Source organism: Pelotomaculum propionicicum (assembly GCF_004369225.1).
GTDB classification, from domain to species: Bacteria; Bacillota; Desulfotomaculia; order Desulfotomaculales; family Pelotomaculaceae; genus Pelotomaculum_B; species Pelotomaculum_B propionicicum.
In genome coordinates, this window is record NZ_QFFZ01000002.1 from 1 (window position 1) to 169,437 (window position 169,437).

Consider the following 169,437-nt stretch of genomic DNA (forward strand, 5'->3'; position numbering starts at 1 on the left):
TTATCCAAGCACAAAACCATAAAGGAAACCAAAATAATGGTCAGGTAAATGGATGATAATCCCAGTCAATTTTCTTAAGGGGAAAATGTAAGAAAAAAAACACCATTTTTTGCAGTGGAATCATATATAGAATTTAAAATATTAGTTACTAAGATTAATAGTAAAAGTAAAATTATCTTCTACAAGGGACCAAGTAAAAATTTGGCAGAGAGTTTTAAACAGATAGATCTGAGTAAACTGTTTACTGATTAGACTGTAAAAAGCAGGATATGTTTTTTACTTTGCTTCTTACCATCAATGGTTTTTCCATTAGAAACAACTAATAAAATGGTAAAAGGATTATCTGAGCGATTAAATCAAGATCTGCGCTTGCTTCCCGGAATGCTTCTTTAAACTCCGGGTCTTTCTCATTTTTTTCTTTTATTATTTATTAATGTCAATTTCTTTAAACGGCATTATAGTTCACTCCCTTTTTATCCTACATAAGTACTTCCTTCATTCTATTTTCAGCCGTTGCAATCTCAAATAATTCCGCTTTCCCTTTCTGTTTTTTGCAAAGCGTGGAGAAGGTAGCATGTACCTTTAACCACAAAATGAACGAGATTCGGTGTTCGGTTTCCGTTTTCGTTGGCAACAAAAGACCGAATTATTGGCACTCTTCTTAAAATATCCTTGATTACATTTTAAAGCCATGATACTATATGACTGAACATGGTTCAATATTCCTGCAAGAGGTTAAGTCACATTGAAATCACAGTATGTCTGAAAACCTCTCAAATACACTTTGAACCTTATTCATTTTATAAAATTTCTATAGTAAGGAGGCTTTCTTAAATGTTACCGGAAAGTGTTTATAAGAAGTTAACTGAACCGGAATCGGTCGCGCTGGTTGGCGTGACCAGCCGGACCGGACTGGGCAGCAACAGCCCGCTGGAAGTACTGCTCAAACAGGGCTACCGGGGGCGGGTTTACCCGGTCAATCCAAAGGGGGGAGAAATTCTGGGCCAGCTTGTTTACACCTCCCTGTTGGACGTGCCGGAAATACCTGATCTTGCGGTTATCTGCGCGCCGCGTGACGCGGTGATTGAGCTTTTCAGCCAGTGCGCCGCCAAAGGGGTCAAAATTGTAATTATAACCGCCCAGGGCTTTTTTGACGGGGATGAAAAGGGCAGATTTATGCAGCATGAACTCTCTGAACTGGCTGCTAAAAACGATATCCGGGTACTGGGGCCGAACACCCTGGGGATAATAAACAACTACCATAATTTCTGCACTTCGTTCATGGATTTTGTCAACCCTGTAAAACCAATCGGGATAACCTGCCAAACCGGCACCTTCTATTTGGGCGCCTCTCAAATATGCACCGGCGCCGGCATCATAGTCGATTCCGGCAACACCACAGATATCAGCGTCACTGATGTGATCGGCCACCTGGCGCGGGATCCCCGCCTGAAAGTGATCAATATTCACATGGAGAGCCTGCGCGACGGGGTCCGGTTCATAGAGGCGGCCAGGGACGCCGTGGTCTTAAAACCTGTGATTATCTATAAGACTGGAGTCAGCCCGGCCGGTTCACTGGCGGCGAGCTCGCATACTGGTTCGCTGGCCGGTGAGGACAGGGTTTTTGACGCCGCTTTTAAGCAGTGCGGCTTGCTGCGGGCGGTGGATACTGAGGAAATCGGCGACCTGAATAAAGTGTTCTGCACCTTTAGCGGGATTAATGGCAACAGGATTGGAATAATTTCAATCTCCGGCGGCGCCGGAGTATGGACTGTGGATGCCTGCACCCGCTTCGGCCTGGAAATTGCCACACTCAGCCAGTCCACTCTTGAGCAGATGGGTGAGTTGTTTCCCGATTGGGCGCATTGCGCCAACCCGATGGATATTTGGCCGGCCAGTATGTCTCAAGGCTACCAGTATTGCTTCCGGCGCGCTTTGGAAGCCTATATGGAAGACCCGGGGATAGACGCGGTAATTTGTATGACTGGCTCATTCCTGGCCCTGGATGGTGACTTTTTGGATGTCACCGGAATCATCAGAGACGTTGCCGGCAGGTATCCGGAAAAGCCGGTGACTGTTACCTCCTGGGGCTGCAACTACCGCCATTATGAAGAGGAAGTAGAAAAAGACAACACGGTGGTGTACTACATTTCAGTTGACCGCGCCGCCAGGGCGCTCGCAGCGCTGTATAAGTATCACCACCAGATCAAGAATAAAAAGCGCGGTCCGGTAATACTTCCTGCGCATCCTGGGCAAAGCGAGGCTGCCGGAATTCTCGCCGGCAAAACAGGCAATTTGTCTCAGGCTGATGCCCTTAGTTTACTTGAATCCTACGGCATTGCCACCGCCCGCTGGGGCCAGGCGCGGGACCTTGCAGAGGCCACAGCGCTGGCCGCCCGGATTGGCTACCCCGTCACGATGAAAATTTTGAGCGAGGACATCATTCATAAATCGGATGTGGGCGGGGTGCGGCTCAATATCCGGAACGCCCGGGAACTGGAAGAAGCCTTTACTGCTATGCACACGGAAATTGCCAAAAAACAGCCTGGCGCGCGCCTGGACGGGGTGATAATACAGGAGCACCTGACCAGAGGGATAGAATTGCTGGTGGGCAGCAAGAAAGACCCGACGTTTGGGCCGGTGCTGGCTTTTGGCGCCGGGGGAGTCTTCACAGAGATATTAAATGACGTTTCTCTGCGAGTTCCGCCCTTGAGCAAGAAAGAAATTAAAACAATGATAGAGGAAACAAAAATAAGTAAAATACTTGCGGGGGCCAGGGGTACTGCCGCCGTAGATATGGAACTGCTGATCGACTGCCTGGCCGGCTTGTCCCAGCTGTTGCTGGCGAACCCGGCTATCTCGGAAATAGACCTGAACCCTTTGCTGGCCTGTGCGGACCGGGTGGCGGCGCTGGACGCCAGAGTCATCCTGGGTAATAAATAAAAAGATTTGGGTGTGTATATGCGTAATAAAATAAATAAAAGCGACTTGATCATGAAAGCCGCTTTAGAGATTTTTGCCAATAAGAATTTTAAAGATGTTACTATTTCTGAAATAGCCGAGCGGGCAGGCGTAGCGGTGGGCACTGTCTATGAATACTTCAATAACAAAGAAGACCTGTACTTCAGCATTCCCCAAAAGACATCGGAACATTTTAATGAACAGCTCGGGCTGCATTTGGAGGGGCTCTACAGCCCTGTTGAGAAAATAAGGAAATTCATCTGGTTCTACCTGCATTACCTTGAGAATCATCCCATCTACACTGAGCTTCTTCTGATGGAGCTGAGGGTAAATAAAAATTTCTTCAATACAGGACATCACCGCGGGCTCAGTGACGGTACCACCGAGATCCTTAAACTAATTGAGGAAGGCCAGCAGCAAGGGGAAATCAGGAATGACATCAGTCCCTACCTTATCCGGCATTTGATTTTGGGCGTGCTTGAGCACATAACCACTTATTGGGTGCTTAAAGGAAAGAAAGGCGATCTTGTTTCATTCAGTAAAGACACCGCGGAACTGGTATTGTCAGGTATTACCCTTAAGCTGGATTCCACCAGTGGAGTTATTTAAAAAACACCCCTCGAAAGGGGTGTTTCAGATTTTTAATATGGTAGATAACACTAAGTCTATAGCGCTGACAGAAGAAAGGGGACACACCTCTACCTGTAGCCCATCTCTGGGGAGAGGTATGTCCCCAACTTATTTTATGATTTGGTCACTGTTGTCACTTCATTGCTGTACCCGACCTTTCTGCCTGTTTCATTAACAGCCTCAACATGCCACACTACTAACCCCGGGCTTTAGGCCGGAAACAATGACAGGAGTACGGGATACTAAACCTATTGGGAAAAGTTACCGGGGATAAACTGAAGACAGACTGTTAAATCCTGATATGGCATATTCTAAAATAGCCACCTGCCGGCTTAGTTTTTCATAGGATTTTGTAGTTTCTTTCTGGCTGCTCTCCCTTTTTTCAACGGCCCGGACAAGAACAAAGCGAGTGCCTTCAATAACAGTATCAAATTTCTCTTTAAACTGTTTTCTAAAACCGTCAACACTCTTGATTATCCTTTCGTTATAATCAGTCCTGAGGCGGCCGCAATTACGGTCTATTTCCCTTTCTATTTTTTTTCTCATTTCACTCATGATCATTGGGCCGGAAATAAAACCTGGTAAAAACAAAGCGTATATTTTTATACTATCCGGGACAAACATTGTATTCTGTTCTCCAAAAATGTAGTACAGGCTGGTTTCATCTGTTAGAGCTTCTATTTCGGCAAAACCCTCCAGCTTGAGATCGAAGATTTCTGCTGATTGTTTTAACAACTCACCGATAACAAGGTTTGTTCTGTTGGTAAAACGGGACACCACTTTGTTAAAAACGTCTCTTACCTTTTTTTCCACTTCGGGTTGCCACTCTTCAAGGGATACTTTAATTCTGTCTTCTATATAACTTTCCATGTAACTCATTAATTTACGGCCGGACAGACTTTGCCCGTGGTATATTTGATCGATCTCTTTGTTGAGGGTCTCTTTACAGTATTCCTGGAACCCGGATATTTCCCGCTCCAGTTCATGGTAGACCTTATTAACTTCCCCTTTAAAAATATAGCTGTTGTCCTCCTGCTCCTGTTGCAGTCTCTTAGCCATATCGTCAAAAAGTTCGATTTTTGCTTTCAGTTCCTCTATTGGTAGATCCAATGCTTTCATTTCCAACTCTACTCCCAACCGCAGCTCAAAGGCGGCGTTTCTGCCTTTATGGCAGGCTGCGTTAATGGTCGCGCGGCCTTTTTCTGACAAAAGGAATTCATCCAGAGTGCTGGTAAATGACTGAAGATTACTCTCACTTAATTTTTTATCACTGTGTTCGATCTTACCTTCCAAGGCCAGTTTGGCAGAAAGCGGAAAAATATTTACTTCCGTAAAACCAACTCTTTCGATTAGAACTTTTTTTGCGAATTCTACAGCCTTTTGCCTGTCAGTTACAGATAGGTAGTCTATCTTGTTTAAAATAAAGAAAATCTTTACTGAATACGGAGCAATATCCTTCAGAAAGCCTATTTCTGACTGACTTATCGGCTGATCGGACGATAAAAGGAAGATAGCCGCATCAACCTTGGGAAGGTAACTATAAGTTTCATCCGTGTTGTTTTGATATATTGAACCAACACCGGGAGTGTCAATCAACATAATACCTTCTTTTAAGTAGGTTGACGGGTGTTCCAGACATACTTCTTTTACCTTTTTTTTGTTGCCGGGATTGCCTGCCTCTGTAACATAACCGGGTAATTCTCCCGGAGTAATGGTCTTGGTGTCACCGTTCAAAAAAATGACTTCAATCTTTATTTCTTTACCGAACCTGATTAGAGTAACTATTGAAGTCAGAGGCAAAACATCAGTCGGTAAAATATCAGTACCTAACAAGGCGTTTAAAAAAGTGGTTTTTCCTCTTTTAAATTCACCAAGAACAACCAGGTTAAAGCGGTCATTTAAAAGATTTTGTTTTATTTCTTCCAGATATTCAAACATGCTGCGGGCTTCCCTCATAGTGGCAACGCTTTCAAGCATATCTATGTTCTTTAATACCTCAGTTTTTAACTTACCATAACTCCTATCCATTTACTCAGTTCCCCTTCACTAATAAAAAACTCCTACCAATAGACAAATTCTACTGGTAGGAGCTATTAGCCCTAGGCATATGGCGAGCCCCATCGCCCTGTTGCTTAATAATTATATTTTGAAGGTTTTACAAAGTCAAGAGGCAGGGTTTTTTAATCAGGCTCATTCATAGCAATACCTTTAAAACATGTTGCTGCCTGCAGGCCGGGAACTTCCTTTCACCGCCGCGCCGATCTGACCGTGCACAATGGCCTGGTAAATTTCATCCCATGTGTGCTTCCTGAACACCAGTTCCGGCAGGGTGCCCTGGTTATACGGGGCGTCCAGCAAAAGCACCGGGATCCCTGCCGCGCTGACCTGAACACCGATCTCCAGGGTGTCCTCCACCAGTACTCTTAAATTTCTTTCCAGGCAGGGTTCTTTCTTATCATGGCTGCCCAGGAGAATCAGTTCATCATAAGGCAAATTGTGTTTTTTCAGCCACTCCTGAGTCTCTTCCTGATATCTTTTATCCCGGGCTGTAATGATATATATTTCATGCTGCTGTTTGATCCTGCTCAGATAATGCGAGGCCCCTGCCACAGGTTCAGCTGACTTCATCAAATATTGTCCTCTGTGCTTAAGAAAAAGTTTGAGCTCACTCTGGCTGATCTCGTAAGTCTTTAGCACGTTGTATAAATGCATTTCATTCAACTGCTTGTTTACATTAAAATAATTATTCAGCTCGGCTACCCAGAGAGGCAGGCTGTTGGCCAGAACCCCGTCAATGTCCACACCAATTTTCATAACAAATCCTCCATGCGCGTAAAGCGTTACATACCAGTATATTCTCCCGCGGCTGATGAATTCCTTTTCCCCGTTATTTCCTTAAGGCAACAGAAAAAAAACAGCCCTTGCGGGCTGATGCAGTTTTTTTGTGCTGGCGCCGCGTTAGCGGCAAAGTTGTCTAATAGGCAAATATTGTGTTACCTATAGTTTTGCTTACAGGCCTCTCCCGCAGCCATACACTTTTAGACTGATTGGCGTAAAAGTATAAAGCTCCGTTAGTAGGATCCGTACCTCCCAGGGCTTCTCTGGCGGCTAATTTGGCATCTTCACTGGCCGGACGGTTGATCCAGCCGTTTTCCACCGGCTGAAACTGGTAAACCCCGTTGCCGTTTTGGTTAATCACGTCTTTAATGGACTTGGGAAAACCAGGGCTGTTCACCCGGTTCAAGACCACAGCCCCAACGGCAACCTTCCCCTCATACGGTTCACTGTCGGCCTCGGCGGTAATCAGCCTGGCCAGCAGGTCAACTTCATCCGGGGACGGCCTGATAAAACTAAGACCCCTGTTTACCTGCTGCACTGGCTGCCGGACAGGAGTATCACCCCCGGAGCCTGGTATATATAGAGGCATCCCGGGATAGATGTTTGTATTTTTGAGGCCGTTGGCCGACATAATTTCCTGGTACAGCAAACCGCGTTTCAGCGCGATCTGATAAAGTGTGTCGCCAGGTTGTACAATATAGACGGGGTTTGAGGCGGTAGGACCGGTGTCAGGCGTACTGCCGGTTGGGCCGGCATCGCCCGTGTTGCCGCCGTCACCGGGCTGGCTGTCAGTTTGACTGTCAGCACCGGCCGGGCTGCCGGTATCGGTTGGGCTGTCAGCACCTGCCGGGCTGGTCTCGCCGGGGTTTTCAGAGGCACTGGCTGCCTCTTCCGGAATGTTTAGTTCCTGGCCGGGGAAGATCAGGTTATCCTCGATCTGATTGGCTTCAACCAGAGACTCAACGGAAATACCGTAACTTTGGCTGATTGAATAGAGGCATTCATCAGGCAATACGGTGTGTGTGGCGGCTTGCGCCGCACAGGGAAGGGCAATAGCGGCTGCCAGGACAAAAAAGCAAAAAAGCAAACGGGTAGCCCAAGACATAGAATCCCTCCTTTAGCCTCCGAGGTTAGCTGATGGGTTCGGGTTGAGGGTACCCTACCAAAACAGTAGTAGGTAGTGGGTTGTCGGTTGTGGGATTGTTTGTTGGAAATCACCTTTGGTGATTTCCTTCTTAAATCTGACTACCGACTACTGACTACTGACTACCGAATTGGATTCACCCCAAAAAAATTTGTCCCCCGTACCCCGGGTATCCGGGGATTCGGCTTTTTGTATAATTGTACAAGAATCACCATGGTTTGACCATAACACAAAATTTTACAGGCAAGTTGCCATACGCAAAAAAATAACCCCTTACGGGGCTATTTTCACTATTTAGACGTTTGATTAGGAAGGATTCTGCTGGGCCAGCTCAAAACCACAATTCCAACAGTATTTGGCCGCCAGGGGCAGCTCTGTCTGGCATTTGGGGCAAACAGGCGGTTTGGGGTTGAGTTTGGCTACCTGCTCCTCCAATTCAGCTATTTCTTCTTCAAGGCTCTTGGTGCTCTTGAGCAGACGCTCAATCTCTTCCCCGTGTCCTTCTTCGCCCTTGAACTGCAGGAAAACAAGGTTACCCAGGGCCGCGATGTTGTTCTCCGCTTCTTTTTCCAGTTTTGATATCTCAAACTTCAGCTTGGTTGATTCGACCAGATCGCTCGACTTTTTTCCAATGGTTTTAGCACTTTCGCCAATAGTCTTGGCTCCTTCAGTTACCTTCTTGAAAATATCCACCCTTTTGCACCCTCTTTCTTTTTTATCTGGTCTATCAATATTTCTAGCCATGCAATAATTATCCTTCTGCTGCCAACACATAAAATTATGTAACCTGTTTAGCCCAGTCCATATACTCGTCCAACTCCCGGTTAACCGCCGCATCGGCCAGTTTGTTCTCCTCCCTGGGCACGTGCCTGACGACAAGCTTCAGCCGGGGAGTGATGGCCACACTTTCCCAGACTCTTTCGGCTATTTCCCTCAAAGTAGGCTCCTTGATCTTATACTGCCGGTTATACTGGCGGACCACCAGTTCACTGTCAGCCCTCACCTCGGCCTCCAGTTCATCGTGCTCTCCGGACAGGTGGGCAAGAGCGTTAACCGCGCCCTCCAGCGCGCTCCACTCTGCAAAATTGTTGGTCATATTAGGCCCCAAAAATTTGCTTTTTGTCGCCAGCACCTTGCCTTCCCCGTCTGTTATCACCATGGCTGCCGCCGCGGGGCCCGGATTACCGCGGCTGCCCCCGTCTATGTTTACAAATATTTTCATTATTACACCTCTCACCTTTATTTTACCAGCTTTAGCATGTCATTAATAGTTACCTTCACTCCTATTTTACTTTATCTTGCTATTAAGAATCAGGAAATTTTTTACGACAATTAAATAAAACAATAATTGGGGGAAACCGTTAATGATCAAAAATTTTGGGCACATTATACAGGGTTTCTCTGTAATCTTGAATATTACCAGTGTTTGGAGAGAAGGTGCAGACTATTAAAATCGATTTGGAAAATTACAAAGAACTTATTTACAGCCTGGAAGAAATCGTTTATCCCGGACGGCTGGACCGTTTAGCGAAAGCCGCGCTGGATCACCATCATAGGTTGTCCGAAATGGGGTTAAGCAACGAACAGATCATAACCACTCTTGTGGCCAGTATGGCGGGTGAGGCTTTTAGGGAAGCTGTGGCGTTAACTCTGGCCGTCGTGGCAATGTCCAACGACGAGCCGGAAAGACCGCTCAACCCCAGAGATGTTATTAAGCGCATCAAGTAGTTAATAAAGGCCGTCACAAAAAATGTTCTGGAGTTGATATTATTGGGAAAGAGAATTATGCTGGTTGATGACAGCAACTTTGCCCGGGATATGCTTAAGGACATACTAACCAAACATGGCTATGAAATTGCCGGAGAGGCCCGAAACGGTCGCGAGGCGGTGGAGCTGTTTGAGCAGATCAAGCCCGATCTGATCACCATGGACATTGCCATGCCGGAACTGGACGGGATTAACGCCCTGAAAAAAATACTGGCGGCAAACCCGGCAGCCAGAGTTATTGTCATAAGTTCCGCCAACAGCAGGGAGATTGTAAAACATGTGGTGCAAGACGGCGCCCTGGACTTTGTGGTAAAACCTTTTACCAAAGATCGCCTGCTCAAAGCAGTCGACAAAGCGCTTGCCAGGAGCAGATAAATACGGTACAATATATTCTGCTTTAACTTGCCGATGTGGCTCAGGGGTAGAGCAGCGCACTCGTAATGCGCAGGCCGGGGGTTCGAATCCCCCCATCGGCTCCAGGAAAATTCAGGCACCTCAGGGGATTGAGGCGCTTTCATCGTTTGAAGCTAAAGCTATTATTTTATCAAATTTCAAAGACCCCACTTCTCTAGAGGATAGGGGACACACCTCCTGTGGAGGAATGTCCCCAACGAATGGGGTTCCGCTTCGAACTTCGGTGGGGGTAGAATCCCCCACTGAAGCCCCGAGTTTAGCGAAAGCTAAATGAGTTCACTAGCAAACCATTACTGGCAATTGACAGTAGCAATATCAAAAACTGAAAACTGATCGGTATTAGGCGCGTAATGGTCCTTGGCATATACTATTACCTTGTAAGCACCGGTTTCAGAGGAAACAAAACTGAACATATTATTGTTTGAATAGCCCTGGCCCAATATCCAGGTGCCGGAAGGATTTTGGTACCAGAACTGATATTCTGCACCGGTCAAGCCGGTGGCAGTTGCGCTGACATTAACGGACTGACCTGCTGTCACATTGGACGGAGCGCTAATACTAACCATGCTCCCCACGTTCAGGATAAAGACCCTGTAATAGGCTTTATGCCAGTTTCTAGCGGCAACGTCATTACTATCCAGCGCGTAAACGGCCACAACGTAGCTACCCGGTTGGAGGTTGTACAGAGTATAGGTATTTACAGTTGAATAGTCTTGGACACAAGTCCACCCGTTCTGGTCATGAACCCAGAATTGATAAAGGGTGGTACCCCCGACGTTTGTAGCCGTAGCAGTGAAGGTTGCGTTAACACCAACGTCCTGGCGACCATTTGGACCGGTAACGACCAGGTTGCTTACCCCGGAGCCCGTAGTGGTAAAAACGACGTAAGCCGCATTACTTTGGACGGAGGTACTGGAAGGTGCGTTGGCAGACTTGGCGTAAGCATATACCATATATGACCCTGGCACATCCCGGGTAAATGTATAGGTGTTGCTGCTGGTAAAGTCACCGCTATACGTCCAAGTCTCGTCTGCAGACTCTTTAACCCAAAACTGGTATACGGGGTCTGATATGCCTTCCGCCACTGCGGTTGCTGTAACATTAGTATTTACCGGCACAGATGAGGCATTCAGCGAAAGGCTTACAGTCGGGTTGGGCTGGGCTGCTTCATTATCCATAATTGTAATCACTGAATTGCTTTGAACGCCCAATGTGGCTCCACCCGTTGGATTGCTAAGGGTTAAGTTAATAGTTTCGTTACCTTCCACGATATTGTCATCAATAATATTTACGGTGAACGTCTTGCTGGTCTCACCTTCGTTAAACGTAAGTGTCCCGGAAGCAGCCGTGTAATCAACCCCTGCAGTGGCCGTTCCATCGCTGGAGGCGTAATTAACCGCCACCGTTCCATCGCTGCCGTTTATCCGGTTTACTGTAATAGTAACAGTTCCACCGTTTTCATCCAATGAGTATCCACCAGAACTAAAGCTAAACTGTCCGGGTTGTTCAGCCATAAAACTGCTTGCCTTAATCATGATAACTGAATCAAGAATACCATCGCCGGCATCCGCAATGGCCAGTTTGATGCGATTGGTTTGGTTTGGGGTAACAGTCGCACGGGCTGTTAATACCGTGGTCAAACCGTCCATTTCTGTATTAATTGAGCCATTTTCATTATTCCTGTAATATTGCGCGTTTTTCCCAAGGTTAATGTTATTAACCGATACGCGGTCATTGGATTCGGGCACTAGGGCAATATTTTGGCCGTTAACAAAAAAGCCAAACACATCATTATAATCACTGCCAACGTACTCGTTATACTCATCAGATGCAAACACGTACTGAATACGAATAGCGTTTGATACAGGAACAAAATCAAATTCAAGAATGGTAGCATCTTGGGTTTCATATCCAGGGATGAGGCCATTCAATTCCGTGTCGCCCGGCAAATTATTATCATCACCAGCGCCGGTCTCCTGATTCGGACCAACAACATTACTAATGTTGCCCGTGCTGAGTATTACACCACTTTCAAATCCAATGATTCCCGTGCCACCGGCAAAAGTACCGGCGGAACTTGCCGTACCGGTATACGAAACATTGCTGATGGTCACGCCGGATCCTACAAGTGCTTCTGCCAGCTGTTGTCCGGATACCATGTTCTGAACAACTAATCCACCACTTGATTGACTAGTTAAAAACTTGGAATCAACACCGGTGGAGTTGCTTATCCTGGAACTCTCAACCATACCCTCATTAACCCCGGCAGATACCGGCAAAACAAAACAAAGAATTAAAAATGCTAATGTCATTAGGATGGGCAGTATTTTATTACTTTTTTTCACGCTAATGCCTCCTCGTATTATTATTACTCGTTTTCAATCTATCGCTATTTCTTATAAGCATCACCTTCCAAATAAAAAAAGTTGGACATCCATGCAGCCAAAGGGGCACCATTAGAAAAAAGAAAAATTACCTGACGATTATCTTCAGGGTAGTCCAAATTAATTTTTTTAACAATTTTAACATTTTTGGATGTTTAATTTCTTTTGTTATATTGCGATTTGCTTTGCAATTATTGCTAAAAGGCACAATAGAGTAGGGAACCACTCTCGTGGCTCCCCACTCATCAAAACGTACGGGCTTTCTAAGGCATACTGCAGTCTTGCACATTCAATGGACTATACGATAGCCCCGGCCACAGCGCCGGAATTCTGCTTTTAGCGGGCCTTTTGGGAGCGGCTAAGACTTCCTACCTGCAGCCTTGTTTTTATGTGCCATGGTACTAGCAAAACCTCCGGGTATTTCCTCCGGAGGTTATTTTGTTAAAATGAGGATATCAGAGTTACTCTGGGAAGTTGCATTATATTCTATTACCAGAACAGATACAAGCCTGTCAACTATGAGTTCATTGCAATTATTTTTTTACATTATTTTTAACTGAAAATATATACCATTTATTAGTACATTATGTTATTATATGGTAAACAATCCTTCCGTTAGTGAGGTCCAAAATGAGAAGATTTCTCAAATATCTGTCTTATGGAATTATTGTGGCCCTTTTATCAGGGAACATCTATCTTCAGGTCAACAAACCGCCGCCAGAGGTCAAATCTGACAATGTGGAAATAGAGCAGCGGATAAAAACCCTTGAGGAGAAATATAACGGGCTGCAGTTTGAAATGGAAGACGTAAAGAATGTTCAAGGATACATTGTGTGGGAAAAGGACTGGAGAAACAAAGCAAGGTAATCCCAACCCGGCGGGTTGACGTCATTGCTGCAGGTTAAATTCCCTCTTCAAGCACGGCATCAAGTCGTGCGTATTTTTCTTACCTAACCAGAGCCACCCAAAAAGTACTATATTTCGATTTTATATCTAATTGTAATATTTAGTATAAACTTGCTAAAATTACAAGTGGAGGTGGTTATATTGGATGCGAGGAAATGTCCTAAATGCGGCACGTATTGGTACAGTGCCGATTACGATAACACCTGGATTTGCGAGGAGTGCGGCGCGGAAATACCGTCAGCGCCTGCCGTTATTCAGTTGCCTGATAAGAAAATAATATTAAGTTTTACCAGCAGTGACCGTTTGACTTGATTTTAATATCAGGATAAAAATGATATACTTGAACCAAACATCTTCCCTACGGATAGTTGGTGTAGATCATGATCAGTAATTACATTAAAATCTATGATAACATTCAAATATCCCGCAGCGGAGAAGAAGATTGGTATACTTCAAAGATACAGGGTTTGGATCAGAAATACCTGTTTGTCGATACGCCCTATCATCAAAACATACCATTAATTTTAGAAAGCGGCGAACTAGTAAACGGCAGGGCTTTTCTGGAAAGTGGGAAATTCGAATTCCAAAGCCGCTATCTGGAAAAGCGTTATGACAACATACCTTTGCTTACACTTACCATACCGCATGAATACAAACGGTATCAGCTGAGAAAGTTCGTCCGCCTGCCAATTATGATCGATGTTTATTATGCTGAATCTCGTCATGGATTTGACGGAAACCCAATGTTTATGAAAGCTACTTCTCTTGACCTGAGCGCCAACAGCTTGAGAATTGCAACTAGAAAATCTTATGACAGTGGGACATCGTTATTATTAAAATTTGATTTAACAGCCAGGAACTTAAGCTTTAAGGTAAGTGTTACAGGCAGGGTTGTGCGAGTTACCAGCCCTGACCAAAACCAGACCTTCCATGTCGCGGTACAGTTCACTGATATCACCAGGCAGCAGGAAGACTTGATCATGCGCTTTATCTTTCATAAGACCACTGAAAGAAAACGCCTGGCCTGATAACAATCGGGGACATTTCTCATCCTAAAAGGAATACCCACGATAGAGAAGTGTCCCCGTTCCTTATTTAAAAGCGGGGCAGCAACCCAGCTTTTATTGTTTTGTTGCAAACTGTTGTTTTTACTCAATGACGTCACCCAGGTAGGCGCTCCGTACTTTGGGGTTGGCCTGGAGGTCGGCGGCAGTGCCTGAGAGCAATATCCTGCCGGTTTCCAAAACATAAGCACGGTGGGCAATCTGAAGGGACATAAAGGCGTTTTGCTCCACCAGGAGGACAGTAGTACCAAGCTGGTTTATCTCCTGGATAATATTAAATATCTCCTCAACCAGAATAGGAGAAAGGCCCATGGAAGGCTCATCAAGGATAAGGAGACTGGGTTTGCACATTAGCCCGCGGCCCATCGCCAGCATCTGCTGCTCGCCACCGGATAGTGTGCCCGCGTGTTGCTTTTCCCTTTCTTTAAGGCGCGGAAATCGCTGAAACACGTTCTCCAGGCTGGCAGCGATTTCTGTCCTGTCGGACTTTGTGTAAGCCCCCATCAACAGGTTTTCATGTACAGTCAGGTTGGGAAATATCTTCCTCCCTTCCGGTACGTGGGCCAAGCCCATCTTGACGATCTTGTGGGCAGGTGTTTTGGTAATGTCCTGTCCCATAAACTCTATTAACCCTGATTTGGCACGGATAAGCCCTGATATGGTGCGCAGTGTAGTGGACTTGCCGGCGCCGTTCGCCCCAATCAGTGTAACTATTTCCCCTTCATTCACCTCAAAGGAGATTCCATGCAGCGCCTGGATGGCGCCATAGTAAACCTGAATATTATTTACCGTAAGCATCAGGCGCTCACCACCCCCTTGCCCAGGTAAGCTTCCAACACTTTCTGGTTGTTGCGTATTTCCTCCGGCAAACCGGCAGCGATTATTTCACCGAAGTCCAGGACTACCAGCCGCTCGCAGACATTCATAACCACACCCATCTGGTGCTCAATAAGCAGGATTGTTATATTAAAATGATCTCTGATAAACCGGATCATTTCTACCAGTGTGCCCACCTCTGAAGGGTTCATACCCGCGGCCGGCTCATCCAGCAGCAGGAGTTTTGGCTCTCCCGCCAGCGCCCTGGCTATTTCCAGCCTGCGCTGGTCACCGTAAGGCAAATTTGCGGCTGTCAAATGCGCCCGGTCGTCCAGGTTCATTGTCTTCAGCAGTTCAAAGGATTTTTCAGTAATCCGCTCTTCTTCGGCAGAGTAGCGGGGCGTATGCAGGAAAGAGTCCATCAGCCCGTACTTTACCCTGGGGTGAAAAATGGTCCGGACGTTCTCCAGGACGGTACACTGCTTGAAAAGCCTGATGTTCTGGAAGGTCCTGGCTATACCCAGCTGGGTAATTTTAAACGGTTTCATCCCCAGGATGTCTTGTCCCATAAATTTAATTGAACCCGAGGAAACCGGGAATATTCCTGTAATCAGATTAAAGACCGTGGTTTTACCCGCCCCGTTGGGTCCAATCAGACCGACAATTTCGTTCTCTTCAAGGGTCAGATCAAAGCTTGATACTGCTTTTAACCCCCCGAAGTTTTTGCTCAAGTCCTTAATTTCCAGGATCGGCATGCGGACCCTCCTTTCCTGAGGCGGGGATTGCTTTGGGAGGCGCCATGACGCTGACTTCCTTGCCGCCGAAAATCCCCTGCGGCCGCAGCAGAATGATTACCACCAGGATTAAAGCATAGATAACACCGCGAAACTCCAAAAACTGCTGGCCTAAAACAAAACGCAGCCCCTCCAATAGAAAGACCCAGGCTATCGAGGTGATAATTGTACCGGACATGCTGCCCAACCCACCCAGCACCACTATAAGCAAAAAATCAAATGACTTCAAAAAGTCAAAACTCGACGGGTGCAGAAACGGGTAGCGGTGGACATATAAGGCGCCCGCCAGCCCGGCCAGGGCGCAGCCGAAAACAAAGGCCAGCACTTTATACCTGGTGGTGTCGATACCCATAATATCGGCGGCTATTTCATCATCACGTATAGCAGTACATGCTCTGCCGTAACTTGATTGGACAAAGTTGCGCGTTAAAAGGACTGTCATTACCGTACACAGGAAAATGATATCAAAACCTGCCACCTGCGGCAGTCCTGTAATGCCGGTTGCGCCGCCCAGTACCGGCAGCAGCCTGTTGGAATTGTCCATGCCCACCTTTACAATAATGCCAAAGCCTAACGTGGCTATGCCCAGATAGTCGGAGCGCAGGCGCAGGATAGGCAGACCGATTAAAAAGGCGACCAGCGCGGCAGTCAGCGCCCCGACGGGCAGGGCCAGCAAAAACCAGGCCATACTCCCGTGCCCGTATGTCTTACTGACAAATGCGGCAGCGTAAGCGCCAATTCCATAAAAGGCGGCGTGCCCAAGAGAAAACTGGCCGGAAAAACCGTAGATGATGCAAAGGCCAAGCGCACCTATGGTTGTAATTAAAGCCTGATCCAGCACAAGCCCCCAGTATGATGAGAGTATGCTGCTGATCAGCAGGGCTTTCATCACAACATAAACAGCCAGTGTAATAAGCAATAGGACAGCGGTTTTGCCTAAATTCATTTTCGTTTTTTTGCCCATGTCCATTTACCTATACTTTCTCCGGTTTATTTTTCCCGAGTATGCCTGTCGGCCGTACCATCAAAACAATGATCAGGATGGCAAAAGCAATGGCATCTCTCAACTGGGTAGGCAGGTAGGCCGCTGTCAGAGTCTCAACCTGGCCCATGATCAGAGCGCCCAGCACCGCTCCCGGGACGATGCCAATCCCCCCTAAAACCGCTGCTGTGAAAGCTTTAAGGCCAGGCATTATGCCCATAAAGGGCTGGATCTGGGGATAGGCAATAGCAAAGAGAACACCGCCCGCGGCGGCCAGGGCGGAACCAATGGCAAAGGTCACGGAGATCACGCTGTCAACGTTAACACCCATCAGACGGGCGGCGTCATGGTCAAAGGATACTGTGCGCATGGCCATACCGATTTTAGTACGATAAATCATATATTGGAGTAATAAAAGCATGATAATGACCACTACCGCAACCATGACCTGTATATTGTTAAATGTAACCCCGCCCAACACCCAGTGCACTTCTTCGAACGGCCGCTGAACCACACGGTAATTCGGCCCAAAGACAAAGCGGAGGCTGCAGAAGTATTCTAAAAAAAGCGACACCCCTAAAGCACTGATCAGTACTGAAATAGTCGGGGCGTAGCGGAGAGGGCGATACGCGATTTTTTCTATAACCACACCCAGTATCGCACATACAGCCATAGCCGTTATTACAGCCAGGGGCAGCGGCATGCCCCATTTGGCAAAGCCATAGTACCCTATGAAGGCTCCGACCATAAAAACGTCGCCGTGGGCAAAGTTGATCAGTTTAATTATACCGTAAACCATGGTATAGCCAAGAGCGATCAGGGCGTACATAAAACCAAGCTGCAGGCCGTTGATCACTTGATCAAGAAAGTGTTCCAATAAAAGTCAACTCCCGAGAGCTTTTACCGTAGTTAATGAGGGAAGGGGGTGATATCACCCGCCTTCCCTATCGATAAAGCATGTATTTAACTTATACTAGGTGTCCGCAATCAATTGATTTAAAGTAATTCTACATTATGGGTTTACTATAGTTACAAAATCATATTTTTTGGCGGCGTTAACTTTTAAGATCGTAACTGGCTTAGTCGGGTTGCCGTTTTGGTCAAAGGAAATTTTGCCGCTTATTGCAGGAAAGTCTTTGGTATCTTTCAAGATATCTTTAATTTTGGTGGTATCGTCGCTGTTAGCCTTGGCTATGGCATTCAAAAGCAGTTTTGTCGCGTCATAAGCCAGAGCCGCTGTGAATTCCGGCGCTGTATTATACTTCGCTTTATACTTCTCTACAAATGCCTTGACCTCCGGCCTTGGGTCATCAGCGGAAAAGTGGTTGGTAAAATATGAACCGGCCATAGTGGCGTAGTCCAGGTCCGGGGAATCCCATCCGTCCCCGCCTAAGAAGATGGCGTTTATATTCTTCTGGCGGGCCTGCTGGCCGATTATGCTCACTTTCTGGTGGTAGTCAGGCAGGTAGAGCAGGTCCGGGCTTTTCGCGGCTATATTGGTGAGAACTGCCGAAAAGTCCTTATCGTCCTTAGAGTAGGCTTCAAAAGCGACAATTTCCCCACCGCCCTTGATAAATCCTTCTTTGAATTGGTTTGCCAGTCCGATGGTATAGTCGTTGGACTGGTCATAGAGCACTGCCGCTTTCTTTGCTTTCAAAGTATCGGTGGCAAATTTAGCGCCGACAGTCCCCTGCAGGGGGTCAATAAAACAGGCGCGGAAGACATATTCTTTGCGCTTGCCGTCTGCGACGGTGACTTTCTCGTTTGTCGCCGTATTGCTGATCATAATTACTTTATTGCTGTTGGCAATTTCTGAAGTCGGAATGGCTGGTTTGGTGGTTACAGGGCCGATGATAGCTTTCACTTTGTCAACGGAAACAAGCTTGGTGGCAACGTTGGTCCCCTCAGTCGGGTCATTCTTATCGTCAACTATAACAGTCTCAATCTTGTAGTCGCCGGCCTTGTATCCAGCTTCTTCAAGCGCCAGAAGAAAGCCGCTTTTGGTGTACTCTCCGTAGCTCTGCACATCGCCTGTCAGCGGAGCGGACAGACCAACTTTAATAACCTTTTCACCTGTTGCTGCCTGCTGTTTACTGCCGCAACCTGTCGCAACCAGTGCCAGTCCCAGCAGTAAAACCAACAGAACCAACAACCATTTGTTTTTTAACACTAAAATTCCCCCTTAATCTTCAAACATTTTTGCAGGATCCATTTCTTCCTCTGGTTCCGGTTAATACATAAGTGCCGCCCCGAGAAAGGCAATAGCTGGAAGCGCTACCACCTCCTAACATAAATTTTAATTAATTAAGAAAAAAATTGTGGTAATTTTGAATTCGTCACCGCAAAGGATTTCCCTTTTTTTTTGCTTCTTTTGTACAACTAAAATTATACGAACAATGTACTGGTATATGTAACTGGTGGTAATTATTGTTACCTGATTTTCAATTCTGCCTTAATCAGATCACTCATAATTATTTCTTAAAGGAAAGTTGCATAACTCAGATCTGTCAAAAAAAGGACTTTACCTGTAAATGGCGAAGATTTCTAGTTACGCGCAATTTCCATTATACAGGTTAAAACGCTTCTAAATAAGCCATAAGGGTGTGATACCTATTTTTAAGCCCAGGCTTATACTCATATTGACAGTCATACAGCTGGCCTTTTTGCTTGCATTTCCGCAGGTGGCGCTGACTGAGCCAAGAGTATTGATAAACAAGGGGACAAACCAGCTGGCTTTGTTTGAAAACGGTTATCTTCTGGATGTTTTCCCGGTTGCCACAGGGCGCCAGCCGCAGTTTACACCGGAGGGTGACTGGCGGGTGGTAGTCAAACTTGTCTATCCCGCCTGGCGGCACCCTGATGGCGGCCCGCTTATTCCCGGTGGCGTGCCGGAAAACCCGCTGGGTCCCCGCTGGCTGGGAATTAACGCGCTGGGTACAAGCGGCAGCAACTACGGCGTGCACGGCAACAATGCCCCTTATTCTATTGGGACCTACGCCTCTTCCGGCTGTGTCAGGATGTACAATGACGATATTGTCTGGCTGTACGAACGTATTCCGGTTGGCACAGAAGTTGAAATAGTCAACAATGACCAGGATTTGGCGGCTCTCAAGAAATACGACCATGTCACCGTCAATGACATTGAACCTGAATTCCCTCCTCACCTGGGGCTAATACAGGCGGGAAAGGTTGCTTACCTGCCTGTGCGGCAGATTGTCTCATACCTGGGCTACCGCGTGATCTGGGATGACTCCGCTGATACACTGCTTGTTTCAAGCATTGAACGGGAAGTACTGATCAAACCCGGCAGCAGGTTTGTCACGGTAAACACCAAAACCTACGAGGCCGGTGACGCACCTTTTTTGCTGGATGACATGACCTATGTTCCCGACTATTATTTTAAGAACTTTTTTGGTTTTGAAAACAGCATTGGGGAAGGAAGCAGAACCCTGGCTCTGAGAGCCCCAGTAGACCCGAACGGAGGGCGGGTGGTTAAATACAACTTGGCGATACAGTTCAACGGCAAGCCTTTCAACTTGCCTGAATCCTTGTCCACTCTTAAAGACGGCCAAAACTTGCTGGTGCCGCTCCGTCCGTTCTGCGCCGCCGCCGGCGCGACGGTTGGCTGGAATGATGAAATGAAAACGGTTGAAATAAAACTAAAGGATAAGCAGGTTTCAATTCCCGTTAACGGAAGCCCGTCCAGAGTCAACGGAGTTGTTGTAGAGACCCCGGCCAACATTTTTATACACAACGGCACATCTTACCTGAACCTCAGTTTCCTGGACAGTGTTTTTGGCTTTAGTTCGGAACTTTCGGAACAAACGCGTACTTTAAAGATATCAACAGCTAAAAATGCCCAGGTGGTATTTCGTCTTTTGCCGTCGGCCCAGCTGTCTTTAAGAATGACGGGCCTTTAGGCTTTGCCCCACTGTCTTTCCTTGTCATCCGCTATTACCGCGATATGGGCGTAAGGTATTTCCTTAAATCTTGCTTTGACCATCCTTTTTACACAGAAGCCGATATCGTCACAGTCCTCAAGCTTGGTCTTCTCATCAGCCTCCACCACCATCTCAACCAGGTAATTGTTCGGGCCTACACACATAGAACGCACGTTGTGGATGTCTATCACCCCGGGTATGGTCATGACAAAATCCCCGACTTCTTTAATCAGGGCCGGATCCGCTGACTCGCCCAGGATCGCTGAAGCGTTTTCCTTGGCGGTGCCGAAACCGATGAAAAAGAGTAAAATCCCGATGAGAATGGAAGCGGCGCCGTCAAAAATAATATTCCCTGTCGCCTGTGCCAGCAGGATGGCCGCTCCCGCAACGATCAGCCCCAAAAGGGCCGCGGTATCCTCCAGGAAGATAAAACGGGTGGCCGGTGTGGATTTAGCCAATAATGGTAAAACGCGGGTGATCTTCTTCAGACCATGCGCTGCTTCCCCGGCCTCGGTCAATATGGCGCTGGTGGCCATATAGAAGGAGTAACATTCAAACAATATGCTGAGGGCGATAATGATCAGGTTTATACTGACATGCTCTAACGGCTCGGGGTGCACGATTTTCAAAATACCCCCGTAGATGGAGAGCGCTCCTCCGATGAAAAGCATGCCCAGGCTGGCGATAAAACTCCAGAAAAAGACCCTTTTGCCGTGGCCAAACTGGTAGCGGTCATCGCTGGGCCTTTGCGACTGCCTGATCCCGATCAGGAGAAAGAAACCGTTAGCCCAGTCCCCCAGGGAATGTTTGAACTCCGCCATCATGGAAGCGCTGCCGCTTAACACCGCCCCTACCAGTTTCATGGAGGCAATCAGCCCGTTCGCCACCAATGCGGCCTTGATCGCCGACTCACTGTTATGCGACACGTATATTCCTCCCATGTCAAAACTGCTTATATAATAACAAAGGGGAGGCTTTAGGACAAGTTTGCTTCAAAGCCCCCGAAACTTTTGTCATTACATTATTAACAAGCCTGATTTCCATACGGATCAGGCTTGTTGTATTAAATAATAATTATTTTTAATAAATTGTTAATGACTCAGAAACAATTGTTTGTTATTGTATTTATAGTTAACTTAATAAGCCAAACTATCCTGGCAGGGGAAGGAGGGAAGCGCTGCATACATAAAAATAGATGAGCTGCTATGAAAGCCACCAAAGTCAGAAGTCCACGAAGGAGGTGTCACTGGCGCTGTCTAAATACGGTGTCCAGGAAAAAGGCATGAGCAAAATACTGATGGTTTCACCGGAAAAGTGCATTGGTTGCAGAAGTTGTGAATTAATCTGTTCTTTTGTCAAGACAAATGAATTCAACCCCAAAAACGCCGCGGTTACAGTTCTTGCTTATGATGAGGCAGCTATCGCCGTACCGATGATGTGTATGCAGTGTGAAAACCCGTCCTGTATGAAAGTATGTCCGGTAGGCGCTATTGAATTTAAAACTACTGGAGCAGTTGTGATTAACGAAGATAAATGTATCGGATGCAAGATGTGCTTAAGCGCCTGCCCTCTGGGGAATATCGTCTTTGACGCCGGGAACAGAAAAATGGTGAAGTGTGATCTTTGCGGCGGAGTTCCTAAATGCGCTTATATTTGTCCCTCGGGAACTATTGAATACAAGGAGGCAACCTCTACCAACCTGAATAAAAAGAAACTTATCGCCGAAAAGTTCAAGGAAGTATTCGGGGAGGTGCAGTAAATAATGTTTGGCTGGATGGGAACAATTCTCCGTGTTAATTTAACAGATGGAACGATAAAAAAAGAACCGTTAAACAAAAATGACGCCTGCCTTTACCTGGGGGGACGGGGCTTGGGCACCAAGATCATGATGGATGAGGTCGACCCTCAGGTAGATCCCCTGAGCCCTGAGAACAAGCTTATTTTTATGACCGGCCCTTTGACCGGGACCGCGGCCGCGTGCCCGGGCAGATACGAAGTAATCTCTAAAGCCCCTTTAACCGGCTCCATAGGCGCGTCTAATTCCGGCGGGCATTTTGGCCCCGAATTAAAGTATGCCGGTTATGACGGTATTATATTCGAGGGCAAGGCGGAAAAACCAGTTTACCTGAGTATCAACAATGATGAAGTGAGTTTAAAAAGTGCTGTGTCCCTTTGGGGTAAAACCGTTTTTGAAACAACCGATGAGTTGCTCAAAGCAACCTCCGAGGACGCCAGGGTCACATGCATTGGCCCGGCGGGAGAAAAGCTTGTTAAGTTTGCCACCGTTATGAACGACAAGCACCGAGCGGCCGGAAGGTCCGGCCTGGGAGCAGTTATGGGGTCAAAGAACCTCAAAGCAGTGGTGGTCCGGGGAACAAAATCTATCCAGGTGGCCAACCCAGAGGAGTTTATTAAGGCTTGCTGGGACGCCAGGAGGAAGCTGAAAGCCCACCCCGTTACAGGTACAGGCCTGGGTGCTTACGGAACCGAAATACTTGTCAACATTTTGAACCAGTCCGGCGCCCTTCCTACCCGGAACTGGCAGGAAAGCTCTTTTGAACACGCCGACGAAACCAGCGGCGAGACGCTGGCGGCAAAATATCTTGTGCGCAACAAGGGCTGCTTTGGCTGCTCCATCGGCTGCGGCCGGGTGACCAGGATTCCGGACGGCCCGTTCAAAGGATTCGGGGAAGGTCCTGAATATGAAGCAGGCTGGTCACTGGGCGCGGACTGCGGTGTAAGAGACCTGGCAGCTATTTGCAAGGCCAATTTCATCTGCAACGAATTGGGGTTTGACCCTATTACCATGGGATCTACGATTGCCTGCGCCATGGAAATGTACGAAAAGGGGATCCTGGCCAAAGAAGAGCTGGGGAGAGACCTGAACTTCGGTGACGCTGAAGGCATTGTGGAATTTACCAGGTTGACCGGTTTGAGAGAAGGGTTTGGAGATAAAATGGCGGAAGGCTCCTTCCGGTTGGCTTCTATGTACGGACACCCTGAGCTGTCCATGACTGTAAAGAAACAGGAAATGCCGGCTTATGACGGCAGGGGCGTGCAGGGCATGGGCCTCGAGTATGCCACTTCCAACCGCGGCGGCTGCCATGTCAGAGGCTACCTTACTTCTCCGGAGATACTTGGTATACCCCAGAAACTCGACCCGCTGGTCACAACTGATAAAGCCATGTGGCTTAAGATATTCCAGGATCTGACGGCAGTTGTCGATTCAGCGAACATTTGCCTGTTTTCCACCTTTGCAATCGGCCTCCCGGAAATTTCCTCAATGCTCAGAACAGCCCTGGGCTGGGATTGCACCGATGAGGAAATCCTTAAGATCGGTGAGCGCATCTGGAATCTTGAAAAGCTTTTCAATCTTAAGGCCGGCTTTACTAAAGCGGATGACAGACTGCCCGACAGGCTTCTGAAAGAACAGGTGAAAAAAGGGCCGGCAAAAGGTAAGGTTGTCGAGCTTGATGTCATGCTGACGGAGTATTACGCTTTGAGAGGCTGGGATACGGAAGGCATACCAACTGATGAAAAATTAAAAGAACTTTCCCTATAGACTAATTGAAAGACCTTGTGTTTTAATCTGTAAGTTGCCGGTGGTAAAGCTGCCGGCAGCTTGCATATTCGTTCATTTATCAGTCGGGGTGATGTTTATGAAAGTTATGTTCTTTGCCTACATCAGGGATTACACCGGAACTAAAGAAACTTATTATCAACACTGTCAAACCCTTAAAGAGCTGTTGGAAAAGCTGTCCGATCAATACGGCGAAAAGTTCCGGGCTAAAATATTTCAGGGGGAAAACCTTGGCCCGGAGATTATCATCCTTGTAAACGGGAGGCATGTGGAGCATCTGGCCGGGTTGGCCACAAAGCTTAATGAATATGATGAGATTTCCATTTTTCCGGTAGTAGCCGGAGGTTAAAAGGATCAGGCCTGTGGACTGGTGACTGAAACGAAAGGATGAAAAATATGACAGTGGAGAAGAACTCTCAAAGAATTCTCTCATATACCCGGGATGTCATGGCAGGTTATCCGCGGGAACAAAGATTTACACTGGCCATGCTTCAGGACATACAAAAGAAATATAAATATATTCCCAGAGAGTCACTGGAACAGCTTTCCGATCACCTTGGCGTCCCTCTAAGCAAGCTGTACAGCATAGCTACTTTTTATAAAGCTTTAAGCCTGCAGCCAAAGGGGGACCACGTTATAAGAGTCTGTGACGGCACAGCCTGTCATATACGGTCCTCCATGGTTATTGTTGACGAGTTGGCGAAAATTCTCATGATTAAGCCCGGGGAAACCACCAGTGACGGCAAGTTTTCCCTTGAAACGGTAAACTGTCTCGGTTCCTGCGCCATGGCCCCGGCTATGGTTATAGATGAAACATATTACGGCAAGGTTACACCCTCCAGGACAAGGGAAATTTTGAACGAATACGGGGGTGTGGACTGTGAGTGAAAGCAACCGGCCGAAACGGACAATCCTGGTCTGCTGCGGGACAGGCTGTCTGGCCAACCACAGCCTGAAAATATACCATAAACTCAAAGAACTTATCACTAAAGCTGGTGTTGACGTTGCTGTTGAGACATACATCAAAACCACAGGCTGCAATGGCTTGTGTGAAAAAGGCCCTATTGTCAAAATAACGCCGGATGATATCGCCTATTTTAAAGTCAAAGAGAGTGATGTTGAAGAAATCTTTGAAAAAACCATTCTTCAGGGCGAGGTCATCAACCGGCTGCTGTACCTCGACAGCGTAACCGGTAAAAGATTCAAATCCCACAAAGAAAATGATTTTTACAAGCGGCAGATGAAGATAGCGCTCAGAAATATAGGCGAAATCGACCCGGCGGATATCTTTGATTATATCGAAAGAGGAGGCTACGAATCTCTCAAAAAAGCACTGTTCACCATGACTCCGGAGAGTATTATCGAAGAAGTTGTCAAATCGGGCTTGAGAGGCAGAGGCGGGGCCGGTTTCCCAACCGGGCGCAAGTGGAAACAATGTGCTGGCTACAATAATTATCCGAAATATGTTCTTTGCAACGGCGACGAAGGAGACCCGGGAGCGTTTATGGACCGGAGCATCATGGAGGGTGACCCGCACAGCATTATTGAAGGCATGGCCATTTGCGCTTACGCCCTTGGTTCAAATACAGGTTTTGCCTATATCCGCGATGAGTACGCCCTGGCGGTAAAAAACATGTCCAATGCCATTAATAAAGCAAAAGAAGCCAAGTTCCTGGGCGAAAATATTCTTGGCAGCGGGTTTAATTTTGACATTCAGATCGTCCGGGGCGGTGGTGCTTTTGTCTGTGGTGAATCCACTGCTTTGATGTCTTCCATCGAAGGTAAAGTAGGAGAGCCAAGGGCCAAGTATATTCGCTCAGTGGAAAAAGGTCTGTGGGGCCAGCCTACGGTTCTGAATAATGTGGAAACCTGGGCCAATATACCTGTTATTATTGAAAAGGGCGGCGAGTGGTACAGCGGCATCGGAGCCCCCAAAAGTACCGGTACAAAGGTATTCTCTCTGGTCGGCAAGATCAGGAACACCGGTCTGGTGGAAGTGCCGATGGGGATTGCGCTAAGGGAATTGATCTTTGACATCGGAGGTGGAATTACCGCGGGGAGAAAGTTCAAGGCAGTGCAAACCGGCGGTCCGTCCGGTGGCTGCATCCCCGAGAGCTTGCTGGACCTGAACGTGGATTTTGACTCTTTAACCAAAGCAGGATCCATGATGGGCTCCGGCGGAATGATTGTTATGGACGAGCGGACCTGCATGGTTGATGTGGCCAGGTACTATCTGAACTTCCTCGCCGAGGAATCCTGCGGCAAATGCCTCCCCTGCCGGGAAGGCATCAAAAGAATGCTGGAGATTCTAAACAGTATCTGCGCTGGTAAAGGGCTTGCCGGGGATATAGAACTATTGCAGGAAATCTGCGCAACGGTCAGCGAGGCATCCCTCTGCGCCCTGGGCAAAAGCGCCCCCAACCCGGTCGTCACTACCATACACTATTTTGAGGATGAATACCTGGCTCATATCCGGGATAAAAGGTGCCCGGCCGGTGTATGCAAGGAACTGACAACTTATTATATTGACCCGGAAAACTGTAAAGGTTGCGGGCTTTGCCTGAAGAATTGTCCGGCCGGGGCTGTTTCCGGCCAACCTAAATCCTGGCACAGTATCGATCAGAAGTTGTGCATCAAATGCGGCAACTGCATTGACAATTGCAAGTTCCATGCGGTTAAAATCAGGTAGGGAGGTGTATTACTTGATCATCACCATCAATGGTCGACAGTGCGAGGCGGAACATGGTGAGTTCATTCTTGATGTTGCTCTCAGGAACGGGATACAAATCCCTACCCTCTGCCACAGCGAAGCTTTGCCGGGGCTGGCAAGCTGCAGGCTGTGCATCGTCGAGGTTATTGAAAACAACTGGAGTAAAGTTGTGGCTTCCTGCGTATACCCTATTACCAGTGAGATAGAGGTGGTCACCCACTCAGAAAAAATCAAGCGGATGAGAAAGACGCTGCTTAAGCTGCTTGGGGCAAGGGCTCCCCAAAACGCCTACGTCAGGAAGCTGCTGGCGGAACACGAAGTAACTCCCGCGGCACGGTTTCAGGGAGATCCGGATGAGAACTGTATTATGTGCGGCCTCTGTGTCAGCGCCTGCGACAAGATCGGCGCCGGAGCCATATCCACCGTTTACAGGGGTATTGCAAAAAAAGTATCGACCCCGTATGACGAACCGTCAAAGACCTGCATCGGGTGCTCCGCCTGTGCCGGCGTTTGCCCGACCGGTGCTATAAAGGTACAGGAGAGCCATGGCAAAAGAATAATCTGGAAAAAGGAATTTGAACTGCTTTCATGCGCTGTTTGCGGTAAGCCCTTTATTACACCGGAACAAATCGCTTACCTGAAAGCCAAATTAAACCAGGAAATAGATGAAATTTTATGTGAAACATGTAAGAGGAAAGCAGCCGGAGAGCGTTTCGCACAAACTTGCGCTGATCTTACTGCAAGCAAAGGTTTATTACGCTAAAGGCTTGCTTTTTTATATAAGACTGACAGAAACTATATTGCGGGAATGGTCAAAATATAAATGGGGGAAGCAAGAAAACTATATACTTGCTTCCCCCTATATCCTAAAAGGCTCTGGGCATTTATTACATCATGCCGCCCATAACTTAACCCGCTTTTTCGGGATTAAGCGTTAATGATGTTACAACCTAATAGCCGTATGTTATAATGGTTTATGCCCATTCTGTAAATTTTTAACTGTAACAACTCTGAAGGTAGTTGACCGTCAATTTTTCCCCTTCCGTGACCATTCCGTGACCATAGTCAATATTGACAATGCCTTACCTGCCATATCTTTAACGGCGTTTCAGTGGTTGAATGTGACCAATAAGCGTTCAACAAGTAACCCCGGCCTGCGCCGGGGTGGTTATCATCGCTATTGATTTTTTGCGACATCTATTCCAGCCTTTTCCTTCGCCTGGTACAGCTTCATCACCGCACCCATAATGAAGGAGTCTGCGCTTTTTATTTTGTCTTTGAAGTTTTGCATATCACTAGGCTTTTGATCGTCCAGGAACTTCATAACGCTATCTAACGCCTCAGCCTTGAGCATATAGGCCGTACCAATCTCAGACTTTGTGTCATCCAATAGTTTGTTTATCTCTTTTGTAGTCTGAGGTGTTTTTACCTTGCTCATTGCAAACTGAGTTTCCTTACATTTATCCTTCGCTTTGGATGCCGCTGAATACACTTCATAGATAGTGGCCTTGCCGTTGCCCATATCGCTCATCTTGGTCGTGTATATCTCTATAGCGTTAGTGGCGATTTTCTCTGTCGCGAAAACTTGCTTCTCAAATTCTAGTATTTCAGCCTTCTGTGCTTCTGTAAGGCTTGCAGCGCTGGTCTGGCTGGCGGGCTCAGTGGTTACTGGTTTATCGGTTGGTGACCTGCTAAACATAAACCCGAAGACCGCAAAAATTATAATACAGGCCAAGCAACCAATAGTACTAGTATTCTTTTTCTTTTTCTCCGTACTCTCTTGGGCTGGGTTTTCTTCCAAGATATAACGCCTCCTTTTTTAAATCGACTTTCGCCGATCTAAATTTTCCCCACCAAGATCAGGTGCGTAAACGACCCCCCTAGTTTATGTTGTCGCCGGCGCCTGGGTTTGCTGTGTACCACTACCGCCACAACCCACAAGCGCCAACGCCAACAGTGTTATCAATGCCGCAAGTATCCATCTTTTCAACATGATTCCTCCTTTTCAAAATTTCCAATCCATTTCGACGCATCCCCGTAGCTTCCTCCCCATTCGACAGGATAAGACATAATGTTACATGAACCCCCGGCTCTCACCGGGGGACTCACTCCAAACTTTTCAACTGATCAATATGCCAAAGCTGCAAATATTGCAGCTCCTTTTTCTTTCGCTTAAGCCGTCGCTTCTCCTTGGGATCGGCGGCCTGGGCTATCTGCTGCTTTAGTTTGACTATCTCTTCTAACGTGCGGGTGATAGCTTCCTGGAGTTCTTCGCGGGCCAGAGTCATGGTAGCACCTCACCCAATCCGACATCTCGCATCAGCCCGCTGTACAAGCTCCATGGTTGTAAAATTGCTAAAAACAAACTTAATCTGATGATCATATACATCCTTATTAAACGGCCTTTTCTTCTGATCCTCAATGGCTGTCTTCAGTTTCCGGGAAAAGCCCGCGCTCAATCCGATCAAGCGCATAGCCTTTATAATACCGGTTCTGGCATCCACCAGGAATATATGCAGGCCAAACCCCTGACCTTCGCCCATCTCCAGGAACTCAAAAGGCTCCGACAGGTGCGCGGTGTACGGCGCGTCCATCCAGTTCAGACCGGCAAACCTGGCTAAAAAGAAAATGACGTCATCCTTGGCATAGAACCCGGCCTCGAATCTGCCGGATTTGACGCTCTCGATCTCTTTAGGTGTGGGACCGGCAAAGAACACCAGCAACACCGGCCCTGACTGAGTAAAGTCAAATTTCACCGTTTCTGGGTAGCTGGTAATTTCCTCGGCAAACAACTTCCCGACCTCGTATTTACGCATGATATTACTCCTTTCTATATCCATGCCCCTTTTTTGTCATCGCCTCTAAAAGTACTGATAGCCGTTTCGGGCTTAACTCCGTCCCGACAAACCTTTTGCCTGCCCGGTGTGCGTTCACCCCCACCAGGCCCCGGCCCATACACAGGTCGCCGATACAGGAGTAATCCTCATTCTCGCATATCCAGGCGATAATATCCTCTTCGTCCATGTAGTCCAGGGGTAGCTTTTTTCTTTTTGTCCCGCCCCGGATCACATAACAGAGATGGTTCTTTTTGTGGTAGTAGGTGCTATTGTAAAATGTAACAGATCGGTATAGATGCTTCATCTCCAGGATAAATTCAGCCAGATACTCCTTGCCCACTTCGACGTAGCATGTCGCCGGTGCCATTTGGGCAATGCACTCAAACAGCCGCTTATAAAACCGCTCAAAGCTCTCCTGATAGTCTGACCGCTCAGCCTTTGTGTAAAACGTGTTCAGGTTCCCCAGATTCCAAGGAGGATCAACAAAAACAAGGTCCGCGGTCAGCATAAACTCCGGCAAAGGGTCAAAGATATTATGCACCTTGACCATGCTCCCGTTGTCAAAAACGGCTATCTCGCCGTCATTAATGGGATATCGCAAATATGCATCACCGTAGTTCCACTTAGGCATCGTCAGTGACCTCGACCATTTCCCAGGCCTTGGAGTATATCTGGTTTTTAAACAACTCCGCAATGCCGGTGATTTGTTTGAGCCGGAAAACCTCCTCAATTTCCATGCCTAGCTTCTGGGCTATCTCGGCATCGTCCACCCCCTGTTGAACTAAGGCCTGAACCAGGTCGCCCATGAGCTCCACCTGATGCACGCCCCGGGCACGGTTAAACTGGACGGTGGCCGCCATGCGCTGGGATATGTCATGATCCAAAACAATGATGGGTATTTCCCTTGCCTCCAGGTAGTCACGAAAAATTAGATAGCGGTGGAAGCCGTCAACAATGATATACTTTTCGCTGTCCGGGTCCCAAACCGTGACAACCGCAAAACAGAATCCGTTTGACAAAATAGACTCTTCCAGCAGTGCCATATTGTTTGATGCCACCGCATTGGGGTTGTAGGTATTGGCCTGCACCTGGCCGATATCCACAATGCGCACGTCCAGCAGTGGTAGCTTGACCGATCCCTTCTTGGTCTCAATAATCATAGTAGCGCCCTCCATTTTTCTATCATTGCTTCCCTGGGGTCCGGCTTATTGTCCACCGGCAGGTTGTTCTCGTAGTCATTTAAAACCAGCTGGCGGCATTGTTGCCGGGCCACATATCTGTTATTTAGTTGCCTGGCAAACCGCTTCTCAAATATAGGCTTTTTCTCCGGGTCCGGGTAAGTTTCCAACAGGAAGTCACGGTATGCAATCCAGGTGCTGAAGTTTTTCGGTAACTTCTGCACCCGCAGCATTTTGCTGTCTTTCCCGTACAGGTTACCGATACTGATTCCCTTGATTCGCTTGAGTAGTCGGTCATATGTTTTCGGCTCAAACTCCGGCAGCTCCACCAGTGCTTTGAATGACTTCTCATGTATTAGGCTGGACACCCGGATCTCCTGCAAGCCCATGCCCTTCTTATACATGTAGTCATATATCTTGCTATACCTTAGCTGGTTATCATAGATATACTTCCACACATCGTGAAAGTTCCAGTCATACAGAGGATAAAATGAGGCGCACCCGTGCGGCATTTTGGTGCACCAGCAGACGTTTTTGTATCCGGGATTCTTGGATACCGCCCGCCATCTATTGGGGCTCTCGGTGGCTCTCAGGCCCACCAGGAAGGCTGTATTCTCCCGTGAGTGCTGGAAGTTCTCCAGGGCATCGTAGAACCCAAAACCCTTATTCTTGTCCCGGACGGTCTCTTTCGCCCGGTCCCAGGGCTTGTACTGGATAGAAAAAGACTTCTTCGGACGCATCCAGATTTTATGTTTCCCGGCTTCCCAGCAGATGAGCTGCCCCTCTGTTAGGCTGGTGGCATTCGTCAGCTTGAATTCTATCTGCAACCACAGGGGGATCGTATTCTCCGGGTACAGGCTCAGGATGTACTCTATCTGTTTGATTGTGCTATCATAAACCACTTCTTCGTCCAGGAAGAATATCCCGATCCTGCGCCCCCGCCGGTGAGCCTCGGTCAACGCCAGGTGAGCCAGGACGGTGCTGTCTTTGCCCCCACTGATGGACACAATGATATTCTCAAATTCGTCAAATATGTACGCCATACGCTCCCTGGCGGCATCCAGCACGGTTCTATTTATATAGACTTGCCTGAGCATAGATAGCTTCCAACCTCGCTTTCCACTTCATAAACTCAGTTATTATGACACTGTCAATAGATAAGACAGTGCTCAAATATTTTATCCTGCTCATGCCGGTGGTTTTAAGAAAGTCATTAAAATTCAGCCGGCGGTAGTGCATATCTATCACAATATAATCACCTTTGCCGGTTATCTCTTGGTATGACTTTACGTTTTCCATGTTAAACCGCTTGTTCCTTGCAATATATAGCTTGTCCGGCTCAATGGCCTTTTTCTTTATGTCACCGGCCAGGATCTGCAGATTCCGGGGGATTGTATCCGGGTCTTTTTCGCCCAGGCCGTCAAATAGCTGCTGTTTCTTTTTTTCGTACCGCTCCCGGTCTTTCTCGGTAGTTTCCACGTTGATTGTTTCCAGCTTTACTTTGACAGGCTTGATTTTTATGTCCTCGTTCTGGAGATATACATAATCAAAACCCTTGCCTTTGTACTTCCCTTTGTTTTCAAAGTCCAGCAAGATCATAAAGTCATCCTTGCTTTCAATAATGGGAAAGTGCTCAAATATAAGCCGATGCGGTGTCTGGTTTAGGTAATGATGGGCACAATTATAAATCAATTCACTTCGGTTCTGTGTCCTCATGCAGCCGTCCATGATAATGAGGCTGCTGTGATCTATATTATCCAGCAGTCGGTAGAAAAACTTATACATTTCAATGTCAGCATACTCTATGTATTCAATATCACAATCAACCTTATATTTGACCGGAAAGGCTTTGAAATAGAAGCAGAACACCTTTTTTATGCCGTTGTTGTCCAGGTAGCTATCGATTTCCTTTTGTTTTTCTCGGGGGCCTAATCCTATGCGTATCATAACCCCTTAATCAACTCCCTCAGCTTGCCCTTTTTATCTTTGACCTTATCAACTTCGGCCTTAAATTCCTCCACAACGCTGCCTTTTTTGGCCAGTGCTGACGCTATACGGTCGTCTATACTATCCGTACACTGGATATCTATGTATGTAACTGGGTATGCCTGGCCTATCCGGTGACAGCGATCCTCAGCCTGAAGGCGCTCTGAGTATTTAAAATCGTTGTTGTAAAAAATAACGTAATGCGCCTCATTCAGCGTCAGCCCATGCCCGCCGCACTTCGGGGTCCCGACGAAAAACCTAGCGCCGGCATGGAACTTTTCTTCCTCCTTGTTCCGCTGCTTCTCACTCAGTCCACCGTGATAGACGGCGACGCTCTCCACTCCGAAGAATCCAGTCAGTGCTTCGACAATATGCTCTATGTCATACCGGTATTTCGCCCAGATAATAATTTTTTCCTTGGGCTGTATGCTGTTTACTATATCTAAAAGGATCTCGATCCTCTTGTGTTCAAATTCAAGTTTCTCAAATTCGCCCCTCTTGATTCTTCTATTCCAGAACCCGCAGACGATTTCCTGCAGGACCGTAAATAGCCTGAAAATGGCGATGGAATCAATATCATCGTCAGCCAGGGACATAAATATTTCGTCCTTCGCCGCTTCGTAGGCAAGCCGCTGCTGCATATTCATCCGGAAATATCGGGTCGTGTAGAGTTTCGGCGGCAGATCCAGACATTCCTCTTTCGTAACCTGGTACACATACGGCTGCACCTTTGCCGCCAGGAATTCCGTGTTGTGACTGCGAACGATCATCCCTGGGTATTTGTCGCTGTACTCCAGGTGGTTGGCAGCGAAGCTGTAAAACGATTTGTACCCCAGGATTTTCGGGCTCAAAAAACGCATCTGGGCGAACAGGTCAACCACTCCCTGAGACAGCGGCGTGCCGGTCAGAATGAGCCGGTATCGCGCCCGCTTGGACAGCTCCGTGATGCGCTGCGTCCGCATAGAGTATGACCCTTTGATGTAGCTCGATTCGTCCAGGATTACGAACGTCCGGGACGTGATCAGTTTTTTGGCCGCCAGCACGACACGGGCGCTCGAGCTCATGGACTCAATGCCGATGATGTACCACATAGCACGCGGCAGGTTTCGCTCGTTGGTCCGGTCGTCGAAAACATAAACATCCGCGCAATCGGTATGCTTCAGTATCTCACGTCTGACCGTCTCTTTAAGGGATACCGGGCAGAAATAGACCACATGGTCAATCCGTTCTAGTCGGCGCGACACAAGCTCAATAGCCGTCCTGCTCTTCCCCGTGCCCATATCCATAAATAAGGCGCCAATGCGGGTAGGCAGTACTTTTTGCACTGCCTGAATTTGATGTGGGAGTAGTTCAGTTTTAAGGTTCATATTCTTCATTTCCTGATATCCAGCATCCGGGGTTTGCTTCTGCCAACCGCATTTCACGCGGATGGTTCTTTTTCAGGTATTCTACATGCTTTTGCGTCAACGAGAAGGATCTAGTCAAGTGTTCAAATGGGTTGAACATGCGCCACTCGCCCGTGCGGGTGAACATGATTTTCTGACATCTCAACATTAATTATCCCTCCCTAAATTCATCGTTAATGCCAACCTCCGCAGGCACTTCCAGTACAGGCGGTTTGCCTGAAGCAATTTCCCGCGGCTTTTCCTTCGGCGCTTCAACACTCACTACTAGTGCGGCCTCTTTGTCCCGCCTGGCTTGCTCTATTGCTTCCAAGGCCATGTCGGACACCTTGAACCCGTACATCTGCGCGAAGTCCAGGACTTCCTCAAAGTTTTCAGGCGGAACCACCACAGACGGACTGCTCCAGCGGGCTCCAGCGATACGCTTCGCGGCCTTGTAAAAGTCGTCTGGCCGGCTCCAGTTGATGGCCAGCCAGCCGGTGTATTTCTCGCTGGTACGCAGTTGCACCCAGCGGGTACATTCGGGCTCATAGTCGCCAGCAATGGCCCTGGCTCTGATAGCCTCGTCATATATCCGCACCGCAAACCCTGCCGCCAGCAGCCTATGCCCTGCCTCTGCCGCCCGGTCCTGTGGCGTGCCGTTCTTGGCACTCAGTTTGCGCCGCCAGCAGTTGCTTTCCCACCTATAGCCTATACCCCTGACAAGCTCCCGAAAATCGTCGCGCCGCTCCGGGAAGGAGATTTCAACCGCGCTGTCCAGTGACCTAATCTCGGCAACTAAGTCCGTTTTGGGATTTTCTGGTCTGACTGTGGCTTCTGTTTTTGCTTCGGAAATGGCTGGCTGAAGTTTTTTCGCTTTAACCTCTTTTGCCGCCTTTGCTACCAAGTGCATAAGTTCACCGGGTAAATTCATGCCCCGGTTGTCGATCCACCAGCGTGCCTCAACCGTGTTCCTGATGTGGTCGATGGCAGTCAATAATTCTGGCTTGTTCCTGTGCTCTGGCTTGACCCGCTTGTATATAAACTCGTCTATATCGGCAAGCATCTGCTGCCGGATAGTCTCCGCCCAGGCTACTTGTTTTTCGCTGCCGGCCAGGGCAGGCAGGCCCTGCTCTTTGGCGACCTCTGCGGCTTCCCTGTTCTCCTTCTCGCGCTCCTCGGCAAGTTTCGCCTGGTAACACTCAGAACATAGCTTTTGCGGCTCGACCTTCTCTAGCCGCCAGTCCCGATCTTTGAGCTTGCCGAACAAGACCACGGTTTCTTCGTGCCCGCAGGCGCGGGTGACTGTGTATTTAGCCATGGTGCAACCCTCCTACCATACAAAGCCCGGCATGGTGTTGTTGCTGTGTTTCGGGCCGTTGGCTACCTTCGCGCTCGATGGTGAATTCTTTCATTTTCTTTCCCCCTCGATTAATCTTTCTATAATAAGTATATCAGGTATATATCTACCTGTCAACAAGGAGGGTAAAAATTTTTCATTCTTTTTCAATCTCTTCTATCCGTGCCATGATTGCCGATAGCGCAATAGACGTAGCGGAATATTTCGCGCCAGGGTTGTTCTTGTTTAGCTTTTCCGCTGCGCTTTTAAGCCGTTTTTTCCAGGCTTTAGGCAGGCGGATCAAAATACTGGTTGTACCTGGAGCGTATTGGTTTGGCATAAAACAGCCTCCTTGATGTCAATATATATGTAGTATATCAGGTGTATATCTACTTTGCAAGGGACAAAAATAAAAAGCCCCAGGCCGGAGCCCAGGGCTGTGTACGTCAAACCTTATTCCGCTGTCTTTATTGTCTCCAACTGTACCGCCTCAATCGCCGGCATTTCCTTCCGTTTGTCCTCCAACCAGGCTGCCTCTACTACTGCTCGGATCTCCTCCGCTGCAACGGTTATCCCGGCCTCCTGCGCCTTCTGCTCAACGTATTCCACCGCACGGGCCAGCTTTGCCGGCCCATCCAACTCCTTGTAAACAGTCTCTGCAAAGCTAAACGCTTCCTTGCCCAGGAGTGCCAGCACCGACCTCTGCTCACTGGTGGTTTTTGCCTCAAAGTAGGCTTCTGCTTTTTGCTTCAGGGTGTTTAGCCACCCTTTTACCAGCACTGTCAACAGTGCCAGCACGGCCAGTATAATCTCAATGGCGTATTGATTTATTGTCTCTTGCATGGTTTTGCCTCCTTAATAATTTGTTAAATATCAGCTTCCACCAGGGCAGGGGCCTACGCCGCGCCCTGCATACCTGCCGGTACTCCTCAAAGTTCTTCGGGGGCGCACAGCCACCACCCCTTTCAAAGATGTTTTAAGACCTGACACTCTCTCCGGCGTCAACCCAAATAATATTCAGCGCCTGCCTGGCACGGCGAATATCATCAAGTTCCTGCGCTTTTATTGCTGTGTCAGCAATTTTAGCCAACAAAGCCTTCATTTCCTCGATTGTCATACGCCCTTCCCCCTCGGACAAGTCTCCGCGCTACAATACAGTGCCTGATCATCGTCGTAGCAAAACGGGCAACCCAGGCAGCTCACATCCGCGGTCATCCGATGACCACCGTCCGGGTTTCCCCGTTCCAGCTCACGGGTTGACCAAGCAACTCAGCCAACCGGCGCACCGGCGCGTAGGCCGTCCCGTTGATCAACGTGCCTGTGACGGTCTCTTCACCCGGCATGACCATGATCGTGATAGCGTTGGGGTCAGCCGGCGCAGGCGCGGCTCCCGTAGCAAAGCCATACACAGCACCGATACCCTGTGCTATCGCCTGCGCTGCCCTTGCCTGGAAGTCAGGGCTGGCCAGTAGTGCCTCTTCCTCCGGATTGCAGATAAAAGCCAACTCGGTCAGTATTGCTGGCATGTCGGTGCGTTTCAGGACATAGTAATTGGCCGTCTTTACGCCCCTGTCAGGTAGGCCCAGGGTAGCAAGCAACTCTTGTTGTACCGCTGTGGCCAACTGCTCCCCTTCCCCGCCCAGCGCCAGGCAGTATGTTTCCGTGCCGGTTGCTGCAGGATTCCCAGCTGAGTTGATGTGGATAGAAATAAATATATCAGCCCCAAATTGGTTAGCTATTTGGCAACGGGTCCAGAGATCACCGTCAGAGTCCCATGCTCCGGCGTCACCCTCCCGGGTAAGTTGGACTTCCTGGCCGGCAGCCCGGAGCTTTTCGGCCAGGAGCAAAGAAACTGCCAGGGTAACGTTTTTCTCCTGCAGTCCTCCCGGACCTACCGCGCCGGGGTCATACCCGCCATGGCCGGGGTCAATACAGATTTTCATAGTCTCACCTCATATTCTTGTTTTTGTTATAGCTCCATCATCTGTCGGCTCAGGGGCCACCTCTTGACTGGTTGAAGTGTCTACCTTGCTTCCCATAGTGGTCTTATTGGCCGATATTACCGCAGAGGTGCCGGCCCTAAATTGACCATAGGCGTTCCCCAGCATATACGGGACCGAATTCATCATCTCAAGTCGGGCCATGAAATAAGCTCTTCCAGCACAAAGGAGGAAACTTGTAAATATCCATCCTTCAAAATCGTGTTCATATGACACGGTTCCCAGGAAGGTAAAAAAACTGAAATGGTTGCGCCAGCAGGCGATAAAGCCAAATATGAACGCGATGGAATATGCAACGCATTTTTCGAAATAATCAGGTAGGCGGTCAGACTTTTTCATCTTCTCCTGGATTGCCCAAAGAATCCCTTCGATACCGCCCATAATTAGTAGAAGAGTAAAAATAGCATTTCCTGTGCTACCGCTTGATGTCGTCATGGCGCTTGCCCACCGCCCTTGAAAATGCTGTGTAACCACTGTGCAAGCGATATCAGGGCAGCGGTGAGAGTTGCCGCGATACCGGCCATTTTCCAACGGTTTGCGGCCTCCTCCTTTCTGTGCTCATCAAGCTTGTCGTAAAGCCTGACAATCCGCTCTTCTGAACACTTCTTGCACTCGTCGCAATCCACACGTTTCACATATTCACCGGCGACAAGTACCCTTAAATCAGCAACTGCAGCATTTATTCCGTCCAGCGTCTTTTTGACCTCACTAAGATCCTGTCGGATGCTTAAAACATCACCCTCGCCCAATCTCACCCCACCCCCTGGTAACAAAATAACCGCCTACCCAGGCGGTTCTACTCCGGCCAAAATTTCATAACAAACCAAATCCCAAATAATGTAACTGCCATAAACAGCAGCCAACCGAGAAACCCGTGCATGGCATCACCTCCGCAACAAAAATAACCGCCCCTGGCGGCGAATAACAGGCTATATTTAGTTTTACTGCTCTGGTTCCAAGTCCGGCCTCATCCGGTACACCTCAGCCAGGATCGCTGCCCTTTCTGCCTCCGGGTAAACCTGCACCAATTCTGCCGACGTCCCCTGGCCCATGTCCGTTTTCGTGATAATGGCCCTCGCGATAACCCTCAAAGTGTAAGGTTGATATGCCACTATGAAACACCTCCCGCGATAATATCAGCCAGCGCAAGTTCGCTATCCTGCTGCCGTTGCTCTAGCTCCGTGTTCTTGGCCATCTGGTCGGCCAGGGCCAATTCCAGGTCGGAGATACGCTGGTCGACCTCCACCTTACGCGCCTCCTTCGGGGTGGGGGTCCACCCGCCACCCGCGGCGTCACGAATCAACATCTATCCAACCCTCCCCAGTATCTTTGTTATCGCCTTGTCAACACTGGTTAAAGTGCGCGACAACGTGAGCTTCAGCGTGACCTTTTCCTCTGCAGTCACTACATCGCCGATAAATTGGTCCTCGGTTACGGACGCCGATAAATCCGTGCTGGTCTTAGTCATGGCAGCATAACTCTCATTCGCCGCCGTGTCCACGATGGATAGCGCCCCATCAACCGCAAAGCCGGCGTCCTTCTCATGTTCCACCCAGGCCACGGTTTCGTCTGTAGTGCCCGCTGGGGTTATGTTGTAGCGGGCTACTCCAGTGAGTAGGGGGATGACTTCCTCCGTGCGCATTTTGTACAACTTTACGCCAAGTAAAGAGGTTGTTCCGATACCTAATATATAGTTATCGGATACAAAGCCCAAAGACAACGCAGCGCCCGGACTCTCAATTAGAGTTTGATTTATAGCATCTCCGATGGCACTTGTTGTGAGTAAATACGTATAGACAAATGGTGTCATGTTGCAAAATGCCCATATACAGTTATCGGAGACAAACCCGACAGCGTTACAATACGAGGCAGGCAGTGTTGGCGGATTATTGAGCTTTGTACCTATCGCCCCCGTTACCGGGTTAAAGTTATACACCATGACATAAGGGCTTGCAGCTGGGACCAAGCCCAAAAAATTATTACTTGGCGATAACATCACATTATAAGGCGCAGCTGGAGGGAGTGTCGCTGGGTCCGCAAGCTTATCGCCCACTACCCCATTTGTAATCGGATATACAGCTATATAGGGACTGCCGTCAACTGGAGCAATAATAAAATTATCATTTGCAGTTATAATAGGACTACCATAAAGTCGTAATACTGTTTTTGTTGCAAACACCGCCCCTATCACACCAGTTTCGGCATTGAAAGGGAAAACATTTAGCGTTGTAGAGCTCACAGCTATTAGATAAGTATTGGCATTGTTCAATAAAGCATAAGTCTGGTTGGCTAAAACTGATATTGCTGTGGTTCCGACCCTTCCCGTAACCTTGTCAAATGCCAGTGTCGTAACTCTTGGACTGCCACCATTTATTAAGGTACTTCTGACCACGATAAAATTTCCATTATTAGTAAACTGAATACCTGTAATAATAGGAAAAACATTAGCGCCACAACTATCTTCCCACACCTTTGCGCCAATTTGACCAGTGATATGGTCGAATTCGTAAGTCCTGAAGAAGCCTAAAGCAGTGCTATCGTTATAGTCTGTTCTCACCCCAAAAACAATAAATTTCTTGTCCGGAGATATTGCAGCTGAACGAATGTCATGCGTTATTTCAAGACCCGAAATGTATTCCAGTAACCCGGTGCCAACCCCTCCCGTCCGCCACCCATCGAAGCGCATCCTCTTGCCCAGGATCTCCACGCTCGACCGGCAAATGTTGGCGTGCGCCTTGTACGACTGTGTGGTCGCCGTGTGTGTCAGGGCCTTTGTCCCGGCGTTGACAGCAGTGACTATGATCTCTTCACTGTTTACATCGTCAAACACCGTCACCTCCTGGCCAGCAGCGAACCCGGTTATGTCGTCAACCACTGTGCTGGTCTGGTTAGCGTTGATGGGGTTGAGCGCGAAGGTCCGGGTCATGTCGATTTTGCCGGTGCTGTACGTATTTGTACCATCCAAGAGGTCGTAAAACTTGCTGTTGCCAGAGATGGCCCGGTTGTCGATGTCAAGGACGGCTTCGATGTTGGCAAGCTCGCGGTCGTGGATGGAGATTCTGCCTTCTGTGTCCGAGGCATTTTGACGTATTTCGCTTAAACACTTATAATTTCGGTTAAACAGCCAGTTAAACCAGTCCGCCGGCGGCTTTTCGGTCGCCTCCCATCCCGCGTCTTTTTTCGCCTGCAGCGGCTCAGTGCCGGCGTTGTTCCATTCCGGTAACGCTTCTTCAAAAGCCATGTTTTCACACCACCTCTATAGTATGTCGCTTAAGGTCCCGCCGACCGTTTGTTCTAGGTCGGCAAAACCCTTGTTGGCGTCAGTTTCCACCACTCCAAGTTGTGAGCTGAATTCAAACGTGCCTTCAAAAAGAATGTCGTCAAGCCAGGCGCTTTTGCGCTTAACTGATTCCAACGCATTAACAAACTCCGCGTATCTATCGCCCAGCACAACCTGCTCGTTGCCGGTAATAACCCGGAATCTGTACGGATCGCCGCCGTATTCATACCACCCTATCACCCGCGCACTGCCGAAAACAGTGGTAGCCAGCTCTTCAACAGCCGCCGGTGTACCCTTTTTGCGGTGCCGAGGTATGGACTGTTTAACAAGGGTGCGCTTGACTGCCAGTGAATAGTTTGGGTCATAAAAATCAACGTGCAGCTGCCAGGCTAAATAGTCTACAACTTCTTCCGGTAATTCATCTACCCGGGGGAGCAGGACGCACTCAATAATAGCGGCAGACACAGCCTGCAACTCGGGATCAAGGGCCTTGGCCAGCGCCTCGACATCGGGATCGCCTTTAAGACTCTGCGGGAGTAGGTCAAGAAGGCTGATCGTGTAAATGTCTTTACTCATTACTCAAGCCCTCCATATGTTACGGTCACGGTTCCCTCTGCTGCCACCTGATATGTTTCGATTGCCACATATACTGGCAGTGTCACAGCTACCCGCTTCGCGCCTGCGGCCTTAACCCGGTAGACAAGCTCTGAAGGGTCAATAGCTCGTCCCAGCTTTGCCTTTTGCCACGTCCTATAATCGACAACAGCTTGCGCTACAGCAACCTGGATGCTGGCCGCTGTACTGGAATCAGCCGTACTAATCCAGTAGGTTAAAGTTATGTCATAGTTCACTGCAGTAGGAGCTAGGACCTGGACATTGTCTGTCAGGGGTCGCTTTGTTTTATCGCTGCACGCTGCAAGGACCGCGTCAAGAACCTCTTGGCCAGGAATTACCCCGCCCGTAAGCAGAGGTCTGATTTCAACTACTCCAGCCGATGGACTGCGGACAGCTACGTCAATAATTGACTGATTGGCTGTCTTGGCCCAGTAGATGTATGCCCCTTCAGGACCGGCCACGGAGAAGCCTTCCGGGGCCTCATGGATACGTTCAGCGTAAGGATCATCTGCCTCGATATCCGCGCCACCCTCGCTGGTGGTGGTATTAGCCACCGACTGCACCCACTGTATGGGGTCAGCCAGCTTATTGATTTCCCCAGGCAGGTAGCCATTGCCCACTGTGCCGGCTACGGTGCATTGACATCCCACGTCCGCGTATGCCTGCGCAGCCTCAACGACTACGGCCTCCTGGACCGCAAAAAATACGCCGTCCCCAGCGGTTACCCTGGTTCCGGCAGGTATTGTCTGTTGGACTGCTGTTGAGAGGTTAAACCTGACGGTGGTCTTAGCATATGACGGTTGCAGGCGTTCGGTTCCGGATATGGCACCAATGTGATCCAGGTAGTCCCCGGTAGAATAACCGAGTAGATTTTGCTTGGCTGCAAAGTCGATGAGAGCCCGTTGCTGGGCCAAAATTGGAACTATGGCCTGGATAAACTTTCGCCGGGGGTCAGCCAGGGCCAAACTCTGACCGGTAATCTGTGCATACCGGTTTACAATATCAGCCTCAATTTGCTGGGCAGATTTATCAGCAAACGTAATCTCGGGTAGATTAAACCGCGCCATCGGCAACCCTCACTTTCACTACTGGTTTTAAAACGCCGTTTTGTCCATTTCCCTCCTGGAAATTTACGCTTTTCACCTGGACTCGGGGTTCATACTTTCGGATAGCGACCACAATACGGGCAGCTAATTTGGCCTGGACTATATTGATCGGTCCGTCCAGGATATCCGGGTTCCAGGCAAAGTCCCTGTCCATCGGGCAGGAGAAAGCAGGGGTGGCCAGTATCATACGGACGTTTTGGAGGATTTCCGCAATATCAGTCGCTCCAAAATCAATAGGGCTATCACTTCCAGTTACGGTATATTCCATCTGCATCACCCCACATACTCCTCAAGCGTGACATCGGCAACACCGACAATGCACCTTCCCGCGCCGTCAAAATGCAACCAGTTTTGCGTAACGCTTTTAATCACCCATTTATCAACGCCCAGGGCCAGACCGCCAATGATTAATGTTTCAGCCACGCCTGAGCGGCACATAATCAGGAGCTTATCCATCTCCTCCTTGGGATTTACTCCAAAACGGACGTCAAATCGCATCTTAAAACTGATTTCATCCAGCGCAGGACCAATAAATTCAGAAACCGGTTTTTGTCTAATAATTTCATGTGTAGCCCATCGCCCAGACGCCGAACGTGAGAATTCGTCAAAAGTTCGTATTTTTTCAGCTGAAACCTCAAATATCACGTCTCCAAAACTTCCAATTACCCCATATTATCACCAACTTCCGGATGCACTCTTGCCAGTTATCTGAACACCCGTACCTGTCGGATCTGTTGCTGATATAGAAATACCCTTGGGGGCTGAAATGGTAATAGTTTTATCAGCTGTTATTGTTGCGATGTCAGCCGTGACTGCAGCCGCACCCGTTGCATTTATAATTACGTCTTGGGCAGCATCGATTTCCACCGGGCCGGTCGTGATTAACTTTATTGGTCCTTTTGCATCGATCGCCAAGGTGTGTGTGGTCCGGTCATACTCAATGGTGGTGCCGTCCGCAAACTTGATGTGCCGCTTATTCCCGTCGGTTACGGGGGGATTATCTTTACTTGAATATACAGAACCCAGGATGAAACCCTGGGCGACCCCAGAGGGAAGGAACAAACAAACTACCTGCTCCCCGGGCTCCGGCATCCAATAATCTTTGTTCTGCAGGCTACCCCGGACCAGGACCGGCAAATCAAAGGATACCATTGCTGCCCGGTCTTCAAAGGCGACCCTGGCTGTGCAGTTCTCCGGGCTCGTGGAGGATATTATTCCTACCCGAATTAAGTTTTTCAATAATGGGTCCATTAGTAACCCTCCAGACACTTACGGAGCTCCAGTTTCGTTTCATAGCCGCTCTGCTGGCCGTGGCCGGCCTGGGTGATGATGTACTTCCCGTCGAATTTTCCCCATCCAACCAGGTTCACGGTCAGGCCGGCCAGATACTTGATTTCACCTACAAGGGTCAGGGAAAACGTAGTGCCATCCTTGTTTGCATCGCGCAGTTTCTTTTTGGCCAGGCGCTCTGCCTCGGCCACTGACTTGACGCGCTCATTTACAACCAAAACCCGCCCTGTTTTTGGCGGGTTATCCGGAGTAAATTCGTACTTGATTGATTCCTTTTGCTCGGCGTCATGATAGTCCACCCGGCAGGAAGAATACATGCCGGTTAGTGTTGTCCTTCCGCTGTAGCCCGTTATGCGCACCTGCCCCCTAATGATTGTATCAATAGGCTCCTGCTGCTCATATTTCGCTTCGTCGAAAATGACTATCTGAGAGTCAGAAACCTTCAAAGCAAGCCCGGCGTCATTGCACAGCCGCTGTAAAAAAGCCAGGTCGTATTCTTCCGTCTGCTCTATCCGGTCGTATTCCGGATCATCCTCGGTGTCGTAAAACAGCTCAAGGCTCGCGCCGCCTGCAATATCACCGGCGATCACGGAAAGATTTGTTTTCTCCCAGGCTTTGTTTTTATTCTCGCCGCGTAGGGAGGATGATTCCGGGATGGACGTGCCCTTTATTGTGACTGCGGAAGGTGGGTTGCCGACCTCAATTTCATCAAGCTCAAACTGGCCCAGGGCAAGCTCATCCGTTTTGCCGTCCTCTTCCCAATTCTCGCGGATGATTTTGGCAGTTACCTTAGCCCCCTTTTCCGGCATCCAGTCTCCGGCCCAGAGCTGTTCCCGGTCCTCCAGGGTAATCTGCAGGTCATCAGCCTGGCCGGAGAGGTTGTCGGTATATGACCAGTTGGCTAGATGCGGTTGCAGGTCGGCTGTTATATCTACATTCTCATAAACCAGTTCCAGGTGTGCGCGGCGGGCTTGCATTAGCTGCTCACCCGCTTCCAGGGAGGTAGATTAGTCGTTGTTGGCGTGGTAATTTCCGGGATGGTTAAGACAACGCCAGCCGAAAAGATAACGGTTTCCCGATGTGCAGGGTTGGCCTCGATCAGGTCGGTCATGTAGTATTCACTGCCAATGGTTTTATATGCGATTCCATCCCAGGTGTCGCCTTGGATTGTGGTATATGTTTTAGTAGCCATAGGACACCCGCCTTTGCTGGTGTTTCATAGCCTGATACCGGCTAAAGAAATCGTCCTTTGAGTTGTCTAAAACCTGCCGTATCACTCCGGGGTCGCCGCCTGGCGCATGAATAACTGGAGCGTAAACGATACTGGTTTCAGATCCCCCGCTGAAGCCGCTCAATTCCCCAACACGCTCCCAAATACCCCGTGAACGGGGGGAGCCGTCTATGGGGATGGCGGCTTCAAGGCCAGCTTCGCCGAATATTGAAGGTCTGTTGGCAAAGCCACCGGAGGCAAACTGAGGAAGTTCTCCTTCGCCGCCTCCGCCACCGCCGCCTCCGCCCGATAACCAGGCCCAAAAAGCCTTTAGTTTATCCCACAGCCAGCCAACCTTCTGGCCGACGTTTTCAATAAAAGCCGCTGCGCTGGGAAAGGCCTCTTTGAACTTTTCCCAAAGACCACTAACGGCTTCTTTTATGGTCCCGAAATTATTGTAAAGAGTTATGCCAGCCGCAATTACCGCTCCGATTGGCCCAGCGACGAGGGCCAGAAGTGGATTATTCCGGATGGTTTCCCATAGTTGCAGCGCCTTTGCTTTGACGGTTTCCCAATGATTATACAAATATACACCGCCTGCTATAAGCAGCCCGATACCCGTAATAATTAGGCCTATCGGATTTGCTCTCATAGCTACGTTAAGCAACCGCTGGGCAATTGCCCATGCCTTAGTAGCGCCAGATGCAAGCTTTGCCCCCAGTTCTATTTTTGTTGCCCATCCAAAAAACTTGGCAAAGGGGCTAATCGCCGCACTCACTGCCCACCCAATGGCGCTTGCGCCAATTGCAAAGCCTATAAAGCCAGCTGATCCCCCAACCAAAAACTTGGTCAGGTTCGGGTGCTCTTCTGCCAACTTCTGAACCTTTTCCATAAATGACTGAAAGCCCTGCGCGGCAGATAACAGGGACGGCATTAAGACATCGCTCATAGAAACCGCGCTTCTTGCTATTGACGCCTTCACTCCCTCGAGCTGCCGCGCTGCAGTTTTGGACATAATCTCAAATTCCTTGAACATGCTCCCCTTGGCGGCATCAGAGTTCCCCTTCTTTATGATCTCAACAAAATCAGCGTAGTTGCCGGATATTTTAGAGAGGGTGTCAATGTGTTCAGCGCCGAAAAGCTCGGCCAGGACATCATTCCTAGTCCCGGCGTCCAACTTTCCGATACTCTCAAAAAGACCGAGAATAGTTCCCTCAGCATCTTTTAGGGCACCAGCTTGTAAATCTTGAGCGCTTATTCCAACCTTGGCAAGCGCCTCGTGAAATGGTTTTGCCTGAGCAGGCGCCGCTGCTACTTTGGTCAACAGAGAATTTAATGCTGTTCCTGCTGTCTCTGAAGTTTCGCCCATTTGCAGGAGGCCAGTAGATAGGCCGGCTAACGAATTTCTTGATAGAGTGGGAAGCAACGCCGTTGCCGTACCACCAATCCTTTTAAGGACCTCGATTATATCAGCACCGCTGGCGTTGGTCTGGTCATCTAAATAGTTCACGGTGTCTGCGAGGGCCTCAAGCTGGTCAATGCCTTCCTTTGTGCCCAGGTCTATCTTCATTGCGCTACCGATCTTGGCGAAGTTTTCCGTCACCTCTTCGGCTGGAGCCTCGAACGCTGTTCCCATCATGGTCCCCATGCGGGCGAACCTATCAATGTTTTCCATGCCCTTGACGCCTGATCTTGCTGACATTGCAAAGGCTTTGGCCATAGTATCAGGCACTATCATCATATCTTTACTGGCCTGCATGATCTTGGCTCGCGCCTCAAGACCAATATCGGTCAGAGCCCCAGTTTCGTTTCTTGCACCCTCGACCTGCTTAGCTACCATCGCCATGGCCGTATCAAATTGGACGCCCGCAGCCGTCGCCCCAATAAACGGCACGGCAGCAGCAGTCGCGGTCATTAGGCCGCTCTGCATTTTCCCCTTGACGCTATTCGCACGCTCGGACAAGGCTACTGCTTTAGAATACTTCTTTTGTGCCAGTTCAGCCTTTTCCAGCTTTTTAGCAAGTTCGTCATAAGCCTTGGCGTTCTGCTCGACCTTCAGTTTCCCCTGCTGCTCAACCTCGGCAAGCCTCTGCATTTCGCTTTTCATGGACTGGGTTTTAGTTTTGAGCGTTGTATAGGCAGTATTTGCCTCTTTTAACTGCTTTACCAGCTCGGCCTGCCTGCTCGAAAACTCCTTGGCGGTAATAGCGCCGGATTTTTTCTCGTTACTCAAAGCCACTAAGGCAGCTTTTGTGTTATTGATCCTTTGGTTTAGCTGCAGGAGTGTTTGCAGAGACTGGCTGTAGCTGCCCTTAAGCACAGAGTAGGCTTTTGCGCTGTTTTCAATTTCTCTGGTTGTTTGCTTTTGCGCTCTCTCTAATCCATTAAGCTCTGACCGCATTGCGTTGGTGCGCTGGCTAAGCTGACGCATCCTGCTGTTTGCGGATGCGAACATATTACCGAATGAGGAATTAATTTTTCCAGCTATCTCAAAGGCGATTTCATACATGCGACTAGCCATATCCAGCGCCACCTCTCTTATCGCGCATCTCTATGTAGATCTCAAGCCATTCAGCCAATTCCCCGATTGGCCGCCCCAGCCAATAAGGAGCTGGCGTTTTTGTTTTAACCGACAGCGTTAGGCATGTTTTCATAATCAGCCGTCTTCCACCTGGCGGGCGAAGGCCTAACTTAGTAAAAAATCCTGCACCGTCATCGTTATCATGGTAAAGTCTCTGGCAGGTAGTTCTAAAATCATCTCAATCGGGACCTTGGCTGCTTTGGCCGCCAATGCTGCGCTGTAGGGCTTAGATAATTCAACCACGGGAGACGAAGACGGTCCCACAACGACTACGGCCTCTCTCTCGGAGTCTATTAAATCTCTACCGGTCAGGGAGTCCAGGTCGAGATTAATCTCCGTGTACTCTTTGTCCTCAAAAGTAAATGGTCTGCTTAAAGTGATGGTTTTCATATGCTCTCCTTTCTCGCTTAAAAAATGAACTAAGGCCTGCCGGATTTAGCGCCAACAGGTCTTAGTTTTATATACCCAGAGCATCCCTGACATCGGCAAGATAGTCCTCGCCGTTGATCACACAGATGTAATTATACTTGTCGATCTCCAGGAGTTTTTTGCCGTCCAGCAGCACCTTGATGTAAACGACTTCAAGCTCATTGGACGAGTCGGTTTTTGCGCCAACGTCCATTTTCCCCAGCTCGGTCTTCTTGGGAATGCCCCTGACGACCACTTTAAGCGGGACTACCTTATATTCGCCTTTCCCGGCGTTAAGAACCTGGATAGCGCCGCGCAGGTCGAGGCTATGCCCCTTTTGCTGCGCCAGGCTTACCGTGGGTTTGGTTACGGTGCGCCAGTTTATTTTTACGCTCATGCTTCCGAAGTGGCCAAGGACCGGACTGTCTACCTCACCGGCGATACCGGCACCTTTGACCGTTTCAGATAGGGCTTCAATACTCGGTAGTTCCACGTCGGCTATTCCGATCAGGTCGGCCCCGCCTTCGTAAACCCGGAAGTTAATTAACTTTTCAGGTACTTGGTTCATGGGTTATCCTCCTTTCCCTACGCGAACAACGAGCTAAGGTAGCTCGTGTCGTATTCCAGGATGAAATCCAGATTCTCTGCCGGAGTCGGTCCCGCCTGGTACATATGGAACCGTATGATCCCGTTCAGTAAATCCGTCGTCGGGTTTTCTGCCTGGATAAATTCAAGCCTGCCGCCGAGCAGTGCGCCCCTGGCAGTCAACCCATTCAGCCAGATATTCAAGCTGTCAACCACCGTATCAATGAGCCGCTTATTGGTTGGGTTGTCAACCTTCTGCCAGTAAGTCAAAATGGTTGTGTTCGATATCCAGTTGTTCATGCGACGAATCGGGATGAAGGCATCTTTTGGATCCGTGTTGGTGGGATATGCACCCGTTCTGTTACCCCACAACCGCCAGCCACCGATAAAATTGAGCGCAGTGACAACGCCCTGGCCGTTCAGGTAATTGGCCTGGGACGGGTCAAGCGTCACCTCTGCGCCCCCGTCGATAACAGCGCCGTCAGCCTGCAGGCTCTTGTTTGACGGGCTGACGTAGGGGATGTCGTCATTTTCGCTATCGGTCTTGCAAATGATCCCCGCCACTTGAGTTGACAGGTGATATGTCTCGCTGCCCAGCGACACCTTTGGCCAACAGACGATCTGTTGAGGGTCCGTGTAATTGTTGGTGGTTTTCCAGGCCGGGACTTCGCTGTAAAGGTCCGCGCCGGTGGAAGTATCATCAACATCGGTAATGGCAATCGCCTTGAAAAGCCCGTTGATATTACCAGCCTTTGCTTTCATCACAGCGGCTACGGCAGGGTTATGCGACCAACCGGGAGCCAGGATTTGGCCGGGGACCAGAGGCGGGAACAAGGGAAATACCTTGTTTACGAGCTCAAGGCCGGTATAAGCGCCGGTGGTGATGTTCACGCCGCCGATGATGTCGGTGCTGTCTACGGCGGTAGGGTCAAGCTTAGAATAAGCGATATTTAACACTGCCGTCACTTCCGGGATCGTGCCGGTAGCAATGCGAGTTACAACAACGTGGCCATCATCGTTGAAAGCTATTGTGTAATCGGTGTCCTTTACCAGCGGCTGCCCAGCGGAAGTAAGCTTAACCACGACGCTAGAGAGCAAAATGCCATCAACCGCGATGGTCACAACGCCACCAACAACTGCCAAATCAGCTGCAGGCACTTCGGTTTTGTGTGTGGCCGGGTCGAGGACGTTGACGAACACCACCGGCGCCACGTTAAAAAGCGCAAAGTGCGACTTCATAAACTCGCAAAGGGTGTAGCTGTCCCAGTCATCAGAATACCCGAGCGCGGCCACCGCCTCAGAGTAGGTGTGGGCCAAAAGTGGTTTATTGACGTAACTTTGGTCAGCTCCCAGGTTAACAGGCGCAGTCCCGAACACCACCGGTAAGCCAGCTTCTGCATTGACGGGCGGGGTAATGGAGGTCGGAACCTCAGTAACAGTTACTCCGTGCAAATACGGCACTACTTAACACCTCCTTTGATGTAGTCAAGGATCTGCTTGTACCAGACGCTTTCCGGTGTGCCGGCCTTTTTTATCGCCTGGATTGTGCTGTCCAGTTGGGTCGGGGCAACAAAAAGCCGGCCTATAGCCGGACATTTTTCGATATGCGGTTCAAGGTGGTTGGGCAGACCGCCGCGGTAGGTAGTGTACTGGAGCAGCAGCCCCTTCGGCAGGGTCGGCCCGCAATAAATAAACGGCGCGGGTTTTGTGGCCGGCGCTTGTTGAACTTCGGGCGCTGGTGTCTCAGATGCTTCAATGGCTGCATCAACTATTGATTTCTTAGAAGACATCTTTTAGATAACCTCCTTCTTCTTGAATATGAGGAATAGCCACGGTCAGGGTCATAAACGCAACCCAAACGGGGTATAGTTGCTCCTCGGGTAGTTCGGTTTTGATCGGGTACTCAATGCGAAAAGGCCCGCCAAGGAACCGCTGTTTTGCCAGCGCATCCTTAATCCGGGTAATGACGTTCACCGCGTCCCGCCAGCCGTCCTGTTCGTCCTCGCTGTAGGTGGCGGCAACGATATAGACTTTAGCTGTGTCGCCTTCTTCGGTGTCTATATCCTCAATGTACCGTATGATGACACAGGGAATGTCCGGCGGGTCCTGTCTCGCGCCGGGTTTTTTATCCGGCAAATACCCGGTAATGACCTCGGGTGATTTTTTGATACCGGTCACATTGGATTGCAGCTCAAAATTGGCGACAACCGGGGCAATAAATTCTTTCAGTTTGTCAACCAGGTCGATTGGGGTCATGTTTATGCTCATTTGTTGCCTCCCAGAATACGGCTGATTTCGTGGTCAAGGCGCTTTTCAAATATTGCCCTGGCCTCGTTTTCGATGCGCAGCCTGACTTTTTTGCTCCCAATCATCTGGGGCACCGAAATGCCGTATTTGACATTAATTGGGTAGCGTTTACTTGTTGTTCGCTTGAGTACATGCGGCTTACCGGTTTTTATCCCCTTTCGCACAAAAGCGCCGGGTAGGTCTTTAAGCCCACTGCCTTTCTTTACCCCAACCCTCTGCACCGCAGGTGGTCTTTTTAGCCCTGGATTTTTGGGGCTTACTTTGAAGTCGATCAATTCCCTGCCGGTATCTTTTGAGTGAACCTTGACCCTTAGCCTTGCTTCGGTGGCTTTCGTAATGGTAATTGTTTTTCTTACAGCCGTCGCGCTGACGTAATACTCCTCCGTGGCGCTGCTGACCACGTTTGTCCTGGCGTTTTCCACTGACCTGTTTAACGCCCGCATAATGGCCTTTGGCGCTTGTTTGGCACAATCCCCCATTATCGCTTCGATTTCTCTTTGCCTGAAAACATGAACCAGGATCATGCCTCTATCGCCTCCAGGGTAATTTCAAGCATACCGCCAGCCTCGCCGCACAAGGCCACTGTGAACAGCTCGCCGTCAAGCCTGATACGCTGACCCTTAACGGGACGCTCGGGCAGGTCGGACGCCTTGACAAAGAGCATCTTGGTCGCGTTGTAGGCGATGTCATAGTCAGCCTGCTTCAGCGGCTGAAGGATGTCGCTGTCAACAACGCATTTGACCTGCCGCCCGTCAATGTCGTGGAAGTCGGCAAATTCGCCCTGGTTGATAAAAGTGTCCAGGTCGGAAGCTAGATAATCCTTAAAGCCGGGCATTACTTACCACCGCGCTTTTTGTTTTTAGTGCTTGGCTTTTTAGGCATCGCCGGGGTTGCCTTGGCTGGCTCGGTGTTGTTAGCGGGCTTAATCAAGTCGTCAAGGTTGGCGTTCACAATGTCGCCGGCAGTTACCGCCTCGGGTTCTGGTATCTGTGTCTGTTCGGGTTCTTGGTTTGCGTCCTTTTCTGTGGCCGGTTCATCGTTGCAAAGCTCCTGCTCATTATCTGCAAGATTTGGTTCCGGCTCGGGCTCATACTTCTCAATTGTCCCGTTGGACCCGGCAATCAGACGGGCCTCTTCCTCTTCGGAGAGACCCGTCAGAACCTGGCCGGCAGGCTGGTCCGGTCCATATAACACGCCGTTATAGCGCACGCGATAGCGCTTTATTAATACCGCCATGGCTACTTCACCTTCAGTGTGTACCAGCTGTCCACGTCTTCCGGCTTGGGCAGCGGGCGGGAGGCAACGCGGATCATCTTCTTGTCATCGTTCCGGTCGGCCCAGACTTTCGGGATCCTGGTGCCCTCGTAGGTATGGAACTCATCGTCTTTCTCGATTTGCGTCACGGCGCCATACAGGCGGGAGCCCATACCGGTGCGACCCATGATCAGGTAGTCATCCGGTATCATGGGATAAGTCAGGTTGTCGTCATCAAGGAACCATTCGTCATAAACGTAGAGTTCGATACCAAGGCCGGTCAGGGTGCCGATATAGGTCAGACCGTCCATGCCCTGGATCTTGGGTTTGATATTAATCACGCCAACAGTCATATTGCGGACATCCATTAGTTTCTGAATAGCAGGGTCGGCCAGGAACAGCTCTGCCACGTTGTTTGCCATAACCGCAATGTCAGGGCTTACACCACTGGCAAGGAGAATCGCCCGCCTGATGCGCTGGAGGTCGCCGTATTTGTTACTGGTTCCCAAATTCCATGCATCTGCGCCAACAAGGGTTTCATGGTTGGTAAAATTAAAGTCGATCTTGTCCTCCACGAACTCATTACCGCCGACATGGTCAACCCAGCCTTTTATGGCAACAGCTCCGGTCAGAAGTATCTGAGCGCAGAACCATTCCTCGCGGCGAACGATCATTTCATCCAGTTCAAGAAGGTCGGTCGCAAGCAACTCCTGGGCGCGCTGCTCGGGAGTCCTAGTGCTGTAGACATCCTCTCCAAGCATCCGGGCGGTAATGTCGTTTTTGGTTAGCACACGCTGGGGCGCGATATAAGGGGTCGTGTAGGTATCTGTCCGGAAACCCTGGCGGTCTACGACAATGCCGCCCTTGGTGCGGGCAACAAACGGGGCCATCCGGCGCTTGCCTTTCTTAAAGTCCACATCAACCTTCTCGGTTACGAAGGTGATCGGGTTTGGGAAAAAGGTGTTCCTCAAAAAAGTTTGCGCAGGCAGCATCTTGTTAATGGCCTGCAGCATGATACGGGTCTCGTAGATATTGATAGTCAATGTATCTTACCTCCCTTAGTACGCGACATTGTCGCTTAATTGGATTCCAAGGCCGCGCAGGCGCTCCTCATGGGTGGCCGCAGTGTCAGCGCCGCCAAAGACCAGTGCGGCACGGTTAAACTGCCCGGCCTTGTAGGCTTCGGCGTATACATCCGCAGCGCCAGGGGGGATAGCTGCGCCGGTGTCTGTCGCAACTGCCAGAATACAGTCGGCAAGCTCCCGGCCATCCAGGACAGCGGAGTTGACCTTGGCATACTTTTCAGCGCTGGCGGCCACGGCGATTGTGAAGGTGTCGTTAACCGCAAAGTCGGTCGCGCCGTCGTTGATCGTGAAGTTGATAGCGCCTGCGTAAGCAACCCCAACAGTGGCACTGGCCAGCGCCACGCCGTCTGGGTCAACCACGGAGAACACGCCGCCATTGGCCGGAACAGTAGCAGTAAAGGTGACAGTCACATCAAAGCCTTCGCCGGCAATAAAGTCTGTGGCGCCATCGGCAATTGTGAAGTTGATGTGGGTAGAAGCAAAGGCAGCGGCCACGGTAGCGACGCCGATCAGGATGCCATCAGGGTCGAACACCTCAAATGTGCCAACATTGGCGCCGGGCTCAACGCAGACGACTTTATACACGCCCTCTTTGACGGCGTTGCCCAACGGGCCAGGATCGGCCATGGTCAGTGCTCCGGTACCCGCTGCGTTTGCGGCCCAAGCAGCAACGGCAGCGGCTTTGGTGTTGCTGCCACCGGTGCAGGTTAGGACGTAGTTGCCAATCTTAGCAGCAGCGCCAAGGCTTATGTCGGAGACAGTGCCGGTGCCGGTATTGCCTGCTCCAGGTGTAGCCGCACCGATAGTCTTAGTGATCTTACCCAGAACGGTACCACGGGCGAGAGCGCCCTGTCCGCCTTGAAGCAAAACCCCCTTGACCAGTGCCGGGATAGCGATATCAGCAATAAGTTTGTCGGGGGTATAGGTGTCAAGCGTGCTGTTCAGGTTCATTATTTAGCCCTCCTTTTGTTCGCGAATTCTGCAATGTCCGTTGAAGCTGCTTCTGCTTCAGCTTTCTTCTTCTCGTCATCCGTGGGCTGAGCAGCGGCGCCAGGTTGCCCTGTGATTTTGCCAGTACCGGAAGTTCCGCGATCCTGCTCGGTGTCGCTGAGATACTGGCGCCCTTTTGCAGCGTCGGCCTTGATTGCCGCAAATGCCAGCTGCTGGGCGTTCATGGGCTCCACATACTTGGCCTTGTTGACCAATACCGGGTCCAGGGTGGCGCTGATTTCGTCAATCGCCTGGATACGCTGGCGCTCCGTGTTAGTGCCCTCGGTCACGCCCTCCTGTTTGCCCTCCTGTTTGCCCTCTTGCTTGCCTGCATCCTTGGCCGCAGCCTCGACCTGCGCGACCAGTTCGGGATAGGCATTCCTTAGTTCGTCGGTCGTTTTAATTTCCACTGATACTTCCTCCTCCTTGGTTTGGTTTACAGGCTCATTCGGCTGGGCCGGTTCCTGTTTAGTTGATTGGTTCCCTGGCGCAAAATTAAAACCGGCTGATTGGCCGGCGTTGTCAGGGCTTTTTTGTTGTGCGAGTAAGTTCCGCATTTTATTGATGACCTCGGGCGGCAACATATAGCCGCTGGAGCTGGCAACTAACTGGTTGTCGGTATCGAACATGATTTCATCGGCAAAGCCGTATTCTACGGTCTGCTGGGCATTGAACCAGCTCTCTTGGTTCATCAGATCAAGTAATTTTTCTTGATCTAGGCCGGTCTTTAGAATATAAGAGTTCGCAATCGAAATATTATAATTCTTAAGAACTCCCGCTTCATGCTCCATGTCCCGGTAGTCACCTGCCACAATTGAAGAGACATTGTGAATCATGAACTGAGCCGTTGGCGAAATCATAACCTTCTTACCCGCCATGGCTATTACGCTGGCTGCGCTGGCTGCTATGCCGACAATTTTTACAACCACATTTCCGGCATAGGCTTTCAATGCAGTGTAGATTTCAGATCCAGCACAAACATCGCCGCCGCCTGAGTTGATTTCGACCTCCAGGTCTTCCCCGTTGGCTTGGTCTAATACCGCTTCCACGTCTGCGGGACTTGTTGCCTCAATTTCAAACCAATCGTAAATCCATTTGAGGTCGCTAGATACGATGACCCCCTTAATTTTTAGCTTAGCCAGTATTACTCCCTCCTCCCTGTGGCATTATAGGTTGTTCTATAAACGGTGAGGCTGTGGCCTTTGATTGCAGCAGCCCGGCCTTCTCCATCATTTTCCTTTCAAGCTCCAACTGCTCAACGTTTTTGTCGAAGTCGGAACCATTTAACTCCATGGCCTCTTGTTCATGGGTACTGAAGGCGTTTTCCACCCGTTTCTGTGCCGCGTCTACTTCCTTCACCGGGTCAAGTTGGCCTTGCGCCGGCCCGTGCCACTCGGTTCTAGCCCACGCCTTGGCGATCAAGGGGTCATTAAAGTAACCTGGGGCGTTGATTCTCCCCCGGGCAACTGCTTCGGCAAGCCACAGTTCGTATACAGGTTGGCAAAAATCTGAAGCGAACCAGGTCCGCCGCATGCGGAAGGCTTTCCATGCTTCCAGCAATGCGGCGCGACTGGCTGAGTAGCTGGCAGTGAAGCTCTTTAGCAACAGCTCATACGGCAACTCCAGGGCTCCGCCGATGTGTCTCGACAGCGAAGTTACAAAGGCGTCAAAGTTATTTGCCGGACGTTTCGGGTCCATTGCATCAACGCTGTAACCAGGCGGCAGAGCGTTAATCGTTCCGGCTCCAAGCTCGAAGTCATTTGGATCAAGGTCAATCTTTTCCCCTTCTGGTATTGCCTCAACCAAACCACCAAGGCCGTCCGCAGCTGGCGCCTGCCCCTCCTTAATGAACACCGTGAAAAACCCTGTAATTATGGCCGCTGTCAGTTCAGCCTCAGTGTACCGGCTAATCTGTTTGATAGCTTCCAATACTGGCGCTAAATACGGAACGCCGCGGTATTGTTCGCAGCGTTCAGTGTCCATGATTTGCAGGATGTTTGGTTGCCCGGTAAGCTGGCCGAAGGCTTCAACGCGGTTCCAGCCGTATTTCCAGTATGGATTCGCCGGGTCGTAGGGGTAGTGGTTGGATATCCAGTAGGCCACCGCCGCGCCGTTGTCGTCGATTTCGACCCCGCTGTAAATGCGGTTTCCGTTGTCTCTGTTCCTGCCCTGGATCCCGGTCAGCGCGAAGGTGTCCGGTGTGCTCACCCGGTCGGCCTCAAAGAGGTGAAGGCGCAGGGCATAAGGGAAATACCGCTGAATGTCCCCCTGTTTGATTGCCACCCAGCCGTCACCGTTCAGCAGTGCGGACATAAAAAGGATTCCCTGCATTTCATAGAAGTTGTTTAGCCGCAAGGCGTCACAAAACCTGCTGTCAGCCCAGAGTGAAAACTCCCGCTCGGTCTTTCGTTCCCACTGGTCCGCCCGCTCCCGGGTGATTCCCAGAAAATCATAGTCAATGCGGCTTTTTAACCGCAGGCCTGCGCCGACTACGTTTGTTCTGGGGGTCACAATCGCCGACCGCCCAAGTGCCCCGGACATAAAAAGATCCCTGGAGCGTTGTCGCAGGGTATCAAGGTTCATGTCAATGTCGGCCTGTGGACTGCTGGACCGCGCCCGCCAGCCTTTCATTGACTTTTTGCGGTATGACCCACCTGATTCGGAGTAGCCGGAGTTAAGGATTTGCATGATATTCCTTGCGCCAATGCGCTTTAAGCCCTTCTCCGGGTTGAAAAAACTCACCAATCTGTCTACTACATGCAAATTCTCACCACCTTTGCGGGGTAATCGACTCTATATATCACGCAGCACCACCCGCCTTGCCCGATTTGACATGTTGCCGCTGGCCGCCGCTTCAAGTTGCCGAACCTGGCCTTCCAGGGCATCAATCGCCTTCCTGATCTCCGGGAGGTCCGCCCGGCGCAGGGAACGCGTGCCAATTCGGTATTCCTGACCGCTTAAAACCGCTAATTCGGCGGCATAATAGGCGGCAAGGCGGTCTTTTGCGAGTTGAAGCCGGGTTGTTGACATGAAAATCACCAACTTTTGGACAAATTTCAACAGAAAACCGCCCATTTTCTAGTAATCGGCGGCTCTTTTTACGCTTCCATAGCGCTTTTTCGGGGCTTTTTTGGCCGGTTTCGGGGTAGTTTCGACCCCTCCGGACACCTGTTTTAGGCGTCTTTCAAGGGCTTCAAAGTTCGGATTTAAGAACCGAAGGGCCGCTAGACCGTAAACTCGCAGGTCCAGGGGCTCATTTCGCTTGTCTTTGGCGATGTTTTCCCAGGCCGTGACCGTCTTGCCTTTCTCTTTTCGTATCACTTGCTTCTCTGAAATCAGGCCCTTGAAGTAAACTTGGTCATATCCACGCTCTTCCTGGACCGGATAGTGACAGTATTTGGGGCCGGGTTTGCCTATTTTCAAACGCTGCATAATCGAGGTCTTGCCGGAGTCAACCCCGAGCATAATCAGGGGCAGCTTGTACTTGTTATTGCGCGATATCTTGTACACCAGGGGCACGCCGGACCCCCCTTGACCCTTGATCGCGAATACCCGCTTTTGCAGCCGCGCGCCGCAGTAGCGATATACTTCGTCCGTGAAGTGGCCGCCGGAGTCAACGAAGGTGCAGGCCACAACCAGGCCAGATCCATCAGCAAAATGCCAGGTCCGGGAGAGCTTGTCGTCGAGATCCTTCCAGGTATTCTTGTCGTCGGGCTTGCCCCAGATGATCCCTTTCTCAATTCCCCAGGATTCCTCATCGCGGCCATAGCCGGTTACCTCATACTCTAAGCGGTCATCCTGGGTGTCCACGGCCATGGTCAACACAAGCACACCATCCGGGAGATCGGCCTTATACTCTTCGCGGCGCTCCAGAAGGGCTGTTTCGTCCTCAAATTCCCCGCGCTCTTCCCAACTCTCACCAAGGACAGTGTTGACAAATACTTTGTATTTTTCCGGGTCGTCTTTGGATTCAAGGAACTCCTGGATGATACGCTTCCAAGAATACCAAGGAGATACGAAAGAGTTTAGGCGGAAACTCCTGATACCGTTTTGTATTGCCTCCGGGTTGTCGGCTATCCACATAGCGGGTTGCTTCTTCATGGTGTATTCGTCGTACATATCAAGGCAGGACGGGCAGCGCCACCAGACATCATCTACGATGTAGGTTGTCCGCTTGTTTGACTCGTGTTTCTGGTGGTCAAATTTAATGTCGCGAATAACAATGAAATGATACCTGCCGCAACCGGGGCATTTGACACACCATTTTTCCTGGGTGCCCAGTTCATATTCCTGCTCAATGCGGGATGCGCCTTTTATGGTTGGGGTTGAGACAAAGACCAGTTTTCTATTCCAGAAAGTAGTGGTCCTTTTTTCAGCCAGGGAAATAGGGTCGCCCTCACTGCCGGCACTATCGGGAAATCTGTCCACCTCATCACACAGCAACACCCGAATTGGACGGCTTGCAAGTCCGGCTGGGCTGTTTGCGCCACCCATGGCCAGAAAGCCGCCAGGAAAAACCTTCATCAGGATAGTGTTGTTCAGGTCCCGCGTTTTAGAGTCTGAGACCTTAGTGGTCAGGACTTCCGTGTCGGCAATCATCGGGGTTATGCGCCGCTTGGAATAGTCCTCTGCCGTTTCAATGGTTGGCTGCACCATAAGGATCGGGCAAGGATCAACGTCAATAAAGCGACCTATAATATTGTTGACTACCTCTGACTTTCCAGTCTGGCTACTCGCTTCAACAACGACCTTTTCAATGCCTGCCTGGGTCACGCTGTCCATGATCTCGCGCTGATATGGCGCTCTATCCGTCCGCCACTGCCCAGGTTCGGCCGCGTTTTCAGAGGACAGCCTGCGGTGCCGGTCCGCCCACTCGCTGACAGTGAGCTTAGGAGGCGGGGCTACCGCTTTCAGGATCCCCCTGAACAGCCGGATCGTCTTCATCTTCAACGATATCACCTCCGGCGAACATGGCCGGGTCGTACTCGCTGAGTTCGATTAGCGCCTCAAGGAGTTCGCTGGCTATTGTGTCGCTGATTTCAGCCAGGTTTTTGACGCCGATAACCTTCGGGGCTACCTTTTGCGGTATGCCAAGGATACGGTTACGGAAGGTCACCAACATGCCGGTTAGGAGGAGTTCGATGTCGGAGGCGGCGTGTAGTTGATTCCGTTGCTTGGCCAGTTTCAACTCGGCCATTTTTCTTTTAGCAGCTTCGTGGAGGGCCTTTTCCTCCAGGTATTTTGCTTCGGCCTCTTCTGCCTCGGCTGAGACATGGCCGGTACGGACGAACTCAAGATACCGCTTGATGTTTGTGAGTAAAGAATAACGCCCCGGTGCTTGTCGCTCCAGGACGCCCTCATTTACCATTCTGGTTATGTGCCTCTGGGTGAAGCCGAAAAGGTCGGCCATTACCCCGGTAGTGACAACCATGTCTGAAATATCGCCTCTTGGTTTTGCCATAATTTAGCACCTCAAAACGGACGGACATTCTATATAAAATTTCTAATATCTAGACAAAGCTCGGGGGTCGCAAGGACCGTAGTCCTTCTATTCCCCTGGAAGGACCCGCTTTTTTCCAGACAGGCCCGTCAAAATGAAAATGATTCTCGCCTACATGCATAGGCAAGGCAAGGGCAGGCCTCATCTTCCCGATATAATTTGATTAATACTACCTATAAACTTCTTTAATATAGGACACTCATGTCCCCTTTGCAGGACATCTATGTCCCATATCGGAATGACCCTCCCGCCTACTCTCACACAGCAAGGGCAGATTTTGGGTCGTTGTATGTTCTCTATCTCTTTGTAGTACGCCATGTATAAAGCATGGTACTCTTTGTCTTTTTCGGTGCCTTTCCAGAAAAGACATGGATTCATCTCATATGCGTTGGCCTTACCAACACGCCTCATGGTTATAGCATTTTTAATCTCAAGCGCATCAAGAATGCGCCCTGTCTGCTTCTCGGACTTCCTCAGCAGTTTGGCTATATCCCTCTTACTCATTGGGAATCCTGTGTCATAGTTGATTATCGTATTGTCTCTAAACGCTATATAAGACTGCAGCCGGTGAAGCACACCCTCTTCCTCGGTTGTAAAGGACTGTCTTTCATGTAATACCTGCCATGTGTTTGTCCATGAACACGAAAACCGTTTCTTCCCCACATTGCCGTGCCTCCTATCAGGCCAAAATCAGCACTCAGCCCCAGGCTGATAGGCGCCCAGGGCTTATTGACGGTCTGGCCGGACCGTGGCTGAAAAGAATATAAAGGCTCTTAACTCCACCTCACCTGTTTGACCCTGCCGCTCTCTTTCCGGTAACTGTCGTGCCGCATACAATCCCTGATATCCCGGAGGGTCGGCTTTTTCGGTTTTGGTTTCTTTTTCACAAACAACCCTCCAAGTTACTCTTTTACATGCGGCCATATGTTACACTGGTTAAATCACCAGCCTGGGTGCCAGGCCTAAAAAAAAGAGGCTCAATCGGCCGTCTCGTTATAGCTATGTATCTTCGGCCTCTTCCCGCCCGTTCTCAGCCAGCACTCTTTTGTACAGACTTCCCTGCACTTCTTCCCTTCAACCTGTTTATCACATTCATAGCAGCAGACTTGGCCCTTCTTGCAACTACTGTAGCGGCATGTGGTCATGTGGTATCCCTCCAGGGTAAAAGAAAAGAGCCCGAAGGCTCTTTAGTTAACTTTTTGTATTTTCATTACTATCTTTTGGTATTTTTTTAATTTCAACGCTAAACCCTACTCCGACTTTAAAATTAGCAGACTTTGGAAGGTTAATTCCAGTTATCATTTTACGGTCCTTATCCCAATTAAAAGAAAGTCCCTCTATGTTTTGATTTTCAAGAAACCTTGCAAAAATACTACTAAGCACTATTATATCTTTAGCAGCTCTAATGTAAAAATAATATGATACTACCCCAGTAATAATCCCTCCAGCTATTACCCCTATTACTATACTGATAAGGGTTGAACAATCCAATAAAACCACCTCCTCCCCGTCGTTTTTCCCAGCACTTCGACAGGAGGAGGGCCTCATCCTTGACAAATATTCCGACAAATAGCGACATAACAAAAGCACCCTTGTGGGTGCCCTTGCTTCCCATGCTTTTATGATAATCTATATTTCGCCCAAATTACTGTACTAAAACTGTACTCTTTTATTTTTGCCTCAAGAACACATCCGGCAGCACGTCAAAGAAATACCTCAGCGCCCGCTTATGCAGCTTGTAATACCACTCCGGGCTAATAAATAAGAACATCGCATATATCGCTTGATCCGGCCTCACCTTGCAGTAATACTTCTTCCTGATAATCTCTCCCGCTGTATACCCCCACTTCGGTTCCTGCTTCAGCTTTTCCAGTGTTTCCCGGTACTGCTCAACCTTACGCTTATGCTTGTCCAGGTGATGCTCAAGAAAGCTCAACCTGCTCTCGCACATCTCCAGCCATTCAGCATAGCCCTGCTCTTTGCTCCCACCGCCCTCGCCCCCGGAATAGGATATGCCGGAGTAATTGCCTACTCCGGATACGATATAAGAAGGCGGGTTTTCAATCCGTGCCTGCAGGTCCTCGATCGCCAGCTCAAGGTTGTAAATCGCCTGCTCTGTTGTGGCCATTGAATACAGCCACCGCTTTACATGCTGTGTTTCTTCTCTGGTCAAACTCCCACCCCTCCCTGGACATATTTTCCACAGTCTGCTATACTGTGGTTGACAGATTCTCTATGCCCCGGAAGGGGGTATTTTTTTATGTGCCGGATAAACAGCACGGTCCTTGATAACACATGTCTTTTGGTCCCTATCCGGCACATTGGGCGGCGTTGCACGCTATTATTTGATAACACAGGTCAACTTGACAGCCGCCCAAACTTTATGAGCAATAGGCTCACGGCTTCCATTGATAACAGTCGTATCTTTGACGCCTACTGCTCAAACTCTACCCATAGATGATAAAGGTTCCTTAAAAACTTCCGCTGGATTAACCGTCGCGCCATATTGTGAATGTGCCCCTTACCGCATGGTTTCCCCTCTTTGTTCACCTCTTCCAATATTTCCGGCCTTTTCTCGACCAACACTTGCTTATGCCCGTCCCATTCTGCCCGCCATGTACTTTCGGGCATCTTATTCCAACCCTCTGTTAGCTTGAATAGCGCCGTTCTAAGTTCCGGGTTCCAGGTTATTCTATTGCCCTTACTCCTCTTTGGGGCTTTGCCATCTGTTGTTACATCCAGGCCGGCATAGCGCACCAGCCTTCCAAAGCTCGAGAATCTTTTCGCGTCACCAATAGTCCATAAAAGACTTCCGGCCAATGCAGGCCCAAGGCCAACACCCTCAGCAGCAGGAACGGCGACTTCATTGTACCAGCGCGACTTCTTAAACTCTCTCTCGCAAGCACGAATTAAGCCGTCCTCTTGTTTACGAAGGGCTTCAAGCCGATTAACTTTTTCCTTTTTACCTTTAACCTCTATCTCGGTAATCATTTTAGCCTCAAGCATAATCTCTTTAATCGAATCCGGGATATCACTGTCGCCCCAGAACACCTTGATGCCAACTTTAAGCGTCTGGCGCAGTTGATTTTCTACGCGAATGCGGGCTTCCTGTACTTTTTTCGCCGCCAGCCAGAACATAATAGCGCCCTGGCAGTCTTCAGGTATGCTCTTAACTTTTTCGCGAAACCGGGCCACTAATTCTTCAAACTTTGGGGCTTTATAATCTTGCTCCTCGATTTGCTCTTCTGTTTGGTAATTTTCCAGGGCTTCCATTTGATAACACGCTCCTTTTTTTGTTCACGGGGTTGCACCATGATTATTGGTAATTGGAATGTGCAGTTATTCACTTTCTTTTGTGACTCTTGAGTTAATAAAAACGCTCGCACCGTTTGGCATTTTCATATTCTCGATTACGGTTTCTTCAACCAGTGATTTTACTTGTTGCAAGTTTTTGGGATTTAATTTAATACTTGAGTCTATATCTACTGTGATTCTGTATTTCATTTTTACCTCACTTTCGCTTATTTTTAATCTCCCGTAGTTGCTTTGCTCTTTCGTGTGTAAAGTCGCTTAAATCTGCTTCCGTCAAAGCTTTTTCAACCCCGTTTACACAGTTTTCCTGGACCTTGACTGCCTTACCGCCTTTCCCGACAGCCCACCTTTTCAGTGTTATTTGATGCTGATTTTTACAGGATAAGGCGTCTTTTAAATTATCGTAAAGCTTATTGCATGTAGGGCACCTATACCAGGTTTCAATGTGCGCCATATTATTAACCCTCCTTGTTCTCCAGATCTTCTCTGCCGTGGACAGGTAGTCTCCGCCGTTAACGCGCCACTCCGGAGGCATCTCCGCCATTGCGATAAATGCAGGATCTTGCTTTAGTTCCCACCGGCTGGCCGCCTCTTTCCAGAATGTCCAGGGCACCACGTATATCTCCATCACCCCGGTACCCATGAAGCCTACCAGGATAAATGCGAACGCCGCCAATCCCCCGCAGCGCTCCCAGTCGTCCAGGGCTTCAGCCTGATGCGGTTCAAGGGCCTTCCAGTATATCCGGTCCTTTTCGGTACTTTTACAGTCAAAGGCGATTGCGCCCCCTGGGTAAACCCCATCGAAGTCGATCGCGGCCTTGTTCTCTACCTTGGCGCTGATGATCTTCCCAGAGGTTTTATCCCGGATAGGTTTGAACTCGACAGGATTTTACCACTTACTGCACCAAATGCTTTTTATACTGTTCCCTTTTCCTCTCACTTGAGAGCCTTGCATATATCTGTGTTGTCCCCGGGTTCGCGTGCCCGAGGAGTTCTTGAACAGCAACCAAGTCCGCGCCATTGTTGAGTGTCAGCGTAGCCATAGTGTGGCGCATCACATGCGGGTGGACATTCTTCCGGATCCCTGCCCGTATCGCAATCAGCTTTATTTCCCGCTGAAAACCCCGCTTTGACAGCCGCCGGTAAGGCCTACGCTCAGTCACAAACAGAGCAGGGTCATCGTCCTTCCTCCCGGCCAGATATTTTTTCAGGTGAAACATGGCCTTAAAACTGAAGAACACCTCCCTCTCCTTTGAACCCTTACCAAGGACCTTCGTGACCTGGTTCTGTCAGTCGATGTCAGTCTGGTTCAGCTGTTGGACCTCCGAAAGGCGGCATCCGGTTGCATAGAACACCTCAATCATAGCTCGCTCTCGGGTTGTCCTACACATCTCCCGCATCATTTCCAACTCTTCGATATTCAAGGCTTTAGGTAGGAGCCTTTCCTTCTTCGGCGGCTTGATTTTCCGCGTCGGATCCTTGGCGATAATCTCCTCATCTGCCATCCAACCAAAGAAGCTTTTCAACACAGAGAGCTTCCGGGAAAGTGAACTTAGCTTCAGGTTTTCAAACTGTCCCAGATACTCCCGGATATCACTTGTGGTTATTTCCCCAACGCGCTTTTGTACGTACTGTCCAAAGATCCTCAACTCTATTTCGTAGCCGGCCAAGGTCAGGGAACTGAGACCCTCCAGTCTTTTAGCCACCAGGAACAACTTGACTTTCTCTACAACATCCGGGTGGGCTATCTGGATCCTGGCCGGCTTGATATCATAGGCCGCGAGGATGCCAGCAAGCTTAATTCGGAGTTGAAGAGGGTCAATATTCGGAAAAATTGTGCTTATTTCGTTAATCAGTTGGTTTAGTAGCGGTTCGAAGAGATATCACCACCCTCAAGTTTTAATTAACTGATCAACCTGTCAAAACTTTTTCCTCCTGTACTTGCCGTCTCCGGTTCTTTTTCTTCCTGTGTTTCGGTCCCTTCGCCGGCTTGGGCTTGTTCTCACTGAACCGGGCTACCATCTTCACCGGCAAGTACAACCCCTCTTTCCTCTCCGGCTTCCTAGAGACCGGTTTTGTTGCCAGCGGCTTTGGTTCGCTCGGTATGTACTTTGCCATGGCCTGGCGCCAGGATTCTTCATCGTGTTTCGGCGGCGGCAAGACCGGCGCGTCCAACCTTCGCCACTGCCAGGCGAATAGTCCGGCGATCAGCAGTAGGAGGAGGGTTATTCCGCAGATATAGATCAGTGCCAGAGTCATGATACCACCTCCCGAATTATAGCTCTGGGCATTTCTAGTTCAATGCGCCTTTTGGCCTCGAGCGCCATCTCAACAGTAGCAAATGTGCCCATATCAACACCTTTCACATATCCCCAATCTCCAACCATGCGTACGTGACAGTTTTCAACGATAACAGCTGCCGGAATCCGACTTGTTGACGCCCAGTGTCGGATTAATTCGGGCCACATCCAGATAACCCGCCCATCGAGTTCCGTTATAATGATCATGGCCCCTGTCTCCTGTTTCGCCAGTCCTTCTCCCAGGCCATGTATCCCTGGACGCTTTTCACGTCCTCCATCTCGGCGCGCAGATCCTGATTGGCCTGCTCCAGTTGAGTAAGGCGCTGGTCAATGTTTACAGCCGGCTCCTGGGGCTCTCCTTTTAGCAGGTAGATATTTACCGCTAACATGGCCGCTATCAGCAGGATCAAGATAATTACAGCTTGTTTTCGCATGGGTATCCCTCCCTTCACCTTTTCCCCCACACAAAAATCTCAGTCCGCGGCCTCCCCGAGTCCACTTCCATCCCCACCGGTGGCACGTATACCTTTTCCCCACAATCGTCCACCAGGATCCCGCCCCTGACCAGCGCGTCCATCAGAAACTTTGGCGCCCAGTTGTCGGCCGGATCCCGCCGGCGGTTAGTCGTATGGTAATAGATAATCTGCACCGTGGCCCGCTCATATTTAGGCAGCTTGGCCGCCAGAGCCAGAAGGCGAACGGCCTGGTAGAGATCCTGCTTGTACCTCCCCTGCTTGGCCCAATGCCAGTTCTTCCATTCGTTCAGGCTGGGCGGGACAAAGGGTACCTGCAGCCATATTCCCCCGGGGAAGGTTTTGGCGTCCCATTGGACTGTCGGTACCGCCGGCATCATAACCCTTGGTCGTTGTTCCCCTGGCTGGCATCGTCGTTTCTTTGCGCCAGGCCCCGGAATGATACCCAGGGCCTGGGCCTGTTTTACTGAAAGGCGAGTCATGACACCTCAGCCTTGGTGGAGAGCTTGCGCCGGCGGGCCTCTTTGTAAAACTTGGACCGTGCGCTGGGCCTGGTCTCTTTTTCGATGCAGGTAAGCAGTTCGTCGGCTGTCAGGATAGCCAGATTGCTCTTCCAGTCCTCGGTTGCATCGTCACGGGTAAGCATTTCCTTGACGATGACGGTCAACTCTTTTTGGTCAGACCCAAACTGCTTCAGCCCCTTCTTCTCCGCCCATGCGTCAAGGTTCTTCTGTGCCTCTTCCCTCGTGGCCACCATGGGCATGGCCGGCGACTTCACCCGGTGCAGGCCTCCGGAAGGAGAGCGCCAGAAGGTACCGAACGTTTCTCCTCCTATGCCGTCGCTGGCAAACACTTCCTTGCCGCTTTCGTCGATGTAGCTTCTGGCAGCCGGCGCCGCGGGCACGGGATCCTCTTGAGCCACGTCCACGCAACTGCTGCACAGGTCCGGCTCTACCCATTTAATATCCCATTCCAGGTAGGTATTAGCACTGGGAACAACTATACGGAAGTCTGTGCAGCCGCAGACGCGGCAGGTTCTGCCAGCGGGCTCTTCATGCTTTTTCCCTTCATCGTCGGGGCTGGAGGTGTCTTTGAGGTACCACTCAATTATGCTGCCCTCTTTCATACCGTCACATATGGCCGGCCATTCAATGATGATCCTAAACAGCTGCTCCTCTGAAAAGCGCTTGAGCATTTCCGGGATCCAGGTTTCTTCGTTATCTTCGGTGGCATCTTCCAGCTCAACGCCGGCAGCTATTTCCTGGACGTATTGAAAAACGTTCGTGTCAGCATTCCAGAGTGGATTAAGATTCTCTAATATGATTGTGGCAATATATACAAGGGTTTTACGGTCGCTGCGCACTTTTAGCTTGGCGTCCACCATGCCCCTGATCTCTGCCCGGGCTGCTTCTTCTTTTTCCACCCGCTCACGCTCTCTCTTTTGCTGAGCTTCGGCCTGACAGGCTTTATATTTGTCCTTGTCCGGGCAAAAGCATATATCCATGACCCAGTCCGCGCCTTTATATCTGGCTTTTCTAAAGTCGTTACAATTTTTCTCCCTGCAGTAATCAGTATTATTCAACCGCTCAAAAGAGTCATCATCATAGGTTACGACTATGGCGTCCGGGTACTTGGCGTTAAGTTTCCGCTCTTTCTCCTCCACGCCCTGTTTCTTGCTTTCGTCCTGCTTTGTTTGCCAGCAGTCAGCATCCAGGCAGCGCAGCGCTTCCTTATCGCCCCAGGGTTTTTTTAACATGGTCTTCTTCTTGCACTTGTCACAAATAGAAATATCGAAAGACGGGCTTTCCCACTCTTCTTTGCTCAGTGATTTAGACGCGTTCCACATCTCCCTGGCCACTGCCTCTGAAGTCTGCTTAACAGTCAGTCCTTCGTCCGCAGCCTTCTTGCAGGCCAGCAGTTCCTTCGCCGCGCTTGGTGAAATTATTCCACGTGAAATATTTTGCTGGACCGTCTCCGGCAAATCCAGCAACCGGATCCTATTGGCAATGTGGGCCTGGCTGACGCCCAGCTTCTCCCCCAGGGCCTCCTGGGTATAGCCGTGTCCATCCAGTAAGGCCTGGTAAGCGCGGGCTTCCTCGATGGGGTCGAGGTCCTTGCGCTGCAGGTTCTCAATGAGCATGACTTCTGCTTCCTGCTCAGGGGTGAGCTGCAGGATTATGCCCGGCACAGATCCAATGCCGGCCAACTGTGCAGCCCGGTACCGGCGTTCACCGGCGACTATCCGGAAAACATGATCGGCCTGTTTGATTAGTATGAGAGGCTGCAGGATCCCCACTTCCCGGATGCTCCGGGCCAGTTTTTCAAGCTCCTCCCGGTCGAAGTTTTTCCGGGGATTGTTGGGGTTAGGTTCAACCATATACATTGGGACACTATACAGTGCTCCACCATGCAGGCCAGGGATGCCATATAAACAACCCTGTGGATCTTCCGGGTCTAACATTGGCGGCTCTTTATATTCAGACATCTTTCTATACCCTCCGTTTCTTCTAGCGGACAGTCAGACTATCTGCAAACCGCCTGACTTGCTCCGGACTTAGACCGCTGCTCTCATACTCGGCCAGTTTGTCCAGCGCCGACAACAGGTCTCCGCACACAACGTGACCATAGATATCTCCAAGGGTGATATCGCTATCCAACTGCCCACTTATAGCCTCGGTCAACTTTTTCAGTAATTCCGCTACTCTATTCGGTGAAAGACCGCTGTCCTCGTATTCAGCAAGGCGGCGGACTATATTCAGGCTGTCCTCGCACCGTATGCACTGATGGGTGTCCATATATTCGCATCCGCCTTCCTCCGCGGTCCGCTCAAAACATTCCCGGACATACGGCCTTCCTTTGTCCCAGCCGGTTAGTCGTTTAAATTCCATCCTTCTCCCTCCTCTTCTCTTGTGCCCGCGCCCTCAAAATGGCCTTCCCGCGCCGGATCCCCGCGGCGAAGAGCTCCGGATCCTTCTGCAGCAGCTGGCTCATTTCCTCGGCTGTCAGAAACACTCTACACTTGGCGATCTGTATCTCTATATACCGGTATCTCCGGCGCTTTCCGGTTTGGTCAATGGGCATATTTACCTCCTGGTTATTGTACTACTGAGCTAAATCTTTAAAATGCGCAGCAGCTACCGAATTTCCAAAACCCAATAGTCCTCGATAATAACGCCACATCCAGAAAGAGGTTGAATTGTGTCTGTATATGTGGTTTTGTCGGTACTTATCATAGCCTCTCTCTTGACTTCAAGTTTTTCCGGTAACTCTACTTCATAGGCTTTGGCTTCAGTTTTTACTTGCTCAATAAACTGTTCTTTCGTAACACCTTCACAACAACAACAAACGCGTTCGTTTTCGTCGCCCCAGATTAAGTTTGGCATTTTCTTATTATGGTTTATGCCGGATAGTAATTCATACCAGAGACAACCGCCGGGCTTACAGAATATTTCCTTTTTGGATTCATGGCAATCACTGCAAGGCGTGTGACCATGAGAGTGCATAATATTCCATACCTTCTGTGCATATGGTTCGTCAATATTCAGCACCAGGTAAGTGCTTGGTCTGTTCTTTCCTTCGGCCATCCTACCAGCGTGAATGCCACAGATAATATCCTCAAGGTTTTCTTTTTGCTTGGCATTCAAGTGTTTTTCAATGTCCTCCGTTTTAAACACGTAAAACCTATGTGGATTAGCTGTTATGTTTTTCAACTGCCTTACCTCCTTATTTTTGCAACTTGTTGCTGCACATTTTTACCAAAATGCGTAATGAACCTCGTATTAAATTGCAACAGTCACTGTATTAAACACATCCCGGATCTGCTTCAGCCGCCTGGCTGTCTGGCAGCGGCGCTCACCCAGGAGGAGTCTGAACTTAACAAGCTGTATCTCTATGTACCGGCGCAAGCGGCCACCTCCAAACCTGTTCAAAGTTGTTTAAATCGCAATGGTCGCGGTGTTAAAAATATCGTTCAGCTGGTCCAGGGCGGCCTGGTGTGTGTCGCGCTGCCATACCAGCATCCGGTAAATCCGCTCGGTTACATCCTCGCCCGGGCTGCCGGCAGCCAGGATCCGGTTCAGGCAAACTACATCCTCAGCCAGTTCGGTACGTAACTGCAGGGCCTGGGAGATGGTTAGGCGGGTACCGGTAGGCGCCAGTTCCTTCTTAGGTTCCTGCTGTGGCTTCGGTATAATCATCCCCGCTCCAATCTTAATACCCCACTCCCGTTTCAGCGCAATCATCACATCAGCCGCAATAGCGTAATACTTACAAATCTGTTTGTCGCTTAATCCCTCTTTCTCGCTTTTCATGGCCAGGTACCGCTCTTTGGTCAGCTTCTCCCTGGCTATCTCAAGCCTGGTCTTGGGTTTTTCAGGCTGCCCGCCTGGTTCCTGTTGTAATCCCAGGGGCTCAGCGTTACACAGATCGGCCGGATTGCTACCAGGATCGGTGTTTTCGTTACATGAAATAGCACTTTCGTTACATGAAATAGCACTTTCGTTACATGAAATAGCACTTTCGTTACATGAAATAGCACTTTCGTTAACAAGTTCCAATTTCTTAACCTCCTTCTTTCTCGGTCTGAATGATTTAACACAGTTACTGCAGCGGCAATACCAGTCTTCCGGCTTTAACAAGCTTATTCGCGCAACCTTTACCCCGCTTATACCGCCGCAGTGCGGGCAGGAAAAGTCATACCCGGCCAATATTTTGTCAAGCAACTCGGTTTCGCGCCTGGGGGCAGGCCGGCCCTCGGCCATGCGGGGCAGGGCGCCGGGGACGTATTTGGGGCAACTGGTCACTCTGTATACGCCGCAGCTGGCGTGCGTCCATGTGTACTTGTTCCGCTCCACTCCCATAGCGGCCAGGGCGGCCTCCGCGTCTTTTGGCTTTGAGCGCATATAAACACATAACTGGGGTACCGCGTTTTTGCAGGTATCACACAAAGTTTCTCGGGACGTGTGTTTTAGTTTTTCTGTCGCTGGTTGAACCATCGGCATCACTCTCCTGTTTTATAGGCTTAACCACACACCTCTATCTTCATGAAGTTAATTCTCGGGTTGGTTTAAGCTGCACCGCTGCCCCACTTCAGCGCACTCCTGGCGCCATCGGTCCCGGCCGGCAGTAGCCCCGTCTCCTGGGCTTCGGCCACAATGACCGCCTCCTCCGGGGTGAGCTCTGTTATCACCCTGCCGCCGGCAACCCGGCGCCCCGTTTTACACGGTACCAGGCAATATATTCGTCCGTCCTTCAACCTAAAACAGAGTCCGCTGCGCCGCCTCTTCTCGACCATCTCCGCGATGATATCTTCCCGCAGTTCCGCGATCCGACTCCCGTGCTTTCCCAGCACATCACCAACCCATTCAGCCGGCAGCTCCACGCCCAGGTCGACGTACTCAGCCGCGGCGCCCATTACCGACAGGGTGAACAGCCAGCGCAGTTGGTCTTTAAATCTCGGCAATTCCTCCGCCCGGATCCTATTCCACTCCGCTTCTGGAACGCTGCCCTGCTCCAGTTTCAGGCGCACTATCCTGCCTCGCCCGACCTGCTCCTCTACCCTGGCCAGACCGGCGCCGGCCAGTTTCAGTTTTTCCAGGACCTCGTACAGCGGCCGCATCGGTTCAAACCTGCCACCACCAGCCGGGTACCGCAGAAAGTAGGCGTTTGTCAGCACTGCGTTCCAATATTGATCCTGAATTTCTTTACCCAGGGTTATATCTTGAGCCCTGCCCTTTGCCGGAGCCGCTGCCCTGGGCGCTGTTGTCGATACTTCCGGAGCCGGGCTGCTTAATATCTGTTCAAACCTGCTCACCACTGCTCACCTCCGACCTTTTAATTTATTACTCACTATTCTTGCTTAACAATATTTACCAGTAAATTTGGTCAGATCTATTGCGTTCATATCCCAAAGCTGCTTTCCATAATTTACATGTAACCTTTTTTAAAATTAAAAGGTTACAATGGAAAATTTACCTTGGCGTCGTGCGGCCGTAAGCACGGTGGCCATTTTGTCAGATTATAGGAGGTTACAAGAGGGTTACATGAATTTTTCGCGCCGTTGCTGGGTTTTTTGGAAGTCTGTAACTTTGTAACCTTTTTATCCTGAAAAACGTAAATACTTTTGTTGTTTCAAACCACAAAGATGATGTTTGTCTTTACTGTGGAAACTTTTATTAAAATATTTTTTTGGCGTTTCAAAAGTTACAAAGTTACAAAATCGCTGAATCCCCTACGGCTCTAGCCTTTACGATGTAACCTTTTATGTAACTTTCATGTAACTTTGTAACCTTTTTAAATTTAAGGTTGCTTTTTGTTAATAAAAACGTTACTATAAAGTTACAGTAAATTTTACCAGGAGGTAAAAACAATGATCTCTGTTAAACAGGAACCGTTTAGAACCGCAAGAATCAAACAAGGATTCACTTTAACTTCTTTAGCACAAAAGGCTGGTGTCACCAGAAAACATTTATCGCTCATTGAAAACGGCCATGCAAGTCCCGGTCCGGAGTTGGCAAAAAAACTTACAACAATATTAAATACAGAATATGATTCGATTTGGGTAGTACAGTAATCAATTTCCGGCCACTTCGGCGAAGTTTTCCGCTATCTCCCTTATCTCGTCTGTCGCTTCACTGAGGTTTATAACCAGGGCCTTTCTGACATCGTTACCGAACCTTTTTAAAGCGTTATTGTCAACAAAGTAGGGCTCCTCCCGGATATTCTTCAAGATTGAGACCTTGTTGAATGGCTCGCGGCCGGTCTTTTTCCGGTAGTGAAGCGCCCACTCCGTGTAGACCGCGGGAAACCAGATGTAAAGCAAGTCACTGTCTATGCCGTACTTCGGGTCCCTGCCAACATAGAAGTGTTTGCTATTCAGCTCGTTTTTAGATATCAGATACCCGAGGTCTTCCCAGAACTGGTTTAGCATGTGCTCCTGTTCACTGGACAGCTTTATCTCCTGGCAGGCTTTTTCAACCCAGCGAATGAAGTCGTCGTCCTGCTTTATCACGGCGTCGAAGGCGCCGGCGCAGATTGCCCAGTTTTCCGCCGTCCGGTCAGATATGCCCTTCTTTATCAGCACCGCTTTCAGGTCCTTGATGTTTTTTATAACCATCTGTACCTTACGGTCGTCGTAAAACCACTCCATGATCACGTAGTAAGTCAGCCCGGAAAACGTGTGGCTGTTCTGATTAAGCCAGTCGTAATGTTCCCGGCTGCGCTTGTACGCTGACATCTGGAGGATGACGCACCTGGTGAACAGCCCGTTGTCCCTGGGTAGTTCCTCGCCCGATATGGCTATGGTTCCGGATACGTCGAAGCCCCTGGTCTGGAAAGCCGTGGTTGTACCCTTGCCCGCATACTGACGGTTGTAGGCACTGCGGAAAAAGCCGTCCTTGGCTGTCACCTTCGGTTCGTTCCGGTACTCGTCGAACCACACCCCGAGAGAGCTGTAGTATGACAGGGCCCGGGCGATAAAATTCTGGCTGGTTTCGGCCAGGCCGATCCCCTCGGTCTCGATGCCGAAGAAGTTCATAATCCAGCGCATGAACGTAGACTTGCCCGACTCGCGTTTGCCGTGGACGAACAGAATGGGGAAACACTTGAATTCCTCAAAAATCGGGTTGCTTAAAATTGTGGCCACCACCCACCCGGCCGCCACGTAGGCCTGGTATCCCCCGACCGACTCCTTTATCTTGTCGATGATATCCAGGTGGTTGACGTACTTATCATGAAGCATCAGCATTGGAAGGTACATTTAAAACTTCTCCTTTTCTACAGTAAGGGATCTGGGTTTATAGCCCTTGCCGTCAATCCAGAAAACACTGTCGTTGTCCGGACGCAACATCTTCCCCTTGTCGCAGATCGCTATGCTGCCGAACAGCCAGAGATTCTTTTTCACTATGCCGATTTTCTCCGGCATCACGATTAGCTCTCCTGAATCCCTGGTAAACTCCAGCTTCCAGATATTGATCAGGTCGTCACCCTTACCCTCAAAGACATAGCTTCCGGCCGCAAAGCAGAACTTTTTAAACTCGTTCAGGCCGGCCATATCTGAAGGCTCCAGGGTGAACATGTCCGAGGTCTCGCCGAATTCGTTAACCAGTTGGATGTTCCGAAACACTCCCTCCGGAGTAAAAAAACTGGACTTGATATTGATTACAAAGTTGCTGATAGTCTCGTCGTAGATGTCTGCCCCCCGGTACCTGGTCACCACGTACCGGTTAAATTCCCGCCTGATATTGAGCCGGGTGAAGTGCATTGATATTTTCCGCTGCACTATCCGCCGGGCCTCTTCGTCCAGGTCCTCCAGGAACTCCCTGGGCGGCTTCGCCCGGGCGATGACGTTCAGGATGTCCTCCCGGGTCCGCCCCTGGGCCAGGGCGCCGTCGAAGTCGATCTTGCCGCGCTCCCGCCACTCATCCGGCAGCCATCCTACGCGGGAGTCGAATCCCTCCCGGCCCAGCTTGTAGGCCATGAGGTAGCTCCACAGGTGAGTGTCGTACCGGTCTGAGGCTTTTGGTTTGTAGTTGGGATACTCCGGATTGTCCTTTATTTCGTTGTCAAAGATCACGGTGACTCGTTTTACTCCAAACTCCCTGAACAACGCCACCAGCCTGTCCAGGTGCTTTAGCCCGAAGCTCGATATCCCAGGTACCGCAACTGCCGGGATGCGCCACTGCCACAACGCCGCCGCCTTGAACTCGCCCTCGGTCAGCACCACGTGCTCAGGGCGGATCTTCTGCAGGAAATACCGGCAGTATATCTGCGGGGTAAGCCTTTTGAACCCCAGCTTGTGCGGCCGCAAATAATACACAACTTCCTTCAAGGATCCCGGTTTCACAGCAGCCCGTCGCGGCGATATATTGCCCGGTTCGTCAGTGGCAACCGCACTGTTACTTCCGCCTTCTCCAGACGCCGCGTCACCGCGGCCGGAGGGCCGGCGGGTATCTTCCTCATCCCCATCAAGCAGTGTGGAGCGGGCGGGAGCCCGGCCACTATCGGCCGCCCCCTCTTCATCTGCCCCTCCTCTTACGTCGAGATAAGGAATCAGGATCCTGTCTTCAAGAAACTGGCTGTTTAGTATTACCTGCCCGCTGGAAGCCACCCGGACCAGGACGCCCGACTCCAGTAAGTCCTCATCCTGGAATTCCGCGGATAGCTTCTCTTTAAGACCCGCCGCGTGCGGCCCTAAGGACCGGAATTTCAGCAGGTCTATAGTGTCGTTTGAAAACCCCCGCTTGACTTTTAACTGCTGACGGTGAATGTCCGTCAGCGGCAAGAGCTCGCAGACCCGTCCATAAATCTTATGGATTATGGGTCTGTCCAGGCTTACAGCTTCAGCCTTTTCAATGTTCGGAGTTTTTTTTTGGCTGCTCTTTTTGGTATCTTTCCCCTTAATAGGGACTACCTTATCCTGAACCTCCTCAATTCCGGCCGCCTCCTTTATGATTTTTACCGGGGACAAGTGCCCCAGCTTTTTTAAGAACGTTATTACATTCCCTGACTCCTGGCACTTCCAGCACTTCCAAAGCCCCGTCTTATGGTCAAAGCTGAAATGTTTTTCATCTCGGCAGAAAGGGCATGAGCCCTCGCAGTTATTGCTGCGCTCTTTCTTTATGGTGACACCGTATTTGGCAAAAAATTTTTTCATGTCAAGACTTGAGATAATTTCATCAAGCTCCATACAGTCACCGCCTGGTATATAAACGGTCAAAAGTCCGTACTGTCAACTTAACTACTAGAACAGAATTTCAGACATTCTATAACCTCAAACAAATTTATACAGACAAAAGGTGTCATCTTTCATCCCGCCATCCTCCTCTGTAATTCCGTGTGAAGCTTGTCAACTTTATGGCTCTGCGCTATTGCCCGGGGGTCGGCCAGGCCGTACTTCATGGCCATATCGATCAGTCGGGCCTGGGCAAGTTTGAAGCGTAGATTTAATTTAAAAATGTTAGGCACCAGAGCTCACCTGCCCATCAAATTTTTCAACAATCTGAAGCAACCTTTTAAGCTCCGGGTTCCTGAAAGCATGGCGGCAATATCTAACAGGTTTTTTGTAATGATAGTGATTTTGCTTGATGTGTTCTTCAATAGCTTTCCGTGTCAGAAATGCGTTTTTATATGTTTTTTGGTACGAATACCCGGTTTTTGTGCACTGAATGCCGCGTTTTTCGCAAAACTCTTCGATGTCATCAAAATCAGTTAAAGTATTCATTTCTTCGTCTGAGTAGTCATACCAATCTTTTAGGGTGTTTACCGCTTCTTTAACGCTAAAAACCGGGGTGTAGTTATATCCAAGAAGTAAGCAGATGTCATCTGAATGATAATTGTCGAACCCAACAACCAAATCTTTCTCTTCGATTTGCCAGAAAACAGGCTTTGCGGTTGCAAGAGTGTCCTGGGTCTTCAGTTCACGGGCCAACTCTTTTAAAAACTGGATATCTTCATCAGTTAAGAAATCTATATTAGGCATGTTCTTTCGCCCCCTTGCATATTAATAAGATGGAGTGGTATATTCTTCCAAAGTAAACAGGTATTTTGTTGGCGGGGCAGGGGCCCGCCGTCTTAATTGCTATGCCGTTTTCCCCAGGTCTTCCCGGGCTTTTGCAATCCGGTCCAGGGCGTCCTTCACCACCGCGTCCGGGAGTGCTTCCCGCCGGGCGATGTCGGAAACGATGTCCCTTACTTCCAGGAACTTGGATTCCCCTTCGGCGGCCAGGAGACTTAAAAACCGGTTTATCCGTTCTTCCGTCTCAGCCTTTCTTTCAATGTGGTCGCGGGTCAGAACCTCGCACCCCGGCCGGGCGCACTGCAGCGGCGCCATTTCCACCCGGCAGTCACCTGGTCCGTTTACCGTCAGCACCGCTACCTGGACCGGCCTGGCCATTTCTTCTGCGCTGGCCGACAGCCGGCAGAGCGCCCCTGGGTTTACCACCATGGTTTGACGTACCCATTGAACCTCCATCCCAGCGTGGTAGTGTCCGTTTATCAGTACGTCCGGGAGGTCCGGCAGTTCCTCTAACTCGGATAGCAGGGTGTGCCTCATCTCGAACGGAGGCGCCTTTTCCAGCAGCATCCCGTGGGCAAGGTGGATAATTGCTCTACGATCACGTTTCCTGTTGATGGAGTACTGGGATTTGTCCCTGTCCGTTTCGTTGTTGAATCCATGGCCGGTCACGACCACAGAGCCAAGCGGAGAACCCCATGGAGTAGCGTGCACATTCCAGATAAGTTCCAACCTGGCCAGGAGTCCGTAGGGTGTTCTCGCCAGAGAATCAATGTTTCCGGCGTACTCGTCGTGGTTCCCCGGCACCGTCAGGACAGCACATGGTCGCTTATCAAGAATTTCCGCCAGATCTCCAATGGTGGATAGGGACAGATGAGACGAGTCGAAAATATCTCCTGGGATAATGATTGCACTGGCGATGTGCTCACGTGCCAACTGAAAAACTTCATACAGCTTTGCCGTTAATGCCTCCTGGAAGTTGTCCACCCTGGCCACCGGATTAACGGACCGCCAGTGCAGGTCACCGCAAACAATGAATCTCTCAGGCAATCTCCTTCACCTCACACGTTATCTGGTCAATGGCCCTGGTCTTGTAAACCTTGTGGGCTACCTGCTCCAGCACCTGGTTGTGGCTGATAAAGATAAACTGGCGGTTGGTGTTTTCCGTGTATTTCCCCAGGAACCTGGCAATATTGGACATCTTGACCCCGGCGTTTTCGTTATCGACGTGCTTGGCCGGTTCATCTAAAATCGCCGGGCCGCCTGGTTTCGGCCTGGTCAACTCCATCAGCGACAGCCGCAGCGCCATGCTGACCACATCCGCCAGGCCACCGCCGGATCCATCGTAAGGATGAACCTCGATGAATTCACCGTTCGGCCCGCGCTTTAGGACTGCGAAGTCCGCTGCCGGCTGGTTATTGTAGGAGAAAAGGTTAATAATAAATTGCCTGTCGTCCTCCCATACGGCCTGGAGGGCGGCGGTAACAATCTCCTCGATGCGCCGTTTTAACTGCTCCCTGGCGAACTCCGACGTCCTGGCCAGGAGGACCTGGACCATCTCCCAGGTTCTTATGTTCTCCTGGAGTTGTTCAAGGGCTTTCTGTTTTTTAACGCGTTGCTCCTCGAGGAGAGCCAGTTGGCCGGCGGCCTGGTTGTACCGGCTTTTCATAGCCGCAAGGCAAGCTTCGATTTGGCCTATCGTCAAGGGCATATTGTTACCCCCTCAACAACTCTTCCGCCCTGGCCAATGCTTCTTCTTCTTCCCGGGCCAGTTTGGCTATCTCGGTGTCCAGGTTTTCAGGATCCACACCCAGGGCCTTCAACTCCGCGATGACATCGTTCCTTTGTTTAGTAAAGCTTTCAAGATTCGCTTCTGCCTTGGCCTTTTCGGTTTTGCCCTTTTCAATCATGGCTTTGATGTTATTCAGTCGAGCCGTTGTATCAGGCTGTTTTTGTACACTGGCTATACTCATTGATTAAACGACCTCCTTCAATCGTTGGATATCAATGTCACCGCCGCACACCGGGCAGCGCCCCAGGGCAGTAAGTTCGTCCCGGTATGCCCCTTCCAGGTCGCCGACGCGCTGTTCCCAGTAGAAGGCCGCATCCCTGGCCTTTCGCGCATCATTGTCTAAGTTCCGGAGTTTTAAAGCGAGCCCGCTTATCACGGTTCTTTTTTCACGGACTACCACCGCCTTAAAAAGCAACTCCTCGGATTCTCCTGCCTGGGCCCACCGGCACCGGGCTATTTCATTTTTCTGGATGGCGGCATCAATCTGTTTCAGTAGGCTTCCAAGCCGGGCGACCACTGCACGGCGTTCGCCTATTTTTTGCCCCCGGTCTGCATATTCGCCGGCGAGCTCTACACCGGTCCACCTATTCATAGTTGCGGTTGCGGCCCGAATGCCTTGGTCGGCACTACACAGCGCAATTTTCAGTTTTAACAGCCGTTCCCGCCGGTCCGCCTGCGCCGAAGCCTTTTTAATTTCCTCTTCGGCACCCTGAAGTCCGACATATTTTTTTATTACCGCAGAACTCTGCCCGATGCCATCTTCCGCATCACGGAGCCTTTGAGCCAATTTCTGCAAGGTGCTGTTTCTTTCTTTGACTTTTTCCATGTCTGAAACAACGTGCTCTGCCAGTTCAATATACTGCCACCGCTGGATAACCGTCCTGGCCGCTTCAATGGATGTGTCCAATGCTAGGAGCATTCTCCGCAATTGGACCAGTTTGTCGCGGCGCCCCTGGGTTTCCCGTGCCCGGACCAAAACTTTTTCAATTTCTTCTATGTGTTCGGCCATTTCCGGCAAGTAATCAAACTTTCTAATTTGCTCATCCAGGCCGGCCAATTCAGTAACCAACTTCTTTTCTTCCTGTCTTCCACGAAGGATGTCCGTGGCCACGCCACGGGCGGCCATGTCCACCTCTTCCGTGCCGGCCAACTTACCGAGGACCTTGGCCCGGGCCGGCGCGCTGACCGGCCGTCCCAGGAACCACGGTTCTCCCTGCTCGGCAAGGTTAATGTTTATATCCATGTCGGCGACTGTCATCGGGCTAACTCCGGTTATTTCCCGGACTTCCAGAGGGACGGTGCCACCAAACCGCGCCAGGTGCGTTTTATTCCCATCCGGCCAAATAATTTCATAAAAGTTGGCGCTTCCACTCCGACTGCGTTCACGGATAACCTTCGTCCCGTCCTCGTACTCCACCGTCACCCGGGCAAACTTAGCCCCATGCCGCATATAAGACGCGTCCCAGGTGTTGTAAAAGACCCAACGCAGCGCCCTGATTACGGCTGTTTTCCCCGTGTCGCTCTGACCGGTAAGCGCTGTCAACTGACCAACTGGGGCCGGCTCAATAACCGTTTTGACATGCGACTGAAAATTCTCTATAGTGATGCGCTTAATCTGCAATATTAGCCACCACCTTCTCTTTTACCGGCGCAAAATCAAACACTTCCATTTCCCCGCCGTCGTGAAATACTATCCTTCCAAGTCCCAGGGTTCTAAGGAGGCCATCTGCAGCCCAGTCACATCCAATAGACTTGTCATGCCTCCCCAGACATTCCTGGTAAGCCAGGTTGTGATCAAGTCCACGGTCCTTAAAGTCTTTAAGTGTCTGTATCCTTTTGCACCGCGGGCATTGGAAAGCTATAGCCCCTCTGTCATCTCCGGGTGAAACAAATTTATCTTCAGCTTCTTTTAGCCAATCTTCCAGCGATTGTTTAATCATTCTCTCCCACCAGCCTCTCTTTAAGCCGCGAATACCGCTCCTGTATCTTGTCATTCTTCACAGCTACTTCCACCGCACTCTCCTGACACACCAGCACCAGCCTGTGTTTTGCCCGGGTGATGGCCGTATAGAGAAGATTCCGCTGCAGCATGATGTAGTGGCTCCGGACACATACCACGATGGCCAGGGGGAATTCGCTGCCCTGGGCCTTGTGTATGGTTCCCGCATAGGCCAGAGTCAAAATGCCCATATCCTCCGCGGGGAAAAATACCGGACCGCCATCCATCCGCACCCACAGCCCTGGGCCGTCTGCTCCCTTCGCGTCCTCCACGCCGGTTACAATACCCATGTCGCCGTTAAAGACGCCTTTTTGGTAGTTATTCTTGATCACCATGACTTTGTCACCAGCCCGGAAAGTCTCTTTCCCGCGCTTTAATTCAGCTTTTTCCGGATGTGGTGGATTAAGCATCTCCTGTATGGCTGCGTTTAGCGCGCCCACCCCGGCCGGTCCTCTGTGCATCGGTGCCAGGACCTGAAATTCCATCGGGGTCAGTCCATCATCCAGCGCCTGCCGGATCCGTCCAAGTACCGTGGGAACAACCTGCTCAACAGGCAGCTCAAAGCCATCTAAGAAAAGGCACTCAACATCCCCATCACGGGATGTTAGAGGCGGCATCTCTCCTCGCCGGACCAGGTCGGCATACTCAGCTATGCGGCTGCCCTGCTCCTGGCGGTAGTTGTACTGCAGGCGTACGGTCGGGACCACACCCGACGCGATCGCGTCCCGGAGCACGCTGCCCGGGCCCACACTGGGAAGCTGATCGACGTCGCCCACCAGCACCACCTGCATGTTGTCCGGGATTCCCGCGAAAAGGTCAGCAGCCAGTTCCATGTCGGCCATGGAGAATTCGTCAACGATCAGAAGGCCGGGGCCTTCCAGGGGCTCTTCCTCGTTGACCTGAAAACCGAATTCAGGGTGATACTGTAGGAGCCGGTGAATAGTTCTTGCCTCCTGTCCGGTGACTTCGGCCAGCCTCTTGGCCGCGCGCCCGGTGGGAGAAGCCAGATAAATAAAGTTTTTGGGATACAGTTTTTGATATGTGATGAGGATTCCGTTGGTCACGGTACTCTTGCCGGTACCGGGACCGCCGGTAATAATGGAAAGTGGATTTTGCAGGACGGTCCTGATAGCCTCCCTTTGCCGGGGAGCGTATTCCATCCCCGCCACTCTTTCAGCAATCTCCATGGCCTGGTCCAGGCCTTCTTTGTCTTCGACTTCCTGCTCAAGGAGACGCCGCATCCGGCCGGCAAGCCGGAGTTCCGCCTGGTGCATGCGATGGAGGTAGACGCAGGAGTCTTCCCGAATTGTTTTCCCGGAGTTGTTAAGCGACTCATTGGCAACCTTGATCTGCTCCACACCGACTCCGCAGCCTTTGCCCAGGACTTTCTGGACCGCCGGGACGATATCCCGGGGACGCAGATAACAATGACCCTCTTCGGCCGCATTTTTCAAAACGTATTCCACGGCCGCTTCTACACGGTAAGGCGAGTCCGGCTCAATGCCGACGGCTTGAGCGATTCTGTCCGCGGTAATAAAACCGATACGGTACATCTCGCCGGCCAGGACATATGGGTTGTTTTTGACGATGCTCACGCTGTCGGCGCCGTACTGGGCGTAAATCTTCGCTGCCAGGCGTGGGGTAATCCCCTGCCGGCAGATCAGTGCGGATAATTCAGCCAGTATTACGTTTTCATTGAGCTTTGCGACGATCTCTTCGGCTTGCTCGGACGTGATGCCCTGGACTTGGTTTAACAGTTCCGGCTTCTCCTTGAGCAACTCCAGGCAGTCTTCCCCCAGGGCATCAACGATCCGGGCGGCCTTGACCTCGCCCACGCCGTAGGCCAGGGATGCCAGATAAGCGATAATCCCCTGCCGGCTCTGGGGCAGCAATAGTTCATATTCGTTGAATGCGAGCTGTCGCCCGAATTTCGGATGACTGGTCCAGCAACCGGTAAAGGAAAACTCATCTCCCTCGCGGATAGACGGCATATAGCCCACGGCGGTGATAATTTCATCCCCTATGTCGACAGAGATTACGCAATACCCGTTCGCGGGGTTGTGGAACCTGGTCCGGTAGATAATGCCCCGGATATTTTCATTTTCAAACTTGCTTTGCGGCAAGCTCATATAGAAACACCTCATTTCAGGGACAAAGGCGTCCCTCCCCAGCCCCGCAACGGTGGCCGGGGAATTGCGTTATCAATACGGTTCGTACTGGGAATCTTCTGCGTTGTAGGCAGCGCCGGCCTGGGTGTAGTGTGCACCAGCAGTACCGCCGGCAGCATTGCCGTCCATGCTGTACTCAACGCTTTCGATCTGGGCGGTGCGCATGGCTGACTTCAGACTGGTGGCATAGTTTTTCATGGCGGCCCGGTCCTGGGAAGACAGGGCGCCGGCAAAGCTCCAGGCTACGGCGGAGTAGGTGATGCCGTCCTTGTTCTGGGTTTTGTAGAGTTTTGCCTTGGAGAGTGCGCCGTAATAGGGGACTTTGTGCTTGGAAGTCAAACGGCGCATATAGACGTTAAAATCTTCGAGGCTGGTTGGGGGCAGAGCAACCAGGTACGGGAGCATTTCGCCTTCAACCAGCAGGTAGACGCGTCTGATGTTTTTGCAGGCCTTGCCCCGGCCGCCCCTGGTGTCGCTACCCCAGTCATTTAGGGGGCAGGTTTCGCAACTGCCGCCGGGATTGCCCTTACCTATTTCATTGTCAAGGGATGAGCAGGTCGGGGGCGCGCCTGCGCCGGCATACTCGTCGGCCCAGTAAGCATTGACTCGGTAATGGTCCAGGATGACGCCGACCAGCTCCTTGACCGGCTCAGCTTCTTCTTCGCCTGGGATCTCGAAAGTCAGCCCGCCGCCGCTGGGGATTTTGATACGAGGAAAATCAATGGGCACATCTTCCCCGAAGTTTGCCTGCATTACTTCAAGGAGCTCTTTTTGCTCCTCCGGCTGGCATAAGGCCGGGGAATTGAACTGTACAACCGCAATTTCCTGTTTTGCTAAAGCTAAAGACATAATTAGAATCCTCCTTGAAAAATTTTGTTAAGCCATTATTCCGGCCATTAAGTTAACCTTTGCTGTTTTTGCGGCCAGCACCGCCCTAGCTGCGGTAAACTCGTTGTAGAGCTGGTCAAGCATAAATTTTGCGTCGTTGCACTCGTCCTCGGCCCGGCGCGCTTCGGCCAGGGCCTGCCGGTAGTTCTCGTCCTCCCGCGCCCGGCGGATAAATTCCGTTTCCCGGGCTTTCTCATTGGAGAAGAGAGGCTTGCCTTGGCCATTGACAGCCGCATTGATGTCGGCTATAATCTCGGCTTTGGCTAGATCGAGAGACTGTTTAGCTTTATCCAGGTTGCGCTGGGCCTGGACCAGGATGTTCTGCTGCCGGCGGATCGCCTCGGGATAGGATTGGACCCTGGATATGGACCCGTCGATATGGATCTCATCCAGAACCTGTCTGGCAGCCGTCCGCAGGGCTTCTGATATTTGAGCCACGAGTTGATCTTGGAATACCTTGTCGAACATTTTTATTACCTCCTGTTTTAATGGGGCTTCGGGCCCGGCCAGGCCGCCTGAAGCATAATTTTTTCGCCTTACCATCGTGTATTTTTATAAACGCGGCCTCATTGGTCCTGGCCGGTATACCACACCTCGGCCGCCTACTGGGTTCTTTGTTCCCGGCCCCGGCGAGAGCAGGTTTTTGGGGGCCTGCCCGGGGCCGGAGAACGGAGAAGATTGAAGGGGCGGGCCGGTTAACCTCACCCGGCTCCTCACGGGTATCGCCCTACAGATTTGTGGCAGCAATGATCTGTTACCTCGATACCCTCACCCGATTCTGCCACATCGCCGCCCCCAAAACTTATCTACCACGCCGCCGCCCCCCAATATCTCAAGGTTCTAAATAGCGAGTAGGGGGTTTATGTTTATTCATCCGGGTTAATTAAGTTGCATTGTTGGTCACATTCCTCGAGTTGGGCGCAAATGATACAGCAAATATCTTTTTTTTGAGGGCACTTATCACGAGCGTCCATTTCGCATTTACCTTCCTTAAAAGCAAGAGTGTCGCAAAATGCTGTGTATTTCCGGTCTCGTTCCAGGGTTATTGCGGTTATGCTCACATTAACTCGCCTCCTGCAGCCTTACGGCCTCGTATTCATCCCGTGTGAGCAGACAGAAGAACCTGACGCCGCATATCGTTTTACTGGCATTATGGGTGTATACATCCCCATCGCGCTCTTCGAATTTGAGCGTTCCCGGTATCTGCTCCAGGTCTCTGATGCTTTTCACGTGAACACTGCTGCCGTCTGGGTCTATTGTTATCGCCAGCGGCCTAACGATTTCCATTGTTACCTCACGGGTTAGCTCAATCGCATCGCAGATTTCCAGTACCTTGTTGGCCATTGCATTCTCACCGGCTTTCTGGTAGAATTTCATTAGACGTTATAAGTAGCCTGTGGTTCGGCAACCTGGGCTATTTCTTTTTTGCCAGTCAGGTAATCTAAAAGCCCTAACTGAAATGTCTCTTCAAGCTCAATCAGCAGGTTTATGTCTGTCTTTATCCGCTCGCTGACTTCCTTCCCAACAACTTTCAGCGCAAATACATCTTCATCCGTCAGGTCTTCCGGCTTTTGCTTGTCAATGATACGCCAGCCCAGCGGCCTTAAAGCTTCGTGTGCCTCGTGGTCCTCCTTCTCAACCCGCCTGATCATGGTCTGTGGGTGCCGGTCCCCTTCTATGTAGCTAAATATGTTATAGCCGGTGACCTCTTGTGCCAGCGCCAGGCCAGCAATCATGTGCATTTGCGACAGCTTTGGCTTTGCATCCGGAGCAGGCTCACGCACGCCAGCCAAGATTTTATTCAGCATTTCAGGGCTGTAATTTAGCCTTCGGGCTGCCTCCTTCTGGGTACCGCAACCAAGTTCAACCCCTCGTTTTAAAAGTGTTCTCGGTGCCATTTTGTCAATATCACCTCCTTGTTGTTGACTGATTTTGGGGTTAGTATCTTATTAAGATAACAAGCTCCGCTCAATCCCCATGCCCGGCTGCTGTGGCCACGGTGGTCGGGCCCACCCCCTCTTCCTTAGCCGAATTTGTTTCCTTGATGGTTATTACTCCAGCTGATAACATAGCGCCGATGCTCAAAACCACACATTCCGATAGGTTCCACCAGGCACATTTAATTGATTTGCAATAGACAAGAGGTTCTCTTACATCAGAAGCCGCAGCGCCAGCTGTCATAATCGGACAAATTTTAGGCAACCTCATTCACCTCCCCGCCGTACAACTTGCAAACATCGCCAGCGGCATTACCACCGCCACGAAAACCAGCATCGTGAGAATTAGTAGGCTTTCCGCCGCCCTACGCCAGTTCCAGCGCCACCTCCTTCGCGTCATCTCATAATCCGGCCGGCCGCCCATGGCTCTGATATCAGCGCTGCTTAGTTTCACGGTTTCACCTCTTTCTTTGGGAATTTGCCTTTCTCCAGCTCCCAGCAGAGGAATTTCAAATACGATTTCAGCACTCCAAGCTCGTAAGCGTGGCAGTATTCTTCTCCTTTTGATTTCTTCTCAGCGTCGGCCATGGCTAACCTGATCCAGTTGACTATCTGCTCACGCTCGGCTTTGGTCAAGCAACTCACCTCTTCGCCTGAACTTTTCGCACTTCCCCGTCTCCGGGCTGACCGGAGGCTTTTCCTCGTAGCAAGCGCACACACCTTCGCCAGTCGTGCGGCTGACGAGGCGCATGGCGCAATCGGTTTCGTTGCAGTGTAGCGGCATGGGTTTCACCTCCTTAATCACCCGCCGCCAGCATCATGGGTGGGGTGTTATCGGCCGTCGGTACCGGTGGGCTGGATAAGTGGCGCTAGTTAAGATAGGGTTAGCTGCCAGTGATACCAGTAGCATTGCTGCATGGATTGTGTCATCTGTTTTCGCCCCCCCCTCTACTTAACTTGCCTCAGCCTGTTAGCTGGCTGACTTTTGCTCTTTCTCTTGCTTGCGGGCTGCAATCCAGTTAACAAAGTCCTGCTTCTGCACCCGCTTTGTCAGTCCGATTTCAAAATTTGGGATGCCGCCATCTTCCGGTTTGCGTTGAAATAATTCATAAACACGGCGGCGGGAAACGATAAGGAAATCAGAGATATGCTGGGCTGTTATAATTTCTGGCAACGTTTCTAGGGTGTAGGTTTTTTTAGGCATGATATCAACTCTCTTTCTTTGTGATTGTGTTAACTGGGATTACTACCCCGCCATGCTCTCTTTTTTCAGCCTGTTAAGTATGTATATCTGACCCTTTGGTGTCACCCTCGTAACCTTGAACAGTCGTACGTTGCCAGAAGCCACTTCCTTGTTGCTCTGCGTTACCTCAAAGTACCCACGGTCAACGTATTCCTGATATGGCTCCGTGCTGTTCGGGAATATAAACCCCCATGCGCGAAGCCTTTGGTAGAGTCGCTTCTCCCCGGTGATAACCCCGTTTTTTGATGCTATCTTTGCCAACTCCCGGATGAGTACGCTATCTCTGGAGGCCGCACAAGTTTGTGCAAATGACACCAGGGGTTTTTGCCGGTCGATTTGCTCGGCAAGTTCGGCGGCAAACCGGAGCGCTTCAGGCAGTGTTTTCGGGATCACGAATGTCTCCCTTGCCCGGAAATAGGTTTCCACCAGCATGTCGTATACTTCCCATGCCCTATCGGTATTCAGTGACTTTGCGTGGAGGAGTGCACCTTTTTCGGTCCAGAGGTAGAGCTTGTTGACATTTTGAGCGACATTACAATTTGTAAGGTTGCCCTTGAAGGCTTTAAGCGCTTCGCCCTCAAGGCAGAAGTAATGCTTGCCTTCGGTGTAACGCTCCCTATTACGGCTAAAATTTACGGTTATGGTGTTGGTATCTGCCCCATATCCTTTTGCCAACTGCTGGGTGGTTAGCACGCGCTGATTCTTGTGTTCGATTGTCATCAGCTTGTTCAAATTCCACACCTCCTAATTCCTAACTCCTGTTGCATCTACCGGCACCTGCGGCCCTAACGGTTTGCCGCACCCTTCGCAGTAGTAGGCCGGCAAATCACCAGTAAATCCGCAGTGGGGGCAGGTGTATTTATCGTTATCTATGGTTATACACCCCCCTCGGTACCGGTTGATGTTCGTGGTAATGGCTTCATTCTGTAGCCTTCCAGGTCTAAAAAAAGTACCTCGACATCCACTTCAAAGAACTCTGCAATTTTTTTTGCTAAACCATAGGTCGGATTTCTGGTACCAGTTTCAATTAATCCATAAAAACTCCTAGAAACTCCTACCTTTTTTGCTACTTCTTCTTGTGTAAAACCGCTCTTTTCCCTAAGTCCAATTAGCCTCTGTCTCATGGCTACCCCCTCTCTATGCTTCATTTGGTAGCACTGTTTTTATTATTATAGTGCTTCTTATCGTAGCATGTCAATATATAGTTTCTACTTTTTGAAGCATAATTTTAATTGCTTCATTTTGTAGAGTATAATTGTGGCAGGTGATAAAAATGAATTTTTCGCGAAGGTTAATAAGTCTTCGGGAGCAAGCTGGGTTAACCCAGGAACAATTAGCAAGGAAACTAAACATTTCCAGATCGGCATTATCTCTATGGGAACTTGGGAAAAGAGAACCAAATCATTCCACACTACAACTTCTGGCAAAGTTTTTCAATGTAAGCATTGATTATTTATTGGGTAATTCAGATAACCACAGAACCCAAAAAGAAAACACCCTCGAGCAACAGTGGCCGGAAGGAGTCAAAGTTTTGCGCCGGGCTCAGACAAAATTAACTCTAGAGAAACGGAAAAAGATGCTCCGCTTAATCGAAGCCTATATCGAAGACGAGGAAAATGAGGCCCCTAAGAATAAGAAGTAGCTATGCGAGAGCCAAGGCCCGGATGTTTTTACGAGAAGCCGAAATTACTGAGCCCCCGATAAATGTTATTGAACTAATTGAAGTGTTTGGGAGGATAAAATGGCACGAGGACGCTGAGGACGGGTTTACAATTTACGACGAAAAACGCGGTAAGTATTGTATTTTTATAGACCCGCGCACTATTGATGGTAGAATCACATGGACCATGTGTCACGAACTGGCCCATATAGTTTTGATGCATTTCGTTGAATATGACATGGACAGGCTTACTCCACGGGAAGAAAAAATACTGGATAGAGAGTGTGATATATTTGTTAGGGAGTTTTTAATGCCCGAGGAATGGGTCTTGAGGTATTACGAGCCCCCCCTCTCTGTTCCACAGCTTGGAAAATTAAAGGACAAGTTTAGTGTCTCATGGGAGGCAGTCACCTATAGATTCAATGAATTGGGTATATGTGAGAAAATAGAAATAGATCAATTATTTGCTGAATGGAATAGCGTCAGGGGAAGTGGAAGTGCTTATACTGCCCATGCTGTAGTTGAACGCGAAGAGCCTGTTCTATTGGGAATCAACTATTGCTTATCAAATGGAACGAGGGAGGTAATAAGGTTGTCTATGCCCATTAAAATAGTTGGGACTGACAATAATGACAGATTCACAGAATGCCCTATTTGCGGTAACAGCGATTTTTCTTACAATGCTCACTTTTGTAAAATCTGCGGGCACTATCTTTTCAATGAATGCCTTAACTCTTCCGACGATCCCAGGTTAGCACATGAGGAATGCGGTATGGCAAATGCTTCAAATGCTCTTTTTTGTGAACGTTGCGGATCAAAAACAATGCTGTATGAATACATGGAGAAAGTGGGTTACTCTGAAGATGGCATGAAGGAAATAGCCGTTGGGGCTGGATCTGGATCTGGATCTGGGTCTGAACCTGAACCAGCGCCAGAGGATAATACAATAAGTTTTAACCCAGATGATATACCGTTCTAACGGCCCCCAGAGGGGGTTTTGTGTTTTAAGAGAGACTCGACAAAAAACGACAATGTTTTTAGGATGCGTGACGGAGCGCCCTTGTGGGCTTGAAATATGTTTTGAGGTGCATTGGAAATATGGTAGAATAATCTCCAAAGTCAGGGGTGAGGTGATTGCCTTGAATGGCTCCATTCAAAAGTATGGCTGCATCTGCAAAAAGAAAAGATGTACCTGTGGCAAGACTAGGTATCGATATGTTGTTGATGTCGGCATAAACCCGGCCACAGGAAGGAGAAAGCAGGAAAAGAAAGGTGGCTTCCTTACCCGAGACGAGGCGCAAACAGCCTGTAATGCTGTAATCTATGAATTAAATCACGGCACTTATATTAAGGAGTCGAGCACGCTATTCAAGGACTTTGCAGGGGATTGGCTGAAAACATACCAAAAAACCCACAACGTGAAGGTAAGCACCGTCCGCGTCCGCAGGCACGAAATAAGTCTTCTTATGCCTTATTTTAAATATTTAAAGATCAAGGATATCACAAAGAAGAAATACCAGGATGCATTAAATGACCTAAAAGACAAAAAATATTCAGACAATACCCTTTCCGGCGTACACTCAACCGGCAGAATGATTTTTGCCAAAGCCGTAGAGTGGGATATGATCAAAAAAGATCCTACACAATTTGCGAAGGTGCCGCGAACTCGTAAGACCGTGAAAGAGCTGGAGGAAAACAAGGAATTACCGAAATATCTTGAAAAAGAAGAACTGGCCGCATTTCTAAGAACGGCAAAGGAGAAAGGTCTCGACAGAGACTATATCATCTTCCGCACCCTGGCCTATACTGGCCTGCGGGCCGGGGAACTGTGCGCCCTAAAATGGAAAGACATCCATTTTAAAGAAGGTGCGATTAGCATAACAAAGACATACTATAACCCTACAAATAATGCTGAAAAGTATGAACTATTAACACCGAAAACCGCGAAGTCCCAACGGGTAATTGAGGTTGACCGTGCTGTTCTGAGCGATTTGGAAAGATACAAGGTTGAGCAGAAGTCTGTTAAAATGAGATTTCGCCCTACCTACCATGACGAGGATTTCGTTTTTGCGAAAACAAAAAAACATCCCGGCTACCCGGAGACCATAAAGAAAATAGAAATCCGCATGACTAGGCTCCTGAAGTTGGCGAAGCTTAACGAGACGCTTACTCCCCACTCCCTGCGCCATACTCATACTTCACTATTAGCCGAGGCCGGAGTCGGACTGCCTGAAATCATGGACCGTCTGGGGCATACTGATGACGACACCACAAAAAGAATCTATCTCCATGTAACAAAGACAATGAAAAAAGAGGCATCTCAAAAATTCAGTGAATTAATGAGAAGCCTCTTGTCTGAAAATTAGCACTCCGTGACCATTTTGTGACCACAGGGAAGGGACCGGATATCCGGTCCCTTGATATATATGGACCGAGAGACAGTCTTTACATCATGCCGCCCATGCCGCCCATGCCGCCCATGCCGCCCATGGGTTCTTTGTCCTTGTCAGGCTTTTCAGCGACAAGAGTTTCGGTGGTCAGGATCATGGCCGCAATGCTGGACGCGTTTTCCAGCGCCGAACGGGTAACTTTGGCCGGGTCAACGATACCGGCGTCGATCATGTTGACGAACTCTGTGGACAGGGCGTTAAAGCCAAAACCGGGGTCAGCGTTCTTGACTTTTTCCACTATGACCGAGCCCTCAAAGCCGGCGTTGCCGGCGATTTGACGCAGGGGTTCTTCCAGTGCCCGGCGTACTATGTCAATGCCGGTTTTCTCATCAAGCATGTCGGCGGTTAAACCGTCAAGAGCCTTGATCGCTCCGATATAAGCCACGCCGCCGCCCGGCACGATGCCTTCTTCCACAGCCGCGCGGGTAGCGTTCAAGGCATCCTCAATACGCAGCTTCTTGTCTTTCATTTCAGTTTCAGTGGCGGCGCCCACCTGGACAACTGCCACACCGCCGGCCAGTTTGGCCAGGCGCTCCTGGAGCTTCTCCTTGTCGAACTCAGAAGTGGTGTCTTCAATTTGGTTCTTAATCTGGACCACGCGCTTGGTAATTTCATCCGCGCTGCCGGCGCCGCCTACGATAATGGTTTCTTCTTTCTTAACCCTTACTTTGCTGGCCCGGCCGAGCTGGTCGATAGTGGCCTTATCCAACTTCAGGCCCAGTTCCTCGGTAATAACGGTGCCGCCGGTCAGAATGGCGATATCCTGCAGCATGGCTTTGCGCCTGTCGCCAAAGCCGGGCGCTTTGACCGCGACACACTGGAAGGTGCCGCGCAGTTTATTGAGCACCAGGGTAGCCAGGGCTTCTCCCTCGATATCCTCGGCAATAAGCAGTAGCGGTTTGCCGGACTGCACAACTTTCTCAAGGACCGGCAGGAGGTCTGCCACAGCCGATACCTTTTTATCAGTAATTAAAATATAGGGGTCATCCAGGTTGGCTTCCATCTTGTCAGCGTCGGTAACCATGTACGGGGAAATGTAGCCCCGGTCAAAGTTCATACCTTCAACAATTTCCAGGTTGGTTGTGGTGCCCTTTGACTCTTCTACCGTAATAACGCCGTCTTTGCCAACCTTCTCCATGGCGTCGGCAATCAGGCTGCCGATGAATTCGTCATTGGCTGAAATAGTAGCGACCTGGGTAATAGCCGACTTGTTTTCAATGGTTTTGGCTGAGCTTTTGATCGAGCCTACCACTTTTTCAACCGCTTTTTCAATACCCCTCTTAATAATCATGGGGTTAGCCCCCGCGGCCACGTTTCTTAAACCTTCACGCACAATGGCCTGTGCCAGTACGCAAGCCGTGGTGGTGCCGTCTCCGGCCACATCGTTGGTCTTGGTGGCAACTTCCTTGACCAGCTGGGCGCCCATATTCTCGAATGGATCGGGAAGTTCAATTTCCCTGGCGATAGTGACACCGTCGTTGACAATCATCGGTGAGCCGAATTTCTTCTCAAGAACTACATTGCGGCCTTTGGGGCCAAGGGTAACCTTTACCGCGTCCGCCAGCGCGTTTACTCCTTTTTCAAGGGAGCGCCGGGCATCTTCCCGGAAAATAATCTCTTTACCTGCCAATTTTCTTACCTCCTTTTATTACCTATTTCTCAATTACGCCGAGGATGTCGGCTTCACGCATGATCAAATATTCAACGTCGTCAATCTTGACTTCGTTTCCGGCATACTTGGAGAAAAGGATCCTGTCCCCCGGTTTCAGGTCGATGGGAACACGCTGGCCTGTTTCTAAAATCTTACCGGAACCTACAGCTATTACTTCCCCTTCCTGGGGCTTTTCCTTAGCCGTGTCCGGCAGGACAATACCGCCTTTGGTCCTTTCCTCGCTGGGCAGAGGCTTGACTACTACCCTTTCGCCTAGTGGTCTGATCACTTAAACCCCTCCTTGATACTGGTTGGTTTTATTTTATCATTTGTTAGCACTCGAGGTCAATGAGTGCTAACACTACGTAAATATAATATATAATAAGTCTATCAAAAGCAAATTAAATCACCGCATAATTTTCCTTTTCTAGATTAAAAAAGGTTGATTATCATGCAATAGCTTTTAATATCTTTTTCTATCTTAATCTGAGTATTTTTTTGCCTTTCTTCTACATGAAATATTTTCCCACAGAGCAAATGATTTTATACAGCAAAAAGAAAAGCTTGTCCTTCATTTTACAAAACTCAATGGGTTCTTTAATAAATAAACCCCTGTGCAGGGGTTTATAATAGTCTGACGATTTCGTTCACAAAAGTAGAAAGGTGGACAGACTTATTTTCTTTCAAGCTTTTCGATCTTGCCGTTCTCCAACTTAATTTCCACATCCCAACCCTCTTCTAAATCTTCAAGTTCGATCTCGTCTCCGTCCTCATTTTCCAGGTCGGCGTTGTTAGCCAAGTAGTAAGAGAAACTGTTCCCGCTTTCCTGTCTAATTTTTATCCTTTTACTACTGACGTTAATATCAGTGATTTCGCCTTGCAAAGTGATATTCAGATCATCGGTTACTATAATCTTAACTACTTTCCCGTTGTTTAGCCTGATCTCAACTTCCGAGCCGATCACTATACTTCTCAGGTTGATACTGCTACCGTTCCTGGTATAATAGGCACTGTTAGAAATGTAATACTTAGCTATACTGCCACTGCTTTTCTCAATCTTTATCCACGGGGAACTGCCTGTTTTCAGATTATTAACCGTACCGGAAACAGATGACCCACTTTCATCAATTACTTCAATACGGTAGACATCACCGTCACTGTTTAGCCTAAGTTTTACCATGTATCCCGTATCCAGGTCTTCAAAGTCAATCGAATCACCATCGCTATTTTTCACTGTAACATCATTAACCACATCATACTTTTTTCTGTCACCGTCTTCGTCAGTAATGGTTATCCCCCAGGCGCCCGATGTGTCCAGACTGTAGATTTCCCCCTCCACATAGCCGTTGCCAGCCTCATCAATTACTTTTATGAGGTCTACATAGTCATCACTATTTAACCTCAACCTTACACGCTTTCCTGTATCCAGGTCTTCAAAGTCTATCACATCCCCGTCATTATTCCTTACTACGACATCATCGTCCACAGCATACTTTTTGCTGCTGCCATTATCTTTAATAATGGTTATGCCCCAGGTGCCGGATGTATCCAGACTGTCGACTTCCCCCTCCGGGCTGCTTTCTTCAATAACCTCTATTATTATAGCCTTACCGTCATACACTTTGACTTCAACCAGGCTGCCATTCTCAATATCTTCATACTCCTCCGTACTGCCTTCCACAACAACGTTGCCGGGCACCTGCCAGGTCTCTTTCTCACCATCGTCATTGCGCACAGTCAGCTTGGATGAATTGATAGACGTAACTGTCCCTTCAAACTTAGTTGTATCCAGGAAGTTAATCTCCGTAATTCTGCTTTCCGCAATTCTAACCTCGACAAAATCGTTCTGGTTGACCGAGTAAATTTCTTTAGTATAACCGTCCTGATTAATTGTTACAGCGGCTGCAACCGGGAATACCATTTGCCGGCCATCAAAATCAGTGAGATGCAAACTGTATTCTCCTTCACTGTATGTAAGCGAGTCTACCCTGCCGGCATAATTATGATAATCAGTACCGCTTTCCGTTCCGTTCTGCTGTGCGGTATTTTTAATAAATACAACTCTTTCGTTATTATTTAATACTATTGTGACTTCATCGCCCAGCTCAAGATCGGTAAGCCGGGCATTTTTCTCTTTCAGATAAATCTCGCAGTCGTCGTCTAAAATTTTATTGAGATAACCGTAATCGCCCATCTTTAAAGTGATTAACTGGTTGGTAAAATCGATGGATGAAACGGCCCCGCGGTAACGTTGGAATTGTATTTCTGCCCCGGCAAAATTGTTGTCTATGATGCGGGACAGGATGACAGCCATTTGAGCCCTGGTAATTTCGTCATCCGGCTTGAAAACATTGCCAGGGAAACCCTGCATGATTTTGCGGTCTACCACAGCTGACACCAGGCCCCGGTAGCCTGGAGCTATTTGTCCGGCATCCTCAAAATCAGGCTCGCCGCTGCCGGGACTAATCTGCAAAGCACCGCAAACCAGCGCGGCCACTTCTGCCCGCGTTGCCGGGCCGGCCATCTGCTCGAGCAGGTTTTTATCCAACATGCCCCGCTGGACGCCCCAAATAAGGTAACCCCTGCCCCAGTCCGGGGGAGGCACATAATAATCAACAGTTTCCCTGGCCAGGTTCTTTGCCTGCTCGTCCTGGCCCAGCACCCGGACCAACGAAGCCAGCAACTCAAGCCTGGTGACGCTTTGGTCGGGCTGGTACAAGCCGCCGGGATAACCGGTGACAATTTCGCTGGCGCACATCTCCGCTATGTACTGCTGCGCCCAGTGTCCATTGATATCCAACAATGTTTCTCCCGCCGCCTCCGCCGCAAAAGGCCCGGCAGCGGCCAGAAGAACTGCGACTGACAGAATAATGGGAAAAAGCACTTTGTTTTTTAACATAATATCAACATCCCTCCCCACCGGTATATACTAAAACCTGTTTAACCCGAAGTTCCACACTCTCCGCCCCGGCCGGTCAAAATCTCCAGGCCGTGCGGCAGAGCCGGCATAATTACCTCCAGGCACTCTCTCGCTCCTTTAACACTGCCGGGCAGATTAATAATCAGGGTGCTGCTGCGGATACCGGCCACCGCCCTGGAGAGCATGGCCCTGTTGGTCTTTTTCATACTTTCCCGGCGCATGGCCTCGGCCAGCCCGGGCACTTCCCGCCCGATTACGGCAAGGGTCGCTTCCGGGGTATTGTCCCTGGGACTTAAGCCTGTTCCGCCTGTGGTAAAGATCAGGTCAACCTTTTCCCTGTCGGACAGGTCGATCAAAGCCCATTTCAAACCATCCAAATCGTCGGGCAAAACCTGATAACTAACCACTTTGCCCAGTGATTCAACCATCTTAGTGATAGCCGGGCCGCTTTCATCCACCCTCTCGCCGCGGGAACCCTTGTCACTAACGGTAATCACGGCAATCCTGTACAACCTTCTCACCTCTTATCCCGGGATATTACGGGTGCGATTCTCCAACCTTTACAGCCATTTCTCCTCACCCTCGCGGTCAAAGGAGCCGCTTTTGCCCCCGCTTTTATGGATAAGCCTGATGGCTCCGATAACCATTTCCCGGTCAACCGCCTTGCACATGTCGTAAATGGCCAGCGCCGACGCTGATACAGCGGTGAGAGCCTCCATTTCCACCCCGGTTTGTCCCGTAGTTCTGACCCTGGCCTCTATTTCGACCCTGCTTAGCTCCCGGTCGGGACGAAACTGCACATCGATGCCCGTCAGCGCTAAAGGATGGCAGAGGGGTATTATCTCCGGAGTTTTCTTTGCCGCCATAATCCCGGCTATACGGGCCACACCGAACACCTCTCCTTTAGGTGTTTTCCCTTCCAGGATCATATCAAGCGTTCCGGGACGCATGGCAACTTCTCCCCGGGCTATAGCTTCCCTGCGGGTAATTTCCTTTGCTCCCACCTCTACCATCCTGGCTTGGCCCCGTTCATCCAGGTGAGTCAACTCATTCAAAAATAACATCTCCCATACTAGAGTTTTACCGGCTTCTACTTTTAAACGGAGATTTCGGTATTCTTCAACTATTTTCTTTATAATCAACAACCAGCTATTCCCCAAAAACAAACAAAGTAATACTTCAATTATAACAGGTGGTTATCCTGCCCGTCCTTGGAAGGTTGAACAAAAAAATCCAAGAATTTTCTAATAAAAACGTTAATCAACTGCGCCACATAACTTTGCCGCAGTCCCGCAAGTCGTAACCTCCCAGTTTTTTAACCTCCGCCTGAAATTCCGGCAGCGCCATTACTGCCAATAATCTTTGGATATAAGGAGTATCCATATATTTTAAAGGGATGCACAGGTCATACCGTTCTTCGACAATACTGACAAAATCCAAATCCAGAGCTATAGCGGCAGCCCTGATGCCCAGGCCCGCGTCCGCCGCTCCTGCCTTTACCGCCACAGCGACAGCCATATGGGTGTATTCCTCATGGTCGTAACCGCGGATCAAATCAGCGGCAATGTCCTTCTCTCCCAAGAGGTAATCCAGCAGGATCCTGGTGCCGGCGCCGCGCTGCCTGTTGACAAAACTGACATCGTCCCGCCTCAGGTCTGCCAGTTCGTGGATGCCTTTAGGGTTGCCCCTGGCCAGGATTAAGCCCTGCTCCCGGTAGACCAGGTTGACCAGAGCTACTTTCCTGTCCGGCAGTATCCTTTTAACATAGTTAATATTGTACTCCCCTGTTTCCTCATCAAGCAGGTGTGTGCCCGCGCAGTGCGCCTCACCCCTGCGCAGGGCGGTCAGCCCGCCCAGGCTGCCGACATGGGCGGAAGACAGGGTCGCCTCGGGATATTTAAGGCGCAAAAAGTTGGCCAGCACGTCCAGAGAGTTGTCATGACTGCCGATAATAACTGTCGTTTCCCTGATCTCCCGCGGCGTCCTGAACAGCTCTACTGTGGCCGTATCTCCGGCGTTGTAGCCTTCCGAAAGCCTTGGAATCCGGATCACGCCGTCGGCCCGCACAAGTGACATGAGGACTCCCGCGCCCCGCGCAATAGGAGTTGCCACAACCTTGTCCCCCACCTGACCAAGCTTAACCCTTACAAATTCCTCAACGCCCACCGAGGAAACCATCTTTCTTGATACGGTTGCCTCAGCTGTATCCAAAGGCGGCGGCACAGTACCCATTTTTCTAAAGATAACCGGCTTTACAAAAAGGTCCAGGCCCATGTAAGCTGATACTGGATAGCCAGGCACGCCTATAACGGGCTTGCCTTTGATCTCCCCCAGGATGACCGGTTTGCCGGGTTTAGTGGCCACGCCGTGCACCAGCACCGAGCCGAGAGCCCTGATTGCATCCGCTGTGAAATCCTCTGAGCCTGATGAGGACCCGGCGTTGATCAATACAATGTCCGCTTCATCAACCGAGCTTGCCAGCGTAGCTTTGAGGCTTGCAAAATCATCCGCCGTGATTTCTTTGCGCAGCGCTTTGCCCCCCCAACTCTCCACCATTGCCCCCAGCATCCGGGAGTTATATTCAATAATATCACCCGGCTTCAAATCTGTGCCCGGCTGGACCAGTTCTGTGCCGGTAGGCATCAGCGCCACCCTGGGGCGTGGATGCACATACAGGCTATCAACCCCTCCCGCCAGCAGAGCCCCGATATCAACAGGCCTTACCAGGTGGTTGGCGGGAATAATCATCTCGGTGGCGACAATGTCTTCTCCCACAAAACGAACATGCTGCCAGGGGGGCGCAGCATGTATTATTTCAATAAGGTCCGGCTGCACATAGTGCACATCTTCAATCATAATCACAGCGTCGCAGCCTTCCGGCAGGGGGTCACCCGTATCGACAGGGAAAGCCTCCCTTCCCACCCGTAATTTTTTAGGTGAAATTTCGAAAGCCCCGTAGGTGTCATACGAGCGTACAGCCAGGCCGTCCATAGCCGAGGCGTGGTAATGGGGTGAAGATATCCTGGCGTACACCGGCGCCGCCGCTACCCTGCCCAGCGCTTCTTCAGCGGGGACCAGTTCCGGCCGGCCCGGGTTCAGGGCGCCCAGGTCATTTAAATAACTCAAATATTTTTCCAGTGCCGCCTCCCAGGGCAGGTCGTCCAGATAAACCGTACGCTTCATATTTAAAAGCACCTCATTAAGTCTTTTAAAATAATTTCACTTCCACTATCTCCCCGGCCTCAACACCCTCTTTGCCGGCAGGTATGTGCGCCAGGCCGTCGGCTCTGACCATGGTGCTGATTAAGCCTGATTTACCCAGTACAGGTTCGGCAAAAAACCGACCGTCACTATATCCAAGCTTAACCCGGACAAAGTCCTCGCGTCCCGCAGCCGAGCGCAGGTTGCGGGTAATTACCGCTCTCAAAGGAAATTCCATGGCTATTTCTTTAGCCCCTGTTGGGTACCCCCCCATCCGCACAAGGGGCGCCACCATCAGGTCAAAGACAACCATGGCCGAAGCCGGGTGGCCCGGCAGGCCGAAAACAGGTTTCCCTCCCAGGATCGCCCCTAGCGCGGGTTTGCCGGGGCTAATCGCAATGCCGTGAAAAAGGACGCCCGGCTTCCCGGCAGCATCAATTACCTTGGAGGCCACATCGCGTGTGCCGACTGAACTGCCGCCGGAGAAGAGGACCATATCGTTATCTTTCAGGGCGACCCTCAGGATATCTTTTAATTTTTCATAATTGTCGCTGACAATCCCGTACAGCCGCGGGGCACCGCCGCAAGCGGCTATCGCCCCGTACAGGGCGTGGGAGTTGATGTCACGTACCTGGCCGGATAAAGGGTTCTCCCCGGGGTTAACCAGCTCATCTCCAGTGGAAACAATACCTACCTTTAATGAAACGGCCACTTCAACTTCCGTCACACCGATGGATGACAGCATGCCAAGGTCCTGCGCCCTGATTTGGTGGCCAACCGGGAGCGCGATTTCACCCGCGGCTATGTCGTCTCCCCTGCGCACCATGTTCTCTCCGGGCGCGACCGGCTTGATGATGCCGATGGTGCGGCTGTCCAATTCCTCGGTGTACTCCACCATCACCACAGCGTCAGCCCCGGCAGGAAGCATTCCCCCGGTGGGGATGCGGTAAGCCTGGCCTGACTTGACTTCCCCTTCCGGCCGCCTGCCTATGATTATCTCGCCGGTTATATCAACGTATGCCGGCATTCCTTCCGTGGCGCCATATGTATCTCTGGCCCGCACTGCAAAGCCGTCCATGGTGGACCGGTCGAAACCCGGCACATCATCGACGGCGCGCACTTCGGCCGCCAGCCTGCGGCCAAGGCTTTTTAAAACCGGCACCTTTTCGTGCGGCCACTTGTCCGGCAGGTGGGCGGCTATGGCAGCCCTGGCCTCATCTACTGTCAGAACATTAAAAAGTTCAGCCATAGAGTTAAAAACAACCCAGTTCGCATGATTTTATTTTGATTTTAAGTTCATTGGCGGCATTTCCTACCACTTTGGGGGCAACCTTCAATTCTTCAGCCAGTTTTCTGGCCTGCGTGCAGCTGAGCCGCCCTTCTTTGGCCGCCAGCCTTACCGCCTCTAAAACTTCCGGCTTAATTTCCGACATTGCAGCACACTCCTTTTTTAGTATTACTCGCTCAATCAGATCAGCCACTCCTGCCGTGTCATCCAGCCCAAAATGAGGCGCCGGTCCGGCAGGGGCAGTGTCAGTCACCACAGCAACCAGTTCTCCCGCCGGGATTGCCGGGCGTTCAATTGCAGCGTGACGGTAGACTTCTATTTTAGGCCATTTCTCCTTTTTATACCCTTCAAAAATAATCAGATCCAAATCGCCGGCTGCAGCCACAGCCATGTCCATGACTTCCTGCGGCGCCGGGCCGGCTGCAAACTTTTTGAAGAGTGTAACCCCGTTGGGTGACGCCAGTGCTACAACATCAGCACCCGCCCGCGCATGCCGCCAGGTATCCTTCCCTTTTTGATCAAGATCCACTGGGTGGTGGGTATGCTTAATCACACCAAGCAAGTAGCCGCGGCTTTTCAGCACTGCGATCAGCTTTTCCAAAAAAGTGGTTTTCCCTGAGCCGGAATAACCAACCAAGCCAACAACAGGCACTGTTTTTTTCACAGGAACCTCCGATTTGAGTCGTGAGATGTGGGACGTGAGACGTGGGATTTTTATGAACTGTTATCCCATAACAACACTTATACTCTAGATCCGTCTGACGATCCTATTAGAGTTAATAAATATACTAATGCTGTGCATAATTATATAAAAGCCTACTGTATGACTTCTATCGTGTCGCCGGTTTTAACCTGGCCGCCTTCCAGTACTCTGATGAAGATGCCCTCTCTGGGCATGACGCAGTCACCGGCCTGGTAGAAAATAGCACAGCGGTTGTGGCATTCTTTGCCGATCTGGGTAACCTCGCCGACTGCCTCGCTGCCTATCTTCAGGCGTGTGCCTATTGGCAGTTCAACCAGGTTTATGCCTTCCGTGGTAAGGTTCTCGGCAAAGTCACCGGGGCCGACATCCAGGCCCATCGCCCGCATTTTTTCAATGCTCTCCAGCGCCAAAAGGCTGACTTGGCGGTGCCATGGCCCGCTGTGAGCATCATCCTGCAGGCCGTGTTCCTTAACCAGTATCCCTTCTCCTTTGTCCTTTTTACGCATCCCTTTTTCCGGGCTGGTACATACAGCCTTTATTATACCCATACAGGTTACATCTCCTTTTATATAACAAAATTTATTTTAAGAAAAAAGAGTGATCCCGGCACTTATATTTTTTAACTTTTTAAAGCTTGATAACCACAGCACAAAACCTACCCGCCAATTTGGGACATGCTCCTGCGCTTATCCCTCCAGCCGTCCAGCATATGGTGCCGGTCCGGTTTCATATAAACCGCGTCAAGAATTAATTCAGCAACTTCCCTGATCCGCGCTCCCTCACGCAGCGGGGTCCTCAAATCCACTTCCCGCTCGTCGTAAAGGCAAGGCCTCAGTCCTCCGCTGGCGGTCAGGCGCAGGCGGTTGCATTTCTCGCAGAAATGTTCGCTCATGGAGTTGATAAAGCCAACAGTTCCGGCAGCGTCCTTAAAGCGGTAATATTTGGCCGGGCCGCCGCCGGAAGTCATTGTGGCCGGCAGCAATTGGCCGATTTTCCTTTTTAGCCTGTCCATTATCTCCCCGGCCGGGACAAAGCGCCCCTTGGACCAGGTCAGGGAGGAACCTATGGGCATCAGCTCAATAAAGCGTATGTGCAGTGGATTTTCCAGAGTAAGGCGGGCCATGTCCACAACCTCATCATCGTTGAAATCACGGATCACCACAGTATTTAATTTAACCGGATGAAGCCCGGCCTCCAAAGCTGACTGGATTCCCTGCCAGGCCTGGGCCAGTTCACCGCCGCGCGTTAAATCCCGGTAGCGCTCATCCTTTAGAGTATCCAGGCTGATATTGACCCTTTTGACACCCGCTTCTTTAAGAGCTTTGGCGCGGGCAGGCAGCAGCAGGCCGTTGGTGGTGAGGGTAATATCATCGATGCCGGGAATAGTTGAAATGCGCCGCACCAAATCATCCAATCCCTTGCGCACCAACGGTTCGCCCCCGGTCAGGCGTATTTTTTTAATCCCGATTAGCGCCGCGGCCTTGATGATGGTTTCGATCTCCTCCAGGCGCAGGATCTCCTCATGGGAAGCAGACTTAACTCCCTCCGGCGGCATGCAGTAAATACAGCGCAAATTGCACTTGTCGGTAACCGAAACACGCAGGTATTCTATGTCCCGCCTGTAAGTATCAAGCATATTTTCACCTTCTGATTTATAAGTTAGTCAACCAAAAAAATTAATTATATGTCTTCTACCGGCCGCGCTGCTGGGCCGTAGTCAGAACGGCGGTAATGCCAAAGGCCAGCAGCAGCAGGATAATACTAAGAGCGGTAGCTGTTTCCCATCTTCCCTTATTCACTTCCAAAACAGTGGCGGTTGTAAGTACCGCCGTGTATCCTTTCAAGTTGCCGCCCACCATCATGGAGGCGCCAACTTCAGATATCGCCCCGCCAAAACCGGCGATAACCGCCGCCAACAGGCCAAGCCTGGCTTCCCTCAAAAGCAGCCACAGCAACTGCAGGCGCGAAGCGCCCAGGGCCAGGATCTGGAGCCTGATCTTGGGGTTCAGGGACTGAATGGCGGCGATAGTAAAACCAGTGATAATCGGCGCCGCAATGATGATCTGGGCCACTATCATCGCTGTAGGCGTGTACAGCAGGCTCAGGAAACCCAGGGGGCCGTAGCGGCTTAGGGTCAGCCAGACCCATAATCCCACCACTACCGGCGGCAGGCCCATACCGAAATTAATGATACTTACCACCAGCTTGCGCCCGGGGAAAGAGGCAAGAGCTAAAAAAGTGCCCAGGGGCATGCCGAGCAACAGGCCAATCAGTGTGGCTGTTCCTGATACGTGAAGGGTACGGAAGATAACCTCAAACACATCCCGGTCTCCACTAAACAGCAGGCGTAACGCTTCCAGCAGCCCCTGCCAGTAAACTTCCATAGACATCACCTTTTTTATGGACTCTTAGCATGAGATAAAAACTGTCTAAGGCTTGTCTCCCTTATGCTTGAAATAATATAACCCGCCGCTAATTTTAGGGCCTGTCAGCCCTGAAATATCTGTTCAAAAGAGTTTTGAATAAAACTATCGACTTCGCGCTGAAACTCCCGGTACCTGCGCAAGAGCTCTTCAGCGCCGGGGGTCAGCTTGGCTCCGCCGCCCATCTCACCGCCAACCTGCGTCACAAGGAGCGGCACTCCCCAATGCTTTTCCGCCACCTTGATTTTGCCCCAGGCCGCCCGGTAGGACATGGACATTTCCCTGGCCGCCTGTGAAATTGACCCTGTGTCTTTAACTTTAATTAAGATATTAAACAGGCCTTCACCAAAAATAGCCCCGTTTTTTTCCAGCCAAAGCTTGTGTTTAGCGCTAAGCGCCGCAGCACCGGTGTCGTATGACGTACCGCGCACCGTGCCCATGCGATTACCCCCTCAAGGATACTGATCTGGGTTAATCTGAAGCAGATACTAACCAGGGACCTTATTGCGGGAGTGTAACCTCCCATTGAAAAAAAATACATGCTGTTGCGGATAATGTCAAGTTTGCGCAGCAGAACTTGTTATTATTTCTTATTATACACTAAACCCTGCGCCTGTTGTTCGAAAAGGTTAACCAAATCCGGTGCATTCTCCCTGGAAGTTAAATATTAAAGCAGCTAATTTTCATAATATATTAAAAAACATGTCTAATTTGACACTAAATGTAAATAACTCTGGATTTATCCCCCGGCCACAGCAGGGAAAAGAGACACACGGTCACCATCATTAAGGATCACTGCAAAATCCTTATGAATACCATTAACTAAAAACGTGTGCACCTTGTCCTCAGGAATGTTGAGTTTTGTTAACAACTCCCTGCCCGTTAACCCCTCTGTTATAGGCACCGGGATGATTTGTCCAAAAGTTGTTCCCGGGATATAACTCTCCAGACCTGAAAAAACCCTTACTTCGACCTTCAAAAAGTCTCACCTCCTGTAAGATGAATGAAGATTTAAAATAATTGAAGCCCTCATGAACAGTATGAAATTTAGTCTCAGCAATTTTCTTGCCATTATCATAGATGGCAAGCATGACCTGTTATTGTTTACCCATTTTTTTAAAACCCAGCAATACACGGTAAGGCCCCGGAGTGCCGGGCGGCACAAACGCTACCCGGTCACCCGGCTTGATCAGACAGTCTACAGGCATAGCCTTCCCGTTAACAAATACTATTTCAATCCTTTCAGGGGGCAGGTCTAATTTACCGCCGGATCAACTGCGCTGATTTCCTCTTCTAAACTAAGTATAAGCGGGAAAGACCACTTTCTCTCATCAAAAAGCTTTTTTAACTCGCCAAAACCTCTCACTTCAATGTCGCCCATCTTCTCCCTCCTAATCTTTTTACTGTTTGCCGGCAAAACTTACTTCCTCTATACTTCTACTAATAAGGGAAGGGGTTGTGTTACAATATAGTCGCAAATTCCGTGCCGAATGAAAGGAGAACAACCGTGACTGGTCAAGAGGAAAAAGTAACCGTCCTTGAAACTACTATAGACGACATGAACCCGGAAATCTACTCCTATTTATTCGATAAACTCATGAAGGACGGCGCGCTGGACGCCTATGTCATACCCGCGTATATGAAAAAGAACAGGCCGGCCAACCTTTTGTGTGTAATTTGTCATGCGGAAAAGCTGGAAACGTTACTTGAAACCGTCTTCAGGGAAACCTCAACTTTAGGCGTACGGATCAGGGAAGAGAAAAGAAGGGTCCTTTACAGAAGTTTTGAGCCGGTAAATACCCCCTGGGGGGAAGTTACAGTGAAAACCGGCTTCGCCGGTGAAGACAAAAAAGAAATTCTGCAAATTGCCCCGGAATACGAAGAATGCAGGAGTCTTTCTGAAAAATCCGGTATTCCCCTGAAAAAAGTTTACACAGCCGCCCTGCTGGCCTTTGAAAAGCTGAAGAAATAACAAGGGAGTTTACTCTATATCTTCTGGACCTTGGTTATGGTTATGATGGTGTTGGTGAACATTCTCCCGGGCGGAACCGCGGCCTGGATAACGCTCACCCACGATCAGCCTTAACAGGTTGGGGTGCTCCATAACCTTTTTACCGGCGCCGTAGCCTACTTTTTCAACAGTCAGGGCCGGCAGGTCAATGAAACCATCCGCCAGCACAGAAACAAGGGCGGCCCCGGTGGGAGTCACCAATTCCCCTTCGATACCAGCGCCGTAAACAGGAGCCTGCCGCAGCACTTCCAGTGTGGCGGGCGCCGGTGATGGGATTACGCCGTGCATACACCTGATAAAACCTTTGCCCATGGGCAGGGGTGAAGCGTAAACCTTGTCCACCCCAAGCCGGCTCAGGCCCAGTACTGTGCCCACCACATCCACTATAGCGTCAACCGCCCCAACCTCATGGAAGTGGACCTGGTCCGGCGCTGTATCATGGACGGCAGCCTCAGCCTCTGCCAGGCGGTGAAAAACAGCCTTGCTTTTCTCTTTTACTTCCGCCGGCAGCCCGCTGTTGTCTATAATCTTTAAGATGTCGTCCAGGCGCCGCTCGGGCTGATTTGTTTCCAGCAGGTCAACAAAGACATTGGCGCAGGAAATACCGTTTCTTTTTTCTCTTTTCCAATAAATTTCATAGCCGTCAACCGGCAGCAGCGCCAACTGCTCCTTTAACAAAGCAAAGTCAACTCCGGCGCTGACCAGTGCGCCCAGGCACATATCACCGCTTATACCTGAAAAACAATCAAAATAAGCTATTCTCACTCACGCGCCCCCTCCATCATACGGGTTATGGCGTTGGCCATGGCAGCGGCGCCAAAACCGTTGTCGATATTTACCACGCTGACTCCTGAAGCGCAACTGTTAAGCATGGAGAGCAGCGCGGCCAGCCCGTTGAAGCTGGCTCCGTAACCGACACTGGTCGGCACGGCGATAACAGGCTGTTCGGCCAGCCCGCCCACAACACTGGCCAGGGCCCCCTCCATACCTGCCACCACAATAATGACATGAGCCCAGCGCATCTCATCCAGCTTATCCAGAAGCCGGTGAATACCCGCGACACCCACATCGTAAACTCTCCGCACCTCGTTGCCCATCACCTCTGCTGTAACGGCGGCCTCCTCAGCCACCGGCAGGTCGGCTGTCCCGGCGCTGACCACAAGGATTCTCCCCTTTTGAGCCGGCTGTTTGCCCCCGCCAATGACGATAGTCCGGGCCAGTTCATTGTAAATAGCCTCCGGGTAGATTTCCCTTACTTTCAGAAAAGCTTCATCTGAAGCTCTTGTACCCAGGATCACCCTGTCCCCGCCGCCCAGCTTTTTAAAGATACCGGCAACCTGTTCCGCAGTTTTGCCCTGGCAGAAAACAACTTCCGGAAAGCCTTTGCGCAAAGCGCGGTGGTGGTCTATAACCGCAAAGCCCAGGTCTTCATATGGTAAGTTCTTAAGCCTGTCCAGCGCTTCCGCCACATCAATTTTATGTTCCTTCACATTTTCCAGCAGCTTGCGCAGCTCATTTCTTTGCACCAGCGGCAAATCCCTTCTGACTTGACTTCTAACCTATATTATAAGGCCAAAAACCACACCGGCAAAATAAAAATCATCCTTCAACCGGCAGACCGGGACAAAGCATTCGCACAGCCCCCGCATGTTCATTTATGGAACATGCTGGAACCCCACAAAACCACATTCGACATCACCGGAGAAGAACTGGATCGGGTCCATAACTATTAAAAACCCCAGACTAACCCCACATAAAACCTTGCCCCCGCAAACACGGGGGCAAGGGCCTCTTTTTTTACACAATCTGCTGTGTTTGTAAGAACATGAAGAATGCGCTCTTTGGTATTTCGCAGTACGGAGTTGCTTTATGCCTGTCAGTAGTTGTCTATTAACACATTTTTATTGTGCATTGTATGAAGCTTCTAATTCCCGGAGCATTAACTCTAATTGCTCAGGCTCTTTTGTATATGCATTTATTGAGGCTATGGCGTTTCTTGCGATTTCAACTGACTTTATTTCCTTGTCAATTCCAATCACTTTCCTTCCCTCACTGATCGCTGCTACGGCAGTAGTTCCGCTACCAATAAAACAATCAAGCACAATATCATCAGGATCAGTAAATAACTTTATTATTCTTCTTGGCAATTCAACAGGAAACTTTGAATCATGGTCGGAGTTACTACGAACAGATGCAATTTCCCACACCCCCCTAGAACCCCAATTAACCCACTCTTGTTTTGTAAGCCGTGCTCTGTCAACCTTCGTGATTCCTGGTTTCCAAAAGATATATAGATATTCGAATTCATCAACAGAGCGGTAAGATATTGTGTGCCACCTGGAGTTTTCCCAAGCAGCGTCTTTCACCCAAATACGGCGGTCATATAAATAGAATCCTGCACCGGTTGCAGCTTGCTCAATCAGTCCACCAACTAAATACACTCTTGTCTGAGACTGATACTTGCCTCCTCTAACATTATTACCGTTCAACCTCCTGTCAATTGTTTGCTCGCTGCACTTGAAATATTCAGCAAGCTTGTACCGGTTCCATTCAGGATGTTTTTTCATGACTTCTACAATTTCTTCTTTTGAAAGCGTGATTTTTCTCCGTGAAACGTTTTCTGCCATAATTTTTGGCATTGTTTCATCCTTAAAACATAGAATATCTGCTATATTAATTACTAAAAAGCCTCCAGGTTTAATAATCGGAAAATGATGTTTAATAACCTCTTTTAATAAATTTTCCCATCCCCTAAAGGTTAAATATTTTTCATATTCTTTTCCCACATAATATGGTGGGGACCATACACTCAGCGCAATTGATTCTCGAGCAATTTTTTTCAAAAGAAACCTGGCATCTCCATGATAAATATTATTAGGAGAAAGTGTCTTTGAAAACTCTATGACTGCCATAATCCTTTACACTCCTTAATATTTTCCTCGTATGTTAGCGTCTGAATACGCCAAGCAGATTTTTCTTTTAATTTACTAAAGCTCACCCTTACCCTAAAATCTTCGCCTCGTGATGGTGCATTTCTCCCAACCAACCATATTCCATCATCAAATGTTGGATTGTATGTATCTTGCAGGCGGCCATTTGGTATTGCAGCAATGGTAACTTCCTTTAAGTGGTGTACATTATTATCATCATCGTACATGAAGTGTATAAGACAGGTTGTTGTAAGGTAGTTCTTCCCTCCATATTCTGATATTTCAGGAAGCAAACCTTTTTCGTTGATTTCATTACCCGATCTTCTTTGTCTTATCCACATTGAAGTTTGAGACATTTGAATAGTTGCAGACCGGTTTTCTTTTTCAGCCTTTGAATCTATAAACAGAGCCTGTCGAACCGTTCGTTCCGGCAATATAACATATCTGGCCTTCTTATAGTCAACGGTACCATACACTCGTTGCTGAACATTAAACCCAGATAATCTATCAAGCAATTCCCTTGTTATATCTTCTGCAATGTCCTTTACACTATCAGGTGATTTTAGAAAAATCTCGTGCGCTTCCATTCCAAAATCGTAAACAGCCTGAAATACCCATCTTAATGTGAGTTTTTCAATTTCCTCTATCTCGTCCAATGATAAATCCACAGGGTCTTTTTCGTTCATCTTATTTCTCCTACCTTTCTACTCTTACGCCCAGCGATCGAAATAAGCTGTAGTGCTGACCTTCGTGTTGATTGCTTTGTTGGCTCTTAGTCATTCTGTGCTGGTTTAATGCTTCTATTTCTGTAAATCATTCTTTTTCCTGTTTAACATATAAGTATATATTCGCCGTCTTTACTTTTACTCGAAAGGATAATTCCATACATTTAGTACAATTCCTGCCACAAATATGAATTTAATCTCAGAGCCTCTACACAGACAAACTCCAAGTCCTTAGATTATAGACCAATCCCTTCTGCAATCTACCTTAATCAAGCCTGAGAGAACATGTGCTTTGTCAATATTCTCTATATTTAATACAAGCAATTATTGTTCCTCAATGGAGCGAATCAGTCAATTGAGTTTATTTTATCCTTATTAACCGGTCTTCTGTCAGTATGGCATGCACAGGTATATCATGCGGCCCCGGGTAAACGTCAGACAGCACCTGAAATTCATAGGCCAGGGCAGCGAATACTGTTCCCGGTCCGGTAAGGGGCAAAAACCGGTCATAAAACCCCCGGCCAAAGCCCAGCCGGTTTCCGGCGGTGTCAAAAGCCACCCCCGGCACTATGACCAGGTCGAGCGTCTCCGGGTTCAGCGGCCGCAAGGCCTGTGGCCCGGGCTCCGGAATACCCCACGCGCCTGGCTGCAGGTCGCCGGGGTAATTTAGAAGGAGCGACGGTATCAGCTGGTTTGCGGCAGTATCGGTAACGGGTACTGCTACTTTTTTGCCGGCTGCCAGGCTCTTAACAACTATTTCATCGGTACGCGCCTCATTGCGAAAATCCAGGTAGATCATCATGCTGCGAGAGCGCCGGTATTCTTCCAAATCCAGCAGCCTGGCGGCGATTCTTCGGCTTTTTTCGGCCACCTGCGCGGGTGTTAAGCCGTTTCTCATCTGCAAAATCTGTTTCCTCAACCGGCTTTTCGGCAAGTAAATACCCCCATCTTATCAACCATCATTTTCATTTTAACACTCTGGAGATGACTGCAGGGCTCAAATATTTTTACTTTTGTTTCCATAATATGAATGACCGCTTTTCCATGTAAGCGGTCACCCATAATAAAACATATCGCCTGAAAATCATTTTATTACTTATAACTTGTAAACCTCATTGCCGCTTAGAATGCGGGTGCCGCTTTCCTGCAGGACTTTGACCGCCTCGTCAAGCCGCTCCACCCTGAAAACAACAAGGGCGGCGCCGGCTGATTTCTGCAGAAAAGCGTAGAGGTACTCAATGTTCATGCCCGCCCGGTCCAACAACTGAAGGACTTCAGCCAGCCCCCCCGGTTTGTCGGCCACTTCCACCGCGATTACATCGGTTGCGCTTACCGTAAACCCTGAATTCTTTAAGATTTGGTACGCTTTCTCCGGATCGTTTACAATCAGCCTTAATATGCCAAAATCAGTTGTGTCGGCGATTGACAGCGCCCGGATGTTGATGCCGTTTTCTCCGAGCGTCCTGGTCACCTGGGCCAGGCGGCCAGACTTGTTTTCCAAGAAAACAGAAATCTGCTTAACCTTCATATTTACGCCCCCCCTGTAAGGTAGATTCGCACATCCCGGCCAGTTTGGCCAGACGCCTGCGTTCCCACAGTTAAAGATAATATTCAACAGCGCCGTGCCGGTTCCCTGCAAATTCTGCTTTGAAAATTAACTAATAAATGGCTCACAGCAATTCAAATCTGATCCCGAACTTCTGCTCCAGATCAACATAGGAACGCCCGGTCAGGTCCCTGCCCCTGCGGTCAAAGGCCGGTTCCGGCAGCAGCGCCACAGGCGGGAGACGTCCCGGCTTGTCTCTAAGATATTCTGTCAGGGCTGTTTCGAAATCAGCCACCGTAAGCAAGCCGGCTGCTCCAATTGAACCACCAAAGAAACGGCTTTTCACAGTCAAGACTTCTATTTCCGCTTCTCCCTCTAAAAATTGCATCAATCCGCTATTTATGACCGCACTGCCCAGTTCAGAAGCAAGCGCCAGCGCCCGCTTGGCTCCGTTTCGTCTTAGGGCCAGCGCCATGTCAGTAACCAATACCGGGTCCAGGTCGTAATCCATCACCAGCCCGGACCTTTCCAGCGGCTCTTTTTTGACCTGAAGGGGAACCAACCCTTCCTCTCTCGCGACAATGATTTCCGGTGAAGCGGCCTTGAATACCTGTCTAAAAGCCTGAACCCTGGTCCGGGCCGGAACATTGTTTACCGAATGAATAACATCTCCGCGGCGAATTCCTGCCGCTGCCGCGGGGGTCCCTTTAATCACACCTCCAACCACCGGCTTCAGGTCATAAACCAGGGGGGGTTCACAGGTAAGCGGGACACCGGCCCTGTGCCGCAGACCTGCTGCAAAATCATTAAGCTCTTCCCGCAGGGCCGGCTTGAAACGGAGTGCGGGCGCCGCTAAACGGGTAAACCCCGGTAGGAGCAGGCGAATTGTCTCAGCTCCGCACTGCTCAAGGTACCCGATAGTCTCTTCCAGGTCAGACCACCCCACCAGGTGGGGCATAGCCACAATGCTGCCGTTAAAAGGCAGCCCGTAACTTTTCAGCAGGCGTGTGTTTCGCAACGCGCGGCCAGGGCAGGCGTCCCCCATCAGGGTGTACCTGCTTTTCTCCACTGCGCTGTTCAGTGACAGGTTGACAGTCACACGGCCAAGGCGGCATAAGAAGTCTGTCATACTTTCATCCAGCAGTATGCCGTTGGTGGTAATCTGGACGGCTGTATGGGGCAGGGCGGCACGGACCGCAGATAAAACCTCCCTGATAAAGGGATTGGTTAAAGGCTCACCTTCGATAATTCTTGTTGCCGACTCGCCTATTATCACCGGCCTCGCCGGGTCCAAAAAAGACACTACCTGCCTGACCTCATCCGGGGTACAGGCAGCAATGCGGTATGAAAGAACACCCGGCGGATTCTGTTTGTGTGAACAGAACACGCAGCTTATATTACAGATGGAAGTAACCGGCAGTATGTTCGCTTCCGCCGCCCCGTTTAAGGAAAATACTTCAGTATATGAGAGATTTTTCTTCCCGGAAATTTCACCCACAGAGAAATCCCTTATTCCGCAAGTTATTAACAGACTTATACACATTATCCACAGAAATAATCATCCACAGAACTCCTGTTTCCGGGACACAAGTCATATATTACCCGGGACATTAGTCGCTGATTTTCTTAAAATTACCTTCATATCTTTCCTCACCCAGTTTTAAATCCGGCACTGCATTAAGAGTCAAGGGGGCGAATGCGCCCCGCAGGTATTTATAGTATGCGGCGCAGGCGATCATGGCCGCGTTATCGGTACAAAGGACCGGCGCGGGAATGACCACCCGGATCGATTCCTGCCCGGCTGACTCTGTCAGGGCGGCCCGCAGTCCGGAATTGGAGGCTACCCCGCCGGCGAGCAGGATGGTGGAAACCCCGGTTTCTTTCGCGGCGGCCAGGGTTTTTTCGGTCAGGACATCTGAAACCGCTTGCTGGAAACCGGCCGCCAGGTCGGCTTTGTTCACTTCCTCACCCCGCTGTGCGGCACGGTGCAAATAATTTATTACAGCTGACTTCAGCCCGCTGAAACTGAAATCCAGGCTGCCTTTTTCCAGATAGGCCCTGGGCAGGCTGATCGCCGACGCATCCCCGCCCGCGGCCAGCCGGTCGATCAGCGGCCCGCCGGGGTAGCCGAGGCCTAAAGTCCGGGCCACCTTGTCAAACGCCTCACCCGCGGCGTCGTCCCTGGTCCTGCCCACCACCCGGTAACGGCCGTGCTTCTCTACCAGCACCAGGTCGGTGTGCCCGCCGGAAACCACCAGGCAGAGCAGGGGGAAGGCCAGTCCTGGCTCTGCCAGAAAATTGGCGTAAATATGGCCTTCCAGGTGGTTTACCCCCAGCAGGGGCAGGTCCAGCCCGTAAGCAAAAGCCTTGGCCGCGGCGACTCCTACCAGCAGCGCCCCAACCAGCCCGGGGCCATAGGTTACCGCCACCGCGTCCAGATCTTTAAACCCCAGCCCGGCTGCCGCCAGCGCCTCCTCCACCACCCGGTTCAGCAGTTCCAGGTGCTTGCGGGAAGCCACCTCCGGCACCACACCGCCAAATTTGCGGTGCACATCAACCTGAGAAGATATTATATTCGATAGTATTTGCGAACCATCGGCCACCACCGCCGCCGAGGTTTCGTCACAGGAAGTCTCCAGAGCCAGGATCACAACACTCACTAAAGCCAGCACCGCCTAAATTCTTTATTATATAAATTATTCCACTTTATTTTTCTGTATTATAACACAAAAACGTTCGATTATTACTCCGGCACTACTGAGCAAAGCGGCTGATGCAAAAAACTATACACGCCAGATTACTCGGGTGATCCAAAAAAAGTATAGAAAGGTGTTCGTGGGGAAAACTATTTTAAAATAATGAAGAGGGGTGTCATGCATAATGAACACGCTCAATATCAGCTGGGACAGCTGGAAGAGAACCCTGGGCCAGGCTGTGGAATACGCTGAAGAAATGGGGATTACCAAGGAGCATCTTAATTCAATGGCCTACCAGTTGGGCGATATACTGGCCAGCAGCGTCCCACCCGCCAACCCGGAACAAAAGGCGGTCAAAGAGCTCTGGGAAGTGGCCGACACCGAAGAAAGACAGGTGCTCACCAACCTGATGACCAAACTGGCCAGTAAAAAATAAAGGTAAAGCCATACGGAAAACAGTAAATAACAAACCTGAAACATACTTCATACTTTTGGTAATTTGTAAAACCTCTTAATTCTGAAAGGGGTTTTACTTTTCTAGCAACTTACTTTCCACCATGCAAAAATAACAGCAATGATAATATGTTAATGCTTAACACAGAAAAAACGATAGACAATAGAATTTATTTTTTGGTATAATTTACCCTGGAATTGTTTTTGCCCTTTTCTAGAAAGGGCCAAGGCAACAAAATAGAGGCGAAAAAAGCAAGCCCGGGAACCGGCCATTCCCGGACTTGCCGCTGAAATCAGCTCATGTTTTGTACAAACACGAGATACCGCGAACAGCACTCAATATTTGATGATTGCGGCTGGTGGACGCCTTGCCTCGGAAAGGAGAAGCTATGGCGCATCAAGTAAATCGCACGCTTCTGAACGAGCCTTTTGACCAGTTGATTGTATTGTATGTATGGAGCAAGGCCACCATCATCCCCAAACACGACCAAAACGAGATCAGGAAAGACCGTTGCGGCGCGTGGATTAAATTTGCGGATTACGGCAACGTCAACTCTGAATACGGTTGGGAAATAGACCATGAGAAGCCGGTGGCCAAGGGCGGAACAGATGACTTAAAGAACCTTCAGCCGCTGCACTGGCGCAACAACCGGGGCAAGGGCGACAACTGGCCGGACTGGACGTGTTCTTATAAATCCAGCAAATAACACCGGTATGTGGTAAGGCTTTTGTTGAATGTTGACCTCAGACAACCTTTGTATAGTTGTTCTCCCGGAAACCGGTCGGAAGGGAGTGAAGAAATGAAGGTGTTAAGAAATGTGAAGCTTGGAAAAATCGCCGCTATATTTAATGGGCTGCCCGATACCAGGCAACACGGACTTGTGTACAAGACAAGTTTTATAACATATAATTTTATTCAGCCAAACCATTTGGGAATTTACAACGATATAAACAGCCCTTCGGAAATAAAACGGCAAACTCCTGTTAGCGAGTGCTATTTTATCCGGAAAAACGACATTATACTTAAACGGCTGAATCCGGACGCAGCGACGCTGGTGAGTGAAGACGCGCCGAATACAACCTTCTCAAACAACCTTATTGTTATTCGCGTGTTCAAAGAACATTTCCCGGCTTATATAGCCTGCCTGCTGGAAAACCAGGGCATTGCCCGGCTGAACAACAATATTGTCGGTGCGGTCGCAACTGTCAAGTCTATCTCCGTACAGTCGTTGGCGGCGTTGGACATACCCGCCGTAGAATACGCAAAACAGCTGGCGCTTGGCCGGATGTGGCTGCTGCACAAGCAAAGGAAACGGCTGTTGAGCGATCTGATGACAGAAGATCAAAGGCTTATGGCGGCAGCAATAAAAAACGTCACGGCAGGCGCCGGGGAGGGTGAAAGATGATGGCGACTACCAGAAAAGACATTGAGGCCGCGCTTTGGAGAGGCGCGAACACTTTCAGAGGGGCTATCGACGCGGCCAACTATAAAGATTACATCCTGCCCATGCTTTTCGTTAAATATCTAAGCGACACCTATCTGGAAAACGTCGAAGAACTCAGAAAAAAGTACGATAATCCGGTACGTCTGGAAAGAGCGATAAGCAGGCTCCCCTTTGTCATCAAGGAAGAACACAGCTTCAACTGGCTTTATGACAAAAGATACGGCGACAACCTGGGAGAGCTTGTCAACACGGCTTTGCGCGGCATAGAAGACGACAATCCTTCCCTGTTCACGGGGATATTCAGGAACATTGACTTTAACAGTGAAGCCATGCTGGGCAATCAAAAGCAAAGAAACACCCGCCTGCGGGAGTTGCTGGAAGATTTCGAGTCCCTTGACCTGAGCCCTTCTTCCATCAAGCCCGAGGAAGGCAAGGTGGCCGCGGACACCATAGGCGAAGCGTACGAATATATGATCGGTGAGTTTGCCAGCCAGGCCGGCAAAAAAGCCGGTTCCTTCTTTACGCCCTCCGAAGTGTCGGAACTGATGGCCCGCATTGTCGACCCGAAAATAAGCGACACCATGTACGACCCCACCTGCGGCTCCGGCTCCCTGCTCATAAAAACCGGGAAAACCGCCCAGGCCAAGGAAAACAACGAGATAAAAAAACTTGCCCTGTACGGCCAGGAAATGAACGGCTCCTCCTGGTCAATGGCCAAAATGAACATGTTTCTCCATCAGATCATGGACGCCAGGATCGAATGGGGCGATACCCTGGCCAACCCCCTGCACCTGGACCCGGACGGCAATCTCATGCAGTTTGACGTCATCGTTGCCAACATGCCTTTTTCGCAGGATAAATGGGCCGCGGGTTTTAACACCGGCGGCGAGGTGACCGGCAAAGGCAAAGAATTCAAGATGGAAGCGTCGCTTGACAGGCACCACCGCTTTGACTGGGGTGTGCCCCCTGCCAGCAAGGGCGACTGGGCGTTTTTGCTGCACATGATCGCCAGCCTCAAGAGCGGCGGCAGGATTGCCGCCGTCGCTCCCCACGGCGTTTTGTTCAGGGGCGCGTCGGAAAGCAGGATCAGACAGGCCGTAATCGAGAAAAACCTGCTGGACGCGGTGATCGGCCTGCCCGCCAACCTGTTTTACGGCACCGGTATTCCGGCCTGCATCCTGGTTTTCAAAAAGAACCGCAACCGTGACGACGTCCTTTTTATCGACGCCTCCGGCAGGGACGAAAACGGCAGGCTCCGCTATAAAAAGGACAAGAACCAGAACAAGCTCGAAACAAAACATATCGAGGATATTGTCAACGCCTACAAAAACCGGGCGGATATCAAAAAATTCGCCCACGTGGCCGGCGTCGACGAAATCAAGGCCAACCAATACAACCTGAATATCCCCCGTTATGTTGATACCTTTGAAGAAGAAGCGCTGGTGGATATTGAAGAGGTTAAAACCAATATCGCCAACATCCAGAAGGAACTTGCCGAAGTCGAGGCCCAAATGGCCGTATATCTGAAGGAGTTGGGACTGTGAGCAATATCTATCATTTTTCGTGACGTCACGAAAATGACCGGGCTTACATTTAATGCACTATGAGACATTGAACAGGTGGGAGCTATGAGCGTTGCCAAGTTGAGTTATGACTATAATGACTATTCTTTTCCGGAAGACTGGGAGGAATACAGGTTAAGCCAATTGCTGGAGGTTGTGGAGAGGCCGGTTGATTTAACGGATGACCAGGAATATGACCTCATTACAATTAAACGAAATTTTGGAGGAATTGAAAGCCGGGGTAAACTGGCCGGTGAAAGAATCCTCGTTAAAAGTCAGTTTGAAATACGTGAAGGAGATTTTATTATTTCAAAAAGACAGATAGTTCACGGAGCGTGTGCTGTCGTCTCCAAGAAGCATGAAGGGGCGACCGTATCCAACGAATATGATGTAATGAACTGCAACAACAGGGTATTGCCGTCATTTTTTGATTATTATGTGCAATTGCCTTTTATGAGAAGATTTTTTTATATTGCCAGCGATGGTGTCCATATTGAAAAATTACGTTTTAAAACGCGAGATTGGTTAAGACAAAAAGTTCGTGTTCCTTCAATTATAGAACAACAAAAAATAGTTAAGGTTCTCTCAACCTGGAACAGGGCCATCGAATTGGAAGAACGGCTTATCTCCGAGAAAAAGCAGCAGAAAAAATGGCTGATGCAAAACCTGCTCACAGGCAAAAAACGCCTTCCCGGCTTTACGGAAGGATGGCAAGATATACGACTGGGGGATATTTGTAAAAATGTTTTGGGCGGAGGAACTCCGGCAAGAAATGTTAAAGGTTATTATAAAGGGAACATTCCATGGGTTACAGTTAAAGACTTAGATGGGGCAAAGCAAAAATACGACTCTATTGAACATATAAGCTTAGATGCGATCAGGCAAAGTGCCTCAAAAATCATACCAAAAGGGAATCTTATAGTATCAACCAGAATGGGGTTGGGACGGGGCTTCATTAACATGGTTGATATGGCAATCAATCAGGATATGAAAGGCATTATCCTTAATAGCACATCAGTATCTACTGAGTTTATATTTTATTGCTTTATTGAACTTGGCAACTATTTAGAAAGGTTAGGAAATGGTTCAACAGTCAAAGGTGTAGATTTGTCAACACTACTCAACTTGATAATTAACCTCCCTCCCCTCCCCGAACAAACCGCCATCGCCGAAATCCTATCCACCGCCGACCGTGAAATTGACCTGCATGAAAAGCAACTTGAAGAGCTCAAAAAGCAGAAAAAAGCCCTGATGCAGTTGCTGCTGACAGGTATTGTGAGAGTAAATGCACAGGAGGTGTCTTGATGCCCTACCATACCATTTTCGACGAGCGCCCGGAAAGCCAGGACCGGGCGATAAAAGTATTGGAGAAACTAGGCTATCAATACATACCCCGTTCGCAGGCGGAGATCTTGCGCGGGCGGCTTTCCAACGTGCTGTTCCCCGAGGTTTTACGTGAGTTTATGCAACGCCAGTCTTTCGTATACAGGGGTAAGCGGACGCCTTTCTCCGGACGGTCTATCGGCAAGGCGATTAACGATATTGACGCGCCGCTTATTTCCGGCTTGATGCCGGCAAGCAAAACCATCTATGATATGCTCCTCTCCGGCAACAGCTACGAGGAGGAGCTGTTCGACGGCGGCCGCCAGTCTTTCGACTTGAAGTTTATCGACTGGGAGCAGCCGGAAAACAATATCTGGCAGGTAACGGACGAATTCTCAGTGGAACGGTCGAACGGCAAGTATGCCCGCCCGGATATCGTGCTGCTCGTCAACGGCATTCCCCTGGTGGTGATCGAGTGTAAAAAATCCGGCGTTGATGTGAAAAAAGGTGTTGCCCAAATTGTGCGCAACTGGCAACCCGAATTTATCCCCCACCTGTTCAAATTTGCCCAGGTTGTCATGGCCATAAACCCCAACTCTGTTAAATACGGCACCTGCGGCACGCTTCCCGAGTACTTCAGTGTATGGCGGGAAAAAGACTACATCTGGCAGCAGGAAAAATGCAATAAAGTCAGTCCGGACGGGCAAGTAATTGAGCAGGACAGGGCTATAGTTTCCTTGCTCTCAAAAGAGAGGTTATTGGAAATAATTCGTTATTTTATCCTGTATGACAACAATATAAAGAAAATTGCCCGGTACCAGCAGTATTTCGGCATTCAAACAGCGATGAAACGCATAAAAGGCACAGATGACAGGAATACGAAAAACGGTGTGATCTGGCATACGCAGGGCAGCGGTAAATCCCTTACCATGGTCATGCTGGTTAAAAGAATTATTGCTGACCCGGACATTAAAAACCCTCGTTTTGTGCTTGTCAACGACCGGATCAATCTGGATAAACAGCTAAGAGACAATTTCTCCAAAACACAGCTCAGCCCGGCCCGGGCCAAAACAGGCAAAGGCTTGATCAGCCTGTTGAATGACAAAGGCGAAACCGTCATTACCACCCTTATTCATAAATTTGATAAGGCGGCCAAAAGCAGGATTCAAATCAAAGACACCAATATTTTCCTGTTGGTGGACGAGAGTCACCGCACCCACTACGGCCAGCTTCACAACTTCATGGTTGATGTGCTGCCGAACGCGATAAAGATAGGATTTACCGGCACACCCCTGCTAAAAAAAGACAAGTTCAACACATACGCGCGGTTTGGGCCGCTCATTGACAGTTACCCTATTGACAGGGCTGTCGAAGACGGTGTCATTGTTCCCCTGGTCTATGAGGGCAGGATCATTCCACAGGATGTGGCCGGCGAGAAGATTGACGATTATCTTAAATATATTATCGCGCCGCTTAATCAGGAGCAGCAAGAAGACATGAAGCGCAAATGGAGCCGGTTTCTGCCCCTGGCCCAGACCCGCCAGCGTATAGACATGGTGGCTTTTGATATTCATGAACACTTCATGAGTTATGCCAGGCCAAAAGGGTTTAAGGCCATGGCCGCGGCCTCATCCCGTCCGGCTGCGATTGACCTGCACAAATCAATAAGGAAGCTTGGTGGAATAAAAACAGCGGTAGTGATATCACCGGAAAGCGTTAAAGAAGATGATGAGCTTACCAGCGAAAATAAGGAGAAAATCAGGTCCTTTTTTAAAGAAGAGGTGGAGCCTCTTTTTGGCAATAACTATGAGGAATACGAGGACTGGGCCAAAAACAGCTTCATCAGCGGCGAAGATGTGGATATGCTTATCGTGAAAGATAAGCTTCTAACCGGCTTTGACGCGCCGGTCGCCGCCGTGCTGTACGTGGATAAACCTATGAAGGAACATTCGCTGCTGCAGGCAATAGCCCGTGTCAACCGCGTATATCCCGGCAAAGACTTTGGACTTATTGTGGATTACTGGGGTATTTTCAATAAGCTTAATACCGCCATGGATATGTATTCAGATGTGAAATCCGGCATGAACGGATATGATCGGGCTGACATAGAAGACGCCATTCTTGGCGCCGGTGACCAAAAGCTCAAGTTGGCAAAGGCGCATAAGGAATTATGGACAATCTTTGAGGGAACTGATTTTGATCAAAACAGTTCCGAAGGCTGGCAGAGCGTCTTAGAAGAGCATAATTTAAGAAAAATGTTCTATGAAAAGCTGTCAATATTTTCCCGTTTGCTGGATTTGGCGATGGGAAGCTATGCCTTGTATCATGCCGTCGGCTATGACCAGGTCCAAAGATATAAGGAAGACTTGCTTCATTTTCAAAAACTTCGCGGGGCGGTTATGCTCCGTTACAATGAAAAAACTGATTTTAGCAAATATGAAGACAGCGTAAGAAGCCTGCTGAATAACTTTGTGCTTTCCGAACCAAGCCAGATTATTGTTGAACCTGTTTCAATCCACGACACCGAAGGGATGAAAGAGCAGCTTGCCAGGCTGGACAGCAAAGCGGCCAAAGGCGATGCTATTCGCACCCGTATGATTGGAGAGTTGGAAACCTGCCGTTATGATGACCCTTTACTGTACAAAAAGTTTTCCGAGCAGGTTAAAGAAACCCTTGCTGAATACAAGGCGTCAAGGAATGATGACTCCTATCTTAATAAAATGGAGAAAATGGCGGATGACTTTAAAAGGGGTTATACCGGCCACCATTACCCCGCCTGCATAGACAATGACAGTGATGCGAAAGCTTTTTACGGTTCAATTCGCAATATCATTGCCGGGGCGACAAATCATATCTCGCCGGAAATGGATGAAGCCATGGGGCAATTGGCTAGCGGGGTTAAAACTGCTATAGCCAACCGGGCCAAGGTGGATTGGCGGTTTAATGTTGCGGTCCATAAAGATATGGAGCAAGCGCTCGACGATCTTATCTGGGATTTTACTGAAGAACATGAGCTGAAACTTCCTGTTGAAAAAATTGACCTTATGCTGGAAGGACTAATGAAAACAGCATTGAGCAGGTATTAAAAATATGAATATAAAAAAACTTTGCCTGACAAGGCCACTGAGCGATATTGAAGTGATTATTGAGCGTAAAAGTGTAAAAAAAATCCGGCTCAAGGTGTTTCCCAACGGTATCGTAAAACTGTCCGCGCCACTTGGCGTACCGGACACATGCATCAGTGATTTTCTTAAAAGTAAAACCAAGTGGATTGAAAAGTCCTTAAATTACTTCAAAGACACATGGGCTATTGAATCTGAAGCAAGAATACAAAACGGGGCATCCACCCGTGTTTTGGGCAGGCAAATCAGGATCATCGTCAATAAAGCGAAAACATACAAAATAGAACAAAAGGAAGGCTGTGTTTACATACAATCCCCAGCTGCCGGGGATAAACAAGCTTTAATAAAACAATTTGAGCGCTGGTGGCAAAAACAGAGCAGGTCATATTTTTTAGTGGTCATAGATAAGTTTTATCCGGTTATCGCCAAACATGACATTGACAGACCGGCTCTTCAGGTTAGAAAGATGAAAACTCTCTGGGGCAGCTGCTCCAGGAAGCACGGCAAGATCAATCTGAATTACTATTTGTACAAAGCTCCGCCGCCCTGTATTGATTATGTTGTTTTACACGAGCTGACACACTTTCTCTATCCCAAACATAATAAAGATTTTTATGAATTTCTGACCGTGCATATGCCGGATTGGCAAGAGCGTAAAAGAATTCTTGATCACGAGATAGTAAAAGGGCTGGGGTACTGATCAGAGATAAACAAGCGGGCGGCTGTTGTTTCGGGTTAGATAACGCGAGAACACTTTTTATGCAATTAGTCTTGAGATTAAAACCTACTTTGAGAGCATGGCTATAAATGATGGGTATCTCCCACCGGCAATATCTAACTGAGAATTCCCTGCTCTCACGAACGCCTGGTATAGCCTCTTCTTACCTAATGGCAGTCTTAGCATTTACATGCCATCGACACTACCCCCTGTTTAATCCTGTCTCACCCCCGTCACTTGTCTCATAAACTGGTCATTTTAGAGGATGATACCCAAAAAGCAACCGACTGGCCGTTCTTTTTAGAAAAAGCAGAGGCTAGACTGGCCATATTAATTAAGTCATCGACAGTGGCAGAAAAATGGGATTCCTTGCGTACTCCATTTCTCTGTCCACCTGCTATGCCGGCGGCCACAGTTATAGGAACGCCCTCCTCTTTTGTCGCATTAGCCATCTCTTCTACTACTTTAGCTGCCCATGCTCCGGCAGTTTCTTTTTTTTCGGTTGTAACAACAATAAACTCATCTCCGGCATAGCGCCCCGGAAAATATAGGCTGTTCAGTGTATTTTTGTTCAAAATCCGACTAATTATTTTGAGGCAGCGGTCTCCATGCACATGGCCATAGGTCTTGTTAATCAAGCCAAAGTCGTTTAAATCAAAAAAGACGACTGTTAGTTCTTTTCCTTGTTTAAGGATATTTTCGGCTAACGCTCTTATATATGGTCCTGTCTTAAGATTGGTCAACGGGTCTGTATGTCTGCCCATTTCTACAAGAATATCAGTTTTTGTAATAATTCCAACCAGCCGGGAGTTTTCTAAAACCGGCAGCCTTTCAATTTTTTTATCTTCTATAATCTCTATTGCATCACACAAAAAAACATCTTTGGAGACATAAATTACATCTTTGGACATAGCATCCGCAACAATGCGATTGGGATGCGTTCGACGCACATCCCTGGACGTAATAATTCCACAAAGTTTTTCGTTATCCAGGACAGGAAGTCCACCTATACCGTGTTTTTCCATTAAAAAGGCGGCTTTTCCCACACTATCCAGAATATTTACCGAAATCACAGGTGATGATATAACATCGCAAACCTTAAGCATTAGAGTTCAACCTCAATGTTAATAGCTAAAACTATGTTTATCCGAGCCTTCAGAACCGACGTCTCAGAAGCGACCTTACACCCTTCCTCCAAAATAATACTTAGCAGCTTTTCCCGGGTAAGCATTTTTGACAAAGACTTGCGAAAGACCACAGCTTCAAAAGATCCCTCTTCCACTTTGAAAATTTCATATTGTTCGGGACTTAATACGTCTATCATACGTTGTATGGCTTCGGGGCCTATTGGAGCTCTCCTGCCAATAAGCAGCACATCCTGGATAGGTGGTATTTCAAACTCAGAAAGCCTTATGGAAATGTGTGCCCTTCTTTCAGTTTCATTTAAACTGGTGGACTCCAATTTTAAAAACACCATCCTTGCCCAGTTGGTTAATTATTTTATCTGACAACTGAATAAACTTTCCCACTAAAAAGGGTTCGAACTGAGAGCCACTGCAACTTTCTAACTCTTTCAAACTCTGTTCCAAGTTCTTGCTTTCCTGATAGGGCCTATCCGAACTCATGGCTTCATAGGCGTCCGCTAAAGCAAGTAATTTTGCGCCAAGTGGTATTTTATTTCCTGGGACTCCATAGTATCCATTACCGTCCCATCTTTCATGATGGTAATTTATCAGAGAAAGAAAAGATCGAGCCCAGGGATAAGGTGTAAGGATCTCGACACCTAGTACCGGATGTTTCTTTACGATTTTCCATTCTTCCTCAATTAATTTTTCTGATTTATTCAGTATCTTGATATCGATTTTGGTCTTTCCTATATCGTGAAGTAATCCAGCGTTTTTAATTAAAAATAGAAATATCTCTTCCTCCGGCAAGTTCAAGTAGTACGCAAAGCTGGCAGCAATTATCGCAACGTTAAGCGAATGTTGATAAATCTCATAACTGTAATCGGCAATATTCTTAACTAAAACACTTAATTCTTCAAGCAACAATTCCATGCCCCTTTCCTTATGTTGTGTTTTTTGTTTCGAAAAAGGGCAAATAAAAAATATACCATTTCTTTCCGCAACCTGACAATCATAGCAGCCGATCTGCTTTAGATTCACGGCTTTGTGTCCCACTCTTTCGAGGTGGTTTACCCTTTATAGAAACAGTAAATCTACTTATATATACATTCTTCAACAATTATACAACTATCTTTTTGCAATATCAATTGTATTACATAAAAACAATTTATTGGTATAGTATTTGTACCATAAGGGCATTTTTTAAAATCAGATATTTCAACAAGGGGATTGTAAAATTAAATGTCTGAATTATTAAGAATATGCGGGAGAAATATTCGCCAATATCGCAAAAAAAAGGACCTAACCCTGGGCAAAATGTCCCGTGGTTTAGGTATCACCGGCGCTTATTTAGGTTACCTTGAAAGAGGACAGAGGAATCCATCGCTTTTAACTCTGGGGAAAATTGCAGATATATTGGAAATTTCACCGGATTTACTCCTGCGAAAGCCTCAAGATAAATTCGATGAGGCACTGAATGGACTACACGACTTGCTTGTTCAGTTCAAAGAAGTTGAACATGTTATTTTTTTAAAGGAAGTAATGGAATCATATTTGAGGCTGTTATTGAAATAACTTAATTTAAACAGGTTATTGTACAACTTTGTTTTTTTACTTTGAGCAGATGAACAACGGAATAATAAGGCTTGGGAGTGTTAATATTGGATACGAGTGGTATAACCCTTCCTCAGCAGTTAATAAGATAGGAATATTTTTATTATTTACTGGAAAAAATAAGTAAAATTTAATCTGTAAAAAACAGCCAATGGCCAATAACTTATAAGTTAAACCCACCCTTTTTTTATTGCCCCGGCGATGACTGTCAGTGCTTCGTCCTTATAAAAGTATTCCTTGTGGCCTTTAACAGGGTCAAAGGGGTTGATGGTAAACTCAATATGTTCATCCAGCTCTTTTTGTATTTTGGGAACCATTTGCGGCAGGGCAATGTCCAGAACGCCCGCGACATTGGTCATACGTCCCACGGCCGGCCTGGTGTCCAGGTCAACCCTGTCCAGTACACCTTGTTTGAACCAGTACAGCGGGCTGCCCACCATAATCAGATGCGAGACCTTTTTAGCGGCAGTTTCATTTTGCTTGAGGGCACAATATGAAACTATGGCGCCCAGGCTGTAGCCTACCAGCACTACCGGCGGGACACAGGCGTCGATCGATTCATAAAGGCGGTTATTTACCGCCCAGTGGGTTTGGTCCAGGCAAAGATAGGTAAAAATATCGCCAAAACTGTCAACCACAATATTTGCAAATTTTTTTGCCGTTTCAATACCTTTTGCAAAAGAAAAACGTTGCAGGCTGGTTTCTTTTGCCGCCGTTTCCCTCAGGGAATCGATTTTCAGCTGGATTGTTTTATCCCTGAGCGCTTCCTCCCTGGGGCCCGGAACCAGGTCGTAATAATAAACTCCTGCGAACTGATCCTCATTCAACTCAATGCCTTGCCCGGCCAGCGCCTGCCGCAGCGGCTCTGACCATGCCTGCCAGTAATTACGGTCATCGCTGTGGCCCATGCCGTGCACAAATAAAATCATCCCAAAGCTGATACCCCCGTGCACTAAATTTATACATAATATTCCGGCGGTATTTTAATTGTCAACCCGGGATGTTAAAACCCGCCACGCAGGCGGGCTTTCGAGTGATTATTTGAGCAAAAAAATCGAGTCCCGGCTGCAGGCCACAAATTCCTCCCTGACATCGCCGCATTGCTTGCAGACAACGGTAAGCACGTCGCAGAGGTCGCTTTGAGAAACATAAACGTCGAACCCCACGGGGTCTTCATTGCCGCAATCGCACATGAATCTAATCATAATATCACCTCTGCCCATTTTCATATGAATTCGACAAAGGCGCCCGTTATCCTCTATTTCTTAATGTTAATATCTGACAGTCTGTTTTCTGGTGGCAAAAAATTTTACCAGCAGCGCTCCGGCTACAAAGCCGCCTATGTGAGCCCAGTAGGCGACACCTTGCGCTGCCTGGGCGGAAAGGCTGGCGGTGCCGCTGAGGATCTGCAGGAAAAACCAGATACCCAGAAATACCACGGCAGGGATAGGCACGATCGGGATAAATATGAAAAGAAATACCAGTGTCAGCACCCTGGCCCGGGGGAAAAGAATCAGGTATGCCCCCAAAACCCCGGCGATGGCGCCGCTGGCGCCGATTAAAGGTGTTTTGGACGCCGGAGAGGACAGGATGTGTGCAATCGTGGCCAAATAACCTGTCAGAAGGTAAAAAACAAGGTATTTGAAATGGCCCATACGGTCTTCAACATTATCACCGAAGATCCAGAGGTAAAGCATGTTGCTTAATACATGCAGCCAACCCCCGTGAAAAAACATGGTGGCCGTCAGCCGCGCCAACTGGTCTGCGTTGAGGCCCACAGTCACAATCTGGGCCGGGATTACCGCGTGGGTATAGATAAACTGGTCCACATGCCTGCCCATAGACAGCTGATAGCCGAATACAACCAGGTTGGTAATAATCAGCAGCACATTGACAATTGGGAAAGTACTGGAAGGGATGTTATCTTTTAAAGGTATCACGGCTTGTTCCTCCACCTGACAAATTCAGTATCATTATACTCTCCTTTGCCCTTTAGTTCCTCCCGCAGCCCAGGAAAACTTTTTTTAGTTTCCCCCGGCGCCAAGATCATTAAAGAAGGGCAATACTGCCAATTTTACTGCAGGTCTAAAGCGGCAAGCACATCCGTCAGGACCTGTCCGGCTTTTTCGTTGATGACCACTTTAGCCAGATAATCAAAGGGCGTAGGCTCTTTGTTGATGATAGCCACCTGCAGGGCCTCTTCCGCCAGCCCCGCGACCGGGTATACCTGAAGGCTGCTCCCGACCACAATAAGAAGCTGGCATAATCTTACAGCCCGGGAGGCCCAGTAAAAGTCCTCTCCCAGCGGGTCCTCAAAAAGCACAACATCCAGGCGCAGCACACCCTGGCATTTTTGACAGCGGGGCGGGTTAATCCCCGAGTTAAACTGGTTGACCAGGACATCCAGGGGATAACTCTTCTCACAATCCATACAATGGCATGTCCGCAGGTGGCCGTGGACTTCCCAGACCGTTTTTGAGCCTGCCTTAAGGTGCAGGCCGTCGATGTTCTGCGTGATCACCCCGGTAAGCAGCCGTTCCCGCTCCAGCCTGGCCAGAGCATGGTGGGCGGCGTTGGGTTGGGCGCCCGCATAGCGTGTCCAGCGGTCCAGGTTTATTGCATAGAAAGTGGCCGGGTCCCGCCTTAAGGCCGATACAGTGGCGACTTTGACCGGGTCGAATTTAGTCCACAGGCCGGTGCCCGGACTGCGAAAATCCGGGATGCCGCTTTCGGTGCTGATACCGGCGCCGGTAAGGGCCAGTGTATAAGTCGATTTTTCTATAAGTCCGGCCAATAATTGAATCTTTTGATCATAGTTCATTTTTTCACCCTGTTTCCACTTTATAATTCCGATTCGCACCTGACATTTTTTCCTGCATTTTAATACTATCATAATAACCACCGGCAGCAAATATAAATCCCGGCGTTACCGGGACTTATTCTTCCGGGATATAATCAACTAAATCATCCAGGGTGATTTCAGGGCAGTAAGGCTGTAACTTTTCTTTGATTCTGCACAATGCTGCCAGGGTAGGCTGAATTTTTTGTTCCTCCCATCTCTCCACGATCCAGGCGGAAAAACCGGTAACCCCGGTAAATTGCTTGTACTCCTGCAGGCCTGACTGCTGCCGCCAATACTTGACTCTATTTTTTAAAGGCATATGGTAAAACCCTCCCGCCCAATATTCTATGCAAAAAAGATTATGTAATGTCTGTTAATATTCTATTGAAAAGTAGGATTTACCAGAAAACTGTCGAAAGGATCAAGTCTGATAATACTATAATACTGAAAGGAACCAGGACTATGCCTTACAAATTGTTTTTCCTGCTGCTAATCGCAGCCTCCCTGCTTTCCGGGTGCGGCAGGGTTACCACCAACGCCGCGGCGACCCCGGATGAACCACAAAGCCGGACAAGCGCTTCAACTACAGAAAATGAACCGGCGCCCGCGCCTCCAGTCCCGGCAGACCCGAATAAGAAAGTCTACCTCACCTTTGACGACGGGCCAAACTCACACTACACCGGGCTGGTCCTTGATATCTTAAAAAGATACAATGTAAAAGCCACTTTCGTTGTCATAGGAAGCAACGTTGAAAAAAATCCGGCGGTCTTGCAAAGGATCCTGGATGAAGGACACAACCTGGTTAACCACACTTACAGCCACGATTATAAAATCATCTATGCCAGCCCCCAGGCTTTTCTGGCCGACCTTGAAAAATGCAATAACGCCATAGGTAAAACCGGGCATGAAGCAAAAATTTATCGAGCTCCCGGCGGCCCTTCAAAAATGGAAAAATCTTATTATGACTATTTAAGCCGGTACGGTTACAAATCACTGGAGTGGAATGTTTCATCCGCTGACAGCGACCCTAGAGGCGTGAGTCCCGAGCAAATCATTAATAATGTGAAAAACGGCGTTATACAAATGGAAAAAGCGGGCAGGCCGCCGATTATCCTGATGCATGACGGTACCGAGATTAATATAAACGTGGAAAATCCTGGCGCCGCAGTCCAGAATTATATTAAAAGCCGCGAGAGCGATATAGCCGCGCTGCCGGTGATAATTGAATTTTTGCAGGCCAGAGGCTATACCTTTGCAGGTGTGGATGCAAACACCCCTTCGGCCTGGTAAAAAGTTCCGGGAGGCAGAAGGACTGTCCCCCTGCTTCCTTTAATCTAATGGGTCGATTTCCTCTAATGATTTACCAAAGTAAATGCTGCCCGCGGCCAATAAAAAGTTGAGAGCGGCGAAAAACAGGTAAACCAGGCTAAGTCCCGCGTAGTCTTTTAACAAAAAGTGGCCGCCATACAAAAGGATCCCGTATAAAAAGTAGCTTTTTGCTTTTTTTCTGGAACTGAAAGTTGACTCCAACAGGGATGCCGCTGCGGTTTCCAAGGCAGCCCTAAGCTTTTTGCCGGCAGTCTCAACCGTTGTGCCGGACACAGCCGCGCTGCCCAGAAAAGCTGCGGAGCCGGCCTGCCGGGCCAAATCCATCAGCCTGTACCTGTCTACAGGCTTTATGTTTATGCCTCTGCGGGCAAACTCCCTGATTACCGGCAAAACCCCGGGCCCAAATTCCCCGGTGGTAACAAAAAGGCCATTTTTGTACCCGCCAAGCTGCAGGGCGCCGGCAAAAGCCCGGATCTCCCCGGGCAAAGCTTTATTGCCGGCTTCCAGAAGCCTGCAGTGAACAGCCAGGGGGCTCCCCTTATACACAGCCTCCAGGTCATACCCCTGGTCATGGTCCTGCTCCCCTGTTTTCCCTTCTGACTTCAGATTAACCTGCTGGAAACCAGGCAGCCTGGTTAAAATGTCCCGGACGTAAGTCCGAAAATCTTTTTGCGGGTTCATCTGTAAAATGTCTTCCATGAACTTTTGACCGGCCAACCAGAGGCTCTGCTGGTATTTACGCCTCTTTTCCCTAAGTCCTGAAACCTTTTTCAGAAAAAAGGCCGCCGCGGCTAAAACAGGAACTGACATTATCAGTGACGCGGCAGGCCTGCCGGTAAGGTTTGCCAGAAGCACAAAGCTTGCCAGCCATACCAGCAGCAGCCCTCCAACAATATCCACAGTTCTGCCCAGCATGGACCTGGTATCTTCCTTGGGTTTCCGTAAAAAATACCGCACGGCGGCCCGCCTGCCCTGCCGTTCCCGCCAGCGCCTGAAATTCATCCGGAAACTCCGGCCTTTGAAAATAAACAATCCGTGCATTTTAAATCTTTTCAATCTTTCCGCAACCTCCACAACCTTTTATGATCATTTTGTCCACTTTACAGGAAATTCTTACCTGGACCGGTCAAAATGTTGAGACAAGGGCATTGAGACAAGGGGACGGTTCTCTTGTCTCACTTGTCTCATGATTTATTTATTACCGGACACTCCACGAAAGTTTTTATCCTTTACTAGCGGGAGTTTATGTTGTTTAATGTTAATATCGTTAAAAATATACCGGGAGGCAGCGACAAATGCTCTATGAAAGCACCAGAGGACAATATGGGCGGGTTTCAGCGGCAGAGGCCATTAAGCTGGGGCTGGCGCCGGACGGAGGGCTTTTCGTACCCTGCCGGGATGTAATCTTCACTGAAGAGCGGCTTATAAGTATGGCCGGCCTGAGTTACCAGGACAGGGCCATTCGAATCCTGGAAGAATACCTCGGCGATTATACCAGGGAAGAGATCGCGGCCTGTGTGAAGTTGGCCTACAGTGCTGAAAAGTTTGACGCCCCGGCAACAGCGCCGGTGCGCAAGTTGGATGATTCCCTATATGTTCTAGAATTATGGCACGGCCCCACCTGCGCCTTTAAAGACATGGCCCTGCAAATCCTGCCCCACCTTTTGACCCGGGCGGCGGCAAAAACAGGAGAGAAGTCATCTATTGTGATTCTGGTGGCGACCTCCGGCGACACCGGCAAGGCTGCCTTAGAAGGCTTTAAGGATGTGCCGGGGACCAGGATTATAGTTTTTTACCCGGAGCAGGGTGTCAGCGAGGTGCAAAAACTTCAGATGATCACCCAGGAAGGAAACAACGTGGCCGTGGTCGCTGTACGAGGCAACTTCGACGACGCCCAGACCGGTGTCAAGAGTATATTTGCTGACAAGGATTTTAACCAGGAACTGCAAAACAATAATTACAGGCTGTCTTCAGCCAATTCCATCAACTGGGGCCGGTTAGTGCCGCAAATCTCATATTACTTCTCTGCTTATCTCGATCTTCTGGCCAAAGGCGAAGTAAATCGCGGTGAAAAAATAAATTTTGTGGTGCCCACAGGCAATTTCGGCAATATCCTGGCTGCTTATTATGCCAGGGAAATGGGACTTCCCGTCAACAAGCTGATCTGCGCCGCTAATTCCAACAACGTCCTTACAGACTTCATACGCACCGGTGTATACGACCGCACCAGGCGGTTTTTAAAGACGATTTCTCCTTCTATGGACATCCTTATCTCCAGCAACCTGGAACGGCTGCTCTACCATCTTTCCGGCCGCAACCCGGAGAAAATCCGCCAGTGGATGGGTAGTTTAAACAAGACCGGCCAGTATCAGGTTGATGAAACTGTTTACAAACCGATCGGGCGGATATTTTGGTCTGATTTTGCCTCCGACAGCGACACTCTGGCAACAATCAAAGCTGTGCATCAGCGTTACGGGTACGTTATGGACACCCATACCGCGGTGGGGATGAGAGTCTATGAAAGATACCGCGAAGAAACCGGTGACGGGACTAAAACAGTTATAGCCTCAACCGCCAGCCCGTTCAAATTCAATGAAAGCGTTGTTAAAGCCATCCTGGGGGAAGATGCTGTCAAGGGCAAAAACGAGCTGGAACTGCTGGAAGTTTTAGCAGTAAAAAGCCGCCTTGAGATCCCGGCCGGGCTCCGGAACCTGGATCAAAAGCCAGTGTTATTTAAAAATGTGGTCAGTAAAGAAGAAATGACTGAGGCTGTCAGGAATCTATTGTTGAAAAGTTAAAAAGCATAAAAATTCAAAATTCCCGATAAATACACAAGGGCAGGCAAAACCTGTCCTTATCTGTTTATGACTCTATCCCTGGTCACAGATGGCAATATCTAAAAGACCAATATTCTTTTATAAAAAAAGAGTGAAAGTTACCCGCCACTTTCGTTTTGTTTTGCTCGTTTTAATCAAGGCTTTTAGTATATACCTGCTTTTCCCTGCTTCTGCCTTGTGAGCCGCCCAGCATCTGGCCGGCCACGGCCGCCGCCAGGTTGAGGGGAATATCCCAGGCACTGAGGCCAAGCCTTACCCGGAGGAAGATAATCAGCGGAATGGACAGGTGAACTGCCAGGAACCAGTTGGCGGAGAACTTTTTCACTGTGGCCCGCCACCGCCCCAAAGGCAGGTTGCAGATAAAGGAGAAAACAGCGAGGCCCGCGGCTGCAAGTATACTATGGGGCATATAACTCACCTGCTCGTTGATTATAACAATATTATAACTGAATAGGGCCCGGACAGCGTAAAAAGTTTCTGAATTCAAGGTTGCTTGTTTTTCAACATTTCTATCACCAGGGCGTCCGTTGGGAAAGCCAGCGGCGGAGGGTCAGAAAGGTCAAAGTAAGCAACCTCGTCCAGATCTGCCCGGGCTTCTAACTGACCGCCGGCCACTTCCGCCAGGAACCAGATGCCCACAGTATGGGACTCAGGGTTGTGAAAATTAGACTGCACCGTAAACACCCTGTTTATTTTCACCTCAAGGTTTGTCTCTTCCTTAAACTCCCGTACCGCGGCGTCAAACACATCCTCGTCATATTCCACATAGCCGCACGGTATGCACCAAAGTCCGCGGTAGCTGCTGTTTCGCTTCCCCAGCAGGATGCGGCCGTCCCGGTCAAAAACAATCACAGCCACTCCCACCACAGGATTTTCGTAAAAGATGTATTGACAGCCGGCGCAGGTAAGCCTGTCCCTGTCCCCATAGCTTTTGTATGCTAAAACACCGCCGCACTTCGGGCAGAAAAAGTATCTCTGTTTCATTCACCCGCACCCCTCAAAGCACATTATAAACTATAAATGTTAATCCCGAATAAAAAAATTTATGGCTGGTTTTCAAAAACCAGCCATGGCATGTCTTCTTTTTATTTTAAGAGGTATGCTGTTCAAAATAAGCGTGGGCGTGTACTGTGAAGCTGAAACATTGAATATCTTACCCTTTATCACCGGCTCAAAACCCGCCTGACAGGCTTTTTCCAGCGGGCAGAACCAACTGTCAAGATAGCTCATGTCTTTATTTTCTTTGATTTTTTTATAATCAAGCCTGGCCGTCAGCACCGGCCTCAACCCCCATTATTAAAACTATGTTAAGGCTAGATAAATTTATGTAAATATTATATTAAGCGATTGTTAAAAAAGTGAAAATAAAATATTACCTAAATCCGTACTTTGCTTCCGCACCCTTAATGGTGTTTCTAGTGCCCGCTACAGGTTACGATAGACTTTTTCAGTTATCCAGCTTTTGGGTTTTCCCATTTCTTGTACGGTTACCCACCTGAGAAGCCAACACCTGTTCGCTTGCGCTATGTTCAAATTTCCTCATTCAGCCTCTACCGTTGCATCAAAAGGCCAATGACCACTTGCTTGCAATCAAGCCGGTGGTCTTTGGATTCTTCAATGATCCGCTTGCATTCAGCCATGAAATTAAAGCCCGGTAGTAGTAGTGGTGGAGATGGAGTTCTTTAAAGCAGGGCGCATAGAACACAAACCTGGATTGGCCAGGTCTTTATTTTTTATTTTCTTGACAAGCCTAAAACAAGACTTGCATAAAATCTCACAATTATCAAGTGAAACTAATCCATTGTTATCGATGGGATGCACCTCCCAGCCCCCTGAACCATTAAAACCTCTTCTATTCCAGATTAATATGTTTTGACATTTTTGCCCGTGATTATGATAGGAGCATTTACATTCACACCTTCTGCCCGAACGATTATATGCTTCCAGGGCAATACTCTTTGGAAACACCTGAACCCAAAACCTCCCTTTAAAGGTAGTGATAATTAAAGGTAAAATATTGATCATGTCAACAACGCAAGCTACCTAGTTCTCCCTTTTACGAAGTCCGACCGGCAGGGTTGTCATTTATTAAACACGGGTTTAATTTACTTATATCAGTTGCAAAATTATAAGATTTTATCTGCAAGTTGCCGTCCCTGTCCAGTTCGGCCCTTAGTCCGCTGATCTTCCCCGTTACCCGGCCTGTTCGCCTGCCGATCCTGATAATTATTCCCTCGTTACACTCGCCTATCTTGACTGTACCCCCTCTCTCCGACCTCAATAATTGTCCGCACGCCCATCTCAGTGCCTGCCTCGCCAATCACAACGCTGCCGCCGGCATGGATCTCGCCGCCACGGAACACGCCGTTAATCCTAACGCTGCCGCCGGCACGTATATTTGTGTTAAAGCAGCCCTTACCGCGTATAGATACATCTCCGGTCGCAAAGATACGACAGTTAATAGCGCCGCCGATCTCTAAATTAGCTTTTTGAGTTCTCATGCCTTTAAAGTATTCCCGAGCAAATCCGATGCCCTGAAGGATCTGACAAAGGTTTTCAATGCTGGAAATTTGGTACGGATTAGTCAGACTCCCGGACATTGCCGCGAATTATGACTAAGCTGCCTTTAAAGCATATATTCCCCGTCTGAATGTCCACATCCCCATCGTGAAAAAGAACATCTTCCACATAAATGAGGTAAGCTTCACTTCAATCAAGTCTGTAGACGACACCTGTACCTGGTTGCTATTTAAAAAGCCGTTTACATAAAGCTCAACCCCCGGCCCGGAAGTAATAGTAGCCGGGCTGCCCGAATCTGCCGGGTCACGCACATATATCCTGCCTTCCTTCACCCAGGCCGCTCCGTTCTTCGGATCCGGCTCAGTCGAAGGACTAAGAGCATTATCCGGATTATCAACAATAGCTTCTATCATGGCCTCTTCTAAAAGCCTGATTATTTCTTTTTCTGGAATCATTTCACTCTGTTACCTTTCTGCTTTTCAAACAAAAATCCATATTTAAAGCTTTTAAGATATAAATCCCAATCACTTTTCTGTTCAGCTAATACCTTACAAAATGCAGATACGACTTTTTCGACAGTCCTAATAGTCAATAGGACTTATGTCCTATATTCATCTTACAGAAACAAAATATTTGTATTCACTTAATAGGTTCTAAAACAGTTACTTGTTTTTCTTTCTTACTTTTGTTTAAAATGGTTATTTTTGAAGCCTTAAAACCATAATTGACAGGACCGCCGTTCCATATTCCTTCACATGCACGGTATGGCATGTTGTCTCGTTCAGCAGTTTCATGTTCAAGTTGAGCAAAAATAGCCACAAGATCCAACATAGGGTCGAAGAGATTTTGGGGGTTAACATAAAATTAATGATTCGGTAATTGACAGTTAACTTTATAATAATACACTTATGTCGGCAGGTTTCAGGATAAAAAATCTGGCAATCAGTTCAGACAGATATGTGGCTATGGCCTGGAGTGGACGTGCACATCCGCTACCTGCGCCAGAAAATTAAAAAAGACCCCGCCAGCCCGGAATACATCGAAACGGTGCGAAGCGTCGGTTACCGTATCTGCTGGGAAAAATAAAAACGTGTGGCTGTAATATAAGCCACTTAAAATAACAAAAAAATCAGAGGTACCAAGGAGGAGAAGGAATTGTTAAAGAAATCAAGATTAATGGCGATTGCCGTGCTGTGCCTGGCCGCTCTGATCGTGCTGGCAGGCTGCGGCGGCGGCAAACAGGCCCCTGACAACAAGGCCCGGCAGTTATCCGGCAACGTCACCGCGGTGGGCTCCACAGCCATTCAGCCCCTGGCGGAGCAGGCTGCGACCCAGTTTATGGCCAAAAATCCAGGCGTCAAGGTTGTGGTACAGGGCGGCGGCAGCGGTGTGGGACTCACCCAGGTTGCCCAGGGAGCGGCTGACATCGGCAACTCGGACATCTTTGCCGAGGAAAAAAGCGGTATCGACGCCGCCCAGCTGGTTGACCACCAGGTCGCGGTAGTGGGTATGGCCGCGGTGATTAACCCGGCCATAAAGATTGACAACCTCACCAGGCAGCAGCTGGTGGACATTTTCACCGGCAAGATCACCAACTGGAGCGGTGTCGGCGGCGCTGATCAGAAAATCGTACTGGTAAACCGGCCCAAGGCCTCGGGTACGCGGGCAACTTTTAAGAAATACGCTCTTGGCGGCGCTGAGGAAGCCAACGGTATTGAAGAAGATTCTTCCGGCACGGTCCGCAAGATTATTAAAGAGACACCCGGCGCCATCGGCTATCTGGCCCTCTCTTACCTGGACAACAGCGTTAAGGCAGTCAGCCTCGACGGTGTCGCGCCCACCAAGGACAATATCGTCACCGGCAAATATCCGGTATGGGCTTATATGCACTGCTATACCAAAGAGAAACCAAGTGGAGCGGTTGATGCCTTCTTGAATTACATGATGTCGGATGATGTGCAGAAAAACATTGTTCCCCAGCTTGGTTATATTCCCGGCACCGACATGAAAATTGTCAGGGACGCCAGCGGCAACATTAAGAATAAGTAATACGGCGTTTATTATTCCAGGGGCGGCCCGGCGGCCCGGCCCGCCTCCTTTTCTCTAGATTTTCATATAAAATATCATGTTAATTAATGGCAAGGAGGATCGCTCCTTGCTTTAAATTCAATAATTATCTGTATATTTGCTGTTGGGGGTCAACCTATGAAACCTATGACGGACAGCCAGCCTTAAAAGCATTTCTGAAAAAGCGGCCCAGTTAAAGCGTTATGCCAAGTCCATTCCGGCAGCATCGTTGTGAAGGACAGGAGAAGTCGCGAGGCTTAACATAAAATTAATAAAATAGTAATTTGCAATTAACTTTATAATTATAAACTGTGATCGGCAGGATAGTCCTAGACAAGGTGGGAATAAAAGTGCCGCTAATCCTGGCTGTTGATGACGAGGCTAATATTCTGGAGCTTTTGAAGTATAACCTGACCAAAGAAGGTTACCAGTTTATCGGAGTTACCAACGGCAGTGACGCCATAAAGGCCGCCGGCGAAGAAAAACCTGACCTGATCATTCTGGACATTATGCTGCCTGAATTGGACGGCTGGGACGTACTCCGTATTTTAAAATTCAACAAAGAAACCATGTCCATACCTGTAATCATGTTGAGCGCCAAGGGCGATGTTCTTGACAAAGTGCTGGGGCTGGAACTGGGCGCCGACGACTACGTCACCAAACCGTTTTCGCCAAGGGAAATCCTGGCCAGGGTAAAAGCACACTTACGACGCAAGCGCCAACCCCCGCCCAGTGAAGAAGCAAAAGAAGAAATCCGGATTAAAAACCTGGTAATAAGACCGGACCGTTATGTTGCGACTCTGAATGGCAAAAAACTTGATCTTACTCCAAAAGAGTTTGAGCTGCTGCACCTGCTGGCCGCGAACCCCGGCCGGGTCTTTACCAGAGACATCCTGCTGGAAAGAATCTGGGGTTATGACCGGGTCAGGGAAACCCGCACCGTGGACGTGCATATCCGCTACCTGCGCCAGAAAATCGAAAAAGACCCCGCCAGCCCGGAATACATCGAAACGGTGCGCAGTGTCGGCTACCGCGCCTGCCCGGAAAAATAAAAACGTGCGGTTTGGGAGACTCTTACAATGAACCTGCTTTACAAAGCACTTAACTTAAGCGGCAGTGAAAAACTCGGCAGAATTCTCACAACGGGCGCCGCTGCGATTGCAATTATCTCTACCATAACCATAGTCTTTTTTATTTCCAGCAAGGGCCTTTCTACTTTTCTGGTTAATGGTGTAAGTGTCAAGGACTTCCTTTTTTCCACTCACTGGCTGCCCGACCGCCTGCCGGAAGAAGGCGGGCCGCAAGTCGGTGTGCTGGTTTTTATTTTCGGTTCTTTAACCGTATCGCTGCTGGCCGTGCTGTTAAGCGCGCCGCTCAGTGTCGCCTGCGCGGTTTTCATTGCCGAGATAGCGCCCAACTGGGGCCAGCGGGTGCTGCAGCCTGCCATTGAAATTTTGGCGGGTATTCCATCTGTTGTTTACGGGTATATCGGTTTGAGCGTCTTGGTACCTTTTATCCGCAATAATATCGGAGGGCTTGGCTTCAGTGTGCTGGCCGGTTTTCTGGTCCTCTCCGTGATGATCCTGCCTACCATAGTAAGCATCTCCACCGACACCTTGAGAGCGCTGCCCGGCGAGTGGAAGGAGGCGGCATACGCCCTGGGCGCCACCCGCTGGCAGGCGATTCGAATGGTGCTCCTACCTGCGGCGCGCTCAGGTATTATGACCGGTATTGTTCTTGGCCTGGCCAGGGCTTTCGGTGAGGCGCTGGCGGTCCAAATGGTCATCGGCAATACCAGAAAGATTCCCGGGTCTATCCTGGACCCTGTGATTACCCTCACCAGCGCCATTACCATGGATATGGGCAATACACCGATGGGCTCCCTTTGGAATAACTCCCTCTGGTCAATGGGTCTTTTGCTGCTAATAATGTCTTTCTTCTTTATCGTGATGATCCGGTTTATCGCCTTAAAAGGAGGCGCCGCCAGATGAATTCCCGCATTGCCGACAGAATTGCCACCGTCATGTTTTGGGCCGGGGCACTGGTCGTAATCATCATATTAGGTTCACTGACAGGATATGTGCTTTACCACGGGGGGAAGTCCATCAGTTGGGACTTTCTTACCAAACCTCCCCAGGTAGTCAGGGCCGGAGGCGGTATCGGGCCGCAGATCTTCAATTCCTTTTACCTGCTGGTTCTATCCATGGCCTATACCATCCCCATGGGCCTGCTGGTCGGTATTTACTTGGCTGAATACGCAGGCAGCAACAGGTGGACAGAGATAGTGAGGCTCTCTATCGAAACATTGAACTCACTTCCTTCCATTGTGGTCGGACTCTTCGGCCTGCTCGTTTTTGTAAATATGACAGGCTGGGGTTATTCACTGATATCCGGCGCCCTGGCCCTCACCGTAATCAACCTCCCCCTTATGATCAGGATCACCGAGGAGTCAATCCGCGGCGTACCCGCCAGTTTGCGCGAAGCCAGCCTGGCTCTAGGCGCCAACCGCTGGCAGACCATCATCAAGGTTGTGCTGCCCGGCGCCTTCCCCGGGCTGGTCAGCGGGGCTATTATCACATCCGGCCGGGTCTTCGGTGAGGCCGCCGCTCTATTGTTTACAGCCGGCATGTCCAGCCCGGCTTTGGATTTCAGCAACTGGAACATTTTCGATTCGTCTTCGCCTTTGAATCCATTTCGCCCGGCGGAAACACTGGCCGTGCACATCTGGAAAGTCAACACCGAGGGTCTGATCCCGGATTTAAGAAGGGTCGCGGACGGCTCCGCGGCGGTGCTGATCCTGGTGGTGCTCGGTTTCAACCTGGCTGCACGCTACCTGGGCAGAATAATATACAGGCGCATGTCGGCCACATAAGGAACCAGGAAAGGGGAAGCGAAGTGAAAATTGCGGTCATATCAGACCTGCATGCCAACATTACAGCGCTTGAAGCGGTTCTGAACGACATTGATGGAAAGGAGGCGGACATGGTTGTTTGCGCCGGTGATTTGGCCGGTTACCTGCCCTTCCCCAATGAGGTGATTGACCTGGTAAGAAGAAGAAATATATGCTGTGTCATGGGCAATTATGACGACGCCATCGGGAATAAGCGCGTGGTATGCGGCTGCGCATATAAGAATGAAAAGGCCAGAGTGGCCGGTGAGCGCTCCCTGGCCTGGACCAGTGAGCGTGTAACCGAAGAAAACAAATCTTTTTTACGGGGACTCCCCCATGAAATAGATCTAAGCATAAACAGCCGGACAGTAAAAATTGTACACGGCAGCCCTCATCATTTAAATGAATACCTGACTGATGACATAAGTGAAGTTTACTTAAAAGAACTTCTCGCCCAAACCCGCACAGATGTGCTGATCTGCGGCCATACCCACATTCCTTACCATAAGGATTTGGCTAACGGCAAACACGTGGTCAACGCGGGCAGCGTAGGCAAGCCTAAACACGGCGACCCGCGGGCGGTTTATACCGTGCTGGAGATTGCTGAAGTTGTTGTTGTTAAGTTTTATAAAGTGCAGTACGACTTTGCCGGCGCGGCCGGGGCTATCTTATCCGCCGGGCTGCCGGAAGAGTTTGCCGCTGAGATACTTACAGGCAGGGCGTTATACTAATTAGACATCCATGCTGCAGACACTGCATCAGCAAAGGATGAAAGCAACCGGGATTTGATTTCAATTGAACACGGCACATTAGTGCCTTATCCAGGCAAGTGAATTGTTGAACCGGTGGGCATAATCCGGCTTGAAATCCCAATTTTTTTTAGCTCAGCTGCCAGTTTTCCGCTGTTTTCAACATTACAGTGGCCCAAAATGACTTCTGTTCTACCGGCAAAAGGCGCAAGCAAGTATTGTAAATCCTCCCAATCAGGATGAGCTTTCCATGTGATTTTTTTGACTGACGCTCCAATAATGAAAGGTTCACCGCTGTTTTCAGGGAGAAAAATCCGTTCTCCTGATAATAGACGGGCGCCTATAGTTCCAGCAGCTTGAGAGCCGGTAAGTATGATTGAATTCCTTTCGTCTTCAGCCAGAAGTCTGAACCATTTTTCAGAAGGGCCGGCGCTCAACATGGCATCCGGCATAACGATAATGGCAGGCTTGCTAATTTTTGCCGGTTCAAATCCGGCGGGAAGAATATTGAACTTACTCATATCCAAACCCTGGAGAAATGATTTACCTTCAGCAGATAAACCTTCGTGATAGTCTTGATAATATTTTAAGGCGTCTGTAAGGCCTTTATCGATGTATACCGGCACACCGGACAGGGATATTTGAAGTAAACAGGACACCATTTCCTGACCGCGTCCTATGCGCGGCACAGGCAATAGCGCGGCGCCGCCGTTCCGCATGCAGTGTTCAAGCGCCAATAACAGTTCTTCCTCTTGCTTTGCCTGCCGCATGGACTGCGCCCCATAGGCTGAATTTATGATTATGGCTGAAATGTCTGCAGGCAGTTGCGGCGGTATTAACAGCCGGTTTTCCCTGCAGATGTCGCCAGTGTACAACAGTTTATGACTCTTTCCGGTAACAAGTATCCATGCCGAGCCCGGCATATGTCCTGACGGTCCCATTTCAACATCAAAAGAACCGATGGTGAAGACTTTGCCGAATTCCTGCGGGGAAAAAAACAGGGAATTAACATCTTCTTTGCTGTATGGCGGGCAAAAGTTCGCATTTTCTACGGCTCCTCTCCAAGACGCGCAATACATGGGAGTCAGAGCGGCGGTGAGGCGATGACAATACACCGGCACTTTAAGCCCCTGCTTTACAAGAAGCGGCAAAGCCGCTGAATGATCCTCATGCGCGTGGGATAGAACAACTCCTTCTACCCTACTCAACATCTCCAGTTCCATTTGAGGATATCGTCCCGCGTATGTACCCGCAAAGACCCTTTGAACTCCAAAATCCAAAAGTATGGAATGAGTTCCTTCACTGATCAAATAGGCTGTGCGGCCTTGTTCAGCCGATCCCCCGCCGCAGAAAATATCCATCCGCTTTTTCACTCCTCTCGATTACTAATCCGCACAGGAAAAACTGGCCGCGTCGGGAATCATGCCGGTCAGCAATTCAATAAATGCCAGTTCCGCATAGCTATCTTCCTGATGGCGAAGAGAAACTAAAACAAAGTTTCTCCTTATACTCTCCAGACGGGCCATTGGTACTTCGACCAACTGGTTATTTTTCAATTCACTCTGTATGGAGATGCTGCTGATTAGAGAAATGCCCACATGTTCCTCTACAGCGCGCTTAATTGTTTCGTGGTTTCCCAGTTCCAGTAGTGTGGAAATGGATATGTTCTCCCTGTGAAAAAACTTCTCAACCATGGAACGCATGGCCGAACCGGGCCGGGAATGGATAAAAACATCCCCTTTCGTGAGCTCCAGGGGTTCCACCATCGCCCGGCCGCACCACGGGTGGCCCGGCCAGACGACCAGCGACATGCGATCGGTGGCTACAGGGCGAAAATCCAGCATCGTATCGGCCGTCCAGTTCAGGTTTTCGCCGACAAGAGCCAGATCCACATTCTTTGTACGGACCCGTTCAACCATCTCATAACCATATCCGGTCTGAACAGACAGGCGGATATGAGGATAAATTTCCTTAAACCTCCTGATTACAGGCGGCAGAAGATAGCTGCCTGCCAGGGTAGAAGCCCCGATGGCCAACTGTCCTTCCGCCAGACAGCGCATATCCGTTAACTTCTGAGGAATGGTGTCAAGTATGGTAAGGACCTCCATCGCCCAGTCATACAAAGCCCTGCCCTCGGGTGTAACGGAACAGCGTCTGCCGGGACGGGAGAATAGAGTGACTCCGTAGTATTGCTCTAAAGCAGCTATTTGCTGGCTGACCGAAGCCTGCGCCATATACAGTCTTTCGGCCGCCCGGCGGAAAGACATCTCCTCGACAACAGCGCAAAAGGTCCGTAGTTGTTGCAAGGTCATAGAATCACCTTTATTGATAACATTTACCTTATCAATTGGTTTGTTTATTCTAGGTGGTTAGGAGCGATTCCTTCATTTAAAATATATGGAAAGAGATATTTTACAAATTAAAGGAGGTATGGTGTTGTCAACAGTAGCCGGTACAGAAAAACCTTCCGGGTTTATAATGCCGAAAGGTGAAAAGACAGCTTTTGAGCGGTGGATGAAGTATCTGGGCATACCCGTTGCCCTTGCGGTCTTCGGATTGCTCTACTCTGTGCCTACCCCGGCAGGGCTGACGGTGCAGGGCATGACTGCCACAGGTGTGTTTCTGGGAGCTTTGGTTCTCTGGGTATCAGAAGCTATTCCAACCTATGCGACTTCCTTACTGACGATCATCGCCCTGGCAATAACCGGGGCATGGGATGAGAACTCCATCCTCGGTGTGTTTGGTTATGACGTCATCTGGCTCATGGTATCTGCTTTCATTATTGTATCGGGGATGGAAAAGAGCGGCGTGGCCAAGCGTATTGCCCTTTTCATGGTCAGCCGGTTTGGCAACACAGCCCGCAAAGCCCTTTTGGTCATGCTTTTTACCAACTTCATCCTGGCTTTTATCGTCCCTTCCACCACCGCCCGGGCAGCGGTTTTGCTCCCGATTGCCATTGTTCTGGCACAAGCTTACGGGGCGGTTCCCGGGCAATCGAACTTCGGGCGCCTGCTGATGATCCAGGAACTTCAGGTAAACAACATAAGTACTTCCGGGATTCTTACGGCCACGGCGCCGCAAATCATGGCCGTCGGCTTTATCAAGGACTTGGCCGGTGTGCAGGTAAGCTGGATGAGCTGGCTGATAGCAGCCATGCCGGTAGCGATCGTAACCATGATTATCAGCTACCTCGTGGGCTTACTTTTATACCCGCCTGAGGTAAGCGCCCCCAAAGGCAAGGGAATAGCTGATATGCGTGAGGAGCTGAAATCGCAGGGAAAGATAAATAAGGACGAGTGGAAAGCCCTGGTGATTTTTGCCCTGACCATTTTCCTCTGGGCGACCGGTCCCTATCACGTTAAAATGTTCGGTATCAACATATCCCTCGTTATGACTGCTGTCATCGCCGCCACTTTGTTTTATCTTCCCTTCATCGGAATTATAGACTGGAAAAAGACCAGTATCCCCTGGGATTTGATGATCTTCAGTTGTGGCGCTTATGCCGCCGGGATGGCTCTGGAAAAATCCGGAGCGGCGTCATGGGGGCTGGAAAAAATATTCGGCGCTATGGACCTGACAAAAATCAATTTCATCGTTTTATTCGCAATCGTGATGTTTATCGCCAGTTTCAGTCACATGCTTTTTACTTCAAAGACCGTTCGTGCGGTTATTCTGATTCCCGCCATTATCGGGCTGGCCAAAATAACCGGCCACAACCCTATCGCCCTGGCTTTACCTGCCGCTTTTACCATCGCTGACAGTATTACATTGCCGCCGAACTGCAAGCCGAACTTGATCTTTTATTCCACCGGTCAGTTCAGTGTATTAAACCAGTTGTCTTACGGACTTATCGTTTTAGTAGGAAAGTGGCTGGTGCTTTGCCTTGCCTCTCTTACCTGGTTCAAATGGATCGGGTTGTATTAAGCGTGAAAGGGGGAAATAGAATATGAAAAGGTATTTAATTTTCTTATTTGCGCTCTTGCTGCTCCTGTCAGCAGCCTGTCCCGCGCTGGCCGGAAGCGTCACGAATACATCGGTAAACTGGAAAATAACACCGGACGGTGATGATGCCGCCCTGGAGGCAGTCTGGGTGGGCAAGCCCGATGATCAGGGCAACGTTTACCTGCCTGTTCCTCCCGGCAAGGCGACATGGGAAAAGACCGAAATAAAAGACGGGATACTGTCGTCGGAAAAACCGTCCGACTTTTTATCGGAAGGGAATAAAGTGCACCGTTGGCAGGTAAAGCCCTCCGGGGAGGAAACGACCTTAAAAGTTATTTACAAGCTACCTAAATTGTTTGCCCCAAAGGAAAGCGAGGGCAGTTCGGAGGGAGGGCCGACTCAGAGGGGCGATATCAGGAATATAAAATTCTCTTTTGAGAACACACTTCCCAATGGTATATCCAGCTATAATCTCACAGTCGTACTGCCTCAGGGTTACGAAGTTTTTAGAGTTGTCTCACCTAAAAAGTATTCCTTGACACAAAAAGATGGAATCTCGCAGCTTTCTGTAAGCCTGAAGGGGAAGGATGGGTCTTTTGGGATCCTGCCGGGCAAGACGAGTGATCTGGAATTTGATTACGTGAAAACCGGTAAGGGCCTGGGTCCGCTCTGGGTTGGAATTATTGCGCTTTCCGCAATCTTCCTTTATTTTCGCCGTGATGTACTCAAGCCTGGGGCAGGAGGAAAACAGTGAAGCGATATAAAGCCGTTCTCTTTAGTATTGACGGGCTGGGCGACCACCCGGTCGAACAATTGCAAGGACTGACACCACTGGAGGCGGCAGACCGGCCCGCCCTGAACGCTCTGGCTAAAGAAGGGATACTTGGTATTGTCGACCCGTATGCTCCAGGAGTACCTTGTGGGACAGACACGGGGCATCTATGCATGCTGGGTTACGATCCTTATAAAATTTACACCGGCCGCGGACCTATTGAGGCAATGGGGGCCGGGCTGGAGCTTGCCGCCGGTGACGTGGCCTTTCGCTGCAACTTTGCCACTGTAGACGGGAATGGAATTGTGGTTGACCGCCGTGCGGGCAGGATCCGGGAGGGTACGAGGGATCTGGCCAATGTTCTTGACGGCATCGACCTGGGGGATGGTATCACTGCCAGATTCGCCCCCGCTACTGAACACAGGGCTGTCCTCGTATTGCGCGGTCCCTGTCTGACAGCCAGGGTTTCTGATTCAGATCCTGGCGGCAAGAACGAGGGAAAGCCGGCCGGTCTTGTCAGTCCGCTCGACAAATCCGAGGAAGCAGGAAGAACAGCCCGGGCGCTGCAAAAATTTCTTGACCTCGCCCGGAAGCGTCTGGATAATCACCCGGTAAATAAAAAGCGCGTATCCGCCGGACTGTTACCGGCAAATGCGGTGCTGACCCGCGGCGGCGGGATAATGACCACGCTCACACCCATCGCGGCAACTTACAATGGACTGAAGGGCGCTGTTATATCCGGGGAGGCTACTGTTCTAGCGATAGCTAAAATGGCGGGTTTCCACGCTGCGACCCATGCCTCCATGACAGGCTCATATGATTTCAACCCTATTGTCAAAGCCAGGATGGCGCTGGATTTAATCAGGAACTACGACCTGGTGCTCATCCATGTAAAAGCTCCGGACCTGGCAGGGCATGACGGACGATGGGATCTTAAAAAAGAAACTATCGAGCGGGTAGACAGTTTGGTGGGAACAGTACGATCTATTGTTGAATGCGATACCTATATCGCTGTGACTGCAGATCATTCCACCCCATGCCGGGTGGGCGAACACAGCGGAGATCCTGTTCCGTCTTTAATCTGGGGGCCTGGAATACGTACCGACAGCCAGGAAACTTTTGGCGAACGGACCTGTGCCAAAGGTGGTCTGGGTCGCATAACAGGAAACCAGTTTTTCCACTCTTTACTTGACCACATGGGATTTATGCCTAAATTTGGCGCTTAACATGATTGTTGCTTTAGTCATTTAGGCTGGTCCACTCACCTGTGACCATATAAATTACTGCTTCCCCGATGTTCGCAGCGTGGCCGGCGATCCTTTCCAGGCAGTGAGTGGCGTAAAGCAGCTGGACCGCCATGTCGGCCTTGTTTGGATCCTCCCTGATGGTATCTACAAGAATGTTAAAGTACTTTTTGTTAAGCCCGTTAATTTCTCCCTCCATGTGCATGCTATCTTTAGCTTTTGCCACATCGGAAGCCGAGTACGAATTAGTGGCGCTGGTAACCAAACCCTTTACATTAAAACCTATCTGTGACAGCAGTGAAAGATCTTCTATAGTCCTCCTGCCATGCAGCCGCAGTGTCGACTTGGCCATTTTCTCAGCACAGTCGCCCATTCCCTCAAGGTCAGTGGCAGTTTGCATGTCTGCCTGGATACCTCTCAAATCTATCGCCTGGGGCCGGTGCTGCGCTAAAAGCCTGAGACATTTATTCTGCACGTCAATTGTAAGCCCGTCAATTTCATCATCACCAGCAATAACCTGCTGCGCGAGATCAACATCATCTTCTATCAATGACACAATTGCCTGGCAGACTGATTTTTCAATCAAAGCGCCCATTCGAAGTATCTCGGATTTAAGCTCCTCCAACTCGTTGTCCAAAATAGTGTTGTGCATAACGTTCCTCCATTAAATATGAGAATACTAAAAAATAGTGCATAGACTCATTATAGCAATGAAACTCATATGGATTTAAACATTTCTATGTCAAGGATACTTTAAATCCAGTCAAAAAACTAATAATAATTTTATATAAATGTAATTATTATGATAAATTAATTCCCTCTTAACAAACACTTGGCAGTATTCTAACAGAAGAATGTTAAAATTGGAAATGCAAAAATTTCCTGGCATTAGAAAAGGCAAGGGGCGCCGGCTCCTTGCCTTAGTCATTTAAGCTGGTTCGCTCGCCTGTGACCATATAAAGGACCGATTCACCGATGTTCGTGGCGTGGTCAGCGATCCTTTCCAGGCAGTGAGTGGCGAAAAGAAGTTGGACCGCCATGTCGGCCTTGTTTGGATCTTCCCTGATTATATCCATCAAAATGTTAAAGTACCTTTTGTAAAGCCCGTCAATTTCATTTTCTACCTTCACAATATTTTTAGCCGTTTCAATGTCGGCGGCTGAGTATGAATTGATAATGTTGGTTACCATTTCTTTCACATCAAAACCTATCTGAGAAAGCAGGGAAAGATCGGCAATGGTCCTCTTGCCCTGCAGGCGCAGTGTCGACTTGGCAATTTTCTCCGCGCAGTCTCCCATTCTTTCAAGGTCTGTGGCTATCTGCAAATTTGCCTGGATAGCCCGCAAATCAACCGCCAGCGGCTGACGGAGCGCTATCAGCCTCAAACATTTATTCTGCACATCGATAGTAAGCGTGTCGACATCATCGTCTTCCGCAATAACCTGCTGCGCCAGGTCAACCTCATCTTCTATCAATGAAACAACCGCCTGGTAGATCGATCTTTCAATCATGGCGCCCATTCGCAGAATCTCGGACTTGAGCTCCTCCAGCTCGCTGTCCAAAATAGTGTTGTGCATAGCTGCTCCTCCAATATTCGAGTATGCTAAACAGCGCATGTACTCTATAAGAAAGGCTTTTCATATAGATTAAAGCATTCTTATGTTAAAGCGATCTTAAAATTATTTTAAAAATTAATTAAACCTTTGTTATAAAACAGCAATAGAGCTGACAAATAAATTAACCCTTTCTTAACGAACATATAACAATATTCTAACAGAGACATGTTAAGATTTGAAATAAATTTTCCTACCCGCCATTTTGTATAATATTGGGGGTCTTTAAATGTCAGACAACCGGATTTCTGTCAGCAATCTAAACCTTTATTATAAGGAATTCCAGGCTTTAAAGCAAGTTGACATGGATATAGGCGCCAACAGAGTTACCGCCCTGATCGGGCCTTCCGGCTGCGGCAAATCCACCTTCCTGCGTACTTTGAACCGTATGAACGACCTGATCGAAGGTGTTAGGGTGGAAGGCAGCGTGCTGTTGGACGGAGAAGACATATACCGTCCTGATGTGGATGTGGTAAGCCTGCGCAAAAGAGTCGGCATGGTTTTTCAAAGACCAAACCCGTTTCCCATGTCGGTATTTGACAATGTGGCCTATGGCCCGCGTATACACGGCGAGAGAAATAAACGAAAGCTTGAACAGATCGTGGAAACCAGCCTGCGGGGCGCGGCGCTCTGGGGGGAAGTACAGGACCGCCTGCACAAATCGGCGCTGGGCCTTTCCGGCGGTCAGCAGCAGCGGGTATGCATCGCCAGGCTTTTGGCGGTTGAGCCGGAGGTGCTTTTAATGGACGAACCCACGTCCGCTCTGGATCCCCTGGCCACCGTGAAAATTGAAGAATTGATCAGTACCCTGAAAAAAGACTATACCATCATTATCGTAACACATAATATGCAGCAGGCCGCACGTGTGTCAGACAGCACAGCCTTTTTTTTAAACGGCGAGATGGTGGAATGCGGTGAAACGGAAAGTGTTTTCACCAGACCACTCGACCAGCGCACTGAGGATTATATAACCGGAAGGTTTGGTTAGAATCAGGAAGCCCGCGTTAGACGCGGGCTGTTTAGGTTTTAACCGAGGTTGAGATATAAGGCGTTTTCCTTTTCATCATATTTGGCCTGAAACTTTCCTTTGGCGGAAATGTTAAAGTGATTAAAAAATCCCCTGCTGAAAACCTTTGTTTTCTTGATGTTTTGACCTTCGTCTGTAGCTTTTATTCTGATTGTGTTTGTTTCTTTGTCATAAGCAAGCTCAACCTTTTCCGTTCCCAACTTTTCGCGGGCATGTTTGTTTAACACAATAGAATTCTTTGAAATCGTTACCAGAGGCAACTTAGGCACTCTTTCACCACGAGGCTTATAAATTTCGAAAGGCATTTTTCACACTCCCATTTTTTGTATTATTGAAGATTATAAACAAATATTAAGCATTTGTCAAATATACTTTAAAATTTTTATTTTTTGCGGCAATTTAATGATAATGCTTAACTTTGCTGTTTTTTAAGGTCATTGTTACAGCAAAAAACAAAATATGAGTTGAATTGTGAAAATAACAGATAAAGTGCCAAGATAATTTTAATTTACGCCTGGCTGTCAGATAAAAAACTCTTTTTGATTTTTTCGTTTTAGTTAATAAAAAACCCTTGCTCTGTTTAACACCTTGAAACTGCTTCCGAAATATCTCAATTAGGTAAAAACATTAAAGGGATTCACGGTTTTATTTAGAATATTAATTAAAAAGATTATTTACAATCGATAGGTTTTCAGATCATGGAGCAATGTTAAGGAGGGATAAAGCTTGGACTTTGAGAAGATGACCATACCCGAAAGGGCGAACCACTGTCAAAACATCTATTTCAAGGAAGGGGATAATAGAGTCCCCCAATGCTCCGATAACTTTCTTAACAACCAGAGATGCGACAACATCTGCTGCGGCCACTGCCGGAACTATGCATCATGTGAAGATGAAAAATGCAGGAAAGTGTGGATCAACCCCAAACTGGTCATAGAAAATCCGGTGGGAAGGTTAATTTATGTGGTCTTGGCAACCGGCCAGCTGGTTTCCGGCTCGATACCCTGTATAATAAGCGAAATGTACGATGATAATGAATAAAAGCCTTAATAATTCTAATTTTTTGCCGAAAATAAGAGTGTGGGAAGGGCTTTACCGCTTTTAAGGAAAAATCAGCATTTGAGGTGCAGCAATGAGAAGAGTGCCGATAGATTCACTCCTGCCGGGAATGAAGGTAGGCCATAACATTTATAACAGCAGGGGCGAAACACTTATCAGCCATAACGTGGTTTTAAACAAAAGATACATTGACAGCCTGAAAAGGCTGGGCATACCCGCTCTATACATAATAGACGACAGCCTGCCTGATTTTTATATTGAAGACGTAATTACCGAAAAAAGCAGGGTTGAGGCTATCAAACTGGTAAGAAACATCCTGCAGGGACAGGGCACAGCCAAATCACGCCTGGATAACGCTTTGATGAACGGGTCGAGAGAAACCATCAGCGACATTATCGAGCAGCTTCTGGATAACCCCAGTCTAATGGTAAATATGATCGATATCCGCAGCATTGATGACTATCTGTTTGGCCATTCGGTCAACGTATGCGTGCTTTCCTTAATCACCGGCATATCCCTGGGTTATGACAGGAGCAGCCTGATGAACCTCGGTATGGGCTCACTAATGCATGACATGGGCAAAACATTAATCCCCAACTACATCCTCAATAAACCCGGCCCGCTGAACGAAGATGAGTTTAGCGTGATTAAAAAGCACTCTGAATATGGATATTCCATTTTGACCAACAATGATTCTTACATTAAAAAATTATCGGCCTTGATCGCGCTGCAGCATCATGAACGATACAACGGGGAGGGCTACCCGAAAGGGCTGCTTGGCGCCAACATTCACGAGTTTTCTCAAATCGTGGGCATCGCCGATGTTTTTGACGCTATGACGGCCGACCGGGTCTACCGCAAGGCGCACCCGCCCTACGAGGCCTTTGAAATGCTGGCCGGCTCGGGTAATTTTTACTTTGACTACAGGCTGGTCCTTGCTTTCCTCAGCAACATCGCCGCCTATCCGTCCGGCACGATCGTCTGGCTCAGCTCCAAAGAAATTGCCATTGTGGTTGAGACCCCCAAGGGCTTCCCTCTTTACCCCAAGGTGAAAATAATTTATGACGCGGCAGGCAACAAACTTCCCGATCCTGTGGACATGGATTTATCGGCACAAAATGAAATTACCGTATTAAAGGTTATCGAATACGATAAATTAGAGGAAATGGTAGCGAAACAGGGCAAACTGATTTCCTAGTCGGCATAGCGCCTGGCGCCCCAGTATTCACCAGCGTAAGACCCGCTGTCAAGAGCCTGTATTTTAATGTTTGAATCACTGTTGGGAGAGTGGATCATCAAACCTTCACCTACATACATACCCACATGGTGAATCTGGCCGGATCCCCCCTTAGCCGCAAAGAACACCAGGTCTCCGGGCAATAAGTCAGACCTGGCGACCCAGGTTCCTTCTTTAGCCTGCTCATCAGCATCCCTGGGTATGGAGATACCCTGCGACTGGTAGAGCCGCATGGTAAAACCAGAACAATCGAACCCGCATGACGCGGTGCCCGCCCAGATATAACGCAACCCCAGAAATTTTCTGGCCTCGCCGGCAATGCCGGCACGTGAAAACTTCAGGTCACTGGTTTTCTTTACGTCTTCCCGCCTCAGAAAGCCTGCACCGCCGTCCGGCAGCCGCACCATAACAGACCGGTCTTTTTCTTCAAGAAGAGGCAGCCTGGTCATGTAGCCTGCTTTCCCCAGAGCCTGCCCAAGGTCTTCGCGCAAAAAGATTTCTGATGCCGGGCTGATTACCACTATATTTGGCAGTGTTTTCAGTTCGTTAAGATAAGTTTCATCGCTGACGATATGGGAGGCCGGCACCCAGCCGGGGTAGCCCAGGGCGTTTAATGTTGTCTTTTGCTGTTCAGCCGCCACCTTCAGCCATTCACCCCGACGCTCCAAAATAGCCACCGGCTCGCCCAGAATAGCCATGGTGTCAGCCTTGCCTACCAGCCATAAACGCATTGCGCTGTCCATCCCGCCGGCCCACCCGAATGGATCATTTTTTTCGCTTAAAATCAGGGTATCATAATCCCTTAACTGTCCGGGCTGGGACCATAAAACAGTAGCTTGTACTTTTACCGCTCCCCTTCCCTGCCCGGACGAACTGCCGGCATCGCCGGGGTTGTCAGTCGCATCTGAGTTTTCCGGCACGGCAGGCGCTGATTTCTTAACCGGCGGCATAAAACGGCGCGGCAAGCCGGCTCCTGAGTTCAGCTGGTATGCCAGGAAAATTAACACCACCAGGGAGACCAGCAAAAATCCTTTGTGTGTTTTATTCATGTTCACTATCACCACTATGTAAATTTTATTGTGTCATTAACATGTCCCGATTCAGCTGCAAATAACAAGGATCTATACTTTGTTTTACAGCCGCCTGTTTGTATGTCCGGCAGCCCCGGCGGGGCATACTAAACCAGGAGGGATTAAAGATGAAAATTGAAAAAGTAAAGAAAAACGCGGCGGGCGATATTACAGATGTGATGATTAACGGTAACATATACAGTGTTGATGAAGCAATCATGCTGGCCAGGGACAAAAAAATTGAGGGAGTAAACGTTGCCAAAGCCAGAAGCGGCAGAGAGTATCTCAGAAGCAATCCTGATGGCAATGAAGCAAACAACCTGGATAACCTCCCCACATTTTAACTTTTTCACAAATACTTAGAAAAATACTTCTTAATTTGCGCCAGAAATCTATTTTAGATATCTGGCGTATTATTTACAACCTGAGAATCCAAATAAATATTTACGAATTACCTAGTAATTAAAGTTTTAATGGTATAATTAACAAAAGATATATATATAAACAATCTTTCGGAGGTGTTTAGTTATGGGGGGAATATCTGGTAAAGAAGCTTTGCAGCTGCTGTTGGAAGGAAACAAAAGATTTACAGAAGGTAATTTAGCTGTCAAAGATACGAGCGCGGCTAGGCGGGAGAATCTTTCAACCAATGGTCAGAAGCCTTTTGCCATAGTAGTAACCTGTTCGGACTCGCGGGTCCCGCCGGAACTTATATTCGACCAGGCGCTTGGCGATATTTTTGTAATTCGGACAGCCGGCAACGTAGTGGACGAGATAGCTATAGGCAGTGTTGAATACGCGGTCGAGCACCTGGAAGTGCCCCTGCTCGTGGTTATGGGTCATGAAAAGTGCGGCGCTGTTACAGCTGCCGTTGAGGGCGGGGAGGCGCCGGGCAGTATATCAGCAATTGTGAAGAAGATAACCCCGTCTGTACAGAAAGCAAAAGGGTCAGGGTTTACTGGCAGTGCCCTGTGCGAAGCAGCCTGCATGGAAAATATCGGGGCGACTGTAGCCGACCTTATAAAAAGCCCTATTGTAAAGCACTTTGTAAAGGATGATAAATTGAAAGTAGTCGCCGCCAAGTACCTCCTGGAATCTGGAGAGGTAAGATTCTGCCTTTAAAAAATAAAAATTTACAAGGAAAAAAGAATGCCCTAGACGGCATTCTTTTTTCCCAGAAATTCATAACCCAACTTGGTCAGGCTGCACATTTTGCTTTTCCCTTCGGTCTCCACATCTACCAGGCCGAGGGCGTAAAGCTGCATTACCACGTGATCCAGTACAGCCCTTTTCACTTTGGCGGTCAGGGACAGCTCTTCTTTGTTCATAGGGCCCTCGTCTTCCAAGGACCTGATTACCCTTTCCGCTTCTACCGGCAACCGGCTTTGCACTCCATTAAAATACTCTACCAGCGTCAAAGTCTTACTACACTCCTTACTAAGAATTATTTATGACTGTTAGTATTATTTCCATATAACCAGTTAAATAAACCTTAGATAGCCTCTATATGGCGGCTAAACCTGTTCGATCACTATGTCTGCGCCGTCAGCGACCTGGTACAAGCTATCAAGATTACTTACTACTCTACCGAATATATTGACAGCGCTGGCTGCCCTGATTTCACCGCCACGGCTGGCCGGAGTCCTGCCAAAAAAGATGCAGAACGCCCGCCCGGTCGGCCAGTAACCCAGATCCCCCTCAGCGACTTCCTCGCGAGCTTCCGTTTCAAGAGCCAGGTCAACCGGGATGGAAAAGTATATTTTTTAAAATTACATATTCAAAAATATTGTCGAAGAATGTAAAATAAGGTATTAGGGAACTTTTAGGCCCACGCATTCTGCATTTTCTAAATGTGAGGTTATACAGTGAGAATAGTGAGTCTGGATGAAATAAACTCCAACATGAAGTTGGCCAAACCAATTTTTGATGACAACGAGAGGATGCTCCTGAACAGAGGCGTTCCTCTTAATGAACAATATATCAAACGCCTTGAAGAACTGGGCGTTACAGAATTATACATAGAAGACGAGAACTCACTGGGTATTGAAATCAGCAGTGTTATTAACGAGAAGCTGAGAATCAAGGGCAAAAAAGCGATAAAAAAAGTAATAGAGGGAATTAATAAGGAAGAAAAATTTAATATCCGTGAAGTGGAGGAAATTGTTACCGAAATCTTTGACGAAATATTTTTAAATCCCGAGTACCTTTTATATTTTGGTGACCTCAGGGTCAAAAACGATACTGTATTTGGCCATTCCCTGAATGTCGCGGTGATATCGGTGGCCATCGGCAGTTTTCTGTTCCATGAAAAAGAAGACCTGATCAAAATGGGCATCGGCGCACTGCTGCATGATATAGGCAAAACCCAGCTGCCGGAGGACATTGCCGGGAAAAATCCTCTGGAGACGGAAGATAAAAGTTTTCACTCACATCCAGAGCTTGGTTACAGCCTCATTTCGGAAAGATTTGATATAAGCCCCGTGTCCAAAGCAGTGGTCTTAAAACACCACGAAAGAGTTGACGGGCGGGGCTACCCCAACCAGACGCCTGGCGGCAAAATACACGATTACGCCAAAATAGTGGCTATCGCCAATACTTTTGACATCCTGACCAACGGGCCGTATTATAAAAGGAAATTCCCGGTGTACCAGGCTGTGGAATACCTGGTCGCCAACAGCGACATCATGTTTGACAAGAGACTGGTCGGTGTTTTTATCAGACGCCTCGCCCTCTATCCCAACGGCACTATTGTTAAGCTGAGCACCGGTGAAAGCGGCATAGTCAAAGAACAAAACAAAGATTACCCGACCAGGCCTCTGGTCAGGGTGCTGCGTGACAAAGACGGGCAAAGCTACGATGATCCCAGGATCGAGGATTTGCTGAAAAACCATTCCATAGTAATAGTAGAGTAAATTTAGCTGAGCTGGTTCCCCAGTACATCCCTGGCTTTCCTCACTATCTCATCCGGATTGAAAGGCTTGGTAATGTAAACATCAGCCCCTACTTCCTTCCCCTTGCGCTTATCGAATTCCTGCCCTTTGGCTGTAAGCATCACAATATATACGTCCTTCATCCCCAGGTCATTCTTAACAACTTTGCACACTTCAAAGCCGTTAATTTTTGGCATCATCACATCCAGAAAAACCAGCCCGGGTTTTTCTTCTTGCAGAATCTGCAGGGCCTCTTCACCGTTTTCAGCGGTTAGCAGCTCGACCCCTTCCTCTTCAAATTCCTCCAGTGTCTGCTGCAGCAGCAGCCGGATGTGCAATTCGTCGTCGACAATTAATATTTTTGACATTTCACCAACCCTTTTTTACCAGTAACTCGTCCTTCTCAAATGCCTCAAAAAATGCTCTAACCACCTCGGGGTCAAACTGGGTTCCAGAGTTAGCCCAAAGCTCTTCCAAAGCTATTTGCAGGCTCATGGCTTTCCGGTATGGCCTGTCTGTGGTCATGGCGTCAAACGCGTCAGCTACCGCGATGATCCTGGCTTTGATATCAATACCGTCACCCCGCAGCTTTTCCGGGTAGCCACAGCCGTCGTACCTTTCATGGTGGTGCTTGACCGCGGGAACTATATCCCTCAAATGTTTAATATGATTCAGGATCTCCTCGGCATAAATCGGGTGCATTTTAATTTCGGCGAATTCAAAGGGAGTGAGTTTTCCTTTCTTAAGCAGGATGCGGTCCTTAATGCCGATTTTGCCGATATCGTGCAGCATTGCTGCCAGTTCCAGCCTGCCTATCTCGGTATCTGAAAGCCCAAGCACTTTGCCTATGGCTATACTGTAATTCATTACCCTTTTAGTGTGTCCGCCCGTATAGGGATCTCTCTTTTCAATGGTTTCCGCGAGAGTGTAGACTGTTGTAAGAAATGTCTCTTTTAAACTATCATACAGCCTGGCGTTTTCAATATCCGCCGCGGCCTGAAAAGCAATAGCGGACAAAAGCTTAAGGTCTTCCGCGGTGTATTGCACAGGATCTTCACTGCTGATATAAATGACTCCGATAACTCTGTCCTTGATTTTCAGCGGGGCGCACATAAGAGAACTAACCCTCACGGCGCCTGGTACATACCTCTTGTCAGAAGGAATATCATTTACTATTTCCGCTCTTCCGGTCAGCACCACACTGCCGGCAATGCCTGTCCCGTTTTTAAGGCCCTCCCCCGGGTGCAGTTCCTTGCCTGAACTGGCAATCACCTCAAGCATACCGGTCTCTTCATTGACCAGCATCACCGAGTTGTTGTCGGCCGCGATCAGCGTTTTGGCCTCATCGATAACCAACTGGGCAACTTCTGCCGTGTCCAGGCTGGCTGTAAGCTTTTCAGCCAGATCGTACAGCAGCGTTATTTCTTTATATTTCTCCAAAGCCTCACGGCCGATAGATTTCTTTTCAAGCTCCTGCTTGGCCAGGCACGAGAGAAGTGAAGCCAAGACAGCCGCTTGCTCACCTCCGCCGACCCAGCCAATGGTTTTATTGTCAATCTCCACGGGATACCTAAAAGGCTGATACTGATCAATCTCCCCGAATAGCGCCATTCCTTCCGCATCCTGAATAAACACCGGGGTATTGATTAAGCCTGTAATCTGGCTGATAATATAGTTCACCTCGTTTTTTAAAACGAGACGTTGGAGGCTCACATGGATCATATCTATCCCTTACTTACAGTAAATTACGTAAATCAAGCCGGCATATTCACACCGGCCAAGATAACTGTGGATGAAAGCTATATTTCTATGACATCTTGCTCCTGTTTTCCCAGCAGGAGTAAAAATGAGTTTTCAAGCTCCTTTTCAAACCTCAATGTTTTTACTATGTCGAAACACGCCGCAGATGAGGCGTCAACTATAATCATGTCCGGTTTTTCTTCCCTTGCCCTTCTGATGCAGCCTTCCAGGTCATTGACCACTTCAACCGTATAACCTTTGGCTTCAAGCGCCCCGGTAAGAGTTTTAACCGTGGACTCGTCCTTGTCAACCACAATGACCTTCTTCCTCGAAGCGCCGCGGGAAACCAGCGCGCCAATTCCTTCCAGCAGGTTTTCTGTGTTAACCGGTTTTGTATAATACCTGTCGATGCCGATCCGGTATCCCCGGTCCATGTCTTCCACTATGGAAAGGATAACTATAGGGATTTCCATGGTGTTTGGGTCGTTTCTCAGTACCGCGGCGACGTCAAAGCCGCTCATATTTGGCATCATTACGTCAAGGATAATCAGGTCGGGCTTTTCCACTTTAACTTCCTTAATCGCTTCCAGGCCGTTCCCGGCTTCCCTTACGCAATAACCCACAGCTTCCAGTTCCTGACGGAGCAGCGCCCTGATATTTATGTCATCATCCACAACCAGGATGATCTTTTTACCTCTTGACGGGGCAGGCGCCACATTGACCACTTGCTCCCTGAACTGTTTGATCAGGGTATCTTTGTCAATCATCCTCACGTTTATTCGCTTGTCTACCGGGATAGTGAACGTAAAGACACTTCCCTGCCCGAGCTCACTTTCAGCCCAGATCCTGCCGCCGTGATAACTGACGATCTGCCTGCAAATGGCCAGCCCAAGCCCAGTTCCTTTTGGTTTACCGGTCAGGGTGTCTCCTGACTGTTTAAATTTTTCAAAAACTTTCTCTTTATCTTCATTGCTGATGCCGGACCCCGTGTCTATAACACTCACAAATAAATCCCTGCCTGTATCCCTGACCCGGCAGGTGACCGATCCCTTATCAGTAAATTTTACAGCATTGGAGATCAAATTTATCAGCACCTGGATCAGCCTGTCCCGGTCTCCTTTAATGTTGGGCAAGTCCGCCGGGATATCTTTAATCAGCTTGATCCCTTTTTGCTCAAAAAGAAAAGCGGTGGACGCCGTCGCCCTATCAATGATTTCCGAAATAGAGAGCGGCTCCATCTTCCATTCAACCTTGCCTGCCTCCAGTTTGGCTATATCCAGAACATCGTTGATAAGTTCAGTAAGCCTTTCCCCTTCCGAAACGATGATGTTGATATTGCTCCTGATCTGAGCTTCCGCTGTCTCAACCTTTTTATCATTCGATTTGACCTGCGGAAAAATAACATCCTCAAGCTTTTTCCGGGTCAGCCTGGCAAAACCGATAACCGATGTCAGGGGGGTGCGCAGTTCGTGGGACACGGTAGATAAAAAATCGGTTTTTAGTTTGTCGATCTCCTTTAGCTTCTCGTTTGATTCCAGCAGCGCTTCTTCAACCTTTTTGCGCTCATTGATTTCGTTTTGCAGCTTCTTATTAGTTTCCAGCAATTCCTCAAAAAGGTCCATCATCAGCTTGGCTACCTGAGCGTCCACCACATCCACCCCTATGGGGCAGTCCAGGTGTACCGCCTCACGTACGGCGCTGCTGCCTGTAACCTCAAAGATCAGTTCCAGCCCCGGCCGGTTAAGCAAATCGCGGTAATGGGAAAACACCGGAGTGTTTAATTGCCTGGCCAGGCTGAGCCCCGCAGCCTCAGGATTAATGTCGCAGATACCGATTACTTCAGCTTCTTTCAAGGTTGCAAGGACGTTTAAAATAGAAGTTCCTCCGTGACCGGCCCCGATTATACCTACTTTTATCATATACTGGCACTCTCCTGTAACTAAGGTTTTCTATAGTTAAAAAAGACCTCCCAATTTTCCTGGCTGGTTTTGAGAAAAATCGTTAGATTTGAATACAATGAAATATAACTGCTTGGAGACTGTGCTGAGATGAATCCTATCGCAATAGAAAAATGGTTATATTATAAGCCCGGCCTAAAGGATCAAATTGCCAGGGAATTCCTTTCAGCCTGCCAGAAACACCTCAACCTTAAAAGGCCGCCTGCCGGAGGACTTGCCTTTAATAATAACAATGTCACGTACGAGGGGCCTGACGCGGTCATTCTAAATAACAGATACGGGAAGATTACTTTCAGCCCTTTTCAGCACGGGATCTTCCACATCCACCTGCAGGGAAAGCCCGGCCCCCAGTCTTTGCCTGAAACATGGGCCGCCGACTTAACCCAGAGAAATCCGGCCGCCTGGACTTATCGCAAAGGCGGCGGCACTATTGCCTACTCAACCGGATTAGTTGGCGGGACCCAGGTATGTGTACAAATTGAACCGTCAAAAGGTTCCGTCTATCTTAATATCGGATCAGACAGCAGAATAATTGAGTTGTTTTCACCACAAATTAGCAATAAATGGTTCATTATTCACAGCAGTATAATCAGTCAGTACGATGTAAAGGTATTCGGCTTGGGGGAAAACACCCCTCCCATGAACAAAGCCGGCCGGAAAATTGTGATGTGGAACACCTCGCCCATAATTTATGACACTGAGGCCTCTCCGCTCTACCAGTCCTGGCCGGTGGTGCTGTTTCAGCAGGTTGACGGGCCGGCTCTGGGGCTGGTTTTTGACAATCCGAGCTACAGCGAATTCAATTTTTCAAGTGACGGCAAAAAAATGGCCTACACTGTAAAAGACACCAGGTTAAACTATTTTTTGCTGCTGGGGCCCACCATGCCGGAACTTCTGCGCCAGCTGTCGACCTTAACCGGCAAGCTGCCCCCTTTGCCCAAGTGGACTCTGGGTTACCAGCAAAGCCGCTGGAGTTACGCCCCTTCCTCCCGCGTCAGGGAAGTCGCAGGGGAGTTCAGAAAAAGGGACCTGCCCTGTGACGTTATCTATCTGGATATTGATTACATGGACAAATATAAATGTTTTACCTGGGGAAGCGGTTTTGAGGATTACCGGGAGTTGATAGAAGAACTGCACAGCAGCGGGTTTAAAGTAGTCACCATACTTGATCCCGCCCTGAAAATCGAAAGGGGCTACCAACCATACGAAGCAGGAGTCAGCCAGGGTATGTTTGTGGAATATCCAAACGGCGTCCCGGTTACCAGAATGGTATGGGCGGGCCCCAGCCATTTTCCTGATTTTATCAACCCTCAGGTCAGGCGGTGGTGGGGGGAAATGGTCGGGGATTTTGCCGCCAGGTCAGGCGTGGACGGCATCTGGTGCGACATGAATGAACCTTCAACTTTTGACCTGCGTTATACCCTCCCCCCGCAAGTAATACACAAGCTGCCCGGCATGGCCGCCCTGACCCACGAACAGGCGCATAACCTATACGGCTGCCTCATGTCAAAGGCAACCTACGAGGGGCTTCTGACTACCAGTCCCCTGCCCTATGTAATCACCAGGTCGACTTATCTGGGAGGACAAAAATACGCCGCCGGCTGGACAGGTGATATCCCCAGCAGCTGGGAGCACTTCCGGGCAAGTATACCTATGCTGCTTAACCTCGGGCTTTCGGGCCAGCCCATTGCCGGGCCGGATATCGGAGGTTACACCGGCGACCCCCCGCCTGAATTATACCAGCGCTGGGTGCTCCAGGGGGCACTATACCCTTACAGCCGGACCCACTCCAAAAAGGACAGCGGCAGTCAGGAGCCGTGGTCTTTCGGGGCGGCTGTGGAAGACAGCGCCAGACGTGCCATTAAACTGCGCTATAAGCTTATCCCGTATTTATACTCGCTTTTATACGAAGCTTGCGTATCCGGCCAGCCTTTGATGAGACCTCTCTTTTATCATAATCCTGTGGCGGAAGCTTTAAAGCCGGAGTTTTACGAAACTGAATTTTTCCTGGGGCCATACCTGCTGGCGGCGCCGCTGATGGACACAGCCCCTGTCCGTATCTGTTACCTCCCGCCGGGGCATTGGTATGGCTGGTGGCATAAAAAGGAACACCAGGGTGATCAGACGTATGAGACTATGATGGAGGAAGATACCGACATCCCACTGTTTATCAGTGACAACTCGGTCATACCGTCTTATGTTGAAGATATATCTTTTATTCCGGGTCATTCTTTGAATTCGCTGGAAATCATGGTTGCCGTAAGGGACAAAGCGGCGGGCGCCATAGTGGAGTACTTTGACAGGGAAGGCCTGCTGGCTTTGGAGGTTTCCTTTGTAAGAAAAGGTGTGTATATTGAGGGAATCATCAACTTACTGCGCCGGGGCGCTATTCCTGAAGGATATCACCCTCCGGCTGATCTCTATCTCAATATAAACCACCGGGTTGCAAAGGCTGATTTTAGTCCTGGCTGCAGGGTAAAATATATTGAGCCCGACCCGGTCAATGATGCATGGACAAAAATTGCTGCGGCCAGCCCCGTTTTCCCCCTTAAGGTTCTTTTATGGCTAAGCAGTTAGTAAAAAACTAATTACATATTTCTACACTTATGAGCAGGAAGCTCTGCTTATATTCTTCTGCCTCAATAGATCTGAGAAATCATCAGCCGCCAGGGGTTTACTGAATAAAAAGCCCTGCATTTCAATACACTGATGCTTTTTAAGGAAGTTGAGCTGCTCTTCCGTTTCCACACCCCCCGCTATCAACCCGAGCTTCAGGCTTTTTCCGAGTACGATTACAGACGATGCGATAATTTCATTGTCATGCCCCGTACCGATATCTAAAACAAAGGATTTATCGATTTTTAACTTATCCACAGGAAACCTTCTTAATTGACTTAAGGAAGAATACCCGGTGCCAAAGTCGTCTATAGAAAACTGCACGCCCATTTCTTTTAATTTATGAAGAGTTTCTATGGTGTAGTCAGCGTTTTGCATAGCCGTGCTTTCGGTTATCTCCAATTCCAGCCAGAATGGGGCCAGCCCGGTTTCTTTTAAAATGCGCTTGATTACCACAGACAGGTTTTGCAGCTCAAACTGTCGCCCTGAAAGGTTCACGGATATGGTTAAAGGTTCAAACCCGGCGTCCTGCCAGGCTTTGTTCTGGGCACAGGCTGTACGCAGGATCCATTCACCCAGGGGCACGATCATCCCAGTCTCTTCAGCGGTCGGGATGAAGTCGGACGGCGGGATCAGCCCGCGCACCGGGTGCTGCCAGCGCACCAGGGCTTCCACACCGATAATTTTCCCTGTTTTGATGTTGACCTTGGGTTGATAGTGGAGCACGAACTCCTGCCGCTCTATGGCGCGCCGCAGCTCATTCTCCATGGTCATGCGCTCTATGGTTTTTTTATTCAGGGCAGGCGTGTAAAACTGGTAGTTGTTTCTACCCCTCTCTTTAGCCAGATACATGGCTGTGTCTGCATTTTTGAGCAAGGTTTCGGCGTCTTCACCGTCGCTGGGGTACAAAGCAATCCCGATACTGGTGGAGATATAAAGCTCATACTCACCTATACAGAAAGGCTGCAGGATTTCTTCAATAATTTTTTGGGCGACTTTAGCGGCGCTTTCACTTTTTGAAATCTCCGGCAGCAACAGAGTAAACTCGTCTCCCCCCAAGCGAGAGATAGTATCTTCTTCCCGTACACATTTTTGCAGGCGCAGGGCCACGGATTTTAATAAATGGTCTCCTATCTCGTGCCCTAGTGTATCGTTGATAAGCTTAAACCGGTCTAAATCTAAAAAAATCACCGCCAGCATCTGTTTGTTTCTTTTGGCATGAACCAGCGCGTGAGAAAGGCGGTCTTTAAACAACATCCTGTTGGGCAGGCCCGTGAGTGAGTCATGAAAAGCCTGACGCCAGATCGTTTCTTGATATTTCTGTCTCCCGGTAATGTCACGTGACACAAAAACTATCCTGGTTTCACCAGCTGTGGTGAGGTATGACCGTCCGGTACTTTCAAAGCAGCGAATCTCACCATTTTTACAGATCTTTCTATAAACAATGTGCTTGAAAGCAGAAAATTTTAGTTTCTTTAACCTTTCCAACACAGCGTCTCGATCATCCGGATGGATGGTGTCACCCATGCTTTTATTTAACAGTTCTTGTGGCTCATAACCCAGTACATCCCTGTAATTAGGGCTGACATATAAATATTGCCCTCCCGCGCTTATTTCACAGATTAGATCATAGGTGTTTTCAGTGAGGGTACGGTACCGCTCCTCGTTATCGCGCAGCCTGAGGTGGGATTGTTCCAGCGACTCCAGCATCCTGTTGGCGGAATCCGCCAGCTGGGATAATTCATCACAGCCGCTTACGGGCAAGCGCATGGCGTGGTCGCTGTTGCTGCTGATAGCGCCGAAGCTTTTACTCAGCCGGGCAAGCCTGCTCAATACCATTCTTCCCAGCAAAAGCAGTGCGACAGCTCCAAAAACCGCGCTGAACAAGAGCAGCGACAGTAAGAAATACCTTATAGCCTCCCTGCCCTGCTGGTAAATGTTCCTGGCTAGGTTAATTCTCAAGGCCAATATAGGGTTACCGTTAATGTCTTTTAATAGACTGTAACCGCACACGGTACCCTCGCTTAAAGGCTGGACAAAGACAGGCGACTGGTCACTCAAATTGGCCTGGGCATTGAAAAAATCAGCTGAGAGCTGCGGAGAGTCAAGTCTCTCCACATTTAAATTAATGTGAGTGATTTCGGCCAGGCGGCTGATTTCCAAGGAATCCAAATTTCGCCCCATGATCAGGGCTCCCCTGACAGGTCCTTCACCCGTACTGGTGAGAATAGGCCTGGAAGCAAACATGATGGGGCCTTCCGGCAGTAGAATGATGCCCTTGGCACTGTCTTCGGTACCGGTAAAATTCCAGAGCATCGTGTTATCAGAAAGAAACTGATCCAGCCCGGCGGGCAGAGGCGCCTCTTCTTCTTTGGCCAAGTCAAAGTTTTTGCCGTAGACTATCCTGCCTTTGGTATCAATGTACAGGGTCAGGTTTAACCCGAGACCTGTATAGGTGGTGTCGGGCAGGTTGACCTCTATATATTCTTCGTTCTGATCTTCCATAAAGTTATAGGTATCATCCCATCTGGCCCAGTCACCGGCCTCGGAGTTTAGTTTGCCGATAACGTCCGTAATGGCGCTTTGAGTCCTCAGTACATCCAGGGTGACATCCTGTTTTTCCAGTTCAGTAAAACTTCTCAACAGCATTATTCTAGAGGTGGTGTACAAAAGTGCGATTAAGCATATAAAAGTAACCCCGACCACAATTATGGTTTTTTTATAAAGCGACATTTCTCCACCTACTTTGCTTGATATTTAGAAATCGGCTGAAAACACAATATGTTTAGCCGGAAAAATTCGTTTTACAAAAAACTTTTGTATGACTCCTAAAAAACACAAAACACCCTAAAAAAGGGTGTAAGAAAAATAAGGTTTTGGAGTTTTTATTAAAAGAAGCAACTGGCCAACTCTGAGCTTGAAATGTTATGGAGATACTTAGCCACCTGCAGTTGCTCAGCCCACTCATAGATGATTGATTTTCCGTAAGGTTGGCCTACGAAACAGGAGGCCAATTCATCTGGATCGCCATCGGCGAAGAAGTCCCCATATATTTTGTTCACTGACATTGGTAATACGGCTTCGGACAGATTGAATACCTTTGGAGTATGCTAATTTTTATACCTCTTCCAGGTAGTTCCTAAGTTCAACAAGGTGCATTTTTTCCTCTTCAAGCAGCTTGTAAATAATCTTGTTTACTTTTTGCGAGTGGATACGCACAGTTAACTCGTGAAAAAGCAGGATCGCGTCTTTTTCAGCTTCAATAGCGATTGACAGGACATCCTTAAAAGAATCTATTTTCTCCGCCAGTCCTTTAATACCGGAAATATCGGGGAAAATACTGCCTCTGCCAATGGCGTTCAGATAGTCCAAACCATCCTGCTCCAATGTCTCTTCACCGCTGTATTCAGTGATAATTTGGGTGAAGATCTGCTTGTGCTCTTTTTCATCACCCGCCAATTTTAAAGCAAGCTGTTTTACTCTTTCATCCTTTACTAAACCGGCCAGTGTTGTGTAAAAATTATAACCTCTTTCCTCCATCCTCAGCGCCAGTTTTAGTATTTCGACCAGTCTTGTCTGCTTTTCCATTTATTAACCTCCGGCCCTTCATTCTTCAACTTAAGATACCCGGCAGACGATTATTTAATTATCGTACGCTAAGGATAAGCCACAGGGGGAGGAGTTGTCTTTTCCTTATCCCCGGGATTTTTCAGATCAGCTATTTCAGCTTCCAGCTGGCGTATGCGCCTGATCTTTTTGTAAGACCACATAAACCCCAAAAAAAACATCGCCAGAGCTCCGAATGCCGCCGAAACCAGGATAATAATCACTTTTGAGGCGTTTTGTATTTGCCAGAATAAAAAGTAGATAACTACTCTTTCCGTGTTTTGCACTGCAAATATGGCCACAATCAAAGCGAATAAAATTCCCAATACCAGATATAGTTGAGCTCTACTCAAAAAAATACACCCCCCTTTCTGACTAGTATGAATTAAATAATTGCCCGGATTCGGGATTTTAATGTCCGATTTAATTATATTAACTTCTACATATTATGTGAAGCTCCGCCGGGACCAGCCCGGCGACTTCTGGATGCAAACCAGAATTACCGGGACATTACCGGACGGTTCTAAGCATGTCAATAGGAGACGCCTGCCAAAAGCAGGTCTTACACTCCCTCGATGCGCTACGGACACCGCATTTAAGGCGCCACGGCCCGCTCCACGGGCAGCTACTACTCGACGTAGATACGTTAACGTTATGCAGCCTTTTTCGGCCTTACAACTTTTGGCCGGGTATATTCCACTTTATCAGGCAGTTTCCGGCCTTTGGTGAATTTGCCGTTGACTGACTTGTCCAGAATCCCGGATGCGCCGATTACATCCCGGTGCGGGCCGGTGAAGCCGCACTTACCGCATTTGTAGGTACGGCCAGTCTGCTTTGTATACTCGGCGCAGGCCGGGCATGCGCCGGTAGTACTGGTCTCTTCGTCCGGGATCAGTTTCATTCCATGGCGCTTGAGTTTGTACTCCAGTAACTTGCGTAATTCACCGAAGGCCCACTGGCTCATGCGCTGGTTGTGCTTCCTGCCGCAGTCCTTCTTGCGTGCGCCTTCCGGGTTGCCGATGTAGACGGTCTTAACATTTCGTTCGAAGCACCATTTTGCAACGATAGCTGAAATCGTGTGCATGGCGTGTTCAATCCGGCGCTCGATGTTGTTCAGAAACCGGTATTTGGCGGCTAGCAGTTTCCTACGTCGGTTGGAGCCGCTCGATGTTCTGGAAATAGTCTTTTGGAATTTGCGCAGTACCTTGTTCCGGAGTCGGTGCAGGGAGCGTAAAAGCCTGCCGCTTACAACCAGCGCTTCCTTTCCGTCGGTAACAGTGCAGGCATGGATTTCACCTGGATCAATGGCCGCTATAACGTTGCCCTGGACTTTTTGCAGGGCCGGTTTTTCTACTGTTACGTGCAGCCAGTATTGATTTCGGCGCCAGACGAGTTGTACCAGTTTGATGACGGCAGTAGAGTGCCTTTTGGGTAAGTTAAGGACCAGTGGCTCTCTGCCACGTCCATTTGAAAGCATCAGAATCTGCCCTTTGTGGGTTATGCCGAGTGTTTTCCAGGTGACGGTGAAAAAGTATTTCTTCCGATGGGGATATCGCCAGTCGGTAATACCTTTCTCGTGAAGTTGCCTGGTCCGTTCGCAACACTCGAAGTAGGTCTCTACCACGGCCTGGGCTGATTGGGAATGGATGCTATACTTGCCTTTGACGAACGCTTTCATAGCGCCTTCGCCCAGCCAGCAGTGATGCTTGGTATAGACTATACGGTGGACGGCGCAGGTAGCGTTCCAGACTTTTGCCGCCTCTCTTTGTAATTTACGGGCGAGGATTATTTGCTCAGAAGTCAGGTGTAACGGGAACTTCTCTATCAAGGTATCGAAGTCTTTGGTTTTTGGTTGCTTCTGCTGGTTGTTCTTGCACTTGCTCATTCGGTTCTCACCTCCTTCCGGGGCGATTTCTGGGCTTCGATATATATACGAATAGTCTCGGCGCTGGCGTTTCCGGCAGTGCCAACGTAGTAACCTCTGCTCTATAACCCGCTGCCCCAGAAATATTTCTTTTTAAGCCAGGGAAAAGCGGCAAATATTCTGTTTGCGGTAATGCTCTTAAGTAACCTTTGATTACCTTGTGACGGTACTTCGGACAAAAAACGATGTGGTAGTTGATATTGTAAACGCAGTGGTTTATTTTTCCTTTCATGTTACAATTATAGCATTAGAACTGGTGTTTGTTAATATGCTTGTCGCCCTAATCAGGCGACCGCCCCTTTCATCCCACGGGACAAGCCCGTGGGTTTTTAAGAGGCGAAGTTCTATATAAACATTACTTAATCATTACGCAACCATTAATTTTACAAAAGTATGATTTAAACAGTTTATCCATTCTTTTGGGCAAAAAGGAATCACTGTGTTATTACAGAAAAACTAAGTAAAATTTTATTTTTTTGTGAAACTTATTATATAGAAAAGTGTAATGGGAGAGTAGGAGGCAAAGGGGGCGCACGTGTGGAAGCTGACGACCGTCAATTGGTTTTAAAATGCCGGGAAGGCTCTGAAGAAGCATACCGCCTGCTGCTATCCCGTTATGAGGGTTACATTTACAGCCTTTGCTACCGCTTTGCCAGAAACCGGGAAGACACTCTGGAACTTACCCAGGAATCATTGATAAAAATTGTTGCCGTCCTTGAGAGCTACCAGGTAAGCCGCCCCTTCAAACCCTGGCTGCGCCGGGTGGTAATAAACGTCTGTCTTAATTTCCAGCGCAGCCGCGCCCCCGGCATGCTTTCTCTCGACAGGGCTTCTGAAGAGGAGCTCTCTTTAAAAGATATACTAGCCGAAAAGAGTGAAAGTGACCCTTTAGCCCACGTTGAGTGGCTGGAGATCCAGGATACGCTTCGTATTACCATGGAACGCCTGCCGCCTCCTCTCCGGCTGGTATTGGCTTTACGCCACCAGGAGGAGATGAGCTACCAGGAGATAGCAGATTCAACCGGCCTGCCAATCGGTACCGTTAAGACCTACCTTTACCGTGGGCGCGCTCTGCTCAGGAAAGCTTTAAGCAATGCATACGGTTGGGAGGGAGTATGATTATGAACTGCAGCCAGGAATCACTGCAAGCCTTTCTTGATAATGAGCTCGAAGAAGGCATGGCTGAAAAACTAAAAAAACACCTGTCCGGCTGCCGCGCCTGCCGGCAGGAGCTTTCCCGTCTGAAGCTATTATGGCTGGAACTGGCTCAGCCGGATGAAATTGATCTGCCACCTGAACTGCCATATTTACGTCAGCAGGTTATTTCAGCCGCGCGTCACTCATTCGCTAAACAGGGAAAAGAAAAAATCGGTTTCTGGGATTCCCAGAAGCTGGCCTTAAGTCCTATGAAATTCGCGCTAGCTTACTTGCCCGGCGCCGGTTTGGTCAAAGAGGCTGTGAAAACAACCAGCGTAGAACTGCCGGAATTGATGCTCAATTCTTTAACCAGGGCCGGCCGCCTGTTAAAGCAAAGAGTTTCAGGCAAGAAGGGGCAAAGTAGGAAGTGAATATCCTGATTGTTTCATTATGCGTAATTATTCTTCTTCCGCTTGCAGTACTAATGGCGCCGTTATCCTTCCAGGCACAGGTCAGTCTTGGTGAAAAAGCCGCCGGTATGGGCAGGCTGGACTGGGCCGGCGGGTTATTAACCGCAAGTTTTGTTTTTGAAAACAGCAAGCCCGATTTTTGTGTGCGCTTCGTCACCTGGGAAAAGCGCCTGCAGAAAACCGGGGACCAAAGCAGGCGAATAAAAAGAAACAGGCCGAAGAAAGCAAACAGGCGGTTGAGCACCGGTTATATTATACAATTTATCGATATCCGCTTACTAAAGGAGGTATGCCGCTTTCTTAATAGTTTTCAACGGTCCCTAAATCTGAGTCTGGCAGGAGAGTACGGGGCGGGTGACCCGGCTCTAACAGGATTTATTGCAGGAATTCTTGCCGCCTTAAACAATAGCCGCAACCTGCGCCTGCATCCCAACTTCTCGGAAACCACGCTGAACCTGCAGGGTGAAATCCGCGGCAGGCTGATCCCGGCGGCGCTTATCTGCCATTTCTTAGTTTTCCTGCTGGCTGCTTCGGTACGAAAGATATGGTGGCCCGCGCTGAAACAAAAATTTACTATTAAAGGAGTGTGTTAAAGTGTTTAAAGAAAGCGTTGACGCTCTCGTCTCCCGTCTGGAAAACCTCATTACAGCCAAAACAATTGTTGGTGAACCTATTAATGTCGGCAACACCACAATTATCCCCATCATTTCTACCAGCTTTGGCTTCGGCACCGGAGCCGGAGAAGGCACCGAACCGTCCAAATCGGGCAGCGGCAAAGGCAGCGGTGGCGGAGCGGGGGCAAAGGTCAGCCCGACTGCTCTGGTAATTATGCAAAATGGTGAGGTAAACGTTTATTCACTTGGGAAAAAAGGCACTATGGAACAACTGGCCGGAATTCTGCCGGAGGTACTCGCCAAATTCAACAAAGACAAGGAATAATCCTTGCAAAAACGTGAAACAACCAGGAATTTATACTCCCTGGTTGTTTTGCTATTTGGTTCTGGAATATAAACCAGGGAAACAAGAGGCGCTGAAGAACATACTACTTAAAGCAAGATGTGGTCTTGTCAACAAATAACGCGGGAGATTTTTTCTATGCCTGTACATCCTGATCAACATCCCAGCCCTGTTGTTTCATTCCAGAAGCGACTCTATAGTCCCGCCCGGCAACGGTTCTTTTATATTTGAAAACCTTGCTAATGTAAAAGACAAAAACCTTATATGGCTGGAGAAATCAGGTCATATGGCAGTTATTGATTATGATAAAGACTATGTCATGGCTGAAACTTACGGGTTTATTACAGAGTAGTGGCCCTTGCTGTTGATGCGGCATAATTAAGCAAGAAAATAGAGGTGTCGGTTCGATTTCAAACGAACAAGGCGCGTCAGCGCCGAGTTTGTTATGATGAAATGATTTAAAGATAGATTAGCATAATTGCTAGGTGGATTCTTTCTTTGCCAGGACATGGAAGACAATAAAAAGCACACCGGCAACAAATAAAGGGACTGAAATTATAAGGAAATAGGATACCAATCTGTATGTATTAAATTGCAGCGTGAATAACAGGCTGAGTAAGATTAGTACACAGCCTCCTGCGAACGGCCTTTTCCAGGCGATGGCCAACCCGATTACCAGAATAAATGACGGGACTAAATGGATAAAAAACCCGGCCAGTTTTTCATAAAAACCTCCATCTCGCGCCGCCGGTGCGGGCGACACAAATAGTAATGAAAACGGGTGCGCACCCCCCCCTGGTTGCTGTACAATTTGTCTGAGGAGAAGACACACTACAAAGCACGGTGAGGC

Annotated in this window: 196 protein-coding genes, 1 tRNA gene, 2 pseudogenes and 3 riboswitches; of the genes and pseudogenes, 50 read left to right on the forward strand and 149 right to left on the reverse strand. The window is 49.1% G+C overall.

Translation table 11 applies throughout. The annotated features are described in order from the left end of the window. Positions 1 to 834: 834 nt before the first annotated feature. Positions 835 to 2,943: an acetate--CoA ligase family protein gene (locus tag Pmgp_RS01025; protein WP_134212108.1), complete on the forward strand. Its 2,109-nt coding sequence runs from the start codon at positions 835 to 837 to the stop codon at positions 2,941 to 2,943. Positions 2,944 to 2,961: 18 nt separating this feature from the next. After that, on the forward strand, positions 2,962 to 3,570 hold the full coding sequence (locus tag Pmgp_RS01030) for a TetR/AcrR family transcriptional regulator (RefSeq protein ID WP_153189167.1): 609 nt from the start codon (positions 2,962 to 2,964) through the stop codon (positions 3,568 to 3,570). Between the two features lie 282 nt (positions 3,571 to 3,852). Here Pmgp_RS01030 and Pmgp_RS01035 read toward each other — a convergent pair whose 3' ends face one another. The 5 genes from Pmgp_RS01035 to Pmgp_RS01055 form a co-directional block, all read right to left on the reverse strand. Continuing rightward, positions 3,853 to 5,619 (reverse strand): dynamin family protein, encoded by a 1,767-nt coding sequence (locus Pmgp_RS01035; RefSeq protein WP_134212110.1) that lies wholly within the window; start codon positions 5,617 to 5,619, stop codon positions 3,853 to 3,855. Between the two features lie 49 nt (positions 5,620 to 5,668). Beyond that, a riboswitch (Fluoride riboswitch) is annotated at positions 5,669 to 5,725 on the reverse strand. Positions 5,726 to 5,799: 74 nt separating this feature from the next. Then, a complete protein-coding gene (locus Pmgp_RS01040) occupies positions 5,800 to 6,405 on the reverse strand; it encodes a 5' nucleotidase, NT5C type (protein WP_134212111.1) in 606 nt (201 codons plus the stop codon). Between the two features lie 160 nt (positions 6,406 to 6,565). Next, entirely contained in the window at positions 6,566 to 7,534 is a 969-nt protein-coding gene (locus tag Pmgp_RS01045; protein ID WP_134212112.1) for a cell wall hydrolase, read from the reverse strand. After that, positions 7,535 to 7,770: riboswitch (cyclic di-AMP (ydaO/yuaA leader) on the reverse strand. 109 nt (positions 7,771 to 7,879) lie between these two features. After that, positions 7,880 to 8,266 carry a zinc ribbon domain-containing protein gene (locus tag Pmgp_RS01050; RefSeq protein WP_134212113.1) on the reverse strand — a complete coding sequence of 129 codons (387 nt, stop codon included), beginning with the start codon at positions 8,264 to 8,266 and terminating at the stop codon, positions 7,880 to 7,882. A gap of 85 nt (positions 8,267 to 8,351) precedes the next feature. Then, positions 8,352 to 8,795 (reverse strand): ribonuclease HI family protein, encoded by a 444-nt coding sequence (locus Pmgp_RS01055; RefSeq protein WP_134212114.1) that lies wholly within the window; start codon positions 8,793 to 8,795, stop codon positions 8,352 to 8,354. Positions 8,796 to 9,010: 215 nt separating this feature from the next. Between Pmgp_RS01055 and Pmgp_RS01060 the strand changes: the two genes are divergently transcribed. From Pmgp_RS01060 to Pmgp_RS01070, 3 genes are all read left to right on the forward strand, one after another. Beyond that, on the forward strand, positions 9,011 to 9,301 hold the full coding sequence (locus Pmgp_RS01060) for a hypothetical protein (protein ID WP_153189168.1): 291 nt from the start codon (positions 9,011 to 9,013) through the stop codon (positions 9,299 to 9,301). 42 nt (positions 9,302 to 9,343) lie between these two features. Next, a complete protein-coding gene (locus Pmgp_RS01065) occupies positions 9,344 to 9,715 on the forward strand; it encodes a response regulator (RefSeq protein WP_134212116.1) in 372 nt (123 codons plus the stop codon). Positions 9,716 to 9,744: 29 nt separating this feature from the next. Continuing rightward, a tRNA-Thr gene (locus Pmgp_RS01070) sits at positions 9,745 to 9,819 on the forward strand. 225 nt (positions 9,820 to 10,044) lie between these two features. Here Pmgp_RS01070 and Pmgp_RS01075 read toward each other — a convergent pair. Next, complete coding sequence (locus Pmgp_RS01075; protein WP_134212117.1) at positions 10,045 to 12,099, reverse strand: choice-of-anchor L domain-containing protein; 2,055 nt, start codon at positions 12,097 to 12,099, stop codon at positions 10,045 to 10,047. A 669-nt stretch (positions 12,100 to 12,768) separates the two neighbouring features. On the opposite strand from Pmgp_RS01075, the gene Pmgp_RS01080 reads away from it, so the two are divergent. From Pmgp_RS01080 to Pmgp_RS01085, 3 genes are all read left to right on the forward strand, one after another. Further along, the gene (locus Pmgp_RS01080) at positions 12,769 to 13,005 is read left to right on the forward strand and encodes a hypothetical protein (RefSeq protein WP_134212118.1); all 237 of its coding nucleotides are present in this window, start codon (positions 12,769 to 12,771) and stop codon (positions 13,003 to 13,005) included. 180 nt (positions 13,006 to 13,185) lie between these two features. Next, positions 13,186 to 13,356 (forward strand): hypothetical protein, encoded by a 171-nt coding sequence (locus Pmgp_RS19560; protein WP_192902714.1) that lies wholly within the window; start codon positions 13,186 to 13,188, stop codon positions 13,354 to 13,356. 68 nt (positions 13,357 to 13,424) lie between these two features. Beyond that, entirely contained in the window at positions 13,425 to 14,072 is a 648-nt protein-coding gene (locus Pmgp_RS01085) for a flagellar brake protein (protein WP_134212119.1), read from the forward strand. A 120-nt stretch (positions 14,073 to 14,192) separates the two neighbouring features. On the opposite strand, the gene Pmgp_RS01090 is transcribed toward Pmgp_RS01085, so the two are convergent. The 5 genes from Pmgp_RS01090 to Pmgp_RS01110 all read right to left on the reverse strand — a co-directional run bounded on the left by Pmgp_RS01090 (position 14,193) and on the right by Pmgp_RS01110 (position 18,870). Continuing rightward, positions 14,193 to 14,906 carry an ABC transporter ATP-binding protein gene (locus Pmgp_RS01090; protein ID WP_134212120.1) on the reverse strand — a complete coding sequence of 238 codons (714 nt, stop codon included), beginning with the start codon at positions 14,904 to 14,906 and terminating at the stop codon, positions 14,193 to 14,195. After that, positions 14,906 to 15,679 carry an ABC transporter ATP-binding protein gene (locus Pmgp_RS01095; protein ID WP_134212121.1) on the reverse strand — a complete coding sequence of 258 codons (774 nt, stop codon included), beginning with the start codon at positions 15,677 to 15,679 and terminating at the stop codon, positions 14,906 to 14,908. Before Pmgp_RS01095 ends, Pmgp_RS01090 begins: the two co-directional genes overlap by 1 nt. Continuing rightward, the gene (locus tag Pmgp_RS01100; protein WP_345789114.1) at positions 15,660 to 16,688 is read right to left on the reverse strand and encodes a branched-chain amino acid ABC transporter permease; all 1,029 of its coding nucleotides are present in this window, start codon (positions 16,686 to 16,688) and stop codon (positions 15,660 to 15,662) included. Before Pmgp_RS01100 ends, Pmgp_RS01095 begins: the two co-directional genes overlap by 20 nt. 4 nt (positions 16,689 to 16,692) lie before the next feature. After that, positions 16,693 to 17,577, reverse strand: coding sequence for a branched-chain amino acid ABC transporter permease (locus Pmgp_RS01105; protein WP_134212123.1), 885 nt, complete (start codon positions 17,575 to 17,577; stop codon positions 16,693 to 16,695). 135 nt (positions 17,578 to 17,712) lie between these two features. Next, positions 17,713 to 18,870: an ABC transporter substrate-binding protein gene (locus Pmgp_RS01110; RefSeq protein ID WP_134212124.1), complete on the reverse strand. Its 1,158-nt coding sequence runs from the start codon at positions 18,868 to 18,870 to the stop codon at positions 17,713 to 17,715. Between the two features lie 493 nt (positions 18,871 to 19,363). Here Pmgp_RS01110 and Pmgp_RS01115 point away from each other — a divergent pair, with 493 nt between their 5' ends. Beyond that, positions 19,364 to 20,620: a L,D-transpeptidase family protein gene (locus Pmgp_RS01115; RefSeq protein ID WP_153189169.1), complete on the forward strand. Its 1,257-nt coding sequence runs from the start codon at positions 19,364 to 19,366 to the stop codon at positions 20,618 to 20,620. On the opposite strand, the gene Pmgp_RS01120 is transcribed toward Pmgp_RS01115, so the two are convergent. After that, entirely contained in the window at positions 20,617 to 21,567 is a 951-nt protein-coding gene (locus Pmgp_RS01120; protein ID WP_134212126.1) for a cation diffusion facilitator family transporter, read from the reverse strand. The two genes, Pmgp_RS01115 and Pmgp_RS01120, sit on opposite strands and share 4 nt — an antisense overlap. A gap of 269 nt (positions 21,568 to 21,836) precedes the next feature. On the opposite strand from Pmgp_RS01120, the gene Pmgp_RS01125 reads away from it, so the two are divergent. From Pmgp_RS01125 to Pmgp_RS01150, 6 genes are all read left to right on the forward strand, one after another. Further along, a complete protein-coding gene (locus Pmgp_RS01125) occupies positions 21,837 to 22,400 on the forward strand; it encodes a 4Fe-4S dicluster domain-containing protein (protein ID WP_243119675.1) in 564 nt (187 codons plus the stop codon). A 3-nt stretch (positions 22,401 to 22,403) separates the two neighbouring features. Beyond that, a complete protein-coding gene (locus Pmgp_RS01130; RefSeq protein WP_192902715.1) occupies positions 22,404 to 24,203 on the forward strand; it encodes an aldehyde ferredoxin oxidoreductase family protein in 1,800 nt (599 codons plus the stop codon). Between the two features lie 97 nt (positions 24,204 to 24,300). Continuing rightward, entirely contained in the window at positions 24,301 to 24,570 is a 270-nt protein-coding gene (locus Pmgp_RS01135; RefSeq protein WP_134212128.1) for a ubiquitin-like small modifier protein 1, read from the forward strand. A 47-nt stretch (positions 24,571 to 24,617) separates the two neighbouring features. After that, a complete protein-coding gene (gene nuoE, locus Pmgp_RS01140) occupies positions 24,618 to 25,109 on the forward strand; it encodes an NADH-quinone oxidoreductase subunit NuoE (protein ID WP_243119676.1) in 492 nt (163 codons plus the stop codon). Beyond that, positions 25,102 to 26,910, forward strand: coding sequence for an NADH-ubiquinone oxidoreductase-F iron-sulfur binding region domain-containing protein (locus Pmgp_RS01145; RefSeq protein ID WP_134212130.1), 1,809 nt, complete (start codon positions 25,102 to 25,104; stop codon positions 26,908 to 26,910). Before nuoE ends, Pmgp_RS01145 begins: the two co-directional genes overlap by 8 nt. A gap of 13 nt (positions 26,911 to 26,923) precedes the next feature. Next, positions 26,924 to 27,694, forward strand: coding sequence for a 2Fe-2S iron-sulfur cluster-binding protein (locus tag Pmgp_RS01150; protein WP_134212131.1), 771 nt, complete (start codon positions 26,924 to 26,926; stop codon positions 27,692 to 27,694). A 414-nt stretch (positions 27,695 to 28,108) separates the two neighbouring features. On the opposite strand, the gene Pmgp_RS01155 is transcribed toward Pmgp_RS01150, so the two are convergent. From Pmgp_RS01155 to Pmgp_RS01425, 60 genes and pseudogenes are all read right to left on the reverse strand, one after another. Next, positions 28,109 to 28,732: a hypothetical protein gene (locus tag Pmgp_RS01155; protein WP_134212132.1), complete on the reverse strand. Its 624-nt coding sequence runs from the start codon at positions 28,730 to 28,732 to the stop codon at positions 28,109 to 28,111. Positions 28,733 to 29,036: 304 nt separating this feature from the next. Beyond that, positions 29,037 to 29,219: a hypothetical protein gene (locus tag Pmgp_RS01160; RefSeq protein ID WP_134212133.1), complete on the reverse strand. Its 183-nt coding sequence runs from the start codon at positions 29,217 to 29,219 to the stop codon at positions 29,037 to 29,039. 9 nt (positions 29,220 to 29,228) lie between these two features. Beyond that, the gene (locus tag Pmgp_RS01165) at positions 29,229 to 29,747 is read right to left on the reverse strand and encodes a hypothetical protein (RefSeq protein ID WP_134212134.1); all 519 of its coding nucleotides are present in this window, start codon (positions 29,745 to 29,747) and stop codon (positions 29,229 to 29,231) included. Between the two features lie 4 nt (positions 29,748 to 29,751). Further along, positions 29,752 to 30,399, reverse strand: coding sequence for a class I SAM-dependent methyltransferase (locus Pmgp_RS01170; RefSeq protein ID WP_134212135.1), 648 nt, complete (start codon positions 30,397 to 30,399; stop codon positions 29,752 to 29,754). Beyond that, the gene (locus Pmgp_RS01175; protein WP_134212136.1) at positions 30,392 to 30,928 is read right to left on the reverse strand and encodes a ParB N-terminal domain-containing protein; all 537 of its coding nucleotides are present in this window, start codon (positions 30,926 to 30,928) and stop codon (positions 30,392 to 30,394) included. Before Pmgp_RS01175 ends, Pmgp_RS01170 begins: the two co-directional genes overlap by 8 nt. After that, complete coding sequence (locus Pmgp_RS01180) at positions 30,925 to 32,043, reverse strand: phosphoadenosine phosphosulfate reductase domain-containing protein (protein WP_134212137.1); 1,119 nt, start codon at positions 32,041 to 32,043, stop codon at positions 30,925 to 30,927. Before Pmgp_RS01180 ends, Pmgp_RS01175 begins: the two co-directional genes overlap by 4 nt. Continuing rightward, on the reverse strand, positions 32,018 to 32,893 hold the full coding sequence (locus Pmgp_RS01185) for a hypothetical protein (RefSeq protein ID WP_134212138.1): 876 nt from the start codon (positions 32,891 to 32,893) through the stop codon (positions 32,018 to 32,020). Before Pmgp_RS01185 ends, Pmgp_RS01180 begins: the two co-directional genes overlap by 26 nt. Beyond that, positions 32,890 to 34,299 carry a DEAD/DEAH box helicase gene (locus Pmgp_RS01190; protein ID WP_134212139.1) on the reverse strand — a complete coding sequence of 470 codons (1,410 nt, stop codon included), beginning with the start codon at positions 34,297 to 34,299 and terminating at the stop codon, positions 32,890 to 32,892. The genes Pmgp_RS01185 and Pmgp_RS01190 overlap by 4 nt, the downstream gene beginning before the upstream one ends. Then, the gene (locus Pmgp_RS01195; RefSeq protein WP_134212140.1) at positions 34,289 to 34,486 is read right to left on the reverse strand and encodes a hypothetical protein; all 198 of its coding nucleotides are present in this window, start codon (positions 34,484 to 34,486) and stop codon (positions 34,289 to 34,291) included. The genes Pmgp_RS01190 and Pmgp_RS01195 overlap by 11 nt, the downstream gene beginning before the upstream one ends. A gap of 3 nt (positions 34,487 to 34,489) precedes the next feature. Continuing rightward, the gene (locus tag Pmgp_RS01200; protein WP_134212141.1) at positions 34,490 to 35,635 is read right to left on the reverse strand and encodes a hypothetical protein; all 1,146 of its coding nucleotides are present in this window, start codon (positions 35,633 to 35,635) and stop codon (positions 34,490 to 34,492) included. A gap of 175 nt (positions 35,636 to 35,810) precedes the next feature. Next, positions 35,811 to 35,993: a hypothetical protein gene (locus Pmgp_RS01205; RefSeq protein WP_134212142.1), complete on the reverse strand. Its 183-nt coding sequence runs from the start codon at positions 35,991 to 35,993 to the stop codon at positions 35,811 to 35,813. Positions 35,994 to 36,106: 113 nt separating this feature from the next. Continuing rightward, positions 36,107 to 36,496, reverse strand: coding sequence for a phage holin (locus tag Pmgp_RS01210; RefSeq protein WP_134212143.1), 390 nt, complete (start codon positions 36,494 to 36,496; stop codon positions 36,107 to 36,109). Between the two features lie 133 nt (positions 36,497 to 36,629). Beyond that, on the reverse strand, positions 36,630 to 36,770 hold the full coding sequence (locus tag Pmgp_RS19565; protein WP_192902716.1) for a hypothetical protein: 141 nt from the start codon (positions 36,768 to 36,770) through the stop codon (positions 36,630 to 36,632). A 94-nt stretch (positions 36,771 to 36,864) separates the two neighbouring features. After that, entirely contained in the window at positions 36,865 to 37,596 is a 732-nt protein-coding gene (locus tag Pmgp_RS01215) for an N-acetylmuramoyl-L-alanine amidase (protein WP_134212144.1), read from the reverse strand. A 9-nt stretch (positions 37,597 to 37,605) separates the two neighbouring features. Then, positions 37,606 to 38,088, reverse strand: coding sequence for a hypothetical protein (locus Pmgp_RS01220; RefSeq protein WP_134212145.1), 483 nt, complete (start codon positions 38,086 to 38,088; stop codon positions 37,606 to 37,608). Next, positions 38,085 to 38,402 carry a hypothetical protein gene (locus Pmgp_RS01225; protein ID WP_192902717.1) on the reverse strand — a complete coding sequence of 106 codons (318 nt, stop codon included), beginning with the start codon at positions 38,400 to 38,402 and terminating at the stop codon, positions 38,085 to 38,087. The genes Pmgp_RS01220 and Pmgp_RS01225 overlap by 4 nt, the downstream gene beginning before the upstream one ends. Positions 38,403 to 38,594: 192 nt before the next feature. After that, the gene (locus tag Pmgp_RS19570) at positions 38,595 to 38,765 is read right to left on the reverse strand and encodes a hypothetical protein (RefSeq protein WP_192902718.1); all 171 of its coding nucleotides are present in this window, start codon (positions 38,763 to 38,765) and stop codon (positions 38,595 to 38,597) included. Continuing rightward, positions 38,765 to 38,959, reverse strand: a complete 195-nt coding sequence (locus tag Pmgp_RS01230; protein WP_134212147.1) for a hypothetical protein — start codon at positions 38,957 to 38,959, stop codon at positions 38,765 to 38,767. Before Pmgp_RS01230 ends, Pmgp_RS19570 begins: the two co-directional genes overlap by 1 nt. Then, the gene (locus tag Pmgp_RS01235) at positions 38,960 to 40,894 is read right to left on the reverse strand and encodes a hypothetical protein (protein ID WP_134212148.1); all 1,935 of its coding nucleotides are present in this window, start codon (positions 40,892 to 40,894) and stop codon (positions 38,960 to 38,962) included. It lies immediately after the preceding gene. Positions 40,895 to 40,909: 15 nt separating this feature from the next. Continuing rightward, the gene (locus Pmgp_RS01240) at positions 40,910 to 41,509 is read right to left on the reverse strand and encodes a phage tail protein I (protein WP_134212149.1); all 600 of its coding nucleotides are present in this window, start codon (positions 41,507 to 41,509) and stop codon (positions 40,910 to 40,912) included. Continuing rightward, entirely contained in the window at positions 41,509 to 42,615 is a 1,107-nt protein-coding gene (locus Pmgp_RS01245) for a baseplate assembly protein (RefSeq protein ID WP_134212150.1), read from the reverse strand. The genes Pmgp_RS01240 and Pmgp_RS01245 overlap by 1 nt, the downstream gene beginning before the upstream one ends. After that, positions 42,602 to 42,928 (reverse strand): GPW/gp25 family protein, encoded by a 327-nt coding sequence (locus Pmgp_RS01250; RefSeq protein ID WP_243119685.1) that lies wholly within the window; start codon positions 42,926 to 42,928, stop codon positions 42,602 to 42,604. Before Pmgp_RS01250 ends, Pmgp_RS01245 begins: the two co-directional genes overlap by 14 nt. Further along, complete coding sequence (locus Pmgp_RS01255; protein WP_243119677.1) at positions 42,928 to 43,299, reverse strand: phage tail protein; 372 nt, start codon at positions 43,297 to 43,299, stop codon at positions 42,928 to 42,930. Before Pmgp_RS01255 ends, Pmgp_RS01250 begins: the two co-directional genes overlap by 1 nt. A gap of 30 nt (positions 43,300 to 43,329) precedes the next feature. Next, the gene (locus Pmgp_RS01260; protein ID WP_134212152.1) at positions 43,330 to 43,905 is read right to left on the reverse strand and encodes a phage baseplate assembly protein V; all 576 of its coding nucleotides are present in this window, start codon (positions 43,903 to 43,905) and stop codon (positions 43,330 to 43,332) included. Continuing rightward, positions 43,905 to 44,921 (reverse strand): phage late control D family protein, encoded by a 1,017-nt coding sequence (locus Pmgp_RS01265; RefSeq protein ID WP_134212153.1) that lies wholly within the window; start codon positions 44,919 to 44,921, stop codon positions 43,905 to 43,907. Before Pmgp_RS01265 ends, Pmgp_RS01260 begins: the two co-directional genes overlap by 1 nt. After that, the gene (locus Pmgp_RS01270; protein WP_134212154.1) at positions 44,921 to 45,136 is read right to left on the reverse strand and encodes a tail protein X; all 216 of its coding nucleotides are present in this window, start codon (positions 45,134 to 45,136) and stop codon (positions 44,921 to 44,923) included. The genes Pmgp_RS01265 and Pmgp_RS01270 overlap by 1 nt, the downstream gene beginning before the upstream one ends. Continuing rightward, a complete protein-coding gene (locus Pmgp_RS01275) occupies positions 45,126 to 47,675 on the reverse strand; it encodes a phage tail tape measure protein (protein ID WP_134212155.1) in 2,550 nt (849 codons plus the stop codon). Before Pmgp_RS01275 ends, Pmgp_RS01270 begins: the two co-directional genes overlap by 11 nt. A 165-nt stretch (positions 47,676 to 47,840) precedes the next feature. Further along, the gene (locus Pmgp_RS01280; RefSeq protein ID WP_134212156.1) at positions 47,841 to 48,125 is read right to left on the reverse strand and encodes a phage tail assembly protein; all 285 of its coding nucleotides are present in this window, start codon (positions 48,123 to 48,125) and stop codon (positions 47,841 to 47,843) included. Positions 48,126 to 48,192: 67 nt separating this feature from the next. Continuing rightward, a complete protein-coding gene (locus Pmgp_RS01285) occupies positions 48,193 to 48,711 on the reverse strand; it encodes a phage major tail tube protein (protein ID WP_134212157.1) in 519 nt (172 codons plus the stop codon). Positions 48,712 to 48,728: 17 nt separating this feature from the next. Next, positions 48,729 to 50,189 (reverse strand): phage tail sheath family protein, encoded by a 1,461-nt coding sequence (locus tag Pmgp_RS01290; RefSeq protein ID WP_134212158.1) that lies wholly within the window; start codon positions 50,187 to 50,189, stop codon positions 48,729 to 48,731. Further along, the gene (locus tag Pmgp_RS01295; RefSeq protein ID WP_134212159.1) at positions 50,189 to 50,518 is read right to left on the reverse strand and encodes a hypothetical protein; all 330 of its coding nucleotides are present in this window, start codon (positions 50,516 to 50,518) and stop codon (positions 50,189 to 50,191) included. The genes Pmgp_RS01290 and Pmgp_RS01295 overlap by 1 nt, the downstream gene beginning before the upstream one ends. Next, positions 50,508 to 50,996 (reverse strand): hypothetical protein, encoded by a 489-nt coding sequence (locus Pmgp_RS01300; protein WP_134212160.1) that lies wholly within the window; start codon positions 50,994 to 50,996, stop codon positions 50,508 to 50,510. Before Pmgp_RS01300 ends, Pmgp_RS01295 begins: the two co-directional genes overlap by 11 nt. Then, positions 50,993 to 51,559 carry a phage tail protein gene (locus Pmgp_RS01305; protein WP_134212161.1) on the reverse strand — a complete coding sequence of 189 codons (567 nt, stop codon included), beginning with the start codon at positions 51,557 to 51,559 and terminating at the stop codon, positions 50,993 to 50,995. Before Pmgp_RS01305 ends, Pmgp_RS01300 begins: the two co-directional genes overlap by 4 nt. Further along, a complete protein-coding gene (locus Pmgp_RS01310; protein WP_134212162.1) occupies positions 51,556 to 51,870 on the reverse strand; it encodes a head-tail joining protein in 315 nt (104 codons plus the stop codon). Before Pmgp_RS01310 ends, Pmgp_RS01305 begins: the two co-directional genes overlap by 4 nt. Beyond that, the gene (locus Pmgp_RS01315; protein WP_134212163.1) at positions 51,870 to 52,271 is read right to left on the reverse strand and encodes a hypothetical protein; all 402 of its coding nucleotides are present in this window, start codon (positions 52,269 to 52,271) and stop codon (positions 51,870 to 51,872) included. Before Pmgp_RS01315 ends, Pmgp_RS01310 begins: the two co-directional genes overlap by 1 nt. A 2-nt stretch (positions 52,272 to 52,273) precedes the next feature. Continuing rightward, the gene (locus tag Pmgp_RS01320; RefSeq protein WP_243119678.1) at positions 52,274 to 53,332 is read right to left on the reverse strand and encodes a major capsid protein; all 1,059 of its coding nucleotides are present in this window, start codon (positions 53,330 to 53,332) and stop codon (positions 52,274 to 52,276) included. A 15-nt stretch (positions 53,333 to 53,347) separates the two neighbouring features. Next, positions 53,348 to 54,325, reverse strand: a complete 978-nt coding sequence (locus Pmgp_RS01325; RefSeq protein ID WP_134212164.1) for a hypothetical protein — start codon at positions 54,323 to 54,325, stop codon at positions 53,348 to 53,350. Continuing rightward, positions 54,325 to 55,509 carry a head maturation protease, ClpP-related gene (locus Pmgp_RS01330; protein ID WP_345789115.1) on the reverse strand — a complete coding sequence of 395 codons (1,185 nt, stop codon included), beginning with the start codon at positions 55,507 to 55,509 and terminating at the stop codon, positions 54,325 to 54,327. The genes Pmgp_RS01325 and Pmgp_RS01330 overlap by 1 nt, the downstream gene beginning before the upstream one ends. Then, positions 55,499 to 57,127, reverse strand: a complete 1,629-nt coding sequence (locus Pmgp_RS01335) for a phage portal protein (RefSeq protein ID WP_134212166.1) — start codon at positions 57,125 to 57,127, stop codon at positions 55,499 to 55,501. The genes Pmgp_RS01330 and Pmgp_RS01335 overlap by 11 nt, the downstream gene beginning before the upstream one ends. A 30-nt stretch (positions 57,128 to 57,157) precedes the next feature. Next, positions 57,158 to 57,424 (reverse strand): DUF6148 family protein, encoded by a 267-nt coding sequence (locus Pmgp_RS01340; protein ID WP_153189170.1) that lies wholly within the window; start codon positions 57,422 to 57,424, stop codon positions 57,158 to 57,160. A gap of 18 nt (positions 57,425 to 57,442) precedes the next feature. Continuing rightward, positions 57,443 to 59,308 carry a phage terminase large subunit family protein gene (locus tag Pmgp_RS01345; protein WP_134212283.1) on the reverse strand — a complete coding sequence of 622 codons (1,866 nt, stop codon included), beginning with the start codon at positions 59,306 to 59,308 and terminating at the stop codon, positions 57,443 to 57,445. Next, complete coding sequence (locus tag Pmgp_RS01350; RefSeq protein ID WP_134212168.1) at positions 59,253 to 59,825, reverse strand: hypothetical protein; 573 nt, start codon at positions 59,823 to 59,825, stop codon at positions 59,253 to 59,255. Before Pmgp_RS01350 ends, Pmgp_RS01345 begins: the two co-directional genes overlap by 56 nt. A 180-nt stretch (positions 59,826 to 60,005) precedes the next feature. Then, the gene (locus tag Pmgp_RS01355; RefSeq protein WP_134212169.1) at positions 60,006 to 60,527 is read right to left on the reverse strand and encodes a hypothetical protein; all 522 of its coding nucleotides are present in this window, start codon (positions 60,525 to 60,527) and stop codon (positions 60,006 to 60,008) included. A 528-nt stretch (positions 60,528 to 61,055) separates the two neighbouring features. Next, entirely contained in the window at positions 61,056 to 61,355 is a 300-nt protein-coding gene (locus tag Pmgp_RS01360; RefSeq protein ID WP_134212170.1) for a hypothetical protein, read from the reverse strand. 178 nt (positions 61,356 to 61,533) lie between these two features. Continuing rightward, the gene (locus tag Pmgp_RS01365) at positions 61,534 to 62,037 is read right to left on the reverse strand and encodes a hypothetical protein (RefSeq protein ID WP_134212171.1); all 504 of its coding nucleotides are present in this window, start codon (positions 62,035 to 62,037) and stop codon (positions 61,534 to 61,536) included. A gap of 260 nt (positions 62,038 to 62,297) precedes the next feature. After that, the gene (tas, locus tag Pmgp_RS01370) at positions 62,298 to 63,137 is read right to left on the reverse strand and encodes a TIGR-Tas system RNA-guided endonuclease (protein WP_134212172.1); all 840 of its coding nucleotides are present in this window, start codon (positions 63,135 to 63,137) and stop codon (positions 62,298 to 62,300) included. 66 nt (positions 63,138 to 63,203) lie between these two features. Then, entirely contained in the window at positions 63,204 to 63,368 is a 165-nt protein-coding gene (locus tag Pmgp_RS19575) for a hypothetical protein (protein ID WP_192902719.1), read from the reverse strand. A gap of 7 nt (positions 63,369 to 63,375) precedes the next feature. Further along, the gene (locus Pmgp_RS01375) at positions 63,376 to 64,044 is read right to left on the reverse strand and encodes a Holliday junction resolvase RecU (RefSeq protein WP_134212173.1); all 669 of its coding nucleotides are present in this window, start codon (positions 64,042 to 64,044) and stop codon (positions 63,376 to 63,378) included. Positions 64,045 to 64,072: 28 nt separating this feature from the next. Continuing rightward, a pseudogene (locus Pmgp_RS20160) lies at positions 64,073 to 64,450 on the reverse strand (tyrosine-type recombinase/integrase); the annotation flags it as partial. A 15-nt stretch (positions 64,451 to 64,465) separates the two neighbouring features. Then, positions 64,466 to 64,882, reverse strand: a complete 417-nt coding sequence (locus Pmgp_RS20165; RefSeq protein WP_243119687.1) for a site-specific integrase — start codon at positions 64,880 to 64,882, stop codon at positions 64,466 to 64,468. A gap of 205 nt (positions 64,883 to 65,087) precedes the next feature. After that, a complete protein-coding gene (locus Pmgp_RS01385) occupies positions 65,088 to 65,435 on the reverse strand; it encodes a hypothetical protein (RefSeq protein ID WP_134212174.1) in 348 nt (115 codons plus the stop codon). Positions 65,436 to 65,679: 244 nt separating this feature from the next. Next, positions 65,680 to 65,910 carry a hypothetical protein gene (locus Pmgp_RS01390; RefSeq protein ID WP_134212175.1) on the reverse strand — a complete coding sequence of 77 codons (231 nt, stop codon included), beginning with the start codon at positions 65,908 to 65,910 and terminating at the stop codon, positions 65,680 to 65,682. 14 nt (positions 65,911 to 65,924) lie between these two features. Then, positions 65,925 to 66,431 (reverse strand): RusA family crossover junction endodeoxyribonuclease, encoded by a 507-nt coding sequence (locus tag Pmgp_RS01395; RefSeq protein ID WP_134212176.1) that lies wholly within the window; start codon positions 66,429 to 66,431, stop codon positions 65,925 to 65,927. Beyond that, positions 66,428 to 68,434, reverse strand: coding sequence for a ParB/RepB/Spo0J family partition protein (locus Pmgp_RS01400; protein WP_134212177.1), 2,007 nt, complete (start codon positions 68,432 to 68,434; stop codon positions 66,428 to 66,430). The genes Pmgp_RS01395 and Pmgp_RS01400 overlap by 4 nt, the downstream gene beginning before the upstream one ends. Before the next feature lie 22 nt (positions 68,435 to 68,456). After that, positions 68,457 to 68,837 (reverse strand): hypothetical protein, encoded by a 381-nt coding sequence (locus Pmgp_RS01405; RefSeq protein ID WP_134212178.1) that lies wholly within the window; start codon positions 68,835 to 68,837, stop codon positions 68,457 to 68,459. Then, positions 68,827 to 69,030 (reverse strand): hypothetical protein, encoded by a 204-nt coding sequence (locus tag Pmgp_RS01410; RefSeq protein ID WP_134212179.1) that lies wholly within the window; start codon positions 69,028 to 69,030, stop codon positions 68,827 to 68,829. Before Pmgp_RS01410 ends, Pmgp_RS01405 begins: the two co-directional genes overlap by 11 nt. Before the next feature lie 53 nt (positions 69,031 to 69,083). Next, positions 69,084 to 69,659, reverse strand: coding sequence for a hypothetical protein (locus tag Pmgp_RS01415; protein WP_134212180.1), 576 nt, complete (start codon positions 69,657 to 69,659; stop codon positions 69,084 to 69,086). Positions 69,660 to 69,728: 69 nt separating this feature from the next. After that, positions 69,729 to 69,854 (reverse strand): hypothetical protein, encoded by a 126-nt coding sequence (locus Pmgp_RS20485; protein ID WP_282432855.1) that lies wholly within the window; start codon positions 69,852 to 69,854, stop codon positions 69,729 to 69,731. A gap of 30 nt (positions 69,855 to 69,884) precedes the next feature. Further along, positions 69,885 to 70,943, reverse strand: coding sequence for a hypothetical protein (locus Pmgp_RS01420; protein WP_134212181.1), 1,059 nt, complete (start codon positions 70,941 to 70,943; stop codon positions 69,885 to 69,887). A 71-nt stretch (positions 70,944 to 71,014) separates the two neighbouring features. Further along, on the reverse strand, positions 71,015 to 71,761 hold the full coding sequence (locus Pmgp_RS01425) for a hypothetical protein (RefSeq protein WP_134212182.1): 747 nt from the start codon (positions 71,759 to 71,761) through the stop codon (positions 71,015 to 71,017). A gap of 555 nt (positions 71,762 to 72,316) precedes the next feature. Here Pmgp_RS01425 and Pmgp_RS01430 point away from each other — a divergent pair. Beyond that, positions 72,317 to 72,520 carry a helix-turn-helix domain-containing protein gene (locus tag Pmgp_RS01430; protein ID WP_134212183.1) on the forward strand — a complete coding sequence of 68 codons (204 nt, stop codon included), beginning with the start codon at positions 72,317 to 72,319 and terminating at the stop codon, positions 72,518 to 72,520. On the opposite strand, the gene Pmgp_RS01435 is transcribed toward Pmgp_RS01430, so the two are convergent. From Pmgp_RS01435 to Pmgp_RS01535, 22 genes are all read right to left on the reverse strand, one after another. Then, a complete protein-coding gene (locus tag Pmgp_RS01435) occupies positions 72,521 to 73,705 on the reverse strand; it encodes a hypothetical protein (protein WP_134212184.1) in 1,185 nt (394 codons plus the stop codon). After that, a complete protein-coding gene (locus tag Pmgp_RS01440) occupies positions 73,706 to 75,634 on the reverse strand; it encodes a CHC2 zinc finger domain-containing protein (protein WP_134212185.1) in 1,929 nt (642 codons plus the stop codon). Positions 75,635 to 75,753: 119 nt separating this feature from the next. Further along, positions 75,754 to 75,912, reverse strand: a complete 159-nt coding sequence (locus tag Pmgp_RS19580; protein ID WP_134212186.1) for an aspartyl-phosphate phosphatase Spo0E family protein — start codon at positions 75,910 to 75,912, stop codon at positions 75,754 to 75,756. Then, on the reverse strand, positions 75,905 to 76,426 hold the full coding sequence (locus tag Pmgp_RS01450; protein WP_134212187.1) for a hypothetical protein: 522 nt from the start codon (positions 76,424 to 76,426) through the stop codon (positions 75,905 to 75,907). Before Pmgp_RS01450 ends, Pmgp_RS19580 begins: the two co-directional genes overlap by 8 nt. A gap of 99 nt (positions 76,427 to 76,525) precedes the next feature. Next, a complete protein-coding gene (locus tag Pmgp_RS01455; protein WP_134212188.1) occupies positions 76,526 to 77,509 on the reverse strand; it encodes a metallophosphoesterase family protein in 984 nt (327 codons plus the stop codon). Next, positions 77,502 to 78,170: a P-loop NTPase family protein gene (locus Pmgp_RS01460; RefSeq protein ID WP_134212189.1), complete on the reverse strand. Its 669-nt coding sequence runs from the start codon at positions 78,168 to 78,170 to the stop codon at positions 77,502 to 77,504. The genes Pmgp_RS01455 and Pmgp_RS01460 overlap by 8 nt, the downstream gene beginning before the upstream one ends. A gap of 4 nt (positions 78,171 to 78,174) precedes the next feature. Further along, positions 78,175 to 78,432 (reverse strand): hypothetical protein, encoded by a 258-nt coding sequence (locus tag Pmgp_RS01465; protein ID WP_134212190.1) that lies wholly within the window; start codon positions 78,430 to 78,432, stop codon positions 78,175 to 78,177. A gap of 3 nt (positions 78,433 to 78,435) precedes the next feature. Continuing rightward, positions 78,436 to 79,872: an AAA family ATPase gene (locus tag Pmgp_RS01470; RefSeq protein WP_192902720.1), complete on the reverse strand. Its 1,437-nt coding sequence runs from the start codon at positions 79,870 to 79,872 to the stop codon at positions 78,436 to 78,438. Continuing rightward, complete coding sequence (locus Pmgp_RS01475) at positions 79,862 to 80,191, reverse strand: VVA0879 family protein (RefSeq protein WP_134212192.1); 330 nt, start codon at positions 80,189 to 80,191, stop codon at positions 79,862 to 79,864. The genes Pmgp_RS01470 and Pmgp_RS01475 overlap by 11 nt, the downstream gene beginning before the upstream one ends. Further along, positions 80,184 to 82,379 (reverse strand): SF1B family DNA helicase RecD2, encoded by a 2,196-nt coding sequence (recD2, locus tag Pmgp_RS01480; RefSeq protein ID WP_192902721.1) that lies wholly within the window; start codon positions 82,377 to 82,379, stop codon positions 80,184 to 80,186. Before recD2 ends, Pmgp_RS01475 begins: the two co-directional genes overlap by 8 nt. A gap of 72 nt (positions 82,380 to 82,451) precedes the next feature. Continuing rightward, a complete protein-coding gene (locus tag Pmgp_RS01485) occupies positions 82,452 to 83,267 on the reverse strand; it encodes a hypothetical protein (RefSeq protein ID WP_134212194.1) in 816 nt (271 codons plus the stop codon). A 27-nt stretch (positions 83,268 to 83,294) separates the two neighbouring features. Next, on the reverse strand, positions 83,295 to 83,774 hold the full coding sequence (locus Pmgp_RS01490) for a hypothetical protein (RefSeq protein WP_134212195.1): 480 nt from the start codon (positions 83,772 to 83,774) through the stop codon (positions 83,295 to 83,297). A gap of 398 nt (positions 83,775 to 84,172) precedes the next feature. Further along, positions 84,173 to 84,367, reverse strand: coding sequence for a hypothetical protein (locus tag Pmgp_RS01495; RefSeq protein WP_134212196.1), 195 nt, complete (start codon positions 84,365 to 84,367; stop codon positions 84,173 to 84,175). Between the two features lies 1 nt (position 84,368). Then, entirely contained in the window at positions 84,369 to 84,650 is a 282-nt protein-coding gene (locus tag Pmgp_RS01500) for a hypothetical protein (protein WP_153189171.1), read from the reverse strand. A 32-nt stretch (positions 84,651 to 84,682) separates the two neighbouring features. Next, complete coding sequence (locus Pmgp_RS01505) at positions 84,683 to 85,204, reverse strand: helix-turn-helix transcriptional regulator (RefSeq protein ID WP_134212198.1); 522 nt, start codon at positions 85,202 to 85,204, stop codon at positions 84,683 to 84,685. Between the two features lie 70 nt (positions 85,205 to 85,274). Continuing rightward, on the reverse strand, positions 85,275 to 85,508 hold the full coding sequence (locus Pmgp_RS01510; RefSeq protein ID WP_134212199.1) for a hypothetical protein: 234 nt from the start codon (positions 85,506 to 85,508) through the stop codon (positions 85,275 to 85,277). Between the two features lie 6 nt (positions 85,509 to 85,514). Beyond that, positions 85,515 to 85,697, reverse strand: a complete 183-nt coding sequence (locus Pmgp_RS01515; protein WP_134212200.1) for a hypothetical protein — start codon at positions 85,695 to 85,697, stop codon at positions 85,515 to 85,517. Then, on the reverse strand, positions 85,694 to 85,879 hold the full coding sequence (locus Pmgp_RS01520) for a hypothetical protein (RefSeq protein ID WP_134212201.1): 186 nt from the start codon (positions 85,877 to 85,879) through the stop codon (positions 85,694 to 85,696). Before Pmgp_RS01520 ends, Pmgp_RS01515 begins: the two co-directional genes overlap by 4 nt. Further along, positions 85,860 to 86,027 (reverse strand): hypothetical protein, encoded by a 168-nt coding sequence (locus Pmgp_RS19585; protein WP_192902722.1) that lies wholly within the window; start codon positions 86,025 to 86,027, stop codon positions 85,860 to 85,862. The genes Pmgp_RS01520 and Pmgp_RS19585 overlap by 20 nt, the downstream gene beginning before the upstream one ends. Positions 86,028 to 86,213: 186 nt before the next feature. Beyond that, a complete protein-coding gene (locus Pmgp_RS01525; protein ID WP_134212202.1) occupies positions 86,214 to 86,447 on the reverse strand; it encodes a DNA-binding protein in 234 nt (77 codons plus the stop codon). Between the two features lie 42 nt (positions 86,448 to 86,489). Further along, positions 86,490 to 87,218 carry a phage antirepressor KilAC domain-containing protein gene (locus Pmgp_RS20045; RefSeq protein WP_205077909.1) on the reverse strand — a complete coding sequence of 243 codons (729 nt, stop codon included), beginning with the start codon at positions 87,216 to 87,218 and terminating at the stop codon, positions 86,490 to 86,492. A gap of 143 nt (positions 87,219 to 87,361) precedes the next feature. Next, positions 87,362 to 87,610 (reverse strand): helix-turn-helix transcriptional regulator, encoded by a 249-nt coding sequence (locus Pmgp_RS01535; protein WP_134212203.1) that lies wholly within the window; start codon positions 87,608 to 87,610, stop codon positions 87,362 to 87,364. A 149-nt stretch (positions 87,611 to 87,759) separates the two neighbouring features. Here Pmgp_RS01535 and Pmgp_RS01540 point away from each other — a divergent pair, with 149 nt between their 5' ends. From Pmgp_RS01540 to Pmgp_RS01550, 3 genes are all read left to right on the forward strand, one after another. After that, positions 87,760 to 88,128 carry a helix-turn-helix domain-containing protein gene (locus Pmgp_RS01540; protein WP_134212204.1) on the forward strand — a complete coding sequence of 123 codons (369 nt, stop codon included), beginning with the start codon at positions 87,760 to 87,762 and terminating at the stop codon, positions 88,126 to 88,128. Positions 88,129 to 88,150: 22 nt separating this feature from the next. Beyond that, positions 88,151 to 89,125, forward strand: coding sequence for an ImmA/IrrE family metallo-endopeptidase (locus Pmgp_RS01545; RefSeq protein ID WP_192902723.1), 975 nt, complete (start codon positions 88,151 to 88,153; stop codon positions 89,123 to 89,125). A gap of 160 nt (positions 89,126 to 89,285) precedes the next feature. Then, positions 89,286 to 90,512 (forward strand): tyrosine-type recombinase/integrase, encoded by a 1,227-nt coding sequence (locus tag Pmgp_RS01550; protein WP_134212206.1) that lies wholly within the window; start codon positions 89,286 to 89,288, stop codon positions 90,510 to 90,512. A gap of 79 nt (positions 90,513 to 90,591) precedes the next feature. On the opposite strand, the gene groL is transcribed toward Pmgp_RS01550, so the two are convergent. From groL to Pmgp_RS20490, 14 genes are all read right to left on the reverse strand, one after another. After that, complete coding sequence (gene groL, locus Pmgp_RS01555) at positions 90,592 to 92,226, reverse strand: chaperonin GroEL (protein ID WP_134212207.1); 1,635 nt, start codon at positions 92,224 to 92,226, stop codon at positions 90,592 to 90,594. Positions 92,227 to 92,248: 22 nt separating this feature from the next. Further along, on the reverse strand, positions 92,249 to 92,536 hold the full coding sequence (gene groES / locus Pmgp_RS01560; RefSeq protein WP_134212208.1) for a co-chaperone GroES: 288 nt from the start codon (positions 92,534 to 92,536) through the stop codon (positions 92,249 to 92,251). Between the two features lie 384 nt (positions 92,537 to 92,920). After that, positions 92,921 to 95,146 (reverse strand): S-layer homology domain-containing protein, encoded by a 2,226-nt coding sequence (locus Pmgp_RS01565; protein ID WP_134212209.1) that lies wholly within the window; start codon positions 95,144 to 95,146, stop codon positions 92,921 to 92,923. Positions 95,147 to 95,187: 41 nt separating this feature from the next. Further along, positions 95,188 to 95,679, reverse strand: a complete 492-nt coding sequence (locus Pmgp_RS01570) for a MogA/MoaB family molybdenum cofactor biosynthesis protein (RefSeq protein WP_134212210.1) — start codon at positions 95,677 to 95,679, stop codon at positions 95,188 to 95,190. A gap of 48 nt (positions 95,680 to 95,727) precedes the next feature. Beyond that, entirely contained in the window at positions 95,728 to 96,222 is a 495-nt protein-coding gene (moaC, locus tag Pmgp_RS01575) for a cyclic pyranopterin monophosphate synthase MoaC (RefSeq protein ID WP_134212211.1), read from the reverse strand. A gap of 205 nt (positions 96,223 to 96,427) precedes the next feature. Continuing rightward, positions 96,428 to 98,350 (reverse strand): molybdopterin biosynthesis protein, encoded by a 1,923-nt coding sequence (locus Pmgp_RS01580; protein WP_134212212.1) that lies wholly within the window; start codon positions 98,348 to 98,350, stop codon positions 96,428 to 96,430. Between the two features lie 25 nt (positions 98,351 to 98,375). Next, a complete protein-coding gene (locus Pmgp_RS01585; protein WP_134212213.1) occupies positions 98,376 to 99,617 on the reverse strand; it encodes a molybdopterin molybdotransferase MoeA in 1,242 nt (413 codons plus the stop codon). Positions 99,618 to 99,621: 4 nt separating this feature from the next. After that, the gene (mobB, locus tag Pmgp_RS01590; protein ID WP_205077911.1) at positions 99,622 to 100,320 is read right to left on the reverse strand and encodes a molybdopterin-guanine dinucleotide biosynthesis protein B; all 699 of its coding nucleotides are present in this window, start codon (positions 100,318 to 100,320) and stop codon (positions 99,622 to 99,624) included. A 152-nt stretch (positions 100,321 to 100,472) separates the two neighbouring features. Then, the gene (locus Pmgp_RS01595; RefSeq protein ID WP_134212214.1) at positions 100,473 to 100,907 is read right to left on the reverse strand and encodes an MOSC domain-containing protein; all 435 of its coding nucleotides are present in this window, start codon (positions 100,905 to 100,907) and stop codon (positions 100,473 to 100,475) included. A 107-nt stretch (positions 100,908 to 101,014) separates the two neighbouring features. Beyond that, the gene (moaA, locus tag Pmgp_RS01600; RefSeq protein ID WP_134212215.1) at positions 101,015 to 101,995 is read right to left on the reverse strand and encodes a GTP 3',8-cyclase MoaA; all 981 of its coding nucleotides are present in this window, start codon (positions 101,993 to 101,995) and stop codon (positions 101,015 to 101,017) included. A gap of 55 nt (positions 101,996 to 102,050) precedes the next feature. Then, positions 102,051 to 102,743, reverse strand: coding sequence for an ABC transporter permease (locus tag Pmgp_RS01605; protein ID WP_134212216.1), 693 nt, complete (start codon positions 102,741 to 102,743; stop codon positions 102,051 to 102,053). Between the two features lie 104 nt (positions 102,744 to 102,847). Next, a complete protein-coding gene (locus Pmgp_RS01610) occupies positions 102,848 to 103,222 on the reverse strand; it encodes a winged helix-turn-helix domain-containing protein (RefSeq protein WP_134212217.1) in 375 nt (124 codons plus the stop codon). Positions 103,223 to 103,521: 299 nt separating this feature from the next. Further along, positions 103,522 to 103,761 carry a MoaD/ThiS family protein gene (locus Pmgp_RS01615; RefSeq protein ID WP_134212218.1) on the reverse strand — a complete coding sequence of 80 codons (240 nt, stop codon included), beginning with the start codon at positions 103,759 to 103,761 and terminating at the stop codon, positions 103,522 to 103,524. A gap of 276 nt (positions 103,762 to 104,037) precedes the next feature. Beyond that, positions 104,038 to 104,163 (reverse strand): hypothetical protein, encoded by a 126-nt coding sequence (locus Pmgp_RS20490; RefSeq protein ID WP_282432857.1) that lies wholly within the window; start codon positions 104,161 to 104,163, stop codon positions 104,038 to 104,040. Between the two features lie 102 nt (positions 104,164 to 104,265). Between Pmgp_RS20490 and larC2 the strand changes: the two genes are divergently transcribed. Then, entirely contained in the window at positions 104,266 to 104,754 is a 489-nt protein-coding gene (gene larC2, locus Pmgp_RS01625; protein ID WP_345789116.1) for a nickel pincer cofactor biosynthesis protein LarC2, read from the forward strand. Between the two features lie 9 nt (positions 104,755 to 104,763). Here larC2 and larC read toward each other — a convergent pair whose 3' ends face one another. From larC to tsaD, 8 genes are all read right to left on the reverse strand, one after another. After that, positions 104,764 to 105,558, reverse strand: coding sequence for a nickel pincer cofactor biosynthesis protein LarC (gene larC / locus Pmgp_RS01630; protein WP_134212220.1), 795 nt, complete (start codon positions 105,556 to 105,558; stop codon positions 104,764 to 104,766). Beyond that, entirely contained in the window at positions 105,555 to 106,319 is a 765-nt protein-coding gene (gene larB / locus Pmgp_RS01635) for a nickel pincer cofactor biosynthesis protein LarB (protein ID WP_134212286.1), read from the reverse strand. Before larB ends, larC begins: the two co-directional genes overlap by 4 nt. 375 nt (positions 106,320 to 106,694) lie before the next feature. Then, positions 106,695 to 107,705 (reverse strand): DNA-methyltransferase, encoded by a 1,011-nt coding sequence (locus Pmgp_RS01640; RefSeq protein ID WP_134212221.1) that lies wholly within the window; start codon positions 107,703 to 107,705, stop codon positions 106,695 to 106,697. Continuing rightward, positions 107,693 to 108,409 (reverse strand): SfiI family type II restriction endonuclease, encoded by a 717-nt coding sequence (locus Pmgp_RS01645; protein WP_134212222.1) that lies wholly within the window; start codon positions 108,407 to 108,409, stop codon positions 107,693 to 107,695. Before Pmgp_RS01645 ends, Pmgp_RS01640 begins: the two co-directional genes overlap by 13 nt. Positions 108,410 to 108,809: 400 nt before the next feature. After that, positions 108,810 to 109,382, reverse strand: a complete 573-nt coding sequence (locus Pmgp_RS01650; protein ID WP_134212223.1) for a 5-formyltetrahydrofolate cyclo-ligase — start codon at positions 109,380 to 109,382, stop codon at positions 108,810 to 108,812. Positions 109,383 to 109,544: 162 nt separating this feature from the next. After that, positions 109,545 to 109,976 (reverse strand): ACT domain-containing protein, encoded by a 432-nt coding sequence (locus Pmgp_RS01655; RefSeq protein ID WP_134212224.1) that lies wholly within the window; start codon positions 109,974 to 109,976, stop codon positions 109,545 to 109,547. A 142-nt stretch (positions 109,977 to 110,118) separates the two neighbouring features. Continuing rightward, a complete protein-coding gene (locus Pmgp_RS01660; protein ID WP_192902725.1) occupies positions 110,119 to 111,492 on the reverse strand; it encodes a radical SAM protein in 1,374 nt (457 codons plus the stop codon). 112 nt (positions 111,493 to 111,604) lie between these two features. After that, a complete protein-coding gene (gene tsaD, locus Pmgp_RS01665; RefSeq protein ID WP_134212226.1) occupies positions 111,605 to 112,654 on the reverse strand; it encodes a tRNA (adenosine(37)-N6)-threonylcarbamoyltransferase complex transferase subunit TsaD in 1,050 nt (349 codons plus the stop codon). A 220-nt stretch (positions 112,655 to 112,874) separates the two neighbouring features. Here tsaD and Pmgp_RS01670 point away from each other — a divergent pair, with 220 nt between their 5' ends. The 7 genes from Pmgp_RS01670 (at position 112,875) to Pmgp_RS01700 (ending at position 121,295) form a co-directional block, all read left to right on the forward strand. Then, positions 112,875 to 113,126 carry a DUF3243 domain-containing protein gene (locus Pmgp_RS01670; RefSeq protein ID WP_134212227.1) on the forward strand — a complete coding sequence of 84 codons (252 nt, stop codon included), beginning with the start codon at positions 112,875 to 112,877 and terminating at the stop codon, positions 113,124 to 113,126. 406 nt (positions 113,127 to 113,532) lie between these two features. Beyond that, entirely contained in the window at positions 113,533 to 113,850 is a 318-nt protein-coding gene (locus tag Pmgp_RS01675) for an HNH endonuclease signature motif containing protein (RefSeq protein ID WP_134212228.1), read from the forward strand. A gap of 93 nt (positions 113,851 to 113,943) precedes the next feature. Beyond that, complete coding sequence (locus tag Pmgp_RS01680; protein WP_134212229.1) at positions 113,944 to 114,549, forward strand: restriction endonuclease subunit S domain-containing protein; 606 nt, start codon at positions 113,944 to 113,946, stop codon at positions 114,547 to 114,549. Then, complete coding sequence (locus Pmgp_RS01685; RefSeq protein ID WP_243119681.1) at positions 114,546 to 116,132, forward strand: type I restriction-modification system subunit M; 1,587 nt, start codon at positions 114,546 to 114,548, stop codon at positions 116,130 to 116,132. Before Pmgp_RS01680 ends, Pmgp_RS01685 begins: the two co-directional genes overlap by 4 nt. An 84-nt stretch (positions 116,133 to 116,216) precedes the next feature. Further along, the gene (locus Pmgp_RS01690) at positions 116,217 to 117,455 is read left to right on the forward strand and encodes a restriction endonuclease subunit S (protein ID WP_134212230.1); all 1,239 of its coding nucleotides are present in this window, start codon (positions 116,217 to 116,219) and stop codon (positions 117,453 to 117,455) included. Then, entirely contained in the window at positions 117,455 to 120,559 is a 3,105-nt protein-coding gene (locus Pmgp_RS01695; RefSeq protein WP_134212231.1) for a type I restriction endonuclease subunit R, read from the forward strand. The genes Pmgp_RS01690 and Pmgp_RS01695 overlap by 1 nt, the downstream gene beginning before the upstream one ends. 4 nt (positions 120,560 to 120,563) lie before the next feature. Then, complete coding sequence (locus Pmgp_RS01700; protein WP_134212232.1) at positions 120,564 to 121,295, forward strand: M48 family metallopeptidase; 732 nt, start codon at positions 120,564 to 120,566, stop codon at positions 121,293 to 121,295. 260 nt (positions 121,296 to 121,555) lie between these two features. Here Pmgp_RS01700 and Pmgp_RS01705 read toward each other — a convergent pair whose 3' ends face one another. Genes Pmgp_RS01705 through Pmgp_RS01715 form a run of 3 tightly spaced genes read right to left on the reverse strand, consistent with a single transcriptional unit; the run spans position 121,556 to position 123,364 of the window. Further along, complete coding sequence (locus Pmgp_RS01705) at positions 121,556 to 122,419, reverse strand: CBS domain-containing protein (protein ID WP_134212233.1); 864 nt, start codon at positions 122,417 to 122,419, stop codon at positions 121,556 to 121,558. Beyond that, positions 122,419 to 122,775, reverse strand: a complete 357-nt coding sequence (locus Pmgp_RS01710; RefSeq protein ID WP_243119682.1) for a hypothetical protein — start codon at positions 122,773 to 122,775, stop codon at positions 122,419 to 122,421. Before Pmgp_RS01710 ends, Pmgp_RS01705 begins: the two co-directional genes overlap by 1 nt. Next, a complete protein-coding gene (locus tag Pmgp_RS01715) occupies positions 122,753 to 123,364 on the reverse strand; it encodes an HD-GYP domain-containing protein (protein WP_192902726.1) in 612 nt (203 codons plus the stop codon). The genes Pmgp_RS01710 and Pmgp_RS01715 overlap by 23 nt, the downstream gene beginning before the upstream one ends. A gap of 69 nt (positions 123,365 to 123,433) precedes the next feature. After that, positions 123,434 to 123,522: riboswitch (cyclic di-GMP riboswitch) on the reverse strand. Between the two features lie 157 nt (positions 123,523 to 123,679). Between Pmgp_RS01715 and Pmgp_RS01720 the strand changes: the two genes are divergently transcribed. Continuing rightward, a complete protein-coding gene (locus Pmgp_RS01720) occupies positions 123,680 to 124,012 on the forward strand; it encodes a helix-turn-helix domain-containing protein (protein ID WP_134212236.1) in 333 nt (110 codons plus the stop codon). Positions 124,013 to 124,221: 209 nt separating this feature from the next. On the opposite strand, the gene Pmgp_RS01725 is transcribed toward Pmgp_RS01720, so the two are convergent. The 5 genes from Pmgp_RS01725 to Pmgp_RS01745 form a co-directional block, all read right to left on the reverse strand. Beyond that, on the reverse strand, positions 124,222 to 124,980 hold the full coding sequence (locus Pmgp_RS01725) for a hypothetical protein (protein ID WP_134212237.1): 759 nt from the start codon (positions 124,978 to 124,980) through the stop codon (positions 124,222 to 124,224). A gap of 108 nt (positions 124,981 to 125,088) precedes the next feature. Then, positions 125,089 to 125,256, reverse strand: a complete 168-nt coding sequence (locus Pmgp_RS19590; RefSeq protein WP_192902727.1) for a hypothetical protein — start codon at positions 125,254 to 125,256, stop codon at positions 125,089 to 125,091. Positions 125,257 to 125,322: 66 nt separating this feature from the next. After that, positions 125,323 to 125,991 (reverse strand): rhomboid family intramembrane serine protease, encoded by a 669-nt coding sequence (locus tag Pmgp_RS01735; protein ID WP_192902728.1) that lies wholly within the window; start codon positions 125,989 to 125,991, stop codon positions 125,323 to 125,325. Between the two features lie 134 nt (positions 125,992 to 126,125). Beyond that, positions 126,126 to 126,872: an SIR2 family NAD-dependent protein deacylase gene (locus Pmgp_RS01740; protein ID WP_134212289.1), complete on the reverse strand. Its 747-nt coding sequence runs from the start codon at positions 126,870 to 126,872 to the stop codon at positions 126,126 to 126,128. 115 nt (positions 126,873 to 126,987) lie between these two features. Further along, entirely contained in the window at positions 126,988 to 127,212 is a 225-nt protein-coding gene (locus Pmgp_RS01745; protein WP_134212239.1) for a hypothetical protein, read from the reverse strand. 143 nt (positions 127,213 to 127,355) lie between these two features. On the opposite strand from Pmgp_RS01745, the gene Pmgp_RS01750 reads away from it, so the two are divergent. Then, complete coding sequence (locus Pmgp_RS01750) at positions 127,356 to 128,183, forward strand: polysaccharide deacetylase family protein (protein WP_192902729.1); 828 nt, start codon at positions 127,356 to 127,358, stop codon at positions 128,181 to 128,183. Positions 128,184 to 128,222: 39 nt separating this feature from the next. Here the strand turns inward: Pmgp_RS01750 and Pmgp_RS01755 are convergent, their stop codons facing one another. After that, complete coding sequence (locus tag Pmgp_RS01755) at positions 128,223 to 129,278, reverse strand: restriction endonuclease (RefSeq protein ID WP_134212241.1); 1,056 nt, start codon at positions 129,276 to 129,278, stop codon at positions 128,223 to 128,225. Between the two features lie 239 nt (positions 129,279 to 129,517). On the opposite strand from Pmgp_RS01755, the gene thrC reads away from it, so the two are divergent. Then, entirely contained in the window at positions 129,518 to 131,020 is a 1,503-nt protein-coding gene (gene thrC / locus Pmgp_RS01760; protein ID WP_134212242.1) for a threonine synthase, read from the forward strand. Between the two features lie 169 nt (positions 131,021 to 131,189). On the opposite strand, the gene Pmgp_RS01765 is transcribed toward thrC, so the two are convergent. The 6 genes from Pmgp_RS01765 to Pmgp_RS01790 form a co-directional block, all read right to left on the reverse strand. Next, positions 131,190 to 131,468, reverse strand: a complete 279-nt coding sequence (locus Pmgp_RS01765) for a hypothetical protein (RefSeq protein ID WP_134212290.1) — start codon at positions 131,466 to 131,468, stop codon at positions 131,190 to 131,192. Positions 131,469 to 131,542: 74 nt separating this feature from the next. Beyond that, positions 131,543 to 132,043: an NUDIX hydrolase gene (locus Pmgp_RS01770; RefSeq protein WP_134212243.1), complete on the reverse strand. Its 501-nt coding sequence runs from the start codon at positions 132,041 to 132,043 to the stop codon at positions 131,543 to 131,545. A gap of 72 nt (positions 132,044 to 132,115) precedes the next feature. Then, a complete protein-coding gene (locus Pmgp_RS01775; RefSeq protein WP_134212244.1) occupies positions 132,116 to 132,337 on the reverse strand; it encodes a hypothetical protein in 222 nt (73 codons plus the stop codon). 959 nt (positions 132,338 to 133,296) lie between these two features. After that, entirely contained in the window at positions 133,297 to 133,560 is a 264-nt protein-coding gene (locus Pmgp_RS01780; RefSeq protein WP_192902730.1) for a FapA family protein, read from the reverse strand. Positions 133,561 to 133,639: 79 nt separating this feature from the next. After that, positions 133,640 to 133,747: a FapA family protein gene (locus Pmgp_RS20760; protein ID WP_192902731.1), complete on the reverse strand. Its 108-nt coding sequence runs from the start codon at positions 133,745 to 133,747 to the stop codon at positions 133,640 to 133,642. A gap of 471 nt (positions 133,748 to 134,218) precedes the next feature. Beyond that, positions 134,219 to 134,398: a hypothetical protein gene (locus tag Pmgp_RS01790; RefSeq protein WP_153189172.1), complete on the reverse strand. Its 180-nt coding sequence runs from the start codon at positions 134,396 to 134,398 to the stop codon at positions 134,219 to 134,221. A gap of 156 nt (positions 134,399 to 134,554) precedes the next feature. Between Pmgp_RS01790 and Pmgp_RS01795 the strand changes: the two are divergent. From Pmgp_RS01795 to Pmgp_RS01820, 6 genes and pseudogenes are all read left to right on the forward strand, one after another. Then, positions 134,555 to 134,665 (forward strand): annotated as a pseudogene (locus tag Pmgp_RS01795) (winged helix-turn-helix domain-containing protein); the annotation flags it as partial. Positions 134,666 to 134,755: 90 nt separating this feature from the next. Then, on the forward strand, positions 134,756 to 135,628 hold the full coding sequence (locus Pmgp_RS01800; protein WP_134212292.1) for a phosphate ABC transporter substrate-binding protein: 873 nt from the start codon (positions 134,756 to 134,758) through the stop codon (positions 135,626 to 135,628). Between the two features lie 368 nt (positions 135,629 to 135,996). After that, positions 135,997 to 136,698 carry a response regulator transcription factor gene (locus Pmgp_RS01805; protein WP_134212247.1) on the forward strand — a complete coding sequence of 234 codons (702 nt, stop codon included), beginning with the start codon at positions 135,997 to 135,999 and terminating at the stop codon, positions 136,696 to 136,698. Positions 136,699 to 136,725: 27 nt separating this feature from the next. Further along, a complete protein-coding gene (pstC, locus tag Pmgp_RS01810) occupies positions 136,726 to 137,637 on the forward strand; it encodes a phosphate ABC transporter permease subunit PstC (protein WP_134212248.1) in 912 nt (303 codons plus the stop codon). Next, the gene (pstA, locus tag Pmgp_RS01815) at positions 137,634 to 138,518 is read left to right on the forward strand and encodes a phosphate ABC transporter permease PstA (RefSeq protein ID WP_134212249.1); all 885 of its coding nucleotides are present in this window, start codon (positions 137,634 to 137,636) and stop codon (positions 138,516 to 138,518) included. The genes pstC and pstA overlap by 4 nt, the downstream gene beginning before the upstream one ends. A gap of 23 nt (positions 138,519 to 138,541) precedes the next feature. Continuing rightward, a complete protein-coding gene (locus Pmgp_RS01820; protein WP_134212250.1) occupies positions 138,542 to 139,267 on the forward strand; it encodes a metallophosphoesterase family protein in 726 nt (241 codons plus the stop codon). An 86-nt stretch (positions 139,268 to 139,353) separates the two neighbouring features. On the opposite strand, the gene Pmgp_RS01825 is transcribed toward Pmgp_RS01820, so the two are convergent. Together Pmgp_RS01825 and Pmgp_RS01830 are read right to left on the reverse strand one after the other, a co-directional pair. Continuing rightward, a complete protein-coding gene (locus Pmgp_RS01825) occupies positions 139,354 to 140,646 on the reverse strand; it encodes an MBL fold metallo-hydrolase (RefSeq protein WP_153189173.1) in 1,293 nt (430 codons plus the stop codon). Between the two features lie 24 nt (positions 140,647 to 140,670). Then, positions 140,671 to 141,591: a LysR family transcriptional regulator gene (locus tag Pmgp_RS01830; RefSeq protein WP_192902732.1), complete on the reverse strand. Its 921-nt coding sequence runs from the start codon at positions 141,589 to 141,591 to the stop codon at positions 140,671 to 140,673. 130 nt (positions 141,592 to 141,721) lie between these two features. Here Pmgp_RS01830 and Pmgp_RS01835 point away from each other — a divergent pair, with 130 nt between their 5' ends. The 3 genes from Pmgp_RS01835 to apgM are packed head-to-tail and all read left to right on the forward strand — an operon-like array spanning position 141,722 to position 145,225. Continuing rightward, positions 141,722 to 143,209, forward strand: a complete 1,488-nt coding sequence (locus tag Pmgp_RS01835; protein WP_243119684.1) for an SLC13 family permease — start codon at positions 141,722 to 141,724, stop codon at positions 143,207 to 143,209. A 22-nt stretch (positions 143,210 to 143,231) separates the two neighbouring features. Continuing rightward, positions 143,232 to 143,981 carry a hypothetical protein gene (locus Pmgp_RS01840; RefSeq protein ID WP_134212253.1) on the forward strand — a complete coding sequence of 250 codons (750 nt, stop codon included), beginning with the start codon at positions 143,232 to 143,234 and terminating at the stop codon, positions 143,979 to 143,981. Beyond that, positions 143,978 to 145,225, forward strand: a complete 1,248-nt coding sequence (gene apgM / locus Pmgp_RS01845) for a 2,3-bisphosphoglycerate-independent phosphoglycerate mutase (RefSeq protein ID WP_134212254.1) — start codon at positions 143,978 to 143,980, stop codon at positions 145,223 to 145,225. The genes Pmgp_RS01840 and apgM overlap by 4 nt, the downstream gene beginning before the upstream one ends. Before the next feature lie 13 nt (positions 145,226 to 145,238). On the opposite strand, the gene phoU (Pmgp_RS01850) is transcribed toward apgM, so the two are convergent. Then, positions 145,239 to 145,895, reverse strand: a complete 657-nt coding sequence (phoU, locus tag Pmgp_RS01850) for a phosphate signaling complex protein PhoU (RefSeq protein ID WP_134212255.1) — start codon at positions 145,893 to 145,895, stop codon at positions 145,239 to 145,241. A 268-nt stretch (positions 145,896 to 146,163) separates the two neighbouring features. Further along, positions 146,164 to 146,820, reverse strand: coding sequence for a phosphate signaling complex protein PhoU (gene phoU, locus Pmgp_RS01855; protein WP_192902733.1), 657 nt, complete (start codon positions 146,818 to 146,820; stop codon positions 146,164 to 146,166). Positions 146,821 to 147,085: 265 nt separating this feature from the next. Here phoU (Pmgp_RS01855) and pstB point away from each other — a divergent pair, with 265 nt between their 5' ends. Continuing rightward, complete coding sequence (gene pstB, locus Pmgp_RS01860; protein ID WP_134212257.1) at positions 147,086 to 147,844, forward strand: phosphate ABC transporter ATP-binding protein PstB; 759 nt, start codon at positions 147,086 to 147,088, stop codon at positions 147,842 to 147,844. 38 nt (positions 147,845 to 147,882) lie between these two features. Here pstB and Pmgp_RS01865 read toward each other — a convergent pair whose 3' ends face one another. Continuing rightward, positions 147,883 to 148,188 (reverse strand): hypothetical protein, encoded by a 306-nt coding sequence (locus Pmgp_RS01865; protein WP_134212258.1) that lies wholly within the window; start codon positions 148,186 to 148,188, stop codon positions 147,883 to 147,885. A 421-nt stretch (positions 148,189 to 148,609) separates the two neighbouring features. Here Pmgp_RS01865 and Pmgp_RS01870 point away from each other — a divergent pair, with 421 nt between their 5' ends. Next, positions 148,610 to 148,924: a hypothetical protein gene (locus tag Pmgp_RS01870; protein ID WP_134212259.1), complete on the forward strand. Its 315-nt coding sequence runs from the start codon at positions 148,610 to 148,612 to the stop codon at positions 148,922 to 148,924. Between the two features lie 91 nt (positions 148,925 to 149,015). After that, entirely contained in the window at positions 149,016 to 150,140 is a 1,125-nt protein-coding gene (locus tag Pmgp_RS01875) for an HD-GYP domain-containing protein (RefSeq protein WP_134212260.1), read from the forward strand. Here the strand turns inward: Pmgp_RS01875 and Pmgp_RS01880 are convergent. Next, positions 150,137 to 151,228, reverse strand: coding sequence for a C40 family peptidase (locus Pmgp_RS01880; protein WP_134212261.1), 1,092 nt, complete (start codon positions 151,226 to 151,228; stop codon positions 150,137 to 150,139). The genes Pmgp_RS01875 and Pmgp_RS01880 overlap by 4 nt on opposite strands. Before the next feature lie 149 nt (positions 151,229 to 151,377). On the opposite strand from Pmgp_RS01880, the gene Pmgp_RS01885 reads away from it, so the two are divergent. Then, positions 151,378 to 151,593 carry a DUF3892 domain-containing protein gene (locus tag Pmgp_RS01885; RefSeq protein ID WP_134212262.1) on the forward strand — a complete coding sequence of 72 codons (216 nt, stop codon included), beginning with the start codon at positions 151,378 to 151,380 and terminating at the stop codon, positions 151,591 to 151,593. Between the two features lie 184 nt (positions 151,594 to 151,777). Then, on the forward strand, positions 151,778 to 152,371 hold the full coding sequence (locus Pmgp_RS01890) for a carbonic anhydrase (RefSeq protein WP_134212263.1): 594 nt from the start codon (positions 151,778 to 151,780) through the stop codon (positions 152,369 to 152,371). Between the two features lie 32 nt (positions 152,372 to 152,403). On the opposite strand, the gene Pmgp_RS01895 is transcribed toward Pmgp_RS01890, so the two are convergent. Together Pmgp_RS01895 and Pmgp_RS01900 are read right to left on the reverse strand one after the other, a co-directional pair. Next, positions 152,404 to 152,667 carry a transcriptional regulator gene (locus Pmgp_RS01895; RefSeq protein ID WP_134212264.1) on the reverse strand — a complete coding sequence of 88 codons (264 nt, stop codon included), beginning with the start codon at positions 152,665 to 152,667 and terminating at the stop codon, positions 152,404 to 152,406. 96 nt (positions 152,668 to 152,763) lie between these two features. Then, on the reverse strand, positions 152,764 to 153,009 hold the full coding sequence (locus Pmgp_RS01900) for a cyclophilin-like family protein (protein WP_134212294.1): 246 nt from the start codon (positions 153,007 to 153,009) through the stop codon (positions 152,764 to 152,766). A 105-nt stretch (positions 153,010 to 153,114) separates the two neighbouring features. Between Pmgp_RS01900 and Pmgp_RS01905 the strand changes: the two genes are divergently transcribed. After that, positions 153,115 to 154,161 carry an HD-GYP domain-containing protein gene (locus Pmgp_RS01905; RefSeq protein ID WP_134212265.1) on the forward strand — a complete coding sequence of 349 codons (1,047 nt, stop codon included), beginning with the start codon at positions 153,115 to 153,117 and terminating at the stop codon, positions 154,159 to 154,161. A 2-nt stretch (positions 154,162 to 154,163) separates the two neighbouring features. Here Pmgp_RS01905 and Pmgp_RS01910 read toward each other — a convergent pair whose 3' ends face one another. The 3 genes from Pmgp_RS01910 to Pmgp_RS01920 form a co-directional block, all read right to left on the reverse strand. Next, complete coding sequence (locus Pmgp_RS01910; protein WP_134212266.1) at positions 154,164 to 154,547, reverse strand: response regulator transcription factor; 384 nt, start codon at positions 154,545 to 154,547, stop codon at positions 154,164 to 154,166. Between the two features lies 1 nt (position 154,548). Beyond that, positions 154,549 to 155,901 (reverse strand): HD domain-containing phosphohydrolase, encoded by a 1,353-nt coding sequence (locus Pmgp_RS01915; protein WP_134212267.1) that lies wholly within the window; start codon positions 155,899 to 155,901, stop codon positions 154,549 to 154,551. A 77-nt stretch (positions 155,902 to 155,978) separates the two neighbouring features. Next, positions 155,979 to 157,838, reverse strand: coding sequence for an ATP-binding protein (locus Pmgp_RS01920; protein ID WP_134212268.1), 1,860 nt, complete (start codon positions 157,836 to 157,838; stop codon positions 155,979 to 155,981). Between the two features lie 129 nt (positions 157,839 to 157,967). On the opposite strand from Pmgp_RS01920, the gene Pmgp_RS01925 reads away from it, so the two are divergent. Further along, positions 157,968 to 160,454 carry a glycoside hydrolase family 31 protein gene (locus Pmgp_RS01925; RefSeq protein WP_134212269.1) on the forward strand — a complete coding sequence of 829 codons (2,487 nt, stop codon included), beginning with the start codon at positions 157,968 to 157,970 and terminating at the stop codon, positions 160,452 to 160,454. Positions 160,455 to 160,481: 27 nt separating this feature from the next. Here the strand turns inward: Pmgp_RS01925 and Pmgp_RS01930 are convergent, their stop codons facing one another. From Pmgp_RS01930 to Pmgp_RS01955, 6 genes are all read right to left on the reverse strand, one after another. Continuing rightward, positions 160,482 to 163,226, reverse strand: coding sequence for a bifunctional diguanylate cyclase/phosphodiesterase (locus Pmgp_RS01930; RefSeq protein ID WP_134212270.1), 2,745 nt, complete (start codon positions 163,224 to 163,226; stop codon positions 160,482 to 160,484). Between the two features lie 155 nt (positions 163,227 to 163,381). After that, positions 163,382 to 163,561 carry a lipoate protein ligase C-terminal domain-containing protein gene (locus Pmgp_RS20765; protein WP_134212271.1) on the reverse strand — a complete coding sequence of 60 codons (180 nt, stop codon included), beginning with the start codon at positions 163,559 to 163,561 and terminating at the stop codon, positions 163,382 to 163,384. Between the two features lie 49 nt (positions 163,562 to 163,610). Then, positions 163,611 to 164,081, reverse strand: coding sequence for a ferritin family protein (locus Pmgp_RS01940; RefSeq protein WP_134212272.1), 471 nt, complete (start codon positions 164,079 to 164,081; stop codon positions 163,611 to 163,613). 68 nt (positions 164,082 to 164,149) lie between these two features. Then, the gene (locus Pmgp_RS01945; RefSeq protein WP_192902734.1) at positions 164,150 to 164,452 is read right to left on the reverse strand and encodes a LapA family protein; all 303 of its coding nucleotides are present in this window, start codon (positions 164,450 to 164,452) and stop codon (positions 164,150 to 164,152) included. Positions 164,453 to 164,751: 299 nt separating this feature from the next. Then, entirely contained in the window at positions 164,752 to 165,984 is a 1,233-nt protein-coding gene (locus Pmgp_RS01950) for an RNA-guided endonuclease InsQ/TnpB family protein (RefSeq protein WP_134212274.1), read from the reverse strand. Positions 165,985 to 165,991: 7 nt separating this feature from the next. After that, on the reverse strand, positions 165,992 to 166,255 hold the full coding sequence (locus Pmgp_RS01955) for a transposase (protein WP_427910000.1): 264 nt from the start codon (positions 166,253 to 166,255) through the stop codon (positions 165,992 to 165,994). Positions 166,256 to 166,560: 305 nt separating this feature from the next. Between Pmgp_RS01955 and Pmgp_RS01960 the strand changes: the two genes are divergently transcribed. Genes Pmgp_RS01960 through Pmgp_RS01975 form a run of 4 tightly spaced genes read left to right on the forward strand, consistent with a single transcriptional unit; the run spans position 166,561 to position 168,569 of the window. Further along, a complete protein-coding gene (locus Pmgp_RS01960; protein WP_134212275.1) occupies positions 166,561 to 167,142 on the forward strand; it encodes an RNA polymerase sigma factor in 582 nt (193 codons plus the stop codon). 2 nt (positions 167,143 to 167,144) lie between these two features. Next, positions 167,145 to 167,591 (forward strand): zf-HC2 domain-containing protein, encoded by a 447-nt coding sequence (locus Pmgp_RS01965; protein ID WP_192902735.1) that lies wholly within the window; start codon positions 167,145 to 167,147, stop codon positions 167,589 to 167,591. Next, positions 167,588 to 168,223 (forward strand): hypothetical protein, encoded by a 636-nt coding sequence (locus Pmgp_RS01970; RefSeq protein ID WP_134212277.1) that lies wholly within the window; start codon positions 167,588 to 167,590, stop codon positions 168,221 to 168,223. The genes Pmgp_RS01965 and Pmgp_RS01970 overlap by 4 nt, the downstream gene beginning before the upstream one ends. Position 168,224: 1 nt before the next feature. Beyond that, positions 168,225 to 168,569, forward strand: a complete 345-nt coding sequence (locus Pmgp_RS01975; RefSeq protein WP_134212278.1) for a GerW family sporulation protein — start codon at positions 168,225 to 168,227, stop codon at positions 168,567 to 168,569. A 499-nt stretch (positions 168,570 to 169,068) separates the two neighbouring features. Here the strand turns inward: Pmgp_RS01975 and Pmgp_RS20770 are convergent, their stop codons facing one another. Beyond that, entirely contained in the window at positions 169,069 to 169,419 is a 351-nt protein-coding gene (locus Pmgp_RS20770; protein WP_427910001.1) for a DUF7670 domain-containing protein, read from the reverse strand. Positions 169,420 to 169,437 lie beyond the last annotated feature (18 nt).

Coding starts and splice junctions, on each gene's coding strand:
- pstA (WP_134212249.1), top strand. CDS start 137,634: ATGAATTCCCGCATTGCCGACAGAATTGCCACCGTCATGTTTTGGGCC.
- Pmgp_RS01270 (WP_134212154.1), bottom strand. CDS start 45,136: ATGGCTACTAAAACATATACCACAATCCAAGGCGACACCTGGGATGGA.
- Pmgp_RS01310 (WP_134212162.1), bottom strand. CDS start 51,870: ATGCCCGGCTTTAAGGATTATCTAGCTTCCGACCTGGACACTTTTATC.
- Pmgp_RS01475 (WP_134212192.1), bottom strand. CDS start 80,191: ATGATTAAACAATCGCTGGAAGATTGGCTAAAAGAAGCTGAAGATAAA.
- Pmgp_RS01240 (WP_134212149.1), bottom strand. CDS start 41,509: ATGAGTAAAGACATTTACACGATCAGCCTTCTTGACCTACTCCCGCAG.
- Pmgp_RS01215 (WP_134212144.1), bottom strand. CDS start 37,596: ATGAAAATCTGTATTGACCCCGGCCATGGCGGGTATGACCCCGGCGCG.
- Pmgp_RS01705 (WP_134212233.1), bottom strand. CDS start 122,419: ATGCTTAAGGTTTGCGATGTTATATCATCACCTGTGATTTCGGTAAAT.
- Pmgp_RS01035 (WP_134212110.1), bottom strand. CDS start 5,619: ATGGATAGGAGTTATGGTAAGTTAAAAACTGAGGTATTAAAGAACATA.
- Pmgp_RS01500 (WP_153189171.1), bottom strand. CDS start 84,650: ATGGCCAACAAGGTACTGGAAATCTGCGATGCGATTGAGCTAACCCGT.
- Pmgp_RS01800 (WP_134212292.1), top strand. CDS start 134,756: ATGGCGATTGCCGTGCTGTGCCTGGCCGCTCTGATCGTGCTGGCAGGC.
- Pmgp_RS01230 (WP_134212147.1), bottom strand. CDS start 38,959: ATGTTGATTCGTGACGCCGCGGGTGGCGGGTGGACCCCCACCCCGAAG.
- Pmgp_RS01210 (WP_134212143.1), bottom strand. CDS start 36,496: ATGCAAGAGACAATAAATCAATACGCCATTGAGATTATACTGGCCGTG.
- Pmgp_RS01315 (WP_134212163.1), bottom strand. CDS start 52,271: ATGGCGGTATTAATAAAGCGCTATCGCGTGCGCTATAACGGCGTGTTA.
- Pmgp_RS01080 (WP_134212118.1), top strand. CDS start 12,769: ATGAGAAGATTTCTCAAATATCTGTCTTATGGAATTATTGTGGCCCTT.
- Pmgp_RS01130 (WP_192902715.1), top strand. CDS start 22,404: ATGTTTGGCTGGATGGGAACAATTCTCCGTGTTAATTTAACAGATGGA.
- Pmgp_RS01175 (WP_134212136.1), bottom strand. CDS start 30,928: ATGATTATTGAGACCAAGAAGGGATCGGTCAAGCTACCACTGCTGGAC.
- Pmgp_RS19585 (WP_192902722.1), bottom strand. CDS start 86,027: ATGCCGCTACACTGCAACGAAACCGATTGCGCCATGCGCCTCGTCAGC.
- Pmgp_RS01865 (WP_134212258.1), bottom strand. CDS start 148,188: ATGCCTTTCGAAATTTATAAGCCTCGTGGTGAAAGAGTGCCTAAGTTG.
- Pmgp_RS01040 (WP_134212111.1), bottom strand. CDS start 6,405: ATGAAAATTGGTGTGGACATTGACGGGGTTCTGGCCAACAGCCTGCCT.
- thrC (WP_134212242.1), top strand. CDS start 129,518: ATGCTCTATGAAAGCACCAGAGGACAATATGGGCGGGTTTCAGCGGCA.
- Pmgp_RS01275 (WP_134212155.1), bottom strand. CDS start 47,675: ATGGCTAGTCGCATGTATGAAATCGCCTTTGAGATAGCTGGAAAAATT.
- Pmgp_RS01235 (WP_134212148.1), bottom strand. CDS start 40,894: ATGGCTTTTGAAGAAGCGTTACCGGAATGGAACAACGCCGGCACTGAG.
- Pmgp_RS01345 (WP_134212283.1), bottom strand. CDS start 59,308: ATGAAGACGATCCGGCTGTTCAGGGGGATCCTGAAAGCGGTAGCCCCG.
- Pmgp_RS01610 (WP_134212217.1), bottom strand. CDS start 103,222: ATGGGCACGGTGCGCGGTACGTCATACGACACCGGTGCTGCGGCGCTT.
- Pmgp_RS01840 (WP_134212253.1), top strand. CDS start 143,232: ATGAAAAGGTATTTAATTTTCTTATTTGCGCTCTTGCTGCTCCTGTCA.
- Pmgp_RS01740 (WP_134212289.1), bottom strand. CDS start 126,872: ATGAACTATGATCAAAAGATTCAATTATTGGCCGGACTTATAGAAAAA.
- Pmgp_RS01220 (WP_134212145.1), bottom strand. CDS start 38,088: ATGACGACATCAAGCGGTAGCACAGGAAATGCTATTTTTACTCTTCTA.
- Pmgp_RS01385 (WP_134212174.1), bottom strand. CDS start 65,435: ATGACTCTGGCACTGATCTATATCTGCGGAATAACCCTCCTCCTACTG.
- Pmgp_RS01430 (WP_134212183.1), top strand. CDS start 72,317: ATGATCTCTGTTAAACAGGAACCGTTTAGAACCGCAAGAATCAAACAA.
- Pmgp_RS01595 (WP_134212214.1), bottom strand. CDS start 100,907: ATGGGTATAATAAAGGCTGTATGTACCAGCCCGGAAAAAGGGATGCGT.
- Pmgp_RS01765 (WP_134212290.1), bottom strand. CDS start 131,468: ATGCCCCATAGTATACTTGCAGCCGCGGGCCTCGCTGTTTTCTCCTTT.
- Pmgp_RS01680 (WP_134212229.1), top strand. CDS start 113,944: ATGAAGGTGTTAAGAAATGTGAAGCTTGGAAAAATCGCCGCTATATTT.
- phoU (WP_192902733.1), bottom strand. CDS start 146,820: ATGCACAACACTATTTTGGACAGCGAGCTGGAGGAGCTCAAGTCCGAG.
- Pmgp_RS01655 (WP_134212224.1), bottom strand. CDS start 109,976: ATGAAGGTTAAGCAGATTTCTGTTTTCTTGGAAAACAAGTCTGGCCGC.
- Pmgp_RS01325 (WP_134212164.1), bottom strand. CDS start 54,325: ATGAACCTGAACAGCACGCTTGACACCTATACCCCCGACAAACTTATT.
- Pmgp_RS01940 (WP_134212272.1), bottom strand. CDS start 164,081: ATGGAAAAGCAGACAAGACTGGTCGAAATACTAAAACTGGCGCTGAGG.
- Pmgp_RS01690 (WP_134212230.1), top strand. CDS start 116,217: ATGAGCGTTGCCAAGTTGAGTTATGACTATAATGACTATTCTTTTCCG.
- Pmgp_RS01890 (WP_134212263.1), top strand. CDS start 151,778: ATGGGGGGAATATCTGGTAAAGAAGCTTTGCAGCTGCTGTTGGAAGGA.
- Pmgp_RS01885 (WP_134212262.1), top strand. CDS start 151,378: ATGAAAATTGAAAAAGTAAAGAAAAACGCGGCGGGCGATATTACAGAT.
- Pmgp_RS01880 (WP_134212261.1), bottom strand. CDS start 151,228: ATGAATAAAACACACAAAGGATTTTTGCTGGTCTCCCTGGTGGTGTTA.
- Pmgp_RS01285 (WP_134212157.1), bottom strand. CDS start 48,711: ATGAACCAAGTACCTGAAAAGTTAATTAACTTCCGGGTTTACGAAGGC.
- Pmgp_RS01170 (WP_134212135.1), bottom strand. CDS start 30,399: ATGCCTAAGTGGAACTACGGTGATGCATATTTGCGATATCCCATTAAT.
- Pmgp_RS01200 (WP_134212141.1), bottom strand. CDS start 35,635: ATGGCTAAATACACAGTCACCCGCGCCTGCGGGCACGAAGAAACCGTG.
- Pmgp_RS01250 (WP_243119685.1), bottom strand. CDS start 42,928: ATGCAGATGGAATATACCGTAACTGGAAGTGATAGCCCTATTGATTTT.
- Pmgp_RS19590 (WP_192902727.1), bottom strand. CDS start 125,256: ATGATTAGATTCATGTGCGATTGCGGCAATGAAGACCCCGTGGGGTTC.
- Pmgp_RS01180 (WP_134212137.1), bottom strand. CDS start 32,043: ATGCTCAGGCAAGTCTATATAAATAGAACCGTGCTGGATGCCGCCAGG.
- Pmgp_RS20490 (WP_282432857.1), bottom strand. CDS start 104,163: ATGGGCGACATTGAAGTGAGAGGTTTTGGCGAGTTAAAAAAGCTTTTT.
- Pmgp_RS01915 (WP_134212267.1), bottom strand. CDS start 155,901: ATGATCCATGTGAGCCTCCAACGTCTCGTTTTAAAAAACGAGGTGAAC.
- Pmgp_RS01965 (WP_192902735.1), top strand. CDS start 167,145: ATGAACTGCAGCCAGGAATCACTGCAAGCCTTTCTTGATAATGAGCTC.
- Pmgp_RS01780 (WP_192902730.1), bottom strand. CDS start 133,560: ATGAGAACTCAAAAAGCTAATTTAGAGATCGGCGGCGCTATTAACTGT.
- Pmgp_RS01125 (WP_243119675.1), top strand. CDS start 21,837: ATGAGCTGCTATGAAAGCCACCAAAGTCAGAAGTCCACGAAGGAGGTG.
- Pmgp_RS01645 (WP_134212222.1), bottom strand. CDS start 108,409: ATGAACGAAAAAGACCCTGTGGATTTATCATTGGACGAGATAGAGGAA.
- Pmgp_RS01025 (WP_134212108.1), top strand. CDS start 835: ATGTTACCGGAAAGTGTTTATAAGAAGTTAACTGAACCGGAATCGGTC.
- Pmgp_RS01055 (WP_134212114.1), bottom strand. CDS start 8,795: ATGAAAATATTTGTAAACATAGACGGGGGCAGCCGCGGTAATCCGGGC.
- Pmgp_RS01090 (WP_134212120.1), bottom strand. CDS start 14,906: ATGCTTACGGTAAATAATATTCAGGTTTACTATGGCGCCATCCAGGCG.
- Pmgp_RS01460 (WP_134212189.1), bottom strand. CDS start 78,170: ATGCCCTTGACGATAGGCCAAATCGAAGCTTGCCTTGCGGCTATGAAA.
- Pmgp_RS01930 (WP_134212270.1), bottom strand. CDS start 163,226: ATGTCGCTTTATAAAAAAACCATAATTGTGGTCGGGGTTACTTTTATA.
- Pmgp_RS01910 (WP_134212266.1), bottom strand. CDS start 154,547: ATGTCAAAAATATTAATTGTCGACGACGAATTGCACATCCGGCTGCTG.
- Pmgp_RS01280 (WP_134212156.1), bottom strand. CDS start 48,125: ATGAAAACCATCACTTTAAGCAGACCATTTACTTTTGAGGACAAAGAG.
- Pmgp_RS01205 (WP_134212142.1), bottom strand. CDS start 35,993: ATGCCAAACCAATACGCTCCAGGTACAACCAGTATTTTGATCCGCCTG.
- Pmgp_RS01925 (WP_134212269.1), top strand. CDS start 157,968: ATGAATCCTATCGCAATAGAAAAATGGTTATATTATAAGCCCGGCCTA.
- Pmgp_RS01685 (WP_243119681.1), top strand. CDS start 114,546: ATGATGGCGACTACCAGAAAAGACATTGAGGCCGCGCTTTGGAGAGGC.
- Pmgp_RS01720 (WP_134212236.1), top strand. CDS start 123,680: ATGTCTGAATTATTAAGAATATGCGGGAGAAATATTCGCCAATATCGC.
- Pmgp_RS19575 (WP_192902719.1), bottom strand. CDS start 63,368: ATGAAATACAGAATCACAGTAGATATAGACTCAAGTATTAAATTAAAT.
- Pmgp_RS01185 (WP_134212138.1), bottom strand. CDS start 32,893: ATGATACGCATAGGATTAGGCCCCCGAGAAAAACAAAAGGAAATCGAT.
- nuoE (WP_243119676.1), top strand. CDS start 24,618: ATGACAGTGGAGAAGAACTCTCAAAGAATTCTCTCATATACCCGGGAT.
- Pmgp_RS01485 (WP_134212194.1), bottom strand. CDS start 83,267: ATGTCTTTAGCTTTAGCAAAACAGGAAATTGCGGTTGTACAGTTCAAT.
- Pmgp_RS01565 (WP_134212209.1), bottom strand. CDS start 95,146: ATGTTAAAAAACAAAGTGCTTTTTCCCATTATTCTGTCAGTCGCAGTT.
- Pmgp_RS01450 (WP_134212187.1), bottom strand. CDS start 76,426: ATGCCTAATATAGATTTCTTAACTGATGAAGATATCCAGTTTTTAAAA.
- tas (WP_134212172.1), bottom strand. CDS start 63,137: ATGGAAGCCCTGGAAAATTACCAAACAGAAGAGCAAATCGAGGAGCAA.
- recD2 (WP_192902721.1), bottom strand. CDS start 82,379: ATGAGCTTGCCGCAAAGCAAGTTTGAAAATGAAAATATCCGGGGCATT.
- Pmgp_RS01165 (WP_134212134.1), bottom strand. CDS start 29,747: ATGCGTAAATACGAGGTCGGGAAGTTGTTTGCCGAGGAAATTACCAGC.
- Pmgp_RS19565 (WP_192902716.1), bottom strand. CDS start 36,770: ATGACAATCGAGGAAATGAAGGCTTTGTTGGCTAAAATTGCTGACACA.
- Pmgp_RS01490 (WP_134212195.1), bottom strand. CDS start 83,774: ATGTTCGACAAGGTATTCCAAGATCAACTCGTGGCTCAAATATCAGAA.
- Pmgp_RS01525 (WP_134212202.1), bottom strand. CDS start 86,447: ATGCCTAAAAAAACCTACACCCTAGAAACGTTGCCAGAAATTATAACA.
- Pmgp_RS01395 (WP_134212176.1), bottom strand. CDS start 66,431: ATGACTCGCCTTTCAGTAAAACAGGCCCAGGCCCTGGGTATCATTCCG.
- Pmgp_RS01825 (WP_153189173.1), bottom strand. CDS start 140,646: ATGGATATTTTCTGCGGCGGGGGATCGGCTGAACAAGGCCGCACAGCC.
- Pmgp_RS01725 (WP_134212237.1), bottom strand. CDS start 124,980: ATGATTTTATTTGTGCACGGCATGGGCCACAGCGATGACCGTAATTAC.
- Pmgp_RS01955 (WP_427910000.1), bottom strand. CDS start 166,255: ATGAAAGGAAAAATAAACCACTGCGTTTACAATATCAACTACCACATC.
- Pmgp_RS01195 (WP_134212140.1), bottom strand. CDS start 34,486: ATGTTGAGATGTCAGAAAATCATGTTCACCCGCACGGGCGAGTGGCGC.
- Pmgp_RS01750 (WP_192902729.1), top strand. CDS start 127,356: ATGCCTTACAAATTGTTTTTCCTGCTGCTAATCGCAGCCTCCCTGCTT.
- Pmgp_RS01190 (WP_134212139.1), bottom strand. CDS start 34,299: ATGAACCTTAAAACTGAACTACTCCCACATCAAATTCAGGCAGTGCAA.
- Pmgp_RS01605 (WP_134212216.1), bottom strand. CDS start 102,743: ATGGAAGTTTACTGGCAGGGGCTGCTGGAAGCGTTACGCCTGCTGTTT.
- pstC (WP_134212248.1), top strand. CDS start 136,726: ATGAACCTGCTTTACAAAGCACTTAACTTAAGCGGCAGTGAAAAACTC.
- Pmgp_RS01695 (WP_134212231.1), top strand. CDS start 117,455: ATGCCCTACCATACCATTTTCGACGAGCGCCCGGAAAGCCAGGACCGG.
- Pmgp_RS20765 (WP_134212271.1), bottom strand. CDS start 163,561: ATGTCAGTGAACAAAATATATGGGGACTTCTTCGCCGATGGCGATCCA.
- Pmgp_RS01350 (WP_134212168.1), bottom strand. CDS start 59,825: ATGGCAAAACCAAGAGGCGATATTTCAGACATGGTTGTCACTACCGGG.
- Pmgp_RS01545 (WP_192902723.1), top strand. CDS start 88,151: ATGTTTTTACGAGAAGCCGAAATTACTGAGCCCCCGATAAATGTTATT.
- Pmgp_RS01405 (WP_134212178.1), bottom strand. CDS start 68,837: ATGGAATTTAAACGACTAACCGGCTGGGACAAAGGAAGGCCGTATGTC.
- Pmgp_RS01305 (WP_134212161.1), bottom strand. CDS start 51,559: ATGATCCTGGTTCATGTTTTCAGGCAAAGAGAAATCGAAGCGATAATG.
- Pmgp_RS01030 (WP_153189167.1), top strand. CDS start 2,962: ATGCGTAATAAAATAAATAAAAGCGACTTGATCATGAAAGCCGCTTTA.
- pstB (WP_134212257.1), top strand. CDS start 147,086: ATGTCAGACAACCGGATTTCTGTCAGCAATCTAAACCTTTATTATAAG.
- phoU (WP_134212255.1), bottom strand. CDS start 145,895: ATGCACAACACTATTTTGGACAACGAGTTGGAGGAGCTTAAATCCGAG.
- Pmgp_RS01540 (WP_134212204.1), top strand. CDS start 87,760: ATGAATTTTTCGCGAAGGTTAATAAGTCTTCGGGAGCAAGCTGGGTTA.
- Pmgp_RS01245 (WP_134212150.1), bottom strand. CDS start 42,615: ATGGCGCGGTTTAATCTACCCGAGATTACGTTTGCTGATAAATCTGCC.
- Pmgp_RS01675 (WP_134212228.1), top strand. CDS start 113,533: ATGGCGCATCAAGTAAATCGCACGCTTCTGAACGAGCCTTTTGACCAG.
- Pmgp_RS01300 (WP_134212160.1), bottom strand. CDS start 50,996: ATGAGCATAAACATGACCCCAATCGACCTGGTTGACAAACTGAAAGAA.
- Pmgp_RS01875 (WP_134212260.1), top strand. CDS start 149,016: ATGAGAAGAGTGCCGATAGATTCACTCCTGCCGGGAATGAAGGTAGGC.
- Pmgp_RS01535 (WP_134212203.1), bottom strand. CDS start 87,610: ATGAGACAGAGGCTAATTGGACTTAGGGAAAAGAGCGGTTTTACACAA.
- Pmgp_RS01440 (WP_134212185.1), bottom strand. CDS start 75,634: ATGGAGCTTGATGAAATTATCTCAAGTCTTGACATGAAAAAATTTTTT.
- Pmgp_RS01410 (WP_134212179.1), bottom strand. CDS start 69,030: ATGCCCATTGACCAAACCGGAAAGCGCCGGAGATACCGGTATATAGAG.
- Pmgp_RS01260 (WP_134212152.1), bottom strand. CDS start 43,905: ATGGACCCATTATTGAAAAACTTAATTCGGGTAGGAATAATATCCTCC.
- Pmgp_RS01085 (WP_134212119.1), top strand. CDS start 13,425: ATGATCAGTAATTACATTAAAATCTATGATAACATTCAAATATCCCGC.
- Pmgp_RS01045 (WP_134212112.1), bottom strand. CDS start 7,534: ATGTCTTGGGCTACCCGTTTGCTTTTTTGCTTTTTTGTCCTGGCAGCC.
- Pmgp_RS01640 (WP_134212221.1), bottom strand. CDS start 107,705: ATGGCAGTCATAGAGTTTTCAAAGACACTTTCTCCTAATAATATTTAT.
- Pmgp_RS01100 (WP_345789114.1), bottom strand. CDS start 16,688: ATGGACATGGGCAAAAAAACGAAAATGAATTTAGGCAAAACCGCTGTC.
- Pmgp_RS01950 (WP_134212274.1), bottom strand. CDS start 165,984: ATGAGCAAGTGCAAGAACAACCAGCAGAAGCAACCAAAAACCAAAGAC.
- moaA (WP_134212215.1), bottom strand. CDS start 101,995: ATGCTTGATACTTACAGGCGGGACATAGAATACCTGCGTGTTTCGGTT.
- Pmgp_RS01160 (WP_134212133.1), bottom strand. CDS start 29,219: ATGACTCTGGCCCGCGAAGAACTCCAGGAAGCTATCACCCGCACGTTA.
- Pmgp_RS01135 (WP_134212128.1), top strand. CDS start 24,301: ATGAAAGTTATGTTCTTTGCCTACATCAGGGATTACACCGGAACTAAA.
- Pmgp_RS01920 (WP_134212268.1), bottom strand. CDS start 157,838: ATGATAAAAGTAGGTATAATCGGGGCCGGTCACGGAGGAACTTCTATT.
- Pmgp_RS01465 (WP_134212190.1), bottom strand. CDS start 78,432: ATGAGTATAGCCAGTGTACAAAAACAGCCTGATACAACGGCTCGACTG.
- Pmgp_RS01505 (WP_134212198.1), bottom strand. CDS start 85,204: ATGGCACCGAGAACACTTTTAAAACGAGGGGTTGAACTTGGTTGCGGT.
- Pmgp_RS01580 (WP_134212212.1), bottom strand. CDS start 98,350: ATGAAGCGTACGGTTTATCTGGACGACCTGCCCTGGGAGGCGGCACTG.
- Pmgp_RS01420 (WP_134212181.1), bottom strand. CDS start 70,943: ATGGTTCAACCAGCGACAGAAAAACTAAAACACACGTCCCGAGAAACT.
- Pmgp_RS01770 (WP_134212243.1), bottom strand. CDS start 132,043: ATGAAACAGAGATACTTTTTCTGCCCGAAGTGCGGCGGTGTTTTAGCA.
- Pmgp_RS01095 (WP_134212121.1), bottom strand. CDS start 15,679: ATGCCGATCCTGGAAATTAAGGACTTGAGCAAAAACTTCGGGGGGTTA.
- Pmgp_RS01400 (WP_134212177.1), bottom strand. CDS start 68,434: ATGTCTGAATATAAAGAGCCGCCAATGTTAGACCCGGAAGATCCACAG.
- Pmgp_RS01295 (WP_134212159.1), bottom strand. CDS start 50,518: ATGTCTTCTAAGAAATCAATAGTTGATGCAGCCATTGAAGCATCTGAG.
- Pmgp_RS01435 (WP_134212184.1), bottom strand. CDS start 73,705: ATGTACCTTCCAATGCTGATGCTTCATGATAAGTACGTCAACCACCTG.
- Pmgp_RS01390 (WP_134212175.1), bottom strand. CDS start 65,910: ATGCGAAAACAAGCTGTAATTATCTTGATCCTGCTGATAGCGGCCATG.
- Pmgp_RS01265 (WP_134212153.1), bottom strand. CDS start 44,921: ATGCAAGCCCGCCGCGCACACCTGGAACTGGTTTATGAGAATGTAGAT.
- Pmgp_RS01745 (WP_134212239.1), bottom strand. CDS start 127,212: ATGCCTTTAAAAAATAGAGTCAAGTATTGGCGGCAGCAGTCAGGCCTG.
- Pmgp_RS01585 (WP_134212213.1), bottom strand. CDS start 99,617: ATGGCTGAACTTTTTAATGTTCTGACAGTAGATGAGGCCAGGGCTGCC.
- Pmgp_RS01700 (WP_134212232.1), top strand. CDS start 120,564: ATGAATATAAAAAAACTTTGCCTGACAAGGCCACTGAGCGATATTGAA.
- Pmgp_RS01670 (WP_134212227.1), top strand. CDS start 112,875: ATGAACACGCTCAATATCAGCTGGGACAGCTGGAAGAGAACCCTGGGC.